This window comes from Nocardia sp. NPDC058666, assembly GCF_042714895.1.
Lineage (GTDB): Bacteria > Actinomycetota > Actinomycetes > Mycobacteriales > Mycobacteriaceae > Nocardia.
Window position 1 is genome coordinate 410,271 of the sequence record NZ_JBHXRY010000002.1, and the last position, 230,686, is coordinate 640,956.

The 230,686-nt window shown below is 65.3% G+C and carries 176 protein-coding genes (2 of these 176 only partly in view); 115 read left to right on the top strand and 61 right to left on the bottom strand.

Translation table 11 applies throughout. The features are described from left to right. The 4 genes from ACFWVD_RS08510 to ACFWVD_RS08525 form a co-directional block, all read left to right on the top strand. A protein-coding gene (locus ACFWVD_RS08510) for an amino acid adenylation domain-containing protein (RefSeq protein ID WP_379241368.1) crosses the window boundary here: on the top strand, positions 1-6,053 show its 3' portion. It extends 1,462 nt beyond the left edge of the window; only the last 6,053 of its 7,515 coding nucleotides appear in the window; the start codon falls outside the window, past its left edge; the stop codon is at positions 6,051-6,053. Then, a complete protein-coding gene (locus ACFWVD_RS08515; RefSeq protein ID WP_379241559.1) occupies positions 6,050-22,834 on the top strand; it encodes an amino acid adenylation domain-containing protein in 16,785 nt (5,594 codons plus the stop codon). Before ACFWVD_RS08510 ends, ACFWVD_RS08515 begins: the two co-directional genes overlap by 4 nt. 179 nt (positions 22,835-23,013) lie before the next feature. Then, complete coding sequence (locus ACFWVD_RS08520) at positions 23,014-24,036, top strand: alpha/beta hydrolase (RefSeq protein ID WP_379241560.1); 1,023 nt, start codon at positions 23,014-23,016, stop codon at positions 24,034-24,036. A gap of 142 nt (positions 24,037-24,178) precedes the next feature. Beyond that, positions 24,179-25,417 carry a TetR/AcrR family transcriptional regulator gene (locus tag ACFWVD_RS08525; protein ID WP_379241369.1) on the top strand — a complete coding sequence of 413 codons (1,239 nt, stop codon included), beginning with the start codon at positions 24,179-24,181 and terminating at the stop codon, positions 25,415-25,417. An 88-nt stretch (positions 25,418-25,505) separates the two neighbouring features. Here ACFWVD_RS08525 and ACFWVD_RS08530 read toward each other — a convergent pair whose 3' ends face one another. After that, a complete protein-coding gene (locus tag ACFWVD_RS08530; protein WP_379241370.1) occupies positions 25,506-27,014 on the bottom strand; it encodes an aldehyde dehydrogenase family protein in 1,509 nt (502 codons plus the stop codon). A gap of 304 nt (positions 27,015-27,318) precedes the next feature. On the opposite strand from ACFWVD_RS08530, the gene ACFWVD_RS08535 reads away from it, so the two are divergent. Genes ACFWVD_RS08535 through ACFWVD_RS08545 form a run of 3 tightly spaced genes read left to right on the top strand, consistent with a single transcriptional unit; the run spans position 27,319 to position 29,971 of the window. Then, the gene (locus ACFWVD_RS08535) at positions 27,319-28,320 is read left to right on the top strand and encodes an ATP-binding cassette domain-containing protein (RefSeq protein WP_379241371.1); all 1,002 of its coding nucleotides are present in this window, start codon (positions 27,319-27,321) and stop codon (positions 28,318-28,320) included. Next, positions 28,320-29,129 carry an ABC transporter permease gene (locus ACFWVD_RS08540; RefSeq protein ID WP_379241372.1) on the top strand — a complete coding sequence of 270 codons (810 nt, stop codon included), beginning with the start codon at positions 28,320-28,322 and terminating at the stop codon, positions 29,127-29,129. Before ACFWVD_RS08535 ends, ACFWVD_RS08540 begins: the two co-directional genes overlap by 1 nt. Then, complete coding sequence (locus ACFWVD_RS08545) at positions 29,126-29,971, top strand: ABC transporter permease (protein WP_379241373.1); 846 nt, start codon at positions 29,126-29,128, stop codon at positions 29,969-29,971. The genes ACFWVD_RS08540 and ACFWVD_RS08545 overlap by 4 nt, the downstream gene beginning before the upstream one ends. An 87-nt stretch (positions 29,972-30,058) precedes the next feature. Here the strand turns inward: ACFWVD_RS08545 and ACFWVD_RS08550 are convergent, their stop codons facing one another. From ACFWVD_RS08550 to ACFWVD_RS08565, 4 genes are all read right to left on the bottom strand, one after another. Further along, positions 30,059-31,246 carry a lycopene cyclase family protein gene (locus ACFWVD_RS08550; protein WP_379241374.1) on the bottom strand — a complete coding sequence of 396 codons (1,188 nt, stop codon included), beginning with the start codon at positions 31,244-31,246 and terminating at the stop codon, positions 30,059-30,061. A 123-nt stretch (positions 31,247-31,369) separates the two neighbouring features. After that, entirely contained in the window at positions 31,370-32,533 is a 1,164-nt protein-coding gene (locus tag ACFWVD_RS08555; RefSeq protein WP_379241375.1) for an ABC transporter permease, read from the bottom strand. A 64-nt stretch (positions 32,534-32,597) separates the two neighbouring features. Further along, positions 32,598-33,476, bottom strand: a complete 879-nt coding sequence (locus ACFWVD_RS08560) for an ABC transporter ATP-binding protein (RefSeq protein WP_379241377.1) — start codon at positions 33,474-33,476, stop codon at positions 32,598-32,600. Positions 33,477-33,542: 66 nt separating this feature from the next. After that, positions 33,543-34,019 carry a hotdog fold domain-containing protein gene (locus ACFWVD_RS08565; RefSeq protein WP_379241378.1) on the bottom strand — a complete coding sequence of 159 codons (477 nt, stop codon included), beginning with the start codon at positions 34,017-34,019 and terminating at the stop codon, positions 33,543-33,545. 557 nt (positions 34,020-34,576) lie between these two features. Here ACFWVD_RS08565 and rpsJ point away from each other — a divergent pair. From rpsJ to rpsQ, 11 genes are read left to right on the top strand one after another with little or no spacing between them, the layout of a single operon-like run. Beyond that, a complete protein-coding gene (gene rpsJ, locus ACFWVD_RS08570) occupies positions 34,577-34,882 on the top strand; it encodes a 30S ribosomal protein S10 (protein WP_040804197.1) in 306 nt (101 codons plus the stop codon). 14 nt (positions 34,883-34,896) lie between these two features. Next, positions 34,897-35,562, top strand: coding sequence for a 50S ribosomal protein L3 (gene rplC / locus ACFWVD_RS08575; RefSeq protein WP_379241379.1), 666 nt, complete (start codon positions 34,897-34,899; stop codon positions 35,560-35,562). Beyond that, entirely contained in the window at positions 35,559-36,233 is a 675-nt protein-coding gene (rplD, locus tag ACFWVD_RS08580; protein WP_379241381.1) for a 50S ribosomal protein L4, read from the top strand. The genes rplC and rplD overlap by 4 nt, the downstream gene beginning before the upstream one ends. Further along, a complete protein-coding gene (gene rplW / locus ACFWVD_RS08585; RefSeq protein ID WP_378953639.1) occupies positions 36,230-36,535 on the top strand; it encodes a 50S ribosomal protein L23 in 306 nt (101 codons plus the stop codon). Before rplD ends, rplW begins: the two co-directional genes overlap by 4 nt. A 32-nt stretch (positions 36,536-36,567) precedes the next feature. Further along, entirely contained in the window at positions 36,568-37,404 is an 837-nt protein-coding gene (gene rplB / locus ACFWVD_RS08590; RefSeq protein ID WP_378953642.1) for a 50S ribosomal protein L2, read from the top strand. A gap of 14 nt (positions 37,405-37,418) precedes the next feature. Next, positions 37,419-37,700, top strand: coding sequence for a 30S ribosomal protein S19 (gene rpsS, locus ACFWVD_RS08595; protein WP_056818481.1), 282 nt, complete (start codon positions 37,419-37,421; stop codon positions 37,698-37,700). Then, positions 37,697-38,098, top strand: coding sequence for a 50S ribosomal protein L22 (gene rplV / locus ACFWVD_RS08600; RefSeq protein ID WP_379241382.1), 402 nt, complete (start codon positions 37,697-37,699; stop codon positions 38,096-38,098). Before rpsS ends, rplV begins: the two co-directional genes overlap by 4 nt. A gap of 1 nt (position 38,099) precedes the next feature. Continuing rightward, positions 38,100-38,894, top strand: a complete 795-nt coding sequence (gene rpsC, locus ACFWVD_RS08605; protein WP_062982459.1) for a 30S ribosomal protein S3 — start codon at positions 38,100-38,102, stop codon at positions 38,892-38,894. Positions 38,895-38,897: 3 nt separating this feature from the next. After that, positions 38,898-39,314, top strand: a complete 417-nt coding sequence (rplP, locus tag ACFWVD_RS08610) for a 50S ribosomal protein L16 (protein WP_056818475.1) — start codon at positions 38,898-38,900, stop codon at positions 39,312-39,314. Beyond that, entirely contained in the window at positions 39,314-39,553 is a 240-nt protein-coding gene (rpmC, locus tag ACFWVD_RS08615; protein WP_056818473.1) for a 50S ribosomal protein L29, read from the top strand. Before rplP ends, rpmC begins: the two co-directional genes overlap by 1 nt. Next, entirely contained in the window at positions 39,550-39,819 is a 270-nt protein-coding gene (rpsQ, locus tag ACFWVD_RS08620) for a 30S ribosomal protein S17 (protein WP_379241383.1), read from the top strand. Before rpmC ends, rpsQ begins: the two co-directional genes overlap by 4 nt. A 176-nt stretch (positions 39,820-39,995) precedes the next feature. Here the strand turns inward: rpsQ and ACFWVD_RS08625 are convergent, their stop codons facing one another. From ACFWVD_RS08625 to ACFWVD_RS08635, 3 genes are all read right to left on the bottom strand, one after another. Continuing rightward, positions 39,996-42,014, bottom strand: coding sequence for a hypothetical protein (locus tag ACFWVD_RS08625; protein ID WP_379241384.1), 2,019 nt, complete (start codon positions 42,012-42,014; stop codon positions 39,996-39,998). A 181-nt stretch (positions 42,015-42,195) separates the two neighbouring features. Beyond that, the gene (locus ACFWVD_RS08630; RefSeq protein ID WP_379241385.1) at positions 42,196-42,927 is read right to left on the bottom strand and encodes a CPBP family intramembrane glutamic endopeptidase; all 732 of its coding nucleotides are present in this window, start codon (positions 42,925-42,927) and stop codon (positions 42,196-42,198) included. A gap of 118 nt (positions 42,928-43,045) precedes the next feature. Beyond that, complete coding sequence (locus tag ACFWVD_RS08635) at positions 43,046-43,984, bottom strand: RluA family pseudouridine synthase (protein ID WP_379241386.1); 939 nt, start codon at positions 43,982-43,984, stop codon at positions 43,046-43,048. Between the two features lie 94 nt (positions 43,985-44,078). On the opposite strand from ACFWVD_RS08635, the gene ACFWVD_RS08640 reads away from it, so the two are divergent. Further along, entirely contained in the window at positions 44,079-45,911 is a 1,833-nt protein-coding gene (locus tag ACFWVD_RS08640) for an ABC transporter ATP-binding protein (protein ID WP_379241387.1), read from the top strand. Next, positions 45,908-47,644 carry an ABC transporter ATP-binding protein gene (locus ACFWVD_RS08645; protein WP_379241388.1) on the top strand — a complete coding sequence of 579 codons (1,737 nt, stop codon included), beginning with the start codon at positions 45,908-45,910 and terminating at the stop codon, positions 47,642-47,644. The genes ACFWVD_RS08640 and ACFWVD_RS08645 overlap by 4 nt, the downstream gene beginning before the upstream one ends. A gap of 45 nt (positions 47,645-47,689) precedes the next feature. Here ACFWVD_RS08645 and ACFWVD_RS08650 read toward each other — a convergent pair whose 3' ends face one another. Further along, entirely contained in the window at positions 47,690-48,109 is a 420-nt protein-coding gene (locus tag ACFWVD_RS08650) for a TIGR03667 family PPOX class F420-dependent oxidoreductase (RefSeq protein WP_379241389.1), read from the bottom strand. A 79-nt stretch (positions 48,110-48,188) separates the two neighbouring features. Then, positions 48,189-48,896, bottom strand: coding sequence for a siderophore-interacting protein (locus ACFWVD_RS08655; protein ID WP_379241390.1), 708 nt, complete (start codon positions 48,894-48,896; stop codon positions 48,189-48,191). Between the two features lie 104 nt (positions 48,897-49,000). Here ACFWVD_RS08655 and ACFWVD_RS08660 point away from each other — a divergent pair, with 104 nt between their 5' ends. Next, positions 49,001-50,260, top strand: coding sequence for a SidA/IucD/PvdA family monooxygenase (locus tag ACFWVD_RS08660; RefSeq protein ID WP_379241561.1), 1,260 nt, complete (start codon positions 49,001-49,003; stop codon positions 50,258-50,260). An 82-nt stretch (positions 50,261-50,342) separates the two neighbouring features. Here ACFWVD_RS08660 and ACFWVD_RS08665 read toward each other — a convergent pair whose 3' ends face one another. Then, positions 50,343-51,038 (bottom strand): GNAT family N-acetyltransferase, encoded by a 696-nt coding sequence (locus ACFWVD_RS08665; protein ID WP_379241391.1) that lies wholly within the window; start codon positions 51,036-51,038, stop codon positions 50,343-50,345. A gap of 214 nt (positions 51,039-51,252) precedes the next feature. On the opposite strand from ACFWVD_RS08665, the gene ACFWVD_RS08670 reads away from it, so the two are divergent. From ACFWVD_RS08670 to ACFWVD_RS08695, 6 genes are all read left to right on the top strand, one after another. Next, complete coding sequence (locus tag ACFWVD_RS08670; protein WP_379241392.1) at positions 51,253-52,005, top strand: thioesterase II family protein; 753 nt, start codon at positions 51,253-51,255, stop codon at positions 52,003-52,005. Then, a complete protein-coding gene (locus tag ACFWVD_RS08675) occupies positions 52,002-53,315 on the top strand; it encodes a polyketide synthase (protein ID WP_379241393.1) in 1,314 nt (437 codons plus the stop codon). Before ACFWVD_RS08670 ends, ACFWVD_RS08675 begins: the two co-directional genes overlap by 4 nt. Beyond that, positions 53,308-57,003 carry an acyltransferase domain-containing protein gene (locus ACFWVD_RS08680; protein WP_379241394.1) on the top strand — a complete coding sequence of 1,232 codons (3,696 nt, stop codon included), beginning with the start codon at positions 53,308-53,310 and terminating at the stop codon, positions 57,001-57,003. Before ACFWVD_RS08675 ends, ACFWVD_RS08680 begins: the two co-directional genes overlap by 8 nt. 13 nt (positions 57,004-57,016) lie before the next feature. Further along, positions 57,017-62,254 (top strand): amino acid adenylation domain-containing protein, encoded by a 5,238-nt coding sequence (locus tag ACFWVD_RS08685; RefSeq protein WP_379241395.1) that lies wholly within the window; start codon positions 57,017-57,019, stop codon positions 62,252-62,254. 28 nt (positions 62,255-62,282) lie between these two features. Next, a complete protein-coding gene (locus ACFWVD_RS08690; protein ID WP_379241396.1) occupies positions 62,283-66,803 on the top strand; it encodes an amino acid adenylation domain-containing protein in 4,521 nt (1,506 codons plus the stop codon). 147 nt (positions 66,804-66,950) lie between these two features. Further along, complete coding sequence (locus ACFWVD_RS08695) at positions 66,951-67,517, top strand: hypothetical protein (RefSeq protein WP_379241397.1); 567 nt, start codon at positions 66,951-66,953, stop codon at positions 67,515-67,517. Positions 67,518-67,575: 58 nt separating this feature from the next. Here ACFWVD_RS08695 and ACFWVD_RS08700 read toward each other — a convergent pair whose 3' ends face one another. The 3 genes from ACFWVD_RS08700 to ACFWVD_RS08710 all read right to left on the bottom strand — a co-directional run bounded on the left by ACFWVD_RS08700 (position 67,576) and on the right by ACFWVD_RS08710 (position 70,680). Continuing rightward, a complete protein-coding gene (locus ACFWVD_RS08700; protein WP_379241398.1) occupies positions 67,576-68,220 on the bottom strand; it encodes a hypothetical protein in 645 nt (214 codons plus the stop codon). A 95-nt stretch (positions 68,221-68,315) separates the two neighbouring features. Next, complete coding sequence (locus tag ACFWVD_RS08705) at positions 68,316-69,665, bottom strand: SagB family peptide dehydrogenase (RefSeq protein WP_379241399.1); 1,350 nt, start codon at positions 69,663-69,665, stop codon at positions 68,316-68,318. 37 nt (positions 69,666-69,702) lie between these two features. Continuing rightward, on the bottom strand, positions 69,703-70,680 hold the full coding sequence (locus tag ACFWVD_RS08710; protein ID WP_379241400.1) for an ABC transporter substrate-binding protein: 978 nt from the start codon (positions 70,678-70,680) through the stop codon (positions 69,703-69,705). A 165-nt stretch (positions 70,681-70,845) separates the two neighbouring features. Between ACFWVD_RS08710 and ACFWVD_RS08715 the strand changes: the two genes are divergently transcribed. Further along, on the top strand, positions 70,846-72,693 hold the full coding sequence (locus ACFWVD_RS08715) for an ABC transporter ATP-binding protein/permease (RefSeq protein ID WP_379241401.1): 1,848 nt from the start codon (positions 70,846-70,848) through the stop codon (positions 72,691-72,693). A 95-nt stretch (positions 72,694-72,788) separates the two neighbouring features. On the opposite strand, the gene ACFWVD_RS08720 is transcribed toward ACFWVD_RS08715, so the two are convergent. Then, positions 72,789-74,267, bottom strand: a complete 1,479-nt coding sequence (locus tag ACFWVD_RS08720; protein ID WP_379241402.1) for an ATP-binding protein — start codon at positions 74,265-74,267, stop codon at positions 72,789-72,791. A 277-nt stretch (positions 74,268-74,544) separates the two neighbouring features. Between ACFWVD_RS08720 and rplN the strand changes: the two genes are divergently transcribed. The 4 genes from rplN to ACFWVD_RS08740 are packed head-to-tail and all read left to right on the top strand — an operon-like array spanning position 74,545 to position 75,988. Beyond that, on the top strand, positions 74,545-74,913 hold the full coding sequence (rplN, locus tag ACFWVD_RS08725) for a 50S ribosomal protein L14 (RefSeq protein WP_056818394.1): 369 nt from the start codon (positions 74,545-74,547) through the stop codon (positions 74,911-74,913). 2 nt (positions 74,914-74,915) lie between these two features. Beyond that, a complete protein-coding gene (gene rplX, locus ACFWVD_RS08730; RefSeq protein ID WP_379241403.1) occupies positions 74,916-75,233 on the top strand; it encodes a 50S ribosomal protein L24 in 318 nt (105 codons plus the stop codon). A 1-nt stretch (position 75,234) separates the two neighbouring features. Next, entirely contained in the window at positions 75,235-75,798 is a 564-nt protein-coding gene (gene rplE / locus ACFWVD_RS08735; RefSeq protein ID WP_379241404.1) for a 50S ribosomal protein L5, read from the top strand. Between the two features lie 4 nt (positions 75,799-75,802). Then, a complete protein-coding gene (locus tag ACFWVD_RS08740) occupies positions 75,803-75,988 on the top strand; it encodes a type Z 30S ribosomal protein S14 (RefSeq protein ID WP_056818387.1) in 186 nt (61 codons plus the stop codon). 172 nt (positions 75,989-76,160) lie between these two features. On the opposite strand, the gene ACFWVD_RS08745 is transcribed toward ACFWVD_RS08740, so the two are convergent. The 3 genes from ACFWVD_RS08745 to ACFWVD_RS08755 all read right to left on the bottom strand — a co-directional run bounded on the left by ACFWVD_RS08745 (position 76,161) and on the right by ACFWVD_RS08755 (position 80,259). After that, positions 76,161-77,873, bottom strand: coding sequence for a DNA glycosylase AlkZ-like family protein (locus ACFWVD_RS08745; RefSeq protein WP_379241405.1), 1,713 nt, complete (start codon positions 77,871-77,873; stop codon positions 76,161-76,163). 79 nt (positions 77,874-77,952) lie between these two features. Further along, a complete protein-coding gene (locus tag ACFWVD_RS08750) occupies positions 77,953-78,414 on the bottom strand; it encodes a Uma2 family endonuclease (RefSeq protein ID WP_379241406.1) in 462 nt (153 codons plus the stop codon). A gap of 306 nt (positions 78,415-78,720) precedes the next feature. Continuing rightward, entirely contained in the window at positions 78,721-80,259 is a 1,539-nt protein-coding gene (locus ACFWVD_RS08755) for an alpha/beta hydrolase (RefSeq protein ID WP_379241407.1), read from the bottom strand. Positions 80,260-80,607: 348 nt separating this feature from the next. On the opposite strand from ACFWVD_RS08755, the gene ACFWVD_RS08760 reads away from it, so the two are divergent. The 14 genes from ACFWVD_RS08760 (at position 80,608) to ACFWVD_RS08825 (ending at position 92,327) form a co-directional block, all read left to right on the top strand. After that, positions 80,608-81,336: a YoaK family protein gene (locus tag ACFWVD_RS08760; protein ID WP_379241408.1), complete on the top strand. Its 729-nt coding sequence runs from the start codon at positions 80,608-80,610 to the stop codon at positions 81,334-81,336. 253 nt (positions 81,337-81,589) lie between these two features. Further along, a complete protein-coding gene (gene rpsH, locus ACFWVD_RS08765; protein WP_056818383.1) occupies positions 81,590-81,988 on the top strand; it encodes a 30S ribosomal protein S8 in 399 nt (132 codons plus the stop codon). A gap of 15 nt (positions 81,989-82,003) precedes the next feature. Next, positions 82,004-82,543: a 50S ribosomal protein L6 gene (rplF, locus tag ACFWVD_RS08770; protein ID WP_379235514.1), complete on the top strand. Its 540-nt coding sequence runs from the start codon at positions 82,004-82,006 to the stop codon at positions 82,541-82,543. Positions 82,544-82,545: 2 nt separating this feature from the next. Beyond that, entirely contained in the window at positions 82,546-82,953 is a 408-nt protein-coding gene (gene rplR / locus ACFWVD_RS08775; RefSeq protein ID WP_378903950.1) for a 50S ribosomal protein L18, read from the top strand. A gap of 31 nt (positions 82,954-82,984) precedes the next feature. Beyond that, on the top strand, positions 82,985-83,644 hold the full coding sequence (gene rpsE / locus ACFWVD_RS08780; RefSeq protein ID WP_379235516.1) for a 30S ribosomal protein S5: 660 nt from the start codon (positions 82,985-82,987) through the stop codon (positions 83,642-83,644). A gap of 1 nt (position 83,645) precedes the next feature. Beyond that, positions 83,646-83,825, top strand: a complete 180-nt coding sequence (gene rpmD, locus ACFWVD_RS08785) for a 50S ribosomal protein L30 (RefSeq protein WP_056819257.1) — start codon at positions 83,646-83,648, stop codon at positions 83,823-83,825. Positions 83,826-83,827: 2 nt separating this feature from the next. Continuing rightward, the gene (gene rplO / locus ACFWVD_RS08790; protein WP_379241409.1) at positions 83,828-84,271 is read left to right on the top strand and encodes a 50S ribosomal protein L15; all 444 of its coding nucleotides are present in this window, start codon (positions 83,828-83,830) and stop codon (positions 84,269-84,271) included. Positions 84,272-84,411: 140 nt separating this feature from the next. Beyond that, positions 84,412-85,734: a preprotein translocase subunit SecY gene (gene secY / locus ACFWVD_RS08795; RefSeq protein ID WP_379241410.1), complete on the top strand. Its 1,323-nt coding sequence runs from the start codon at positions 84,412-84,414 to the stop codon at positions 85,732-85,734. Then, entirely contained in the window at positions 85,731-86,276 is a 546-nt protein-coding gene (locus ACFWVD_RS08800; RefSeq protein WP_379241411.1) for an adenylate kinase, read from the top strand. The genes secY and ACFWVD_RS08800 overlap by 4 nt, the downstream gene beginning before the upstream one ends. A 26-nt stretch (positions 86,277-86,302) precedes the next feature. Further along, on the top strand, positions 86,303-87,100 hold the full coding sequence (gene map, locus ACFWVD_RS08805) for a type I methionyl aminopeptidase (protein WP_379241412.1): 798 nt from the start codon (positions 86,303-86,305) through the stop codon (positions 87,098-87,100). A gap of 68 nt (positions 87,101-87,168) precedes the next feature. Then, a complete protein-coding gene (locus tag ACFWVD_RS08810; protein ID WP_379241413.1) occupies positions 87,169-88,248 on the top strand; it encodes a BMP family protein in 1,080 nt (359 codons plus the stop codon). 10 nt (positions 88,249-88,258) lie between these two features. Then, a complete protein-coding gene (locus ACFWVD_RS08815) occupies positions 88,259-89,770 on the top strand; it encodes an ABC transporter ATP-binding protein (RefSeq protein ID WP_379241414.1) in 1,512 nt (503 codons plus the stop codon). A gap of 8 nt (positions 89,771-89,778) precedes the next feature. Beyond that, positions 89,779-91,053 carry an ABC transporter permease gene (locus ACFWVD_RS08820; RefSeq protein ID WP_379241415.1) on the top strand — a complete coding sequence of 425 codons (1,275 nt, stop codon included), beginning with the start codon at positions 89,779-89,781 and terminating at the stop codon, positions 91,051-91,053. Further along, positions 91,050-92,327: an ABC transporter permease gene (locus tag ACFWVD_RS08825; protein WP_379241416.1), complete on the top strand. Its 1,278-nt coding sequence runs from the start codon at positions 91,050-91,052 to the stop codon at positions 92,325-92,327. The genes ACFWVD_RS08820 and ACFWVD_RS08825 overlap by 4 nt, the downstream gene beginning before the upstream one ends. A 1-nt stretch (position 92,328) precedes the next feature. Here the strand turns inward: ACFWVD_RS08825 and dtd are convergent, their stop codons facing one another. Next, entirely contained in the window at positions 92,329-92,772 is a 444-nt protein-coding gene (dtd, locus tag ACFWVD_RS08830) for a D-aminoacyl-tRNA deacylase (protein WP_379241417.1), read from the bottom strand. Positions 92,773-92,920: 148 nt separating this feature from the next. Between dtd and ACFWVD_RS08835 the strand changes: the two genes are divergently transcribed. From ACFWVD_RS08835 to ACFWVD_RS08850, 4 genes are all read left to right on the top strand, one after another. Continuing rightward, a complete protein-coding gene (locus ACFWVD_RS08835; protein ID WP_379241418.1) occupies positions 92,921-93,133 on the top strand; it encodes a hypothetical protein in 213 nt (70 codons plus the stop codon). A gap of 72 nt (positions 93,134-93,205) precedes the next feature. Further along, positions 93,206-94,393: a hypothetical protein gene (locus tag ACFWVD_RS08840; RefSeq protein WP_379241419.1), complete on the top strand. Its 1,188-nt coding sequence runs from the start codon at positions 93,206-93,208 to the stop codon at positions 94,391-94,393. Continuing rightward, on the top strand, positions 94,390-95,694 hold the full coding sequence (locus tag ACFWVD_RS08845; protein ID WP_379241420.1) for a hypothetical protein: 1,305 nt from the start codon (positions 94,390-94,392) through the stop codon (positions 95,692-95,694). The genes ACFWVD_RS08840 and ACFWVD_RS08845 overlap by 4 nt, the downstream gene beginning before the upstream one ends. Before the next feature lie 9 nt (positions 95,695-95,703). Next, positions 95,704-97,218: a serine/threonine-protein kinase gene (locus ACFWVD_RS08850; protein ID WP_379241421.1), complete on the top strand. Its 1,515-nt coding sequence runs from the start codon at positions 95,704-95,706 to the stop codon at positions 97,216-97,218. Positions 97,219-97,239: 21 nt separating this feature from the next. Here the strand turns inward: ACFWVD_RS08850 and ACFWVD_RS08855 are convergent, their stop codons facing one another. From ACFWVD_RS08855 to eccA, 3 genes are all read right to left on the bottom strand, one after another. Continuing rightward, complete coding sequence (locus ACFWVD_RS08855) at positions 97,240-98,739, bottom strand: hypothetical protein (protein ID WP_379241422.1); 1,500 nt, start codon at positions 98,737-98,739, stop codon at positions 97,240-97,242. 173 nt (positions 98,740-98,912) lie between these two features. Next, a complete protein-coding gene (gene eccE, locus ACFWVD_RS08860; protein WP_379241423.1) occupies positions 98,913-100,649 on the bottom strand; it encodes a type VII secretion protein EccE in 1,737 nt (578 codons plus the stop codon). A gap of 274 nt (positions 100,650-100,923) precedes the next feature. Continuing rightward, a complete protein-coding gene (gene eccA / locus ACFWVD_RS08865; protein ID WP_379241424.1) occupies positions 100,924-102,759 on the bottom strand; it encodes a type VII secretion AAA-ATPase EccA in 1,836 nt (611 codons plus the stop codon). Between the two features lie 203 nt (positions 102,760-102,962). On the opposite strand from eccA, the gene eccD (ACFWVD_RS08870) reads away from it, so the two are divergent. From eccD (ACFWVD_RS08870) to eccCa (ACFWVD_RS08880), 3 genes are read left to right on the top strand one after another with little or no spacing between them, the layout of a single operon-like run. After that, positions 102,963-104,390 (top strand): type VII secretion integral membrane protein EccD, encoded by a 1,428-nt coding sequence (eccD, locus tag ACFWVD_RS08870; protein WP_379241425.1) that lies wholly within the window; start codon positions 102,963-102,965, stop codon positions 104,388-104,390. After that, positions 104,387-105,802: a type VII secretion-associated serine protease mycosin gene (mycP, locus tag ACFWVD_RS08875; protein ID WP_379241426.1), complete on the top strand. Its 1,416-nt coding sequence runs from the start codon at positions 104,387-104,389 to the stop codon at positions 105,800-105,802. Before eccD (ACFWVD_RS08870) ends, mycP (ACFWVD_RS08875) begins: the two co-directional genes overlap by 4 nt. Before the next feature lie 17 nt (positions 105,803-105,819). Next, positions 105,820-109,851 carry a type VII secretion protein EccCa gene (gene eccCa, locus ACFWVD_RS08880; protein WP_379241427.1) on the top strand — a complete coding sequence of 1,344 codons (4,032 nt, stop codon included), beginning with the start codon at positions 105,820-105,822 and terminating at the stop codon, positions 109,849-109,851. 21 nt (positions 109,852-109,872) lie between these two features. On the opposite strand, the gene ACFWVD_RS08885 is transcribed toward eccCa (ACFWVD_RS08880), so the two are convergent. Both ACFWVD_RS08885 and ACFWVD_RS08890 read right to left on the bottom strand, forming a co-directional pair. Beyond that, entirely contained in the window at positions 109,873-110,136 is a 264-nt protein-coding gene (locus ACFWVD_RS08885) for a hypothetical protein (RefSeq protein ID WP_379241428.1), read from the bottom strand. 67 nt (positions 110,137-110,203) lie between these two features. Beyond that, positions 110,204-110,737: a hypothetical protein gene (locus tag ACFWVD_RS08890; RefSeq protein WP_379241429.1), complete on the bottom strand. Its 534-nt coding sequence runs from the start codon at positions 110,735-110,737 to the stop codon at positions 110,204-110,206. A 181-nt stretch (positions 110,738-110,918) separates the two neighbouring features. On the opposite strand from ACFWVD_RS08890, the gene ACFWVD_RS08895 reads away from it, so the two are divergent. Then, positions 110,919-113,000, top strand: a complete 2,082-nt coding sequence (locus ACFWVD_RS08895; protein WP_379241430.1) for a hypothetical protein — start codon at positions 110,919-110,921, stop codon at positions 112,998-113,000. Positions 113,001-113,265: 265 nt separating this feature from the next. On the opposite strand, the gene ACFWVD_RS08900 is transcribed toward ACFWVD_RS08895, so the two are convergent. The 4 genes from ACFWVD_RS08900 to ACFWVD_RS08915 all read right to left on the bottom strand — a co-directional run bounded on the left by ACFWVD_RS08900 (position 113,266) and on the right by ACFWVD_RS08915 (position 131,252). After that, positions 113,266-114,165, bottom strand: a complete 900-nt coding sequence (locus ACFWVD_RS08900; protein WP_379241431.1) for a YwqJ-related putative deaminase — start codon at positions 114,163-114,165, stop codon at positions 113,266-113,268. Next, the gene (locus ACFWVD_RS08905; RefSeq protein WP_379241432.1) at positions 114,129-114,497 is read right to left on the bottom strand and encodes a hypothetical protein; all 369 of its coding nucleotides are present in this window, start codon (positions 114,495-114,497) and stop codon (positions 114,129-114,131) included. Before ACFWVD_RS08905 ends, ACFWVD_RS08900 begins: the two co-directional genes overlap by 37 nt. A gap of 100 nt (positions 114,498-114,597) precedes the next feature. Then, on the bottom strand, positions 114,598-115,503 hold the full coding sequence (locus tag ACFWVD_RS08910) for a hypothetical protein (RefSeq protein WP_379241433.1): 906 nt from the start codon (positions 115,501-115,503) through the stop codon (positions 114,598-114,600). Between the two features lie 11 nt (positions 115,504-115,514). Further along, positions 115,515-131,252 carry a toxin glutamine deamidase domain-containing protein gene (locus tag ACFWVD_RS08915; RefSeq protein WP_379241434.1) on the bottom strand — a complete coding sequence of 5,246 codons (15,738 nt, stop codon included), beginning with the start codon at positions 131,250-131,252 and terminating at the stop codon, positions 115,515-115,517. A 323-nt stretch (positions 131,253-131,575) separates the two neighbouring features. Between ACFWVD_RS08915 and ACFWVD_RS08920 the strand changes: the two genes are divergently transcribed. Together ACFWVD_RS08920 and ACFWVD_RS08925 are read left to right on the top strand one after the other, a co-directional pair. Continuing rightward, the gene (locus ACFWVD_RS08920; protein WP_379241435.1) at positions 131,576-132,286 is read left to right on the top strand and encodes a hypothetical protein; all 711 of its coding nucleotides are present in this window, start codon (positions 131,576-131,578) and stop codon (positions 132,284-132,286) included. A 1,032-nt stretch (positions 132,287-133,318) separates the two neighbouring features. Next, positions 133,319-133,615 (top strand): hypothetical protein, encoded by a 297-nt coding sequence (locus ACFWVD_RS08925; protein ID WP_379241436.1) that lies wholly within the window; start codon positions 133,319-133,321, stop codon positions 133,613-133,615. 99 nt (positions 133,616-133,714) lie between these two features. Here ACFWVD_RS08925 and ACFWVD_RS08930 read toward each other — a convergent pair whose 3' ends face one another. The 3 genes from ACFWVD_RS08930 to ACFWVD_RS08940 are packed head-to-tail and all read right to left on the bottom strand — an operon-like array spanning position 133,715 to position 135,333. After that, positions 133,715-134,479, bottom strand: coding sequence for a hypothetical protein (locus ACFWVD_RS08930; protein WP_379241437.1), 765 nt, complete (start codon positions 134,477-134,479; stop codon positions 133,715-133,717). A 21-nt stretch (positions 134,480-134,500) separates the two neighbouring features. Further along, the gene (locus ACFWVD_RS08935) at positions 134,501-135,010 is read right to left on the bottom strand and encodes a YbaB/EbfC family nucleoid-associated protein (protein WP_379241438.1); all 510 of its coding nucleotides are present in this window, start codon (positions 135,008-135,010) and stop codon (positions 134,501-134,503) included. A gap of 8 nt (positions 135,011-135,018) precedes the next feature. After that, entirely contained in the window at positions 135,019-135,333 is a 315-nt protein-coding gene (locus ACFWVD_RS08940) for a hypothetical protein (RefSeq protein WP_379241439.1), read from the bottom strand. Between the two features lie 318 nt (positions 135,334-135,651). Here ACFWVD_RS08940 and ACFWVD_RS08945 point away from each other — a divergent pair, with 318 nt between their 5' ends. The 13 genes from ACFWVD_RS08945 (at position 135,652) to eccB (ACFWVD_RS09005) (ending at position 146,882) form a co-directional block, all read left to right on the top strand. Next, positions 135,652-136,803 (top strand): hypothetical protein, encoded by a 1,152-nt coding sequence (locus ACFWVD_RS08945; RefSeq protein ID WP_379241440.1) that lies wholly within the window; start codon positions 135,652-135,654, stop codon positions 136,801-136,803. A gap of 59 nt (positions 136,804-136,862) precedes the next feature. After that, positions 136,863-138,773, top strand: coding sequence for a hypothetical protein (locus ACFWVD_RS08950; RefSeq protein ID WP_379241441.1), 1,911 nt, complete (start codon positions 136,863-136,865; stop codon positions 138,771-138,773). Next, positions 138,770-139,555, top strand: a complete 786-nt coding sequence (locus tag ACFWVD_RS08955; RefSeq protein ID WP_379241442.1) for an ESX secretion-associated protein EspG — start codon at positions 138,770-138,772, stop codon at positions 139,553-139,555. Before ACFWVD_RS08950 ends, ACFWVD_RS08955 begins: the two co-directional genes overlap by 4 nt. A 423-nt stretch (positions 139,556-139,978) precedes the next feature. Further along, positions 139,979-140,275: a hypothetical protein gene (locus ACFWVD_RS08960; RefSeq protein ID WP_379241443.1), complete on the top strand. Its 297-nt coding sequence runs from the start codon at positions 139,979-139,981 to the stop codon at positions 140,273-140,275. Between the two features lie 11 nt (positions 140,276-140,286). Then, the gene (locus tag ACFWVD_RS08965; protein ID WP_379241444.1) at positions 140,287-140,598 is read left to right on the top strand and encodes a YbaB/EbfC family nucleoid-associated protein; all 312 of its coding nucleotides are present in this window, start codon (positions 140,287-140,289) and stop codon (positions 140,596-140,598) included. A gap of 92 nt (positions 140,599-140,690) precedes the next feature. Continuing rightward, positions 140,691-141,005 (top strand): hypothetical protein, encoded by a 315-nt coding sequence (locus tag ACFWVD_RS08970; protein ID WP_379241445.1) that lies wholly within the window; start codon positions 140,691-140,693, stop codon positions 141,003-141,005. Then, positions 141,002-142,327, top strand: a complete 1,326-nt coding sequence (locus tag ACFWVD_RS08975; protein WP_379241446.1) for a hypothetical protein — start codon at positions 141,002-141,004, stop codon at positions 142,325-142,327. Before ACFWVD_RS08970 ends, ACFWVD_RS08975 begins: the two co-directional genes overlap by 4 nt. Before the next feature lie 30 nt (positions 142,328-142,357). Then, complete coding sequence (locus ACFWVD_RS08980; RefSeq protein WP_379241447.1) at positions 142,358-142,672, top strand: PE family protein; 315 nt, start codon at positions 142,358-142,360, stop codon at positions 142,670-142,672. Beyond that, positions 142,669-143,724 carry a PPE domain-containing protein gene (locus tag ACFWVD_RS08985; RefSeq protein WP_379241448.1) on the top strand — a complete coding sequence of 352 codons (1,056 nt, stop codon included), beginning with the start codon at positions 142,669-142,671 and terminating at the stop codon, positions 143,722-143,724. The genes ACFWVD_RS08980 and ACFWVD_RS08985 overlap by 4 nt, the downstream gene beginning before the upstream one ends. Then, entirely contained in the window at positions 143,721-144,509 is a 789-nt protein-coding gene (locus ACFWVD_RS08990; protein ID WP_379241449.1) for an ESX secretion-associated protein EspG, read from the top strand. Before ACFWVD_RS08985 ends, ACFWVD_RS08990 begins: the two co-directional genes overlap by 4 nt. A 99-nt stretch (positions 144,510-144,608) precedes the next feature. Next, complete coding sequence (locus ACFWVD_RS08995) at positions 144,609-144,905, top strand: WXG100 family type VII secretion target (protein ID WP_379241450.1); 297 nt, start codon at positions 144,609-144,611, stop codon at positions 144,903-144,905. Between the two features lie 94 nt (positions 144,906-144,999). Then, complete coding sequence (locus ACFWVD_RS09000) at positions 145,000-145,278, top strand: hypothetical protein (protein WP_379241451.1); 279 nt, start codon at positions 145,000-145,002, stop codon at positions 145,276-145,278. A 95-nt stretch (positions 145,279-145,373) separates the two neighbouring features. After that, complete coding sequence (gene eccB, locus ACFWVD_RS09005) at positions 145,374-146,882, top strand: type VII secretion protein EccB (RefSeq protein ID WP_379241452.1); 1,509 nt, start codon at positions 145,374-145,376, stop codon at positions 146,880-146,882. A gap of 64 nt (positions 146,883-146,946) precedes the next feature. Here eccB (ACFWVD_RS09005) and ACFWVD_RS09010 read toward each other — a convergent pair whose 3' ends face one another. Then, positions 146,947-147,525: a GNAT family N-acetyltransferase gene (locus ACFWVD_RS09010; RefSeq protein WP_379241453.1), complete on the bottom strand. Its 579-nt coding sequence runs from the start codon at positions 147,523-147,525 to the stop codon at positions 146,947-146,949. Beyond that, the gene (locus ACFWVD_RS09015) at positions 147,522-148,331 is read right to left on the bottom strand and encodes a GntR family transcriptional regulator (RefSeq protein WP_379241454.1); all 810 of its coding nucleotides are present in this window, start codon (positions 148,329-148,331) and stop codon (positions 147,522-147,524) included. Before ACFWVD_RS09015 ends, ACFWVD_RS09010 begins: the two co-directional genes overlap by 4 nt. Before the next feature lie 173 nt (positions 148,332-148,504). Here ACFWVD_RS09015 and ACFWVD_RS09020 point away from each other — a divergent pair, with 173 nt between their 5' ends. From ACFWVD_RS09020 to ACFWVD_RS09035, 4 genes are all read left to right on the top strand, one after another. Next, on the top strand, positions 148,505-149,005 hold the full coding sequence (locus ACFWVD_RS09020) for a DUF4254 domain-containing protein (RefSeq protein WP_379241455.1): 501 nt from the start codon (positions 148,505-148,507) through the stop codon (positions 149,003-149,005). 111 nt (positions 149,006-149,116) lie between these two features. Continuing rightward, complete coding sequence (locus tag ACFWVD_RS09025; protein WP_379241456.1) at positions 149,117-150,343, top strand: hypothetical protein; 1,227 nt, start codon at positions 149,117-149,119, stop codon at positions 150,341-150,343. 11 nt (positions 150,344-150,354) lie between these two features. Then, positions 150,355-151,569: a hypothetical protein gene (locus ACFWVD_RS09030; protein ID WP_379241457.1), complete on the top strand. Its 1,215-nt coding sequence runs from the start codon at positions 150,355-150,357 to the stop codon at positions 151,567-151,569. A gap of 11 nt (positions 151,570-151,580) precedes the next feature. Beyond that, positions 151,581-153,044: a serine/threonine-protein kinase gene (locus ACFWVD_RS09035; protein WP_379241458.1), complete on the top strand. Its 1,464-nt coding sequence runs from the start codon at positions 151,581-151,583 to the stop codon at positions 153,042-153,044. 45 nt (positions 153,045-153,089) lie between these two features. Here the strand turns inward: ACFWVD_RS09035 and ACFWVD_RS09040 are convergent, their stop codons facing one another. Then, a complete protein-coding gene (locus ACFWVD_RS09040; protein WP_379241459.1) occupies positions 153,090-156,644 on the bottom strand; it encodes an AAA family ATPase in 3,555 nt (1,184 codons plus the stop codon). 441 nt (positions 156,645-157,085) lie between these two features. Here ACFWVD_RS09040 and infA point away from each other — a divergent pair, with 441 nt between their 5' ends. From infA to ACFWVD_RS09115, 15 genes are all read left to right on the top strand, one after another. After that, entirely contained in the window at positions 157,086-157,307 is a 222-nt protein-coding gene (gene infA, locus ACFWVD_RS09045; protein ID WP_003418601.1) for a translation initiation factor IF-1, read from the top strand. A gap of 142 nt (positions 157,308-157,449) precedes the next feature. Further along, a complete protein-coding gene (gene rpmJ / locus ACFWVD_RS09050; RefSeq protein ID WP_056818299.1) occupies positions 157,450-157,563 on the top strand; it encodes a 50S ribosomal protein L36 in 114 nt (37 codons plus the stop codon). 179 nt (positions 157,564-157,742) lie between these two features. Beyond that, positions 157,743-158,114 (top strand): 30S ribosomal protein S13, encoded by a 372-nt coding sequence (gene rpsM, locus ACFWVD_RS09055; protein WP_379241460.1) that lies wholly within the window; start codon positions 157,743-157,745, stop codon positions 158,112-158,114. 9 nt (positions 158,115-158,123) lie between these two features. Continuing rightward, on the top strand, positions 158,124-158,537 hold the full coding sequence (rpsK, locus tag ACFWVD_RS09060; protein WP_378547364.1) for a 30S ribosomal protein S11: 414 nt from the start codon (positions 158,124-158,126) through the stop codon (positions 158,535-158,537). Positions 158,538-158,561: 24 nt separating this feature from the next. Beyond that, complete coding sequence (rpsD, locus tag ACFWVD_RS09065; RefSeq protein WP_379241461.1) at positions 158,562-159,167, top strand: 30S ribosomal protein S4; 606 nt, start codon at positions 158,562-158,564, stop codon at positions 159,165-159,167. A 132-nt stretch (positions 159,168-159,299) separates the two neighbouring features. Further along, positions 159,300-160,358 carry a DNA-directed RNA polymerase subunit alpha gene (locus ACFWVD_RS09070; protein WP_378598299.1) on the top strand — a complete coding sequence of 353 codons (1,059 nt, stop codon included), beginning with the start codon at positions 159,300-159,302 and terminating at the stop codon, positions 160,356-160,358. Between the two features lie 21 nt (positions 160,359-160,379). Then, positions 160,380-160,880 carry a 50S ribosomal protein L17 gene (rplQ, locus tag ACFWVD_RS09075; RefSeq protein ID WP_379241462.1) on the top strand — a complete coding sequence of 167 codons (501 nt, stop codon included), beginning with the start codon at positions 160,380-160,382 and terminating at the stop codon, positions 160,878-160,880. Between the two features lie 91 nt (positions 160,881-160,971). Continuing rightward, complete coding sequence (gene truA, locus ACFWVD_RS09080; protein ID WP_379241562.1) at positions 160,972-161,784, top strand: tRNA pseudouridine(38-40) synthase TruA; 813 nt, start codon at positions 160,972-160,974, stop codon at positions 161,782-161,784. A gap of 212 nt (positions 161,785-161,996) precedes the next feature. After that, positions 161,997-162,920, top strand: coding sequence for a helix-turn-helix domain-containing protein (locus tag ACFWVD_RS09085; protein WP_379241463.1), 924 nt, complete (start codon positions 161,997-161,999; stop codon positions 162,918-162,920). Continuing rightward, positions 162,917-163,831: a helix-turn-helix domain-containing protein gene (locus ACFWVD_RS09090; protein ID WP_379241464.1), complete on the top strand. Its 915-nt coding sequence runs from the start codon at positions 162,917-162,919 to the stop codon at positions 163,829-163,831. The genes ACFWVD_RS09085 and ACFWVD_RS09090 overlap by 4 nt, the downstream gene beginning before the upstream one ends. Before the next feature lie 120 nt (positions 163,832-163,951). After that, complete coding sequence (locus ACFWVD_RS09095; RefSeq protein WP_379241465.1) at positions 163,952-164,869, top strand: nitrilase-related carbon-nitrogen hydrolase; 918 nt, start codon at positions 163,952-163,954, stop codon at positions 164,867-164,869. Between the two features lie 62 nt (positions 164,870-164,931). After that, on the top strand, positions 164,932-165,912 hold the full coding sequence (locus tag ACFWVD_RS09100; protein WP_379241466.1) for a helix-turn-helix domain-containing protein: 981 nt from the start codon (positions 164,932-164,934) through the stop codon (positions 165,910-165,912). 159 nt (positions 165,913-166,071) lie between these two features. Continuing rightward, positions 166,072-167,037, top strand: coding sequence for a helix-turn-helix domain-containing protein (locus tag ACFWVD_RS09105; RefSeq protein ID WP_379241467.1), 966 nt, complete (start codon positions 166,072-166,074; stop codon positions 167,035-167,037). A 169-nt stretch (positions 167,038-167,206) separates the two neighbouring features. Continuing rightward, positions 167,207-168,169 carry a helix-turn-helix domain-containing protein gene (locus tag ACFWVD_RS09110; protein ID WP_379241468.1) on the top strand — a complete coding sequence of 321 codons (963 nt, stop codon included), beginning with the start codon at positions 167,207-167,209 and terminating at the stop codon, positions 168,167-168,169. Between the two features lie 106 nt (positions 168,170-168,275). Then, positions 168,276-169,154, top strand: coding sequence for a nitrilase-related carbon-nitrogen hydrolase (locus ACFWVD_RS09115; RefSeq protein WP_379241469.1), 879 nt, complete (start codon positions 168,276-168,278; stop codon positions 169,152-169,154). A gap of 24 nt (positions 169,155-169,178) precedes the next feature. Here ACFWVD_RS09115 and ACFWVD_RS09120 read toward each other — a convergent pair whose 3' ends face one another. Continuing rightward, on the bottom strand, positions 169,179-169,514 hold the full coding sequence (locus ACFWVD_RS09120) for a metal-sensitive transcriptional regulator (RefSeq protein WP_379241470.1): 336 nt from the start codon (positions 169,512-169,514) through the stop codon (positions 169,179-169,181). A gap of 132 nt (positions 169,515-169,646) precedes the next feature. Between ACFWVD_RS09120 and ACFWVD_RS09125 the strand changes: the two genes are divergently transcribed. Beyond that, complete coding sequence (locus ACFWVD_RS09125) at positions 169,647-170,453, top strand: S-methyl-5'-thioadenosine phosphorylase (protein WP_379241471.1); 807 nt, start codon at positions 169,647-169,649, stop codon at positions 170,451-170,453. 60 nt (positions 170,454-170,513) lie between these two features. Here ACFWVD_RS09125 and ACFWVD_RS09130 read toward each other — a convergent pair whose 3' ends face one another. Next, positions 170,514-171,497 carry a GAF domain-containing protein gene (locus ACFWVD_RS09130; RefSeq protein ID WP_379241472.1) on the bottom strand — a complete coding sequence of 328 codons (984 nt, stop codon included), beginning with the start codon at positions 171,495-171,497 and terminating at the stop codon, positions 170,514-170,516. 105 nt (positions 171,498-171,602) lie between these two features. Between ACFWVD_RS09130 and ACFWVD_RS09135 the strand changes: the two genes are divergently transcribed. Beyond that, a complete protein-coding gene (locus ACFWVD_RS09135; RefSeq protein WP_379241473.1) occupies positions 171,603-172,163 on the top strand; it encodes an NADPH-dependent FMN reductase in 561 nt (186 codons plus the stop codon). A gap of 112 nt (positions 172,164-172,275) precedes the next feature. Here the strand turns inward: ACFWVD_RS09135 and eccE (ACFWVD_RS09140) are convergent, their stop codons facing one another. Next, positions 172,276-173,919, bottom strand: coding sequence for a type VII secretion protein EccE (gene eccE / locus ACFWVD_RS09140; protein ID WP_379241474.1), 1,644 nt, complete (start codon positions 173,917-173,919; stop codon positions 172,276-172,278). Between the two features lie 113 nt (positions 173,920-174,032). Here eccE (ACFWVD_RS09140) and eccB (ACFWVD_RS09145) point away from each other — a divergent pair, with 113 nt between their 5' ends. Then, positions 174,033-175,511 carry a type VII secretion protein EccB gene (eccB, locus tag ACFWVD_RS09145; RefSeq protein WP_379241475.1) on the top strand — a complete coding sequence of 493 codons (1,479 nt, stop codon included), beginning with the start codon at positions 174,033-174,035 and terminating at the stop codon, positions 175,509-175,511. On the opposite strand, the gene ACFWVD_RS09150 is transcribed toward eccB (ACFWVD_RS09145), so the two are convergent. From ACFWVD_RS09150 to eccD (ACFWVD_RS09160), 3 genes are all read right to left on the bottom strand, one after another. Continuing rightward, the gene (locus ACFWVD_RS09150; protein WP_379241476.1) at positions 175,396-176,268 is read right to left on the bottom strand and encodes a potassium channel family protein; all 873 of its coding nucleotides are present in this window, start codon (positions 176,266-176,268) and stop codon (positions 175,396-175,398) included. The two genes, eccB (ACFWVD_RS09145) and ACFWVD_RS09150, sit on opposite strands and share 116 nt — an antisense overlap. Positions 176,269-176,331: 63 nt before the next feature. After that, on the bottom strand, positions 176,332-177,735 hold the full coding sequence (mycP, locus tag ACFWVD_RS09155; protein ID WP_379241563.1) for a type VII secretion-associated serine protease mycosin: 1,404 nt from the start codon (positions 177,733-177,735) through the stop codon (positions 176,332-176,334). A 29-nt stretch (positions 177,736-177,764) separates the two neighbouring features. Then, positions 177,765-179,234 (bottom strand): type VII secretion integral membrane protein EccD, encoded by a 1,470-nt coding sequence (gene eccD, locus ACFWVD_RS09160; protein ID WP_379241477.1) that lies wholly within the window; start codon positions 179,232-179,234, stop codon positions 177,765-177,767. Positions 179,235-179,417: 183 nt separating this feature from the next. Between eccD (ACFWVD_RS09160) and eccCa (ACFWVD_RS09165) the strand changes: the two genes are divergently transcribed. Both eccCa (ACFWVD_RS09165) and ACFWVD_RS09170 read left to right on the top strand, forming a co-directional pair. Further along, positions 179,418-183,455: a type VII secretion protein EccCa gene (gene eccCa / locus ACFWVD_RS09165; protein WP_379241478.1), complete on the top strand. Its 4,038-nt coding sequence runs from the start codon at positions 179,418-179,420 to the stop codon at positions 183,453-183,455. Beyond that, on the top strand, positions 183,452-184,882 hold the full coding sequence (locus ACFWVD_RS09170) for a type VII secretion-associated protein (protein ID WP_379241479.1): 1,431 nt from the start codon (positions 183,452-183,454) through the stop codon (positions 184,880-184,882). Before eccCa (ACFWVD_RS09165) ends, ACFWVD_RS09170 begins: the two co-directional genes overlap by 4 nt. A 10-nt stretch (positions 184,883-184,892) precedes the next feature. Here ACFWVD_RS09170 and ACFWVD_RS09175 read toward each other — a convergent pair whose 3' ends face one another. Together ACFWVD_RS09175 and ACFWVD_RS09180 are read right to left on the bottom strand one after the other, a co-directional pair. Next, positions 184,893-185,510, bottom strand: coding sequence for a hypothetical protein (locus ACFWVD_RS09175; protein WP_379241480.1), 618 nt, complete (start codon positions 185,508-185,510; stop codon positions 184,893-184,895). Between the two features lie 16 nt (positions 185,511-185,526). Next, positions 185,527-185,736, bottom strand: a complete 210-nt coding sequence (locus tag ACFWVD_RS09180; RefSeq protein WP_379241481.1) for a hypothetical protein — start codon at positions 185,734-185,736, stop codon at positions 185,527-185,529. 667 nt (positions 185,737-186,403) lie between these two features. Here ACFWVD_RS09180 and ACFWVD_RS09185 point away from each other — a divergent pair. The 3 genes from ACFWVD_RS09185 (at position 186,404) to ACFWVD_RS09195 (ending at position 188,194) form a co-directional block, all read left to right on the top strand. Next, positions 186,404-186,739: a DUF2283 domain-containing protein gene (locus ACFWVD_RS09185; RefSeq protein WP_379241482.1), complete on the top strand. Its 336-nt coding sequence runs from the start codon at positions 186,404-186,406 to the stop codon at positions 186,737-186,739. Positions 186,740-186,826: 87 nt separating this feature from the next. Beyond that, positions 186,827-187,069, top strand: coding sequence for a hypothetical protein (locus tag ACFWVD_RS09190; protein WP_379241483.1), 243 nt, complete (start codon positions 186,827-186,829; stop codon positions 187,067-187,069). Then, positions 187,070-188,194, top strand: coding sequence for a type IV toxin-antitoxin system AbiEi family antitoxin domain-containing protein (locus ACFWVD_RS09195; protein ID WP_379241484.1), 1,125 nt, complete (start codon positions 187,070-187,072; stop codon positions 188,192-188,194). Positions 188,195-188,528: 334 nt separating this feature from the next. On the opposite strand, the gene ACFWVD_RS09200 is transcribed toward ACFWVD_RS09195, so the two are convergent. From ACFWVD_RS09200 to ACFWVD_RS09255, 12 genes are all read right to left on the bottom strand, one after another. Then, positions 188,529-188,819: a WXG100 family type VII secretion target gene (locus ACFWVD_RS09200; RefSeq protein WP_379241485.1), complete on the bottom strand. Its 291-nt coding sequence runs from the start codon at positions 188,817-188,819 to the stop codon at positions 188,529-188,531. A 42-nt stretch (positions 188,820-188,861) separates the two neighbouring features. Next, complete coding sequence (locus tag ACFWVD_RS09205; RefSeq protein WP_379241486.1) at positions 188,862-189,185, bottom strand: WXG100 family type VII secretion target; 324 nt, start codon at positions 189,183-189,185, stop codon at positions 188,862-188,864. A gap of 324 nt (positions 189,186-189,509) precedes the next feature. Next, a complete protein-coding gene (locus tag ACFWVD_RS09210) occupies positions 189,510-190,604 on the bottom strand; it encodes a hypothetical protein (RefSeq protein ID WP_379241487.1) in 1,095 nt (364 codons plus the stop codon). A gap of 203 nt (positions 190,605-190,807) precedes the next feature. After that, a complete protein-coding gene (locus ACFWVD_RS09215) occupies positions 190,808-192,097 on the bottom strand; it encodes a hypothetical protein (RefSeq protein ID WP_379241488.1) in 1,290 nt (429 codons plus the stop codon). 25 nt (positions 192,098-192,122) lie between these two features. After that, positions 192,123-193,688: a serine/threonine-protein kinase gene (locus tag ACFWVD_RS09220; RefSeq protein ID WP_379241489.1), complete on the bottom strand. Its 1,566-nt coding sequence runs from the start codon at positions 193,686-193,688 to the stop codon at positions 192,123-192,125. Positions 193,689-193,771: 83 nt separating this feature from the next. Next, complete coding sequence (locus tag ACFWVD_RS09225; protein WP_379241490.1) at positions 193,772-195,355, bottom strand: serine/threonine-protein kinase; 1,584 nt, start codon at positions 195,353-195,355, stop codon at positions 193,772-193,774. Positions 195,356-195,433: 78 nt separating this feature from the next. Continuing rightward, positions 195,434-196,678, bottom strand: a complete 1,245-nt coding sequence (locus tag ACFWVD_RS09230) for a hypothetical protein (protein WP_379241491.1) — start codon at positions 196,676-196,678, stop codon at positions 195,434-195,436. 37 nt (positions 196,679-196,715) lie between these two features. Beyond that, positions 196,716-197,897 (bottom strand): hypothetical protein, encoded by a 1,182-nt coding sequence (locus tag ACFWVD_RS09235; protein WP_379241492.1) that lies wholly within the window; start codon positions 197,895-197,897, stop codon positions 196,716-196,718. A gap of 8 nt (positions 197,898-197,905) precedes the next feature. After that, complete coding sequence (locus tag ACFWVD_RS09240; RefSeq protein ID WP_379241493.1) at positions 197,906-199,111, bottom strand: hypothetical protein; 1,206 nt, start codon at positions 199,109-199,111, stop codon at positions 197,906-197,908. Positions 199,112-199,298: 187 nt separating this feature from the next. After that, positions 199,299-200,537 (bottom strand): hypothetical protein, encoded by a 1,239-nt coding sequence (locus tag ACFWVD_RS09245; protein WP_379241494.1) that lies wholly within the window; start codon positions 200,535-200,537, stop codon positions 199,299-199,301. Then, complete coding sequence (locus tag ACFWVD_RS09250; RefSeq protein WP_379241495.1) at positions 200,534-201,733, bottom strand: hypothetical protein; 1,200 nt, start codon at positions 201,731-201,733, stop codon at positions 200,534-200,536. Before ACFWVD_RS09250 ends, ACFWVD_RS09245 begins: the two co-directional genes overlap by 4 nt. Positions 201,734-201,810: 77 nt before the next feature. Further along, positions 201,811-203,001: a hypothetical protein gene (locus ACFWVD_RS09255; RefSeq protein ID WP_379241496.1), complete on the bottom strand. Its 1,191-nt coding sequence runs from the start codon at positions 202,999-203,001 to the stop codon at positions 201,811-201,813. A 129-nt stretch (positions 203,002-203,130) separates the two neighbouring features. Between ACFWVD_RS09255 and ACFWVD_RS09260 the strand changes: the two genes are divergently transcribed. Beyond that, on the top strand, positions 203,131-204,438 hold the full coding sequence (locus tag ACFWVD_RS09260; protein ID WP_379241497.1) for an FHA domain-containing protein: 1,308 nt from the start codon (positions 203,131-203,133) through the stop codon (positions 204,436-204,438). On the opposite strand, the gene ACFWVD_RS09265 is transcribed toward ACFWVD_RS09260, so the two are convergent. Then, positions 204,435-205,880, bottom strand: coding sequence for a metallopeptidase (locus ACFWVD_RS09265; protein ID WP_379241498.1), 1,446 nt, complete (start codon positions 205,878-205,880; stop codon positions 204,435-204,437). The two genes, ACFWVD_RS09260 and ACFWVD_RS09265, sit on opposite strands and share 4 nt — an antisense overlap. A 107-nt stretch (positions 205,881-205,987) precedes the next feature. Here ACFWVD_RS09265 and ACFWVD_RS09270 point away from each other — a divergent pair, with 107 nt between their 5' ends. The 6 genes from ACFWVD_RS09270 (at position 205,988) to ACFWVD_RS09295 (ending at position 212,933) form a co-directional block, all read left to right on the top strand. After that, positions 205,988-208,465, top strand: coding sequence for an FHA domain-containing protein (locus ACFWVD_RS09270; RefSeq protein WP_379241499.1), 2,478 nt, complete (start codon positions 205,988-205,990; stop codon positions 208,463-208,465). A 70-nt stretch (positions 208,466-208,535) separates the two neighbouring features. Then, a complete protein-coding gene (locus tag ACFWVD_RS09275; RefSeq protein ID WP_379241500.1) occupies positions 208,536-209,834 on the top strand; it encodes a hypothetical protein in 1,299 nt (432 codons plus the stop codon). Between the two features lie 174 nt (positions 209,835-210,008). After that, positions 210,009-210,452 (top strand): 50S ribosomal protein L13, encoded by a 444-nt coding sequence (rplM, locus tag ACFWVD_RS09280; RefSeq protein WP_379241501.1) that lies wholly within the window; start codon positions 210,009-210,011, stop codon positions 210,450-210,452. After that, positions 210,449-210,973, top strand: coding sequence for a 30S ribosomal protein S9 (rpsI, locus tag ACFWVD_RS09285; protein ID WP_379241502.1), 525 nt, complete (start codon positions 210,449-210,451; stop codon positions 210,971-210,973). The genes rplM and rpsI overlap by 4 nt, the downstream gene beginning before the upstream one ends. 137 nt (positions 210,974-211,110) lie before the next feature. Further along, a complete protein-coding gene (gene glmM / locus ACFWVD_RS09290; RefSeq protein ID WP_379241503.1) occupies positions 211,111-212,448 on the top strand; it encodes a phosphoglucosamine mutase in 1,338 nt (445 codons plus the stop codon). A gap of 134 nt (positions 212,449-212,582) precedes the next feature. After that, positions 212,583-212,933 carry a hypothetical protein gene (locus ACFWVD_RS09295; RefSeq protein ID WP_379241504.1) on the top strand — a complete coding sequence of 117 codons (351 nt, stop codon included), beginning with the start codon at positions 212,583-212,585 and terminating at the stop codon, positions 212,931-212,933. On the opposite strand, the gene ACFWVD_RS09300 is transcribed toward ACFWVD_RS09295, so the two are convergent. After that, complete coding sequence (locus ACFWVD_RS09300; RefSeq protein ID WP_379241505.1) at positions 212,930-213,352, bottom strand: hypothetical protein; 423 nt, start codon at positions 213,350-213,352, stop codon at positions 212,930-212,932. The two genes, ACFWVD_RS09295 and ACFWVD_RS09300, sit on opposite strands and share 4 nt — an antisense overlap. Next, a complete protein-coding gene (locus ACFWVD_RS09305; RefSeq protein WP_379241506.1) occupies positions 213,349-214,989 on the bottom strand; it encodes an ABC-F family ATP-binding cassette domain-containing protein in 1,641 nt (546 codons plus the stop codon). Before ACFWVD_RS09305 ends, ACFWVD_RS09300 begins: the two co-directional genes overlap by 4 nt. Before the next feature lie 143 nt (positions 214,990-215,132). Between ACFWVD_RS09305 and ACFWVD_RS09310 the strand changes: the two genes are divergently transcribed. From ACFWVD_RS09310 to ACFWVD_RS09340, 7 genes are all read left to right on the top strand, one after another. Continuing rightward, positions 215,133-215,324 carry a PspC domain-containing protein gene (locus ACFWVD_RS09310; RefSeq protein ID WP_379241507.1) on the top strand — a complete coding sequence of 64 codons (192 nt, stop codon included), beginning with the start codon at positions 215,133-215,135 and terminating at the stop codon, positions 215,322-215,324. Positions 215,325-215,414: 90 nt separating this feature from the next. Then, positions 215,415-215,723 carry a DUF6802 family protein gene (locus ACFWVD_RS09315; protein ID WP_379241508.1) on the top strand — a complete coding sequence of 103 codons (309 nt, stop codon included), beginning with the start codon at positions 215,415-215,417 and terminating at the stop codon, positions 215,721-215,723. Positions 215,724-215,845: 122 nt separating this feature from the next. Further along, the gene (locus tag ACFWVD_RS09320) at positions 215,846-216,160 is read left to right on the top strand and encodes a hypothetical protein (protein ID WP_379241509.1); all 315 of its coding nucleotides are present in this window, start codon (positions 215,846-215,848) and stop codon (positions 216,158-216,160) included. 25 nt (positions 216,161-216,185) lie between these two features. Beyond that, positions 216,186-217,901: a hypothetical protein gene (locus ACFWVD_RS09325; protein WP_379241510.1), complete on the top strand. Its 1,716-nt coding sequence runs from the start codon at positions 216,186-216,188 to the stop codon at positions 217,899-217,901. Positions 217,902-217,945: 44 nt separating this feature from the next. Then, entirely contained in the window at positions 217,946-218,368 is a 423-nt protein-coding gene (locus tag ACFWVD_RS09330) for a hypothetical protein (RefSeq protein ID WP_379241511.1), read from the top strand. A 207-nt stretch (positions 218,369-218,575) separates the two neighbouring features. After that, entirely contained in the window at positions 218,576-219,754 is a 1,179-nt protein-coding gene (locus tag ACFWVD_RS09335) for a serine/threonine-protein kinase (RefSeq protein WP_379241512.1), read from the top strand. A gap of 67 nt (positions 219,755-219,821) precedes the next feature. Further along, complete coding sequence (locus ACFWVD_RS09340) at positions 219,822-219,995, top strand: hypothetical protein (protein ID WP_379241513.1); 174 nt, start codon at positions 219,822-219,824, stop codon at positions 219,993-219,995. A 132-nt stretch (positions 219,996-220,127) separates the two neighbouring features. Here ACFWVD_RS09340 and ACFWVD_RS09345 read toward each other — a convergent pair whose 3' ends face one another. From ACFWVD_RS09345 to ACFWVD_RS09355, 3 genes are all read right to left on the bottom strand, one after another. Further along, a complete protein-coding gene (locus ACFWVD_RS09345) occupies positions 220,128-220,505 on the bottom strand; it encodes a hypothetical protein (protein ID WP_379241514.1) in 378 nt (125 codons plus the stop codon). 206 nt (positions 220,506-220,711) lie between these two features. Further along, positions 220,712-221,182 carry a helix-turn-helix domain-containing protein gene (locus tag ACFWVD_RS09350; RefSeq protein WP_379241515.1) on the bottom strand — a complete coding sequence of 157 codons (471 nt, stop codon included), beginning with the start codon at positions 221,180-221,182 and terminating at the stop codon, positions 220,712-220,714. A 93-nt stretch (positions 221,183-221,275) separates the two neighbouring features. Continuing rightward, on the bottom strand, positions 221,276-222,130 hold the full coding sequence (locus ACFWVD_RS09355; protein ID WP_379241516.1) for a dienelactone hydrolase family protein: 855 nt from the start codon (positions 222,128-222,130) through the stop codon (positions 221,276-221,278). Positions 222,131-222,166: 36 nt separating this feature from the next. Here ACFWVD_RS09355 and glmS point away from each other — a divergent pair, with 36 nt between their 5' ends. The 3 genes from glmS to ACFWVD_RS09370 all read left to right on the top strand — a co-directional run bounded on the left by glmS (position 222,167) and on the right by ACFWVD_RS09370 (position 227,232). Then, positions 222,167-224,047, top strand: coding sequence for a glutamine--fructose-6-phosphate transaminase (isomerizing) (gene glmS, locus ACFWVD_RS09360; RefSeq protein ID WP_379241517.1), 1,881 nt, complete (start codon positions 222,167-222,169; stop codon positions 224,045-224,047). Positions 224,048-224,141: 94 nt separating this feature from the next. Next, on the top strand, positions 224,142-225,656 hold the full coding sequence (locus tag ACFWVD_RS09365; RefSeq protein WP_379241518.1) for a serine/threonine-protein kinase: 1,515 nt from the start codon (positions 224,142-224,144) through the stop codon (positions 225,654-225,656). A gap of 1 nt (position 225,657) precedes the next feature. Beyond that, positions 225,658-227,232, top strand: coding sequence for a serine/threonine-protein kinase (locus ACFWVD_RS09370; protein WP_379241519.1), 1,575 nt, complete (start codon positions 225,658-225,660; stop codon positions 227,230-227,232). Between the two features lie 63 nt (positions 227,233-227,295). Here ACFWVD_RS09370 and ACFWVD_RS09375 read toward each other — a convergent pair whose 3' ends face one another. Then, the gene (locus ACFWVD_RS09375) at positions 227,296-227,718 is read right to left on the bottom strand and encodes a cupredoxin family copper-binding protein (RefSeq protein ID WP_379241520.1); all 423 of its coding nucleotides are present in this window, start codon (positions 227,716-227,718) and stop codon (positions 227,296-227,298) included. A 70-nt stretch (positions 227,719-227,788) separates the two neighbouring features. Here ACFWVD_RS09375 and ACFWVD_RS09380 point away from each other — a divergent pair, with 70 nt between their 5' ends. Together ACFWVD_RS09380 and alr are read left to right on the top strand one after the other, a co-directional pair. Then, entirely contained in the window at positions 227,789-229,258 is a 1,470-nt protein-coding gene (locus tag ACFWVD_RS09380) for a bifunctional ADP-dependent NAD(P)H-hydrate dehydratase/NAD(P)H-hydrate epimerase (protein ID WP_379241521.1), read from the top strand. Between the two features lie 394 nt (positions 229,259-229,652). Beyond that, positions 229,653-230,686 carry the 5' portion of an alanine racemase gene (gene alr, locus ACFWVD_RS09385; RefSeq protein WP_379241522.1) on the top strand. Its footprint extends 94 nt past the window's final position, so only the first 1,034 of its 1,128 coding nucleotides appear in the window; it begins with the start codon at positions 229,653-229,655; its stop codon lies beyond the right edge, outside the window.

Sequence of the window (230,686 nt, forward strand, 5' to 3'; positions counted from 1 at the left end):
TGCCCGCGTACATGATTCCGTCGGTGATCATGGTCCTGGACACGCTGCCGCTGACCTCGGTGGGCAAGGTCGATCGGGCCGCCCTGCCGACACCGGTGTTCACCGTGCGCGGGTTCCGTGCCCCGGCCACGCCCGCCGAACAGGTGGTCGCGGACGTGTTCGCGGCACTGTTGCTGCGCGAGGGCGCGGGCCGGGTCGGCGCCGACGACGACTTCTTCGAACTGGGTGGTGACTCGCTGCTGGCCGCGCAGGCGGTGGCCCGCATCGGTGCCGCGCTGGATGTGCGCGTGCCGGTGCAGGCGGTGTTCGAAGCGCCGACTGTGGCCGCGTTGGCGAATCGTGCCGAGCACCAACGACTCGCGGCGCAGGCGCTGCCGTTGACCCCGCGCCCGCGCCCCGAACTGATCCCGCTGTCCTATGCGCAGCAGCGGATGTGGTTCCTCAACCGCTTCGATCCGGCCTCGGCCATCGACAACATTCCCGTCACCGCACGCCTGTCCGGCCGCCTCGATCTGCCGGCCTTGCGCGCCGCGATCACCGACCTGATCGCACGGCACGAGGTGTTGCGCACGCTCTACCCCGTGGCCGGGATGAACCGCGTGGCGGAGGAGGCCCGTGTTGCCGAGGTGGGCCGTGTTGCCGACAAAACCATTGCGGCAGAACAGGATCGGTCCATCGGTCGTTCGGTGCTCGACGGCGAAGGCCATCAGGTGGTGCTCGCGGCGGGCGATCCGGCCGCGATGCCGCAGTTCGACATCGTCGAGGTGTCGGAGGACGAACTGACCACCGCGATCGCCGCCGTCGCGCTGACCGGCTTCGACGTCACCGCCGCGCCGCCGATCCGGGTGCGGGTGCTGGCCCTGTCGGACAGCGAGCATGTGGTGGTGTGCGTGGTGCACCACATCGCCGCCGACGGCTTCTCCTTCGCGCCGCTGACCAGGGACCTGCTCACCGCGTACGCCGAGCGGCGCGGCGGCGGCGCACCGGACTGGCCGCCGCTGCCGGTGCAATACGCCGACTACACGCTGTGGCAGCGCGAACTGCTCGGCGCCGAACACGACCCCGACTCGGTGCTGGCGCGGCAACTGGACTTCTGGCGCACGACCCTGTCGGGCTTGCCCGAGCAGCTCGAACTGCCCACCGACCGGCCGCGACCCGCGGTGGCCAGCCGGGCGGGCGGCATGCTGAGCATCCCGGTGCCCGCCTCGATACACGGCGGCCTCGCCACGCTGGCCCGGCAGCACAACGCCACCCTGTTCATGGTGGTGCACACCGCCCTGGCAGTGTTGCTGGCCCGGCTGTCGGGCACCCGCGACATCGCCATCGGCACCCCGATCGCCGGTCGCGGCGAACAGGCGTTGGACGACCTGATCGGCATGTTCGTCAACACGCTGGTCCTGCGCACCGAGGTGGACCCCGCGCTGGCTTTCACCGACCTGCTGACCCAGGTCAGATCGGGCGACCTCGCGGCCTTCGGGCACGCCGACGTCCCGTTCGAGCGCCTGGTCGAACTGCTGGAACCGGTCCGCTCGACCGCGCGGCACCCGCTGTTCCAGGTGATGTTGACCTTCCAGAACCTGGCCCGCACCGACCTGGCACTGCCCGGTCTCGCGGTCTCGGCCGCCGATTTCACGGTGCCGCTGGCGAAGTACGACCTGCAGGTGGAGATCGCCGAACGGATCGGCAACGACGGTGCGCTACAAGGGCTTTCGGCCAACTTCGTCTACGCCACCGACCTTTTCGACCGCGCCACCGTCGCCGATTTCGCCGACCGTTGGACGCGCGTGCTCGCCGCGGTGGTGGCCGATCCGGCGAAACCGGTCGGTGACATCGACGTGCTCGCCCCCGGCGAGCGCGAACTCGTTCTGCGAGAGGGAGATTCGCCCGGCATCGCGGTGCCCGAGGTGACGCTCGCCGACCTGCTCACCATGCAGGCGCAGCAGCGGCCGGAATCCATCGCGATCAGGGCGGGGGAGCGGTCGCTCACCTTCGCCGAGCTGCTGGGCCGCGCTTCGGCATTGGCGCGCGCGCTCATCGCCCGGGGTGCAGGGCCGGATTCCGTAGTGGCCGTGGCGGTTCCGCGCACCGAAGAGCTGCCGGTCGCATTGCTGGCGGTGCTGTTGTCAGGCGCGGGCTACCTGCCGATCGACCCCGGCTACCCGGCGCAACGCCTGGAATACATCGTCGCCGACGCGAAACCCGCTGTGCTGCTGACGACTCCGGGTGAGTTCGAGCTGCTGGCGCCGCTGTCGGGTCTGCCCGTGGTGCTGCTGCAACACGCGCGCGACCACTCCGACGCGCCCCTGCACCCCACCGAACGTCGTGCGCCGCTGCGCCCGGACCACCTCGCCTACGTCATCTACACCTCGGGCTCCACCGGCATGCCCAAGGGCGTGGGCGTGACCCACCGCAATGTGCTCGAACTGTTCGCCAACACCCAGCTGCTGTTCGCGTTCGACGAAGACGACGTGTGGACGATGTTCCACTCCTTCACCTTCGATTTCTCGGTCTGGGAACTGTGGTGCGCGCTGGCGGGCGGCTCGTCGGTGGTCGTGGTCGACCACATGACCTCCCGCTCGCCGATCGAATTCCGGGAACTGCTGGCCCGCGAACACGTGACGGTGCTGAGCCAGACCCCCACCGCGTTCGCCCAACTCGACGAAGCCGACCGCGCCGCCCAAGCCGCGGGCGCCCCCGCACTGCCGCTTCGCTACGTGGTGTTCGGTGGCGAGGAACTCGACCCGCGCAAGCTGCACCGCTGGTACGACCGCTACGGAAATGGTTCCGGCGCACCGGAACTGGTCAATATGTTCGGCATCACCGAAACGGCCGTGCACGCCTCGTACCAACTGTTGGCTCCCGAAGGCGAGCAGACCGAGCTGCCCGGCAGTCTCATCGGGCGCGCGCTGCCCGGCCTGTCGATCGTCGTGCTCGACGACCGCCTGCGACCGGTCCCGTTCGGGGTGGCGGGCGAGCTCTACCTCGCGGGCCAGCAACTGGCGCGCGGCTACCTGGGCAGGCCCGGCCTGACCGCCACCCGCTTCGTCGCCGACCCGTTCGGCGAACCCGGCGCGCGCCGCTACCGGTCCGGCGACCTCGGCCGCTGGATCGGTTTCCGTGGCACGCCCACTCTGGAATACGGCGGCCGCGGCGATCATCAGGTCCAGCTGCGGGGCTACCGCATCGAACCCGGCGAGATCGAAGCCGCCCTGCTCCGTGTACCCGGAGTCGGGCAGGCCGTGGTCGTCGTGCGCGCCGACGAGCACGCCGGTGACCGGCTGATCGCCTACGTCGTCCCGGCGGCAGGCGCTGTCGAGCCCGCCGAGGACGTCGCCACGAAAGCGCCGGTGGGAGCCCGGTTCGTCCGTGCCGACGGCGGCGGGGAACAGACCGACGAACCGGTCGGCGATCCCGTGGTCCTCGACGGGGCGGCCGTGCGTGCCGCCGTCGCCGAACGGCTCACCGGCTACCTGGTCCCCGACGCCGTGGTGGTGATCCCGGCACTGCCGATGACCGCCAACGGCAAGCTCGACCGGGCCGCGCTGCCCGCACCGGAGTTCACCGCCGTCACCGCCTTCCGGGCACCGACCACGCCGATCGAACTCAGCGTCGCCGAGGTCTTCGCCTCACTGCTCGGAGTGCCCGAAGTGGGCTTGGACGACGACTTCTTCGACCGCGGCGGTAACTCCCTGCTGGCCACCAGGGCCATCGCCCGGGTGAACCACGCGCTCAGTACCGATCTCGTGGTGCGCGATCTGTTCGAGGCGCCGACCGTCGGCGCGCTGGCCGCCTGCGTGCGGCCCGGTTCGGTGGCCGCGCCGCGACCGCCGCTGATCCCGGCACAGGATCGCGGTGTGGTCCCGCTGTCGCCCGCGCAGCAGCGGATGTGGTTGCTCAACCGCATCGACCCGGACTCCCCGGCCTACAACATCGCGCTGGTGCTGCGACTGCGCGGCGCCCTTGACACCTCGGCCCTGCGCTACGCGGTCGCCGATGTGCTCGAACGGCACGAGGCCCTGCGCACGAGATTCCCGGTCGACGCGGAAGGCGTTGCGTACCAGGAGATCCTGCCCGTGCGCACGGTCCTGCCGACGGGCCTGCCCATCGAGGACTGCGTCGATCCCCGCGATCGGGTAATGCGCTTGGTCGCAGGCGGATTCGATGTCGCCGACCGAGTTCCCTTGCGCGCCGGGCTGTTCACCGCCCCGGGCGCGGACCCACTCGCCGAAGAAGAGCATGTGCTCGCCGTGGTGGTGCAGCACATCATCGCCGACGGCGCCTCCCTCGCCCCGCTGGCCCGCGACCTCGCGATCGCCTACCGGGCCCGCGTGGAAGGCCGGTCACCCAGCTGGGCCCCTCTGCCGGTGCAGTACGCCGACTACGCGCTGTGGCAGCGCGCGGTACTGGGCGACGAGAACGACGAACTGTCCACCGCCGCACAGCAACTGGCGTTCTGGCGGCACACCCTGGCCGGGCAGTCCGGCATCGTCGAACTGCCGCACGACCACCCCCGCCCCGCGCACGCCTCGCTGCGCGGCGCCGACGTGCGCACCACCCTGCCCGCCGACACACACGCGGCACTGGCCGAGATCGCCCGCGACCACAACGCGTCGCTGTTCATGGTCGTGCACGCCGCACTGGCGGTGCTGCTGGCCCGGATCTCCGGCAGTACCGACATCACGATCGGCACCCCGATCGCAGGCCGCGGCGAACCCGAACTCGACGACCTGGTCGGCATGTTCGTCAACACGCTGACCCTGCGCACCGACGTCGACCCCGACCGTGGCTTCGACGACATCGTCGGCACCGCACGCGAAGTCGGCCTCGCCGCGTTCGCCCACGCCGACCTACCGTTCGAACGGGTCGTGGAGGAACTGGCGCCCAGCGGCACGGTGTCGCACAACCCGCTGTTCCAGGTGGTGCTGTCGTTCCACAACAACGAGACACCGGTGCTGCGCCTGGCGGGCCTGACCATCGAGGCGATGGACACTGCGGCTCGCCCCGCCAAGTTCGACCTGCAGGTCGATATCGAACCGCGCCTGACTGCCGCCGGCGCACCCGACGAGATCGGCGTCGTGTTCACCTATGCCACCGACCTTTTCGACGAACCCACCGTCGAGGCGTTCGCGCGCGGGCTCACCGAGATCGTCACCGCGGTGGCCGCCGATCCCACGGTGCGAGTCGGCGACATCGACCTGCGCGACGCCAGGGAACGCGAACTGACCCCCGCCTCCTACGCGCCGGCACCGTCGGCCAACGGCGCCGCCTTGGCCGCGGAACTGGCGTCGGTCGTGGAGCAGGACCCGGACGCACCCGCCCTGGACTTCGGCGATGCGCACCTGACCTACGGCGAATTCGACGCCCGCTCCTCACAATTGGCGCGCTCGCTGATCGCCCGCGGCGCGGGACCGGGTACCGGCGTGGCCATCCGGCTCGACCGTGGCCTGGACTGCGCGATCGCCACCTGGGCCGTGCTCAAGGCCGGAGCCGCGGTGGTGCCGCTGATGACCATGGACGCGGGCCTGCCCGACCGCCCCGACCTCGAACTGAAACTCGGCCTGGCCCTGGACATCCTCGACGCGCCGGACGGTCTGGACTGGTACGACCTGGCCGACCCGGTCCTGATCACCGAGCTGGCCGCGGAATCGCCGCGCCCGATCGGCTACGCCCACCGCACCCGGGCCCTGCGCGGCGACGACGTGGCCTTCGTCGGGGGCGGGCGCACCCTGAGCTTCGACGCACTGGCCACCGCCGCCGAGCAGGTCGCGCACCGCACCGGATTCACCTTCGAATCGCGCACCCGCGCGGCGGGCAACCCCGATTCGGTGGCCGGAGTGCTCGAGATCGTCGCGGCCGGGATCGCCGGGGCGACGATGGTGTTGGGGACCGACGAGGGGGGTGCGGACGAGGTGAGCCACGTGTTCACCGAGTCCGCGGTGGCGGTCGCACGGCCCGGTGCGGGTACCGGTGCGAGGATTGTCGCGCTTGGTGAGATGATCGGCAGCGCCGGGCAGCCTCTCCAACGCCGCACGGTGGTCGAGATGGATGGATAGGTACGAGGTGTGAGCATGACCGGGCAACGGCAAGACGACTCCGTCGATCGGGCGGAACTGTCGTGACCCGGGCGAACCGGGCGCCGAGCCCCCGAGCTCGACAGCGCGGAAAGTCGCTGCCGCAACTGCTGTCGGTGGCAGTCGAGTCGAACCCGAACGGACTGGCGCTGTCCTGGGACGATGGGGTGTCCGCGCCGGTGCACTGGACCTACGCCGAGCTCGACGAGCGTTCCACCCGGCTGGCGCGGCTGCTGATCGCCCAGGGCGTCGGCCCGGAGGACCTGGTGGCCATCGGCATCCCGCGATCGCCGGAATCGGTGCTGGCGGTGTGGGCGGTGGCCAAGACCGGTGCCGCCTTCCTGCCCGTCGACCCGAACTACCCGCCCGCGCGGGTGCGCCACCTGCTCGCCGATTCCGGTGCGGGGCTGGGTCTCGCGGTCGGTGCCGCGATGGACCGGCTGCCCGACGGCGTGCCGTGGTTGTGTCTGGACGACGAGCAGGTGCGGCGCGCCTGCGAGGATCAGTCCGGGGATCCGGTGACCTTCGCCGACCGGGTGCGCCCGCTGCGGCTGCAGCATCCGGCCTACGTGGTGTACACGTCCGGGTCGACGGGTCTGCCCAAGGGTGTGGTGGTCACGCACGCCGGGCTGGCCGGCTACGGCGCGGAACAGCGCGCGCACTACGGGATCGAATCTTCCTCGCGCACTTTGCACTTCGCCTCGCCCTCGTTCGATGGTGCAGTGCTGGAACTGCTGATGGCGGTGAGCGCGGGCGCCACGATGGTGGTCGTGCCCGCGGGAGTTCTCGGCGGCCCCGAGTTGGCCGACGTGCTGCGCCGCGACGCGGTGACGCACATGTTCATCACCACCGCCGCGCTGGCAACGCTGGATCCGACCGGCCTGGACGACCTGGTCGTGGTCACCACCGGTGGCGAGGCGTGCCCGCCGGATCTGATCCGGCGCTGGGCCACGGGTTCGCGGCGGTTCCACGATTGCTACGGGCCGACCGAGGCCACCATCGTCACCAATATCAGTGTGCCGCTGGTGGTCGGCGACACGGTCACCATCGGGGCGCCGCTGCGTGGGGTGACCGAGTATGTGCTCGACGAACGCCTGGGGCGGGTGCCCGACGGGATGATCGGCGAGCTGTACATCGCGGGCAACGGGGTGGCGCGAGGCTACCACCGTGCGCCGGGCGCGACCGCTTGCCGGTTCGTGGCCGATCCCTTCGCCGACGCGCGGATGTATCGCACCGGCGATCTGGTGCGTCGACGGGTGGATGGCGCGTTGGAATTCGTGGGGCGCAACGACTTTCAGGTGAAGGTGCGTGGGTTCCGGATCGAACTCGGGGAGATCGACTCCGTGCTCACCGCGCACGACAGTGTCGACTTCGCAGTCACCGTCGGGCACGAAGTCGACAGCGAAACAACGATTCTCGCGGCCTATGTGCACGCCGCGCCCGGGACGTCGATCGACACCGAGGCACTGTTCGCCCATGCCGAGGCGCAGCTGCCCGCGCATATGGTGCCCACCTCGTTGACGGTGCTCGACACGATCCCGCTGACCCCCGTCGGCAAGCTCGACCGGGACGCGCTGCCCGCGCCGACACTGCGTGCCGAGGAATTCCGTGCGCCCGCCGGTGCGATGGAAGAGCTTGTCGCGCAGATCTTTACCGAACTGCTGGCGCCCGACAGCCCGGTCGGTGCCGATGACGACTTCTTCGCGCTCGGTGGGAACTCGCTGCTCGCGACCCGGGCCGCAGCTCGGCTCGGGGCGGAGCTGTCGGCTCGGGTCCCCGCCGGTCACGTATTCGACAGTCCCACTGTCGCAGCCCTTGCGGTCGCGCTCGAACCGTTGAAGGGGTCGGGTGAACACGCGCCGCTGACTCCGCGCGGGCGACCCGAGCTGGTTCCGCTGTCGCCGGCGCAGCAGCGGATGTGGTTCCTCAACCAGTTCGATCCCGCATCCACCGCCCAGACGGTCGGGTTCGCGCTGCGCCTGTCCGGGTCGTTCGACCCCCGTGCGCTGCACGCCGCCCTGATGGACCTGGTCGGCAGGCACGAATCCCTGCGCACCTGGTACCCGGAGCTCGACGGTGTCGGACATCAGGTCGTGCTGCCGTTGGCCGACGCGGTGCCCGACGTGCTGTTCGATGCGCTGTCCGACGACGAATTGCCATTGTGGCTGGCGGAATTCGCGGCCACCGGTTTCGATGTCACCGCGGGCGTGCCGTTGCGGGTGGCGTTGGCGGAGCTGGGCCCGCGTGAGCATGTGCTCGCGGTCGCGGTGCATCACATCACCGCCGACGGCGCCTCGATCAAGCCGCTACTGCGTGATCTGCTCGGCGCGTATCTGGCCCGACGCAACCGGTCACGGCCGAGTTGGCAGCCGCTGCCGGTGCAGTACGCCGACTACACGCTGTGGCATCGCGAACTACTCGGCGCCGAAACCGATCCCGACTCCCTTGCCGCCGTGCAGTTGTCGCACTGGCGGCACGCGCTGGCCGGGCTGCCCGACCGCCTCGACCTGCCCACCGATCGCCCGCGCCCCCCCGTATTCACCGGCCGCGGAGCCGAATTCGGCTTCAAGATCCCCGCGACAGTGCACACCGCGCTGGCCGAACTCGCCCAGCGCAGCGGCGCCTCCGAATTCATGGTCGTGCACGCGGCTTTCGCGGCGCTGCTGGGTCGCGTCGCGCACACCGACGACATCGCCATCGGCACCCCGGTGGCCGGACGTGGCGCCCGTGAACTCGACGACCTGATCGGCATGTTCGTCAACACCCTGGTGCTGCGCACGCACCTGGACGCACGCGCGAGCTTCGCGGAGTTGTTGCGCGAGACCAAGCGTGTCGACCTTTCCGCGTTCGCCAACGCGGACCTGCCGTTCGAGCGACTGGTGGAACTGCTCGACCCGGTCCGTTCGCAGGCCCATCACCCGCTGTTCCAGGTGGCCTTGTTCTTCCAGAATCTCGACCTGCCGAACCTACGACTACCCGGGCTCGACGCCACACCTGTCGAATTCGGGAGCGCGGTGGCACATTTCGATCTGCAGCTCACCATCGTGCCCGGCACCGATCCGGGGTCGCCGATGGAGGCGACCTTCACCTACGCCACCGATCTGTTCGATGCCGACACCATCGAAACCCTGGCGGCCCGGTTCACGCGCCTGCTCGACACGGTCTGCGCGGACGCCGATATCGCGATCGGTGATATCGACCTGCTGACCGAGGGGGAGCGGGAGCAGACGCTTGTCACCTGGAACGACACCCGCCATCCGGTGGTGGGGGAGTCGACGCTGGACGCGTATCGGCGTGCGGTGCAGACACATCCGGACGCTGTCGCGGTGGTCTTCGAGGACACCGAGCTGACGTATCGGCAGTTCGACGTGCGGGTCAATGCCCTGGCGCGAGTGCTGATCGCCGAGGGAATCGGCCCGGAAACGCTTGTCGGGCTTGCTATTCGGCGGTCACCTGAGCTCGTTGTCGCCATGTACGCGGTGCTCACCGCCGGTGGCGCCTACCTGCCGCTCGACCCTGATCACCCTGCCGAACGCACCGCGTACATCCTGGATACCGCCCGGCCTGCGTGTGTGCTGAGCCTCGACGACATCGAGGTGCCTTCGGGTACCACCGTTTTGCGCCTGGGCGAGCTGGATTTCACCGGCGTACACGGTGATCCGGTCCAGCCGGCCGAGTTGCTCGCACCGTTGCACCCCGAGCACCCCGCCTACGTCCTGTTCACCTCCGGCTCCACCGGCAAGCCGAAGGGTGTCGTGGTCTCGCACGCCGCCATTCACAACCAGCTGGTGTGGATGACGGCCAAATACCCACTGGCACTGGGTGATGTGTACCTGCAGAAGACCGCGACCACGTTCGACGTGTCGCTGTGGGGGTACTTCCTGCCGCTGCGCGTCGGCGCGAAACTGGTGCTGGCTTCGCCCGATGGTCACCGTGACCCCGCGTATCTGATCGACCTGATCGCACGGCACAAGGTGACCGTCACCGACTTCGTGCCGTCGATGCTCACCGCGTTCGCCGCGCAGGCAACCGCGCAGGGCCTGGAGTCCGTGCGGGAGATCTTCGTCATCGGTGAGGCGCTCCCGCCGGAGACCGTCGAGGCGATGGCGGCCGTCAGTTCGGCGCGGCTGCACAACCTGTACGGGCCCACCGAGGCGGCCGTGTCGGTGACCTACTGGCCCGCGCGCGCCGGCGAACGGTCGGTGCCGATCGGGTTGCCGCAGTGGAACTGTCGTGTGTACGTGCTCGATGCGCGTCTGCGGCCGGTCGCCCCCGGTATCGCGGGTGAGCTCTATCTCGCGGGCGATCAGTTGGCGCGCGGCTATGTCGGGCGGCCCGGGTGGACTGCCGATCGGTTCGTTGCCGACCCGTTCACGGCGGGTGCCCGGATGTACCGCACCGGTGATCTGGTGGTGTGGCGTCGGCCCGCGGGCAATGCGCCGCAGCGGCTGGACTACCTGGGGCGCACCGACTTTCAGGTGAAGTTCCGTGGGCAGCGGATCGAGCTCGGTGAGATCGAGGCGGCTCTGCTCGCGCAGGAGGGCGTCAGCCAGGCTGTGGCAGTGGTCGTTTCGACCGAGCTGGGCGATCAGCTGGTCGGCTACGTCGTGCCCGCGCCCGGGCAGACCGCTGCGGCCGATCGGTTGCTGGCGCTGGTCGCGAAAATCCTTCCTGCGTACATGGTTCCGGCGTCGATCACCGTGCTCGACGAGTTGCCGCTCAACCCCAGCGGCAAACTCGACCGCAAGGCCCTCCCGGCACCGAGCTTCGCCGCACGGGCTTTCCGTGCGCCGAGCACCGGGCCGCAGCGACTGGTCGCTGAGGTATTCGGGGAAGTGTTGGGCCGCAACGAGATCGGCGCCGACGATGACTTCTTCGCCCTCGGCGGAAACTCCCTGATCGCCACCCGCCTGGTCGCCCGCCTCGGTGCCGCCACCGGTGATCGGGTCGCCGTGCGTACGGTTTTCGAAGCCCCTACCGTCGCGGGACTTGCCGCGACTCTGCACCCCGAGTCGGTCACCACACCCGCCAGCAGTATCACCGTGCTGCCGCGCCCCGCCGAGCTGCCGCTCTCGCCGGCTCAGCGCCGCATGTGGTTCCTCAACCGCTTCGACCAGGGCACCGCCGCCTACAACCTCCCCTTCGCGCTACGCCTGACCGGCTCCCTCGACCTGTCCGCCCTCACCGCCGCCCTGCACGACGTGCTGGCCCGGCACGAGGTCCTGCGCACGATCTACCCCGACACGGACAACGGCCCGATCCAGCAGATCCTGCCGGTCGACGAGGTGCACCTCGACCTCGAACCGGCGGTGGTTGCTGATGTCGCGGCGCGGGTGACTGCCCTGGCCTCGACCACGTTCGATGTGACGGCCGAGGTTCCGCTGCGGATCCGGCTGTTCGATGTCACGGGCGACGCGCCCACCGAACACGTGCTCGCCGTGGTGGTGCACCACATCGCCGCGGACGCCTCCTCGATGGCGCCGCTGGTGCGCGATCTGACCACCGCCTACGTCGCTCGTGCCGCGGGTCGCGCGCCGGAGTGGGCCCCGCTGCCCGTGCAGTACGCCGACTACGCGCTGTGGCAGGAGAACCGGCTCGGCACGGAAACAGATGCCGACTCGACTGCCGCCCAACAGCTCTCGTTCTGGCGCTCCGAACTTGCCGACCTGCCGGACCTGCTGGAACTCCCCACGGATTACCCGCGTCCCGCCGTCGCCTCGCTCGCGGGTGGTCGGGTGCCGGTGCGCATCGATGCCGCTACCCACGCGGCGCTGGCGAATATCGCCCGCGACAGTGGTGCGACCGTATTCATGGTGTTGCACACCGCTTTCGCCGTGCTGCTCGCTCGACTGTCGGGTGCCGAGGACGTGGCAGTGGGCACTCCTGTCGCCGGACGGGGTGAGCGCGAACTCGACGATCTGATCGGCATGTTCGTCAATACCGTCGTGCTGCGTACCCGCTATGACGGCGGTGCCGCGTTCACCGATCTGCTTGCCGCACAACGCAGCAGCGATCTGGCCGCGTTCGCCGCCGCCGACATTCCGTTCGAGCAGCTGGTCGAGGTGCTCGATCCGCCGCGCTCCACCGCACGCCACCCGCTGTTCCAGGTGGGCTTGTCGTTCCAGAATGTGGACCACGCCGCGCTGGAACTGCCCGGGCTTCGGATCGCGCCCGTCGCGACGGAACTGCCTGTCTCCCAATTCGATCTGCACCTGATCGTCGGCGACGGCTACGACGCGGACGGATCGCCCGCCGGTATCGAGGGCTTCCTCACCTACGCCACCGACCTGTTCGACACCGCCACCGTCGCGGCGTTCGTCGACCGACTGGCGCTGCTGCTCGACGCGGTCGTGCGTGATCCTGCCGTCGTGGTTGGCGATGTCGACCTGCGTACCGATGCGGAACGTGCCGCTGAGATCGTCAGCGGGGCAGCCGATCTCGCTGTACCGGGCGGAACGCTGGCCGATCTACCGCTGGACGCGCGCCCCGACGCGGTGGCGCTCGTCGCCGATCTACCAGAGGGCCGCCTCGAACTCACCTACGCCGAGTTCGACTCCCGCGTGAACAGGCTCGCACGCCACCTGATCTCGATCGGCGTAGGCCCGGAATCCCTGGTCGCGCTCGCACTCCCGCGCTCGATCGACCTTGTCGTCGCCATGTACGCGGTGGCCCGTTCCGGCGGCGCCTACGTGCCCATCGACCCCGACCAGCCCGCCGACCGCACCGACTACATCCTCCACACCGCGGCCCCGATCTGCGTGCTGTCCAACGGTTTCCGCACCGACGCCGCACCCGTGGTGCGCGTCGACCACCCGGTGATCGCCTCCGCCGACCCCGGCCCCATCGCCGATGCCGACCGTCGTGCCCCGCTGCGCCCGGAGAACACCGCCTACGTCCTGTTCACCTCCGGCTCCACCGGCCGCCCCAAGGGTGTCGCGGTGCCGCACGCGGCCGCGATCAACCAATTGCAGTGGCTGCGCGGCGAATTCGGCACCGATGCCGACGACGTGTTCCTGCTGAAGACCCCCGCCACCTTCGACCTGTCGGTCTGGGAATTCTGGTCCGCCGCCGTCTGCGGTGCCCGCTTGGTGATCGCCGCTCCCGACGGACACGGTGACCCCGCCTACCTCGACACCCTCATCGCCGACACCGGCGTCACCACCCTGACCGCGGTGCCGTCCCTGCTCGACGTCATGACCGGCTACTGGGAGTCGCGCTCCCGCCAGGTAGAACATGAGCTCGGCTCGCTGACTCGGATCCTCGCGATCGGCGAGGTCCTGCCCGCGACACTGGCCCAGCGCCTGCTGAAAGCGTTGCCCGGCACCAGGATCGACAATTTGTACGGTCCGACCGAGGCCGCCGTCTCGGTCACCGACCACCGCGTCACCCCCGCGGACGTGCTGACCGTGCCGATCGGCGCCCCCGAGTGGAACAGCCGCGTGTACGTGCTCGACGAGCGACTGCGCCCCGTCGCCCCCGGCATCAGGGGAGAGCTCTACCTCGGCGGCGTCCAACTCGCCCGGGGCTACCTGCGCAAACCGGCCCTGACCGCCGAACGCTTCCTCGCCGACCCCTTCGAACCCGGTGCCCGCATGTACCGCACCGGCGATCTTGTCACCCGCACTGCGGCAACTGGGGAGCTGATCTTCCAAGGGCGCACGGACTTCCAGGTCAAGGTGCGCGGCTTCCGCGTCGAGCCGGGCGAGATCGAGGCCGTCCTGCTCGGCCTGCCCGATATCGCGCAGGCTGCGGTCCTGGCCCGCACCGATTCGGGCATCGGGGACCGGCTCGTCGCCTACGTGGTCGGCCGCGAAGCAGACGTGAATCTCGATGTCGCCCAGTTGAAGTCAGCACTGGCCGACCGGCTACCGGACTACCTCGTCCCCGACGCGTTCGTGGTGCTCGACGAGCTGCCTTTCTCCGCCAACGGCAAGCTGGATCGAAAAGCATTGCCCGCGCCCGAATTCGAGCCCGCCTCGTTCCGAGCGCCCACCACCCCCACCGAACAACTGATCGCCGAGGTCTACGCCGAGATCCTCGCGGCCCCCACCGTCGGCGCCGATGACGATTTCTTCGCCCTCGGCGGCAACTCCCTGCTCGCCACCAGGGCCGCCGCCCGCATCGGCACCGCCCTGGACCGCACGGTCGCCGTCCGCCTGCTGTTCGAAGCCCCGACCGTCGCCGAACTCGCCCAGCGCGTGCACCGAGCCGACGAGTCCACCACCCAGCCGATGATCGCCGCCCCGCGTCCCGAGCGCCTGCCCCAGTCGCCGGCGCAACAGCGGATGTGGCTGCTCAACCGCCTCGACCCCGACGCCACCGTCTACAACATCCCCGCCGCCCTGCGCCTCACCGGCACCCTCGACCTGCCCGCGCTCAGCCTCGCGGTCGCCGATGTCTTCGCACGTCACGAGGTGTTGTGCACCCGCTACCCGGCACACGGGTTCCAGGATGTGCTCGCACCCGACGCGGTGCGGGTGGATCTGACCCCCGTCGAGATCACCGAAGACACCCTCCTCGACCAGGTGCGCCGCGTCGTCACCACCGGATTCGACGTCACCGCCGAACCCCCCGTCCGGCTGCGACTGCTGCGACTGACCGCGCACGACCACGTCCTGGTCTTCGTCGCCCACCACATCAGCGCCGACGGCTTCTCGATGGGCCCGCTCACCCGCGACCTCGTGCAGGCCTACACCGCCCGCACCGCAGGCACAGCTCCCACCTGGTCACCGCTCCCGCTGCAGTACGCCGATTACGCGGTGTGGCAACGGGATTTGCTCGGCGACGAGACCGACCCCGCCTCCATCGCAGCCACCCAACTGGCCTACTGGCTCGACGAACTCGCCGGTCTGCCGGAGGACATCGCGCTGCCCGCCGACCGTCCGCGCCCGGCGCACCAGTCCTTCACCGGCGCGACCACTGCCTTCGATATCGACCCCGAACTGCACGCCGAGCTCGTCAAACTAGCTCGCGCACAGGGCGTTACGGTGTTCATGGTCGTGCAGTCCGCGCTCGCGGTGCTGCAGGCCCGCCTGTCCGGCACCGACGACATCGCCATCGGCACCCCGATCGCGGGCCGCGGCGCCCGGGAACTCGACGACCTGGTCGGCATGTTCGTCAACACCCTGGTGCTGCGCAGTCGGATCACCGAGAGTCAGCCGTTCACCGCACTGCTGGCCCAGATCCGCGACACCGACCTGCGCGCCTTCGCCCACGCCGACATCCCGTTCGAGCGGGTCGTCGACGCGATCCAGCCCACCAGATCGGCCGGTAGGCACCCGCTGTTCCAGGTGGCGCTGTCGTTCGACAACCTCGCCCCGGTCGCCTTCGAACTGCCCGGAATCACCGTGGGCGCGCTCGATGCCCGCACCGGCGAGGCCCAGTTCGACCTGCTGCTCACCGTGCGCGAGCACAACGGCGGCGTGCATGCCGAATTCACCTATGCCACGGATCTTTTCGATGAGGCAACCGTCGAGAGCTTCGGCAAGCGGTTCACCCGACTACTCGCGGCCGTGGTCGCCGACCCGGAAGCGGCCGTCGGCGATATCGCCCTGCTCGACTCCGCCGAACTCGCCGCGCAGACCACCTTCGCGGGCCCGCCCGCCGAACCGGCACGCACCCTCGCCCAACTGATGGCCGACGCGGTACACGCCAACCCCACCGGCATCGCCCTGCGCGGCGACGGTCGCGGCTTCACCTACACCGACCTCGACGCCGCCGCCAACCAGCTGGCCCGCGGCCTCATCGCCCGTGGTGCGGGCCCGGAAACCGCTGTCGCGGTGGCGATCCGACGCTCGGTCGAATCGGTGCTCGCGGTCTGGGCGATCGCCCGCACCGGCGCGATGATCGTGCCGATCGACCCCGACTACCCCGCGCAGCGGATCACCCACATGGTCGCCGACTCGGGTGCCGTCTTCGGCATCACCCTCGCCGCCGAACTACCGGGCCTGCCCGAACTGCCCGGTGGCGGCTGGGTCGCGCTCGACGACCGGGCCTTCACCGCCGAGATCGCCACCTGCGCGACCATCGCGCTGCGCGAGATCGAACTGCTGGCACCGCCCAACACCGGCAACCCCGCGTACCTGATCTACACCTCCGGCTCGACCGGCCGCCCCAAGGGTGTCGTGGTCACCCACGCTGGACTCGCCAACTTCTGCGCCGAACAGAAACAGCGCTACCACCTCGACTCCGACACGCGCGCACTGGCTTTCGCGTCGCCGTCGTTCGACGCGGCCATGCTGGAACTGCTGCTGGCCATCGGCGGCGCGGGCACCCTGGTAGTCGCGCCCGCCGGCTTCGTCGGCGGCACCCAGCTGGCCGAACTGATCCGCACCGAAGGCGTGACCCACGCCTTCCTCACCCCCACGGTCCTGGCCACCCTCGACCCCGACGGCGTCCCCGGCCTGCGCGCGGTGATCGTCGGCGGCGAACACGTCCCCACGGAACTAGCGCAACGCTGGAACACGCTGCCCCAGCGCAACTTCCACAACGGTTACGGCCCCACCGAAACCACCATCATGACCACCATCAGCGACCCGCTGCACCCCGGCGACCCCGCCCACATGGGCGGCCCGATCCGCGGCGTCCGCGCGGTGATCCTGGACGCCCGCCTGCGCCCGGTCCCCGCAGGCGTCACCGGCGAGCTCTACCTCGCCGGCATCCAGCTCGCTCGCGGCTACCACCAGCGCCCAGCCCTGACCGCATCCCGCTTCATCGCCGACCCCTTCGGCGATCAACCCACCGCCGAACCGCACCAACAGTCGCCCGAGGCCGGGTTGGACGCCAGCCAGGTGCGGACCGGTGGTGGGTCTATCAGCGGCGTTTCGGTGAGCGACACCCACAGGTCGACCGGTCCCGTGCCCACCACCGCGGGAAATGGCACCCGGCTCTACCGAACCGGCGACCTGGTCCGCCGACGCGGTGATGTCCTGGAGTTCATGGGCCGCAACGACTTCCAGGTCAAGATCCGCGGACTGCGCATCGAACTCGGCGAGATCGACGCCGTACTCACCGCCGCCCCCGGCGTCACCTGGGCCACCACGGTCGGCCGCGACAACGGCACCGGCTCGACCATGCTGGTCTCGTATGTCCTCGGCCAGAACCTCGACCCCGCCGAGCTCACCGCACACGCGGCAAACACGCTGCCCGACTACATGGTCCCGGCCACGATCATCGTCCTCGACGAAATCCCGCTGACTCCCGTCGGCAAGCTCGACCGGCGCGCACTACCCGACCCGGCCACCACCCGCAGCGAACATCGCCCACCGCGCACCCCCGCCGAAAAGGCCATCGCCCGCGTGATCGCCGACGTACTCGGCCGAGACGGCATCGGCCTCGACGACGATTTCTTCGCACTGGGCGGCGACAGCATCACCGCCATCCAGGTCGTCGCCCGCGCCGCCACCGCCGGTGTCGTACTCCGCCCGCGCGACCTGTTCGACGCGCGCACCATCGCCGCGATCGCGGGCCGCGCCCAGATCACCGTCGAACCGGGCGCCCCCGCCACCTCGCTGCCGCTCACCGCGACCGCCGCCCAGCTCATCGAAGCGGGGGAGGCCGCGGTCGAACCGCGCGCGGTGCTGCTGGCCGTGCCCGCCGACTGCCCGGACACCGCCGTCGCCGCCGCCGCGACCGCGGTGATGAACCAGCACCCGATGCTGTGGGCCCTGCTCGACCGCACCGGCGACACCCCGGTCCTGCGCATCCCGCCGCCCGACGACCGCACCGGCGGCGCCTTCCGCAAGCTCGACACCGACGACGGTGAGGCCTCGCTGCCCGTCGACGACATCGTCGCCGCGGCCGCCGCGGCACTGGACCCGGACGAGGGTCGCAATATCCACTTCATCCTCACCGGCGACGGCGAGAACCCCGCCACGCTGATCGTGGTCGCCAATGCCCTTGTCCTGGACGAGAGTTCGTGGCGGTCGATCGTGGACCAGCTGACCACCGCGTGGAGCCGCGGCCGCCACGCCGCACCGTCCGCCCCCGACGCGGGCCTGGGTGACCTGGTGCGCAGGCTCGCCGACTACCCGTCCACCGACGCCGCGCGCACCGAACGCGAGTACTGGCATCGCGCGATCCGTTCCAGGGCAGGCGAATCCGTCGACCTGCACCTGCGCAACCGGGTCTCGCTGAGCATCACCGGCGAGGGCACCGGCGCCGTCGGCACCGTCGCCGAGGCCTACCGCGCCACCGTCGACGAGGTGCTGCTCACCGCCGCCGCGCTGGCCCTGCACACCGCCGCCGATTCCGCCGCGGTCCGGGTGATCGGCACGGTCGTACGGCTGCGCGCGGACCAGCGCCTGCTCGGCAAGGCCGACGCGGAGAACGTGGTCGGCGGCTTCACCACCGACTACCCGCTGTCGCTGCGCCTGGACGGCATCGACACCGCCGATGCCCTGGTCGGCGGTCCCGCCGCCGGGACCGCCCTGGCCCAGATCAAGGAGCTGCGCCGCGCGGTCCCCGCCCACGGCGCCGGATTCGGCCTGCTGCGCTACCTCGACGCCGAGACCTCCGACAGCGTCCGCGCCCTGGACCGCGGCCGCTTCGCGGTGCGCCTGCGCGACCTGCGCCCGGCCCGCGTGCACACCGACGTCGCCGCCGACGACCTGGCGCTGGTCCTCACCGTCGACGCCACCGACGACGGCATGGTCGCCCGATTCGACTACGCCACTGCGGTGCTCACCGCCGATGAGGTCAAAACCTTTGCCGAACACTGGATTCGCGCGCTGGGTGGCCTCGCCGAACACGGATTACAGCCCGGCGCAGGCGGATTCACCCCGTCGGACTTCCCCCTGGTCCGCATGGGCCAGACCGAACTGAATCGCCTGACCCGCCGCTACCCGCTGATCAGCGACATCTGGCCGGTGACCCCGCTGCAGTCGGGCATGCTGTTCCACGCGCTGCTGGCTGAGAACTCGGTGGACCCCTACCTCACCCAGTTCGTCCTGCACCTGGATCCCGCCGTGGACGACCGACGCCTGCACCAGGCCGCACAGGCCGTGCTCGACCGACACGACAACCTGCGCGTGGCCTTCGCCACCGACGCCGCGGGCACCCCGCTGCAGGTGGTCGGCGACGACATCGACGTGCCATGGCGGGTCATCGATGCCGACGACCAGGCCTACCAGCGCATTCGCGCCACCGACCTGGCCACGCACTTCGACATGACCGCCGCCCCGCTGCTGCGGTTCACCCTGGTCCGCACCGCCGACAGCGCCCACCTGCTGGTCACCAGCCACCACATCCTGATCGACGGCTGGTCCATGCCGCTGCTGCTGCAGGAACTGCTCACCGCCTACGCGCTGGGCGCCCGCAGCAGGCGTCTGCCCAAGGTCGCGCCCTACCGCGACTACCTGGCCTGGCTCGCCGACCAGGACCTCGAGGCCGCAAGGACCGCCTGGCGCAGCGCACTGACCGGCCTCGCCGAGCCGACCCCGCTGGCTCCGGTCGATCACGGCCGCGAAATCACCACGGGCACCGGCGAAACCGGCTTCGCGCTGGCACCGGCCGACACCACCGCGCTGCGCGAACTCGCCGCGAGCCTGGGCGTCACCGTGAACACCGTGGTCCAAGCGGCATGGGGACTGCTCATCGCGCGCCTGGTCGACCGCGACGACGTGGTGTTCGGCGCCACCGTGTCCGGCAGGCCCGCCGAACTCGACGGCGTGGAACGCATGGTCGGGCTGTTCCTCAACGCCATTCCGGTGCGCGTGCGGCTGACTCCCGGCGCCACCGTTGCCGAACTGCTGCGCACAGTGCAACACGAGCAGGCCGCCCTGCTCGACCACCACCACCTGGGGCTGGGCGAGATCCAGGAGATCGCGGGCATCGACGCCCTGTTCGATTCGCTGGTGGTGTTCGAGTCCTTCCCGGTCGACCGCGAAACGCTAGCCGCCGCGTCCGTGACCGTCACCGGCATGGACGCGGTCAACGGCACCCACTACCCGCTGACCGTGCAGGTCGTGGCGGACGAACAACTACGGGTGTCGGTGAAATACCTGCGCGATGTGTTCGGCGAGGACACCGCACACGCGCTGGCACAACGGTTTTCGATGCTGCTGGCGAAGTTCACCGCCGACCCGCAGGCCAGGATCGCTGAGCTCGACGTGCTGCTGGCCGAGGAACGCGCGACCCTGTCCGCGCTCAACGCCACCGACGCACCCGAACTGCTCGACGAGACCACCCTGCTGTCGCTGTTCGACGCACAGGTCACACGCACACCGCACGCCACCGCCCTGGTCGACGGCGAAACCAGTTACACCTACGCCGAATTCGACGAACGGGTGCGCAAGGCCGCGTCCGCGCTGCACGCGCACGGGGCCGGTCCCGAGACGCTGGTCGCCGTGGCGATGCGGCGCGGAATCGACCTGGTGACCGCGATCTACGCGGTGCTGCGAACCGGGGCGGCGTATGTCCCGGTCGACCCGGATCAACCCGAACGGGTGCTGGCCGCGGCTGGTCCGATCTGCGTGGTCGCCGCACCGGGTTTCGCCGCCGACGTTCCCGTCGTCGAACTCGACACTGCGGCAACGGAAGTAGTCGACTTCGCGATGCCGGTAGCCGACAACCTGGCCTACGTCATCCACACCTCCGGCTCCACCGGAACCCCCAAGGGCATCATGCTCACCCACCGCCAACTGGTCAACCAGTTCCGCTGGGCACAGCGCGCCTACCCCCACGGCCCCGGTGACGTGGTCCTGCACAAGACCCCGATCACCTTCGACATCGCCGCATGGGAACTGTTGTGGCCGTTGCAGACCGGCGCCACCGTGGTCATCGCCGCGCCCGACGGTCACCGTGATCCGGCCTATCTGGCCGAGGTGATCGTCGAACGGGCCGTCACCACCGTGCACTTCGTGCCTTCGATGCTGGACGCGTTCCTCGACGAACCCGGTGAACTGCCCTCGCTGCGAAGGGTATTCGCCGCGGGCGAGACACTGTCCTCCTCGACGGCCGCACGATTCGCCCAGGTCCTGCCGGGTGCGAAGCTGTTCAACTGGTACGGCCCCGCCGAGGCGACCGTCGTCACCGCGACGGAGTCGGTGGACACCGCCGCCGTGAACAGCCCGATCGGCACCCCGGTGGCCAACACGCGCGTGCACGTCCTGGACCGGCAGCTGCGCCCCGTCCCGCCCGGCACGGCAGGCGAGCTGTACCTGGAAGGCGTGCAACTGGCGTGCGGGTACCTCGGCGCGCCCGCCCTCACCGCCGAACGCTTCATCGCCCACCCCGGCGGCAGGCTGTACCGCACCGGTGACGTTGTCCGCTGGACTGCGGCCCAGAGCTTGGAATTCCTGGGCCGCACCGACTTTCAGGTGAAACTGCGCGGCCAGCGTATCGAACTCGGCGAAGTCGAGGCCGTCCTGAAAACCCACCCCAGCGTTCGCCACGCGGTAGTCGCGCTCGTCCACGGCCCGACCGGCGATCGCCTGGTCGGCTACGTGGTGCCCACCGCGCAAGAAGTCGATACCACACCTGCCCCTGCTCGCCCACAGGGCTATTCGATCGAAAGCGGCACCAGCGAACCAGGTTTCGACGAGGCGGCTTTGCTGGCCCACGCCAGGACGGCGCTGCCCTCGTACATGGTCCCCGCGACCCTGGTGGCCCTGAAGTCCCTGCCGCTCAACGCCAGCGGCAAACTCGACCGCAACGCCCTACCGGCCCCCGCCACCACCACCCGCGCCTACCGACCCCCGACCACACCGCTGCAGCGCGCCGTCGCCGAGGTCTACGCGGAGGTGCTCGGGGCGGGCAAAGTCGGTCTCGACGACGACTTCTTCGAACTGGGCGGCAACTCGCTGATCGCCACCAAGGCGATCAGCCGACTGCGCACCCGCGTCGGCGCCGAAGTCCGCGTGCAGTGGTTCTTCACCGACGCCACCGTCGCCGCACTGGCCGACCGCATCGACACCGCCCAGTCCGCGGGCAGCGACCCCGACCTCGAATCCGACGACGCCCTCGGCGTCATGTTGACCATCCGCAACCGGGTCCCGCACGGCACCGAAGCCGCAGGCGCGCTGTTCTGCATCCACCCGATGTACGGCCTGTCCTGGTGCTATGCCGGTCTGGCGCAATACATTCCGGCCAGACGGTCGATCTTCGGCCTGCAGTCACCCGCGCTCAGCGAAGCAGGCTACCTGCCCGGCACCCTCGCCGACATGGCCCGCCGCTACGTCACCGAGATCAGGGCGCAGCAGCCGCACGGACCGTACCGGCTGCTGGGCTGGTCGCTGGGCGGTGTGCTCGCGCACGCCGTGGCCACCGAACTGCAGGCGGCGGGGGAGCGGGTGTCGCTGCTGGCGATGCTGGACTCGCACCCCGATATCGACGTGCCCGACTTCCACACCGCGGTGCGCGACGCACTGGCCGAACTGGGCGTCGACATCACCGCGGCGCTGCCCGCCGAGGGCGTGCGCGAACTCAGCGACGACGCGCTGGCCGCCCTGCACGCCATCATCCCGGCCAACATGGCGGTGCTCACCCCCGAACGCGTGCGCCGCATCTACCGCAGCGCGGTGCGCTCGGCGGAACTGATCGCGCAGCACCGGCCCGCGGTGTTCCGGGGCGAGCTCGAGTACTTCAGCGCGCTGGGACATGAGGCGGCGGCGGCCAATTGGGCCCCGTATGTCGACGGCGCGGTGCGTGATCGGCCGGTCGCGGTGGTGCATGATCAGATGACCTCACCGCAGGCGCTGGCCGAAATCGGGCCACGCCTGGCCGAACTGCTCGACGCCGGTGACCGAGCGGCCGGGACGCGATAACGAATACGCCCGGCCGCAGTGACATCGGTGATACCCGTGAGGCATGATGTGACCGCGCTGTTGTACCGATTACACTTCGTGCCCCGGCAGGGGCGCGGACCGAGTCGAATTCGAGACGAAGCGAAGGTGCGAAATTGATGCGTCGGCACACCCGGCTCGCCGGCCTGCGGGCCGCGGCGATGATCGCGGCAACGGCAGTGACGGCGGGACTGATGTCCGGCCTGGCCACGAGTCCGGCCTCGGCTGACCCGATCATCGATTCCAAGAGCCTGCTCGCCAACCCGGTGTCGGACAACGGCTCCAAGATCGTCAAAGCCGAAGTCAAGGACTCGCGCAGTCTGCGGCTGCACGTGTACTCCGCGTCGATGGACAACAACATCATCGTCGACGTGCAGCGCCCCGCCGACGCCTCGGTCCCGCGCCCCACCCTGTACCTGCTCAATGGTGCCGGTGGCGGCGAGGATTCGGCGTCATGGGTGGCCAAGACCGACGCGCTGACGTTCCTCGGCGACAAGAACGTCAACGTCATCCAGCCCATCGGCGGCGCGTGGAGCTACTACACCGACTGGATCGCCGACGACCCGGTCGTGGGCCGCAACAAGTGGAAGACCTTCTTCACCGAGGAACTGCCCCCGCTGGTCGACGGCGCGCTGGGCACCAACGGTGTGAATGCCATTGCGGGCCTTTCCACTTCGGGCACCACCGTGCTCGCGCTGCCCATCGCCAAGCCCGGCCTGTACAAGGCCGCGGCGGCCTACAGCGGATGCGCGCAGACTTCGGACCCGGTCGGTTCGGAGTTCGTCAAGGTCACCGTCGAGACCTGGGGCGGCGGCAACACCATGAACATGTGGGGTCCGCAGGGATCCGAGGAATGGGTCAAGAACGACCCGTACGTGAATGCCGAGGGTTTGCGGGGCGTCGACCTCTACGTCTCCACCGGCAACGGCCTGCCCGGCCCGTACGACACCCTCGACGGCCCGTACGCGCTGCCCGGCGCCTATGGCCTGGCCAACCAGATCGTCATCGGCGGCGTGATCGAGGCGGGCACCAACTACTGCACCCACAACCTGGCCAACCGGCTCAACGAGCTGGGCATCCCGGCCACCTTCAACTTCCGTCCCAACGGCACCCACTCGTGGGGCTACTGGAAGGACGAGCTGAAGCTGTCGTGGCCGACCCTGGCCCGCGGGCTCGGCCTGTAAGCGCAAGTTCTCCCGAACCGCCCCGGTAGCGAGCACGTCGCTGTCGGGGCGGTTCTTTTATCGACCTGCCCTCGACGTTTGCGAATTGTGGTTAACTTAGGTTGACTTGTCCAACCCGGTTCGCGCAACGGAAAGTGAGTGCATGGTCGCCGATCGCAGTGCCGCCGATCAGGCTCACGAGCCCGCGACCGCACCTGCCCGCGTCGTGCGCCGCAGGCCCAAGGACCGCAAGATGCAGATCATGCGGGCCGCCGCCCGCGCGTTCAGCGCACGCGGCTATTACCCCGTCGGCGTGGACGAGATCGCCGCCGAAGTGGGCATCTCCGGGCCCGCGCTGTACCGCCACTTCGCCAACAAGTACGCACTGCTGGTCGCCGCCGCCGAGGAGGGTGCTCGCGGTTTGCGCGACGTCGCCGCCGCGGCCGACGACCCGTCGCTGGCACCGGAAGCCCGCCTGGACGCGCTGTTCACCGCCGTCGCCGAACGCAATATCGACATCCGCCGCGAGGCCGGGCTGTACCGGTGGGAACGCCGCTACCTCGAGCGTGAGGACCGGGTGCGCATCCGCGCGTTCTACCGCGAACTCGAGGCGATGGTCGGCGAACCGATCGCGGCGCTGCGACCCGAGGCGAGCCCCGAGGACGTCACCCTGCTGGCCGTGGGCGCACTGAGCGCGCTGGCCAGCATCGCCGCGCACCGCACGACCCTCTCGCACGCGCGGATGCTGGCGGTGCAGCGCGAAATGGCCTGGGCGATCGTGCACGCGGAGCTGCCGCCCACGCCCGCTCCCGCCGAACCGGACAAGCCGATGCGCGGCCTGCCGGTCACCTCGAAACGTGAACAGCTGCTCACCGAGGCCATCCGGATGTTCGGCCGCAACGGCTACCACGAATCCGGCATCGAGGAGATCGGCGCCGCCGTGGGCATCAATGCCTCCAGCGTGTACCGCCACTTCGACAGCAAAGCCGACCTGCTCGCGGCCGCCTTCCACCGCACCGCCGACCGCCTCGCCGTCGCGATCGGCGAAGCGCTGGCCGAAAGCGACGATCGCGCCGACGCCGCCCGCCGCATCGCCGACCAGCACGCCCGCCTCACCTTCGCCACCCCCGAACTCATGCCGGTGTACTACGCGGAATTCAGCAACCTCCCACCCGCCGAACAACACCGCCTGCGCGCCATCCAACGCCAGAACATCCTCGAATGGGCCAACCTGCTCGACGGCGACCCGATCGAAGCCCGCTTCCGCGTACACGCGGCCATCGGCCAGATCATCGACGTCGGCCGCCTACTACGCTTCGACTCCCGCCCCGAACAGCTGGCCCGCCTTGCCGCCTTGACCGGCGCGGTCCTGCAAGGAAACGGTTCACCAGAACGCGCCTGATCCACCGCCACTCCTGCCGCTGAGGCCCCTGGCCAACTGGTCCAGCGGCCTCGTCAGCTCCGGCTGATCCACCGCCTCCCGAGGCCGTTCAACCCCGCCCGTGGCGCAATCGGAACAGCGTCTTCGCCGCCCGCAGATGCCCCGGCGCGCGGTCGAACGTCGACAACCGCACCGGCGTGCGATAACGCCTGCGCGCGATCGACATCGTCCGGCTGAACTCGCGCAACCCCTGCTGCCCGTGGCTGTGCCCCTGCCCGTACTCACCCACCCCACCGAACGGCAACGCCGGTATGCCGGTGAACGCCGTCGACGAATTCACCGTCACCACACCGACTTTCAACTGCTCGGCGATGAACTCCGCACTGGGGATGTCGAGGGTGAAGATCGTGACCGCGATGCCGTTACCCGCCGCGTTGACCCGCGTGACCGCGTCGGCCAGGTCGGCGACTCGATTCACCACCAGCACCGGCCCGATCCCCTCACCGGTGATCGCGATGCTGTCCTCGGGCACCTCGGCCAACACGATCGGCTCCACATACGGGTCACGCAACGATTCCAGCCCACCCAGCACCGCGTGCCCGCCCCGAGCCAACGCGTCGCGCACCTGCTTGCGCACCACATCCACCTGCGCGGCATTGATCATCGGCCCGTAGGAGGCCCGATTGTCCGCTCCTGGACGCAGTTTCGCCGCCCGCTCGGCCACCTTGGCCAGGAAATCGTCGAACACCGAATCCGCGACATAACAGCGCTGAATGCCCGACGCGTTCTGCCCCGCGTTGGCCATCGCCCCGAACACCGCCGCCTCGGCCGCGGAGTCCAGGACCGCGTCCACGTGCACGATCATCGAGCCCTTGCCGCTGTACTCCACCACCACCGGCGTCAGCGACTGCGCGCACAGCGCGATCACCTCGCGCCCGTCGGCTTCGGGTCCGGCATAGGCGATCTTGTCGACCTCGGACTTACACAGCGCCGTCGCGGTTCGACGATCGCCGGTAATCGCTTGCAGCACAGGCTGATCGGGCACCACCGCGCTCCAGCTGTCCGCCAGCCAGGTACCCACGCCACTGCTGAGCGCGTGCGGGTTGAACACCACCGCGTTGCCCGCGGCCATGGCGTACGCGATCGAACCCATCGGCGTGAACACCGGGTTGTTCCACGCGCCGAGCACCCCGACCACACCCAGCGGCAGATAGCCCACCGACGCGTGCTGGTTGCGCGTGAACCACCCGGTGGGCAAGCGCTTTCGACCCAGCGTGCGCTGCGCGTTGCGGGCGGCCCAGTCCAGATTCTCCACCGCCAGCATCACTTCCAGGGTGGCATCGGCCTCGGGCTTACCGGTCTCGCTGCGCAGCACCTCCACCAATTCGCTTGCGTGCCGCACGATATGGCGTCGCCAGTCCAACAGCAGGGTCTTGCGTTCACCGAAATCCAGTTCCCCCCACCAGTTCTGGGCAACGCGAGCGGAGCGCACCGCACGGGTGACCTCGGCCGGACTGCGCACGGGATACTGCGCTAATTGTTCGCCGGTGCGTGGATCGAATGCCGTGAGCACATCGGACCGACCTGTGCGCGCCGCGGTGGATGCCGACTCGGACATGGTCATCACCTCCCACAAGATCGAACACCCCCGGGTGAGACGAGTGTTTCCCCGACGTCAGCGTATGGGCGCGCGACCGCCCCGACAAGGTCATCTCACTGCCCTTGCGCTGCCCGGGTGAGCAATCCCACAGGCCCTCGCGAAAACCTCACGCAAACCGGGCGCATCAGCGCAGACCCGGCCCGGAAAATCTCCGGCCCGGTAACATCGCGCCGAACGGTATGGATCACTTACCGAGAAGCATGTATTCCGCGTGCGCTCGTCTCGTCAGAGCCGTGCGCATCCGGCCGATGGTGGAGAGTTGATGCCGAGTTCGATCTCAGTGGATAAGCCCGCAGGTGACGTCGCGTCGCGCGACACCGAACCCGCGGTGTCGGTGTCGGACGTGCGCAAGTCGTTCGGTGACGTGCACGCCCTGCAGGGCATCAGTTTCCAGGCCGAAAAGGCCAGTGTGCTGGGTATCCTCGGCCCCAACGGCGCGGGAAAGACCACCATGGTCAAAATCCTGTCCACGCTGCTGCGCCCCGACTCCGGCACCGCCGTGGTCGCCGGACACGACGTGCTCACCGACGGCGCGGGCGTGCGCCGCTCGATCATGATGACCGGCCAGTACGCCGCCCTCGACGAGAACCTGACCGGCCGGGAGAACCTCGAGCTGTTCGGACGCCTGATGGGCCTGAAGAAGTCGGCCGCCCGCAAGCGCGCCGAGGTGCTGTTGGAAGAGTTCGACCTGGTCAACGCCGGTAAGCGCGCGGTGCGCAACTACTCCGGCGGTATGCGCCGTCGCGTGGACATCGCCTGCGGGCTGGTCGTTCGCCCCGAGGTCGTGTTCCTCGACGAGCCGACCACCGGCCTCGACCCGCGCAGCCGTCAGGGCGTGTGGGACCTGGTCACCGCGCTGAAGAACCAGGGCATCACGGTGCTGCTCACCACGCAGTACCTCGAAGAAGCCGACGTGCTCAGCGACAACATCATCGTCATCGACAAGGGCACCGTCATCGCCGAGGGCACCGCCGACGAGCTCAAAGCCAGGACCGGCGGCAGCTTCTGCGAGATCGTCCCGCTGGACCCCAGCCGCGTCCCGCAGACCGTCAAAGCACTGGGCGACCTGGTCCCGGCCGCCGTCGCCGCCGAGACCGACGGCGCCGACAAGGTCTCCATCCCCGCACCCGACGGCGCCGCCACCCTCGCCGAAGCGCTGCGCAGGCTCGACAACGCCGGCATCGACCTGGCCGACATCGCCCTGCGCAGGCCCTCGCTCGACGACGTCTTCCTGTCGATCACCGGCCATTCGGGCGGCAACTAGTGAGCGTGTCCACCCCGTCGGCGAACGCGCTGTTCGCCGGTCTCCCCGCTGTGCACACGAGCAGTTTCGCGCAGTGGCGCGCGCTGACCGGGCGCATCGTGCGCACGATGGCCACCAAGGGTGAGCTGATCGTCGCGGTGCTCACCCCGCTGGTGGTGACCGTGGCCTTCTACCTGCCGTTGCGGTACGTGATGAAGGTCCAGGGCATCGACTACGCCCAGTACGTGATGCCGATCGTGGTGTTGCAGACCATGGCGATGACGATGATGTCGAACGCGCAGCTCGCGGCGTTCGAAGCGCTCACCGGCTTGAGTACCCGACTGCAGACCATGCCGATCGGTTCGCTGGTGCCGCTGATGTCACGCATCTGCGCGGGCATGGTGCGATCGATCGTGTCGCTGATCGCCACGGTCGGCTACGGCTACATGATCGGGTTCCGGTTCACCGGCGGTTGGGCGCAGGCGCTCGGATTCTGCGGGTTCGCCCTGCTCGTCGGCGTGGTCCTCACGCTCGGCGCCGACGCGCTCGGCAGCCTCACCAAGAACCCCGAGGCGCTGAGCCAGGCGCTGACCCTGCCGATTCTGATCTTCGGCATGATGTCGACCGGGTTCGTGCCCGAATCCAGCTTCCCCTCGTGGGTGCGGCCGTTCGCGCGCAACCAGCCCATCTCCCAGTTCTCCCAAACCCTCAGCGACCTGGCCGCGGGCCACCTGAGCTGGGCCGGTGCCTGGGTGTCGCTGGTGTGGATCGGCGGGCTGGCCATCTTCTTCCTCCCACTGGCTGTGTGGGCGAGTGTGAGGCGATCATGACAACAATCCAGACGTCGACGGTCGAGGAGGCCGCGGCCGACCTGCCGGTGGTGCACGCCAAGCCGGAAGGGTCGGTGTCGGTGTGGTTCACCCACAGCCTGATCCAGTGCAAACGCCTGCTGATGGTGTGGTTGCGCGACCCGTCGACCACCATCCAGACCATCGCCTACCCGGCCGTGACCCTGCTGATGTTCCGGATCGTGCTCGGTGACTCGATCACCGCCGCCACCGGAGCGCCCAGCATCTACGGCCAGGCCGCACTGCTGACCCTGGTCGCGGCCATGACCGGCGCGGTGGTCAGTGCGCTGGGATTCAAACGCGAGAAGGCATCGGGGCTGCTCAGCCGGTTCTACACGATGCCGCTGAACAAGGCGTCGCTGCTCACCGGCCGCCTGCTGGCCGAGATGCTGCGCATCCTGCTCACCACGGTGATCGTGCTGCTGGTCGCGGTGCCGCTGGGGTTCCTGTTCATGGAGGACCCGTTCGCCAATATCGCGCTGGTCTTCGTGCCGGTGCTGTTCGGCATCGGGTTCGCGGTGATGGTGACCGCCCTGGCCACGATCACCGAGGGCGTGGTGCTGATCAGCCTCATCGGCATCTTCAACACCCTGCTGATGTTCTTCAACACCGGCTTCGTTCCGGTGTTCGCCTACCCGACCTGGCTGCAGGACGTGGTCGAGAACCAGCCGATGAGCTGCGCGATCGACGCGATGCGGGGGCTGTCGTACGGCGGGCCGGTCGCCGAGCCGCTGCTCAAGACCGTCGCGTGGACGGTCGGGATGGTCGCGGTCTTCGCGTATCCCGCGATCGTGGGGTACAAGAAGGCGGCGGAGTCCTCGTAAGAGGCGAGTCCTGACAAGACTGGCGTAATCGACCAATCTGGCCCTGCGAAGGTCGATTTTCCGATCGGACCGTCGCCGATTGGTCGATTACGCCGGTTCCTCGTCGAGTTCGAGGGCTCGATCGAAGGGGTAGTCCAGCCAGCGGTCGCGGTTGGTCCAACCCACCAGGTCGTACCGCCAGCGGAACGGCCAGGTGTGCGCGACGGTGTTGAACAGGGCGATGCCCAGTGCCGTGTAGTCGTCGTGGGCCGACAGCAGTGCGCGCTGGCGGCGGTCGGACTCGGTGAAGAACGCGTCGAACATCGCGATCGACTGGTCGGTGGTCAGTCGGCCCAGACCCCACAGGCCGCGCATGCGCATCCAATACACGGCCCGCGCTTTCAACGGCCAGAGCGCGTCGATCGGGTTCTCGCCCCGCTGCACCGCGGCGACAGCGGTGTCGGCCAGCGCGAGCGAATCGGCGACGCTGTAGCCGGTGCACGGGTGCATCATGCCGCCGCGCGAGCCGAACGGGACCGCGATCGCGGTGCCCTTCTTCGGGGGCGGCTGGTCAAGGGGATAGTGGGCGGCCTCGTGCGGTTCGTCGCCGGTGAGCCGGATGCCATGGGTCGCGAGCCTGTTCAGCGTGCGCTTGCGTAACTCGTGCTGTGGCATCCCGCCGCGCAGGCCGAGGCTGGTTTCCTCGAAGATCACCGTGCCGTCGCCCAGCGGGACCGCGTACAGGAACGACGGCGGTTCGTCGGGACCCGCACCGTTCTCCGGACGCCAATCCAACAGCAGCCCTTCACCTTCCGCGACCATCGGCGCCGCGGTCTCGGCATCGACGAAGATCCCGTGCGCCGAGGCGGCCCTGCGTTTGCCCAAGGTAGGCAGGCCACGGGTGTCGAAGACGGTGCCGGCGCGAATCACTGTCCCGTCCGCGAGCTCGACTTCGTGCGCGTCCACTCGGCGGGCCCGGTCAGCGAAAACCGTCGCGTCATCCAGGGCCAGTGCCGCGTGCAACCCCGCCTTGGACAGCACGCAGTAGGGCCGCTCGATCCGGTGCTGCGCCTTGGTCCACACCGTCGGCGTCTCGATCCGCTGCGCGATGGCACTGTCGGGCAGCCACGCGGGCAGTTCGTCCACCCAACACGAGAACGTCGGCGGAAACAGTCGCTGCGGCCGCGGATCCACCGCCGCCACCCGCAACCCCGCGGCCGCCGCCCGATGCGCCAATCCCCGCCCGGACGGTCCGAGCCCGACCACACACACATCGAATTCCCGCGCAACGCTCACGCCCGCATTCAATCCGCTCCCCACACCGCGACGCAAGCACCTGGGGACGTGGTGTGCGACTCCCACCGAACGCGGACGAGTACCACGGCGCCGGGAGCCGAAATTCCGACGGACTGATGGCGGCTAGTCCTCCAGAGCCAAGGCCTGGCGCATGGTCAGGCGCCCCTGGGTTTGCATGAGCGAACGGCGGTAGATCTTCTCGGCCACGACCACGATCCCGTAGGTGGCCACGGCCATCAGCGCCAGCGCGATGAACGGTTCCCACCAGGCCGCGGTGCCGTCGGCCAGCCGGCCCGGCATGGCCACGATGGACATGATCGGCACGTAGGACGCGATCACCCGGGCGGTGCCGGTGAGGAAGATGCCCGCGAACAGCACGATCATGATCAGCATCGACAGGGGAGTGGCGGTGGACTGGAGATCTTCGCTGCGCGTGGCCAACGAGCCCGCGACCGCCCACAGGCTCGCCAGCGCGAGGAACCCGACCACGAAGAACACGATGAACCAGCCCGCGGCCCCGGCGATCTGACCCAGCTGCGCACCCTTGCCGGTCACCGCCAACCCGGCCAACCCGGCCCCGACGAACAGCGCCAGCTGGATGAACGCCAGCACCGCGTTGCCCGCGACCTTGCCGATCAGCAACTGCCGCAACGGCATCGCGCTGGCCAGGATCTCCACGATCCGGTTCTGCTTCTCCTCGACCACGCTCTGCGCGATGGACATGCCGAACAGCACCGACGCCAGATAGAACAGGAACGCGAAGACGAACGCCACGATCTTGGCCAGGCCGGGGTCGACCGCGCCCTTCTCGAGCAGCTCGTAGGACACCGTCGCGCCGCGGCTCAACTCCTCGAGCGAGACGCCCGCCGCGGCGGCATTGCGTTGCAAGGCCAGCTGTTGGACGGCGGCGGTGATGTAGGTGGTGGCGCTGTCGTCCTCAGCGGTCTTGCCGATCAGCTGCCACCCGTCGGGTTCGGCGGGGACGAGGCCGACCTCGACGGTGTCCTCGCGCACCAGCCGCTCGACCTGCGCCCGGTCAGCCACCGGGTGCGCGGTGAACGACGTGTCGTTGCCTGCCGCCAAGCTGTTGGCCGCATCGATCACGATCGAGGTGTCCGCACCGGCGATCGCCACGTCGACCTTGTCGGGCCTGCTGCTGAGAAACCCGCTGATCGCCAGCGACGCGATGATCGCCACGATCGTCACCACAGTCGAGATGACGAAGTTGCGATCGCGCAGCTTCACCACGATCTCCCGCGCCGCGACGATCCGCCACACGCCGCTCATGCCGCATCTCCTCGGCACGGTCGGGCGCCTTCGGTGGTCATGCGAGCCTCGAGGCGTTGAACTCTCACGCCGTCACCTCCCGGTAGATCTCCGCGACCGTCGGCCGCGCTTCGACGAACTCCCGCACCGACCCCCGCGACAGCGCCTCCCGCAGAATCCCGTCGGTGTCCGCGCCGTCGACCTCGAACAACACCCCCGGCCCGCCATTCGCGACCACCCGAACCCCCGGATACTCGTGTAACCACCCCGGATCCCCGTCGAACACCAGCCGATACCGCGACCCACCACTGGACCGCAGCTGGTCGACCGAACCCTGCCCGACGACCTTGCCCGCCGCGAGCACGACCAGCTGGTCGCACAACCGCTCCACCAGATCCAGCTGATGCGAGGAGAACAGCACCGGCACGCCCTGGTCGGCGTACTCGCGTAACAGCTCCACCATCGAATCCACGGCAATCGGGTCCAGACCGGAGAACGGTTCGTCCAGGATCAGCGCCGACGGTTGCGCGATCACCGCGGCCGCGATCTGCACGCGCTGCTGATTGCCCAGCGACAACGACTCGAGCTTGTCCTTGCCCCGCGCACCCAGACCGAACCGCTCCAACAGCGACCCGGTGCGCGCCTTCGCCTCGGCAATGCCGAGGCCGCGCAGGCGAGCCAGGTACACGAGCTGGTCGAACACCGGCTGCTTCGGATACAGCCCGCGCTCCTCGGGCATGTACCCGAACGACCGCCGATCGGTTTCGGTCACCGGCGCACCGTCCCACCGGATCTCACCGGACTGAATGGCCAGCACGCCCATGATCATGCGCATGGTGGTGGTCTTGCCCGCGCCGTTGCCGCCGACGAAGCCGGTCAGCGCACCCGGCCGCACCGCGAACGACACGTCGTCGACCGCGATGTTGTCCCCGAACCGCCGCGTCACGCCGACGACTTCCAACATGGCCACTCCCCGTCCTGTTGCTGCGTTCCCACGACCGTACCGGGACAACGGTTTACGCCGCGGGCGTCAGCGTGGGGAAACCCAGGTGGTGATGTCGGCGTGCACCACCTCGACGCCGTCGCGGTCGTAGATCGACACGGGAACGGTGAGTTCACGGCCCGTGGTGATGGTGGTGAAGTCGGGAATCTCGTCCAGTTTCGCGACCGCGCGCAGGCTGGTGCCCGCCTTGGCCAGGTACTGCACGTTCATCGACTTGGGGATCCAGCGGTGCGTGGTGGGCACGGTGGCCTCGCTGAGCATGCCCATCGCCACCTCAGCCAGGTTGCAGGCCGCGATCGCGTGGAAGGTGCCCAGGTGGTTGTGGATGCCGAACCACTTGGGCGAGGTGACCTCGCAGACGCCGGGTTCCAGGCGCACCACCTGGGGCAGCACCGTGCCGAAGTACGGGACCCTGGCGACCATTCCCAGCGAGAACAGCGCGTGCCCGATCCGGTTGTCGGGCAGCTTCTTCCAGCCGCGGTAGGTCGCGGTCTCTTGTGTCATGGCCGGTATCTTACTCAAAAGTAAGGTAGCAAGGAACCCTCCGCCGACCAGGTGCAGCATGCGGCCAGCTACCATTGGTCGGTACAGCCCATCCGGCGGTGCGGTCGAGGTAGAAGCCCTTCTACGGGCGTGATCGATGCCTCATGACCCCCGATTTGAAACGCGTCGTCGGCATGGTGCATACTGTTCGGGTTGCCTTGTGCAGGATGGTCGCTCTTCGGAGTGGACTTCCCTGAACAGGGGGAGCAGTAGTTTGTATCCCGCCGGTTCGCCGGTGTGGATACGTTCGGAATCACGCACTTCCGGCCGATGGTGAGCGATCACCAGGAGCCGGAGAATAAGAGTTAGGGCGACACGCCCGACCGCGTGGACCGGAGAACCATGACAGATGAACAGCGGCGAGGACTAGGTAGTGCCTTTGTGGTGCCCTGGTTGCGGGTCTTTCAGTGGGAAACCACGCTGAGGCGTCTTTCTTGTGTTCGGGCTGTGCAAATTGAGGGTGGTGCGGGAGCTAGCTCCTGTGACCACGAAGGAAAGCGGAGAAAAGGACACTTAGCGTGGCGGGACAAAAGATCCGCATCAGGCTCAAGGCCTATGACCACGAGGCGATCGACGCGTCAGCGCGCAAGATCGTGGAAACGGTGACCCGTACCGGCGCCCGTGTGGTCGGGCCTGTGCCGTTGCCGACCGAGAAGAACATCTACTGCGTCATCCGTTCGCCGCACAAGTACAAGGATTCGCGCGAACACTTCGAGATGCGCACGCACAAACGCCTCATCGACATCCTCGACCCGACGCCGAAGACGGTTGACGCGCTTATGCGTATCGACCTGCCGGCCAGCGTCGACGTCAACATTCAGTGACGGGGACTCGAGACATGACTGACAACAAGAACCGGCCCAAGGCCGGAATCCTGGGCACCAAGCTTGGTATGACCCAGGTCTTCGACGAGAAGAACCGCGTCGTCCCGGTTACCGTCATCAAGGCGGGCCCGAACGTGGTCACCCAGATTCGTACCGTGGAGCGCGACGGCTATTCGGCCGTTCAGATCGCTTTCGGCGCAATCGACCCGCGCAAGGTGAACAAGCCGGTCTCCGGCCAGTTCGCCAAGGCCGGTGTCACCCCGCGTCGCCACGTCACCGAGATCCGCGTCGAGGATGCCTCCACTTTCGAGATCGGCCAGGAACTCTCGGCTGATGTCTTCGAAGAGGGCACCTACGTCGACGTGACCGGAATCAGCAAGGGCAAGGGCTTCGCCGGCACCATGAAGCGTCACGGCTTCAAGGGCCAGGGCGCCTCCCACGGTGCGCAGGCTGTGCACCGTCGCCCGGGTTCCATCGGTGGCTGTGCCACTCCCGGCCGCGTGTTCAAGGGCATGCGCATGTCGGGCCGTATGGGTAACGACCGCGTCACCACGCAGAACCTCTCGGTTCACAAGGTGGATGCCGAGAACGGTTTGCTCCTGGTCAAGGGTGCTATCCCGGGCCGCAAGGGCAACATCGTGATCGTCAAGAGCGCCGTGAAGGGTGGTGCGCACGCATGACCAGCCTCGATAAGAAGGCCAACCTGACGCTGACCGTTAAGGCCGCAGGCGGCAAGACCGAAGGCACCGTCGACCTCCCCTCGGAGATCTTCGACGTGACCGCCAACGTCGCGCTGATGCACCAGGTCGTCATCGCTCAGCTGGCCGCCGCCCGCCAGGGCACCCACTCCACGAAGACTCGTGGCGAGGTGCGCGGTGGTGGCAAGAAGCCGTACCGCCAGAAGGGCACCGGCCGCGCCCGTCAGGGCTCGACCCGTGCGCCGCAGTTCGTCGGCGGTGGCACCGTCCACGGCCCGCAGCCGCGTGACTACAGCCAGCGGACCCCCAAGAAGATGAAGGCCGCCGCCCTGCGCGGTGCCCTGTCCGACCGGGCCCGCAACGAGCGCATCCACGTGATCACCGAACTGGTCTCGGGTCAGAACCCGTCGACCAAGATTGCCAAGGACTTCCTTGCCGAGCTCTCGGGCCGCAAGAAGTTCCTGGTCGTCGTCGGCCGCGAGGACGTCGCCGCGTGGAAGAGCGTGGCGAACCTGGAGAACGTGCTGCCGATCGCCCCGGATCAGCTCAACACTTACGACGTGCTCAACAGCGACGACGTGGTGTTCAGCGTCGAGGCCCTGAACGCTTTTGTTCACGGTCCCGCCGAGGCGGCCCAGGAGGAGAGCAAGTGACCACCATCGCCGACCCCCGCGACATCCTGCTCGCGCCGGTCATCTCGGAGAAGTCCTATGGGCTGATCGAGGAAGGCACCTACACCTTCCTGGTGCACCCGGACTCGAACAAGACGCAGATCAAGATCGCCGTTGAGAAGGTTTTCGGCGTCAAGGTCACCAGCGTCAATACCGCCAACCGTCAGGGCAAGCGCAAGCGGACCAAATTCGGTTACGGAAAGCGCAAGGACACCAAGCGCGCTCTCGTGACCCTCTCGGCCGATAGCAAGCCCATCGAGATCTTCGGAGGACCGGTCGCGTAAGCGCCTGGGACTCCAGAAAGCGAGAAGAACTCATGGCAATCCGTAAGTACAAGCCGACAACGCCGGGCCGTCGTGGCTCCAGCGTCTCGGACTTCGCCGAGATCACCCGGTCGACGCCGGAGAAGTCGCTGCTGCGCCCGCTCACCAAGTCCGGTGGTCGTAACGCGCACGGTCGCATCACCACGCGTCACCGCGGTGGCGGTCACAAGCGGGCCTACCGCGTCATCGACTTCCGTCGACTGGACAAGGACGGCATTCCGGCCAAGGTCGCTCACATCGAGTACGACCCCAACCGCACCGCCAACATCGCACTGCTGCACTTTGCCGACGGCGAGAAGCGCTACATCATCGCGCCGAAGGGCATCAAGCAGGGCAGCCCGATCGAGTCCGGCCCCACCGCGGACATCAAGCCGGGCAACAACCTGCCGCTGCGCAACATCCCGACCGGTACCACGATCCACAACGTGGAACTGCGTCCGGGCGGCGGCGCCAAGCTGGCTCGTTCCGCCGGTATGAGCATTCAGCTGCTGGGCAAGGAAGGGCCGTACGCGACCCTTCGTATGCCTTCGGGTGAAATCCGTCGCGTCGACGTGCGCTGCCGCGCATCCGTCGGCGAGGTCGGCAACGCCGAGCAGTCGAACATCAACTGGGGCAAGGCCGGCCGTATGCGCTGGAAGGGCCGTCGTCCCACCGTCCGTGGTGTCGTCATGAACCCGGTCGACCACCCGCACGGTGGTGGTGAGGGTAAGACCTCCGGTGGTCGCCACCCGGTCTCCCCGTGGGGTCAGCCTGAGGGCCGCACCCGCAAGCCCAACCGCCCGAGCGACAAGCTCATCGTCCGCCGCCGTAAAACCGGCAAGAAGCGCTAAGGAGGAGGTAAGAAATGCCACGCAGCCTCAAGAAGGGCCCGTTCGTCGACGACCACCTCCTCGCGAAGGTGGACGTCCAGAACGAAAAGGGCACGAAGCAGGTCATCAAGACCTGGTCGCGTCGCTCGACCATCATCCCCGATTTCATCGGCCACACTTTCGCCGTCCACGACGGTCGCAAGCATGTCCCGGTGTTCATTTCGGACAACATGGTCGGACACAAGCTCGGTGAGTTCGCGCCGACCAGGACGTTCAAGAGCCACGTCAAGGACGACCGGAAGAGCAAGCGGCGATGACTGAAACCATTCAGAACCCGACTGCACGCGCTACCGCCAAGCACGTTCGGGTCACCCCGATGAAGGCCCGTCGAGTCGTGGACCTGGTCCGCGGCAAGAGCGTCTCCGATGCACTGGCCATCCTGCGGTTCGCGCCGCAGGCCGCCAGTGAGCCGGTGGCAAAGGTCGTGGCTTCGGCTGCGGCGAACGCCGAGAACAACCTCGGCCTCAACCCGGCCACCCTGGTCATCTCGACTGCTTTTGTCGACGAGGGCGCCACCATGAAGCGTTTCCAGCCGCGGGCCCAGGGCCGTGCGTTCCGGATTCGTAAGCGCACCAGCCACATCACCATCGAGGTCGAGAGCGTGCCCACTGCCGGCGCTGACGCTCGTAGCCGCCGGAAGGGAGGGGCTAAGTAACATGGGACAGAAAATTAATCCCCATGGCTTCCGCCTCGGTATCACCACCGACTGGAAGTCGCGTTGGTACGCGGACAAGCAGTACGCGGAATACGTGAAGGAAGACGTTCAGATCCGCAAGCTCCTGGCCACTGGCATGGAGCGTGCAGGTATCTCGAAGGTCGAGATCGAGCGCACCCGTGATCGCGTCCGTGTGGATATCTTCACCGCGCGTCCCGGCATCGTGATCGGTCGCCGTGGAGCGGAAGCCGATCGCATCCGTTCCGAGCTGGAGAAGCTCACCAAGAAGCAGGTTCAGCTCAACATCCTCGAGGTCAAGAACCCCGAATCGGATGCGCAGCTGGTTGCTCAGGGTGTTGCCGAGCAGCTGTCCAACCGTGTGGCGTTCCGTCGTGCGATGCGTAAGGCCATTCAGTCGGCCATGCGTTCGCCGAACGTCAAGGGCATCCGCGTGCAGTGCTCGGGCCGCCTCGGTGGCGCCGAAATGTCGCGCTCGGAGTTCTACCGTGAAGGTCGCGTTCCGCTGCACACGCTGCGTGCGGACATCGACTACGGCCTCTACGAGGCCAAGACCACCTTCGGTCGCATCGGCGTCAAGGTCTGGATCTACAAGGGCGACATCGTCGGTGGTCGTCGTGAAGTGACCGCCGCCGCCGCCGCTCCGGATCGCCAGCGTCGCGAGCGTCCGAGCCGTCCTCGTCGGTCGGGTGCCACTGGCACCACTGCGACCAGCACCGAGGTCGGTCGCGCCGCCACTGCAGTGGCGGAGGCTCCGGCAGAGAACAAGGAGGGCTGACGAATGCTGATGCCCCGTAGGGTCAAGCACCGTAAGCAGCACCACCCCGGTCGCTCTGGCATGGCCAAGGGCGGCACCGCGGTGGCCTTCGGTGAGTACGGCATCCAGGCTCTCGAGCCCGCCTACGTCACCAACCGTCAGATCGAGTCGGCACGTATTGCGATGACCCGCCACATCAAGCGTGGCGGCAAGATCTGGATCAACATCTACCCCGACCGTCCGCTCACGAAGAAGCCGGCCGAAACCCGCATGGGTTCCGGTAAGGGTTCGCCGGAGTGGTGGGTCGCGAACGTGAAGCCCGGTCGGGTCATGTTCGAGATGTCCTACCCGAACGAGGAGACCGCTCGTGAGGCCCTGCGCCGCGCGATGCACAAGCTCCCGATGAAATGCAGGATCGTGACCAGAGAGGAGCAGTTCTGATGGCTACCGAAACACCGGCCGCAGAGCTCCGTGAGCTCAACGAAGAAGAGCTCGTGGCACGCCTGCGCGAGTCGAAGGAAGAGCTGTTCAACCTGCGCTTCCAGATGGCGACGGGTCAGCTCGACAACAACCGTCGACTGCGCGTCGTCCGCCACGAGATCGCGCGTATTTACACGGTCATGCGCGAGCGCGAGCTCGGCTTGGCCACGGCGCCCGCTGGCAAGGGAGATGCGGCATGAGCGAGAACACCGAAGAGCGCAACAGCCGCAAGGTACGCAGCGGCTACGTTGTCTCCGACAAGATGAACAAGACGATCGTCGTCGAGCTGGAAGACCGTCACCGGCACAAGCTCTACGGCAAGATCATTCGCACCACCTCCAAGGTGAAGGCGCATGACGAGAACGAGACCGCCCACGTGGGCGATCACGTTCAGCTGATGGAAACCCGTCCGCTGTCGGCCACCAAGCGCTGGCGTCTGGTCGAGGTCCTGGAGCGGGCCAAGTAAGGTCCCTCCTCGATCCATCGAGATCGTTTTCCGCGAAAGCCCGTTTCCCCTTGTGGGAGGCGGGCTTTCGTCGTTGGGGGAGTAGGTCTCGCGGCCGCAGGGCTCGCTGGCTCGGCATGTGGAAAGGCTCGCCTCCCCGTGTTTCGCGGAGGCGAGCCTTTTGTCAGTCGGCGGTATCAGCCGGTGAAGGCGTAGGGCTGGCGGATCTTGTGCGCGAATTCGACGATGTTGGTGACGGTACTGCTGGGAACACCGACTTCGCTGCCGATGCTGCGAGCGGACCAGGATTGATCGGTGAGCTCGAGGATCTCTTCGATCTGATCGAGAGTCAGACGCAAGGGACTGCGATGCGCGATCTGACGAGCCAGGGCCCGAACTTCGGTGTCGTCGTCGTAGTCGAATTCGTCCGCGGTCGACGGGTCTTCGTCTGACTCGTCGAGGGAGGTTTCGAAGTCGATCGGGTCTGCTGTCGGCTCAGGATCATCTGCTACCGGGACCGACTCAGGGGTTGTCGTAGCAGTGGGTTCGACGTTCGTGGCGGCGGAGCGCATGGCGGATTCTGGCGCGGACCGCGCGGTCGTCGACTCGGGTTTCGCTGCTACCGGGACCGACTCGGGGGTTGTCATCGCGGTAGCTTCTGGGGCAGACCGTGGTGCCGTCGGCTCGGCAGGTGCGATGCGTCGTGTCTTGGGAGCCACCGGCTTGCGCGGCGCGGGCACGGTGTCCAGCGCCAGTTGTTCGGCGGGTTCTGTTGCCAGGGTCAGCTGTTCCGGCTCCGCGGGGGGATCGTTGTGGACGACCAGCGGTTCGGTGGGTGGTGAGGTATCGCCAGGGAGGTCACGGGCGACGGTGCCGGCGTGCATCGTCGCCTCGGGAACCGGGTCGGTGCCGGTCGCGTCGCCGGCGGGGGACTTGGCGCCGACCGGTATTCGCCGCACAGCGGGGGCGGCGCCATTGGTCCGAATGACATGGTCGGTGCCGTTGCGCCGATGATCGGCGGCAGCTTTCCGGATCATCCCGAGGTTGCCGGGCACCGCGGGCTTGTCGGCGACAGGGCGACGCAGTGCTTCGCGGTAAGCACGCTCGGCCGCGGACGCCGCGATCGTCTCGGCCTCGGCCACCGCTGGATCGACGCTCGCGGCGGGGGTCTCGGTCGGCTGATCGTTGATGGGGAGCCGCAACGCTTGGCGATACGCGCGCTCGGCGGCGAGCATCTCAGCCTGTGTGATTGCGGGGTCGGTAGTCGGAGCCGTCGCTCGCGGAGCGATCTGGTCGGCGGCTGCGTGATCCACGCCCGCGGTTTCGGTTGGCTGATCGTTGATCGACAGGCGCTGTGTGGCCGATCCGGAACCGTCGAGCGCGCGATCCGGCGCAGGCGACATCGCGCGCTCACTGGGGGAGTAGCCAGCATCGCCGGGCAACTCCACCGAAGCGCTCTCGATCAACATCGCGTACCGCGCGGACACCCACGCGTGCAACCAGATCACAACACCCACCATCACCGGCGCGATAGCGAATTCGGCTGCGCGACCGAAGGATCCGGAGGCGAGATGCGGTCCCGCGTTCAACGCGACGGTCGTACCGAGCAGCGTGAGTTCGAACAGCAACACCTTGCCGCGTTCGAGCTCGCGACCCCAGCGGGCAGCGGTGGTGGCCGCGACCATGATGACGATGATCGGGATGGAGATCATCGCCTCGATGCCGAAGCTGAGCCAGTACAGCGGGTCGCTCATGTCCCCACTGGGCACCAGATTGTGCTGCACATTGACCCCGGCCCACACCATCCCGAGGATGACGACCCCGATCAGCGCCCGCGACGACCATTCCGCGCGCCGATACAACTGCGCCAACCGCGCATCGGCACTGGAGACCCTGCGCCGAGCGGCCAACGCCTGCCGATGCCACCGCGCGTCGGCCTCATCGGTGCGGCGAATCAGCGACCCGGTGCGCCGATCCCGCTTGTCGGCGGCCATCTCGTCGACAACAGCCTGTCGCCGCTGCTTACGCCGCTTGGCCCGAATCCATTCGGCCAGCTCCCGCTCGGCCCGAATCTCGTCATCGGACAATGCCTCGTACAGCGCGGTGTCGTGCTGCAGCGGCAGCTTGTCCCGAGCCGCAGCAACCTGCAGCGCAAGTGCCGTGACCTCGGTACTCGGCGCGACGGCCGCACTATCGCTGCACCGATCGTCGGACATCTCGCGCCTTCCGCGTCTCGAACCCCAGGCCCATCGAACATATGTGTGATTTCCAGAGAGCGTAAACGCCCCCCGCCCCCCGGTCAACGACAACGCAAAACTGGACGCCCGATCACCACGCTCTGAGGGCGGGATTTCGATCGAAATTCCTACCTGAGAGCGTGGTGATCGAGCGTCCAGATCAGCTGAGCGCGGTGTGCCAGACGATGGCGGCGGCGAGGGCGCCTGCGCCGTTGAGGGACCAGTGCAGGGCGATGGGCGCGAGCAAGCTGCCGCTGCGGCGGCGGAGCCAGGTGAAGACCATGCCCGCGGCGGCGGTGGCGGCGACTGCGAGGGTGATGCCGACGATCTGGCCGAGTAGGCCGCCGCCGACGATGGCGGACAGGCCCTTGTTGCCTGCGGCCAGGCCGAAGGACGACGCGATGTGCCAGAGGCCGAACATCAGGGATCCGGCCGCGAACAGGCCGCGCACGCCGAGAACCCGGTCCAGCGTGCCGTGCAGGACCCCGCGGAACGCGAGTTCTTCGGGGATCACGGTCTGCAGCGGGATGACGATCATGGACGCGATGAGCGCGCCGGAGATGGTCGCGTACCGATCAGCGAGGAAGAAAGGCCTGGTCAGCGGCAATAATGCGCCGATCGCGACGGCGGTCAACACGATCCCGACAGCGCCCAGCGCATAGACGGTCCCGCGTTTCCAATGCCGTGGCGAGAGCCCGAGTTCGTGCCAGCCCAGTCCCCGCTTGCGCATGAGCGCGAGCAACGCGACCGCCGCGATCGGCACGGTGACGATATTGGCCCAGGCGGTGGTGAAGTGGGCGATCAAATTGGTGCCCGCCAGCACCACGACAACCACAGCGATGTCGAGGTAGGCGTGAAGTTTCGGCCGGGAATCGGCGATAGTTGCGGACACGTATCGAGTGTACGGAATTATCACGAAACGGAAACGGGCCGATAAATGCGGGGCAACCGCCGACCCCAGCGTTGAGCGGCCGCGAGTCAGGCCTTCAAGATCGACACGCTGTGAGCGACTAGACAGCCGATTCGGACCATCCGGGCATATCCGTCCACGCCTGCAACGTGCGCCGCGTCTCGAACCGCCGCGGTTCCCCGCTGAGAGGATCGGTGAATTCCAGCGATGCCGCCAGCAATTGCAACGGCCGCGTGTAATCGTCGACCGACTTATCGGTGATCACCGGATAGAAATCGTCGCCGAGAATCGGCACGCCGAGCCCGTTCATATGCAACCGCAGCTGATGAGTGCGCCCGGTGTGCGGCCGCAGCCGGTACCGCCCGAGCCCGTCGCGATGCTCGACCAACTCCACCTCGGTCTCGGCATTGGGTTCGCCGTCCACCTCGAACGCGGCGAGCACCTGCTTCTCCTTGATGATCCGGCTGCGCACGGTCCGCGGCAGCTCGAGCGCGGGATCGTAGGGCGCGATGGCCTCGTATTCCTTGCGCACGGTCTTGCGATGGAACATCGTCTGATACGCCCCGCGCCGCGCCGGATTCACCACGAACAGCAGCAGCCCGGCGGTGGCCCGGTCGAGTCGGTGCGCGGGGATCAGGTCGGGTAGGTCGAGGTCGTTGCGCAGGCGCACCAGCGCGGTCTGCAGGATGTGCTGCCCGCGCGGGATGGTGGCCAGGAAGTGCGGTTTGTCGATCACGAGGATGTCGTCGTCGCGATGCACGATGCCGATCTGGAACGGCACGTCGGTTTCGACCGGCAGGTCGCGGTGGAACCACACCGCGCCGCCGGGCACGTACGGCGCGTTCGGCGCGAGCGGGCCGTCGAGATCCACGATCTCGCCCGCCGCCAGCATCGCGTCGATTCTGGCCGGATCCACCCGCGGCAACCGTTCGACGAGATGGTCGCGCACGGTCGCCCACTGCCCGTCGTCGGGGAGTCGGAGTCGGGCGGGATCGAGGCCGTGCCGTTTCGGCAGCGGCGGCTGCTGCCTACGTCGCATAGGAGCAGTCTGGTCCGACGGCCGCAAACCTCTCAACTTAGGCTAACCTACCCTTGGCGAGTTGCCGCGAACAGGTTCGAGAGGCGAGAACGATATGACGGTGCAGGTAGCGCCGCCGCCGGGGGTGGAGTCGGGAAACCGGCCGACCAAGGCGGCAGCGAAAGCGCAGAAGCAGGCAGAAGCGCAGGCGCGCAAGGAGATTCTGGCACCGGTATCGGGAATGCTGACCGTGGCGAGCCTGCTCGTGGCCGTGGCCTCGGTGTGCTCGGTTGTCCCGTTCCTGCTGATCGTGGCGGCCTGCCGCGAACTGCTGAACACCCCGGTCGACACCGACCGCGTGTGGTGGCTGTTCGGCGCGGCCGTGCTCGTGCTCGTGGCGCGCGCCCTGCTGCAGGCCGTCGCGCTGACGTGGTCGCACGCCGTGGACGCCGGCTACCAGCTCACCCTGCGCCGCCTGCTGGCCGACAAACTCACGCGCGTGCCGCTGGGTTGGTTCGGCGAGCGCAGTTCCGGCGAGGTCAAGAACTATCTGCGCGATGACGTGGAGGCCCTGCACTATCTGGTCGCGCACGCCCGGCTCGAGTTCGTCGGCGCGCTGGTGGTCCCGCTGGTCACCCTCGGCTACCTGGTCACCGTCGACTGGCGCCTGACCCTGGTGCTGCTGATTCCGCTGATCGCCTACTTCATTCTGTTCGGCAAGATCATGGACCGCGACGGCCGCGACCGGCTCGCGGTCTACACGCGTTGGGAGCGCCGCACCGCCGAGGCGACCATCGAGTTCGTCGACGGCATCCAGGTGGTGCGGGCGTTCGGCCAGGCGGGCAAGGCGCACAAGGAGTTTCAGGACGCCGTCGATGGACAGGTGCGGGCCGCGCATCGGATGAAGTCGCCGATCATTCGCGTGCAGTCGGCGTCCGACATCGTGGTGATGCCGGTGTTCGTCATGCTGGTGGTGGTGCTCGGTGGGCTGGCCGGGGTGGGTCTGGGCTGGGTGGATCCGCTGGATCTGCTGCCGTTCCTGCTGGTCGGGCTGGGTATCGGCAGCTCGCTGTTGGGTCTGGGTTACGGTTCGCAGGCGTTGCGTGCCGGTGGTGCGGCCGCGCTGCGTTTGCATGAACTGATGCAGACACCGGAATTGGAAACCGCCGCAACCGAAGCCGGAATCCAGACCGGAGTTGTCGCGTTCGAGGGTGTCGAATTCGCCTATCGCACAGGACATGACGTATTGCGAGGCATCGACCTCGAACTGACTCCCGGAACGATCACCGCCCTTGTCGGCCCGAGTGGTTCCGGCAAGTCGACATTGGCGAAACTCCTGCCGCGTTTCTATGACGTGGGCGCGGGCCGAATCACTATCGACGGCCGCGATATTCGTGAATTCACCACCGAAGAGCTGTATCGCACCGTCGGATTCGTTTTCCAGGATGTCCGGTTGATTCGCGGCTCGATTCGCGAAAATCTTCTCCTGGCGAATGCCGACGCAGACGACGAAGCCATCGAACGCGCCGCACGGGCCGCCCAGATCCACGACCGCATCCTCGCCCTGCCCCGCGGCTACGACTCCGAAATCGGCGTCGACGCCACCCTGTCCGGCGGTGAGGCGCAACGCCTTTCGATCGCCCGTGCCCTGCTGGCCGACACCCCGGTCCTGGTCCTGGACGAGGCCACCGCCTTCGCCGACCCCGAATCCGAAGCCGCCGTCCAGGACGCACTCGCCGCCCTGGTCGCCGGACGCACTGTCCTGGTGATCGCGCACCGCCTGCACACCATCACCGGCGTCGACCGAATCCTGGTGTTGGACAACGGAACCCTGGTCGAACAGGGCACGCACCCCGAGTTGCGCGCCGCCGGCGGGCTGTACCAGCAGCTGTGGGAGATCAACGAAGCCGCGCTCGGCACCCTGGCCATGGTGGAGGAAACACGATGATCCGCAAGGTTTTCCGCCTCGTCCCCGACGAGTTCGCCCCGCTGATTCCCCGCCTGCTCGCCGCCATCGTGCTGCAGGCACTGTGCCAGGCCATCGCGTATCTACTGCTGGTTCCCGTGCTGGAAGCCCTGTTCGGCAATGACCTGAGCGGCGCGTGGACGTGGGCCATCGGCATGGCCGCCGCCGTGCTCGGCGTGGTCGTGTTCGGCTACCTGCAGGCCGTGATCGGCCTGCGCATCGGCCTCGGTATGCAACGCGGTCTGCAGACCCGCCTCGGCGATCAGCTGAACGCGTTGCCGCTGGGCTGGTTCGAAGATCGCGACGCGGGCCCGCTGTCGCGCGTGATGGTCGAGCAGGTCCGCGAGGTGCAGGGTCTGATCGCCTACCTGCTCACCAAGGTGCTCACCGGCATCATCGTGCCGCTGGTCGTGGCGATCGGGATGCTGTTCATCGACTGGCGGATCGGGGTGGCGATGCTGCTGGCCGCGCCGGTGCTGTACCTGGTCAACAATCTCGCCAACCGCGCGTACACCGGCGCCGACGTACGCCTGCACGAGGCCGCGGCCGAAGCCGATTCGCGCGTAGTGGAATTCGCGCAGGCGCAGCCGGTCCTGCGCGCCTTCGGTGCGGTCGGAGTCGGCAACAAGAAGCTGGATTCCGCACTGGTGCAACAACGTTCGGCCGTGTCGAAGATGATGGTCGCCACGGTGCCGGGCCTGATCGTGTTCGCGCTGTTCGTCCAGGCCGTGTTCCTGGTGCTGGCTTACATCGCGGTCGTCCAGGTGACCGACGGCTCCGTTTCGGCCGCCGCGGCGATCGCGCTGATCGCGGTGAGCGCGCGCTTCATCGAACCGGTGAACCAGGCCGCCCAGCTGGGCACCGCCCTGCGCTCGGCCGCCGCGGCAGCCGACCGCATCACAGACCTGCTCGCCGAAAAGCCCCTACCGACCCCCACCGACCCGGTCACCCCCGGCGCCCCCGCGGTGCTCTTCGACGAGGTGAGCTTCGGCTACCGCCCCGGCGAACCCGTCCTGTCCGACCTGACCTTCGAGGTCCCCGCGGGCACCACCACCGCCATCGTCGGACCCAGCGGCTCGGGCAAAACCACCCTGCTGCGCCTGGCGGCCCGCTTCTACGACGTCGAGTCCGGCACGGTCTCAGTCGGCGAACACGATGTGCGCCAACAACCTTCGGACACCCTCCTGGACCAGCTGGCCCTGGTCTTCCAGAACGTCTACCTGTTCAACCGCTCGGTCGCCGACAACATCCGCATCGGCAACCCCGACGCCACCGACGACGACCTGCACCGCGCAGCCGAAGCAGCCAGAGTCGACGAGATCGTCCAACGCCTGCCCGACGGCTACGACACCACCGTCGGCGAAGGCGGAACCTCACTGTCCGGCGGTGAGCGCCAACGGGTTTCGATCGCCCGCGCCCTACTCAAAGACGCCCCGATCGTCCTCCTCGACGAAGCGACCAGCGCTCTTGACCCTCACAGCGAAGCCGTCGTCGTACGAGGAATCCACGAACTCACCAGAGACAAAACAGTTCTCGTCGTAGCCCACCGCCTGACCACCATCGCCCACGCCGACCAGATCCTGTTCCTGGAAGCAGGCCGCATAGCCGAACGCGGCACGCACACAGAACTTCTCGCCCTCAACGGCCGCTACGCCGCCTTCTGGAACGAACGCGAACGCGCAACCGGCTGGCGCCTGGAACCCGCCCCCGCATAGAACGGAAGCCTCGGCGGTACTGAAAACACCGCCGAGGCATCTACTTCAGAAGCCGCGCAAGCGATCTGGCGTTACGCGGATGGGGACCGAGTAGGCCTCGAAGAACTCCTGCTCGGTCATCTTGATGTCCACGAAACCCTTGGTGTACTTGCGGGCGTAGTGGGCGATCTCGTCGGTGCTCGGCGGGTCGTCCACTCGGGCGGTGCCGGTGAAGACCACGACATCGTCGCCGGTTTCGGTGGAATTGAAGTTCAGGGAGACCCGGGGGTCGTGCGCGAGGTGGCGCAGTTTCTTCGCCTTGGGCATGGAGAAGATCAGGAACTCGTCGTTCTCCCAGTGGAACCACACCGGATTGGGCTGCGGGGTGCTGTTCGCCCCCACCGTGGTCAACCAGATCACGGTCTCCTTGGCCAGCCGCTTGCCGACCTTTTCGCCGAACGGGGTGGCGGCGTCGAGAATGGACACGGTGTTCTCCTCGCAGGTGGGGGACACTTCCGTGCTCCACCTTTGCCGAAAACGGGCCGCACCGCTACCCGCCGCGCGCTTACTTCCAGTAGGCCTGTGCCTTGATCGCGGTCTTGGGCAGCGCGTGCTGGGTGCGCAGGGTTTTCACGATCGAACGGGTGGTGTGTCCGCAGCAGGCGACCCACGCGAAAATGTCGGTGTCGCAGGTGATTTCCTGTGCGGTCTCGCGCAGCAGGCGGCCGTCGTCCACGCGTTGCAGCCAGGTGACCTGGTGGTGGGGTTTGTTGTTGACCGGGATGGTCTGGTCGGACTCGTGCTGCCATTCCAGCCACACGCGCGCGGGGGTGTCGCCGATGGCGTCCAGCAGCGTGTTGATCGCGGGCAGCGAGGCGGTGTCGCCGAAGATGACGTATTCGGCCGGCGCCTGCTCGGGCAGTTGGAAGTCCGAGCCGAGCACGGTGGCGTCGAGTAGGTCGCCCGGCTTCGCGGCGCGGGCCCAGTCGGCGGCGGGGCCGTCGTGCAGGGCGAAGTCGATGGCCACGGTGTCGTCGACGGGGTTCTGCGCGACCAGCGTGAACCCGCGGTGGTGCAGCTTGTCGCTGCCGACTTCGGGGATCCACAGGCGCACCCACTGCGTCGGGTGCACCGGGTGGTCGGCCAGTAGGCCGCCGGCGCTGAAGCCGATGCGTACGAACGTCTCGGTGACCTGCTCGGTCGACGTCACTGTCAGCCGGTAGTCGGAGCCACCCCACGCCTTGCAGATGAGTCCGTTGAATCCTTTGCCCATGTCGTTAGGTTAGCCTAACGCAACCCGCCTGTCTGCAGCGGTGGCTAAATAAGGTAAGCCTGTGCAAATATAGCGCTGTGCGTGAAAGAGTGGAGAACGAACCGGTGGAAACCCTCCTGGTAGTCGGCGCAGGACCCAAAGCCCTTGCGGTGGCGGCGAAGTCGCACGTTCTGCGCTCGCTCGGACTGCCCGCGCCGCGCGTGGTGGTGGTCGAGGCGCACGCCGTGGGCGGTAACTGGCTGCCCACCGGCGGCTGGACCGACGGCCAACACCGCCTGGGCACCAGCCCCGAAAAAGACATCGGCTTCCCCTACCACTCCACCTGGGCGCGCGGCCGCAACGGCGACATCGATCACGCCATGGCCGCCTTCAGCTGGACCACCTTCCTGATCGAACACGGCACCTTCGCCGAGTGGATCGACCGCGGCAGGCCCAGCCCGCAGCACCACGTGTGGGCCAAGTACCTGCAGTGGGTCGCCAAATCCATCGATCTGGACCTGGTGCTGGGTCGCGTGCAGCGCATCAGCCACGACGGCCAGTGGCAGGTCGAGGTGGTCGACGCCGACGGCGCCCGCACCGAACTCACCGCCGACGGCCTGATGATCACCGGCCCCGGCCGCAGCAGCCGCGCCCTGCTGGACCACCCGCGCGTGCTCAGCATCGCCGAATTCTGGGACCGCGCGGGCAAGCGCACCCTGCCCGCCGCCTCGCGCGCCGCGGTGATCGGCGGCGGCGAGACCGGCGGTTCGGCACTGGACGAACTGGTCCGCCACGAAATGCTCACCATCTCGGTGATCTCACCGCTGGCCACCCTCTACACCCGCGGCGAGAGCTTCTTCGAGAACTCGCTGTTCAGCGACCCGGTGAAGTGGGCGGCACTGAGCCTGCAGGAACGCCGCGACGTGATCCGGCGCACCGATCGCGGCGTGTTCTCGGTGCGCGTGCAGGAAAGTCTGTTGGGCGACAACAGAGTTCACCATTTGCAGGGCCGGGTCACCAAGATCGCCCCGCACGGCGAATCGCTGGCGCTGACGCTGAGCAACGAGCTGCGCGCGGACCAGGTGCACAACTTCGACCTGGTGGTCGACGCGACCGGCGGCCAGCCGCTGTGGTTCCTGGACATGTTCGACCAGCAGACCGCCGACCTGCTCGAACTGGCCGTGGGCGGTTCGTTGACCCAGACCCGGATCGAATCGTCGATCGGCTACGACCTGGCGGTCTCCGGCCTGCCGGGAAAGCTCTACCTGCCCAACATGGCGGCGATGTCGCAGGGTCCGGGGTTCCCGAATCTCAGCTGCCTGGGCGAACTCTCGGATCGGGTGCTGCAGACGGTGCCCGCCAGGGCGCGCGCTGTCGCCCGTTGAGACCGGCGTAATCGTACAAAACGCGTCGAAATAATCAGAAAACTGATTTTCGATCGACGTTTTGTACGATTACGCCAGTTGATCAGACGACCGGGAGATCTTCGGGCGTGCGGGGGAACGCGTGCAGCGAGATCCGGCGGTCGGGGCGCACGTCGATCTCGGCCAGGCGATGGAATCCCACCTTGGCCAGGCTGCGCGCGATCGCCACATTGCGGTGGTCCGGGTCGCCCATGATGCGGCGGCAGTTGGGGTCGGCGGCGAACACGGCGGCGGTCAGGGTCGACATCCAGGCGGTCATGATGCCCTTGCCGATCACCGCGGCCTCGGCGGTAGCGATGTGGTAGCCGATGTCGCCGGGGTCGCAGTCGTAGAAGGCGCCGATCTCGTCTTTGGCGGCCCGGTAGAACTCGAGGTAGGCGATATCGCGCACCCCCCGTTCCGGCTCACCGAGCACGGCGAAGTCCATGCTGAGAATGCAAGGGCGGGAATAGTTTCCGGCCAATTGGATGCGAAAGTTCTCCCGGCGACGTTCGGCGTCCCAGTCCTGCTCCCACGACTCGAGCAGGTGCGGGCGGGCCATCCATTCGGCCATCATCTCGGGGTCGGAACTGTCGGGGTCGGCCAAGCGCAGCGAGAAAGGTGCCGCGAAAACTGGCAGGATGGGCGCGGGGGCGGCGGCCACCTCGGCGGGCAGGTCGGTCCGCTCGCGGGGCAGGGTGGTGGGGGTCCCGGCGGGATTCATCTGCTCGGTGCTCCGTTCGATCGTTACCTTGGTCACCTCGACTGGTAAGGCTAGCCTATACTAATGGCCGGGTGTTATTGTTGCCCGACCGATCGCCCGGTAATAGCCGGGCCGTCCCCCCAAGTCGGGTCGTATTCGGGTGCAACAGAATTCGATCCATCCCGGACTACCGTCCCGGGTGGGCCCGTGCGGCAGTGGACAGTGTGAAACGGTAGCGCAGCGTTGTGCGGCCGGTGTGAGGGAGAGCGACATGGCAAGAGAACTCGGCTGGATCAGGCAATTCCAGGCCCCCAGGACCGACTCGCTGCCGCCGCTGATCGTCTTGCCGCACGCGGGCGCGGGCGCTTCGGCCTACAGGGTGTTCGCCAAGCGCATGGCCGCCGATTTCGACACCGTGATCGTGCAGTACCCCGGCCGTCAGGATCGTGCGCGCGAAGCCGCCGCCGACACCCTGCCCGAGCTGGCGGCCGGCGCGTTCGAGGCCTTCGTCGCCTCCGCGCACAACACCGGCGCACCACTGACCGTGTTCGGCCACAGCATGGGTTCCATCGTCGCGTTCGAATTCGTCCGGCTGGCCGAGGCCGCGGGGTTGTCCGTGCGTTTGCTGGTGGTCTCGGCGGCGGCCGCTCCGCACCGCATCGCCGAGCTGCCCGGCCACCCCACCGAGGACGACGAACTGCTCGACCACATGGCCGCGCTCAACGGCACCGGCGCCGACGTGATGGCCAGCCGTGAAGTGATGCGCATGGCACTGCCCGTGCTCAAGGCCGACTACCGCGCCTTCGACGCCTACTCCTGCGGCGCGGACGTGCGGATCGCGACGCCCGTGCTGGTGCTGGGCGGCGACGACGATCCGTTCGTCGGCCCGCGCGACCTGCACAGCTGGGAGCACAGCACCGCCGCCGACATCGAGGTCACCCTGTTCGAGGGCGGGCACTTCTACCTCGACGACAACATCGAGGGCATCGCCGAGGTGCTCGTGAGCCAGGCCCTCGCGCGATGAGCATTGATCCCATCGTGATCGTCGGGATGGGGATCGAAGCCCCCGGCGGCATCGAGTCCCTTCCTGATTTCTGGTCCGCGCTGGCTGCCGGGCGTGAGCTGATCGGCCCGTTCCCGCGTGATCGCGAATGGGCGCTGGACGAGCTGTTCGCGCTCGGTCGCCTCGACGGGTGGGCTCCCGTTCGCGATCGGGGCGGATTCCTCGACGGCGCTGCCGAATTCGACGCGCAGTTCTTCGGCATCACTCCACGTGAAGCGGTGGCCATGGATCCGCAGCAGCGGGTGGCTATGCGGGTGGCGTGGCGGGCGCTCGAGCATGCTGGTCGGAATCCCGGTGCGTTGGACGGGGATTCGGCCGGGGTGTGGATGGGCGTGTCGATGGTCGAGTACGGGCCGCGCGCCGGGTCGGTGAACGAGTACAGCGGTTATCGCGCCACCGGTACCGCGCTGGGGGCCGTGGCCGGGCGGATCTCGCATGGGCTCGGCCTGACCGGTCCTTCGATCAGCGTGGATACCGCGTGTGCGTCGTCGCTGACTGCGGTACACCAGGCTGCCTCGGCAATTCGTGCGGGGGAGTGTGATTGGGCGCTGGCCGGTGGCGTGTGCGTGATGGGTTCGCCTGGTGCGTTCTACGAATTCTCCAAGAACAACGCTCTTGCGACCGACGGCCACTGCCGCTCCTACGCTGCCGACCCGACGGGGACCCTGTGGGCCGAAGGCGCGGGAGTGATTGTGCTGGAACGGGAATCGCGGGCGAAGGCTTTGGGGCACCGGATCTACGGGCAGCTGTTGGGTTCGCGGGTCAATCACAATGGTGCGGGTGCGCCGCTGGCGGTGCCCAGTTCGGCTGCGCAACAGCGGTTGATCGAGGCCACTGTTGCGGCCGCCGGGATCAGTGCTGATGACATCGGCCTGATCGAAGGGCACGGCACCGGTACCGCCGTCGGCGATCCGCTCGAATTGACCGCGCTGGCAGCCACTTACGGCGGTGTCGATCGCGTTGACGGTCCGCTGTTGGGTTCGGTGAAGTCCAATGTCGGTCACGCTCAGGCTGCTTCGGGGATGCTCGGGCTGATCAAGGTGTTGCTGTGTGGTGAGCACGGGGCGATTCCGCCGAGTTTGTGGGCTGACGCGCCGACCACCGAAATCGATTGGGATGCAACGTCGATGCGTCTGGCTGCCGAACTGACCGACTGGAAGCCGGGCGCGGACGGTCTGCGTTATGCCGCGGTGTCCTCGTTCGGTGTCGCGGGAACCAATGCGCACGCCATCGTGGGCCTGCCGGTGCTGGAGGAGACCAATCATGGCTGAGTACCGCATGCCCGATGGGCGGGTGCCTGTTCTGCTGTCTTCTGACAGCGTCGATGGACTGCGTGCCGAGGCGGCTGCCCTGCGTGATTACGTCGCCGCGCATCCGGGGATTACGCCGGAACGGTTGTCGGACATGCTGTTCCGCATCCGGGTGCCGCGTCGTCGTCGGGCGCTGATCCTGGCTCCGCCGACGGCTGGTGTGGTCGCTACCGGGCATTCGCAGGCTGAGTCCGGTGCCGACGCGGTGGCCACGGGTCTTGGCGCCGGGGCGCAACCGAGGACTGATGGCGCGAACACCGCTGTCGCGGGTGTGAACACCGCCGACCAGCAGTTGTTGTCCGCGCTCGACGCCATCGCGACCGGCGCGGACCACGATCTCGTCGTACACGGCGACGTCGCGGCGAGCGCGCGGCGTATCGGCTTCGTGTTCCCCGGCCAGGGCAGTCAGCGCCCCGGTATGGGCGCGCTGTTCTACGCCCAGTCGCAGGCCTATCGCGACGTCGTCGACGAATGCGCCGCCCTGCACGCCGAGCGTTTCGGACACTCCCAGCCGCTGCACTACCTGCTCGGCAACGAGGGGCAGTTCGAGGACGCGGTGTGGGAAGTGCAGCCCGCGTTGATGTTCCACATGACCGGCCTGGCCGCGCTGTGGCGCGCCGCCGGTGTGGACCCGCACGCGACCATCGGCCACAGCCAGGGCGAGCTCGCCGCGGGCGCGGTCGCCGGCGTGATGACGTTGCGTGACGCGGTGCTCGCGGTGACCCATCGCGCCCGGCTGGTCGAGCGCATTTCCCCGCGCGGCTATTCGATGGCCGTGATCGGCATGGATCGCGACAGCGTCGAGGCATTGCTGGCCCGGCATTCGGGCTGGGCCGAGCTGTCGGTGATCAACTCCCCGCACATCCTGGCCATTTCGGGCGACCGGGAGACCATTCTCGACCTCGTCGCCGCCGCGACCGAGCGCGGCCAGTTCGCGCGCGAGATCCGCGTCGCCTACCCCGCGCACACCTCGATCGTGGCCGAACTGCGTACCGACTTCATGAGCATGCTCGGTGACGAGATGAGCGGAACCCACTTCGTCGACTCCGAAATCACTTGCTACGGCGCGACTCTGGGCTCGGCGATCACGACTGACCTGACACACCAGGACTACTGGTACTGGAACCTGCGCAACCGTGTGCGTTTCGACCGCGCGGTCATCGGCGCGGGCAGCGACGGTGTCGACCTGCTGATCGAGATCGCCGAACACCCTGTGCTGCAACTGGCTATCCAGGAGAATCTGGGCCTGGTCCCGGACCGCCCGGGCCTGCCCGCGCGCGACTTCCGGGTGCTCGGCACTTCGCTGCGCACTGCCGAAGGCCTGTCGGAGTTCACCCGCAATCTCGCGCAAGTCGCGGTCCTCGACATCGATTACCGTTGGGACGCACTGCGAGTCGACGACTCCGTCACCCTGCCGCTGCGCGATTTCCCGCACACCATCACCAACCCCAAGCGTCTGTGGGCACCTCTCGGCGCTCACGAGACCCCTGCTGAACTCGCGGTCTCCACCCCGAAACCCCAACGGCTGGTTGAACAGTGGACTCCGCTGCAGCGTCGCTCGCTGACCGCGCCCCGCAGCTTGCTCATCGTCGACCACACGGGGGAGTGCGCCGACTTGGCCACTGCGCTGGTTGCCGCCGCCGACCGGCACGGTGCCGATGCGTGTGTGGTCGGACCGGCGGAACTCGCCGCCCGAGCCGCGTCTTCGGTGTCAGATCCCGCGCGCCTGATCGACCCCGCGGAACCTGCCGTTCGAGGCACGTCCGCAGCTGATCCGGCCCGCCTGGTAGATCCCGCGGAACTCGCCGCTCGCGTCAGTCATCCGTCTGCCGCCCTCGATCCTGCCGGGCGTAGCACCGGGAACTCGGTGCCGCGGCTGCGGATCGTCGGTGCGGATACTGCGGCGGAAGAGCCTTCCAGTAGCGAACGAGCGGCGAAGACCGTCGCGGAATCGTGTGGCGTCCGAGATGGTGGCGACACCGATGCGGTGATCGTTCTCCTGCCGCCGGGATCCGACGATGACAGCGCGGCCGCGATCGAGTCCCTGTCGCACTTCTACGCCGAACGCCCCTGGGCTACAGCACTTTCGGTGTTGCGTCGCGGTGGCGAATGCTGGTTGCTGACCGTCGGCGGCGAGTCCGTGCACGACAGCGACCCGATCCCGGGACTGTTCCAGTCCGGCGTCGCTGCCGGATTCCGCAGCGTCGGTATCGAACACCCCGGCATCACCTTCCGGCACCTCGACCTGGCCGCGAACGAATCGCCCGCCGGACAGGCCGCGAAGGTCGTCGGTGCGGTGCACTCCAGCGGTGAATCCGAGCTGGCTTTGCGTTCGGGCAAGCTGTTCGTGAAGCGGCTGGTTGTCGATCTGACAGCCGAAATAGGTTCACTGGGAACAGGTCTGGATCACGTGGTGATCGTCGGCGGCACCGGACAGCTGGGTCTTCGGTTCGCCGATCACCTGGCACGCACGGGTGCAGGCCGAGTCACGCTGCTCAGTCGCAGTGGCGAAACTACCGCGCTGGCACCGGAACTCGCACGGTTGCGCGCTATCGGCGCGACCGAGATCGTGGTGCGGTCCTGCGATGTCAGCGATCCCGCTGCCGCGGCAGCCTTCGGTGCCCAGATCGCCGATCGCCCAGTCAATCTGGTGCTGCACGCAGCCGTCAACTACGTCGACGCCGAACTCGACCAGATCACCGCCGACGCCGTGCACACCGCCGCCGCCGCGAAACTGCGCGGCCTGGACAACCTGATCGACGCCGTCCCGCTGACCGTGGACTGCCGGGTGCTGCTGTGCTCGTCGATGGCGGCGACGCTGGGTGGGCGCGGGCAGGTTCTGTACGCGGTGACCAACCGCATGCTCGACGTGGCGGCCCGTCGCCTGCGCGCCCGTGGCATCGCCGCGGCGAGCCTGCAGTGGGGGCTGTGGAGTGTGGCCGGTCCGCTCGATGACGCCGGGTTCGCCCGGGTCGAAGAGGCGGGCGTGTTCCCGATGGTGCCCGCCGACGCGATCGCCGCCGGGCTCGCCGAGTCGGTACGTGACGGGATGATCATCGCCGCGGATTGGGATTTCCTGCGCGAGGTGCTCGGTGCGTTCGGGCAGGCCAGTGTGCTGACCGGGCTGGAATCGGACCGTGTGTCGAATGTCGCGGGTGGGTTCGGCTCCGTTGGCGGGGCGCAGTCAGGCTCCGGGAACGGGGCGCGGACGGGCTCCGGGCCCTCCTGGTCCGGTGTGCAGTCGGGCTCCGCGACTGGGGGGCAGGCGGGCTCCGCGACCATGGCACAGTCGAACTCGGGGTCTGTGGCGCATTCAGTCGGGATGACCCCGGGATTCCGCGACGCACAGTCGAACAACGGCACCGGCCCGGGCGGATCGGGCTCAGCCGACTCGTCCGCCGCCGACGACGTCCCACTCGACTTGCGCATGCGCATCGAACTACTCAAGGTGATCGGTGGCGACAGCGCCGAATCCATCGACGCCACAATGCCATTGGTCGCGCTCGGCCTGGATTCCTTGCAGGCCTTGGACTTCCGTAAGCGCGTCAAAGCGGAGCTCGATCGCGATCTGCCGGTAGCGGCGATTCTCGGCGGCGCATCGCTCGACGATGTCGTGCTGCTCATGGCACGCAACACCAACCAGGGCTGAGGGGCCGAAGAACATGTCTGACACCGAAGCCACCCTGTCCGTCGCGGACCGCCGCAAACTGCTGCTCCAGCAGAAGCTGCGCGAACGCGGCATGGCCGCAGCAGTCACCGAACCCGTTGCGGTACCGCGTATTCCGGCAGGGGAGCACCGCCCGCTGACCCCCGGCCAGCGCCGCATGTGGTTCCTGCAAACCCGCGACGCGCAAGACACCGCCCTCAACATCTGCGTCGCCTACCGCCTCACCGGCCCCCTCGACGCCGACCGCCTGCACGCCGCCTTCGATACCGTCGTCGCCCGCCACGACATCCTCCGCACCACCTACGGCGCGGACGCCGAAGGCACCCCGTTCCAGGTCTTCGCCGCCGACGCCAAGGCCAAGTGGTCGAACCACGACATCTCCGACCTCCCCGAACCCAGCCGCGCCCGCCGCGTCGAGGTCCTGGCCCAACGCGAATTCGGCCTCCCCTTCGCCTTGGCCACCGAGCTCCCGCTGCGCACCACCCTGATCCGCACCGCAGCCGACGAACACATCGTGCTGTTCACCATCCACCACATCTGCTGGGACGACGACTCCTGGGCAGTGTTCTTCACCGAACTCAACGCCGCCTACCGCCTCAGCACCCCCGCGCTCACGGCGCAGTCTCATGGCGAAGCCAACGCCGCCACCGCTGCCCGCGCGGCACAGTCTCCGGACGAAGCCAACGCCGCAGGCACGACCCCCTCGGAAACCGTCCAGTTCGCCGCGATCGCCCCCATCGCCGAGCCCGCCGACGCCGACATCGCCTACTGGCGCGAAGCCCTCCGCCCCCTCCCCGAACCCCTCGAACTCCCCGGTTCCGCCGCCGCCGCCCCCGGCCGCCAGGCCAAACGCCGCACCCACCGCCTGCCCGCCGACCTGGTCACCCGCACCGAACAGTTCGCCCGCGAGCAGTCCGCGACCCCGTTCATGGTCCTGCTGGCCGGCTTCGACGCCCTGATCCACCGCTACACCGCCGCCGCGGACTTCCTCGTCTCCATCCCCGTCACGGACCGCCCCGCGGGCACCGAACAGCTCATCGGCTACTTCGGCAACACCCTGCTGCTGCGCGCGGCCATCGGCAACAACGACGGTTTCGCCACCCTCGTCACCGCGGTCCGCGACACCTGCACCGGCGCCTTCGAACGTCGCAGCGTCGGCATCGATCGTGTTGTGCGCGAAGCGAACCCGAACCGCGTCGCCGGTCGCGACGGCCTCGACCAGCTGGTCCGCCTCGGCTTCTCGGTGCGCAAGAGCGCTGACGGTTTCGCCATCGACGGCGTCACCTCCACCCAGCTCGAACTCGGCGCCGCCAGCGCCCAGGTCCCGCTGGCGTTCGCGGTGGTCCTGGACAACGACGGCACCGCCGTGGTGGAAGCCGAATACCAGACCGACGTGCTGTCGCAACCCCTCGTCGACCAGCTGCTCGAGCACTTCGGCCGCCTCCTGGACAGCGCCCTGCGCGCCCCCCGGCGCCGACTGCGCGACCTCGACATGCTCGGCGCCGCCGACCGTGCGGCCCTGCTCGACCGCTCGCACGGCGTCCTCGTCGACCAGCCCGCGACAACCCTCGTAGCCCTGTTCGAAAAGGCCGCCGCCGCGACACCCGACGCCCTCGCACTGCTGTCCGACGACACCGAACTCACCTACGCGGCCCTGCACGCCCGCGCAAATCGCTTGGCGCACTGGCTGATCGACCAAGGCGTCGGCACCGAAGACATCGTCGGCCTGCGCCTGGGCACCTCGGTGGACTTCATCGTCGCCCTGCTCGCCGTGCTGAAGGCGGGCGGCGCCTACCTGCCGATCGACCCCGCCTACCCCGACGACCGCATCGAGTACCTCGTCGAAGACGCGAAGCCCCGATTACTGCTCGGCCCAGTCGAATTCGCGTCTGCGGAAGAAGCGGCCGCGAGCAAGTCCGCCACAGCGCCCACCGACGCCGAACGCCTGCGCCCCCTGCTCCCGTCGAACCTCGCGTACGTCATCTACACCTCCGGCTCCACCGGCAAGCCCAAGGGTGTTCCGGTGCCGCACAACGCGATTGCCGAACACATCGTCTGCTTCAACGCCGACTGGGACATGACCCCTGCCGACCGGATGATGCAGTCCGCATCGGTGAGTTTCGACGCCTCCCTGGCCGACATCGCCCTCCCGCTCACCGTCGGCGCGCAGCTGATTGTCCCCAAGCCCAACGCTTTCCGCGATATCCGCTACGTCGCCGACCTGATCTCCCGTCGCGAGGTGACGGTCCTGCAGATGGTGCCGTCGATGCTGAGCACCTTCCTGCTGCTGCCCGAGATCAGCGAATGGCAGTCGCTGCGCCAGATTCCCGTCGGCGGCGAAGCGCTGCCCGGCGAGGTCGCCGACCGCCTCGCCAACACCCTCGACGCCGAACTGCGCAACCACTACGGCCCGACCGAAGCGGTGGTCTGCTCGACATACATGCCGGTCGAAGGCCCGCAGGGCACCGGCGTGGTGCCGATCGGCATCCCCAACCGCAACGTGTTCACCTACGTCCTGGACGAGGCACTGCAGCTGGTGCCCGACGGCGTGGTCGGCGAGCTGTACCTGGGCGGCGACCAGCTCGCCCGCGGCTACCTCGACCGCGCCGGCCTGAGCGCCCAGCGGTTCGTAGCGGACCCGTTCGCAGGGCCGGCCGGTGCTCGCATGTACCGCTCCGGAGACCTGGTGCGCCGCAACACCTTCGGCGAACTCGAGTTCATCGGCCGCGCCGACGAGCAGGTCAAGGTGCGTGGTTTCCGCATCGAACTCGGCGAAGTCGAGGCCGCGATCGCCGCACACCCCGCCGTCGCCCAGTGCGTGGTCGTGGTCACCGAAGACCCCGCGATCGGCGCGATGCTGGCCGCGTACGTGGTCCCCGCGCAGGGCTCCATCGACCTCGAACAAATCCAGACCTTCGCCGCCAGCGGACTCCCGGAGTTCATGGTGCCCAGCGCTTTTGCGGTGATCGCGGAGATCCCGCTCACCGTCAACGGCAAACTCGACAAGCGCGCCCTGCCGACCGCGACCCCCGCCGTCGCGCGCATCCACCGCGCCCCGGCCACCGCCACCGAACGCAAGGTCTGCGCCCTGTTCGGCAACCTGTTCAGCCTCGACGAGGTCGGCGCCGAGGACTCCTTCTTCGAACTCGGCGGCCACTCCCTGCTCGCCGCCCGCCTGGTAGCCCAGGTCCGCGCCGAGTTCGGCATCGAACTCGACGTCCGCGTCGTCTTCGACAGCCCCACCCCCGCCGCGCTTGCCGCGAACCTGGTCGCCCGCTTCCTGGCCGAATTCGACATCGACCTCGACGCGGTCGACAACGATTTCGCCGAAGAACCAGCCCCCGACAACGCGCAGGCTGCCCAGGTGTCGCTCGCCACGGAAGCCCCGCACGCCGGGTCCTCCAGCCCTGCGATCGAAGGCCCGCACGCCGGTTCCACCCGCCCTGCGATGGAAGGCCCGCACACCGGATCCACCCGCCCCGCGATCGGCGGCCGCCCCCGCAGCGACCGCCTCCCACTGTCCTACTCCCAGCTCGCGATGTGGTTCCAATACCGCATGGAAGGCGCCGGTTCCGTCGGCAACCTCCCGCTGGCGATGCGTTTCGACGGCCACCTCGACATCGCCGCATTGCGCGCGGCGTTGGACGACGTGGTCGCCCGCCACGAGTCCCTGCGCAGCACCTTCCCCGAACACGCGGGCGCGCCGTACCAGGTCGTGCACCCCGCCGGCGAGGTCCCGCTGCCGATCCGCGAGGTCGCCGCCGACCACCTCGCCACCGAGCTGGCCCAGATCGCCGACTACCACTTCACCCTCGACGGCGAACCCCTGCTCCGCGCCGAACTGCTGGTCCTGGACGCGAACACCCATGTCCTCTCGCTGCTGGTGCACCACATCGTCGCCGATCACGCCTCTTTCGGCGTGCTACTGGACGACCTGACAACCGCCTACCGCGCCCGCGAACAGGGCACCGCCCCCGCCTGGGAGCCCCTGCCCATCCAGTTCGCCGACTACGCCCTGTGGCAGCAGGAACTGTTCGACCGCTCCGCCCCCAGCGAGTTCGCCCAGACCCAGATCGACTACTGGCGCACCGCCCTGGCCGGCGTGCCCGACGAGATCGCGGTCGCCCACGACCGTGCCCGCCCCCGCGAACTCGGCAAGCGCGGCGAAGTCGTCACCTTCACCCTGCCCGCCGAGGTCCGCTCCGGCCTCGAACAGCTGGCAATACGCAGCGGCGCAACGGAATTCATGGTCTGCGAAGCCGCCGTCGCAACGCTGCTGCACGTGCTCGGCGGTGGCGACGACATCACCCTTGGCACCCCGGTGGCAGCCCGCACCGACCAGGCCACCACGAACCTGATCGGCCTGTTCGCCAACATGGTGGTGCTGCGCAACGACCTGTCGAACGCACCGACCTTGCGCGACACCGTGATTCGCGCCCGCAACGTGGTCCTCGACGCCAACGCCCATCAGGACCTGCCGGTCGAGCGTCTGGTCGAAACCCTGAACCCGCGCCGCTCGCGCTCACGAAACCCGCTGTTCCAGAGCATGATCCACTTCCGTGGCGCGGACTGGGCACCCACCACCGTGCCGTTCTCCACCTCGGGCGGCAGCACCGTCACCGTGCTGCCCGCCGACTTCGACGTGTCGTTCCTGGATCTGAACCTGAGCCTGAACGTGACCGCCGAGGGTGGCATGGACGTGCGCGTGGTCGTCAACGCCGACCTCTACGACCCCGCCACCGCCGCCCTGATCGCCGACGCACTGGCCGCCACCCTGCGCGCCTTCGCCCAGACACCGGACCTGCCGGTCGCCGACCTGCGCGTGCTACCGGCCGCCGACCTGGACCGACTGCTGGCCCCACCGGCACCGGCCGCCCCGCCGGTCGCGGCCTCGGAATCGTCAGCCGACTCCGACACCGAACGCACCCTCATCACCCTGATCGAGGAACTGCTCGACACCGAAGACGTCACCGGCGAGGACAACTTCTTCGCCATCGGCGGCGACAGCGTCATCTCCATCCAGTGGTCGGCCCGCGCCGCGGAACTGGGCCTGGCACTGACCCCCCAACTGATCTTCGAATGCGCCACCATCACCGAATTGGCCGCCGCCGTCGACGCGGCCGCCGGGGCGCAAACCGAAGAGCCCGAACAGGTTTCGCACGCGCCGATGAGCGCATCGGGCCTGGAAGCCGATGCCTTGTCCGCACTGACAGCCGCTTGGTCCGCACAGTGATGGCCGAGCAACTAGGAAAGGATCCAGCATGAGTGCGCCGCAGATCGAGGACGTACTCGCGCTGAGCCCGCTGCAAGAGGGGCTGTTCTCCCTGTCGCGGCTGACCGGCACCGAAATCGACCTCTACACCATGCAATTCGTGGTCGACATCGACGGCCCGCTCGACACCGCCCTGCTGCGCCGCAGCGCCCAGGCCATGCTCGACCGCCACCCGAACCTGCGCGCCGCGTTCTGGGACACCGACGTACCCAAGCCGGTACAGATCATCCCGTCGCGCGCCGAACTCCCGTGGACCGAACGCGACGCGCGCGCAACGGAATTCGACTCGATCGCCGAATCCGAACGCCGCGTCCCGTTCGTGCTGAGCCGTGGCCCCGCGCTCCGTGTGCTGCTGCTCAACGTCACCGACGCCCCCGAACCGCGCAAGCGGATGATCCTCACCGCACACCACATCCTCATGGACGGCTGGGCAGTCGCGGTCTTCTTCCAAGAACTGCTGGCGGTCTATCGAGCAGGCGGCACCCTCGACGGCCTGCCCGCCCCGCGCCCCTACCGCGACTACATCGGCTGGCTCGGCGCCCAGGACCACGACGCCGCCGCCAAGCGCTGGGCCGAATACCTGCAGCAGGTCAGCGCCCCGCTGGTGCTGGCAGACGGCACCGGAACGGCGGGCGTTCCGCAGATCACGCGACTCCGCTTGTCCGCCAACGAAACCGAACAACTGCAACAGTGGGCACGCACCAACGGCATGACGCTGAACACCGCCGTGCAGTTCGCCTGGACCCTGCTGCTCGGCCGGATCACCGACCGCCGCGACGTCGTCTACGGCACCACCATCTCCGGCCGCCCCGAAAAGCTCGCGGGCGTAGAAGGCATGGTCGGCCTGTTCATCAACACCGTCCCGGTCGTGCACCGACTCGACCCCGACGAGCCGGTAGTCGCGCAATGCGCACGCCTGCAACGTGATTCGTCCACCATGCGCGACATCGGCTACCTCAGCCTGTCGACCCTGCAGCGTGCGGCAGGCCACGGCGCCCTCTTCGACACCCTGTTCGTGTTCGAGAACGCCCCCATCGACGACGCCATCCAAACGGTGACGGCCCCCGACGGCGCCCGCTTCCGCCCCATCGAGATGGAAAGCCTCGCCCACTACCCGCTCACGGTCGTCTCGCACCTGAGCGACGGCGAACTCCTCGTCCTGGTCGAAGCCATCCCCGCCCTGCTCGGCCACCTCGACCCCGCCGACCTCGGCACCCGCATGCTCACCATCCTGCGCACCCTGCCGACCCTCGACACGACCGCGACCACCGACGCGATCGACCTGCTCACCCCCGCCGAGCACGCCGAACTCACCAGCGCCGCAACGGATATCGCACCCGCGCCGACAGCCACCCCCTGGGAACTGTTCGAACGGCAGACCGCAACGACTCCCGACGCTGTCGCCCTGACCACCACCGCCGGTGAAGTCTTCACGTACCGCGCCCTGCACGACGAGGCGTGCCGCATGGCCGCCGAATTCGCAACCCACGGCGTAGGCCCGGAAACCGTTGTCGCCCTGATGCTCCCGCGCAACCCCCGCTCGATCATCGCCATCCTGGCCACCTTCGCCGCTGGCGCCGCCTACGTCCCGGTCGACATCTCACTCCCCGCCGCCCGCATCGAATCGATTCTGCGCCAATCGAACCCGACACTCGCCGTGACCATCGCAGATGCCGCAGCCGATGCGCAGTCGGTCCAGACATTGGTCCTCGACGAGCCTGCCGTCGCGGCGCGGATCGCCGGCCGCCCCGTGCAGGCGCCGTCCGTCCGCCGCGAACTCGACCACGCCGCCTACATCATCTTCACCTCCGGCTCCACCGGCGAACCCAAGGGCGTAGTCGGCACCAACGCCGCCCTGACCGGCTACTTCGCCGACCATCTCGAACGTTTCTACCGCCCCGCCATGGCCGAACTGGGCCGCCCCCTGCGCATCGCCCACGCCTGGTCCCTGGGCTTCGATGCCTCCTGGCAGCCCATGGTCGGCTTCTTCGCAGGCCAATCCCTGCACCTGTTCGACGCCGACGAAATGCGCGACGCACACCGAATCGTCTCCGGCATGGCCGAATTCGACATCGACATGATCGACACGACCCCGTCGATGCTCGCCCAACTGGCAGCCGCGGGCCTGCTCGACCGCAAACTCTCGGTCCTGGCACTGGGCGGCGAAGCCATCGACACCGCCCTGTGGGCGAAACTGCGCGCCCTGCCCGACACCGCTGTGTACAACTGCTACGGCCCCACCGAGACCACCGTCGAAGCCGTGGTCGCCCCCGTGGCCACCTCGGAGATCCCCACGATCGGCACCGCCAACGGCGGCATGGTCGGCTACGTCCTGGACTCGCGCCTGCGCCCGGTCCCGCAGGGCATCGTCGGCGAGCTGTACCTGTCCGGCGTGCAGCTGGCCCGCGGCTACCTGGGCAAACCCGCCATCACCGCCGACCGTTTCCTCGCCGACCCCGCCCGCCCCGGCCAGCGCATGTACCGCACCGGCGACCTCGTGCGCCGCCTGCCCGGCGGTCGTTTCGGCTATCTCGGCCGCGCCGACGCCCAGGTCAAGGTACGCGGCTACCGCATCGAGGTCGGCGAGATCGAGACCGCCCTGCGCCGCTCCGCCGACATCGACACCGCCGCGGTCACCGTGGTGCGTCGCGCCGGTGGTGCGTCGCTGGTCGGCTTCGTCGTCGGCAAGGCGGGCCGCGCGGTGATCGTCAGCCGCGTGCGCGCGGACCTGGCACAACGACTGCCCGCGTACATGATTCCCGCGCGCATCATCGTCATGGACCAGCTGCCTGTGAACGTCAACGGCAAGCTCGACGCCCCCGCGCTGAACGCGATTGCCGAACAGTCACTTTCGGCCGTCGACAACAACGCCGCCCCCGAAACCCCCACCGAGATCGCCCTGAGCGAACTGTTCACCGAACTCTTCGACGGCCGCACCCCCGGCATCGACGCCGACTTCTACGAACTGGGCGTCGACAGCATCGTCGCGATCTCCCTGGTCAACAAGGCCCGCCGTCGAGGCATCGCCCTCAACCCGCGAATGGTGCTGGCCTGCCCCACTATTCGCGAACTAGCGGCAGCCGTCGACGATGCCCCTGTCGCCGCCGCCCAATCCGGCACCGACTCCTACGGCGCGGTCCCGCCGCTACCGGTGGTCTCCTGGATGTACGAATACGGCAACTACCGCCGTTTCACTCAATCCGCACTCCTGCGCCTGCCCGCCGGAATCGACCGCACCACAATCGAATCCACCCTCCAAGCCCTACTCGACGCGCACGACACCCTCCGCGCAACCCTCACCGATACACCGGACGGCCCCCGCATGGTCACCCGCGCCCCCGGCGCAGTGAACGCCGCCGACCTCGTGATCGAAGCACCCCGCAACCTGTCCGGCAGCGAACTCGACTCTGCCATCACCGAATTCGCCCGCTTCGCCAACGACGCCATCGACCCCCGCACGGGCGATATGGTCCGCGCGGTGTGGTTCCCGACCGCGGAAACCGGTAACATCCTCCTGCTCACCGTGCACCACCTCGCGGTCGACGTCGTCTCCTGGCATATCATGCTCGATGCCCTGGCCGCCGCCTGGCAGCAGATCCAAGCAGGCACGACCCCGAAAATGCTGCCCGAGTTCACCTCCTACCGGCAGTGGTCCGAAGCCATGTGGCAACGAGCCTCGTCCCCGGAAGTCCTTGCACAGCGCGATTACTGGGCCACCCAGGTCCGCGAACCCGACGCGGCACTGGGCACCCGCCACCCCGAACCCACCACCGACACCTGGTCGACCCTGCGCGTCACCACCGCGGCAACTCCGGTGGCAGTCACCGAACGCCTCCTCAACCGCGTAGGCAAAGACGAGGGCATCCGCGAATTCCTCCTCACCGCCCTCGCGATGACCATGGCGTCGATCCACACCGACAACGGAAACGACCCCACCGCTGGCGCTTTGATCGCCCTCGAAGGCCACGGCCGAGCTGACGCCGAACTGGGCACCGACACAGCCAACACCCTCGGCTGGTTCACCAGCGTCTTCCCGGTCCGCCTGGGTGTAGGCGATAACGCAGTGGATGTCGCACGCGCACAAGCAGATCCGACGTCCGCCCGCACCCTCCTCGACGCGGTAGCCACCTACGTACGCGAAATCCCCAACCAGGGCCTCGACTACGGCCTCCTCCGCTACGTCACCCGAGCCCTCGAACTCCGCACCGCCCCCGAACCCCAGGTCGAATTCAACTACCTGGGCCGAATCGACCTCAGCGGCAACGAATCCGACCCCTGGTCCCTACTGGTCGGCGCACACGACCACGCCCTCCCACTAGACCCCGAACCCGACCTCCCCCTCCGCTACGCCCTGGACGTCATCGCAGGCATCGGCACCACCCCCGAAGGCCCAGCCCTGACCACCAACTTCCGCTGGAGCACCGCCCTCTTCACCGAATCCGACGCCGCCCACATCGCCGACCTCTGGACCAAGGCGATCACCACCCTCGCCGACGCACTGGACAGTTGATCACCAGGCCCTCAGGTAAACATCCGCCGAGAGCGATTCTGCAGGAAAGCCTGGTGATCGAGCGTCCAGGTTGTCAACGTCGGCGGCCGAGAAAATCCCGCACCGCGACCTCCCCGCTGACGCGTGCGCCCGCAAGCGGATGCCGGTGTGCCGAAGGTAGCCTGGGGCACCGATTGTCAGTGCTGGTTCGAGGGGGACGTGGTGCGGGAACTCGCTGTCTTGGTGTCGCTGTGTCTGATGCTCACGTCATGCGGTTTCATCGCCGCGCGGAATGAACCGGATTGCCCGGTCGGGACCCTGGACGTGGATCCACGCGGGGAGGGGCTGGGCAATTTCGTCGCACTGCAGAACGAGGTGCGGGCGGTACTGGCGAACGGGCAGGCGCCGACGACTATGCGGGAGATCGGCGAGCGTGTCGGCTGGTCGATGGAGTGGGATCGAATGATCCCGCTCGAGCACACATCGACGCCGGCCTCGGTTCGTGCGGCCGCCGGCCTCGACGATCCAGCCCTGTGCATCGAAGGGATTCCGAGCCGGGATCCGTTCGCACACAAGGTGTCGTACCCGAATTCGCTGTTCCTGTCCGGCGGCCAGCCAGTCGAGCGCGTCGAATGGTTCAGGCCGAATCCGCTGATCAGGTACGGGGCACGCGGCTACCTCGAGCCGGATACCGAGTTGATCATCGTCGGAAGTCAGCTGGTGCCGGTCGAATGACCCATGCTCGGCACGCGGACATCGTGCCTGGCCAGGTCGAACGCGGTGGCGCGGCCGATCAAGAGAATCCTTGTACCTCCAGGTACCAGATCGTTTGGTCGCCGCCCATTCCCTTGGTTACTGCCGACTTCGGGCTCACGAGGGAGTCTGGAGTGGCGTAGGTCAGCCTCTTGACGATAGGGCCTCGATCCCTGTCGTCGTAGGCAAGAACAACCTTGCCCTCGTGTACGAACACCTGCGTCGTTGATTCGGAGTGGGTGTGCAACCCGGACCATTTCGCTCCGTCTGTCCCCAGCGCTCGGTTGAGCTTGTCGCTGGTGTTGGGGGAGCTGAAGCTGTACATGCGGTCCCATTGGCCGATCTGAATACCGGACGACGCGACGATGTCGCCCAATCGGGCCGTTCCTCGTTCTTCCAGGAGTCGAGCGAAAGCCGCCGTTAATGCGGGATTACCACCCTGAACGGAGATTTGTTCACCGCCCGACGAAGAACTGCATCCCGTTGCGGGGGCCAAAATTATCGTGGCTACCAACGCCGCCAGCAGACGGCCGCTCATCCGTTTCCGAGTACGCACGGCGATCTCGGCTGACGTGGTGTCGCGAGAGAGGATCGCGTCGCGGACGACGTCGGACTCCCTGCTTGTGCACAGGCCCCACTGATCTTCCGTTAGAGAAGTGATGTCGAGAAGCGATCCATGCGCCATGAACCGATAGTTTCATGCGGGCGACCGATAATTTAACTCAGATTGAAACTATCGGTCGCTCGAGGGAGGTTGTCGGTCGGCAGGTGGATGGTTCGTCAGCGGGCAGGCGAGCCCACGATGATGCTGCCGACGTTGCATTCCTCGAGTTCATCGATGCCAGTCGCGGCGGCGAAAGCGCTTGTGTCGCTGAAACCTTGGGCGACCACGCCGAGGTTCATGGCGGTGGCGGCGAGGTAGACGGTCTGCATGAGGACGCCGACGTGTTTGAGGATGTTGGCGTAGGCGACCTGTTCGTAGCTCCACATCACCCGGCCCGCGCGGGCCGAAACCAACAGCAGGACTTGGGGTTGCGCGCCGCCTGCGAGGGTAGCTGAGGTGGATTTGAGGAGTTTTTGGACTGCGGGGGAGTCGGTCGCGGCGACGGGGCGAAGGGCGTGGTCGGCTGAATCGTAGTGGTACATGCCGTTTTCCAGGCCTGCGACGTTGCGGACTACGGGGTAGATCTCCAGTTCGTAGGCTTCGCCGCCGGAGGGGTAGGGGCGGGAGCCGTCTTCGCGGGTGCGGGCGGTGCGGAACAGCAACTCGCCCAACTGGTTCGAGGTGATGGGGGCGGCGTCGTCGAAGGCGCGGGTGGAGATGCGGTCTTCGATGGTGGCGGCGAGGCTGGGGTCCGACAGGCGAAGGGAGACCAGGTCGGGCTTGGTCAGGGAGATCGGATCGCCGGCGAATGGTGTACGACGCGAAGGCAATTCGGGGAACTGGCCTTCGGCCCAGCGGGTGGGACCGAAGTCGTCCCAGGTGATGGTGCGTGCGCCCAGCGTGCTGCGGCGGTGGAACCACAGGTCGGGGGTGTTCCAGGAACGGGTGGTGAACTCGCGTTCCTCTTCTTCGCCGTCGACCAGGAAACCGCACCACTGCAGGTCCGCCATGAACTGGGTTTTCACCGCGGCGGGCACGGGGGAGTCGGCGGCCATGGGGCCGTCGAGCAGGGCAAGCAGGCGCGGGTCGTGGATGCGCAGGTCGCACCAGGACTGCGGGTGTTCGAGCACGAAACCCTGGCTATCGCGGTGCAGGACAGCGAATTTCGACAATGCCGCCGACCACGCGGGCAGCGCCGCTTCGGGGCGCGGGGCGGGGTCGGCGAAGGGGCGGATGCTGTAGAGGTCACGGCCGCCGTCGCGCACGGTGACCGACAGCCAGCCGCCGTCGGTGAGCTTGCGCATCAGGGCGGTGATGTCGTCGCCCGCCGCCGCGGTCGCCATTTCGGCGGCGGTCGCGGGACCCTGGTTGAGGGTTTTCAGTGCCTGCAGCGCACCCGCGCCCAGACCGGTCAGCTTCTCGTTGCGCGGCGGATTGAGCAGCACCGCGCCCGCAGGGGTCGTGAGGCAGGTGACGCCCGCGCGCAGGGCGAAGCGGGTCTGGGCGGGGTAAGCGGAGGCGAGCACGGTGAATCCTCGGGGTCGAACTTGGTTGGGGCAGAGCCTATTTCGCGGCGGCGGCGAACGCGGGCTCGAGCTTGTTCAGCATGTACGGCACCGACAGTGCGGTGGGCTGGTTGATCGCGCTGATCTCCTGCGTGGTCAGAAACACCACCGAACCCTTGCGCACCGACGGCAGGTCGGCGTAACCGGGCAGCTGCCGATACTTCTCGTCCAGGCCTGGGGAGTAGCCGGCCAGCAGCAGGTCGGCGGTCAGCTCGTCGACGCGCTCCGGCGACAACGCCAGACGACCCTGGGTGGCGGGCAGCGCGGCGAGGTTGGCGGGGATGCCAAGACCCAGCGCGGTGAACACCTTCGCCGAACCGTCGCTGGGGTCGGTCAGCACCATCAGCTGCGCGGGGCTCGCGAGCCAGGTGCTGGCGAAGGTCTTGCCCTTCAGGCCGGGGTTGGCGGTGGCGATGGCGGCGATCTTGTCGTCGACGTTCTTGATCACCGCGGTCGCGTCGGACTCCTTGTGCAGCACCTTGCCCAGCGCGCTGACCTGGTCCTGCCACGGGGTGACGGCGTCCTTGGTCAGCGCCGGCAGGGTCGGGGCGACCTTGGACAGATCGTCGTAGGTCTTCTGATCGGCGATGAACGGATCGGCCAGGATCAGGTCCGGTTCCAGGGCCGCGACCTGCTCGGCGATGCTGCCGGTGGTGTTGAGCGGCTTGGACTGCTTCAGCGACTCCGGGGTCCACGGCGGGGTGCTCTTGGACACCGCGGAGACGTTGTCGATATAGCCGACCGGGACTACGCCCAGGGCCAGGGTGCTGTCGAGCCACTGGTTGCCCAGGGCGACGATCTTCTTCGGGGTGCCGGGGACGGTGGTTTCGCCGCGGGCGTGCGTGATGGTCACCGCTTCGCCGGACGTGGCCGTGTCGTCGGTGGAACCGCAGGCCACCACGCCGAAGGTGAGGGCACCGGCGAGCGCGGCCACAGCGGCGCGCCGCCAGCCGCGCGAAGTCCGAACAGTCGTCATGGGGCATCCTCCGTCGAGCAGGTTTCTGCGTAAGTCAGCCTAGGCTAACCTACGTCGGTTTGTCCTGGTCAATCGATGGGCTCGGCTGTGTGCGCATGCCCGGCGCGGGGGGCGCTGCCGGGTTAGACTGCGCCGAATTTCGGCCTCGTGGAATGGGATGCGTGCGTGGAGACGTCTAGAGACTGGAGCGTCGAGTGGTTCGAGAGCCTTAAATGGCTCGGGATCGCCTTCCTCATCACCGCGGTGGCCTTCGTGGTGATCGCCGCACTGTTGCTGAGGCTGACGAAGTGGGGTCGTCAGTTCTGGTACGTCAGCGGTGACTACTTCCGCGGCCCCGGCGCTTGGCGCACTTGGCTTTTCATCGCGGCATTGTTGTTCATGGCCATGCTGACGGTTCGATTGAGCGTGCTGCTCAGCTACTGGGGCAACGACATGTTCGCCTCGTTCCAGCTCGCCGCATCCGCTTTGAGCTCCGGTGACGACGCATCCCTCTCGGACGCGAAAACCGGGTTTTGGAACTCGGCGAAGCTGTTCACCCTGTTGATCTCCATCTGGACGGTCAAAGAGTTGGTGTACCTGTACGCCAAACTCGCCTTCGACATCCGCTGGCGGGTGTGGTTGACCGAGCGCGTCACCGGCGACTGGATGGAAGGCCGCGCCTTCTATCGGACTCGGTTCATCGACGACACGATCGACAACCCCGACCAGCGAATCCAGGCCGACACCGACACATTCACCGCACAGTCCCGCGCACTGGCGCTCGGCGCGGTGACGGCCGTCGTCTCGGTCGTGTCCTTCACCAAGGTCCTGTGGGATCTGTCGGGGCCGATGACGATTCTCGGCGTCACCATTCCCCGAGCCGCGCTGGTCATCGTGCTCACCTATGTCCTGGTTTCCACCGTGATCGCCTTCTGGATCGGTCACCCGCTGATCCGGATCAACTTCCTGAAGGAGCGGACCACCGCCGATTTCCGCTACGCGCTTGTGCGGGTGCGTGACGCGGCGGAGAGCATCGCGTTCTACCGGGGGCAGCGCGTCGAACGGACCAACCTGCTCAGCCGATTCGCCGAGGTGATCCGGGTCCAGTGGACCTACATCTACCGGTACATCAAGTTCACGGGCTGGAACTTCGTCGTCAGCCAATCCGCCTATCTCTTCCCGTATCTCATTCAGGCGCCGCGCTTCTTCAGCGGCTCGATCACCCTGGGTGGAATGAATCAGACGGCCTCGGCATTCCGGGAGATTCAGGACTCTCTGTCGTTCTTCCGCGAGTCCTACGACGACTTCGCCGAGTATCGGGCCTCCCTGATCCGTCTCGATGGATTGCTGCTCGCCAGCAAGGAATCCCGTGACCTCCCCAAGCTCGCCGCCGTCGACCTGGATGACGCCGTGCGCCTCGACAAGGTCGATGTCCGCAAGCCCGACGGTGAAGTGCTCATAGATGATCTGAATCTGCGGCTCGTCCCCAGTGACGCATTGGTCGTCAAGGGCGCCTCGGGTAGCGGAAAGACCACGTTGCTGCGCGCGCTCGCGCAGATGTGGCCGTACAGCGACGGCGAGATCGGCCGCCCCGCGGGCACCGAGACGCTGTTCTTGTCCCAGCTGCCCTACCTCCCGCTGGGCGATCTGCGGACTGCGGTCGAATACCCGGCCAAGTCCGAGGACGTCAGCGACGACACACTGCGCGAGGTCCTCGGCAAGGTCCACCTCGGTCACCTCGTCGACCGCCTCGACGAAGAGGACGACTGGGCGAAGATCCTGTCCCCGGGTGAGCAGCAGCGCCTGGCCTTCGCCCGCATCCTGCTGATCCGGCCCAAGGTGGTCTTCCTCGACGAGGCCACCTCGGCCGTCGACGAGGGCCTGGAATACTCGCTGTACAAGCTGATCCGCACCGAGGCTCCGGACACCATCGTCGTCTCGGTGGCCCACCGCAGCACCGTCGACCAGCACCACACCCAAATGCTCACCCTCGACGGCAACGGCTCGTGGCAGCTGGCACCACTGGGCAGCTGACTGGACTCGATTCTTGTCGGGGAATCCACCCTGGCACAACGTGAGCTCGACTTGGGCGGGGCAGTGGCCACACGGCCGCTGCCCCGCCGCATTCGCTAGCCGCCGTACAGCCGATCCAAGTCGACCAATTCGACATCGCGGCGATGCGCTGCCGCCTGTTCCAGTTCGGTCGTGAATCCCGACGACGCGAACAGCACGATCGTCGCGTCGGTTGTGTCGTAGTCGGATCGGCGGAGAATATCGGCGATATGGTCCAGCCGTGCCAAGTCGGCGACCCCTCGTCGGCCGAGGGTGGCTTTCGCCTCGCCGATCAGCGTGATCGACCTTCCGCTGACGCCGAGGACGTCGATTTCGTGCTTGGCGCGTCCCGCGTTGTCCTGCACGGTGGCGAATCCGATGTCGCCGAAGCCGTCGGGGCGGTTCAGTTCGTCGGGGGCGAAGCGGCCGGCCCAGTCGCGCGCGAGTTGCTCGAAATGGGCGCCGAGGATGTTCGATCGGAACGTAGGCGCGGCCGAGGACCAGACGCGGGCGGCCCGGCCGAATTCGAGTTGACCGAGGTGGGGGGCGGTGATCAGGCGGTCGAATCTGATCAGTGGGTCCGCCACGGTGATCGTCGGTTTCCGGGCGCGCAGTAGGTCGGACATGCGGGAGATATAGCCCGCCGACTCGAGCACGCCCAGTTGATAGCGGACCGCGTTGGCATCTCTGCCGATGGCACCGCCGATCGCCGTCGGCGTGTGGGCGCCTGCCGCGATCGCGCTGAGAATGTCGAAATATATTGCGCGACTGGTGATTCGCGGATCCTCGCGGAGTAGATAGTCGACTTCGCTGTGGGTGAATACGCCGAAGTCGACGGCGAGCAGGTTCGTGATCACCCAGTCGTCGAATTCTGCGACGCTGCGTGGAGTGCCCAGGATCAGCGGGCGGTAGCCCGGGATGCCGCCCACGGTGGCGTGCACGCGGAAAGCGACCTGCGGGTCGGTGATTCCCCAGAGTTGCGCGGCCTCGCGATAGTCCAATGGTGGCATTCTCAGATCGAGCATGACGCGACCACGCAGCGGTTTCGCGCCCGAGAGCAACTCGTGCATGACGCTGAGCGCGGAACCGCACAGGATCAACCGGCCGGTCAGTCCGCTGCCGCGTTGGGCACGGTCGTAGAGGTGCTGCAGGATCGACGGGAGTTCCGGTGCGTGCGCTACCGCGTACGGAAACTCGTCGATGACCACAAGTGGTGGTCTGCCTCGGGGAGTTGTTCGCTCGGCAACCTCCAGTGCGGAACGCAGCAGGGTCTCCCAGTCGGGTGGATCAGCTGACGTGGGGGTGGTCGACAGGTGTCCGCTGATGTCGGCGGCGAAGCGACGGCGGGAGGCCAAATCGCCCTCGTCCTGGACGCACACCGAGTACAGGCCGCCGACCTCGCGGCACGCTTCGGCGAGAAGTTGGGTTTTGCCGGTGCGGCGTCGGCCGGAGACGAGACCGAGTCGTAGGGGGCCGTCGAAGCCGCCGTCGAAGAGGAAGCGTTCAACCGCACCCCACTGGCGATCGCGGCCGACGATACGATCGGGCTTGTCCACGGCGCCTCCAACTAGGTAAATGGGTTTACCTAAATGATCGTAAACCTATTTACCTAGTTGGGGGTGAGACGCGGCGACGCGACCCCGATTGGGTTCTTCCAGGCGGTTCGCCTACACTAGAACGGTTGCCTGCGGGAGCTCTGTTCTCGCAATCCGGCAGCGAACCCCCAGTGGAAGGTATTTCCGCTGGCAGGCGCGCGTCCGGTGGGCAACTGACCATGTGCGACGGGTCGGCAATCCGGCGTACGTATACATCCAGGTCCAGGAGGTGCTGAAGTTGATTCAGCAGGAGTCGCGACTGCGCGTCGCCGACAACACCGGGGCGAAGGAAATCCTTTGCATCCGCGTGCTCGGTGGCTCGTCGCGTCGCTATGCCGGTATCGGTGACATCATTGTCGCCACCGTGAAGGACGCCATCCCCGGCGCCAACGTGAAGAAGGGCGACGTCGTCAAGGCTGTCGTCGTTCGCACCACCAAGGAACGTCGTCGTCCCGACGGTTCCTACATCAAGTTCGACGAGAACGCTGCCGTGCTGATCAAGCCGGACAACGATCCTCGCGGCACCCGCATCTTCGGCCCGGTCGGCCGTGAGCTGCGCGACAAGCGCTTCATGAAGATCGTTTCGCTGGCCCCGGAGGTGCTCTGACTATGAAGGTGCACAAGGGTGACACCGTGCTCGTCATTTCGGGCAAGGACAAGGGCGCGAAGGGCAAGGTCATTCAGGCTTTCCCCGCGACCGGCAAGGTTCTCGTCGAAGGCGTGAACCGGATCAAGAAGCACGTCGCTGATTCCGCGAACCAGCGTGGCGCCTCCTCGGGTGGCATCGTCACTCAGGAAGCCCCCATCCAGGTTTCGAACGTGATGATCGTCGACTCCGACGGTAACCCGACTCGCGTGGGCTACCGCACCGACGAAGAGTCCGGCAAGCGCGTCCGGATCTCCCGTAAAAACGGGAAGGACATCTGACATGACTACTTCTGAGCAGACTCAGCCCCGGCTGAAGGCGCGCTACCGCGCCGAGATCAAGGACGCGCTGAACGGCGAGTTCGAGTACGCCAACGTGATGCAGATCCCCGGCGTCGTCAAGGTCGTCGTGAACATGGGTGTCGGCGACGCCGCCCGTGACGCGAAGCTGATCAACGGTGCCGTCAAGGACCTCGAGCTGATCACCGGCCAGAAGCCCGAGATCCGCAAGGCCACCAAGTCCATCGCGCAGTTCAAGCTGCGTGAGGGCATGCCGATCGGCGCGAAGGTCACTCTTCGTGGCGACCGGATGTGGGAGTTCCTGGACCGTCTCGTGTCCATCGCGCTGCCCCGTATCCGCGACTTCCGCGGCCTGTCGCCGAAGCAGTTCGACGGCAACGGCAACTACACGTTCGGCCTCGCGGAGCAGTCCATGTTCCACGAGATCGACGTCGATTCCATCGACCGCCCGCGCGGTATGGACATCACGGTTGTCACCACGGCGACCAACAACGAAGAAGGCCGCGCGCTGCTGAAGCACCTCGGCTTCCCGTTCAAGGAGAACTGAGCACATGGCTAAGAAAGCACTGCGCATCAAGGCCGAGGCGAAGCCGAAGTTCGCGGTTCGCGCCTACACCCGCTGCCAGCGTTGCGGTCGCCCGCACGCGGTCTACCGCAAGTTCGGCCTGTGCCGTATCTGCGTGCGCGAAATGGCGCACCGCGGTGAGCTCCCGGGCGTGCACAAGAGCTCCTGGTGAGCTTGCGCTCCTCGTGAGTGCACCCGCCGCCTAGGCGAATATCGAAGCAAGGCACGGACTCTCGACGCAGAGTCCGTGCCTTGTTGCGTTGTAGTGACTTCAGTCGATGCGTTGAACGGGCTGCCCGATGAGGCGGGCGATGGTCGCATAGTCCGAATCCGCGTGCAGCACCTCATCCAGTCGACGAAGGTAGGGCGTTGTCGTCTCCGGTCGCCAGAACATAGCGGGCGGTGCGGCGTTCGCCGATGATCTCGAGTTTGCCTTCGCGGACCATGCGACGCAGGAGCGCGCCCGCCTGATTAGGGGTGAGCAGGCATAGCTCCGCGGTGTCGGCCCGCGATATCGGACCGTAAGCCCCGATGAATTGAATGATCATCTGTTCCTGCTGGATGGCGTCGGCGCCGCGTACCCGAACGTAGGCCGATGGCTCGTTGATAGCGCGGTACACAGAGGCCGACAGATGGTAGGTCCGATTGCGACCGTTGCCGCGCAGTTCGAGCAGACCGAGCTCGATCATGCGACTCAGCCCGGCGCGGGTCACGCCGAGAGTGCGATCGAGTCGATCGGCGATCTCGCTTGTTGACAGATTCGACTCGACGCGCAGCTCGTGCAGGACCTGGAGTTCGAACAGGTTCAACGGCTGTCCGGTGTCGGTGTCGCGGGCCAAAATGAAACGTGCGAGCGGCAGATCGGCACGGCCGAGTGGAACTACGACGCGAACAGACTGCTCAGTGGACTGGCTGTAGTCGGGGTTGCCCCGCCCCAGACGCAATGTCGCGAGGTACATCAGGCTGATTCCCCGACCGCTGCGCTCGACCAACCCGGCGCGCCGAAACGCGTCGGCGAGGATCGGACTGCGTGGGTGCGATGCGGTCAGCAGATTGTCCAATCGCACACCCGGGGGGAAACTGCCCGGGCTGTCGACGGAGAAGGCTTCGTCGTTCACCATGACCCGGATCGGTCCCACCGCGGTGTAGTCCCGGTGAACCAAGGCGTTGGCGATGGATTCGCGGGCGACCGTCGGCGCGACATTGGGCACTGCGATCCGTAACATGCCTGCTTCGAATTCTTCTTCGGTATTCCATCGACGCACCCGGTCGTAGAGCTCCTCTGCCGTCCGTAGCAGGGGTTCTCGGGTGAAGTCGTTCACGGTGATCCCCTGGCCGTGGAACTGCTGGAACGCGGCCTCATGGTTGGGCACGTAACGGGCGAGTGCTTGACTCGTGCCGAACAACAGGATCGCGCCAAGGGTGAGATGCTCGCGACCGTCGTCACCGTTGCGCAGAACCTGAAGGGCACGACAGATGTCGCGATCGGTCAGCTGGGGGACGACCCGATCAGCCGCTGAGTCGCCGGCCAGTCGCCGGAATCGGTCGAACTCGGCTGGGTCGAGGTCGGAGAATTGTGCACCGCGAGCGGCGACAGCCGCGAAATCGAGTGCGCCGCGGTCGATTTCGTGCGCCAACATCTCATGGGCGGCGAACGGGAGACATTGGGGAGTCCCATCGAGTTTCAGCGTGCGGCGCAGATACACGCCCGCGGTCGAGCCGACGATGTTGCGCGTCGCGGGAATCTCGACACAGATGACGTCGAGTTCGTCGATGCGGACAACGTCGGTGCGGGTCTGAACCAGCGGTATCGTCTTCGCGGCGATGAGGGCGTCGAGTCTTCGTGGGTCGGTCAACTTGCCGTGTCGGGGCGCCGCGCCCGTCACGGTTCCATCGTCCTCCACGCCGATCAGGATCACCCCACCGTTGCCGTTGGCCATGCAAACGACAGTGTTGACCAGGTCAGTGTCGTTGAACTTTCCCTCCGCCCCCCGCTTGAACTCCGTCGTGAGCGACTCACCCTCGGCGATCAGTGCTCGTGCGCCCGCAACGTCCATAACGACAAACATATCAAAACTTTGACGCTATTGATTTCGGCTAGATGATGACGCAAAGTTTTGCTACCTGCGTTGCGTGCTAGGTCAGAAATTCCCGGTCTGCCCAGGAGAGATCAATGACGAACGGGTGGTCGAAGTGGATTCCGTCGGAATCCTTGGGCGTCCATTCGCCGACCAGTAGGTAGTTGGCCGGATGCAGTGGTCGCACGCCTGCCGGGAGGGCACCGTGGATGGACTCCAACGCGAATATCCGGACGCTGTCGATGGCGCTGTGCTCGCCGCGCAGCTTGACCTCCCAGTACCAGGGGATCTTCGCCTCCGCGTAACGAGCCTTCTTCGCCTCGATGTCGCGATCGGTGTTCGAAGGGGACAGCACCTCGCCGACCATCACGGCATCATCGCCGCGCACATAGGAATAGGCCTTGCCGGGGCAGCGGTGAATCATGAAATTCGGCGTCACGAAGTCGGAGCGGCCGTGATCGCCGAAGAAGACGTTGGTCTCGGTGCGTACGCTCCAGCACTGCCTCGGGTCGATGCACATGGCCGACTTGGCTGATTGTCGAAGGGCTTGTGGGATGTCACCGACTTTGGATGAAATGTGGGCATTTCACTGCGTGGGGGTGGGTGGGTGTGTTCTTTGGGCGGATGAAGAAGTTCGTCACAGTCGCAGCCGTTTCCGTCGCCCTGTTCGGGGCGCCCGCCGTCGCATCCGCCGCCCCTATCGCTGATTCCGGGTCGGGAGGGTCGGGGTCTTCGGAGGGGGAGTTGATCTGTTCGCCGTTGGCGGGGATCTTGTTCGCTACCGGAAGTGTGGAGAAGCCGCCGCTGTACGACATTCTCTGCATGCTCACCTGAACGGGGAGTGGTCGATTCCGCAGCTGGTGCCTGCCGGTGGGAGTTGGGCGGTGAACAGGTAGTCGCGTTTGAGGTGTTCGGCGCAGGTGCTCTGGATGTACATGGAGCTGTGGCCGGCACCTTCGATGACTACTAGCTGGGCCCGGTTCAGTTGGGCCGCACCGGCTTTCGCGCCGTGCAGGGGAGTGGCCGGGTCGTATCTGCTGTTGAGGACGAGGATCGGGGCGGCGGTTTCGCGGTTCCATGGACCGGTGTAGCGGTCCCGGTCCTCGGCCTGCCAGAACGCGCAGGGGGTGGCGTTGAAGACCGCGGTTCGCCCGAAGTAGCGGGAGTGCAGGTCTTCGGCTGCCGCTGTCGCGCTGTAGACGGCGGGGTCGCGCGGGACGGTGCTGTCGGCGCATTGGATTGTGTAGAAGGCTTCGACGCGGTTGGCGGGGTGGTCGGCGGCGAAGACGGAGTCGGGGACTCGGGTGGGGAGCACCGTGGTCGCGTCGAACAGGTTCTGCAGCAGGATCGCCAGGTCGGGGTAGGTTTCGGGGCGAGAAAGGCTGCCCGCCGCGCCGACCACTTCGGCGAACGACCATGACTTGCCGTCGATGACGATCGGGGCGAGGCGGGCGCGTTCGGCCAGGGCGATCCATTTGAGTTTGGGGTCGCCCGCGGCGAAAGCGCAGCGCTGTCCTGCGGCGGAGCAATCGCGCAGGAAGGTGTCGAAGGTTTCGGCGATGCCCGTGGCTACGCCTTGGCGGGTATCCAGCGGCAGGTTCGCGCCGTTGACATTGCCCTCGAAGTCCAGCGAACCGTCGAACGCCATCGCGCGGACCCGGCCGGGGAACATGTTGGCGTAGATCGCGCCGACCTGGGTGCCGTAGGAAATGCCGTGGTAGGTCAGGGTTTCGTCGCCGACCGCGCGGCGCAGCAGGTCCAGGTCGCGGGCGGTGTTCGCGCTGGAGGCGTGGTTCAGGATGGGGCCGGCGTTGCGTGCGCAGCGGGCGGCGATGTCGGCGGACGCGGCGAAGAACGCGGGTTCGTCGGCTGCAGTGGCGGGGGTGCCGGGGAACGCGTCGAGGTAGGCCGCCTGCTCGGCCGCGCCGGTGAAGCACTGGGTGCCCGCGCTGCGCGAGACCGAGCGCGGATCCCACGAGACAACGTCGAACCGGGCGCGCAATTCGTCGGAGAACAACCACGGCCAACGGGCTCGCTCACGCAGCCGATCCACGCCGGAGGGGCCGGGCCCGCCGAAGTTGACGAACAACGTGCCGATGCGGCGGGCCGGATCGGCGGCGGGCAATTTGATGACGGCCAGGTCGATCTGGGCGGCCTGTGGGCGGTTGTAGTCCAGCGGCACCCGCGCGGTGGCGCACTCGAAGCCGTCCGCGCAGCTCTCCCAGTGCAACGAGGGCGTGGCTGCCGCGTCGGCGAGCGGGTCGACGTAGGGATCGGCCGATGCGGGTGCGGCGAGCGCGCCGATCCCGAGTAATACGGCGAAGAAGAAGGCCGTGCCCCGACGACGTGCACGGTGGGAAGACAACGGCCGAGCCTCCTGCGCAGATCCGACGAACCTCGCGAAGTTACCACACACGTGAGCCGGGCTCACGAGCGCAAAGTCATTGTGATCGAACACAATTCGCGCCGATCGGCCGAACGGACGGTGCGATAGCCGCAGGTCACGCCGGACATATTCGGAATATATTGCGAATTGTTCGGTTACCGCAGCATTACCGGCATCTGATAATCCTGTGCATTTTCGGAGAATGTGATCCGCGTGGTGGCGAACAATGTGTTCCGTGGCTACGGTCGAGGTCGTTGCGTGCAGTGCAGCATAAAGATGGGCGTCAGCGTCGATCCCTTGCCGGACAATCGCAGAGGATGTGAGTTCGTGACCCTGATCACTGAAAACAAGCCCCGTGACGTGGCCCACCGGCCGCCCCTACGCGGGATTCCAGCAGGCGCGATGCCGATAGTGGCATTTCTTTCCATTCTCGCCGGATTCATCGGCGCGGCCGCGTATACGCATTCCGCCGGATATTTCGTGACATTTATGACCGGTAATACCGAACGTGCCGTTCTCGGCTGGTTCGACAATGATCACCTGCTCGCCACCGGCGCCATCACCCTGCTTTTCTCGTTCGGGCTCGGGGTGTTCGTCGCCTCGCTGCTGCGGCGCAAGGTGTGGCGCAGCGGTCACTACGGGGCATCGGTGGTGACCACCGTCGCGCTGGCCGTCGCCGCGGTGGTCGACTTCGCTCTCGATCGCACCGGTGGTCAGGAGGTCGGCTTCATTCCGATCGCGTTCGTCGCCTTCGCGGTCGGCGCGCTCAACACCGCGTTCGTCAACAACGGCGAGGTCAGTGTGCCGCTGAGCTATGTCACCGGAACCGTGGTGAAACTGGGCCAGGGCATCGAAAGCCATGTCAGCGGCGGCAGTTCGCGCGACTGGCTCGGCTACGGCATGCAGTACGCGGCCTTCGCGGTCGGCGCCCTGCTCGGCGGGCTGATGAGCCTGGTGGTGGGTGGTGAGATGATGTTGATCGTCGCCACGGGGGTCTCGGCGTCGGCGATCGCGATCACCTACAGGGCCACCGGGGCGGCTCACACCGCCGCGTGACCAACGTCGCCGCACCCCGGGTTTGGTCCTGACCACGGCATTGCCTACACTAGAGCAGTTGCCTGGGCAGATCTGTGTCCGCTCCACGTTCGGCGTGAGTGGACCCCCAGGCGCCGAGAGCTCGCAAGAGAACTCATCCGGTCGGTAAGTGCTGACCGGACCAGCCGAATTGTTGTAGGCCCACGGTCACCTGCGCGCAAGCGTCGGAGATGTTGCATGGGAACCGCAGCGAGAAAGGTGTCGAGGTCAAACCATGACCATGACTGATCCGATCGCAGACTTCTTGACGCGTCTGCGCAACGCCAACTCGGCGTACCACGATCAGGTGAAGGCTCCCCACTCGAAGATCAAGGTGAACATCGCCGAGATCCTCAAGCGTGAGGGTTACATCGCCGATTACCGCACCGAAGACGCGACCGTTGGCAAGGCCATCGTCGTCGATCTGAAGTACGGCCCCAGCCGTGAGCGCAGCCTGCAGGGCCTGCGTCGCGTGTCGAAGCCGGGTCTGCGTGTGTACGCGAAGTCCACCAACCTGCCCAAGGTCCTCGGCGGCCTCGGCGTGGCGATTATTTCCACGTCGACCGGTCTGCTCACAGACCGTCAGGCGGCCAAGCAGGGCGTCGGGGGCGAAGTCCTCGCCTACGTCTGGTAAGGGAGGTCAGGACTAATGTCGCGTATTGGTAAGAAGCCCATCGAGATTCCGGCCGGCGTCGACGTCACAATCGACGGCCAGGTTGTCACGGTCAAGGGGCCCAAGGGCACCCTCTCGCACACCGTGGCCGAGCCCATCGTCGTCACCAAGGGTGAAGGCAATGAGCTCGAGGTTGCTCGTCCCAACGACGAGCGCGCGAACCGTTCGCTGCACGGCCTTTCCCGCACCCTGATCGCCAACATGATCGAGGGTGTCACCAAGGGCTACGAGAAGAAGATGGAAATCTTCGGCGTCGGTTACCGCGTTCAGGCCAAGGGTTCGAACCTCGAGTTCGCCCTCGGTTACAGCCACCCGGTGCCGATCACGGCCCCGGCAGGCATCACCTTCGCGGTGGAATCGCCCACCAAGTTCTCGGTGTCCGGGATCGACAAGCAGGCGGTCGGTCAGATCTCCGCTGTCATCCACGGACTGCGTAAGCCCGACCCGTACAAGGGCAAGGGCATCCGCTACGCCGGCGAGGTCGTTCGCCGCAAGGTCGGAAAGACGGGTAAGTGATCATGGCGCAAACTGCTAACCAGAAGGCGAAGCGGATTCCGCTGGGCAAGGACGCTTCCACGAAGCGTCGTCTGTCCAAGACCCGTCGTCACTTCCGTCTTCGCAAGAAGGTCGAAGGCACCACCGTGCGTCCGCGCCTGGTGGTCAACCGCTCCGCGCGCCACCTGCACGCTCAGCTGATCGACGATTCGGTGGGCCGCACCATTGCCGCCGCCTCCTCGATCGAAGCCGACGTGCGTGCGCTCGAAGGTGACAAGTCCGCCAAGGGCGCGAAGGTCGGTCAGTTGATCGCCGAGCGTGCCAAGGCTGCCGGTATCGAGGCGGTCGTGTTCGACCGTGGTGGTCACGACTACCACGGCCGTATCGCGGCGCTGGCTGATGCCGCTCGTGAAGGTGGGCTGAAGTTCTGATGACTGAATTTGCGAACGAAGGGAACGTCTGATGCCGGGACGTCAGCGGCGCGATGGCGGCGGCGGACCCGCCGGACCGAACAACAACAACAACAGCAACGCCGGTGGCCCTGAGGGCAACCGTCGTGGCGGTGGCGATCGTCGCGGCGGTAACGACCGTGGCGGCAACGCTGCCGAGAAGAACCAGCTCGAGCGCGTCGTCGCGATCAACCGCGTCTCCAAGGTCGTGAAGGGTGGTCGTCGCTTCAGCTTCACCGCCCTCGTGATCGTCGGTGACGGCAACGGTCTGGTCGGCGTCGGCTACGGCAAGGCCAAGGAAGTTCCCGCGGCCATCCAGAAGGGTGTCGAGGAGGCTCGCAAGAGCTTCTTCCGCGTCCCGATGATCGGCTCGACCATCGTCCACCCGGTTCAGGGTGAGGCGGCGGCCGGTGTGGTCATGCTGCGTCCGGCTTCGCCCGGTACCGGTGTGATCGCCGGTGGTGCGTGCCGTGCCGTGCTCGAATGTGCCGGTATCCACGACATTCTGTCGAAGTCGCTCGGTAGCGACAACGCGATCAACGTCGTTCACGCGACGGTGGCCGCGCTCAAGATGCTGCAGCGTCCCGAAGAGGTTGCCGCTCGTCGCGGTCTGCCGATCGAGGATGTCGCTCCGGCGGGCATGCTGCGTGCGCGTGCGGGACAGGGAGCCTGACATGGCTGATCTCAAGGTAACTCAGATCAAGAGCACGATCGGTGCCAAGTCGAACCAGCGCGACAGCCTGCGGACGCTTGGTCTGCGGAAGATCCGCCAGTCGGTGGTTCGTGAGGACAATGCTCAGAACCGCGGTCTGATCAACGTCGTGCGCCACCTCGTAACAGTTGAGGAGGTCTAGACATGACCATCAAATTGCACCACCTGCGTCCTGCTCCGGGCTCCAACACCGCCAAGACTCGCGTCGGCCGTGGTGAAGGTTCCAAGGGTAAGACCGCCGGTCGCGGTACCAAGGGCACCAAGGCACGCAAGAACGTCCCCGCGGCGTTCGAGGGTGGCCAGATGCCGCTGCACATGCGTCTGCCGAAGCTTCGCGGCTTCACCAACCGCTTCCGGGTCGAGTACCAGGTTGTCAACGTTGGCCGCATCGCCGAACTGTTCCCGCAGGGCGGCACCATCGGTAAGGCCGAGCTCGTCGCGGCGGGCGCCGTTCGCAAGAACGAGCTCGTCAAGGTTCTCGGCGACGGCGAGATCGGTGTCGCCATCCAGGTGACCGCCGACAAGGTGACCGGAGCCGCCAAGGCGAAGATCACCGCAGCCGGTGGCACTGCCACCGAACTGGCCTGACGGTACTGTAGTTATCAGTTGCACCGGACGAGCCTGTGAGCTCGTCCGGTGCCACTGTTAGAGTCACACAACGTATTGTCTGCCAAGACTCGTCATGTGCTTCCCGCATGGCATGACCATGTCGTTCGCCAGGAGGATTTGTGCTTTCCGCCTTCGTATCGGCCTTCCGGACTCCGGACTTACGGCGGAAGATTCTCTTCACGCTGGGGTTGATCGCGCTGTACCGGTTGGGTGCCGCGCTGCCGTCCCCCGGTGTTGATTACCGTGCGGTCCAGGACTGCGTGAAGATGGTGTCCGGCGGTGAATCCGCCGGTATCTACCAGCTCATCAACCTTTTCTCCGGTGGCGCGCTGTTGCAGCTGTCGGTGTTCGCGATCGGCATCATGCCGTACATCACCGCGAGCATCATCATCCAGCTGCTGACCGTCGTCATCCCGCGGTTCGAGGAACTCCGCAAGGAGGGCCAAGCCGGCCAGACCAAGATGACGCAGTACACCAGGTACCTGTCCGTCGCTTTGGCGGTGTTGCAGGCCACCGGTCTGGTCGCACTCGCCGCGCGCGGTCAGCTCCTACAGGGCTGCCAAGAGGACATTCTCGCCGACACCAGCGTCTTCGGCATGATCATCATCGTGCTGGTGATGACCGCCGGTGCCTGCCTGGTCATGTGGTTCGGCGAGCAGATCACCGAGCGCGGTGTCGGTAACGGCATGTCGCTGCTCATCTTCGCCGGTATCGCCGCGCGTATCCCGATCGACGGCAAGAACATCCTCGACACCCGCGGCGGCCTGGTCTTCGGCCTCGTGTGTGCCGCGGTGTTGGCCATCATCGTGGCCGTGATCTTCGTCGAGCAGGGTCAGCGCCGGATTCCGGTGCAGTACGCCAAGCGTGTGGTCGGCCGGAAGATGTACGGCGGTTCGTCGACGTACCTGCCGCTGAAGGTCAACCAGGCCGGTGTCATCCCGGTGATCTTCGCGTCCTCGCTGCTGTACCTGCCCAACCTGGTCGCCCAGCTCACCGGGTCGAGCACGGCAACGGAGCCGAGCTGGTGGCAGGAGATCATCCAGAAATACCTGGTGAATCCGTCCAACCCGGTCTACATCGCGATCTACTTCGGGTTGATCGTGTTCTTCACCTACTTCTACGTCGCGATCACCTTCAACCCGGAGGAACGCGCGGACGAGATGAAGAAGTTCGGCGGCTTCATCCCGGGCTACCGGCCCGGTAAGCCGACCGCGGACTACCTCAACTACGTCCTGAGCCGCATCACCCTGCCTGGCTCGATTTACCTCGGTCTGGTCGCCGTGCTCCCGAACCTGTTCCTCGACATGGGCAATTCGGGTGCGGTGGCGAACCTTCCGTTCGGCGGTACCGCGGTGCTCATCATGGTCAGCGTGGGTCTCGACACGGTCAAGCAGATCGAGAGCCAGCTGATGAATCGAAATTACGAAGGGTTCCTCAAGTGAGAGTTGTTCTGCTCGGTCCGCCGGGTGCCGGCAAAGGTACTCAGGCCGTCCTGCTGTCAGAGAAGCTGGGCGTTCCGCACATCTCCACCGGAGACCTCTTCCGCGCGAACATCAGCCAGCAGACCGCCCTCGGTCGCGAGGCGCAGAAGTACATGGACGCGGGCGACCTGGTCCCCAGCGACGTCACCAACCGCATGGTCGAAGCCCGCGTGGGCGAGCCCGATGCCGCGAACGGTTTCGTGCTCGACGGTTACCCGCGCACGGTCGACCAGGCCGACGCGCTGAAGAAGATCCTCGAGCACTTCGGCGCCGAACTCGACGCCGTGCTGTGCTTCGTGGTGCCCGAGGACACCGTGGTCGAGCGGATGCTCGCCCGTGGGCGCGCCGACGACACCGAGGACGTCATCCGCAACCGGCTGCGGGTCTACCGTGAGGAGACCGAGCCGCTGCTCGAGTACTACGACGGTCTGGTCGTGACCGTCGACGGTATCGGCGAGGTCGACGAAGTCAACGCCCGCGCGCTCAAAGCGCTCGGCAAGTAATTCTGGGATCGGAGTACTGAGGCCGCATGGTCTTCAACCGGAAGAAGAAGGTCGTGCCGTTCCGTTCGGCGGGCGAGCTCGATGCCATGCAGGCAGCGGGCGCGATCGTCGGCGCGACGCTGGTGGCCGTTCGCGCGGCCGCCAAGCCCGGCGTTTCGACGCTGGAACTGGACGCGGTCGCCGAGGCGACGATCCGGGACGCGGGCGCTGTCCCGTCGTTCAAGGGTTACCACGGCTTCCCCGGTTCGATCTGCTCCTCGGTCAACGATCGGGTGGTGCACGGGATCCCCTCGGCTTCGGAGATTCTCACCGAGGGTGATCTCGTGTCCATCGATTGCGGTGCCATCCTCGACGGTTGGCACGGCGACTCGGCCTGGACGTTCGGCGTGGGCAACATCATCGAGGCCGATCGGCTGCTCAGCGAGGCCACCAAGCTGTCGATGGAAGCCGGGATCGCGGCCATGCTGCCCGACAACCGGCTCACCGACGTCTCGCACGCCATCGAGTTGGGCACCCGCGCGGCCGAGCAGTTGCACGGTCGCAAGTACGGCATCGTCGACGGTTACGGTGGCCACGCCATCGGCCGCGAGATGCATATGGATCCGTTCCTGCCCAACGAAGGTGCGCCCGGCAAGGGCCCGCGCCTGGTGGTCGGGTCGGTGCTGGCGATCGAGCCGATGCTCACGCTGGGCACCGTCGACACCAAGACCCTCGAGGACGACTGGACCGTGGTGACCACCGACGGTTCGCGCGCGGCCCACTGGGAGCACAGCGTCGCGGTGACCGAGGACGGCCCGCGCATTCTCACGCTGCGCCCGGAATAGTTCGACTTTCTCGCGAGGTGGGCCTGCCAATCCGGGGTGTTGTCGGTGGTGTCCTGTATCTCTGAGTAATGAGATCTCGCATCGCGTTGATCGTCTGCGCTGCCACGGCGCTGCTGGCCGCCTGTGCCGAGCCGCCGTCGGACGCGCGCTATACCGGATCGGGTAACACCTACGGCACGGCCAACGCCGGTTTCGAGACCTGCATGGTCACCGATGCCGGCGGTGTCGACGACAAGTCGTTCAACGAATCCGGCTGGAACGGGGTCAAGGCCGCGATCGACGCCAATCCTGGCGTCTACGGTTCCTACCGTCAGTCCAACAGTTCTGCCGACTACGAACCCAACCTGCGGGCTTCAGCTGATGACGATTGCGATCTGGTGATCGGCGTCGGTGGGTTGATGGCGGAGTCGGTGGCGCAGGTGGCCAGCGAGTATCCCGATCAGCGGTTCGCGATCGTTGACTCACATGTCGACATGGGCAATGTGTACTCGATGGAGTTCAACGCGGCTCAATCCTCTTATCTCGCAGGGTATTTGGCGGCAGGCATGTCCAAGGCCGGCCGGGTGGCGACCTGGGGTGGCATGCAGATTCCCGCCGTGACGATCTTCATGGACGGGTTCGCGGCCGGGGTGGCCGGATACAACAAGGTGCACGGGACTGATGTCGCGGTGCTGGGCTGGGATGTCGCGGGTCAGAACGGGTCGTTCACCGGCAACTTCGACGATACGAGCGCGGGTCGCTCGCTTACCGAGAACTTCATCGCGCAGGGTGCCGATGTGATCCATCCGGTGGCGGGGCCGGTCGGGATGGGTGGGGCGTCGGCGGTGCAGGACGCGTCGGGGGTGAGCATGATCTGGGTGGATTCCGATGGGTACGAGGCGGTTCCGGAGTACAAGGACATTATGTTGTCCTCTTCGATGAAGGACATCTCCGCCGCTGTTCGGGTGGCCATCGACAATGCCTTCGCGGGGGGCGTCAAAGACGGTCGGTATGTGGGCACGTTGAGCAATAACGGGGTCGGACTCGCGCCGTTCCACGACTTCGACGCGAAGGTGCCCGAGTCGCTGAAACAGGAGCTAACCGATATTCGCCGCGACATCGTCGACGGCAAGATCGTGATCAATTCCCCTGCCGCGCCGAAGCTTTGAGGAGACTGCTATGCGACTCGAAGTTGTCGGGCTGACCAAGGCGTTCGGAACTTTTCTCGCCGACGACAATGTCGACCTGGTCGTGGAACCGGGGCAGGTGCACGCGATTCTCGGCGAGAACGGTGCCGGTAAATCGACGTTGATGAACATGCTCTACGGCATTCTCGAACCGACCAGCGGGCAGATCCTGATCGACGGTGTGCCGGTGCGATTGCGGTCGCCCAGTGACGCCATCGCGGCGGGAATCGGGATGGTGCACCAGCACTTCAAGCTGGTCGGGCCGTTCAGTGTCGCCGACAATGTGCAGTTGGGGCGCGAGCATGTGAGGCGTGGGAGTCTGGATCGGGCGACCGCGCGGCAGTCCGTGCGCGAGGTGTCCGAACGGTACGGGTTGGCGCTGGATCCGGATGCGATCTGTGCGGATCTGCCGGTGGGTGTGCAGCAGCGGGTGGAGATCGTGAAGGCGCTGTCGGGCAAGACCGACCTGCTGATTCTCGACGAACCCACTGCGGTGCTCACCCCGCCCGAGGTCGCCGAGTTGCTCGAGATCATCCGCAATCTCACCAGTGCGGGGATGTCGGTGATCTTCATCAGTCACAAGCTCAAAGAGGTCAAGGCGATCGCGGACACGATCACGGTGTTGCGGCGCGGCAAGGTGGTGGCGCAGGCGTCGCCGTCCGATTCCGAGGCGGAGCTGGCGGCGGCGATGGTCGGCCGGTCGGTGGTGCTGACTGTGGACCGGCCGCCCGCGCAGCCGGGGGAGGTGGCGCTGGACGTCAAGGATTTGACGGTGCTCGGTGAGCGCGGGACGGCGATGCTGGATGGGCTGAATCTGCAGGTGCGGTCGGGTGAGATCGTCGGGTTGGCCGGGGTCGAGGGGAACGGGCAGACCGAGCTGGCCAGGGCGGTGCTGGGAACCGTTGCACCCGACAGTGGTTCGGTGGAGATGGGCGGGGTGCCGGTGACCGGGTGGGATCCGTATCGGCGGATCGTCGCCGGGCTGGGGTACATCCCGGAGGATCGGGGACTCGACGGGCTGGCGGGCGATTTCACCGTCGCCGAGAATCTCGTGCTCAACCAGTATCGCGACAAGCCGCTGTCGAACAGGGGAGTGGTCGACAGCGCGGCGGTGCGAACACTGGCCGAGAAGGCCATCGCCGATTTCGATATTCGGACAAGGGGGCCGGGGGAGGTGGTGTCGGCGCTGTCGGGCGGTAATCAGCAGAAAGTGGTGATCGCACGCGAATTCTCCAGGCCCCGTTCGGTTCTGGTGGCCGCGCAGCCCACCCGTGGCGTGGATGTCGGCGCCATCGAGTTCATTCACCGTCGTCTGGTCGCCGAACGTGATTCCGGGACCGCGGTCTTGCTCATCTCCGCGGAGCTGGACGAGATCCTGGCCCTGTCCGACCGCATCGCGGTGATCCACAACGGGCAGATCGTCGGCGAGGTCGACCCGGATACGCCGCGCGAGATCATCGGCCAGCTCATGGCAGGCCACCGTCCCACAGACCCCGCGAGCTGAGGACATCCATGCCGAGTACGACGATCGAGCCGGACATCGACTCTTCCGGCGAACGCAAACCCAAACGGGACATCGGCCGCACCTTCCTCGGGTACGTGACCGAGGCCAACAGTGTGATGGTGACGGTCTATTCGTTGCTGCTGGCCTTCGCGATCGGCGCGCTGCTGATCATCTTCTCCGACGCGTCGGTGCGTGGGGCCTGGGGTTACTTCTTCCGCAAGCCGTCGGACGCGCTGAGTTTCTCGTGGCAGGCGGTGAGCACCGGGTATCGCGACATGTTCGAAGGCGCGATCATCGACATCGGCCGACTGCAACAGTATTTCGACGGTGAGGCCACGCTGGCGCAGGTGTTGCGGCCGATCTCGGAGACGCTCACCTATGCCACGCCGTTGATCTTCACCGGTCTTGCGGTCGGGTTGGCGTTTCAGGCCGGGTTGTTCAATATCGGTGGGCACGGGCAGTTCATTCTCGGGATGCTCGGCGGGGTGATCGTAGGGTTCTCCCTCGACCTGCCGCCGCTGTTGCACGTGCCGTTGGCCTTGCTCGCCGGTGCGTTGGCCGGTGGTCTGCTCGGCGCGGTTCCGGGTTACCTGAAGGCGAAAACCGGTGCGCACGAAGTTATTTCGTCGATCATGCTCAACAACATCGCCACGTTCTTCTTGATCTGGGCGTTGGGGACCACGTTCATTCACTCCACGACCTCGCAGGAATTGGTTTCCAAGCAGGTGGACGTGTCGGGTCGGTTGCCTCGGCTGCTGGGCTGGGCGGGGTCGGGGTTGCGGGTCAGCGTCGGGTTGCTGATCGCGTTGGCGCTGGCGGCGGGAATCTGGTGGTTGCTGCGCAAATCGACATTCGGGTACCGGTTGCGGGCAGTCGGTGCGAACAACAACGCGGCCGAAACCGCCGGCATCGACATCGGGCGGACCTTCGTCACCACGATGGGGGTGTCCGGCGCGCTGGCCGGGTTGGGTGGGGCGGCGCTGGTGATGGGGCTGAATCCGTACACGGTGAATCCGGGCACGGTCGCGGAGTTCGGGTTCGACGGGATCACCGTCGCGCTGCTCGGGCGGGCATCGCCGGGTGGGGTTGTCGCGGCGGCGTTGCTGTTCGGTGCGTTGAAGTCGGGCACCTTGCACATGCAGCCCGCCATTCCGGTCGAGATGTCCACGCTGTTGCAGGCGGTGATCGTGCTGTTCGTGGCCGCGCCCGCCCTGGTGAAAACCCTGCTGCACCTGCGCACACCGCGCGGTGGGCTCAACGCTTTGGAAGCGAGGGGCTGGTGAGTACTTCGACGCCGGTCGTCGTGCCCGAGGATGTGCGCCACAGTGCGGCCGGGGCTGTGCTCGCGGTGCTCGGGTCGGGGTTGGTGATTTTCGGGCTGCTGTTCATCGGGGACCGCACGACTACGTTTCGGCTGGATCAGACGTCTGCCAGCAGCTGGACTCTGCCTACGCTGGCGATCGTTGTGACTCTCGGGGTGCTCACGGCGTTGATCGGGGGTGTGCTGCTGGCTCGGGCATTGTCGTCGCGGGTGCACGCGGTGCTGGTGGGGGTCGCGGTGGTGGCGTTGGTGATCGCGGCGCTGTCGTGGGTGGTGACGCCCGGGGTGGGGTTCCCGGTGGAGTTCGTGTTGGCGTCGACGCTGTTCCTGGCGTTGCCGTTCATCTTCGGTGCGTTGTCCGGGGTGGTGTGTGAGCGTTCGGGCGTGATCAACCTGGGCATCGAAGGGCAGTTCCTGGCGGGTGCTTTCACTGCTGTGCTGTTCTCGTCGATCACCGACAATCCCTATGTCGGCATCCTGGCCGCGGTGATCAGCGGGATGGTGTCGACGTTGCTGCTCGCGTGGTTGGCCACTCGGTTCGCGGTGAACCAGCTGGTCACCGGCGTGATCCTGAACCTGCTCGCGCTCGGACTCACCGGGTTCCTGTTCGAACGGCTCATGCGCATGGACCATTCGCTGAATCGGCCCAGCACGGTGCCGCGCATCGGCGAATTCCTGCACGACATCGGACTCGGCTTCCTGACCGACATCCCCCTGCTCGGCCCGATCCTGTTCGACCAGATCCTGTTCGTCTACGTGGCGCTGGCCTGCGTGTTCGGCCTGTCCTACCTGCTGTTCCACACCCGCTGGGGCCTGCGCACCCGCGCCATCGGCGAACACCCCGCCGCCGCCGACGCCGCGGGCATCGACGTGAACCGCCTGCGCTTCTGGAACGTCACCTTCGCAGGCTCCCTGTCCGGCTTCGGCGGCGCCTTCTTCACCATCGCCAACAACGTCGCCTTCAGCAAGAACATGACCGCGGCGCTTGGCTTCGTCGCCCTCGCGGTCATGATCGTGGGCCGCTGGAAGCCGGTGGGCGCACTGTTGGCCGCACTGCTGTTCGGCTTCTCCAGCGCACTGGAACGCTTCCTCAACACGATGCCCGGCAACCCGATCCCCACCGAGTTCTTGGGGATGCTGCCGTATGTGGTGACGTTGGTGGTGGTGGCGGGGTTCATCGGGAAGGCGATCGCACCTGCCGCCGACGGGATTCCATACCGTCCGGGGGACAAGTAGGTCAGCCTTCGAGCAGGACTGTGACCGGGCCGTCGTTGGTGAGGTCTATGTGCATGTGGGCACCGAAGGTGCCGGTGGCTACCGTGGCGCCGAGTTCGCGCAGGGTTTCGGCGAAGGTGTTGACCAGGGGTTCGGCGATGGTGCCGGGGGCGGCGGCGTTCCAGGCGGGGCGGCGGCCCTTGTTGGTGTTGGCGTAGAGGGTGAACTGGCTGACCACCAGGATGGGGGCGTTCAGGTCGGCGGCGGAGCGTTCGCCGTCGAGGATGCGCAGGCGGAAAGTCTTGTCGGCCAGGGTTTTCGCGGTGGCTTCGGTGTCGGTGTGGGTGGCGCCGACGAGGGCGAGCAGGCCGTGGGGTGCGCCGGTCGCGACGGGATCGATGCGGCCGACGACCTGATCGTCGACGGTCACCTGGGCGGTGGTCACACGCTGCAGCAGTACTCGCACAGTCACCGATCATGCCGGGCGCGGGAGGCCCACGAAATCCGGGGCCGCCCATTCCGGTTCAGGCGGTGTGAGGGATTCAGAATGAGGATTGTAATCCCTTGTGGTGCACGAATTTACGGCACGTACGCGGTGGGATAGTTTGACACTCATGACCGAAGATCAACAGCAGCAACGCAAGAATCTGTTCCTGATGGGTCTCGCCGCACTGGGGGGTGTCGGCCTGTTCATCCTGATGTTCACGGTGTTCGGCATGGAGCCGAGCAGCGTGACCGGCGCCATCACCACGGGCCTGCTGGTCGCCGCGGCCGGTTGCTTCGGCAGCGCGGCCCGGATCAAGCGGGACGCCCGCCGCAACTCCTGACATGACGAAGGGCGCTGCGACCTGGTGGGAAGCAGCGGGTTCCAAGATTCGGACGCATGGGAAACAGCGGGGATGCGCGGTACTGCAAGATTTTTGGGGCTTTTCGCCGCGGCGATGCTGGTAGCGGTCGGCTGTTCGTCCGAGCCCTCGGGGGATGCCGCGGCGCCTGAACCGGTTGTCGATCTCGCGAAACTGGACGTCGGTCCGTATCCGAGGGTCGCACGGGAGATCACTACGACGCCGTCGTGGGCGTTGGCTCGGTATCTGGAGGGTATGCGGCTGAGTTCGGTGTTGCCGTTGCCGGTGGAGATCGATCCGCAGTTCGTGGTGCCGCAACCCGGCAGCCGGGCGTTTCCGAGGCCGGGGGAGAACCTGGCCAAGACCTTCCGTGACACGTTCGACGAAGACACGAAAGGCCTGGTGGCAGGCTTTTTTACCGGGGCCAGGTCGCACGAGGACCCGAGTATCTCGCAGGAACTGTCCGTCCACGCGATGCTGTTCGAATCGGTCGGTGCGGCGCAGTCGGCCGCCGTCGCGCTCCATCGCCGGGGCCACGGGCCCGATGTCGTGGCGGAGCCGATCAAGTCCACACGCCATCCCGACGCACTCATGCTGTGGCGCGATGACGAGCAGCGTGTCACGGGGTGGATGGCAACGGGTCGATTCGTCGTCAAGGTCACCTCGCGCAGTGAAGAGAATGTGGAACTGAAGATCTCGGATCAGGCCGCCGTGCTCCCGATCGCCGATAAGGCACTGACAGTCACCGCGGAGCGCCTTGCCGCTCATACGCCGACACCCGTGGACCGGTTGCAGTCGATACCCGTCGACCCGGACAAGATGCTCGCGCGCACCCTGCCCATCGGGCGCGAAACCGGTGCCGATCCGGTGTTTCCCGTTGTCCGCGACGGGCATGGGGCGCTACACGGCGCCCTCGACTTCGCCAACACCCGTCGTGGGTACGAGCAGGCCGGGGTCGATCGTGTGTCCGAGGACAAGAGCACGGTGTATCGCACCAGGGACGCGGCCGGCGCACGGCAACTGCTGGTCGAGTCGGGCCACGACAAGTTCTTGCGAACTGTCCAGACTCCCGCCGGATTGGCCGCAGCGACTTGCTACGAGAGTCTCAGACCGAAGACGGTCTCCCGCTACTACTGCACGGTGAGTCATGACCGCTATGCCGCGGTGGTGTCATCGAACCAGATCGCTGATGCGCAGCAGGCGATCTCGGCCCAGTACGCGATCTTGGTGAGCACGCGATGAGAGTCACGCGAAGGCGAACTGCTGGATACGGATTGGGGCTGTTGCTCGCTGTTGCGCTCGCGGTCTCGGCCACCGGCGCGACGGTGCAAGGGCAGGCGGCTGCTGGCGAAATCGATGTCAGGAAACTCGACGTGGGGAAATACCCCGTCCTCCCGCTGGACTTCCGGGAAGACAAGTATTACCACTCGCTGAAGAAGGGGCAGTCGCTGGCTATCGCGCGGCTGGCGGGCAGCGTGGCGTTGGGTACCGATATCGATGCGGGGTTGCGGTACGGCGTGTCCAGAGGTTCGATCGGTTCAAGAGCCGTTGACTCGTCCTCAGCTGGTCTCGGTGGAGTGCTCGCCGATGCCACGCAGGCTGTCGCCGACAAACACGGGATGATGTTCGGGTTCTCGGCGAGAAGCCGGTCCACACCGCAGCGGGAAAATACCTACGCGAGTTCAGCATTGGAAGCAGAACCCGACAGCGGTGACACCACCGCGGTGGGGGTCACTGTGTTGCAGTTCCCCGATCAGCCCCGCGCCCAGGCGGCGGCTGTCGAACTCGAGCAGGCCGACTTCGGCCTTGCGCCAGACCTCAACGCGGCGGTCGCATTGGGCAAATACCCTGCCGCCCAGGGGCATTGGCGTCCTGGCGTGCGATCGATGGTGGCGACGATGGCTCGCGGACAGTATGTTGTGCATGTTTACGCCGTCACGCCACGGCCCGATCTGGCGGCGCTACGGTCGTTGACCGAGCGCACCCTCGACGTTCAACTACCCCTGCTGGACGCGTTGCCTCCGCTGTCGGCACGGGAAATGCTGCGCCAGGACCTGGATCCTGACGGTGTGATCCGTCGAATTCTGGACACGCGAGGCACCTTCACGGGGCCAACGTTCAGCGGGTCGGGCAACATCACCGCAGTGCTGGTTCCGCGGACGTTCCTGCAGATCACCGAAGACCGACAGGAATGGCGGCGCGTGATCGACCTGGGCGGCATCGACCGGATCGGCATGATCAATGACGGTGCACTGTTGCTTCGAGCGCGTGACCGGCCCGCCGCAGTGCAGGTATGGGAAGCACGCAAGGACCTGCCGACGACCACGCCATTGGCCGGTCCGCCTGGCCTGCCGGATACGCACTGTTTCAACAACGCGCAGGAGGACTCGCCCGCGGAACCGTATGTGTCGATGCAGACGAAGTACCTGTGCGTCCTGCATTACGACCGCTACGTCGCCGTGGTCATGAGCAATCAGATCTCCGACGTGCATCAACGGGCCTCGGCCCAATACGCGATGCTGGCCAACAGCGCCTATCTATAAGGGGTTTCGATGACTCTGCGACCAGGCGCCGTGATCGGCGGATATCGGATCGAGCGGGTGCTCGGCACGGGTGGGATGGGTTCGGTCTACCTTGCCGCGCACCCGAGCCTGCCTCGGCACAACGCACTCAAGGTGCTCAACCCGGAGCTGACCCGAGACGTCGAATTCCGGGCGCGGTTTCAGCGCGAGGCCGACCTCGCGTCCAGCCTCGACCACCCCAATATCGTCGCCGTCAACGACCGGGGTGAAGCAGGCGGTTATCTCTGGATCGCGATGCAGTACATCGACGGCACCGACGTCGCGGCAGAACTGGTCAGGGATCCGCGGTCGATGACACCGCCGCGGGCGCTGCGGATCATCAGCGAGGTCGGCAAAGCCCTCGACCACGCGCACCGTCGTGGACTTCTGCACCGCGATGTCAAGCCGGCCAACTTCATGCTCTCGTCCTCCGCACACGACGACGAGCGTGTGCTGCTCACCGATTTCGGGGTGGCGAAGTCGCTGGCCGATACCAGTGAGATCACTGCGGCGGGTGCGATCCTGGCGACGATCGCGTACGCGGCACCAGAGCAGTTGCTCGGCGGTCAACTCGACCATCGCACGGACATCTATGGTCTGGGCTGTGCCCTGTACAAGCTGTTGACCGGGGCGAACCCGTTTCCGGCGATGCAGCCGGCTGCCGTCATGGCCGGGCATCTCTACGAGGCGCCACCCCGGCCGAGCGCTGTCAATCCACGGTTGCCTCAGGCCATCGACGACGTGATCGCCATCGCGATGGCCAAGGACCCCGCTGGTCGGTTCAACAGCTGTCGCGAATTGAGCGAGGCGGCAGATCAGGCTCTGACGGGCGGTGTGCGGCCCACTCCCGTGCCGTCGGCCGGGCGTCCTGCTCGTGTGCAGCGCATCCGACTACCCCGTGTACGTGTGCTGCTGGCCGCGGCGGTTGTCGGTGCGTTGGCTGTCGGCGCAGGTGTGCTGGTGCTTCGGCCCAGCGGCGGCGAACCGGCCTCGGCGGCTGCGAGCACCATGTCTTCCGCGGCCACGGGTCCGATGACCGCAGCACAGGTTCGAGCCGACAATCCGCAGTTCGCGGGCAAGACGATCGGCATCGTCGATGTCAGCGCACGCGAGTCGGTGAGCGGCGGTTCGGGCCAGGAGTTGTCGCATGCGATGTACCTGACGGGAACGCCGCAGTCGGCGCTGCTCGAGTCGATCGGCTTCGCGTACTACAGCGGATTCGTCCGCGTCGGGGACGAGGTGTCACCACGGGTTCTCGATACTATGGCGAAGTACCACGCGCTCGGCAACAACTATGCGGCCGACTACCTGCTGGTGATCCGCAGTGACCCGGACTCGGGAGCGGGGTCACTGCTCGGACTCGATTACAAGATCACCACTGTGCCCGCGAAGGTCATCGTCGTCGACGACCCGAAAGCCGTTGTCGCGCTGCGAAATTACGTGGCTGGTTCGGATCAGGTGGCGCTGGAGTCGCTGGTGCCCATCCTGCGTCGACACATCACCTGACAGCAGCCTGCCGGGCGTGGATCAGTTCTTGCCGAAGAACAGGATGTTGGTGCCGTAGTCGGTGAGGGGGGCGGTTTCGGCGGCTTGGCGGATGCCTGCGCCGGGGAGTTCGGTGACTTTCGCGAACATTTCGGCGTTGCCGAAGGCTGCTCGGACCTGGGTTTCGGAGGCATAGTCGGCGCCGTAGTCGGCCAGGGTCGCGAAATCGAGTGGGGCCAGGGGGGTTTCGAGGGGGGCCTGGCCTGCGGGGCGGCCTAGGGCGGCGTATTGGGTGGCGACGCCGTTGTCGTAGAGGCACAGTTCGTAGGAGATGTTTTCGATGGTGGCTACTGTGAGGACCGGCCACTTCGCTGAAAGGGCGACGGCGAGTGGGTGTTTGCCCAGGGCGCCGATTTCCCAGTTGAGGCTTTTCACCGAAATCCAGCTGCCCGAGGACTTTTCGACGAGTACGACGTCTGCGCCGAGTTCGGTGTCGAGGTTGGTTTTGGGTTCTTTGACGCCCCAGTGCTTGTCGTGCACGCCGGCGAAACGGCCCGCGTCGACCGGCTCGGCGCCGTCGGCCGCGTAGGCGGCGGCGATGGCGGTGCGGACCTGATCGAGTGCGTCCGGTGCTGAGCAGCGGACCGCGATCGCGCCGTAGGTCGCCGAGATTTCCACCGGGCGCGACGGGGGCTCCGGCATCGCCCCTGCGGCAAGGGGCTTCAGGCCGACAAGGGCAAGGCGCCAGTTGATCTCGTCGATGGTGGCCAGGTCGCCGCCCGACTGGTACAGGATCTGCTGTTGGGTCAGTCGGCCCGCGCGCTCGAGGGTCGGGCCGCCCAACTTCACCAACGCCTGGGTGGTCTTGATCGTCAGGTCGAGTTCCTCGACGCGGGTTTCCCGCAACTTCGCGGTACTGGCGGTCGTGGTCACTTCCGCGTACAGCGTGCGGTAACTCGCGATGGCCTGCTTGCGCGAACGGCCGACCATCAGCGTGCGCAGCAACGTGCTCAGGCTGGCCAGGTACTTGCCGGGCTGCTCGTGATCGCGCGCGTACATCGCCGCGCGGATCCGCACCGCGGACTCGGTCGCCGCGACCGCCGCGTCGTGATCCAGACGCATCAGCCAGACACCGCACTTGGACAACCCGTCGGCGCACATCGCCGACACATCCGGGTAGTCCTGCGCGACCTGGCGATACGCCGAACAGGCGCTGCGAATGGTGTTGGTCGCCAACTGTCGATGCCCGACCAGCCGGGTGGCCTGCTCGAACAACTTCAACGCGTCCTGCAGCGCACCGGCGTATTCGTAGGAGACATACCCCTCGACCAGCCAGTGCAGCCGGATCGCCACGGCTTCCTGCGCGGGCTCCAAAGCCTCGGCGGTGCGGTCGCGGCCCGACGGATCGTCGCGGGTGGCGAGCAGGCCCTGGGCGAACTCGGTGAGCGAACCGGCCAGGCGCAGGTAGTCGTCGGGGGTCTGGCTGCGGGTGGCAGCCCGGTCTGCGGCGACGCGCCGTTCGAGGCCGCTCAGGTCGGTCATGAGCAGTTCCATCGCGACGTCAATTCGGCCCCATCATCGTTCGTGCGCCGGCCTTCTGCGGCCGTTGTGCAATCGGTCAAGTCTGTCACAGATCGGTGACGACCGTCGGTCCGTTCCGGATGCCACTCACACTTGCTGGTGCCATGCTCATAACGGAAGGTTGGTGCGCGGCATCATCGACGCAGCGGTACTGCTCCGATCAGTTGCTGTTCGGCGGGAGTAGTGACTTGTCGCACCGTCGTCCGCGTCGCGGGCGTGTACACGGTCACCGACTGTAGGTCATTCGGGTGTTGCACAATCGTCACGTCAGCATCGAATTGATGGTCGTGGGAGATCCTGTCGCGCACCGTGATCACCGTCGCGGAGCCAGGAGGAGTGGTCGTGGGGACACCATCGAACACGATCATGATGGCGGCTGGGTGGGGTGTATTCGCCGACATGGTCTGGTGGCGAGCACTGTTGGTGATCGATGATGCCAATGAAATGGCGTGCGGCGCTGACACATTGGCGATCATGCGTTGCCAAGCTGCCGGGCGCGAGGTGTACACGACTGCGCCTGCGCCGAGCGCGATGGCGCGAAGAATTGTCTGCTGGGCCAGCGGCAGACTGGCGATAATTTCGATACGCCGCGAGCCTGAGCCGATGAGCGGTACAGCTACTCCACTACCGGAGGCGCTGGCACCGATGAGTTGGCCGCACCCCGCAGTGGGGACAGCGACATCGGACAGTGCCGTCGCTGGTCCGCGGTAACCCGCCTCGTAGATGTTGTTGGGGTCGAACGCCAAAGTATCCATGAGCGCCCACATTTGGCGGCGTGGCAGCTTCCGCAGTCCTTCCACCGGCGGGACGTCCCACTCGCCGATGGTGTCGTATCGCACGCGGGCGTCGACCTCGATATTGTCGCGTTCGGCGCCGGTACGGGCATAGGTCTCGCTGACTGGGCGTAGTCGGACCGTCACCGTCGTTGCCAGGCTGTGGACCGCCCAGAGCTTGGCGAGGCCGTCGGAATTGAATAAGTCGTTACCGATTTTATAGGTGGTGAGGTGCACCTTGCCATGCGAGAGCGAGTTCGCGGATTCCTCGAACTCCTCGGCCGGTACCCCGCGGGTCACCTCGCGGAGCGCAGCGGTCATCTCGGAACTGGTGAGGACTGAGGCTGTAATTCCCTGGGCGGCTAGGCGGTTGGTTACCCGTCGGGTAGCGGTGATGGCCGAGCGAAGTACTCCTTCGGGGCCACCACCGCGGTTCTGGACAGCCTTGGCGTTGGCCAGCGGATTCAGCCGTACCAATATCCACACCGTCCGGTGTGCGATGGCAGGTAGTGGGCCGAGGATCTCGTCGTACATATGTCCGAGATGCGCCACACTGGCGGCGTAACCGGATGCCACCGCGTCGGTGCCCGCTGTTCGAGTGCCGGTGCTGATGACATCCACCGAATCCAGTTCGACATCGTATTGTCGTAGGCAGTTAGCGATGTCGATGAGTGGCAGCATCTGGTCGGTGCTCAGCGAGCCACGCCGGAGCAGTGTCAGCGTGTCCGGCGGCGGGTCGATGCGCAGCATGGTGGTGATCAGGGTGCCGTCCCAGCGCACTCCGTAGCTGCCGCCTTCGGGCAGTGGAAGATCGACGATGGCCTCATCATCAACCTGGGGACGGTGGCGGAACTGACGCCACCGGTAGGCCACCCAGCGACCCACGCGCAGGCCCATCGGGGTGCCGCCGATGGGGGTCAGGCCGATGACAGCAGGCACTGCGCCCGCACTCACCGCCGCCCACCAGGGCGCGCCGAAGGCGATCACGACTAGGGAAGTCGCCACGGCAAGTAGGGCGACGGGGATAACCAGTCGCAGCGGCAGGTTCCGCAATAGCCACAGTTCATTCGAGCGGAGTTCGGCGGGTTCCGTGCTCACCCGGCGATGTCTTGGCCGGTCGCCGAGGGGTTCTGGCCGCGCCGGGTCTGAAGCGGGTCGCGATGGCACCGGCTGGTGACGCCCGCCCGGTGGGCGGCCAGACTCCCGGGGTGGGGGGGTACCTGTGCCTGGCCGACGCGCGGGAGCGCTTCGTTCGACGACATCGGCCGGATTGTTCAAAGAGCTGTTCACTGCATTCCCCCGAAATAGACCGTGCGCTGCCGAATTCTGTCCTCGACCACGTCTAGCGATGTACCCAACTCGTCGCGCTCGATCAGGACGTCGCGGATGACAAACCGAGCGAGCTGAGGATCGTCTCCAGCGCCGCCTTCATGTCAGCTGCCTCGATCCGCATCAGCACCGACTCGTCGACTGCACTGAGATCAATGGAGTCATCGTTGGCGAGCCGGAATTCGCGTTCCTCCTCAGCAGCTTCGATCAAGTTGCGGATGAAGCGGCCGTTACCGGCGAGGTCAACGCCACGACGTGGTTGGCCGCTCTGGTCGGTGCTCTCCATGTCGTAAAGCCGCTGGCAGACCTGGATGAGTTGCTGGAGCGCGCCTTCGGACAACTCTGAATCTCGTTTGTCACCGATGACCTTGCCGATTTGGCCAAGTTCCTCAGCGCTATAAGACGGGAACTGGAGACGCTTGGCGAAGCGGGAGGACAGGCCGTCGTTGGCGGCCAGGAAGCGGTCGATCTCCCCGTCGTATCCGGCGATGATGACCACCAGGCGGTCGCGGTCATTCTCCATCCGGGCTAGGAGCGTGTCCACCGCTTCCCGGCCGAAGGCGTCCCCGCCGGACAGCCCGACCTGGATCAGCGTGTAGGCCTCGTCGATGAACAGCACTCCATCCATCGCGGTATCAATGAGCGCCTCGGACTTGATAGCCGTGGAGCCGAGGGCCTGACCGACGAAGTCTACGCGTTTGGCCTCGACGACCTTGTCGGTCTTGAGGATGCCCAGACCGCAGTAGATCTTGGCGACCACGCGAGCAATGGTGGTCTTGCCGGTGCCCGGCGGCCCGGTGAAGGCCAAATGCTGACCGCGAGCCGAACTGGAAAGCCCCTTCTCCGCACGGATTTTGGCTAGCTGAGCACTGGACTGCAGCTTTGCTACTTGATTCTTGACCGACGCCAGGCCGATCTGCTTGTCGAGTTCGGCGCGCGCGTCGGCCAGAATCTGTTTGGCGCGATCCTCGTGTTCGGCCTGCTCCTTCGCCAACACCGCAGAGGCGGAAGGGATCGCCCACTTGTCTGTGCGAGCTTCGATGGCTTCGCGGTTGGTGACGGTGATCCGAAAAGTACGGTCCCGCATGGCAATTGCGTTTGCCTCGAAGTCGGGCACCTGCGAGTACACCTTCTCGAACAGCGCCTGCGCCTGGTCGGGTTTGCCAGCCTCACGCAGGCAGAGGCCGCGGCAGAACATCGCGGCGGTGCGGGCGGCCGGGATCGGGCCAGCCTCGGCCTTCTCCATCCGCTGAATCGCCTCGCCGAACAGGCCCAGTTGCGCGCAGGCGGTGCCGACCATCACATGGGCGCCGGCCGCCATGTAAGGATCGTCCCATTCTGCGGACGCCGCCAGGATGGTCATGACATCGGACCAACGCTGCGTGTTGTAGTGCATCACCGCGCGCACGTAGGCGGTGGCGCGATTGTCGATCTCGAACTCCGGATCGACGGTGCGAGCCTTGCGGTGCGATTCGAGTTCGTCGAGCACCCGTTCGGCTTCGTCGTACTCCTTGGTCGAGATGAGTTGGGCGGCGTAGGCCAGCCAGATCTCGGTGAAATTCGCCAGGGGATAGTCGATGTAGAGACCGGGTTGAAAACGTCCGGCCAGCGTACGCGGCGGTAGACCAAGACGACGCTGTTCGCGGTACAGCGTCGTTGTGCTGGTCTTGTGCAGATTGTGTAGGACGTCCTCGGTGATCTCGCCCGCGACAGCGCGTCCGAGCCACGCGTCGCACATACCGGGATCCCATTCGGTGGCACGCTGGAAGGCTAGTTTTGCGTACTCCAGATCGCGAGTCGACTCCTGTCCGTCGATGCTCAAGCCGAGCGATAGCATGCCGGCGTCGAACGCGCGTTGCGCCTGGCGAGTGTCGATCATGTGGTCAGACCCCGAATTCGTTGAACGAGAGAAGCTTTCATCGTTACCCCCACCAAGCTAGTGCTATCGCACTGACGCCGACTGTCGGATACATTATGTTTGATCGCCCCCTGTGGGCAACTGTAGGACGAAGTAGGAGTTGTTCAGGAGTGACAGCACAGTCGACTGGTGGCGTTCGCGCCGCTGAGCCCGAATTGTGCCGCGTGTCCGTCATCGGGGGGAACACCCAGCTCGACGTCGGCCTACCGGCCAATGTACCGATTGCCGCGTTCATCGGCGACCTGGTGAAGCTAATCGAATCACGTGATCCCGCTACGGCAGGGGAGGAGGACGGGGGGGAGCCGTTCAAGGTCGCGCACTGGACGTTGGCCAGGTTGGGCCGTGACATGATCCCAGCCGCTCAGACGCTCAACGATGCCGAGATCTACGACGGTGAATTGCTGGTGTTGCGCTTGGTCTCCGACAAGGAGTCACCAGCGCTGTTCGACGATGTCATCGACGCCGTATCACGGCTCACCGCTGAGGATTTCCGCAGTTGGTCGGCGACCTCGGCGCGCTGGACCGGACTGATGGTCGGCGTGGTCGCGACGGTCTTCGCGCTGCTACTGGCCGGGATCGCGCGCGGGCACGGTGACGCCTTTATCGCGCCCGCGCTGCTCCTCGGCGGCGCAGGGGCGGCACTGGTAGCCGCCGTAATCGCGGTGCGGAAATACGCGGACGAGTTGACCGCGACAGTTCTCATGGTGTGCCTGCTCTTGCTCACTTTCGCGGGTGCGGGGCTGCTTGTTCCTGGCGAAATCGGTCCTCCGCACGCGTTGTTGGGTGGTTCGGCCGCGTTGCTTGTCGCGATCGTGGGGTACCGACTGGTCGGCGCGGGAGCGGCGGTTGTTTCCGCCGTCGTCACCCTGTTGATCTTCGCGGGATCCGCAGCGGCTGTGCGTTTGATCTGGGACACCGACTTGCCGAAACTCGGTGCTGGCGTGCTGGTTGTCGCGTTGGTCCTGCTCACCGCGGTGCCGCGGCTCGCTGCGTTACTCGCACGCCTGCCCGTCCCTCCAGTGCCTACCGCCGGCGCCGCTATCGACCCGGCCGATCATGAACCGCGGCCGACTATCGAAGGTATCGGCGCGATCGGCGCCACGGTGTTGCCCTCGGCGCATGGGCTCGGACAGCGCGCGCGTGCCGCTAACCACTTCCAGACCGGGATAGTTTTCGGCGCGACCGTCGGCGCGGTTGTCGGAGTCCTCGCCGCTGCTGACCTGTCCGGCTCTGTTCGCTGGCAGGGCATCGCGTTGGCTGTCGTCGTTTCCATCATTCTGTGTCTGCGCGGCCGCTCGTTCGCCGATCTTGCGCAGGCTACCGTCTTGATTGTCGGCGGTTGCGTCACCTTCATGGCGTTGCTGGTACTCGTCGCTCTGGGCGATGATGACCTGCTGCTGCTCTCGGCCGGTCTGCTGCTCGCCTTCGTGGTTGGAGCCGTCGGATTCGGCGTGATCGGGCCACATATCGAGGTGACGCCAGTGACTCGTCGGCGCAACGAACTCTTCGAATACGGCCTGATCGTATCGATTTTGCCGTTGGTGCTGTGGGTTTTGGGGGTCTACTCGATGGCACGGAACTTCAGTCTATGAGCTGGCTGTTCGGAGCCGGGGCGCGAACGTTCTGTGCGGTGACTGTGCTCGGGGCCGCGTTGCTGGGTCCAATCGGATCCGCTGCGGCGCGGCCTGTGCAGAGTGTCAATCCGCCGGTTATCGACCTCGGTGCCTTGGGGGAAGCGCAAGCCATCAGCGGAAATCCGGCCCCCCTGCAGGAGACCGAGATGCACGCCCTCTGCCAAGAACCAACGCTGAAGGGGGACGTGCGCAACGCGCCCTTCGCGCAGAAGGTGCTCGATCTATCGGCTGCCTGGCAGTTCAGTCGTGGCGAGGGCCAGAAGGTTGCGGTCATCGATACCGGGGTCAACCGGCATCCGCGACTGTCCGCGTTGCAGAGTGGCGGCGACTATGTGTCCAACACCGATGGCACAGAAGACTGTGATGGGCACGGCACCATGGTGGCGGGAATCATCGCCGCCCAGCAGAGTAACGACGACGCATTTCATGGCGTCGCGCCGGCGGCCGAGATTCTCAGCATCCGTCAGCTCAGCCTGGCGTATCGGGCTAAAGATAATCGGAGTGGTGCGCAGGAGGGCGCGATCGACTCATCTGGTTACGGCAATCTGCTCACCCTCGCGGGCGCGGTCGTGCGCGCGGTTGACATGGGTGCCACGGTGATCAACATCTCCGAAATCGCCTGCGTCGCTGCGGGAACTGAGACCTCCGACCGGCAACTGGGTGCGGCAGTGCGCTATGCCTATGACCACAACGTGGTCGTGGTCGTCGCTGCTGGCAATGTCGGCGGCGGATGCGAGGATCAAAACGACGGCGTCGGATGGGCCAAAGTGAAAACCGTGGCTACACCGGCGTGGTTCAGTCCTTACGTACTGTCGGTGGCCTCGGTGGACCCTAACGGGGACCCCTCCGAACACAGCTTGAACGGCCCATGGGTTAGCGTCGCGGCCATCGGGCGCGATATTGTCTCGCTCGACAGCAAGACCGGCAAGTCTGGGTTGGTCGACGCGGTCATGGGCAAGAACGGCTGGCAACCCATCGAGGGAACCAGCTTCGCAGCGCCCTATGTGGCGGGGCTCGCCGCGCTGGTGCGGTCCCGATTCCCGGCCTTGACCGCACAGGAAGTCATGGACCGAATCACTCGCACCGCGCATTCGCCTGGTCAGGGACGCGATGATCGCGTCGGGGCTGGTCTCATCGACCCGCTCGCCGCCCTCACCGCGCAACTGCCGGAACAGCCGATCAGCGAAGGTGCCGATCAGTCTCGCGCCTTCCCCGAACCTCATTCCTCCAAGGGCCCCGACTCACTGCCGAGGGCAGTCGCCACCGTCGGATCCATCACTTGTCTCGCCGCGCTTGTCATCGGACTCGCTATTTCGATTCCGTTCCGCCGCGCCAACCGCAATGACGAGTTGCCCGATTTCGATTCGTAACGACCGGAGAAAAACCTATGGTTACCGAAGGTTTCGTGCGCCGAACCCGCATTGCGCCGCCGCGCGCACCGGGTGGCGAAACGGCGCTCAACGCACCGCCGGAGATCCCGAGGGCGGTGCCGGCTCCGCTACTGAGCAAACTCATGCCGGTGGTGATGATCGTTGCCCTGATCGGGATGCTCTTCATTTTCGCCAGGATGGGCCGTTCCATGCTGTCGAACCCCATGATGTTGATGTTTCCCATGATGATGGTCATGTCCATGGCTGGCATGATGATGGGGCAGCGTGGTGGTAGCGGCAAGAGTGCTGCCGAACTCAACGAGGAACGCAAAGACTACTTCCGGTATTTGGACCAGACTCGGCGCGAGGTACGTCGCACAGGCGCCAAACAGTTGGAAGCCTTGGTGTGGAGCCATCCAGCACCGGATGAACTGCCGTCGATCATCGGTAGTCTGCGGATGTGGGAGCGGCGGCCCAACGATCCAGATTTCGGGCACGTCCGGGTCGGTATCGGCACCCACCGATTGGCTACAAAACTCGCGCGCCCAGAAACTGGGCCGGTCGAAGATCTAGAGCCCGTCTCCACCGTAGCGTTGCGCCGTTTTGTGCGATCCCACTCAGTGGTACACCATCTGCCGACCGCGATCTCATTGCGCGCGTTTCCGGCCATCAATATCGAGGGTTCAGCGGAATCCACCCACATGTTGGTGCGTGGCATGCTCATGGAACTCTGCGCATTCCACGGGCCCGACCACGTGGCAGTCGCCATCATTTGTGCCGATCCCGACTCGGAGGAGTGGTCGTGGGCGAAATGGCTGCCGCACCTGCAACATCGCACAGAGGTCGATGGGATGGGCATGGCCCGCATGATGTACGGGTCACTCGGTGAATTGGAAACGACGCTCGCGGACGACCTGCTAGAGCGCGGGCGATTCATGCGCAACGCACCGCCGACGAAGGACCGTCTACATCTGGTAGTCGTTATCGACGACGGGTACGTCAATGGCTCCGAACGCCTCGTCAGCGAATCCGGACTCGATTCTGTCACCGTAATCGACCTGGCTGCCTCAGCGAGCGGTCTCGGCGCCCGACGTGGTCTGCAATTGGTCGCGTCCGAGGGCGAAGTTCTCGCCAAAAGCGCCAATGGTGCCGAGAAATTCGCCACTGCCGATCAGGTATCCATCGCGGAGGCAGCGGCGTTCGCCCGCGGTCTGGGACGCTACCGACTGGCCACCGCAGCACAGATTGTCAGTTTGGGTGACAGTTCCTCCACGACGGCGGATCCGGGTCTCATGGCGCTGCTGAAGATTCCCGATGCCGCGCAGATCGAAGCGTCGAGGGTATGGCGACCGCGGGTCAAACGTGAACGACTGCGAGTGCCAATCGGTGTCACACCTGATGGATCGCCCGTTGATATCGATATCAAGGAGTCGGCCGAACACGGTATGGGCCCACACGGCCTGTGTATCGGCGCGACCGGTTCAGGCAAGTCGGAATTCTTGCGCACCCTGGTGCTTTCGATGGTAACCACGCACTCGCCTGACCAGTTGAACTTGGTGCTGGTGGACTTCAAAGGCGGCGCGACCTTCCTCGGTTTGGATCCACTTCCACACGTCTCCGCCGTCATTACGAACCTCGAGGAAGAACTATCGCTGGTCGACCGTATGCGAGACGCCTTGGCCGGCGAGCTCAACCGCCGCCAGGAACTCCTGCGTGAAGCTGGCAATTTCGTCAATGTGACCGCGTATGAGGAGGCCCGCGCCGCAGGTGTAGCGCTCGACCCGCTGCCCGCGCTGTTCATCGTGGTCGACGAGTTCTCCGAACTTCTCGCACAGAAGCCGGACTTCGCGGACCTGTTCGTCATGATCGGTCGACTTGGCCGCTCGCTGGCTGTGCATTTGCTCCTCGCTTCCCAGCGATTGGAGGAGAACAAGCTGCGAGGTCTCGACACTCACCTGTCCTACCGGATCGGTCTACGCACCTTCTCCGCCAACGAATCACGCGCTGTGCTGGGCATTACCGATGCTTATCACCTGCCTGGTGTGCCGGGTGCGGGATATTTGAAGAGCGATGCGTCCGATCCGCTCCGGTTCAACGCGTCCTACGTGTCGGGGCCCTATGTCGCGCCGCGTGCCACGCGGCAGGCAGACGGCAGGGCAGTCATCGAAACGCCGCCACGGCTGTTCACCGCCGCGCCCGTGGAGGTACTGACGGCACCGGAACCCGAGGTACGAGCAGATCCGCTCGATCTGTTGCCCCCGCCTCCGCCTGTCGGTGAGGAAGGGGTCCCCGACAGTCTGCTCCAGGTGGTGGTTAAGCGGCTTACCGGTCACGGCCGACCCGCTCACGAGGTCTGGCTACCGCCACTGGTCGAGTCGCCTACGGTAGACATGTTGCTACCCGATCCGGCATGGCAGTCGCCGGTCAATCGGCATGGACAACTGTGGATGCCGATCGGCATCATCGATAAGCCGTATGAGCAACGACGCGATGTGATGACGATCGATCTCTCTGGCGCACAGGGCCATGTGGCTGTCGTCGGTGGCCCGCAGTCCGGTAAATCCACCACGTTGCGCACCATCATTATGTCGGCTGCGGCTACCCACACACCCGAGCAGGTGCAGTTCTACTGCCTCGATTTCGGTGGCGGTAGCATGGCCGGTCTCAATGGCTTGCCGCATGTCGGCTCGATCGCCAGAGGTACCGACGTAGACCGCGTGCGGCGTACTGTCGCCGAACTCAGCACTCTGCTGCGCCAGCGGGAAGAACAGTTCGCGCAACTCGGTATCGAGTCCATGGCTGACTATCGTCGGCGTAAGGTCGCCGCGCAGGCACAGGGGCGAACCGACGATCCGATTCTGGCCGATCAGTTCGGCGATGCGTTCCTGGTCATCGACAACTGGATGGTTATCCGCGATGACTATGACGACCTCGTCGCACCGATCGCGGTGATTGCTCAGCAGGGGCTCTCTCGCGGTATCCACCTCATCCTGGGCGCAAACGCGTGGCGGGAGATACGCGCGAACATCAAGGACCAGATCGGAACCCGGATCGAACTGCGCCTCGGCGATCCGGGCGATTCCGAGTTGGGCCGACGGGTCGCGGTCAATGTGCCGGTGAACCGGCCGGGGCGCGGTCTGACCCCCGATCAGCTGCACATGCTCATCGCCCTTCCTCGGATGGACTCGGATACCAACCCGGAGAACCTCTCGGAGGGTGTTGCTACCTCTCGCGAGCAGATGGCCGCCCTCTACGGCGAACGGCGCGCACCCGGTGTGCGTATGCTGCCGGAAAGTCTGCCGCGTGAACAAGTACTGCGAGAGGCCAGTGCGCGGGGCATCGTGCAGGGCCCGACCAGGGTCGTTGTCGGTATCAACGAAGCCGATTTGCAGCCAGTTGTCCTAGATTTCGGCGCCGAACCGCACTTTATGGCCTTCTCCGACGTGGAATGTGGCAAGACCACTCTGCTCCGCACTATCATTCGCGGAATTACCGACAACTCGACCTCGGAAACTGCCCGTGTCATTCTCATCGACTATCGTCGCACTCTGCTCGGCACCATAGAAGGCGACCAGCTTGCGGGATATTCGACATCGTCGCAAACGTGCGGTCCGATGCTCAAGGAAGTAGCCGAATTCCTCGCGAAGCGGATCCCTGGGTCCGATATCACCCCTCGGCAGCTGCGCGAACGTAACTGGTGGAGCGGACCTGAAATCTATATCGTCGTCGACGATTACGACATGGTCACCACGGGCGGATTCACTGACCCGCTGGCTCCGCTGCTCGAATTATTGCCACAAGCCCGCGACATCGGTCTGCACCTTGTCATCACTCGTCAGATGGGCGGTGTCTCCCGGGCCCTTTACGCCGGATTGCTCGGGTCGCTGAAGAATCTCTCTGTGTCCACACTGGTCATGAGTGGTTCCAAAGATGAGGGCAAACTTGTCGGCGATGTCCGGCCGATGACCTTGCCTCCGGGGCGTGGCGTGCTGTGGTCGCGTGCTGGACAAAAGATGGTTCAGATCATCGATCTGCCACCGGAGGATTGAGGCATGATTTCCAGGGGAGGGTTATGAACTCTCCCCTGGTTCTCTGGTGAGTGGAAAGGGATTCAAGTCCGCATCGAATCCCGGTGCGTCCCGCATCTTTTCTTGAAGGCTGTCCGGCGCATACTGGTCGGAACCTGCAAGGCTGTCGAGATGCTCCCATCCCAATTTGTCGAACTTCTCCCGATCCTCGGGCGATAGTGCGGCCTGCTCAGCTTCGGATTCGGCGCGAATCCGAGCGAACTCCTCGGGATCCCAGCCTGGCGGCGTAACTTCGGAACTACTCATGAGCCTTCTCCTACCATTTCCTGCTTGCGGTCACTTGTGACCAGAAGAACTAATTCTCGTGCATGATCTAGTATCGGACTGTACCGCTGGTCGGCCATGCCTGCTCGGCCACGAAAGAGGCTATCGCCCAACTGCATACCCTCGTCGACTCAGGACTGGTGGGTTCGCAACGCCTGGTCTGCTTGTCGACCCTCACAATGAACGCGGGTTGGGCCCGGCCGGTCTCCACGTCGCGGACTTGGGTGAAGTATTCGATCGCCATCGGCGTTTCGTCGAGTCGGTGTACGCGGATCTCGGTGCGATATGGGTAGATCTGGGTGGCGGCCATCGGAGTTCCCTCGGCGACCCAGGCACGGTACTGACCGATGGCCTCAGTCGACGAGGCGCTGCTACCGAACTCTGTGATCATGCCGGTCCGCGCGTCTACAATCCGCTGGCTGTAGCCCAGGTCCCAGTTGCCCGCGGCTTCTTCCGCCGGGCTCGGGCAGGGTGTTACGAGCCAGCCGTACTCGAATTCGTCGATATCGTAATGGGGATACAGTCCAACAGTTTTCGTGATGTGCTCGATGGCGTCCTCGGTCGAGCGCAGCGGTTCACTCACTACTTTGTCCCCCTCATGGTCGGCGTTGCTCGATGCCCCACGAGCATGGCATGCTCAGCAGTGACGTGCACAGCGGTACGAACTACAGCGACGGCGGTCGCACGGCCGGCAGGATGGGATGTCCCGTCGAACCCCTACCGGTTGGGCCCAAGGACGATGGTGGACGGAATACGGCTCTCGAATGACAGACGACGATCTACTGTCCGTGGTGCCGGGCATCGCGCTTCATGACGCGGCAACTGAATTCGTTCGGCGTTGCGGTGACAACATTGCGTCGGCACGACCGATCGACATAGCAGACAAGCTACATTCCGTATTTCAGGGTGCGGTAGTTCGCCCGTCGCCTCGACGTGATGGAGGGCCGATCGACCCCCACCACCAGTTCATGTGGGTGACCGAGGACGGTTCGGCGGTTGACCTCCGAGACGAACGCGTGGTGGACATCGAGAATGGCGTTGTAGCGGAGAGCGTGCGACTGACGGCTCTGCAGGTGTCGGTCGTCGCCGATCTCCTGCGCGAACTCGCGGCACGACTGCGTCCAGGCGCGGCGTTCGGGTTGTCCAGCGATGGTCTGACATTGGCTGGCTTCGCGGAACATCTTGCAGATGATCTTTCCACGCGGGCCGGTTCGCGGCCGAGCCGCACGGTCACGGTCAGTCTCGACGAATGGCCTTCGTGGTTGGAAGATGTCGAACGAGTACCTGACTCGGACTTGCGGAACGCGGTTGCTCGAATGTTGGACACGCTCGCCGAACAGGGGACAAGTGCCGAACCGATCGACGAGAAATCCGTGGTCGAGGCATTCGACGCGTTGGCCGGGGTTGTCGAGCACGCTCAACCTTCCGGTCTGCCACACGGCTACGACCCAGGCCTATTCCTGCGCAGTGTTGCGGGCAGAACGTTGTTCGCGGAGGCAAACGATATTCGCACCAGGTTGGCAGAGGAGGCTGACAGGGCGGAGTCGGGAGCTGGTGTACCGGGTCTCGTCGCACTGACAGAACGAGTAGCCGTCACGGCCGGAATTCTGTTGAAGGAACTCGCCGCGAGGCTGCGTCCCGGAATCACCTACGGACTGTTGCCTATGAAGTCGGAACTCGGGGTCATTGCCGACGACTTGGCGGCGGAACTCCTGGCGCAAACCGAATATGGACGCCCGACCTTCCACCCCGGTCCGACCAGGTTGTACATAGTCGCACCAGACCGCTTGAACCCGAGTGTCGGCAATCCTGGCGTGATGGCCCCGGTCGACCATCTCGCGTCGGCCGATTCGGTGTATATCGTCCCGGTGCACCCGATCTCACCCGAATCGGTGCGTGAGTATCAGCAGCTCCGCGAGTCAGTGCTGCTGTTATGCGGGATACTGGACGATCCGCGCGGCTCCGGAGCCGAGTTGCTGGCTGCTGCGGAAGCAATCCACGATCGGATTCGTGGCGAAATAGGCAGTGCCTCCCCGGCCGATCCGAGTCGGCACTTCCTGCATTTCGGGACTCTCACCCGCAATAGAACCGAGCCGTATGGGTTGACCGAGTTCGGCGCCTATGTTAAGGAGTCCCTCGCTGATACCTCGCGAACCCCATACCGCCCGCTGCTTCTGTCCCCTGTGGAGGCAGCTGTCGTTGCCGACTTACTGGACGAGCTATCGGCAAGACTTAGGCCGGGCGCCGCATTCGGGATAAGTACCGATGGGGCATCGCTTGCCGCGATCGTTGCCGATGCGGCGAATTCCTTTCGCGCTCGAACGGATTTCCGGCGCGACGCCTGCGCAGTTCCCGCTGCGGCTGCCTCGCCCACTAGATACCGACGACTCCGCAGCTCCGCTATCCGCTGGCTCGACACATTCGACGAGAATTGGACCGGTCAGCTCGGTGACAATGACGCGACTACCGCACTATTAGACCTTTATCTCTTGGCGCGGGACCGACCTTTTCGATCCGATCCGGCCCGAGCCGAGCCAGTCCGAGATCCGGTACTGCATCTGTGTAGCCGGGTCGACCGCATCGATGACGGCGTCCACCCGGTGACGTTGTCAGAGGAAGCGGGAGCTATCGAAAGCCTCCTAGTCACAAGCTCGGTTGATCCCGCGTCGTCTGCTCTCCAATGGTCCGGCCTAGCCGGTGTCCACGTCAGCAGCATGCTGGGTGAATTGGCCTTACGCCTCCGACCAGGTCCCGCATTCGGGCCGTCGAACAATGGTATTGCGCTGGCCGATATCGCCCACCGCCTCAGCGAACAGATCTGGAACCAGGTCTCTCCTGGCGTCTGACCGTAGTCCACCTACCTAAATTTGCCTCGGCCTCATCGATATCGGTCATGAGTCCTCATTCGGCACGACCATCAGGCCTTGCATATCTCGTCAGTCGGCATCGCGCGACTTGTAGCCGAGGTTGGCCTGACCCCACCGAGTAGTCGACGGCCTGCTGATGCGCCCAAGTCCTCGGGTACTACGAACTCTCGTGCCCATTGAGCGTTTCCGGGTAACGCTCACTCATTCGGGCGTTCAGGGGGTCGAAGAGCTCCACAGAGCCAGGTCAAACTGCATCTGGCCGCATGATCTCCACGCCGAGCGCTTGGAGTAGTTGCGCACAGACAGGTCCAGGTTCAGTCGCCTGACCGTTCTCAGGGTCGCCGGTAGGTCTAACTTTTCTGGATATAACTACTGAACCTTCGAAATGCGATCTAGCGTCACCTAAAGATATAGACTCCACCTCCCCCCTCAATTCATCTAGCCCCCACAGTTGATCAGATATCAGAGCAACTTCGGCACTATGTTCGACTTCGTGTCGAAACCGACCGATGCAATGCTGATCTACAAAAGACTGAACACTCGGGTGTATATTGGGTCCAGAAGTTCCAACATTCGACGACTGGCTGAATATTTTCCCACCGATCAGCAGAGATGTAACGGTAGCCGGATATAACTCAGACAAAGAGATCCTCCGCATCACTTGGCGAGATGAATCGCCGATAGTTGTCCAACGACTCGAGTTGATCGTGCCCAAAGTAATAGGCACCGGTGTGGTGATACCGGAAGAAGCGCCCTTCCCGTCCACGAGCAATATGGAATTCTCAGGCTGCTCATACCCTACAGGAAATACCGCTTCACCAAGACTCTCGCCGAGCTCAGCGAAATCTTCAACCTCCCCGGGCCGGAGAAACGGCAGCTCGAAACTCCAAAAATCTTCCATACTGTCGCCTCGCCTGAATTTCAATCTACCCAGGTTATGAATAACAGCCCGTGCTGCGGGAGTTGAAACAAGAGGGAAACGTTCATCTGTCGCGCAGCCTTCGATGCGTTCAACCATTTCATCAGCATCACGTCCGATATCCCGGTTCGCTGACCAGCCGTACTTGGCCAACCAGTTCATCAATTCGTCACTGACTTTCGTCTGATTCAGAAGAATAAATCCTTCGCCCGAAGTATCTCCCATACCCGCTTGTTGTGGGCGCCGATGCGCTCCCGGTCTTGCCTGGCCTGTTCGGGATCGTCGAAGTGCCGGTGCACTAAGATGAGGTTCTCCAGCGGCGTAACCGAGCCATCCTCACGAACCCGGTAGTGAGATGAGGTTTCCCCGTCGTTGCCCTCTTGGTAGAAGTCGAGGAAGTAGCCGGTCTCGTCGCACTCCGCGCGGACGACAATCCGCTCGCGGGACGACCCTTCTGGTGCGATCAACCCGATCCCAATCCTCATCGGTAGTGGATCCGGGAGTGCGGCGATGTGGGTCGTCCCCGGTTTCAGTGTTGTGACGAAGATGTCCCGCACCCGATCGGGCACCTCTTCTTCCGACCTCATATACTGCCCAATCCAATCCAATCCAATCCAACTCTAGTCCGAGTCGATCTCTGTCGACCGTGGAGCGGCGTCAGTTGGTCGCTTCTGTTACCCAGTTGGGAAGTGCGACGTTGTACAACTTGGCCAATCGAACTTCTTCGCGGAAATCATCTACAGAGGGCTGATCCGCCCATTTGGGCTCCGTGGGTCCGTACATATCGAAATCATATTTTCCGGTGTACCAAATTTCCAAACGTGCAGAGAACCATACGGCTGGGCGAGACCGCGTTGCCGCGCGATATTCGCTGAACCTATCGGCCACCTCGGCTGGGGGCGTCCAGGGCGCCATTTTTCCGGATATGTCTTGCACCAAGCCATTGATCTCCCGATGGCCACCGACTTCGCGGAAATGAATCTGTGCATATGTCCATCCTGGGGGTAGGGCGATATTGGTCTGCGTTTCGATCAGTTCTACATAACTTTCCATCGGCGGGTTTTCGCCCGGCTTCACCGGCGGAAGGGGGGTTTCCGTATTCAACTTCGCCTTTAGCCAGCGAGGAATGTATTCTTCAGTCCGCGGGAAATGGCGAAGATCATTTTCATACGCCGCCGAAGAGATTGGCGGGTCCCAGATTGGGTCAACCCATACGTTGAATGTAGCATTAAGAAAGTCGGGCGGTTTGATGTACATGCGCAGTGAGAGCCATGTGCCAATTCCATCTTCGTACCGTAGAAGGCGCATGTCAGTGAAGGCGCGCATTACTTCCGGTGGCAAATCGCCAACCCCGGCGGAACCATCAGCTTTGAGAATAGTGTACTTGATATCGAAATCGGTTCCAGAGCCCAATGCGGTTACTTCAATGCGTTCCCATCCCGGCTCCGCCGCCTTGATGATTCGGCCCGCTGTCCACAGAAGAATCCTTTCACTCTGTGTGTGCTTTTCATCTCTGGTTTGGGATGGGAATTCTAGGCGTTCAAACGGATGTGGCACGTTCATGCTGTCAGCTCCTAGAAATTCTGATGGCTTCTGAAGTGAAGGACGATTCGGTTGCTATTCGGGTTTGTTTCTTGCACTATCCAGTATGCGTAGTCTGGTGTTACACCCACGGATGAGTTGCTAGGGAAGACTCTAGCACGCTCTAATGCATGACCCGCTCTGTGTAGATTATGGCGATCCATCTCGGATCGCCGCCAGCTGTCATTGTGACGGCTCAGCGGGTCCGTTGATGGAAGTAGTATGTTGTTCTCTCGCCAGAGTTGCGAAAAGAGGCCGAGCGCCTCATTTATTGAGCCCGCCACATGGTCATGGGTGTGACCACCGCGGAAATCCTGACCAGGGTAGTCGATCTCGCCGGCATTGCCCACACGAGCTTGCACACTTCCTGCACGGGGGGGATGGCCTCCAGGACTATAGTCGGGCCTGAACGATGTCGAACCGTTTGCGACGTCGTCTGTGTGGAATACGCGGTCGCCGACCCTATATCGCGTGTTTGTGTGTGGAAGGCCGTCGGCGAGACTATCCCCCGGACTCCGTAGGTCGTTTCGTCGCATTGTCGAAGCATTGCCGAGTTCCGGATTGTTGTTGGTCCAAGTTTCGATGTGAGTAAAGGATGACTGTCCAGTCTCGGGATCGGCCGGTCCGGTGTAGAAATCCCCATGCCAATTGCCGTTTTGGTCGAATACTTCGTATCGGCAATTTGGCTCGAGATCGGTCCGTGAACTGAACGGTTGGTTGCTCGCATTCCAGTCCTGAATCGGTCGATAGTTATCGCCGCCCACTTGGAAATCTGGACCTGTTGGGCACCCAAATGTATCGAGCTCGAACTGCGGCCGGCCACTGGCGTCGGTGCGGAATGTGAATGGTTCAGGGTGACCGGTATCGACTCTGTAGTCAACGTCGGGAAGCGGATAACTCGCATCTGGGTTGGCTACCGGGTTGCCCGGATATCCAGTGCGAGTGTTGTCTACTTCGGTGTCGACATGCGTTATGCGGGGCGGGTTCGAGTCATCGGTGTAGACCGTAGTTCGCCGACCAGTGGAGTCGGCTATTTCATATCGAGTTCGAGGCTCCAACGTGGGGTTATCCGCTGGATCTCGATGAATGCTGTAGAAGGGTTCGCCATCCTGCACGACACGGTTGACAGTCTGGTCGAATGGTGGTGCTTGCCAGTCGATGTCGTTGTGGGTCGGGTTGACTCGGTCACCCGGGCGAACGGCTCGACTGACAGCAGACTCTGCGTTCAGATTTCCAGGTCTACTACTGGGGGCGTGAGCGTTGGTGTCATTAATTGAATTCGTGCCGTTGGAGTGATGTGTCTGCCATTGCCCATCCGGTGGGACTCGAGGGCTGCGGGATCCGTCGGGGTTGGTGACTGTGCTTGCGCTGAATACGTTTCCGTTGGCGTCGGTCCAGGCGGCTTGGGTGGGGGCTAGGACTTCTACGCCCAAGTGTTGGGCGAGGCGGTCGGCGAAGCCGTTGGTGGAGGCGTCGCAGCCGATCAGGCGGATGGGGGTTACGCCGTCCCAACCGGAGCGGCGGAGGAGGTCGCCGTATTGCTCGGGGGTGAGGGTTTGTCCGCCGATTACGGCGTGGCCGTCGGGGGTTATGTGGGTGTCGGCGGTGAAGCGGTTGGGGTCGGCGGGGACTCGGTGGGGGAGGTCGCCCATGGTGGGGTCGCCGCGGTGGTGGGAGATGCCGGCGGGGGTTTGTTCGGCGTGGTTGTTGTGGATGGCGTCGAGGTCGATTGTGGTGTTGGAGGTTGTGTCGACTTCGGTTGTCGAGGTCTCGGTGGCTGTTTCACGGACCAGCCGGGCCAACCCCGCCAAACTCGGATCATCACGATGAAATGACACTCCCGCATCCGTACGTTCACCGAAAGGCAGTGGAACAGTCGGATCACCCGAGTGAGGTTGATGAGCTGCGGTTGTCTGCGAACGAGGGCTTCGCCCTGACTCGCGGTTGGCTGTCTGTGAGCCTGTTGAATGTGGCAGGCCTGGGATCGTGTGTCTCGGTGCCCAGGAGTCCGTCGCGGCGATCTGGTGGTGGTCGGCGAGGTCGGCGAGGTCGGCAGCGTCTCGGAGGTCGAGGACCGTCCCGTCCGCGCGCACGATGCAGACTTGGAGACCGCCTGCTTCGCGCAGCATCGTCTCCGGTGGACTGTCGGTTGCGGTCAGCTCCTGGGTGTCCCACCAAACGGGGGTGTCGGAGTCACGCGGGAATACGACGAGTGTGGCGTGTCCACCGGTGAGGCGTGGTGTGCCGTCGGGTCGGAAGACTCGGTTGCCTTGTCGGTCGAGGCGTTGCCAGCGGGTGGCGACGTAGGCGGCTGATCCTGGTCCGAGTTCAGTGAGCAACCTGTGGAGTGCGCGGTACTGGTCGGCGATATCCATCGTGGGGTTGAACTGCAACCAGTCGGTGGCCAACCAGGAACTGATGTATTCGCGGTCGAGGCCACCTTGATAAACCGTGGACCCGTTGGGACCGATGACCGGCAGCATCCTCGGTGCAACGCGGGGGTCACCGAAGAAGGTGGACAGGCCGGCCATGGCCGCCCAGCCGCAATTGTTACGTCGGCCGGGGCCGTCGGGGCCTTCGCCGTTGACGAGTGCCGCGGCGGGGTGGGTGCGCGGGTCGAAGTGAGTTTCGAAACCGCCGTTCGTCGAGGCGAGCAGTGCCCGCATGTGTTGCTCGAGCATCGGGTCTTCGTGCGCCTGAACAGGATTGACGGAGAATCCGTAGTCGACTGAGTTGTAGTCGGGCAGCAGGCCATTTCTGGTGCCCTCGGGTGAGGACGGATTCCCCTGCTGCTCAGGGGAATGAGGTTCGGGTGAGGGTTGTGTCCTGGTGTTCGGGTCGGTCGATGGTCCGGCCAACATGGTCGAGTCTGGGGGTGGTACCTGTGTTTGTCCGTTCGGGCCGGAGGTCGGATCGCCGTCGCGGTGGAGTCGCAGATCGATGACGTGGACCTCGCCGCGGTCGCCGATCAGCACTCGCCGGAACGTCACTGCGACATCCGCCTCGACCAGGCGGCGGTGGTCGTTCGCTGACAGTGTGTGCTGGTGTGGGTCCGCATCGGCGGATACGACCAGCACGTTCGGGGTGGGGGAGGGTAGCGTGCCGACGCCTTTGTAGTGATCGACGGCGCCTGCCGCCTCCAGTACGTCCGCGGCGGCGCGGGCCAGTAGTTCGGTGCGGACGTTGTCGACCTGATCGCGCGCTTGTAGGTAGTCGAACATGGCCTGGTCGGCGAGCTCTTGGTAGCGGTCCGCTTCCTCGATCGCGGCCCGCGCGTCCAGATGTTCGCTGACGTGGGCGGCGCCGTGGTCGAGAACGCGTTGGGCGGCCGAGCGTCGGGGGCCGAGATGGTCGGTGATCGACTGCCACGCCTGTCGGGGGCCACGAATATCGGGGTCGAGGCCCAGGTTACGTGCGAGGACCTGAAGTTCGGCAGCAGCCGAATCACGTTGGTCAGCAGTACGTTCGATATCGCTGGCAAGTTCGGCGAGGGTCGCCGCGACCTCGGGAGTGGTCGTGACGTGCCTGACTGGCGGCCCGACGGTTTCCCAGCTGGCTCCTTCGGCCAACGACGTGTCCGCGCTCGCGTCGAGAGCGTGGGCGAGCTGTTCGAATTCCTCGACGATCATGGCGGCGGTACCGGTGAGGCGATCGACGAGTTGGCTTGCCGTGTCGGTCAGCGGGTCCACTCCGGGACGCTGCCTGGCGGCCGGTCCGGCGTTGCGCAGTGGATGCGCGTTGCGGATCGTCAGATCTGCCAGTGCCTCTATTTCCGCAGCGCGACGGACTATTTCGGCACGAATCTCGGTGTGGGTCGCGCTGATTCTGTCAGCATCCGGTTTGGTCGTCGTCGCGCGGAGGGTGTCGAGCCAGCCTTCCCTGCGAGCGATCTCTGCCCGGAGCCGGTCCGCTGTTCGTGCCGGGTCGGGCGCAGGAGCGGACTCCTGCTGAGACAGCAGGTCGGTTAGTACGGTGATGTCGGCTCGAACGACATCACCGACGATGTCGACCTCGTGTGATTTCAGGTGAGTGTCATAGACAAGGGCGAAGCGCAGCCAGTCAGTGTTGGGATCGGTCGATGTGCGTCCGGAACTCAGCGCGGTCGAGATATCGTGGCTGCCTGCGATATCCCGCAGGAATGCGGCGGAATCGACGTGACTCGGGACAGGAAACAGCTGCCCTGGCTCGACCACCGGCATTGGCTGGTTGTGCTCGGATTCGGACTCGCTCGCCGCGACAGCCGCCGCCCATGCGACCTCGTGGTGGGCCATCGCGGCCATGGCTTCGACTCGGCCCGCGCGAAGGACGTTGTCGCGGCGCAGCGCGTCGAGGGTTTCTCGGATGCGCGCGGGGTCCAATGCGGCGCGATCGACGGCCAATCTGCCGGCCAGTTCCACAACGGCAAGATCGACGTCGGCCGGAAGATCCAGCTCCGCCGCCGTGAGCCGATAGAGAGCGTGCTCTGACTCCGCGGGCACGCGATCGACGCCCGTGAGGGAATCGAGCCTGGCTTGGGCACGCAGATACTGCTCGGACCGGTGAACGAAATCCGCGCGCTGTCGGATGTCGGTGGCGAGCCGATCGCGAAGAAGTTGCTCGTGGTTTCGTGAATCAGCCGCGGTGACAACATCGGGGACGTCGAGGTAGGCCGCCCACGCAGCTGCCTCATTGCGCAGCGACGTTCGCCGGGCGGCTTCGGCCTGCCAGATGGCTTCGTCCTGTGGCCTCGAGAATTCCGGACCACTTCCCATATTCGCTGGATTACCGACCGACCGGTCGATGAAGGTCCCGCGCTCGCCCGCGATCTCACGGAGCAACCGCGCTCCTGGGTTCGTTCGGGTGACGTCGATCTCGCGCGAGAAGGGGATATTGGCGTCCTCCGCACGATACCGCTGCCAGGTGTCTATGGCCGCCTCGATGGCACCGGCCAGGCGCACATCACGTGCGTGCAGGTCGGCAGTGGCTTGTCGTAGGCCATTAGGTCCGAGGTCGGTCAGCGTGAGACCGAGCCCATCGGCCTGCCGCTGCAGGAGCGTGGCGTGGCGCAGGGCGTCGGCGTACGCGGCGCGAGCGTCGGGCTCGAGCTGAGTGGGATCGACCGGATTGGCATCGGCGAACCGGGTATCGGGGGCGGGTGCCATCGCGTGTTGCAGTCGGCGAACCAATTCAGGGTTTTGCTCGACGATCTGAGTAGGCGTCTCCGGTGATGCGGGATCCGTGTTGTTCGGGGTGGCCAGGTGCTGCCAGATGGCAGCGGTGCGTTCGGCTTCGAGACGCGCGAAATCCGGGTCCTCGGCATTCTCGGCGGTCCCTTCGTCCCAATACCGGTACGGGGTCCCGTCTGCGCGGCGTGGCGGTGGAGCGTCGGAAACCGTCTCTGTCCAGCCACGGAAATGTCGCTTGAGCAGTTCTCGGTTCTTGATGAGGATTGCGAGCTCATGCAGGATTCGCGCGGCATTGGGGGCCTGGACCTCCGCGAGTGCCTCGCTTTCCCCCGAGTGTCGCTGATCGTTCGCGGCGTTGATTCGGGACGGCGTATGAAAGATATGGTTCTGGCCCTGGCCATCAAGGCCTGAGCCGGATGGGTGTTTGGCGGTCGCGGCCGCCTGGTTCCACATAGCTACCCGCTCTCGCAGGCCGGTGACGATCCCTCGTAACCAGTTGCGCGGCCTGGTTGGCGTGGTTGCGGCGGCGGCTTCTGGAGCAGCCGATTCAGCCACCGGTACCGACTGGGGTTCGCTGAGGTGGCGCAGTGCAGTGCGCGCGGCATTGTCAAGCTCGGTCGCCGCCGCGTGATGGGTTTGGTGGAGTCGCTCGATCGCGGACGCGCGGGCCTGGTCGATCCGCGACGACACCGCGGGGTGACGCTGGAGCAGCGACTCCGGTCGCGTCGCGCCGCCGTCTTGACGCAGGGTGTTCGTGAGTTGTTCGACCGCCTGCTGACGGGTAGCTTCGAGCGCACGATTCCCGGCGCGATAGCTGTCGCCGAGTGCTGCGATGGGCCCGGAGACAGGCTGCGTTTCGGCGTGTTGTTCGGACGTTCCCAGGTCGAACACGTGTACGTTGCCCGCGTCGTCGATCACCACCCGCCGGTAGTCGACACCGATTCCGGCGTCTTTGAGTTCGCGCATGTGCTGCTCGTCCAGCACGGTGTGTGGGTCTGTGGTCGAAACGGCGACGGCACGCGGCGGACGCCCAGGAACCACGCCGTATCCATCGGATCGGATGTCGGCCCCAGCAGCGGCGAGAATGTCAGCGACAGCGCGTCGTGCTGCTGCTGATCGAAGGTCACTTTCGATCGCGCGGGCGCTCAAATACCGGTCCAGTTGCTGCTGCGCCCGCTCGTTCACCGCCACCAGCGCGTCGATCGTCCGCTCGGCGGCATGTCGTTGGTGGGAGAGGCTCACCATCTCGTCCGGCGTGCTGGGCTGAAGATCGTAAACCTTTGCCTCGGTGGCGATCTGGGCCTTGACATGGGCCCGGATGTTATCGGCTACGGTGCGTGGGCCCGCTGTGTGCGGATCGACGCCCACTTGTCGCGCGAGCGTCGAGAGTCGGCGCCGGGCCGAATGCTGCTCTGCCGCGGCCTCGGTGATCTGCCTGCTGAGCGAACTGAGCTGTTCGCGCACAAGCGGATTCGTCGGGATGTGCCGCGCGATTGGCTCGGGTGTGTTGGGTCCGGTCAGTTCTCCGCTGTCCGGCGACGTGTTCGTTGGTCTGCCATTGCTGTCGGGGTCGTTCTCGCTCGAAGAAGCCGCGCGTTCGCCCGCCTGATTGGGATCGATCCCGTGACGATCCTGATCCCGAGTCCCCGGGACGAACCCATCCCGACTGGCGACAGTGGCCGACCCATCAGGGCGGAACGTCTGCCACTGCCCATCCGGCGGAATCCGCGGCCGACGCGACCCGTCGATTCGCGGCTCCGGTGTACTGGAGAATACCCGACCCTGAGAATCCGACCATGCCGTCTTCGTCGGGGCCAACACTTCGACACCCAAATGTCGCGCCAACGCGCCGGCGAATCCGTTGGTCGCTGCGTCGCAGCCGATCAACCTGATCGGGGTGTGCCCGTCCCACCCGGCGGCACGGATCACCGGAGCCAACTCGGCGAGGGTGTGCGTGCGGCCACCGAACAGCGGCCGTCCGTCTTGGGTGAGGTGAACGTCGACGGTGAATCGAGCCGGGTCAGGGCGGACCTGCCTGGCCAACTCGGCCATACTCGGGTCATCGCGGTGGAACGACACACCCGCGTCCGTGCGCTCTGCGCCGGGCAGGTCGGTCGTCGGGTCGTTCGGGAGTGATTGATGAGTCGTGCTCGGCTCATCGCCATCATGGGGTCGAGCTTCGTGCGCAACCGCCGGATCGTGAGCCTGGGGCAACAACATGGTGTGGTTGTCGGTCAAGAACTTCACGAACGACGGATCATGTTCGCCGAGGAGTCGCCACGGAACGTGGGCGGTGGCGTTGTCCATCAAGCCCAAGCGACCCAGTTGGTCAGCGAATTCGGCTCGCAAACCAGCCAACTCGCCCACCCGAGCGGGGGCACCCGCAACTTGGGAGATCTCGGCCGCCAGCGACTGCAAGCGATTGAAGCGATCGCGTAGCTCGGACGTCAGCTCTGTTGGTTGTCCTTCCGGTGCGTGATCCGCTCCATTTTCGCCGGACTGATTACTATCAGAAGTCGTTCCTAGCGTGTCATTGTTCAGGGGCGGGGAAGGAGCTGGCGTCGATGGAGGACTGGCGGGTGTTTGTGTTGTCTGCTCAATTTCCGCCGCGTGCTGATGCGGGGTGCCGGCGGGCTCGATACCGGGCAAGTTCAGTGCTGTATCGGTAGCTGGAATGAGGTCCCGTGGGAAAAGCTGATCCGGTTCCTGATCCTGCATCGGAGTGTGCGAATCGGAATGGACACCGTCGGGTGACTGTGATGTATCGGCAACTTCCGCCCAGATGACATGCATTATTCCGTTGGCATCCATGCGGCGGTAGAGCACGCGGAACTGCCGTCCATCGGGGATAAGCACTTCTGCCTCGCCACGCTTTTCCGGCGGATGAAGGAACGAGATGTCTTTCCCGCTGGCTGAAAGGATGGTCAATTCTACGGTCGGGTTCCATTTGAACTTGTTTTTTGAGGTCGATACAAATCCGGGATCCTCCACGACGGAATCGACGCGGTTTTCGTACCAGAATTTCTGCATTTCTTCCGGCGAGAGCATCAATGATCTCTTGACCGGGCCGATGTGGTTCGGAAGAGCGGCGAGACCGCTGCGAATCAATTCGATGGTCTCCGTGGTGACCGTGTCGAGGGGTTCGCCGAATCGCAGGTGGCGATTAATTTCGGCGTATGCGTCTCCGGCGTAGTCGACGAGGGCATCGCGGACGGCTCGGGGGAGTTGGTCGCAGGCGTCTTTGGCTATTTGTTCCTGCGGCGTCAGTCCCGTTTCGGTTGCCTCGTTACTCGGTGCCGATGTGGCCGCGGCGTCTGGAGTAGGCGTGTTCGAATGCGGGGAATCCGAGGGCGGAGTGCCTCGGTTGTCGGGGTGAAGTTGTTCGTCGATCGTGGCTCGGATTTCGGCCAGGGTCTGGCCGGCTTCGGCGGCTCGGCGTAGGACGGTGAGTTCGTGTTCTGGTGAGTCGGTGGGAACCACGATCATGGTTTCCTCGGTGACCGCGATGGCGGTCATCGCGATACGGTCGGCGTTGACAGCTGTTTTGGTGTTGTCGGCCATCCATGCGCGATAGGTGGCGTGGTCGAAGTCCGGGTTTGCGACGAGTTCTGCGACTCGTGCGTGCAGGAGCTCGGCTTCGTGGGTGATCTGTGCCTGGAGTGCTTCGGTGTGCGCTTCGCGTTCGGCCGGGTTCGCGGCCGGGTTCACCGCGTCGAAATGATCGTTGGTTTGCTGTTCGATCGTCGCGAGTCGGCTCGTGACACCGAGGTCTATATCTGCTCCGGCGAACCATGGCGTCATGGCGCGGTCGACATCGGCGACGCTGTCCGGGGACCACAGCGCTGTTGGTTGGGTGTCGCGAGCGAACTGGATTACCGGTTCATGGGTGGTGTCCGGGTCGGCGTCGTAGCGGTGATCGTTGACGATCTTTTCGAAATTCTCGCGACGCTGGTAAGGGTCGAATGTCTCCCAGTACTTGTGTGGTCCGTGCTCGATCCCCGCACCGATAGTGTGGAGGGCGGTCACCAGTTCATCGATTTCCGCAGGAGTCAGACGAGATCCATCAGCGTGACGGACATCGAAGAGATCATGATCGCCCGTGATCGGTTTCCAGCCATCGACGGTGCGGCGTTCGACGATACCGTCGACGACTTGAAATTCTCCCTGTCCGCTGTTGTCGAGGGTGAGCCGGTCCATGCTTTTTTGGTATTTGAGCCAATCGCTATTGCGCCGGTCAAGTCGGGCTTGCAAATTCCTGCGATGCTCAGGACTCATTTCGGCGGTGTCCGGCATCGATAGCATTCCGGGTGCGAAACGTCCGACCAGCCCCTTCGCGTGTGCGGGTGCGCCGAGTTCGATATCAAGATCATTGATGGTCTTGTCTTTGATCGCCATCGGCTTGTATGCGGCACCAGCACGTATGTGTCGAACGGCATCGGGATTGGTGGGTCGCACTTCCAAGATCAGGTTGTTTGCATCGACATAGCGCTGTATTTTGCGCTGATTCTCGACCGGTATCCCGTGTTGCGATTCTATGACTTCGGAATTGAGCGGCATCGGCTCAGGTACCGACCGCTCACTGTCCTCCGGAATGTCCAGTTCGCTGTCAGGGTTGGCTGATGGGGTGTGGCCGTCCAGCGCGGGATTCGGTGTTTGTTCTGGGCTGGCCTGCGTATCCGGACTACTCAGGACTGGATTATTCCGCCCTTCGGCCAGGCGCCCTCCGTCCTTGCCTTGTGCAGAATCCGACCGGCTGTTGCCCGGGCGACTCCGTCCATCGGACTGTTGGTCGTCTGAAAATCGCGAGTCTGTTTGTTGAACAACAAAATTCGGCTGCGATCTGCCTCTGTTGTCCCGAACAGGTATTCCACCTGTGTCGGGGTCTCCTGGGCTCGGTCGAAGAACACCAGTAGTGCCATCGTTGGTCTCCCACGTGTGGTCGTATCGCTCGCCGGTGCGAGCGGGGATGTCGGCTGCCCAATTGTGGGCCTGGTTTGCTACGGCATGCGCGTCGGGATAGGTGGCTTCGGGGTGGGCGCGCATGTAGTTCGACTCGGTCAATTCGTGTTCGAGCATCACGATGTCTTGCGGCAACTGTCGACCTGTTGCGAGGCGAATCCATGCCTCCGCCTGATCTGGCGATGGATCGAATCGGGCAAGTATGAAGCCGCCGTTGTCGTAGTCGCGTAGGAGATGCTGCTCGCGCATCAGGTGATTCTTGATCTGGGCAATTTCCGTGTCGGTGAACCCGGTAGAGCCGTCGGATCGTTGGATGTCGGCGAGAGTAGCCACGATTCGGGCGATATCGCCGTCGTAGGACCGGAAGTGGTCGTAGGCCTCAGCGGCCCATTCGTCGTCGTAGCTGGGATCGCGCGGTCGGACAGCTCCACCAGATTGTTCCCATGCCTGGGCTACGTCCGACGCAGGCTGGGGTGCACTGTCACTAGCTGGGAGGGAGGCGTTGTTGCTGGAATTCAGCGCTCGATCGTGCCCTGGTCCGGCCAGATCCCGTCCGCTCGGTTGCGCATCTGTGCCCAGGCGTTCACCTTGATGCTGCTCGGATGGATTTTGCCGGTGTTCGTTCGGTAGCTGAGCGCTTGTTTGTCGATCGTCAACAGTTGGTCGCTGTCCTCCAACGGCGGATTCATCAGCGATCGTGCTTGAACTCGGTACTCGATTTCGGTCGGGGACTCGCGTATCCGTTGAAACTTCACTCGCCATTGTGGGGGATAGATCTGGTAGGCCTCGATGGGCCGTCCGCTCTGCATCGCCTTGTCGTACTCCAGCCCGATCAGATCGGTCGGGAGATTGCTCCCGTGCCCTGTCACCCGCCCCGTTTGTTTGTTCACTACGTAGCAGCCGCTCCCCACTCTGTGGTCCCGGCTCAACTCCGGTGGGGATATCGGCCGACATACCCAGCAGGTTTGGAATTCCGATATTGCGTATTCCCCCGAACCCTTGAGGACTCGGTCCAGATACTGTTGAACTTGTTCCCTGGTTTCCAGCTGTAGACTTGGCACTGACGGTACCTCCATCGGAATCGATAGATATAAAGGCGAGATCGAGAGACCTTTCGGTCATCGTGGTCGGTGGCTTGTCCGACATCTCCTTCGATTGCGGGTCCCACCATACTGGAGAATCAGCACCATGCGGAAAAACGATAATTGTGGCATGGCTACCGCCATCGACGGGATTTCCATCCTCGTCGAACATTAGTTGCCCGTCCGTATCACGCGCATGCCATTGGTTGTACACGAAGGCCGCTGATCCCGGCCCCATCTGTGTTATCCAGTCATGCAGTGCGGTGAACTGTTCCGGGATGGACATGCCCTGGCCATCGAAGTTCTGCCAGGAGCCACCGATCCAGTTCGCCGCACGGTCGAGTCCGCCCAGCTCACCTCGTTGATCGAGCCTTCCGTCGGGGAGATATTCCTCGTTCCGCGGGAGCGCTACAGCGGGCCGTCCGAGAAACGACGACAGTCCGGCCAGCGCGGTATCGAGGCAGTTGTACCAGCGGCCGTCCACTGTCGGACCGCCATCGTTGATGAGTCGTCCATAGTCGTTGGTCCGTGGGTCCGCGCCCATGATGAAGTGGTCGTCGTCCAGTAGCGCGTCCTGGACTGCTTGGAGGTAGGCATTGTCTTCGAGGGGAGCGAGTCTTTCTGAGCCGATGATGCGGGTGTCGTCGAGACTCGGCACGTGGGTGGGCGTATTGGCTTGTGCAGTCTCGATGCGAAGTTGGCGTAGCTCGGCTTCGGTGGGTGGGCGGGTGTCGGCGTTGGGGATGTTGTTGGTGTGTGTTGGTGTGTGTTCGTCAGGGGAGGGGCTGGTACCTGGACGCGCCTCGGGTGGTTCGGTGGTGTTAGGGATTGTGCGGATTGGAGATTGCGGGGAATTGTGGTCGGGACGGTTTTCGAGTTGGTCAAGTGCGGCCGCTTCGGCGAACAGTTGGTTGACGAGCGCGCGTTCGTCGGCGTTGAGCGGCACGTACGGCTTGAAGATGGTGTTGTGTTCGATGTCGGCGGCGATGGATGCCCGTCGTGTGGTGAGCTGTAGTTCGTAGGTATAGGGGATGCCGTCGACATCGATCCGAATGACGAGCGGGATGACTCGGTATCCGGGGTTTCCCTTGGGGGTGACGTACATGTTGTCGATTTCGACGATTCGGCCGCCGTCGCCGGATCCGATCAGTTGTTGGACGCGGTCGAGTACTTGTGCGAGGTGCACGGTGTTGTTGACGGTGATGCGAGCGCCGATGGCGTCGATGGCGTCGCCGACTTGGTAGTCGGGGCGTGGACGTCGGCGTTCGTTGCCGTTGACCATGCGTTGGACTTTGTCGATGATCGCGTCAGCTGGTTTGGTCCGTAGGTTGGTGGTGACACCGTCCAAACCTTCGGTCAACCGAGCCAGTTCGGCTTCGACCGCAGGTTCCACGTCATGGACGAGCCGTCTCGCGTAGTCATCGACAAGTACTTGTTCGGTGTCGGTGGGGTTCGCACCGACCTGGCGAGCTGGGTCGAGGAGTTTGCTGTCGGCGACCAGCGCAGCCATTCGTGCTCGGCCGTCGGGCAGGTGATTGACGCCAGGTGTGAGCGGGTCGAAGAGCGGACCTTGACCTGGGTTTTGGGCGACGAATTCGGTTATCGACGTTCCGTCGAGTAGCTGAGATTGGGAGATTTCCCGGAGGATCTCCAGCGCGGCGTCGCGACGACCAGGGTCGCGAATTGCGTCGGTCAGGTTAAGTGGGTGGCCGACGTCGTTGACGAGGCGGTGAATGATGCTCGCGACCTCGGGATGCCCAGCGAGAGCTTGATCGATCGCGTCATGCATGGTTTGTTCTGGATCTGAACTCAGCGATGACGTGTCGGTTGCGACGGATGTGGCCGGTTGCTCGTTGCTCGTATCGGTTGTTGATTCGGACGGTCCGTTTTCCGTGGTGCTTCCGGGGCGGCCACCATCGTGTGGGACGCCGACGTTAGGTCTCGGCACCGACGTATTAGGTGTGGCACCCTCTTCTGAGGTCCGGTGATCGGGGTTGGCAGGGTCTGAAGGGTTGCCTGAGATCGCACGACCTGGATTTGAAGGGTCTCGTGAAGTCAGCCCTTCGACAGGGACGACGTAGCCTCGGTCGTTGATCGGGCCACCTCGAGGATGGCCTCCTTGCGGTAGGTCGAGCACACCCTCGTTGGTGAAGAAGCGGACCTGACCGTCGCGGCTGACCACCGCCTCGATATGCGGAGTCTCCTTGTAGGTGACATCTTTGTGCATACTGTCGACCACGTCGGGTCGGAGTCGACGTTCTTCCTCCGACGGCGGGCCGGGTAGCCGATCTTCGGGATGCGTATGCAGGATGAAATTGTAGGTGTCTTTTAAATTAGTAGGGATTATTGTTGAGCGTTCTCCGCCGCGGAACAGTCGTAGATCGCCCTTGCTGTTCTGGATAACAGCGTGTTCCAGGCTCGCAAATTTCTGCAGTTCGGCGAGATGCCCGATATTTATTTCGCCTGGTCTGATGGGGATGCTTTCGTTCTCGGCCAGGGCGTTTGCCAATTGCTTGGCTTTCGGCGAGAGTTCGCCGAACGTTATTTCCCCGCCAAGCAGTCGCGAGTTCGACTTGTAATGTGTTGCCATCTCCCGCGTGTCGTCGGCGGCGATCTCCTGGACCGGGGTCGGCTGCTGATGAAGAATGGCTGCCTCGGCCGACGCCATCGCCACTGGCGGATCGATGTTTGTGCTGGAAGCCTGTACGGGTGCGGTAATTCCCATTGCCGGGATGTGAGGACTGGCACCAGCGCGCGGCCCGGTGACCGGCGTGCTGGGTGACACCGTATTGGGGTTCTGTGACGTCGGCGCGGGCTTGGCGGCGTTTGGCTCACGCGCATCGGCACCGGTTTGTGCTGGGGCCGCGTTCACCGTAGAAGCCGGCGTCACTGTCGTGGCTGATGGCACTGCCGCTGGTGCGCTGCTCACTGCCGCTGGCGCGCTACTCACCACCCCTGGCGGGCTGGTCGGCGTCACGACGGCCGCTGTCGGTGATGGCGAGGCGAGACTGCTGACCACCGATGAGGTCGCAGGGTTGGTCGTCGGTGCAGCCTCTGTCGGCGCGACCGAATCAGCCTGCTCGGAAACCTGTGGCCGACTTTCCAGCGCGTTATCTGACTGTGGCACAGCTGTATCCGTAGCCGCGGCATCGGGTTTGGGCGAAGCCGCGTCCGGACTGGCTTCACTGGTGACGGCCTGACCATCGTTCGCGACAGGTTCGGCGGTCGTAGCAGGAGAAACCTCGCTGACAGCGTTCGACGGGGCTTCTATGCCGGTCGACGTGCCATTAATCGCCGATTCTCCAACAGCGTCAGGTGTGGCACTCGTCGGTGCGGTTGCTGCCACAGGCGCTGAGCTGTTGGCGTCGGCGACTTTGGGAGATGCTCCCGGACGATCATTCGCGGCGTTGGTCGCCGAAGGTGCCACATTACTTGTGCTATTTCCGGTAGCGCCATCGCGCCCATTCGTGCCCGTTACAGAATCAGTACCCCCCGTTGAGCCTCGCGATCCAGTGTCGAGTTCTTTACTGGATTGGTTCGTATCTGTGGCGCTGCCGGGCGTGCCCGGGGTTGCTGGATTAGCGGCACCGCCGCGGTACCCATGAATGGCTGAGGGCCCCGCGCCCGACAACGCACCGCCGGTCAGCGAGCGTGGGTCGAATTCCCAGTGGCCGGTGAAGGCGCCAGTGGCCAACCACGCCGCACCGGCACCAGCCGCGCCGGCGATCATGCCGGTGAGGGCACCGTTTGTCATGCCCTTGACGCCGCCCGCGCCGGTTGGCAAGGCCCTGCCTACGCCGAACCCGACACCGCCGCCCGCAGCGCCGGCGATCGCAGAAATGCCAGCGTTGAGCTTGACCTTGTCCCAGTCGTAGCCATCGACATGGCCGGTTTGGTTCTGAATATACTGGACAAGCAATTCTTGGCTAGTGCCTTGCAGTGTTTCGACAACTGCTTCCTGGAATACCTCGAATACCAGCCCAGCAACTACTTTTCTGGCGGCGGCATTGGTGATTTTCCGCAATAGTGTGTTCTCGATCGCCGCGAGTAGACGCTTTGAGAGAAGTCTGAAGAATGTTCTCGCCGATGCGATAGCAGCGGCTTCCGCAGCGGGCGCACCCGGCCCGGCGCACGCGGCCAGAGCGAGTTCCGACATCAGCCAGACGCCGGCGATGTAGAAGTTGAGTTTGGCGGCTTGGAGTTCATCGCCCATCGCGTCGGCTGAGACCGCCAGACTGCTCCATTCCTCGCCGAGGCTGGCGAGCGAGCCGTGCTTGTCGCCGTCGGTTCCATCGAGAAGCGGGGTGATCCAAGCGATGATGGACTCGCCGCCTTGGCCGGACGGATACGCCGCGTTGACCTCGCCGATCATGGCTTGGAGATCAGGGACAAGGGCTTTCGTATCGTTGGCGACGGCGGTGAGGTCGCGCCCCATCTCCCACATACGGTCTTCGTTGCCATGGGGCCAGTCGGCGCCGACTACCCACTCGAGCCACTCCAACCAAGACGGAAACTGCAGAGCCACGCGAGATCACCTAACGTCGGCGCATCGCGACTGGTCGGTGAGTTATCGACCGATCCGGCATCGTCGATGATTCGATGATGGCATAGATCATTTCGCCCCCCAGAGCCCGCGCGTCACCTATCAGCATCGCCAACGACGAGCTGGCGTGAGATCGACTGTGCCACAGGTTGCTAGGCCACACAACGTGCACCCCACCAAGCTAGGTTGAATAGGTTGGTGGTGGTGCACGGTGAACCCAGCGGGTAGGGAACCAGTAGACTACCGGCGGGCTCCTTTGCGCAGCAACAAGTTACCTACCGAGTCGATGCCGAGAGGACCGGACAGTGATCGACGATGATGAGGCTTGCCGGTTTTGCGGTCGGTACGTGCTGGAAGTTGACGGGTGGGCGGAGTCGCTGCAGCCGTATCACCAGATGCGTGCGTCGTGGGACGTGAACGCGAGCTTTTTCCGGGGGTCGTATCACTTGGCGTGTGTCCGGAATTTTTCCGAGCGTGACACGTTCCGGAGTGAGGCTGCTACGTGGATCTCCACGGTCGAGGATGTCGTTACCCTCCGGCGCGGCGACGGGGAAACGTACGATGTTCAGCGGCGCGGGCTCGGCTTTATCGACGCGGTGGCGCTGCTTCCCAGCGGGAATGTTTACGAGAATCCGCGGTTCAATCGGTGGGCGTATGTGGAGAATGCTGGACCGTTCTATTTCATTGATATGAACGAAGCTGAAGCTCTCGGCCGAGGTGAGCGTGTGCGCGGCCGTAGTGGTGGAATGTCGAGACTCTTGAGTAAAGATCCGCAGGTGGATATTTCGGAGTGGGACTTGCAAAGGTTGTTGGAGTTCCTTGAAGTGCGGGATCTCTATCAAGAAATGTTGGACACACGCGAGCCTGAGTATCAATATCTGCGTTCCGGGCGAAATCGTGCCGGATTCGTGCTAACGTATTCACTTTCCTGCGTTCAGGAGTTTCCAGTCGATGTAAGTGATTTCTTCGGCGAGTACCTGTCGACGTACGTACGCAAACGGCTAGAGGACGCCTGAAAACCGAAGTCGATGAAAAAAGTGGGATCCATTGACGAAACAGTCATCGGACCGCGAAGTCTGCTTGGTCCGAACTCTAGTTGGAGATGACGAATGGGTTGCCACCTTTGTCATTGATGGACGTAAATATCCCACTGCCGAGGATTTTGTACGGGTAACACTCGAAGCGGGTCAGTCGCTCGACCGGTATTGGAGGCTAGTCGCGGAGTTCGAGACGCGCGCGGTGGGTGTGAACGAACCGGATTTTCCATATCCGTCGTGGGAGGAATATCATGCTTCTCTCGAAAGTGGAGACGTGGGAGTCCCGCGAAAGTAGTTATTGAGTTCGCTGAAGCCGCAAACGCGTCGCAGTAACGGTCAGGGGAGTCCTGAGCCTCGGATCGGGTCGGGTGGCAGATCCATTGGGCGCAGGTGCAAACCTGTGAATCTGGGTTGAGTTTGCCGTATGACTGTATGTCAAATTCTCAGGGTGTGCTTGGCGGTATCAATCACGTCGAGGTTTTCGCGGAACTCCCAATGCGCCGCTCTCGAGAGAGTCCCGATACTCCTCCCACGTAGGATATGGGAAATCTGGCTCACAGACCCCGACTTCCCTCGTCTCAAAGTCTGCAACGAGGCTCCATCTGCGATTTATCTCTATGAACGCTTCGCGAGAAACTCGCTCAAACTCCTCGGCACTCGAAAAATTACGTCCATCGATTGCAAAGGCAGCAACCCAGTCGTCATCGCCAACTAAGGTTCGGACCAGCCAAACATGCCGACCTGCGTTTTGCGAAGTCAATGGAGTCTCCCAACTTCTTGGCCGCGTGGTCCGCGGTGTATCAACGCACCGGCCAGTCAGTACAGGGCTTGCTCAAGCGTACCGCGAGGCTCCGTAGCTTGTGATGTGTTGAATCGGCTACCCTGCGATCGTCAAATTCTCCTCTAAGCGGCATGTCCTGGTCTATAGGTGACATAGGTCGGCGGGGTGTCCGATGGTACGGTTGCTTGCAAAGCTGTGATGTGCGCGGCGGTAGAGAGTTGAGGTCCCCATTGACTGCCCAAAAGCCGGATCGGAAGGTCTGCCTGGTCCGAACTCTGGTCGGCGACGACGACTGGGTCGCCACCTTCGTGATCGATGGACGTAAATACCCAACTGTCGAAGACTTCGCGCGGGTGAAGCTCGAAGCATTCGACGAAATAAATACGGGATGGAAAATTGTCTCGGAATTCGAGACGAGAGTCGTCGGCCCGAACGAACCGGAGTTTCCGTATCCGTCATGGGAGGAGTATCGGGCTGCCCTTGAAGGTGGTGAGCTGGGGGTTTCTCGGAAACCTAAACGAGTCTAGATCTGATGTAACACCAACCGCATGCGCGAAAAACTTCTTCCTATTGCTGTATCGCTGTGCGCACGGAACGTGCAGCGAGCTATCGCCTATGGATTCGGTTCAGTAGCCCTCTACTTTGGCGTGCAGAATCCGCTGAAAAGTGTGTGTGCCGTCGATATCGAGGTAGGGGCAGCCGTCGGTATCCTGGTGTAGCGACGCGGTTGGGTCGTCGGGTGCGATCCAGAGAAGTTTGCCGGCCTCGATCCACGGGCGTAGATCGAAATCGTAGTCACTGGCGATTTGGGTGTGTTCGTTCCATGCGCGCCAATGGCCTTTAGCATCATATACATCGTATTTCTCAGCCCCCCAAAAGTTTTCCAACGGGACCCCCACTGCGCGTTGGGTGCTGAAGTAGGTGGTATTCCATCCGGTGTGGGGGCCGATCGGGATCTGCGCGATGACGGCACGGACCGTGGGGCGTTCCAAGATGCGTGGAATCACGTAGGGGCGGTCGGGGCCTGGCTTGCGAAAGAAGGGCGCGGAAGTCAACGGTTCGACCAGACGGACCGCTCCTCCCATCGCCAGCCAGGTAGGGAGGACCGGGTCGACCACGCGACGTATCGGGTTTTCGCTGTCCCAGTACCAACCGTCGAGGTCGACGGTGTCCATCGGCCATCGGACAGGTTCGTCGGTGAACGGGCAGCGAGAGACGAGAACATCGGGAAGTAGTTCGCGGTACTGCTTGCCTAGCTCGATCGCTTGATAGATCGCCTTTTCGCCCTCGTCGGTGTACCCGAGGTCTTTGTACAGTCGCTTGAGCCGATTGCCTTCGTCGAGCAACGCTTGGCGTTCTTCGGCGAACTTCCGTGTGGCTTCATCGGTCACTGGATCTCCTTCGGCCGACCGCTACCAACTGTCATCGGTCACGCTCGTCCGCCGCCGTTCGTTCCATTGTTCGTGGTCTTCGGCATCAACGAACACCGGCGAATCACTGACGGCTTCATTGCGTTCGAGTGAGCCGGGGGGCGCCATCGAGGGTTTGGGCAGGCTGGGACTGGTGTCGCCGAGGTCCGGTAAGCCTTCGATGAGTTCGTGAATCTTCGGCATCTTGGCCCGCTGCTCAGTGATCGGCGCCATCAACTCCTGGGCTTTACGGCCTACTTCCGCGGCCGCGTTCTGCGCCGCGGAAGTCACGGCTTTGGCGATCTCGGCATTGGTGAGATCGTCGACAGTCGGCGAGATCTTCGTTTCGATCACCGCGCCGTCAGCGTTGACCGTTACCGAGATCCGTCGATTTTCCGCGTAGCCAGTGGCGGTGAGTTGTGCCCGCTGCTGTGCGACCTCGGCTATCGCCTTCATCTGACGGTTGAGACCGTCGAACACTGATGCCGCGTCGTCGACGCTCCTGTCCGCCATGGTGTCGTCTACCGGAACAATCCGGCGTTGTGGTCCTCGGTCTTCGCGGAGGACCCGCCCGATTCGGTAATGCCTGTCGCGAGGGCGCTCATAGAGCTCGAGACGGCTCTTGTGGTTGCGGTGATGTTGGTGCTGTTTTTCTCGAAACCCTTGTCACCGCTGGCGAACTTGCCGCCGAACGCATCATCGCCCCAGGCCGAGGAAGCCGCCGAGACGGCGGACTGGCCGGCGGTGGCGATCGCCGCGAGGCGATCGGCGATGGAATCGGCCGATGCTGCCAGTAGTCGTAGCTTGTCTGCGTTGACCTCGATGTGATCAGCCATCGGAATCTCCCCTGTGTGAACGTCTATCGCCCGCGACCCATCGGGCACTCGATTCGACTGTGCCACAGAGCGTGTCTCAGCACAATCGGGTAAGAGTTGTCGTAGATCGCGGCTAGCGCACGGTGCTGCGGGCCCGCATAGTGTACGGGTACCGTGAATCATGCTCGGCACCTAGCTGGTTGGGGTGGAGTGGCGGCTCGCGATCTGTCAGCTGTGGCGTTACGGAGGGACCTGAGAGCTGTGAGGGAATCGGTGGGGCGGATACCCGGACTCGAGTCGCCGGATGTCGGATTCAGCCTCGGGACCGGATCCTCCGTTGTGTCGGACGTGACGACCGGCCGTGGCGAATCGCGGCCCGCATCGGAGGATTGGCTGTACGAGGCGGCGCGAGCCTTCGTCGGGGTCGGTCCCGCTGGGTGGCGGCGCCTCGAAGCCGTTGTCGCTCTGACCGTCGTCGCTGGTGTGGCCCGAGCGGACTGGTTCGACGAGAAGGAACAGTCGGTGCGGGCCGAGGTGCCAGAGGCTGTCCTGGAGCTGGTTCGTGAGCACCGGTCACGGGATGCTCGGAAAGCCGACGGGCCATGGTGGCGGATGACTGTGCGACTGACAGTGCTCGGCGAAGTCGACTTCGAATTGGACTATGGCGCTGAGCCATTCCCTGATGATCAACTGTTCGCCCCGGAGGCGTACGCGGCCGACCTACTAGCGCATCCACGCAGTCGGCTTCCGGTGTGGTTGGCCGCGTATGTGCGACAGGAGGGCTCGCAGCGGCGCTCACCCAAACAGGCCGCACAACAGGCCAGGGCTGATCGCTCGCGGGGCCAGTGGGCAGCGCCGGTGCAGGGGTTGCCCACATTGTCGGTGATGTGGGCAAGGTGGGCTGTCCTCGCGGCCGTGCACGCCGCGATCGAGTCGCCGAGCGGACCACGTGTTTTGCCCTCATTCGGCATGTTCGAGACCGAGGGCAGGAGTGGCTCGTCTCTGTATCTATTGCCCGGTGATCGCGCCGTGTTGTCCGGCGGAGTGTGGGACGCGGCGGATCTCGATGCTGCTTACAACGGTGGTGCGGTGATGCCCGATTACTACCTTGGGGCGCCCGACTGGGTCGCGAATCCGGTATTGAATCCGCGAGCGGGCACTGGGTTGCTGTCGTTCTGCTTCTGGTGGGACGGGTCTGGGTGGTATCGAGGTGAGTCGGCGGATGTCGAGCATCATCGGTCTGCGATTCCAGAGGTGCTGACGGCGGCTGGTACGGCGGATGCGGTGTGTGAGGTTCTGCCGGAATCTCTTCGTGGTGAGCGGCTATCGGTAGCGATGGCGGCGGTGGCCGCGGCTGAGCGTGCTACAGCCTCTCGGGATGCCGTATCGGGTCTTTTTTCGAGTGAGGGCTCTGTCGACATCGATGGCGCGTTGTATCAGTTGTCTCTTGCTGGGTTGATAGGCGCAAGGGCGGTGCCCAATCTAATGTGAGGAACGCCTGTTGCGCCAAACGCTAAACCGCGAAATACATCTACTCTGGAGGGGAACCGATGGCTGAAGGTAACGCTTTTACCGGGTACAAGACTGATGCCCGAAACGGTGCTTTTGATAGCAATGGCGTCGCATTCGATCCCGCAGTCGCAACTGCAATGGCGCAGCAATGTGCAAATCTGACCAATCTTGTGAATGAATGCCTAAATATAATAAGGTCTGCGACGGACCTTCAGCCACTTAATCAAAGGGGCTCGGGGGCGAAGTTGGCTGACAAATTTAACGCGGCTGGAAAGAGGCTGATCGATACAGTTCTGCCTGAACACCTCAATATACTGAGGGACATGGGTGAGACGTTCGTGGCTGCGGGTAAACTATTCACGGGGGTAGACGACGCGTCTGCCGAGGCATTCAGAAATGGAACGTATACGAGTGATCAACTGGCCACAGCCTTCCAGGGGTTCACGAAACCGTCGGATCAGTGGTCGCCGCGGACCGCATTGTCTATAAGCGTTGGACAAGTAGAGCTTCCTGGATGGAAGCAGTCTCAACCGACAGAAATTCCTCTCTTGACTAATCATCATAAATATTCTTGGAGTGGGACTTATTCATCAGATTATGATGACAAACTGGCGGGAACCTCTCATGCGAATGCCTTGCAGGAACTTGTGGGAAGTGTTGGACTCTCAATGGATCGCGAGGTAAATATAGAGCCAGAGCCGGGAATTCAGTACCAGTGGGATGATTTTCATAACCACTGGGAACATTTCGCGCATACCTCTAACGTAATCTCCAGACTGGCGGCAATTGCGCAAGATTACCACAGAGTGTACGCGTACCTCGATGTGGGAATTCGTGATATGCACACGGCGGTTGATCAGCACCTTCAGGGCTACCAAGGAGACTCCACGGTCGGAGGGAAGTGGGCATCTCCTGGCGCATTGGCTGCCAAGGCGTCGGTATCGAAGTATATAGCCAGCGCGGAGGCGTTAGCGCGCGCAACTAAGTTGATGAGTTGGAACTATGCGCATGCTCAAGGCTGGATGAATCGTCTTCAAAATTTTCTGCCCTATCGCAGCATCAAAGAGGAGTGCGGAGATAATCCCGAAAAATGGGTTGTCGACAGCTGGATGAAAGAACTTCGACAAGCATGGGACAATTGGTACGGCGAGGGTGTTAAGGAATCGGGATCCGCAATCCCGATTATGCCGAATCCGAAGGATTCGCTATCGGTAAAGGTGCCCGAAATAGTGATTCCTCCTGTCAGCCAAGTGCCGGGAAACCCCTCCGGTCTGGGTGGGCAAGCGCCGACCGGGGGCGGAAGTCCGAGCATCCCGTCAACCCCGTCCCCATCAATTCCTACGACCCCCACTCCCTCCATTCCGACGACCCAGAATCCGGTAACGACTGAAGACCAGACACAGAAGACTCTTCAGTCCCTGTTGGAGCAGGGCAGCACGGTGCTACAACAGGGCGTTGAAGCGGTCGGAACGGCGGCCGAGAGCGCTTCCTCAGCCCTTACTTCGGCAATCACCGAGGGATTGACGGCTGCCACCGCCACAGACCAGTCGCAAACGCCACTGAGCGTGGCGCCGAGTGCCGGAGTCCCGTCGGGACAATCTGGCGGTGGGAAGTCGGCCATGTCCGGCGGTGCGGGTAGCGCCGGCGGCGCGGGTAGTGCAGGCGGCGGCGCAACGCAGCCGACAAAATCGCAACTGTTTCCCCGCGCCGCAGTGCAGGGGGTGCAGACCGCAGAGGTATCGACCGCCACGGCCAGAGCTGGACTCGCCTCGACTGGGGCGACCTCTGGCATGTCCAGTCCGATGATGGGATCGCCCGCGGCCGGTGGCGCGCAGGGGCAGGGGCAGGGCAAGGAACACAAGCGAGCCCAGTACCTCGATTCCGCAGAGAATCTCGATGCCGCTCTCGGCGATACGCCGTCAGCTGTCGTGCCGGTGGCTGAAAAATGATGGTGCGATGGCGATTTACCGAAGCGGAGTTCTACGTCCTGTGGATGGATAAGGCGGGAATGGAGCCGCCGGAACCGTTCATGTTCACCTCGCTGACACGGACCCCCGAGGATCTCCGCATCGAACTCCGGGAAGCCCGAGCGAGCTTGAACGAAAAGATGGATGGCGACTTCCACGCTGCGTTCGACGCGATGGCGAACCCCGATATGTACCTGTCCGCTTATGGGTGGAACGATCAGGACCCGTGGGGTGTTGATTCGCAGATTCGGGTGCGGGCTACCAGGAAGGGTCCGAGGGGCTACCTGATCACCCAGTTGCCCGGCGCGACATACTGGCGGCGCGGCGGCTACACCGTGAGTGAATGTGACCCGATCGAGTTGTCCAATGTGGTTATCGACGCGATGCCATCCGCTGAGCGCGGTAGTCGCGGGGATATGGCACTTACCGCGCCCGATCAAGACCTGGACTACGATCACGGACGCTCGGTGGTATCCGGTCCGCTGGATACTGCCGTGAACAAGACTGAGAAATTCCTCCAGGAGGCAGCCTTGGCGGCAGGAGAGATCTATGTTGTCCAGGGCCGGTCGGTTTTCGGTCCACGCGGAGCGACTCGCCACCTGGTTCGTTTCAGAGACCTCGCTGATGACGGCCGCTATGTCATCACTGAGAACCCCGCTTACGTTCGCGCGGTGGACCGAACGAGGTTCGTCTCGGTCCTCAACAGTCATGTCGCGTTGGTGATCGCCGCGATCAAGGACGAACGAGGGTCGGCTCGCACGTGAAGTAACGGCGATCCCGAGATGCGCGTTCGCTCGACTCTGCTCGCCCCGGCAGACGTAGGTCGTTCGACATAGCTTGTCGAACGACCTACCGAACGGCGAGGCTCTCGTAGCGCGCCGCGTGGAAGCTGCCGGTCGTCCTTGCTCGGACGAGCTGCTGCAGCACAACGAAGCGCACCCTTCAGATAGACTGAAGGGTAAGTGTCGCAATCAGATTGAGGATTTGCCAGCGAGGGTTGCAGGCTCGGGGGGAGGGCATCGCACATCTGGTGGCACCCAGCCCTCTCGGATGCGGCTTGATCTGGTGCGGTAGGCGAAATGTGTGATACTTCTAGACGAAGCGATCCGGGGAGGGAGTTGTCGATGCGCGAGTCGAGCGTAGAAGGTTCTGGTGGGGCGGACTGCCCCACCTACACTGCCGTTTCGATGAGCGGGTCGATCAAGGTTCGCACTTCCGAACAGGGGTTGCCACTTGGGCTGCGTGTGGATCCCGCTGAGCTGCACCGCGATCCATCGCAGCTCGCCGCCGAGATTCTGCGACTCTGCCAGCGCACCGCCGCGCGTGCCGGGGCTCTCCGACGCAGGCAGTTGGCGGAGGCTGGGGTGAGTGCTGAAACTCTCGCACTGTCCGGGCTTCCCACCGAAGCCGACGTAGCTCGTCTCGAGTACGTCGAGGAGCAGGAATACGACACCGAGCCGCAGAGCTGGCTCCGGACTATCTGAAGGAGGACGGTGTGGTCGGGTCGTGGGACGAGCTGGAGGCGCGAGCTCGCCAACGGATGTATCGGATCGAGGAACTCGGTGAGCAGATGCATGCGGTTCGGGAACGGGTGACGTCCGCGGAGGGTGCGGTGACTGTCGAAGTGGACGGCAACGGCGCTCTGGTGGATTTACGGTTCTCTGATGAGATCTCACGGATGTCACCAGACGACTTCGAGCGGGCCGTGGTAGACGCCGGCAACGAGGCGGTCCGCGAAGCATTCGCGCGGCGTGCCGAGCTGATCGCTTCTCTCGCTGAGGAGTTCGCTCCTCGGCAGGCAGTTTAAGCAAGTCTTGTGGATGTGTTAACCCACTGGCGCAACGCTATTGGTGCAAGTACGCTTTGATCTAGATCGACGGAGAATGGGAGGGGATCACGATGGGCGACCTGGTAAAGGCCGACTTCGCGGCGATCACGGCTTTCGGTAGTACTCAAGCGACAACGGCGGCGCAGATCGCTGGTGCGGCTGGCATCGATTCCGCTACGGCGCTGGCTTCGGCAGTGCCGGTGTTCGGGCTGATCGGTCAGGACTTCCTGATCGCCTTCGCCCAGGCGCAAGCGAACTACCTTTTGTCGACGGCGGAAATCGCGGCGGTGCACGGTCAGACTGCGGCGAGCGCCTTCGCGGGTGTCGCTGCCTACGAGAGCACGGATTTGGCGTCTGCGATTAGCTTCGCCCTCAAATCGTTGTGAGCGACGCAGTACTGAACCAGACGGTTCTCGATGTCTTGCGTAACAGCCCCGCAGGGTCGATGCTGGATCTTCCGGTCCCGGATGTGTTGACGCAGCTGGGAATTCCCCAGCTGCCTACGATTCCGCAAATTTCGGGGCTGCCGGAGATCGCGCTGCCGTCGATCGACCCCACAGCACTGATCCAGCCAGCCGTGGACCTGCTGAGCGGGTTCGGAACTGGCGCTAGCGGTGGCGGTTTCGATATCTCGGACGTGTTCTCGCTGATGTCCGGGGTGTTGTCCGATTCGTCCAGTGCGACGAGTCAGGCTGTCAGTAAGGTTTCGACAGGCTGGCAGAGCGACGCCGCGGTCAAGGCTCAACAGAAGAGCCTCAGCGTGGTCGATGACATCGGGAATGTTCAAGTACAGGGCACAAACCAGAAGGCAATTCTGCTCGACGCGGAACGCGTTGTCGCGCAGGGGTACGCCGAACTCAGCGTGGTGATCGCGAAGTTCGTGGCCGAGGTGATAGCCGGTATAGCACTGCTCGTGACGCCCGCCGGAATACCGACGTTGCTCGCGATGGCGTCTCAAGTGATCGCTGAGGCAACTGTCATCGCCGCCCGAACACGGGGGGAGTTGACAATCAAGACCGCCCAGATCGTTGCTGCTGGAATGAAAGTACCGGTGACCGGCGCTCCCACCGTTGCTGATGCGGCCCAGTTGGCGAACTTGGTCATGCAATCAGTGCAGCCGCTGGTCTCGCCCGCTACGGAGTTGGCCACCAAGGTCGTCGAAAAGGGCAGCGCGGTAGTCAGTGGCGGCTCGGACATGGTCAGCGACGCCGTCAGTGGTCTGCAGTCGAGTATCAGTGGCATACAGACGGCGACGAACCAGAACGGTCAGGGCACAACGGCTGGCACGCCATCTGCCATCAACGGTGGTACCGGCGCTGATTCCACTGGCGGTACCGGCAGCGGTGCAGGTGGTGGATCCGGCCTCGGGGGGCTAATCGGCGGATCCCCGGCCACATCCCCAGCAAGCAGTCCGCTGACCAGGGCTCCGGTCAGTGATACCAGCTCGCCGACAAATCGCGCAGCAGCGACGAGCACATCCAACGCGGCAGCAACGGGCCGCTCTGCGGCAACGCCGATGATGCCGGGGATGGGCGGAGCGAACCGTGCTGGTGCAGCAGAGGATTCGGCGGCCGGCAACGTCCGCACAGATCTCGTCACCACAGCGCACGGCGATGAAGTAGTCGGAAACATAGAGGGCGTCTCCAACCCGGTTATCGGTGGCGTCGAAGTTGCGGATGAGCCGCCGGACAAAGCGCTCACGCTCTGAATCATCACAGGCAGCAGGAGGATTACCATCATGGCCAACAACGAAATCGCTGGGCTGAGTTTCGATTCCGAATCGGCCTTGGCCGCCGCAGCCCAACTGGACGCGCTCGCGGATCGGCTCGCCGCGGGCATGGAGAAAGAACAAATCAAGCTCACCATCGTCTCCGCGGGCGCCGACGAAGTATCGGTCCAAGCCGCGCGAACGCTCAACTCGGTCGCCGCATCCTTCCAACAGAGCGCTGGTAACGGCGTAGCCGAGCTGCGAAAGCTCGCTACCGCCTTGCGGGCACAGACCAACGAGTTCGGTCAGGTCGAAGAGCAGAGCGCTCTCGGCTTCAAGGTATGAGCGAGCCGCCGCCGATGCTGGAACCACAGAATCCCGGATTCACCGGGACGGTATGGGAGTCGCGGCCATCGGAACAGTTGGCTCGAGATCTTGTGACGGGCGCGGGCGCATCATCTGCGGCCGAAGCCGGTCTGGCCTGGGGACGACTGGGTGTCAGTTTCGCGGCGACGGCCGTCGAATACGATCGCATTCTCGGAACCCTCAGTACTGCTTGGGAATCCGAGAACAGCAGCCAGGTCATCGAACGGTTCCGCACTCTCTCGGACTGGTTGACGTCATCGGCGACCGCAGCTGCGGGAAACGCAGCACAAGCGGAGTCGCACGCGCTGACCTACGAGATCGCGCGGCTGGCCATGCCGGACGCCCAGGAAGTCACAGCGCTTCGTGACCTGCAAAACCTCCTGGAGAGCGTGGGCGCGGCTATGGGCGCGCCCATGCTCGCGAAAATCGCGCAAGCCGAGGACGACGCCGATGCGGCGAAAGCCGTCGCCGCACGAGTCATGCGCACCTACGAAGCCGCGACCGAGAGGTTGGCGACACCGTGGGAGCACGAGCCCGCACCAATGGTCGCGCCTGATGTGCAGGCGAATGGCGGGACATTGAGTACCGCCGACAATCCCGAGGCGTCACCTCAGGCGATGGCTGGGGCGCCCGGGTATTCGAGCGGGCCGATCAATTTCGCACCGGTGAAGACCGCCTATCGTGGCCGAACCACTACCCAGGTCTCCTCGCGTGACTCGGAAACGGTGCGAGTACAGCCGGTTTCGGTGCAACAGGCAGGCACGATGCCGTTCGCGCCGGGCATGGGTGCCGGGCACGGCGGACAGGACGAAGAGGAGCACTCGACACGCTCTGACCTGGCTGGAGTTCCTGCCGGCGACGCTGAGCTCGGACTGGGCTCGGGGATGCAGGTAGCGCCCGCCGTACTCGGCGGACTGGATCCGAGTGCGCAAAGAGGTGTCCCTGATATTGCTTTCACTGCCTCCACTGCCGGTGGTGAAGCGATGCCGACCGCTGAACCCGCAGGCGGAGAGGGAGCTTCGTCGCCATGACGACTTTGACCAATGATGGCGTCCTGGTCCTCGCGCGTCAGCTCGGCGTCCAGACGCTGCCGCTTGTCCTCGCGGTGAGTCCGCAACAGGATTCACATAGTGACTTGACCCTTGCGCACGAGCGCGCGCGAGTCGATCTGATCGCTCAGCGGGTGATCGACCCCAACGGTGACGTGGAGCCCGATATCGCTGATGCGATGTTCACACTGGCACAGCCGGACCGGGAACTCGCTATGCGGATCTTCGGTGATGACGGGTCAGTACGTGTGTGTGTGGCCCGGCGTGGCGAGAACCATGCCGTTGCCGTGCGCCGCGACGGTAGCCTCGAACTCCGGTCCATATGGACCGACGGGTCTGGAGAATCGCTTGCCCGGCCGCTGATCGAGGCGTTGGGACCGAGCGAAGCCGCCTCCGTTGTCAATTTCAGCGCGCTCTCCGTGGACTTGGGCGAACGCTTCGATACCGCCATAACGTCGGAGGACTACGCGAGTGCCGTCTACAGCTTCGGTGTCGAAGACACCCAAGCCACGGCCTACGGACTCGCGTTGGCCTCCTGCCACGCATACGCCGAAGTTGTGGCCTATGCGTACTCCGACGGCGCGACAGACCGATCACCGGGAGCCGCCGTCGTGTACGACACCGGAAGGGGCCGCATTGTGGTCGCACCGGGTGTCGCTCCGGACCAGCAAGTCTGGTCCACACTGTCACCGGGCACCGATCACCGTTTCGCGCAAGCGATTTCGGGATTGATCGACCGATTGCCTGGGGGGAGGTGGCTGTCGTGATCCAGACATGAACACGCAGCTGCTCCACGCAGAGATGGCGATGTGCGACCGCATTGCCTGGCCGTAGTAAGTACACACAAGAGATCGAGGTACACACCGATGGTTGCAGTTGACGAAGCGAAGGTTCAGTCAGCGAAGGATGAGGTCGCGAGTGCAGTCGACCACATTCAGCGAGTTCTCCAAGACGTCCAGGAGCTGGTAGACAGCGGCAAGAAGGGCTTCGTCGGCGCTGCGGGAGCCGCGTATGTCGGAGCCGCATCGGCTTGGGACGAGGAAGCCGTCCGCCTGAAGGGGGTTCTGATCAAGCTCGAGGCACAAGTCGGCGAGGGGCAGACCACCTACGCCAAGATGGAAGCGGTGAACGAAGAGGGGTTCGCACGATTGACGAATCTCTGACCAAGTTTCGCCGTTCCCGACCATATTTGATAGAAATCACAAGGAGTAGAAGATGTCCGGTGTAACTGTCTACGACAGAGCCACAATGACCCACATGTACACCGAGTTGCGTCGGCTTCACGGTGAACTGACGCGGGCCGGTGTCGACGAGATGGAAGCGGCCTCAACGAAGTTGAGGGTTGCTTGGTCGGATGACGCCGGCAACGTCAACGAGGCTTACAATTCCGGTTTCGGGCCGGTAAAGGCATCGTACGACAACGAATTCAAGGACACGCTGGCCAAGCTGGAAGCTATCGCCACCGCGGTAGAAGAGTCGATGGGCAGCGCTTTCGGCGCGGATGCCAGGATCGCGGACGGCTTCGGAGCTATCTAACCGGAGTTTCAAACATGGCACCCCTCTTCGTTAGGGGTGCCATGTTGTCGTTGTTCTGATTTGGTCGGCATGACAGTCGACCTGATGGAGGATTCGTGCCAGCACAGTTGACTACCCGCGCCCAGGTCAATGGGTACAGATTCTTGCTACGGCGGCTCGATCACGCATTGATTCGTCGGGACGTCCGTATGTTGCACGACCCGATGCGGGCCCAGTTTCGTTCGCTGGTCGTTGGTGCCGTGCTGGCGGTGTTGGTGGTCGCAGGCGCGGTCATTCTGTCGTTGATCAGTCCTCAGGGCTCGATCGGCGACGCGAAAATCGTGATGGGCAAGGACAGTGGTGCGTTGTATGTGGTGGTGCAGGACCAGAACAAGAACAGCACGCTGCACCCAGTCTTGAACTTGGCGTCGGCACGATTGATCATGGGAACTCGCGATGTGCCGAAATCAGTAAAAGACAACAAACTCAATTCGTTGCCCCGTGGTCCGCTCCTGGGAATCCCGGGGGCGCCCGCTGCTCTCCCTGTCGCTGACCACGGCGAGAAATCGCAGTGGACCCTGTGCGATACCGTGGAACTGTCGGCCTCCGGCGGAGCCGTCTCTTCTTCGGGCGCGACAACTACGGTTATCGCGGGCGAGCTCGAGCTGAGTGACCGGATGAAAGAGACGGGCCGTGACGCAGCGCTGCTCGTTCGCAACGGTGCGAAGACCTATCTTATATACGAGGGTAAACGGGCCGAGATCGATCTGCAGAATACCGTGATACAGCGCTCATTGAAGGCGTCGAACCTGATGCCGCGTCCGATTTCCACCGGACTTCTCGGGGTGCCGACCGCAGTAGCGCCGGTGTCTCCGCCGGTGATCGAACGCGCGGGCGAGCCCGGCCCTGGCAAGCTGAGCGATGTTCCGATCGGTGGCATCATCAGTGTGGCCGGCCTCGACAAATCTGCGACCGCAGAGCTCTATGTCGTTCTTTCCGGTGGAGTGCAACGTGTTTCGGAGTTCACGGCGGAGTTGATTCGCAACCAGGACTCATACGGAATGAGCACCAGTAAATCCGTTCCGCCGGATACGCTCGATGGGATCTCGACGGTGGACACTCTTCCGGTCGACGACTTCCCGATCAGCACGCCGAAGATCCTCGCCGCTGATCTGAATCCCGTTGCTTGTATCGAATGGACGAAAACGGCCGGCACTGGACTTCTGCAGTCCGACGCAACCGAAGGAGCCTCAGATCGTGCCACCGTATCCTTACTTGCGGGCACGCGTTTGCCGATTTCCGAGAAGACGAAACCTGTCAAGCTGGTGACGGCTGACGGCACCGGCAGCCGCATCGATGAGGTCTACTTACCACCGACCACGGGAGAATTCGTACGGGTGACCGGAACTGAACCGGGCAGTCCCCGGCGCGACCCTGGCTTGTTCTACATCATGGACACCGGAATCCGGTATGGCGTGCCGGATATAGACGCCGCGGATGTGCTCGGGTTGGGGAGAACGCCCCATCTGGCGCCGTGGTCGATCATCGGTCAATTAGTTCCAGGGCCTACGCTGGACAAGCAGGCTGCGCTGGTCGGCCATGACTCGCTCTCCGCGGCCAACTGAACGGCCATGAGGATCCGCCTCCCCGATGTTCGGCCGTGCTGGGTCCGTCGATGCGGAGGTCGCGCTAATCGCTGGCGGTCGACAGCGCACGGGTGAATCGTGCCGCAGAAGGATGGCGGCGCCAGTTCATGGTTCGACGCTGAAACAGCGCGCGCGATGGGCCGGTTGCGGCCGGTCCAGCGAGGCGCGCGAGATGAAAACCTGAACGACGGTAGTAGTCGTGCAATTCAGTGTTTGTGGTCCACGCGTCTAAGCGCACCCATGTCCGCTGCTCGAGTTCGGCCAGGTTGGCCGCGTGTGTGAGCATCCGTTTGCCGATCTGATTGCCCGCGAACCGCAGATCGACGATCATGAAGTGCACGATCACGGATTCGGCCAACTCCCACGGTGACCACAACCCCGGATCTGCCCGCTGGTTCACCGTGATCGTCCCCGCCGGCTCCCCGTCCACCTCCGCGATCCACGTCTCCCCCCGATCCAACGCCCGCCCGACGGCCCCCGCGAAGATCTCGATCGGCCGCCCCCGCCCCGCCACCGTCCACTGATCCGACCCGCGTGCGGTCAGCCACGACGTGCGCTGGACGCGCAGGCGGCAGATCAGTGGCAGGTCGCCCAGGGTGGCTGGGCGCAGGCGCACCGTCATGGCAGGGCGACGGCCAACCCGGGCGCGATGCCCAGTGTGCGGGCGATGACGTCGGTGCCGGTGGTGTCGCCGAGCTGGTAGGCGAGTTGGTTGCGGCCCGCCAGCGAGCGGTGGCGGGTGGCGCGGGTGACGCGTTCGTGGTTGGCGCCGATGCGCAGGTGGTCCAGCAGCACGGTGCCGGTGGCGACGCCAAGGACCGCGGCCTCCTCGGCGGTGGCGGCGCGGGCCAACACGGTGTCGCGGTGGGCGGTCTCGCCGTAGCCGCGGTCGGCCAGGCGGCGGGTGGTGCCCTCGGGGATGTCGTGGGGGGAGTCGATGCCCGCGGCTTCGGCGAGGTCGCGGGGGTAGAAGCTGACCTCCCACGACCAGGGCTCGTTGTCCAGGAACTGCACCACGGTGCGGGCCAACACCCAGGAACTGGGGCTGACACCCAGCCAGCGCGCGACCTCGGGCTCGGCGGGTTCCATCCTGGTGCTGAATTCCTTGGACGGTTCCCGGTTGGCCGCGCGCGCGATCTCCTCGAAGATGTCGTGCGCGGACTTGGGGCGGTCACGCCGGATGTGATCGGTGACCACCGACTCCAGCACTTCCTGATTGCGCACGATCGTGCCGCGCGAAGTCGCTGTGTAGACCAGGTTTTCGGCGACCAACACCTGAATCGCGTTGCGCGAGGTGGTGATCGAGACCTGCATCTGGGCGGCGAGCTCGGAATGGCTGGGCAATCGATCGCCCGGTTTCCATGTGCCCGCACGGATCTCCTCACGGAGGAGGTTCGCGATCCGCAGGTAGGTCGGACCGTCGGCCATCTTGCTCCTCGGTAAGTCGTGCAGGTAACGAAGTGTACTCGTATCGGTTACCTACGGCCGAGTAATGCTTGACAGGGAGCTTGCGAGGTTTATTGTAATGAACGTCCTGATCCGGTGCTCTGCGGCGATGACGGCGAGGCAACGTGGCTGGTTCGGAGAGTTCTACCGTAGTAATGGTTTTCCCCGACACGGTGCGCAGTGTCGACACCGCCGGACCCTCGGCACCCACCGGTCTGTTACCGCTGTCGGACATTCTCGTCCGGGCGTGTCGCGGACACCGGGTAGTCGGTGGACCCCTGCTGTGGTTCGCGCGCGATCTCGCCGTGCTGCACGAGAAACGTGTGGTCGGGCGCGGGGGAAAGGTCGATACCGACCTGGTGGTTCTGCGCGAAATCGACTGTCGCCGTGGTGAATTGGTGTTGGCCATCGACGACTGGGTCCTGCGTGGGATACCCCAGCACCGACTCGGCGCCACCCTGCACACCGAAACGGTCGGCGCGGTCATCGACCGCTTGGCCGAGGCTTCCGTGCGGGCGCACCACGCGCTGATGACGCTGTCCGCCCACGACGAGATGCTGCACTCCGCCTGGCACCACCTGGCCGAACTGGCCGACGCCTATGACGACCTGGTGCGTGATGTGTTGGCGGGTCGGCGACGTTTGCCGGAGTGGTGACCGACAGCGAAAGTGCTTGACGCCTAAGAACCTTCGCGAAGTGTGCGATATCGGCCCCCGTGTTAGCCTCGGCGAGACCATCGGGGTCGTTGGGTTGCATGGGGGATTTCGATGGGGGCTCGACGGCGCTGGATACTGGCCGTCTGTTCGGTGTTGGCCGTCTCGATGTCGGGCTGCGGTGCGGTCACCGACGGAGAAGTGCCGGAACCGGCGGTCGACCTCGGTCTTCTCGACGTGGGCGGCTATCCGACACGTCCGGTCGACTACGGTGCGGACAGCGCTGAACCCATGGTGCTGCACCGGGTGCGGGAGGCGCAGCGTTTGGCGGAGTACTTTCCGCTGCCGACCGAGGTAGACCCGTCGTTGACGCTGCTACACGATCGGCAGGAAAACGTCTTCGTCGGCGGGAAGACGAAGAGCTTTCCGACGATTCACCGCGATGTCAGCCTCACACCGATTTCCGGCGAAGCGTTCACCTCCGCGGGATTCATCGCGGGCTTCAATACCTCGGGAACAGCCGCGGAGGAGACAGCCTGGATCGGCTCAGCGCTGTCCTACGCCGGACTGGTGTATCGCGACAGCGCAACGGCCATCGCGGGGGCCACGGCGCTCGCTGACGCCGGGTTCAATCTCGACGGAGCCGAACCCGTGCAGTTGGTGCAGTTCCCGGCGGTGCGGTCCGCGTGGTTGCCCAAGGAACAGGTGCAGGCGGCCTGGCATGTGGTCGGCTCGGTTGTCGTGATCGTGGTCGCGGAGAGTCCGGAGAACCGGAAACTCGGCATCGCCGAACTGGCTCCGTTGACGACGCTCGTGGAAGGTGCGCTGCGGCGGCTGTCGGACCGGGTGGCCGCGTTTCGGCCGACTCCGGTCGATCAGTTGGCCTCGTTGCCGCTCGATGCCGACGGGTTGTTGCGACTGACCGTGCCGGAGACCACCGGTTACGAGTACGCGCACAAGCACGGCACCTACGACGCACGCGCGGACCTGCACTTGCGCAGAGACCCGCAACGGCACGCGCGCCTGAACGAGACTCACGGCATCGACCGGGTCGCCTATCGAGAGGCTGTTGTCGCGCGGGCCAGAGACGCCGACAGCGCTCGTCGGTATCTGGCCGACATCGCGGTCGGCAAGTTCCTGGCTCGGGAAGACTCGCCTGGCGGGCTGCCACAGGCTCGGTGCGCACGCAATCGCAGCGTGCGTCCGGGCCTTCTGCGCACCGAAAAGTACACCTGCTCAGTGGCTTTCGGGCGCTACGTGGCCACTGTGCATTCCCCCTGGTTACGTGACGCGCAGCAGCGGATCTCCGCGCAGTTCGCGATTCTTGTCAACAGCAGGTGAGGGCGAGCTGGATGAAGTACCTGGAGTTGTTGCGCAATATCGCGGCGGTGGCTGCTGTCGCGACGATGGCGGTGACGTGCGGGCTGGCCGTGCGGGCAGCGCCGGTATCGGGCACCGCCCTCGCCGGTGAGGTCGATGTACGTCGGTTCGATGTCGGCAGCTATCCGGTGGAACCGCTGGAATATCGTGCGAACTACGCGCACTCCCTCGAGCACGGCACCGAACTGGCGATCATGAGGTTGGCCGGACACATCGTGCAGGGCTATGAGGTGGACGAGGCCCTCGCTTTCGGTACGGGCTACGCGCCGGTAGCCGAGCCGCGGGAATACAGGCGCCAGCACGCGCAGGCCGATTTCCAGGAGGTGCTGCGTCGAAATCAGTTGGCCTACGGCATCGTTTCCAGCGTCAGCGCCACCGAGGGGACTGATATGGACTCGAAGCGGGGTGAGCCGGGTTTCGCGATCTCGGTGTTCCAGTTTCCGGATGCGGCGATGGCGTCGGCCGCTGCCGCCGAGTTCGAGGCGATCGACTTCGGCGTAGCGGCCGACGTCAACACCAGGGTTCAGCTGGCGGGACATCCCTCCGCGCGGTCACATTGGCGCCCCGAAGTCAGGACATTGGGCACCCGGTTGTCACACGGGTCCTACATGATCAGCCTGACGGTGAGTACATCGTCGCCGGAGCTCGCCGCGTTGACCACGCTCGCCACGCGGGTACTCGACAAGCAGTTGCCGTTGCTGGACTCGTTGCCGCCGCTGTCGCGTCGCGAGATCTACCGACTCGGCGATGACCCCTTCGACCTGTTGCGACGCACATTGAAGCTTGATCCTTCTCGCTACCCGCAGTTTCCGCGACGTGCCGCCGCCTTCGAGGCGGTCGTGGACGGCCGTGGGGCGATCCTTTTCCAGGTAGAGCAAGCTGAGCAGGGGCGGTTGTTCGGCGAAGTCGGAGTTGACCGTGCGGCGTTCGTGGACGGGACGATCCTGCTTCGAGCGCGGGACCCGGCGGCTGCGCACACACTGCAACACAGGCTGGCCGAGGGGAAACCCGACGTTGTCGCCGGGCCCGACGGTGTACCCGACACCATCTGCCGAACATTCGATGACCGGCGCCGATACACCTGCAATCTCAGGTACGACCGCTACGTGGCAACGGTGTTCAGCGACCAGATCGCCGACGTTCGCCAGCGCGCCGCTGCCCAATATGCCCTGCTGGCCAACAGTTGACGGGATCGCCGATGTCCGCACCGGGAAATATCATCGCCGGGTATCGCATCGAACGGCTGCTCGGGGAAGGTGGGATGGGCGCGGTCTACCTCGCCGCCCATCCCACGCTGCCCCGCCACGATGCGATCAAGGTCCTGTCTCGACGTTTCACCGGCGACCGCGAGTTCAGGGCCAGATTCGAACGTGAGGCCAATCTCGCTGCGGGACTGGATCATCCGAATATCGTCTCTGTCTACAACCGGGGCGAGGACCGCGGGCAGCTCTGGATCGCGATGCAGTACGTGTCGGGATCCGATGCGGCGCAGGCGATGTCGGCGGCTCCGCAGTCGATGACACCGGACCGGGCCCTGCGCATCGTCACCGAGGTCGGCAAGGCACTGGACTACGCACACCGATCCGGCCTGCTGCACCGCGATGTGAAGCCGGCCAACTTTCTGCTCTCGCCACGTTCAGGTGAACAGGAACGGGTACTGCTGACCGACTTCGGCATCGCGAAATCGACCACCGATACCGAAGAACTCACCCAGGACGGCGACCTGCTCGCCACCGTCGCGTATGCATCGCCCGAACAGCTGCTCGGCGGGGCGGTAGACCATCGCGCGGACATCTACAGTCTCGCCTGCTCCTTCTTCCGGCTGTTGACCGGCCGGAATCCCTTCGTCGGGACGGTACCGACCGTGGTGATGATGGCGCATCTGAACCAGCCACCGCCACGCGCGACCGACTTGCGTCATGAACTGCCGGTCGGTGTCGACCGGGTGCTCGAGGTGGCGATGGCCAAGCGGCCCGACCAGCGATTCGGGACCTGCGGTGAATTCACCGACGCGCTGCGTGCGGCGATGACCGGCGCGCAGGTGCGGGCTCCTGTCGGCGCGCCCGATCGGTCGTCGCGGCAATGGTTGGTGGCCGGAGCTGCCGCCGTGCTGGCGATTGCCGTGGCGGTCGGTGTCGCCGTCTGGCCGCAGCCGTCGAGCACGGGCGCGACGGCCGCGGTCGCATCGACAGTCATGAGCACGGCCGCTTCGCCGAAGCCGACCAGTGTCGGACAGGCGAAATCGGACAACCCGCAGTTTCTCGGACGACAGATCCTGCTGGCCGAGTACCCCTCGTACGGAGAGGGGATCGTCTACCTGCATCCAGGGGGACCGACCCAGTTCCTCACCGATCTCGGCTTCCGGTACCACCCGCGCTACTCGAATGCCGAGGCGAACAACAGCACCAAGGCCTTTCGGCACTGGTCGAGGGAACTGGAACCCACCGGCTCTGATGGGCTCGACTATCTCGTCCTCGTCCGCACCGACGACAAGGCAGGCGGCGGTATGGCCGGGGTCTCGACTGACCTGATCGGGTTGCGCAGCACCATCATTGTGGTGGACGACCTCGCCGCCGTCGCCGCCATCCAGAACTGGACGCCCGAGGGCGAAGCCGTTCTGCTCGAGAAGTTGCTGCCGCTGCTGCGTCGAGACGTGAAGTAACTCCGCGAGCAAGCCACGCCCGCACTGCAGGCGTGACTTGTCGGGTCAGTTGAAGCGGCGGTGGTCCACGCCGAACTCGTCGGCGACGGTGGCTGCCAGTTCCACGTAGGCGCGCTTGGTGGTTTTGTGCAGGCGGTGCAGGTCGATTTCGGCGCCCTCGGAGAGGTGTTCGTCGAAGGGGATGATGTGGACGGCGCGGCAGCGGGACAGGAAGTACTCGCGTAGCTGCTGGATGCCGACGTTGGGGGAGCCCTCGCGGGGCAGGTTGATGACCACTACCGCGTTGCGGACCAGGTGGTCGTGGCCGTGGAGCGAGAGCCAGTCCAGGGTGGCGGCGGCGCTGCGGGCGCCGTCGATGGCGGCCGACGAGATCAGCACCAGCGAGTGGGCCAGGTCCAGGACGCCGCTCATCGCCGAGTGCATCAGGCCGGTGCCGCAGTCGGTGAGGATGATGTTGTAGAAGCGCTGCAGGATGCGGGCTACGGCGCGATATTCCTCGTCGTTGAAGGCTTCCGACGCGGCCGGATCACGTTCGCTGGCAAGCACTTCCAGACGGCTCGAGCCTTGGGAGGTGTGCCTGCGGACGTCGGAATAGCGTTCGATCGACGGGTCGAGGAGTAGATCGCGCACGGTCGAACGGGTTTGGATGGCCACTCGCTGCGACAGGGTGCCGAAGTCGGGGTTGGCGTCCACGGCGATCACTCGGTCGCCGCGGATCGAGGCGAAGATCGAGCCGATGCCGGTGGTGGTGGTGGTCTTGCCGACGCCGCCCTTCAGCGACAGCACCGCGATCCGGTAGTCGCCGCGCACGGGTTGGCGGATGCGGGCCACGAGTTCCTGCAGGCGCAGTTCCTCGGCGGACATGCCGGGGTTGATCGCGCCGCCCGACGCGTGGTGCACGGCCTTGCGCCAACCGCTGCCGGGGGCTTTCTTGGCGCGCTTGACGGGGACGTCGTCGAGTGAGGGCTGGTAGCCCTGTGGTTGTGCGCCCCAACCTGGTTGGCCGTATTGCGGGCGTTGCTGGTTCGGGGGTTGTTGGTATTGCTGTGGGGGTTGGTATTGCTGCGGTGCGGGGCTGTTCGGCTGGAACTGGCCCGGGCCGTTGGGTTGGTGCTGCGGAGCAGGGGTGCCGTCGGGCAGGAACTGGCCGGGTCCGTTGGGCTGTGCCGGGGTGCCGTTGGGTGCGAACTGCTGGCCGGGGCCGTTGGGCTGTTGGTACTGGGGCGCCGGAGATCCGTCGGGCTGGTATTGCTGCGCGGGTGCGTTCGCGGGGAACTGTTGCGGGGCAACCTGATTCGGCTGCACGTACTCCGCAGGCTGCTGATACGCGCCGTCGGGGCGATACTGCGGCGAACCATCGGGCTGCTGCGCGGGAGCGGGCTGGTACTGCGGTGCCGCACCGTCTGGCCGTTGAGCGACACCATCGGGCCCGTAAGTGGGCAGGCCGTCCGGCTGCTGATGCTGAGCCGGTGTGCCATCGGGCCGCGGATACGGCGACGCGGCATCGGCTGCCTGCACGAATTCGCCTGAGCGGTAACCGGTTTGACCACCTTGGGCCGAACCCGCGCCACCCTGCCAACTCGACGCGCTCTGCTCAGTCGCACGATGCGGTGCGCCCTGCACTCGCGAATCATCCGAGCGGAAAACCTCGGTCCGATCCTCCGGTGCATGCGTCGGCGCCGGGTCACCCGGAACCGGATTGTATTGCGTCGCAGGGTAAGTCGACGGCAGCGCGCTCTCGCCCGAGGCGTACGGCGAACGCGGGTCAACTTCTGCGGGCAGCTGAGGATCGACGAACTCGCCAGTGCGGTAGGGCGACTCGTTCCGCAGCGCGGATTCGCCTGTCGCGTGGGGGGATGGCGCGGCCGAACGCCCGGCGTTCGAGGACGCTTCGGGAGTTGAGAAGTCCGGCTGAGGCTGCGACTCGGACGTACTGGCAGCGGCTGTTGGCGACTGCGTGCTGCCGGCGATCGAGTCTGCCTGCGCTTCGGTCGTCGCCGCGTTGGGGCGCGCGGAGCCTGCCGTGGTGGGTGCCGTCTCTGCGGGAGCGCCTTCGGCTGGCATCGACCATCCACCGGCCGAATGCCTGGCACCGGTCGGTCGCGACTCAGTGGATGCTGTTGTCGGCGAAGCGGATTCGGGTGCGTCGGGTTCGGCGGTGAGGCGAGTCGGCGCGGCTTGCGACGCGGTGTGGGGTTCGGACGTGAGTCGTGCCGGTGCGGCTTGTGACACGGCGTCGGTGGGCTGTGCCGCCGTCTGCGGTTCCGCGGTGGGGCGCTCGGCATCGGGGCGGGGCGCGACCGGCTGTGACTCTGCGGGGACGGTCAGGCGGGGCGGTGCCTGCGTCGGGCGGGCAGGTGACGGCTCGCTCGGCGGGGCCGGGAGCGGTGGCGGCGGGGGGAGATCCGGGCGCGGCGGGGGAGGGAGATCCGGGCGCTGCTGGGTGGGGCCGAGCGGGGTGAAGCCGTTCGACGGGGGTGCGGGTGTGCGCGCCGGGAGTCCGTTGGTGTCGGTCTTCGCCGCTTCGCCTGGCGTTGCGGGCAGGGCAGGGCCCGCATGCGACGGGGACGCGCTCGCATCGGCCGGGGCGGTGGGCGCGGGCTGGGCGGAGGGCCAGGGTGCAGGGTCGTTGACCGACGGGCCATGCCCGGTAGGCCGAACTCCGGCGTCGGACTGTGCCGGCGTGCGAGTTTCGCTGGTCGGCGGCATTTGCGGGCCGGGCGCGGTTTGCCAACCGGTGCTCGCCTGCTGAGGCGCCTGTTGCGGACGCGCCGCCTGCTCGCGAGTCGGCTGTGACAGCGGCGACTGCTGGACCGGAGTCTGCTCACGGCTCGCTTGCTGATCCGCGAGTTGCTCGCGGGGCGGCTGCTGAGCGAGGGGCCGCTGATTCGCAGCCTGCTCGTCAGTCGACTGAGTCCAAGGCTGGAACGTGCTCTGCTCGCCGGCTACGGCGCGGTGCGGCTGCTGCTCGTGAGTCGGCGGTTGCAGGACGGCGGCGTGATCGCCAGTCGTCGGGCGCAGCGGCTGCTCGCGGTTCGGCGGTTGGGGGAACGTGCCGTGCTCGCCGGTCGGGCGCAGCGGCTGTTGTTCGCGACTCGGTGTCTGCGGGAAAGGGCCCTGCTCGCCGGTCGAGGAGCGCAGTGGCTGTTGTTCGCGGCTCGGCGACGGAGACTGCGGCGCGTAGTCGCGGGTGGGCTGGTGTGGTGACGGGTCGCGAAGGGCGTCCGGGTGCGCGGGCTGGCGCGGGGGGAGTTCGGGGGACGGCTGTTGGTGGGACGGGCCCGGGATCGGCGCGTTGGGGGGCTGGGTGGACCAGTCGGAGACGGGCTGCTCGGTTCGGCGGGCGGGGTCGGCCGGGTGGGCGGACTGCTGCTGCGCGGCCTCTTCTTCGGGCTCGCGGTCCTTGCGACGGCGCCGGCCGCCCTTCTCCTTGCGCGGGGCATCCTCACCGCGGCCGAGGAAGCGGCGGCGTTTGGGCGCCTCGTCGATTTCGTCGTCTTGGGGCAGGTTCTCGACCGGAGCCTCGTAACCGACCTGAGTGACGTCGCTTTCCGACAGCCACGGCGGCAACATGGGGAGGCTGTCGTTGTTGCGGCTCACCGGCACGCCTCGTTCACCAGGGTCCCCCGATCTGATCGACCCACTTCTTACGACGCCGGTGAGTTTACGCGACAACCTCGGCACCGTGGTGGGTGCCTCAAAGCTAGCCGCCGCCCTATCACCACCCAGCGCGCAGCCCTCGGATTACCCGTGCCCGCACCCGGATTGCGGCGCACCCGCGCCTCAGATTCCCCCGCGCCAGCGTCGCGGATCACCAAGCGCCCACGCTCCGATTCACCCGGAACTCACACCCGGATTACCCAGCACAACCCCAGCTCGAGGTGTACGGTTCGGGGCACTTTTGCCTCTGGGCGTCCGGCCCGGTAAGCTTGAGCGGCGGTGCACCTATGCGCCGACTGTTCGCGTGCACGCCGACTGATCGTCGGCAGGCCACGGGCAGCACCCAAACTCAGGTTGAGCGTAACCGGGATCGCGGAGGATATGGCGAAGAAAGACGGGGCCATCGAGGTCGAGGGTCGAGTTGTCGAGCCGCTGCCCAATGCGATGTTCCGGATCGAGCTCGAGAACGGTCACAAGGTTCTCGCGCACATCAGCGGAAAGATGCGGCAGCACTACATTCGTATCCTTCCGGAAGACCGCGTGGTCGTCGAGCTGTCGCCGTACGACCTCTCCCGCGGCCGGATTGTCTACCGCTACAAGTGATGCCTGACGGCGTCGCGAGCTCCGCGCCCGCGGCGTCGCCCAGTGTCTCCAACCAGAGACACCACCAGACTTCCCCAGTCCTTCAGCTGGGGAAAAACTGTGTTCACACCACCTGTGTGGACCGACAAAAGATTGGACTGACGTGAAGGTTAATCCGAGCGTCAAGAAGATCTGCGAGAAGTGCAAGGTGATCCGCCGTCATGGTCGGGTCATGGTGATCTGCGACAACCTGCGCCACAAGCAGCGTCAGGGCTGATTCAGCCTCACCACCGGGCACCGATCGTCTGATCGGATTGACCGAAAAGAAGCACTCCCAGCTCCAGCACGCACATACGTGTGCGTGCCATCCACCGGCACGGAGGCCGGTGCCCCCACCTTGTAAAGACGGGGGGACGGACGGGGAGCAGACCTCCGCCACCATTAAGGAACTGCCACATGGCACGTCTGATGGGCGTTGATCTCCCGCGCGAAAAGCGTATGGAGATCGCGCTGACCTACATTTTCGGAATCGGGCGCACCCGCGCCACCCAGATCCTTGCCGAGACGGGCGTGAGCCCCGACCTGCGTTCCAAGGACCTGAGCGACGACGATCTCGCGAAGCTTCGCGAGTACATCGAAGCCACGGACTACAAGGTCGAAGGTGACCTGCGCCGCGAGGTTCAGGCCGATATTCGTCGCAAGATCGAGATCGGCTGCTACCAGGGCATCCGCCACCGTCGTGGCCTGCCCGTGCGTGGTCAGCGCACCAAGACCAATGCGCGCACGCGCAAGGGTCCGAAGAAGACCGTCGCCGGCAAGAAGAAGTAGGGATAGCGTATGCCTCCGAAGAGCCGGGCCGCTGGCCCGAAGAAGTCTCAGAAGTCGCGTCGCCGGGATAAGAAGAACATCCCGCACGGCCACGCGCACATCAAGAGCACGTTCAACAACACGATCGTCTCGATCACCGACCCCGAGGGCAATGTCATCTCGTGGGCGTCGTCGGGTCACGTCGGTTTCAAGGGTTCGCGTAAGAGCACCCCGTTCGCCGCGCAGCTCGCTGCCGAGAACGCTGCCCGCAAGGCGCAGGAGAACGGCGTCAAGAAGGTCGACGTGTTCGTGAAGGGCCCGGGTTCGGGCCGCGAGACCGCGATCCGTTCGCTGCAGGCCGCAGGCCTGGAGGTCGGCTCGATCTCCGATGTCACTCCCCAGCCGCACAACGGCTGCCGTCCGCCCAAGCGGCGTCGCGTCTAATAGCGGGAAAGGAAAAAGCTTAAAATGGCACGTTATACAGGCCCCATCACCCGCAAGTCGCGTCGTCTGCGCGTCGACCTCGTCGGAGGCGACCAGGCGTTCGAGCGTCGTCCTTACCCGCCCGGCCAGCACGGCCGCGCGCGGATCAAGGAATCCGAGTACCTCATGCAGCTGCAGGAGAAGCAGAAGGCTCGCTTCTCGTACGGCGTCATGGAGAAGCAGTTCCGTCGTTACTACGAAGAGGCCAACCGCCTCAAGGGTAAGACCGGCGACAACCTGCTGCGTCTGCTCGAGTCGCGTCTGGACAACGTCGTGTACCGCGCCGGTCTGGCTCGTACCCGTCGTCAGGCCCGTCAGCTGGTCAGCCACGGTCACTTCATCGTCAACGGTGTGAACGTGAACGTCCCCAGCTTCCAGGTTTCTCAGTACGACATCATCGATGTCAAGGAGAAGTCGCTGCCGACGCTGCCGTTCCAGGTGGCTCGCGAGACCGTCGGTGACCGTCCGGTTCCCGGTTGGCTGCAGGTCGTTCCCGGCCGGCTGCGCATCCTGGTGCACCAGCTGCCCGAGCGCGCGCAGATCGATGTGCCGCTGACCGAGCAGCTCATCGTCGAGTACTACTCGAAGTAGGCGTGTTTGCCGTACCGGGGCGCTCCCGGTACGGCCCACCTACGTCTGCTCTTTGGTGGGGGCACTACAAGGACCCCCGCAATCACTGATCAGGCATCAAATAGTGGATGCCCAGACAGGAAGTAGATCCCCATGCTGATTTCCCAGCGTCCGACACTGACCGAAGAGGTTGTGGCGGAGAACCGCTCGAAGTTCACCATCGAACCCCTCGAGCCGGGCTTCGGTTACACCCTCGGCAACTCGCTGCGTCGTACCCTGCTGTCCTCCATCCCGGGGGCCGCGGTTACGAGCATTCGCATCGACGGCGTCCTGCACGAGTTCACCACCGTCCCCGGCGTGAAGGAAGATGTCACCGACATCATCCTGAACCTCAAGGGCCTGGTCGTGTCCTCCGAAGAGGACGAGCCGGTCACCATGTACGTGCGTAAGCAGGGCCCGGGCACCGTCACCGCTGGTGACATTGTTCCGCCGGCTGGCGTTATCGTGCACAACCCGGACATGCACATCGCCACCCTGAACGACAAGGGCAAGCTCGAGATCGAGCTCGTCGTCGAGCGGGGTCGCGGTTACGTGCCCGCCGTGCAGAACAAGGCGACCGGCGCGGAAATCGGCCGGATCCCCGTGGATTCGATCTACTCCCCGGTGCTCAAGGTGACCTACAAGGTCGAGGCCACCCGTGTCGAGCAGCGCACCGACTTCGACCGTCTCATCCTCGACGTGGAGACCAAGAACTCCATCACGGCTCGGGACGCGCTGGCTTCGGCCGGTAAGACCCTGGTCGAGCTCTTCGGCCTGGCCCGTGAGCTCAACGTCGAAGCCGAGGGCATCGAGATCGGCCCCAGCCCGGCCGAGGCAGATCACATCGCCTCGTTCGGTCTGCCGATCGAGGACCTGGACCTCACCGTCCGGTCCTACAACTGCCTCAAGCGCGAGGGTGTGCACACGGTGGGCGAGCTCGTTGGCCGCACCGAGTCGGATCTGCTCGACATTCGCAACTTCGGCCAGAAGTCCATCGACGAGGTGAAGGTCAAGCTGCACACGCTCGGCCTCTCGCTCAAGGACAGCCCGGCGTCGTTCGACCCGTCCTCCGTGGTGGGTTACGACGCGAGCACCGGAACGTGGAGCGACAGCGGCACGTTCAGTGATACCGACGGCGGCGAGCAGGACTACGCCGAAACCGAACAGCTTTAATACGCCCAGGAGAAACCCACAATGCCCAAGCCCAAGAAGGGTCGCCGGTTCGGCGGCTCGGCGTCGCACCAGAAGGCGATCTTCGCCAACCTGGCCACGGCGCTTTTCGAGCACGGTCGGATCACGACCACCGAGGCCAAGGCCAAGGCGGTGCGTCCCTACGCCGAGAAGATCATCACCAAGGCGAAGGCCGGCACTCTTGCCGACCGTCGCGAGGTCATGAAGGACATCCGTAACAAGGACGTCGTCCATGTCCTGTTCGCCGACATCGGCCCCTCGTTCGAGGGTCGCGAGGGTGGCTACACGCGTATCACCAAGGCGCTGCCGCGCAAGGGTGACAACGCGCCGATGGCCATCATCGAGCTGGTTCGCGAGAAGACCGTGACCAACGAGGCCGATCGTGCCCGTCGGGTCGCCGCTTCGCAGAAGACCGAAGAGGCTCCGGCCGCCGAGGTCGTCGAAGAAGCTGTCGTCGAGGCTCCGGCCGCCGACGAGGCCACCGAGGACAAGAAGGACGCCTGATTCTCAGGCTTCCTGCCGAGCCCGTCACCCTTCGTGGGTGGCGGGCTCGGTTCTTTTCTGTGTGCGACTCCAGGAGGATGGCATGACGCGGGTGCGGCTCGGAATCAGTTATGACGGAACCGATTTCACCGGGTGGGCACGTCAGCCGGGGTTGCGCACGGTGCAGGGGGTGCTCGAGGAATCACTGTCGAAGGTGTTGCGTGAGGATGTTGTTCTCACTGTTGCCGGGCGTACGGACGCGGGGGTGCACGCCGAGGGGCAGGTCGCGCACTTCGACACCGACGCCGAGTTCGACGCCGACAAGTTGATGTATCGCATGGCGAAGTTCTTGCCCAAGGACGTGCGGATCACCGAAATCTCGCCCGCCCCTGAGGAATTCGACGCTCGCTTCTCCGCGATGCGCCGCCACTACGCCTACCGCCTCACCACCGCCCCCTACGGCGCGCAGCCGTTGCAGGCACGCGGCGTGGTGCCGTGCAAGCCGGGCGTGGATCTCGAAGCGATGCGCGAATCCTCACGAAACCTGTTGGGCCTGCACAACTTCGCCGCCTTCTGCCGCCGCCGCGAAGGCGCGACCACCATCCGTGAACTGCAACGCTTCGACTGGGAACGCGACGGCGACCTGCTCACCGCCTACGTCAGCGCCGACGCCTTCTGCTGGTCGATGGTCCGCAGCCTGGTCGGCGCCGTCTTGGCCGTAGGCGAAGGCCGCCGCACCCCCGACTGGACCCGCACCCTGCTCGCCGAAACCGAACGCTCGAGCTCGGTCACCGTCGCCCCCGCCCACGGCCTGTCCCTGATCGCCGTCGACTACCCCGCCGACGCCGACCTCGCGGCCCGCAACATGCAGACTCGCGAAACCCGCACGGTGCCGGTTCCCGACGGTGGTTGCTGTGGCGATTAGGCCTATTAGCCAAAGCAATTAGTTGGCTATTGTTCCCGGACCCATGTTTCTGGCGGATCGGTGATCGCAATACGCTATTTAGCGTGGTTGCACTCACATTCCTGGAATTCTGATTCCGGCTACTGCTAGATTCCCTCTCGTAGGCGCGAGTATGGCAACCACCTGGCCAATTCCGCTGCCAGCTGTGGTTGTCGAGAGAGTGGGTACCGTCGATGGATACGTCCACCGCGGGTTCGTTCGACGAGTGGGAAGCGGTGATGACCAACGCCTACGTCCCCGTGGCGATCGAACCGCTGGGGCAAACGGGTCCTTTCCGCGGCGAACTCACTCACGACACCTTCGACGGCGTGGAATTCAGCACGCTGTATTCCAGCGGACAGCGGGTACGGCGCACCCCGCGCTTGATCGCTCGATCGAACATCGAAGTGCTGTACGTCGGGATCTGCGTATCGGGTTCGGGTCGGGTGCGACAAGACGGTCGACTCGCGGAATTGCGGCGGGGCGACATGGTTTTCGTGGACAGCAGGCGGCCGAACTGGTGGGAATCCGACGGACTGCACGAGCAGATCGTTGTCCAGGTGCCGGTGTCGATCCTGGCCGACCGCGGGGGTTGGACTCAGCCACTCACGCCCTCGGCCATTACCGTCAAGGCCGATAGCGCGGCTGCGGTGGTCACCGACTTTCTCCGCAATATCGCGTCACTGCAGGCCGGTCACCCCGCGCAAGCGGCGGAATTGGCCGCGCACAGTGTGCCGTTGCTGGCCTCGGCCTTGGCATTGACCGCCGGGCAGTTGCCAGGGGAGCTGGGAATGCACGCGTTGTCGCGCAGGCGGGTGCTGGCGTTCATGCAGCAGCGGTGCATCGATCCAACGCTCACAGTCGATGACATCGCCCGCGCCTGCCTGCTGTCGCGGCGTGCGCTGTACCGACTCTTCGACGGCAGCGATGTCGGTGTCATGGCGCGATTGTGGAGTTTCCGGGTGGAGCGGGCGAAAACGCTGCTGCTCGCGGACCCGCAGCGGCCGGGCGCCACGATTGCCGGGCTGGCCGGATTCGCGAACGAGCGACAGTTCTATCGAGTTTTCCGTACGACGACGGGAGTGACGCCGGGAGAATTCCGGGGGAGGGTTCGATGACTACCGATAATGCCATTCAGAAACAATCCTTCGCGGAGTGGGAGTCACTGCTCTCGGAAAGCTATGTGCCATTGGCTGTCGAACCTGATCGGGAGGCGGTCTTTCACGGCAATATCGCGCGCACCAGCATGCCGGGATTCGACTTGTCGACCATCAGTGGCAGTGGGCAGCGGATTCGGCGGACCAAGCGGGGGATCGCGCGGACCGAGGGGGAGTTTCTGCTGGTCTCGATCCTGACGCAGGGGTCTGGACGGTTACATCAGGATGGGCGGGTTGCGGTGGTGGGGGCTGGGGACATGGTCCTGTATGACACGTCGCGGCCGTATCACTGGGAGATGGACGCGTCGTGGGCGCACGTGGTGGTGCAGACGCCGTTGGAATCGGTGCGGGACAATTCGACTGTGGTGCCTACCGCTGTAGCTGTGCGGGCGGCTAGTCCGGGTGGGGTGGTTGCGGGGTTCTTTCGCGATCTGGCGCGAATTCAGCAGATCGCGCCTGACCAGGCGAATGTCCTGGCCGATAACGGGATTGCGTTGCTGGCTTCGGCGGTGCGGCTGGCCGCGGGTGAGTTGCCGACCGGGCTAGCGGGGGAGGCGCTGGGGCGGGAACACGTTTTGGCGTATATGCGGCGGCGATTCACCGATCCCGGACTGACTGTCGACGAGATCGCGCGGGCTTGTCTGTTGTCGCGTCGCAGCCTGTACAGGGTGTTCGACGAGGGTGGAATCGGTGCGGAGTTGCGGCGAATGCGGGTGGAACATGCGCGCGCCCTGCTCGTGGGTGAGCGGGGGCGTTCGATGGCGTCGATCGCGCTGGCGTCCGGGTTCGCCTCCGATCGTCAGTTCTTCCGTGCGTTTCGTTGCGAAGTGGGTATGACCCCTGGTGAGTACCGGGAAGCGCACGGCGCCTGAGGAAACCGACGGGTTGGCACGCATCGTCGGTCGGCTGGCACGCAATGACAGTTTGAGGCTCGAAATTCTGCGAGAGAGTGAAACGAGCACTTTTATCAGGATGAGCGACGAGGGGTCACGATGAGCCGGATACGCGTGGCGGCTGTGCAAGCCGAGCCGAAATGGTTGAACTTGTCCGCCGGGGTGGAACAGACCATCGGATACATCGAGGACGCCGCCGACGGTGGTGCGCAGTTGGTGGCCTTTCCCGAGACGTTTCTGCCGGGATTTCCGTGGTGGATGTGGCTGAACTCCGTCGACTGGGGTGGGGAATTCCTCAACCGATATCTCGCGAACGCGTTGACCGCCAACGGTCCGGAGTTGCGGGCGATCGCGTATGCCGCGCGGCGCAAGGGGATTCACGTATCGGTCGGGTTCGCGGAGCGGGCCGGGCACGAGGTTTTCATGTCCCAGGCACTGATCGGCGCCGACGGGACTGTCGCGGTAGTTCGTAAAGCCGAACCGACAGGACTCGAACGGACTGTTTTCAGCACCTCGCTCGGTGGGCTGCTGGTCCGTGACACCGAACTCGGACGGATCGGCGTGCTCGGCGGCACCGATCATCTTCGTGCGGATATGCGCGCCCGAATGCACGAGCAACGGGAACAAATCCACATCGCGGCCTGGCCGGGATTCACCGTCTACTACGGCGAGGACAAGGACTGGGGTCCCGGACTCGATACCGCCGCCAGCGTGCGTTATGCGATGGACGGCGCGACACACGTCATCGCACCGGTGGCGGTGGTGCCGGTGGCCGGGTGGGAAGTTGTCGACGCGCGGATGCCGGACCGACGGCTGTTGCGCGGCGGTGGGGGAGTTTCGCGGATTTTCAGCCCTGGTGGGTTGGAGTTGGCGACGCCGTTGGCGGAGGGGGCGGAGGGGTTGCTGTTCGCGGAGATGGAGGTCGGCCGGTCGTTGCGGTCGGTGGGGGAACGTTCGATGCACACGCCGAGTGGGCGGGTTGTGCGGCGTGAGCGAGAGGTGGCCGAATCGGCGTGACCGGTCCGCCGGTGGGGCTATCGTGGCCGTAGAGTCGGTTATGTCCCGGAGGTCGGCTGCGGATGCCCATCGAAACGACGACGCTCGATTTCTCGTCGCCGACGCCGCGCGGTGCGGCTGTGGACGAGTGGGAAATGTACATGTCGCAGTCCTACGTCCCGGTCTCCGTCGACCCACATCCCGAGCGACCCTTCTACGGCCGCGTCACCTCGGGCACGCTGCCGGGTCCGGCGGATTTCACGCTGGCGACATTCGCGGGCAGCCATCAGGTGATGAGTTGCTCCAGGTCGCAGGCCCGCGCAGGCGAGGGATATCTGCTGGCCAGCGTGCATATCGACGGCCAGATGTGTATGAACCAGGACGGGCGCAGGGCCCCGACTCGTGCCGGTGACATGGTCTTCTTCGACACGTCCGTTCCGTACCACTGGGACAACGGGCCGGATGACTGGAGTGGCGGGGCAGCTTTCGAGGTGGTCATCGTGCAGGTGCCGTTGCGCTTGCTGCGGGCGCAACCGGGACTCGATTCACTGCGGCTACCGACCGCGGTGACAGTGCCGGCCGACAGTCCCGCGGGCGCGGTCGCGGGCTTTTTCCGCAGGCTCGCGCGGTTCCAAGTGGAAGCGCCGGCCGAAGCACAGACGTTGGCAAGCAGCGCGCTCGGCATGATCGGCTCCGCGGTGCTGCTGGCCGCGGGGAAACGGCCGGTCGACGAGCCTGCCGATCAGCTCAGTCGCGAACACGTGATGACCTACCTGCGCGAACACTGCACGGATCCCGGATTGACCATCGACGAGGTCGCGGCGGTCTGTCATATTTCGCGCCGCACGCTGTTCCGAATCTTCGACGGCGGTGACAGTGTGGGTGCGACCTTGCGCAAGCTGCGGGTTCGGCGCGCGCAGACCATGCTCGCGAGTGCGCGCCGACATTCGTTCGCCGAGGTGGCATTTGGATCGGGCTTCGCTTCGGAGCGGCATTTCTATCGCTGTTTTCGACGTGAAACCGGAATGACGCCGGGTGAATATCGGCAGGTCCATCGCGGATGAGTTTTTCTCCTTCTTGCCTTGCCCGTTCTGGAAATTGCTGAAAGGGGCTTGCGGAGTGGGGTTTTCGCTGGTGTCAACGCGTTGAGGGGGATCGGGGGCGCGGCTATTCTGAGGATGCCGTAGGTACGGCTATGTCTGAATCCTTGCGGGAGGACGCCGATGGGGAACGAACCGACGACGCTCGAATTTTCGGCGGCCACACCCCGTGACGCAGCATTTGAAGAGTGGGAGGCGGCGATGCAGCAGAACTGCCTTCCTCTCGCGGTCACGCCCCGGCAGGGCGCCCCGTTCGCTGGGCGACTCACTTCCAGTTCACTGGATGGCACAACCGATTTCGGGCTCACGGTGATCGGTGCCACGAATCAGGAAGTGCGCCGACGCGATCGTCATGTCAGGGCGGCTGTCGATGAGTACCTGTTCTTCAGCATTCAAACAAAAGGGCAGGCGCGTCTGGACCAGGACGGTCGATCTGTCCTGCTCAATCCGGGCGACACGTCCTTCTACGATACGAGTCGACCGTCTTGCTGGACTGTCGATGGTGCGTGCGAGATGGTGGCCGTGCAGGTCCCGCTCCGTCTGGTTCGCGCACAGCCCGGCGTCGGTCAACTGGTGATACCCACCGCGATCGCGCTGCCTCCGACCAGCGCGGCCGGGGTGGTGTCCACCTACTTTCGCGATCTCGTCCGCATCCGCGAGGAATCGCCTGCCCAAGCCGACATCCTGTCCCGCAACGCCCTGGACCTTGTGAGCTCCGCGGTTCTGCTCGCCACCGGTGAGCACCCGGTTGACGCACCCGCCGACACCTTCGGTCGAGAACAGGTCTTGGTCTACCTCCGCAAACACTGCACCGACCCGGAATTGACTATCGACCAAGTCGCCGCCGCCTGCCATATCTCCCGCCGCACGCTGTTTCGGGCCTTCGTCGGTACCGACGACAGCTTCGGCACGGCGCTTCGTAGGTTGCGTTTGCATCATGCGCGGAAACTGTTGGCCCGCAACAGGACGCAATCATTGCCAGCAGTTGCCTTCGACTCGGGGTTCACCTCGGAGCGACACTTCTACCGCGTGTTCCAACAGGAATTCGGGATGACTCCGGGTGAGTATCGCCGATCGCATATCGGATAGTCAGGCTGCTTGCGGCACTCGCTGTGGACGTCCTGAAAGAGGTTTTCCTATCGAGGTTTTCGCTGGTCATGTGACTTGCTATCGCATTGAGAGGCCGTGTGCACGGGACTATTCTGGGGTGATGCCGTGGTGACGGCTATGCCTGATTCCCGTTTTCCGGAGGACGCCTGTGGCGAACGAACCGACGACGCTGGAGTTTTCGGCTGCGGATTCCCGGGACGAGACGTTCGAGCAGTGGGAAGCGGTGATGCAGCAGACCTATCTTCCGCTGGCCGTTTCGCCTCGGCGGCAGGCTCCGATGTCCGGGCGGCTGACGTCGGGTTCTCTCGACGGCGGAGTCGATTTCGGTCTCACGGAGATTCGCGTCGAGAACCAGGAAGTGCGCCGGGGCGACAGCCATATCAGGGCAGCTTCGGACGAGTACCTGTTCTTCGGCATTCAGACGGTGGGGCGAGCACGACTGGAGCAGGACGGGAGGTCTGTGCTGCTGCGACCGGGCGAGGCAACGTTCTTCGACACCAGTCTGCCGTCGTGCTGGTCTGTCGACGGCGCGTGCGAGATGGTGCTCGTGCAGGTCCCGATTCGGTTGGTGCGCGAGCAACCGGGAGTCGGTCAGTTGGTGATTCCGACTGCGACGGCCATGTCACCGACCAGCGCGGTGGGCGTGATCGCCACCTTCTTTCGCGATCTGGTCCGCGTCCGCGAGCAATCACCCGCGCAGGCGGAGATCCTGTCCCGCAATGCCCTCGACCTGATCAGCTCGGCTGTGCTGCTCGGCACCGGCGGACGTCCGATCGACACGCCCGCCGACGCCTTCAGCCGTGAGCACGTGCTGATGTACCTCCGAAACCATTGCACCGAACCCGAATTGACCATCGACCAGATCGCGGGCGCCTGCCACATCTCCCGACGCACGCTGTTCCGACTGTTCGACGGCACCGGCGAAACTCTCACCACCACGCTGCGCAAGCTACGAGTCCAGCACGCGCGAAAACTGTTGGCCGGCAACAACACGCACTCACCGGCCACCATCGCCTACGCCTCCGGCTTCGCTTCCGAGCGCCAGTTCTACCGCGTGTTCGGTCAGGAAACCGGGATGACACCCGGTGAGTACCGGCAATCACGCCTGTAGATGATCAACATGGCACCGATTGTCAGAACCTTGGCGCGGACGGACTGTAAGTACGTTTGCACTTGCAGCACACTGGAATTCGTTGGACCAGTGAGGAGCGGGCGCGATGGCGATTCGGATTCGGGCGGCGGCGGTGCAAGCGGAGCCGGCTTGGCTGCATCTGCCCGCCGGGGTCGCGCAGACGATCGGGTTCATCGAGGACGCGGGGGCGGGCGGGGCGCAGTTGGTGGCGTTTCCCGAGGTGTTCCTGCCGGGGTATCCGTGGTGGTTGTGGCTGAATTCGGTCGACTGGGGGTCTGAGTTCCAGTCGCGGTATCTGGCCAACGCGATGACCGCCGATGGGCCGGAGATGCGGGCCATCGCCGATGCCGCGCAGTGGGCGGGGGTGTGGGTGGTGCTCGGGTTCGCGGAGCGGGCAGGCGACGAGATCTTCATGTCGCAGGCGATGGTGAGCCCGGCGGGGGTGGTGCAGGTGTCGCGCAAGCAGTGGCCGACGCCGCTGGAACGTGAAGTCTTCGCCGACGGTGTGCTGCCGTCGGTGGTTTACCACACTGAGCTGGGCCGGGTCGGCGTCCTGGGGGGAGCCGATCATCTGTGCCCGGACCGGCGCGTGGACCTGTGGCGGGAGCAGGTCCACGTTGCCGCGTTCTCCGGTTTCACGGTGTATCACGAGGTCAGCGAGGACATCGTGGTCGCGGTGAACAGTTCGGTCGCGCAGCAGTACGCGCGCGACAGCGGGGTGGTGGTGATCGCGCCGACGGCGTTGGTACCGATGACGGGATGGTCGGTGGTGGACGCGCGGTCGCCGCAGCACCTGCTGCTCAGCGGCGGGGGCGGGGTGGCGCGGATCCTCGGGCCGGACGGCAACGACCTGGTTCGGCCGTTGCCGCCGGGCAAGACGGGGCTGCTGTTCGCCGATCTGGTGCTCGACGAAACGGGCAATCCGTGGACCGACGGGCGAACGGACATTCGCGCGGCGGGGTAGGCGAAGTTGCCCGCCGTCAAGGATTCAGCTGCGAACCAGACGTGCGATCGCGTCGGTCGCCTCTTTGATCTTCGCTTCCGCTTCGGGTCCACCGGCCACCGCCGCGTCGACCACGCAGTGCGAGATGTGGTCCTCGAGCAGCCCCATCGCGACAGCCTGCAGCGCCTTCGTCATCGCCGAGACCTGGGTGAGGATGTCGATGCAGTACTTTTCCTCTTCGACCATCCGCTGCAGCCCGCGGGACTGGCCTTCGATGCGGCGCAGTCGCTTGAGGTAGTCGTCTTTGGCGGTGATGTAGCCGTGGCCTGCGTGACCCGCGTGCTCGCCGCCGGTCGCGGTGTCGGGGGTGGGTGTTGTCACCGAAGGTCTCCTCGCCTGCCTGGGTAGCTCGCCTGGCGAACTAATACCCCCCTAGGGTACAGTTTCGCGGCGGAATTGTCAGATGGGTCCCCGGTGATGCGCGCGACCGTGGCGGACGGAAGAATCGGTGGCATGAGTACGCTTGCCCGGCCCGCGCTCGCTGTCATCGGCGGCAGTGGCTTCTATGACTTCTTCGACAACGACGCGGTGCACGTCGAGGTCGACACACCGTACGGCGCGCCGAGTGCGCCGGTCGCGATCGGCGAGGTGGACGGCCGCGCTGTCGCGTTCCTGCCTCGGCACGGCAAGCAACACGAATTCGCGCCGCACACCCTGCCCTACCGGGCGAATATGTGGGCGCTGCGCTCGCTGGGGGTGCGCCGGGTGTTCGCGCCGTGCGCGGTCGGCAGCCTGCGCGCCGATTGGGGTCCGGGCACGGTGGCGGTGCCGGATCAGCTCGTGGACCGCACGTCGGGCCGCGCGCAGACCTACTTCGACGGTGGAGGCATTCACGTGTCCTTCGCCGATCCGTATTGCGATGATCTGCGCGCCGCCGCGGTGAAGTCCGCTGGTGACATGCGGGTCGAGGATTCCGGGACGATGGTCGTGGTGCAGGGGCCGCGGTTCTCCACGCGTGCCGAGAGTCGCTGGTTCGCGGGGCAGGGTTGGGATCTGGTCAATATGACCGGGCATCCCGAAGCTGTTCTGGCTCGTGAACTCGAAATGTGTTACGCGGCAGTCGCTCTCGTGACCGACCTGGATGCCGGGCTCGAAGAGGGCGACGGGGTGCACGCGGTGGATGTGTTCGCGGAGTTCAAGAAGAACCTGGGCCCGTTCAAGGAGCTCATGCGCCGCGCGGTCACCGCGGTCGACGACACCGACGCCTGCGATCGGTGCCGTGTGCACGCCGGGGTGTCGCTGCCCTTCGAGCTGCCGTAATCGCCGCAGCCGGGCGGTGACTTGCAGCGGGCATTCCGGTCGCGGCGCGCCCTGGGCCGATCACCCTTGCGGCGCGGTGACCTGCAGTTGAGCGAGCATGAACGCAGGCACCGCGCCGCCGTCGGGCAACGGTGAGACCTCCACGTCGACGGTGAGCCACCCGCCTTCCTCGGCCGCCAACCGCAACCCGGTCAGCCCGGCTCGGGTGGCGCCGGCCAGGATTTCGGTGCGCAACGCGGCGATCCTGGGCCGGTCGTCGGGGTGCGGAACGGTCCGTTCGTCGACCCCGCGCCAGCGCAGCCCCGGCATCGGCTCGGTCACCCACCGCACCGCACGGACCTGCGCGGTGTCGAGGATGACCAGGAACAGTCCGGGCTGACTCTCACGCAGCAGGTCCAGCGTCGCGGCTTCGAACGACTTCGGTTGCGGCGCAATGCTGTCGGTGACGTCGATGGCGATACCGCGCCAGTCGAACCGTCCTTCGTCGTCGTGACCGTTGCGCGCGGCCACCAGCAGCGAACGCGGGCCGATCCCCGAATACACGGTCGCGATTCCCGACCACCGGCTGCCGGGATCCGAACGCGACAGTGCCGCAATGACTTCCAACGCATTGTCGAACCGTTCGATGCGCTGGAACGGTTCGGCGCCGGTGTATTCGAAAGGCCCCGAACCGAAATGGGGTCCCAGACCCTCGGGTTGGGTTCGCACGATCCGGGCGTGCGAGTCGACCTGGAACGGCGCCACGCTCAGTTCCTCTTCAGGAGCTTTCTCGCCGACCCACACTTTCACCGCATGGGTGGACACCTCCGACCACAGCACCGGTACAGCCCGAAACTGCAATTGTGACCACGGGTTTCGCGACTTCGGCAGCACCTGCTCGACCGGCGCGCCCGTGGCATGAGCGGTCGCGATCAGCGCCTGCAACCGGGACGGGATCGCCCGCTGATACGACGCCCACTCGCGCGGCGACGTCCCCGCGCACAGCATCGACCAGGTATCCGGTCGGCCCAGTGTCTCCACCAGTTGCCAACGTCCGATGATCACGTGCGACCCCCTCGCCCCCATGAAAGCTTCACGAGTGCGCTCCATCGTGCCTGATCCGGCCGACGGGGCAAGTCAGGGGTGGCGGAGTGTCGTTAAGCTCGCGGCATGAATGCACCGCTGCGGTTGGAGATCATCGTCGCCAGCACCCGCCCCGAGCGGTTCGCGGATGTGGTCGCGGGCTGGTTGGTCACCGCGCTGCGTGAGCGGCCCGACTTCGAGGTGGGGGTGCTGGACCTGCGCGAACTGGACCTGCCTGCCGACCTGACCGAAACGCCTGCGGTCGAGGACTTCCGGGCGCGGGTAGGCGCCGCCGACGCGTTCATCGCCGTCACCTCCGAGTACAACCACGGCTACCCGGCCTCGCTGAAAACTGCGCTCGACAGCGTGAAGCACGAGTGGCGGGCCAAGCCGATCGGGTTCGTGTCCTACGGCGGGCTGTCGGGTGGGTTGCGTGCGGTGGAGCAGTTGCGTCAGGTGGTCGCGGAACTGCACATGGTGTCGGTGCGCGAATCGGTGAGCTTCGCCCAGGCCAAACGCCGCTTCGACAAGACGGGCATGACCAACGACGATGCCGCTATCGATGCCTGCGACCGGATGTTGAACCAACTGGCCTGGTGGGGAACGACTTTGCGGGCAGCCCGCACTGTCGAGCCTTATCCGGGCTGATACACGCCGCGGGATCTCCGTCGAGACCGGCGTAATCGTACAATTCGCGCGTTTTTAATCAGTTTTCTGACAAAAAGCGGCCCGATTGTACGATTACGCCGGGTGAATCCGATCAGGCCGACGCCATAGCGCGCTGCCCACGCGGTGCGCCGATGTAGGTGGACTCGCGCGGGATCGACACCAGCGTGAGGTTCACCCTGGTGGTTCCCGTGCGCAGCACCACCCGGTTGCCGATCGCGCCCGGCTGGAAGATCTCCAGGTCGGGGCGGGAAGCGGGCCAGCCGTTCGGGTCGCCGGTGAGGTAGATCGTGGTGACGCCGGCGTGCGGGGCGGGGGCGAGCACACCGTCGACGACCGTGGCGGTGAAACCCGCGTCGGACTGGTGGGTTTCGACCGCGATGGTCAGGCGTTCGGGGTTGCCCACGGTGGTGACCAGCTGCTCCCAGGCCTGCGCCCGGTCGGTGCGCACCAGCACGCGTTCGCCCACGGCCAGCGCGCGGAACACCAACTGCTGCGCCAGATACAGCTCACCGGCGACATACACCGTCGAGATGCCGGTGCCCACGATCCTGGTGGCAACGCCGTTGCCCTCGTCGTCGGAGCCGAGCAGCTGCCCGCAACCCGACGACGGAAGATGCAGGGCACCAATGACATCGATGGGGAACTCGGTGGTCGGGATGGTGTCGTCGACCCCGGGTACCGCGATGGGCAGGTGGGCCAGCAGCGCGTCGCGATGGCGTCCGCGCATGGACACCATGCCCTTGGACTTGGTCTTCTCCGGCAGCTCGCGCGCGGTCAAACGCCATGCGGCACCGACGCTGACGGACTCGGCGTCGCTACCGGGACGCAGTCGCACGGCGACCGTGGTGCCTCGCGAGGGCGCGACCCACAGCTGCGCGAGCAGATCCGAACCCAACTGCTTGGGGTCCACTGCCGCACCGATATTCACCGCGTTGCCGATCTCGGCGTACTTCCACCGCTGACTCAGCGTGCGCGGATCCAGACCGGCGGTGATCTGCTGCACGGCCTTGCGGATCTCGGGCGCGGTCAGGATGCGCGCGTTGCAGTCGGCGTCTTCGAGGGTGCGCATGATCCGCTGGGTGGCGATCGTGACCGCGCGCGACGCACCGTCGACGCCGCCACCGCGACGCTCGGTCGCATCGGGGCAGTTCACCGCGTCGAAACTGATCGCCAACCACACCGTGCGGTGCGCGGTCGCGGGTAGCGGGCCGAGCAGCGATTCGTAGATCGCGCCCGCGGGGGTGCCGGACCGGCTGCGGTGGCCGTGGCTGATGATGTCGATTCCGCTGAGCAGGATGTCGTGCTGGTTCAGGCAGGCGGCCAGTTCGGGCAGCGGCAGCAGGTGCGAGGCGTGCACGGCGGTGCGGGCGATTCGGGTCAGCCCGCCCTTGGGGGCAAGGACCTCGACCACGGTGACCACGCGACTGCCGTCCCAGTACAGGCCGAGCGAGCGGCCGTCGGTGTCACGGAAGTCGACGGTGTCGCCGAGTGTGTAGTCGCGCTTGCCCAGGTACCGGCGAATGGTCGACAGCCAGTCCAGGATCGTGCGCTTGCCGATCGGGATCAGCGGCAGCAAGGCCACCCCGATGGCGATGCCGAGCGAAGGCAACGGTGCCAGGCCGACGATCAGTGCCACGACCCCCGCGATCAGGCCGAGGACCTGCGCGATCAGTAGGTGCGGCAACGTGATCCGACCGAACAGCGGGCGCGGTCCCGCACCGGTGAACTCAGCCATTCGTTCCTCCCCCAGGTACCCGATTGTCGATCGGCGCCAGGCCGAATGCGAACAACTTCTGCCGGGAACTGTACTGTGTTGCCCGAGCGAGAGCACTGTTCGGGGGAGGAACCATGCCTTCAAAACCAACAACGCGCTGGCAGGTCAGCGGATACCGCTTCCTGGTGCGGCGAATGGAGCACGCCCTGGTGCGCCGGGACGTGCGAATGCTGCACGATCCGATGCGCGCGCAGACCCGTGCCTATGTGGTCGGGCTCGTGCTCGGCCTGGTCGTGCTGGCCGGTTGCGGCATCCTGGCGCTGCTGCGGCCGCAGGACAAGATCGGTGACAGCAAGATCCTGATCGCCAAGGAATCCGGCGGCGTGTACGCGGTGGTCGAGAACGTCGTGCACCCTTCGCTGAACCTGGCTTCGGCCCGGTTGGCTGTGGGTGAGGCGGCCAAGGCGTCGATCGTCAAGGAATCCGAGCTGGGGAAGAAGCCGCGCGGTCAGCTGATCGGTATCCCGGGCGCCCCGTCGTCGATTCTCTACGACAAGGGCGGCAAGGGTCGGGCGTGGACGGTGTGTGATCGGCTCAAGTCCGATGGCAGCGCCGATCTGACCACGTCGGTGCTGGCCGGTGACCCGCATCTGGGCGACAAGGCGTCGAAGGTCGAGCCGGGCAAGGCCATGCTCGTGAAGGGCAAGGACGCCACCTACCTGGTGTACGACGGCAAGCGTGCCCGCGTGAAGATGGACGATCCGGCGGTGACGCAGGCGCTGGGCATCGGCGGAGTGGTGCCGCGCCCGATCAGCGAAGGTCTGCTGAACGCCATCCCCGAGATGCTGCCGTTGATCACGCCCGTGATCGACAACCCCGGTGGCACACCGCCTTACAACGTGAGCGGCCACAAGATCGCCGACGTGGTGCAGGTCTTCAACGAGTCGAATCAGAACTATGTGGTGCTGCAGGACGGTCTGCAGCCGATTTCGGCACTGACCGCCCAGATCATCCGCAACTTCTATCCGACGGTCATGAACGGCACCACGATCCAGTCCACCGACCGCACCTTCGCACCGCACGTGCAGACGTTGAAGGTGCAGGATTATCCGGTCGAGCGACCCACCCTGATCAACGCCAAGGATCAGCCGGTGAGCTGCATGTCGTGGAAGCCGATCCCGGGTGCCACCGATAACGCCGACGCCACCGCGCGCGCCGAACTGACCTTGCTGACGGGTATCGATCTGCCGATCCCGGACAAGGCGAAGATGGTCGATCTCGCGCAGGCCGACGGCGCGGGCCCCAATGCGGACACGGTCTTCATCCCGCCGGCCTCGGGTGCCTACGTGCAGTCCACCGGTATCGAGCCGAACAGCCGTCGCAAGGACAGCCTGTTCTACATCGCCGACACCGGCGTCCGCTTCGGCATCAAGAACGGCGACGCGGTCAAGGCGCTCGGCCTCGAGCAAGTCACCGCGGAACCTGCACCGTGGCCGATCATCGGACTGCTCGCGGGTGGGCCGACGATGGGTCGGGAAGAGGCGATGGTCGCGCACGATGGTGTCGCGCCGGATCCTTCACCCGCGAAAAAGCCTGTCGCAACAGTGAATTAGTCCGGTGGGTCGCCGGATCTTCGGTGGTGGAGCGCAGTTCGGCGACCTCGGTGCGTAGCGCTTTGACCTCGTCGACCAGTTCGCGCAGCGTGTTCTCGGTGCGGTCGGCGGCGTCGTCGACGGTTTTGAGTTGTTCCACGACCCAGCTGGTCATGGTGCCGATGGCGAACGAGATCAGGCCGATGCCCAGCGTCATCAGGATCAGGGACACGAACCGGCCCTCGGTGGTCACCGGGTAGACGTCGCCGAAACCAACGGTGGTCACGGTGACCGCGGACCACCACAGGGCGTCGCCGAAGGATTCGATCTTGCTGTCGGGTGCGCCGTATTCGGCGTCGAAGAAGGCCAGGCTGGTCAGCAACAGGATGAGCACCGAACTGGTCGCCACGAAGGTCACCAGGCGGGTGCGCGGGTGCGTCGCGCGGTTGAGCGCGTCCAGCAGCAACAGCGACGCTCGGAGTAGGCGCAGCGGGCGGAACGGCGGCACGAGCACGACCAGCAGGTCCAGCGGGTGCTTGCGGATGAAGCGCGGCCGGTCGCTCGACAGCCACAACCTGACCGCGAAATCGACCGCGAACACCACCCAGATCGCGATATCCGCCCATAGCAGACTGGCATCCAGCGTCGGAGACGCGTCGGTGTCGAGCACCCGCCACGCGTACATGATCACGAATACCACCGCGAGCACGATCAACGGCAGATTCGTCGCGCGCTCCCACCGTTGTCTGCGGGTGAGGGGACGATCGGTTGAATTCATGCGGCTACCTGGCTTGATGGGTCACAGACTCCAGGACCGTACCCTGCTCTTCGGTCGATCAGGTCAGAGATCGTCGACCGACATCCCGAACTTGCGACGGATCGGGAACGAAGCCAGCACGCCGAGGACCAGGATCAGCCCGATGGCGCCCGAACCGATCAGTGCCACGTTGCGCGCGGTGTTGTCCGGCGCAGGCGGCGGTGCGGGCACGGCGAGCTGCTGACTGCGCGGCGGGCTCGACTGCTTCGGCGGAAGTTGTTTGGGCACTTCGTTTGTCAGCGCAGCGACCGGATCGACCGCGCCGTACCCGATGTATGGATTCCAGCCCTCGGCCGGTGCGTGCGCGGTGGCCTGCAGTCGTTCGATGACCTGCTTCGAAGTCAGATCGGGGAACCGGTCGCGCACCAGCGCGGCGACACCGGCGACGTACGGCGACGCGAAACTTGTTCCGCTGTAAGGCGAGTACTTGCCCTGACCGTCGTACTTGCCGTCGGAGATGCCGGTGCTGTGCTCGGGTTCGCCGGTGCGGGCGTCCAGCGAGGTGATGCCCTCACCAGGCGCCGCGATCCCGACCCACGGGCCGGGCACGGTGAACGACGACGGCGCGCCGTTGGCACCGATCGAGCCCACCGACAGCACGTACTCGTCGTACCAGGCGGGGTTCACGTAGGTGCGGATGGTGCTCCACAGATCCTGCGCGGGTTTGAGCGGGTCGGGGCCGGGATTGCCGGACTTGCAGGCGTTGTCGGAGTTGCCCGCCGAACTCACGATCACCGCGTCCTTTTCGACGGCCGCGTACCGCACAGCCGCGCCGAGCGCGCCGAACGCGGCTTCACTCGCGGGCGAACCGCTGTTGCACGCGACCAGCGAAATGTTGATCACGCGAGCGCCGAAATCGGCCGCCCGTCGGATGGCGCTGGCGAGCGAGGAGACCTTGCCGTAGCCGTCGGGCATGTCCTCGGGGGACTTGTCGCGTCCCGCGCCCTCGGCCTGATAGAGCGCGCTGGTCTGGCGAATGCTGAGAATGCGGGCCTCGGGCGCGACGCCGGAGAACCCTTCGCCCTTGACCTGGGTCGCGGCGATGATTCCGGCCACGACCGTGCCGTGCACATCGCAGTCCTCGGTGCCGTCGCCACCGGCGGCCACGTAGTCGCCGCCCGCCCACAGATCCGGCAGACGGGGATGCGGTGCCACGCCGGTATCGATCACCGCGACGAGTTGTCCTGCGCCACGGGAGAATTCCCACGCGCGTTCCAGATCCAGCGAGCGCTGACTCGCGGGAATCACCGCGGGCGTGGTGACCGGCTGGGTGCGCAGGCACAAACCGTTGACGCCACTGCCACGTTCGGTCTTGCCCGCGGGCGCGGCGGGATCTCCCGCGGGCAGCAGACCCGGGTCGATCGCAGGGGGTCGATCAGCGAAAGCTGTTCCGCTCACACCGATTCCGGCGTTGAGACCGACGACCATGGTGACGGCCGCCAGTCGGAGGCCCAGCCTCACAGCCCGCGGACCAGCGAGTAGAGATCGGCGACCCAGAACACCAGCGGCAGCACCGCGGCGACGAACGCGTACTCGAGCAGTTCGACCGCGCGACGCATCGGCGGGGTCGCCGACTGGTTCGGCACGATCAATCCCATCACCAACGCCGAGATCAGGATCACCAGCGCGGCACCGAAAACGACCAGGGGCTGGCGCATTTCGACCGCGACACCGATCAGCATCAGCAGCACGATCGCCGAACCGCCCGCGATCAACACGATCGCCTGTTCGGCGCCCGCGTAGGTGCGGCTGCGGAACATCAGCACCGCCGCGCACACCAGCGCCAGCGAGATGCCGGGCCAGTAGGCGTCCTCGGCACCGGCGTTGGTGGCCAGCAGCGCGCCGACCACGGTGACCAGCGTGGTCGCGCTGACCAGGCCTGCGAGGTAGTGACGGGCGCGCTCGGAGCGGGCGCGCAGGGCGTCCAGCGTCGGCAGGGCGCGGTGGTCGTCGGGGTCGTCTTCGGTCGGGTCGATCGGGGTGCCGGGGGAGGGGACCGGTGGCAGCGGCAGCTTCGCCAGCAGCATCGAGATGCGCGGCGACAGCGACAGCCCCGCCAGGCCGATCGCGGCCACCACCGCACCGATCGCCTTGAGCGGCTGATCGGTGAGCAAGCCCACCAGCGCGGCGGGCACCGCGAAGACCGACACGGTCGCCGCCCCGATGAACAGGGCAAGACCCACGCCGGTCACGCGCCAGGCAAGCACCGCGATCGCACCGAGCAACGCGAAGCCGAGCAGCAGGTGCGCGGCGCCGTAATGGTCTGGTACCAGCAGCATTCCGGCGGTGAACGCGGTCGGCAACGCACAGCCCGCCAGCACCAACGCTGCGGAAGCGTCGCGATACATGCGACTGAGCACGGTGCCCGCGACCACGCACAGGATCGACACGAACAGCGCCAGCGACCCCGACACCCAGAACGGCAGCGCGTCGGGCGCGGCCAGCAGGCCGAAGCAGCCCACCAGCATGGTCAGCGCGGCCAGCACCGAACCGGTGATGCGCGCGGTCTTGGGCGTCCAGCTGCGGTAATGGTCGGCGTCGGCGATCGCGACGTTGTACATGATGTCGTCGAACAGGGGAGTGGGCGCGGTGTGCGAGGCGCTTTCCAGCATCAGCAGCTCGCCGTCGCGGACGCCGTGTTCGCCCAGGCTCAGCGAGTTCGAGAACGGCGGGTGGCCGATGCGCGCGAGCACCCACTCGGCGGGCTCGTAGCGTTCGCCGTCGTTGTCGAAGTCGTTGGAGCGGCTGTGTTGCGCGACCATGTCGACGACGCTGGGAATGACGAGGGCGACCGGCACGTCGACCGGGATCGCCATGTCCACCTGCGTGTGCTTGGCCAGGATGGTGACCCGGGCCAGGTCGGGTGCGCGAACGATGCCGCGTGCCGAGTCTTCGTCCACTTGGTGATCGAGCCGCGCGTCCGTCAAAACTCCCCCAGTTCCGTCTCTACCTCGTGTTTCCGCTCAACCGGTCTTAGCGGTTGACAGTTTGCGGAACACACCGTTCGGACAGCAGAATGCCTGACGAACCATACGACATGTCGGCCACGACCTCTACACTGAGCCCGCGGCGACAGATAGCGAGTAGTCAAGCAGGGGGAGTCTTCGACCATGAGCACCGTCAGGTTCCAGCGCCGTGCCAGGCGCGAAATGCCGCGTACACCGGGTGGCGAAGTCACCTTGCAGCCGCCGCCGGAGATCCCACGGATCACCCCCGGTAGCCTGCTGCAGAAGCTGATGCCCGTGGTCATGGTGGTCGGCATGGTGGGCATGATGGCGCTGATGTTCACCCAGGGCAGCGGCATGCTGTCCAACCCGATGGCGATGATGTTCCCGATGATGATGATCATGTCGATGGTCACCATGTTCGGACAGGGTGGCGGCAAGGGCGCCAAGGCCGCCGAAGCCAACGAGGACCGCAAGGATTACCTGCGCTACCTCGACCAAGTCCGTAAAGACGTCGACGAGACCGCCAAGCAGCAACGCGCCTCGGTCGAATGGAGCCACCCCGAGCCCGGCCTGATCTGGATGCTCGCGGGCACCAGCCGGATGTGGGAACGCCGCTCCGGCGACAAGGACTTCTGCCACGCACGCATCGGCCTAGGTGGTCAGCGCCTGGCGACCCGACTGGTGGCCCCCGAAACCGGCCCCGTCGAAGAACTCGAACCCATCGCCGCGGTCTCGCTGCGCCGCTTCGTACGCGCGCATTCCACGGTCCCCGACCTGCCCACCGCCATCGCGGTGAAGGGCTTCGGCACCGTCGCCCTCGACGGCGACCGCGCCCAAGCCCGCGACATGACACGCGCGATGCTGTTGCAGCTGTGCATGTTCCAGGCCCCCGACCAGGTGTTGGTCGCGGTGGTCTGCGGCCCCGACACCGCCCGCGAGTGGGAGTGGACCAAGTGGCTCCCGCACACCCAGCACCCCGATTCCCAAGACGGCATCGGCACCCAGCGCATGTTCTACGGCTCCATCCGCGAAGCGATGGCCGGCCTGCAGCCGCTGCTGGGCAACCGGGTGCGCTACTCGCGTAACCAGCCCAACAACCCGAACATGGTGCACGTGGTGATCGTGGTCGACGGCGGCCTGCTCGAGGCCGAAGACGACCAGCTGCGCGAGTCCGGGTACGAGGGCGTCACCATCATCGACCTGTGCAATTACGCACCGCGCCTTGCGGTTTCGCGCGGCATCAAGATGGTCGTGGAAAACGGCGAGTGCCTTGGCCGCGGTGCCACCGGCAACCAGGAACGCTTCGCCACCATCGACCGCGTCAGCGCCGAACAGGCCCAACAGCTTGCCCGCCGCCTCGCCCCCTACCGCGCCGCCACCCAGCGCAGCAGCGACATCGAAACCGACGAGGGCGAGACCATCTCCACCTGGTCGCAGCTGATGAACCTCGGCGACATCGGCAACTTCAGCCCCGCCAGCGCCTGGCGCCCCCGCTATGGCCGCGAACGTCTGCGCGTGCCGTTCGGCATCGGCGCCGACGGTGCCCCCGTGGAACTGGACATCAAGGAAGCCGCCGAGAACGGCATGGGCCCGCACGGCCTGTGCATCGGCGCGACCGGTTCCGGTAAGTCGGAATTCCTGCGCACGCTGGTCCTGAGCCTGCTGGCCACCCACTCGCCCGACCAGCTCAACCTGGTCCTGGTCGACTTCAAGGGTGGTGCGACGTTCCTCGGTCTCGACGGCGTCCCGCACGTCGCCGCGGTCATCACCAACCTCGAGGACGAAGCCGACCTCGTCGACCGTATGAAGGACGCGCTCGCCGGCGAGATGAATCGCCGTCAAGAGGTCTTGCGTCAGGCGGGCAACTTCGCCAACGTCTCGGAGTACGAGAAGGCTCGTGCGGCCGGCGCCGATCTGGACCCGCTGCCCGCACTGTTCGTGGTGCTCGACGAGTTCTCCGAACTGCTCACCCAGCATCCTGACTTCGCGGAACTGTTCGTGATGATCGGTCGTCTGGGTCGCTCGCTGCAGGTGCACCTCTTGCTCGCCTCGCAGCGGCTGGAAGAAGGCAAGCTCAAGGGGTTGGAATCGCACCTTTCCTATCGGATCGGTCTGAAGACCTTCTCCGCCAACGAGTCTCGTCAGGTTCTCGGTGTTCCTGACGCTTACAACCTGCCGAGTGCGCCCGGTGGTGGTTACCTCAAGTCCAACTCGGGTGAGATTCAGCGGTTCCAGGCTTCGTATGTGTCCGGGCCGTATGTGGGTGGTGGGTCGGCGCGCGAAGTCACCAGTGCTGGCATCGTCGGCGGCGAGATCGATATCAACGCAAGGCTTTTCAGTGCCACCCACGTGGGTTTCCGTGCGGCCGACCGGGTTCCGTTGCCGGTGGAGCCGGAGTTCGAGCCGGAGCCTGTTGGTGACGAGAACGACCAGATGTCGAACTTGAACATGCTGGTCTCGCGTATCTCCGGCCACGGTCGTCCCGCGCACGAGATCTGGCTGCCGCCGTTGGACGAGGCGCCGACCATGGATCAGCTGATCCCGCGTTCGATTCTCACCGGCGACTACTCCGCGATCGCTACGTTGCGTGCGCCGATGGGCATTATCGACCGGCCTTACGACCAGCGGCGCGATCCGTTCGTGGTCGATCTGTCGGGTTCGCGAGGCAACGTCGCGATCGTCGGTGGCCCGCAGTCGGGAAAGTCGACGGCGCTGCGTTCGATGATCATGGCGATGGCGTTGACTCACACCGCCGAGCAGGTGCAGTTCTACGGACTCGACTTCGGTGGTGGCACACTGACCAGCCTGCAGGGTCTGCCGCACGTGGGTTCGGTGGCCAGCCGCCTCGACGAGGATCAGGTCCGGCGCACCGTCGCCGAAATGACCACGATCGTTCGCGCCCGTGAGGCGAAGTTCCGTCAGCTCGGTATCGAATCGATGGTCGAGTTCCGGCGACTGCGGTCGATGGACCCCTCGTCCAGCCCGGCTGCGGCGGGCGCGCACGACGATCCGTTCGGCGATGTGTTCCTGGTCATCGACGGCTATGGCTCGATCCGTCAGGATTTCGACGCGCTCGAGCAGACCATCATGAACCTTGCGGTGCAGGGTCTTTCGTATGGCGTGCACGTGGTCATCGCGCTCGCCCGCTGGGCAGAAGCCCGCCCGGCCCTTAAGGACCAGATCGCTACCCGCATCGAACTACGCCTCGGCGATCCGATGGATTCCGACCTCGGCCGCAAATTTGCTGCGTTGGTTCCGCAGGGCCGTCCTGGCCGCGGTATGACTTCCGAGTGCCTGCACATGCTCACCGCACTGCCGCGCATCGACGGTTCTTCCGATCCGTCGAACCTCGGTCAGGCAGTGGCGGCAGCGGTCGAGACGATCGCCCAGATGACCCCGGGTCGTCCCGCACCCCAGGTCCGCATGCTGCCCGACCAGCTGCCACGCGAACAGCTGCTGTACATGGCAGGAAACTGGCCCTCTCGCGTGGACCCGTCGACGAAGTGCCTGCGCATCCCGATCGGTATCAACGAGGCCGAGCTCGCTCCGGTCTACATCGATTTCGCGGAGAGCCCGCACTTCATCATCATCGGCGACTCCGAGTCCGGAAAGACCACGCTGCTGCGCTCGATCATCGACGGCATCGCCGCGTCGAACACCCCGAACGAGGCACGGTTCATCGTCGGCGACTACCGCCGCTCGATGCTGGGCATCATCCCGGAGGGGTACCAGGCCGGATACGGTTCCACCGCACCGCAATTCACCCAGAACATGGCTGATCTCGCGGCCTATGTGGCGAAGCGGACCCCCGGTCCCGAGGTGACGCCGCAGCAGCTGCGCGAACGCTCGTGGTGGACCGGCCCCGAGTTGTATGTGATCGTCGACGACTACGACCTGGTCGCGACCTCCTCGGGCAACCCGGTCTCGGCGCTGGTCGAACACCTGCCGCACGCCCGAGACCTCGGCTTCCACCTGATCATCGCCCGCCGTTCCGGTGGTGCAAGCCGTGCCATGTACGAGGCGACGCTGGCGCGGATGAAGGACCTCGGTTCGGCCGCACTGGTGATGAGCTGCAGCAAGGACGAAGGCGTCATGGTCGGCACCACCCGTCCCGGCCCCAAGCCGCCCGGTCGCGGCACGTTCGTCACCCGCAATTCCGAAGGTTTGGTCCAGACTGCCTGGATGCCGCAAGCGGAATGACGGTCGTCGAGCTCGTTGTCAGCGAAGCCAAGGTGTGGGCGCGTGGCGCCACCACCCACTGGGACGTCGCCCCATCGATTGTGTTGGGCAGCAACGGTTCCGATCTAGTCGTCGGTGAGCCGCTGGCACCGCCTACCCAGGCGGTGTCGGCGGTGCAGTACGTGTCCGGTGGTGTGATCGCGTTGCCGCCGCGGATACCGACGGTGGGCCAAGCCTTGTCCGCCGTACTCGGGGCGATCATGGACGCCCTGCGAGTGACGCCGCTGTGCGAGCGGATCGTGGTCGTGCACCCCACCGCGTGGGGTCAGCCCGATCTCGACCTGTTCGCCACTGCCGCACAGCGATTCACGCACGAGGTCGTATTCGAGACCTGCGCCCTGCGTGCATCGGCAGTCGACATCACCGCCAGTCGGAGCCGCCGCACCGCACTCATCGAGTTCGGGATGCTGTCGACCTCGGCGTCGTCGGTCATCTACGACACGAACGGCACCCACGTCGAAGCGGTCGAGGTCGAACCCAACCTCGCGGTCGCTGAACTCGATACCGAAGAAGGCTTCGCCCAGCTCGAGGGGTTGCTCGCGCGTCTGCTCGCTGACCGCCCCGCCGATGTGGTCCAGATTTTCGGCACCACCGATCCGGCAGTACTGGCTTCGGTAACCGCTGTGGTCGAAAGCGTGTGCGGCACAAAGACAACCGTCAGCCCGCTGACCGGAACCGACCTCGCGCGCCCAGCTCAGCGCGCACCCGCCTACACGCCGACCATTCCGCCCGCAGCGGAGTGGATGCAGCCCCTGCGCGAACGTGCCGCGGCCACCAACCCGGTCGACAACCGCCCGCTGTACATCGGCGCCGCCGCCCTGGTCGCCGTCATCGCAGCCGGAGCAATCGGTGGCTTCTTCTTGTTCGGCGGTTCCAGTGAGCAGGAGGTAACGGCTGCCGTCGCGACCACGACCGCGCCGCTGAGCGTCTCGGCACCGCCCCCGTCGACCTCAAAACCCAAAACGAAACCCGCCCCTCAGATCCTCGGCCGAGTCGTAATAGCGGTCCCCTCAGGCTGGCACAGCACCACCGCCACAGAAGCCCGCACCGACCTTGCCCCCGACGACGCCACCCGCCAACGCATCACCATCACCCAGAAACCGGTCAACGCAGGCGCAGGCTACGACGAGGTAGCCACCGACCTCGCCGCCCAAATCGCCAAAAAACCCGCCGGAACCGTCACCCCCGTCCGCCGCGACGTAGTCTTCGCAGGCCGCCCCGGCCTGTCTTACGAAGAGCGCCCCGGCGACGGGTCAACAGTGCGCTGGCAGGTTCTCGTCGAACACGGCATCCAGATCAGCATCGGCTGCCAATACCCCGAAAACGGTTGGGCCGGTGTGATGTCCGCCTGCGAGCAGGTCGTCGGATCTGTTCACCTAGGTCCATGAGCGGCGGCGGTCAATCACCGCGATCTAGCGCTGCTACTGCGTCGCGCGCGACCTCCGGGTGCCGCCTGATCGCGGCCCTCAGTTGGATCATCTGAAAGTCGTATCGTGACTTCTCCAAAGCCGTCCGCCAGCCCGGTCGGCCCTCGGCCAGCTTCTCGACTACCAAGAACTCGATGAGGTCCTCCAGCGTCGGGCGGAAACGACGCCCACCGACCGGTAGGTGCAGGCGCTTGAGCGGCCTACCCTTCAGCAGGCGCTCCCATGTCGGCGAGGTCGCGCACACCTGCAGGTGGGCTTCCGGATAGCTGTCCGCCTTCTCCCGCTCGAAGTCGTAGTGCAGAAGCTCCTCGGAGCACTCGATGTCCGTGCACAACAGCATTACTGATGTCACGACCATCAGGTGCTTGCCGGATGAGTCGGGACGCAGCCGCATCTGGAGCCCGATATAGAGCGGAGCAGTCTTCCCAGCGAGGCTTACAGGAATACCTTCCATCCTCAACAGGTCGGTCTTCGTCGGCCGATACTGCACCACTACTACACCCTCGGCCTTGTCGACCGATGCTGTCAGACGAACGTTCCCGCAGACAGTCTGGTTCAGTAGATCGGTGAGTTCGTTCGCGAACGCCATCGACCTACTGACCAGGTCAAACCTTGGCAACTGGCGTGTTATAGAAGCCGCCGATCGCTACCCATGCGCGACGGGCGATAGACGACTCGAACTCGCCGGTGCGCGCTTGGGCCGCAAGTTCGTCGAAGGTGCACCCGACTCGCCGCAACGCGTTTGCGATCGATTGCCGAATGTCGTCGGAGGTCAGTTCGATCACCGAGCCCTGCGGCCCGAGTACTGCGGTCATGGTTCGCCCCCTTGCTTAGTTCACCGATCCTCGTGCACCGAATACTAGGCGCTGAAGGTTACGAATGGGCCTGGAACTGCATGGATGTTGCCCCGTCTCGTAGGAACAAGCAAACCAGACGGGTCTGACATGTTGCTGTGGCCCCGGCTTTGTGAAGCGGCGGGCGCACTCATGGTCGGTCTGGACGGCTAGGCCACTCATTCCCTCACTCACTCGCTCGGGAACGGCCGAACGGGGCTGCGCCGTTCTCGGTGACCCGGTGAGGATCTGGCTGACGGCGACGGGCATGTTCCCTCTGGATCGCGGGCCGCAACGGCATCCGTCACGCACTGCTGGACCGCATGGTCGATATGCCATCTGTACTGGGGTTATGCTGTTTAAGTTAGGAAATTTCGGTCTCTGGATTCCGCAATTTCGGAACTTCTACGCGTCGGATGGACCTTCGGATCGCCGTGCTCCTCTTCGGTGAGGCGCTGCTCGGCACTGCACCGCCAGCGAGGTCGGCGGTACAGACGCGACCGAAACCCACCGGAAAGTTGTTTTGATCAATTAGGTAGCCGACTGCTGTGACACTTTTGGGAGGCGATGAGACGGAGCCGATCGCTGGGGCGATGCGTCTGGATCGGCGAGGTGCTTTGACCAGGGAAAATACGTTGGGACAGGGGACATGACAACGCGACCGGTAGGGCTGCACATCGATCAGAACGTCGGGGCCGCCTATATTCAGATCAATGACAAGCCCGTGGCCCGGACGGTCGAGGTAACCGCCGACGTCTTGGTGGACCTCGACGCACTGGATATGGTCGTCGGGGTCGAGATCCTCAATCTGACCTCGGAGATTCCGATCGGCCAGATCGAGCGGCAGTTCCACATCCATTCGGACGCGGTCGCGCTGCTACAGAAGATCCGCCCGTCGGTGGCTAGCTTCTACACTTCGTTCAGCACATCGGCGGGGAGCGCGACCAACACGACCGTGAGCTGCGAGGCTGTTCAGCCCTGCTGAACAAGGACGTTCGGCCGATCGGCCGGGCTTCCGCTGTGCTGACCAGGCCCTTTGACCAGGTCAAACACGTCTGGAGGCTACGAGGATATGTTGTCGGTTGAGGAGTTCGACGCGTTGAGCCGTGCTGAGAAGTTCACCGCGATGCGTTTGGAAGACGATCACGATTTCGGCATGCCGAGTGTGCCGTCGCAGAAGGAAATCGACGCGTACCTGGCTGAGGGGAAGACTCCTCCTGAACCAGGCCCAGGGCCGTTCCGCGCTCGGCTGTCGTCACTGCAAACCGATATCTCGTCGCACGTGGAGGATGGGGCCTCGCGGCGTAGCGCGTAGTTGCAACTGCATGCGTCGAAAAAGACCCTCAGAAGGTCCTTTCTGACTGGCCCGACGGGTACTTTTGCTGCAATGAACAGCGCGACGAACGTTCGTGCTCGGCTGGCGGAACTGGCCGAGTCGCAATGGGGCCTGGTCACCACCGCTCAGGCCGCGATCGTTGGCGTGAACGGCAAGCAACTGCAGCGCCTGGTCGATCACGCCGTGCTGGAACGGCTGCGCCACGGCGTCTACCGGTTGGCCGGAGTCCCTGATCATCCAGTCGAGCCGATGCGTGCGGAATGGCTCGCGCTCGAGCCTGCCCGCCCCGCGGGTGAGCGCATCCGCGACGACGTCCCCTCGGGTGTGGTCTCCCATCGTTCCGCCGCCGACCTGCACGGCCTCGGCGATCTCGACGCCGACTACTTCGAATTCAGTGTCCCGACCCGCTGCGGCACCCGCAGCCCCGACGTCCGCTTCCACCGAGCCGTGCTCGCGCCGAACGATTGGACACTGGTGGATGGACTACCGGTCACAACGCCCGTGCGGACCATTCGCGACCTCGCCGCAGCCCGCACCGATGGCGGTCACCTGGCCTCAGTGGTGCGCGATGCTCTGATTCAGGGCGCCTCGGCCGACGAGATAGTCAAGGCGTTGCGCAACTACGCACCCAATTACGCCATGTCTGTCGACCACGCCTCCGCGCTGCTCAACCACTTCATCACCCAAGCGGGCATTCCGGAATCAGCGCTCGTGCTGGCGGCACCCGCGCTCGAACCGCTGCTCGCGGCAAATAATGCTTGGACTCGGGCTCTTGACCAGCTCGTAGGTGGTCAACACAGCGCGCATCTGGCCGCCACGCTGGCCTCGCCGACCGCCACCGGAGCGGAGATGCAGGGAACGCCCAGCCCGCGAGTGCGGCTGTCGTCGATGAAAGTTGAGCAAGCGGTTCGCGAGCGCGTGAACCGTCTGGCTCGAGCGGAAGGCCGGACCGTCTCCCAGACCATCGCGCACTTGCTCGACGAGCATGATCGGCATCAGCGGTTCGTCGCTGTCGCCGCGTCGCACGCAGAGGTGGGGTCCGAGTACTTCGCCGAGGTCGAGGCTTGGGATGGAACGCTCGAAGACGGCTTCTCTGGGCGTTGAAATCTCTCGAGCGCCCCCGCTGGTCGCGATGTTCTATCTCCGAGGTCGCCTGTGCAACAAGGTAGAGACGTGTAAAGATTTCGACGAAACCTTTACACGTCCCGCAGACGTGCAAAGTTTCTTGTGACGACATGTGCTGTCGGGAGGGGTGATCTCCGGCCTCCGGTGGTGGATGGGCACACGGAACGACAGCAGACGGAGCGGCTGATTGCTAAGGGCGAGAACAAGTTCCGCGCCGACGAACATGCGCGAAGCGCGCATCTATGGTGCCGTTCCGGCGGCAAAGACCATTCGAGCCCCCGAGCAGCAGCTCGGGGGCTCGAAAAGGTGTAGATCAGAACAGGCCGGCGAGGGCCTGGTCCGTGCTCTGCAGCTCCGAGTTACCGGACTTGACCAGCGCGCCGGCACCCTCGAGGGTCGTGTTCAGCTGGCCGGTGTGGGTGTGCCACATCGCCTGAAGTTCGGCGTACGCGTCGTTCGCGGCACCTTCCCAGGCGACGCCGACGAAGTCCTTGACCAGCTTGTTGTAGTCCTCGAGCATGGCCGAGATGGTGCGGGCCTCATCGATGATGGACTGGGCGCCAGACGAGACATCGTCGAAATTGGCGGAGATAACGTTAGACATGAGATTTGCTCCTCAGGTGTGTGTGGCTGGCGAGATGATCTGTCACATCACGGGCAGGTCGAGGCTCGAGACCTGCTTTTGGACCTGGTCCGAGAAGGCCTTGTCCTCCGCCTCGAACTTCTCTGCAGCCTTCAGGATGCTGTCCGTGGTCTGGAGCAGCTTGTCGTTCAGCTTGTCCGCCTGGAAGTAGTAGCGCTCCATGAAGGAATCGAACGCGACGCGAGCATTACCATGCCAGGTCGCGGTGGTCGCGTCTTCCCTGGCCTTCAGGCGCTTGATCGCAGACATGAGCTGGTCGTGCTGATCCTTGCTCTTCGTCGCGAACGTACGGATCTCTTCGAGCTGGGTTGTTGCTTTGACCGCCACTGCGGCTCCTCTCGAGTTTGGTCTGCTGACCGTGTTGAAGATCGATCTACTTACTTGGACGTCTGCGGGGCCCGATCGGTTCCATCGAATTTCGATGAATTTTGGACGGCTCCGCCGACTGCTGCCGACGTGGCTGCTGCCGACGTCGATACCTGGCCCTCGAAGGCTGGCGTGTCGAACATCGAATGACCCCCTCTCCCCGGTTTGGTGGCCGATGCCGCGTGCTGCACCCGCCACTGCCGCATCACTCTAGTCAACGCACCGGCGTGTGGCTACCCGGTCAGCGTGGAGACTGGGTCTTGACCACCGTTGCAGGCAAGAAAGTCACTGGATCTGACTATTCGCGAACAGTGCGTACTGTGCCGCGGCCCTCTGATGCGCGTCCTGTAACTGGTCAGCTTCTACTACGGCAACGTAACGTCGGTACTGCACGGCGCACAGAAACCGTTTGCGCTCTCCGGTGTCTTGGAACCTGTCGTTCAGGCGAGGGTCAGTGTTCTTGGCGCACTTGGCATCCGGCAGCTGCGATGGACCGGCGGCTACCTCGGAGCTGGGGACGAGTAGTTCGATCGCCCGGTTCAGTAGCACTTTTGCTGAGTCTTCGTCGCGTGTTCTCACCAGTTCTGTACCCCAAGATCGTGTGAAGCGATCCGCGCCGACCTCGGAATACAAGTCATCGTTCTTTTGTTGTTTCCTATTGGCTTGGTAGTACCCGTTCTTGTCCAGTGTGAAATATTCGCGCTCATCAATGCTCGCAAGCTGTTTGGGGTTGAGTCCCCTCCGGAGCATCCCATCTGGATCCGGGGGTAGTCGAAGAAAATCAGCCGGCGAAAGCGACGGAAGCCTGTCCAATAGTGATATCTGGGTCTTGTAGGTCTTCTCCGCGAGTGTGATCAATTGTGCGCCATTTTCTTCGCGTAGTCCCACGTGTATGTACATCACGTAGCGCCCGTGGGCGAGAGTTGATCCGAGCGTTGGAATGCCGGGTCGTCGATGACTGTTTGCTGCGGGGAAACCTGGCAGAGCTAATGTCTGGTTTTCATTGGCCGCGACAGCGAAGTCTGCATCGGACATTTCTTTTGCGACGCGCATGGCAGTCGCATCGTCGGCGAATTGCAGCACTGTGATGCCGGAGAATCTGGGTTTCAAGCGTTGACGTTCACTTTCAGTAAGCGTGTCATCGGCTGCTCGATTGGATGAGACCGCGAATTCCGATTGGTCGGTGCTCCCGCTTGCGTAGCCATAGAGCATCTTATTGCTCTCAAGGACTTTTCGAGTGGCCTTGCTAAGATAAATAGTCGCGGTGCTCGCAGAGGTGAGCGGACTTCCTGCACCGTACTTGAACTCGGGATCAATTTCCGTACCGAGAGCGACATTGCCGGCAAGTCGATTCGCGGCAAGACTCAGCGAGCTCCGCATACTGGGGCTGTACTCATAAATTGTGTCAATAGGCTCGACTGGGTATTTCGCAACGTCGAGAGTTCGAGTATCTAGCTCCCCTGGGATCCCCGAACCTGCGACTGTGGCCCCGCATCCGGTTGCGAAAAATGCTAGGGCGGCTGCGACGCCAAACCGAACAATCCGTGAAAACATAAAGTTCCTTGAATTTATGGAGTGGGGCATCATTTGCCGTTCGCCAGAAGTGCGTATTGGGCAGAGATCCGCTGATAGGCGTCCTCAAGTTGGTTGGCTGAGATATCTGCGGCATATCGGTCAAAATTTACGCTGCAGTAATAACGCATCCTTGTTTTTGACGTCGGGTTCTTCAACTCGTAGCACCGTGCAATCGGCAACGCGGGCGGCGACGAAACTTTTCGGTAGAACTTCGTAAAAGTGGCGTGTCGGTTCGTGACTGCGATGGCTGCTGCTGTGTCTCTTGCGCGGTACAGGTAGCCGCCGTTGAATCCGACGCGGTCGACTCCTGCGTCTTCGAACAGGGTGCGATCGAACTCGGCCTGCCGCGATATCTGCAGTCCGCCGTGCCGATCGTAGACACCGGGGACTGTAAGCCCTGGTGCCTGATCGTTGATGGCGGGGACCGTACGAGCGAGCATGCCGTCCCAGTCGGGTGACAATGTATCCCGCTCTTGCGCTGAGGCAGGTTTGAACTCGGAGATTCTTCCGGGTATTGCTGCCAGGCTTTTGGTGACTAGGTCCATCATGCCGGGTAGGTCTGTCGTCGACAGCTCCGTGCTCAGATGGTCCCAAACTGCTGTGAAAATTATGAACTGGCCAGTGGAATACCACGAAAACAGAGTCTGGCGGTTTGCTTTCTGATATGCGCGAGCATTAGGGAATTGCGGAACGGCAACTATGGCCTTTTCGGGATCGGCCGCGAGTTCTGAATCAACCAGTGTGTTCATAGCGCTCGTTGCTGATGCTTCGCTATCGAAAATCAATACACGGTTCTCCAGCGACACTGACAATGAGAGGTGTGCATCGGAATTGGCCGCGCTGGTGAAACCTGAAACAAATCCAGCGAGAGCTTCTTTATGTGGTTCGAGGTCTGATCCGACCCAAGATCCCATGGTTTGGTGATTTATTGTCGTGAAGACCTTGGGTATAGTGTCAGAGTAGTGTTTCAGGCGAGTATCGATTTCCATCGGCAGTGGAATATGATTGGCAAGCCTCTGGGCCTGGACTGCGCGACCTTGCGCCTCGTCGATAGGCTTCTCTAGAGGCTGCGGCACTCCCGAGTAGTTTCCCAATTCCAGTTTGCTGAGATCGATCTGCGGTTCCGCTGGAGTTGGAGGCGCCGGAGTCGCGGATTCGCCGCCGCAGGCCGCGGTGAAGAGTAGGCCGATGGCAATCGCGGTAGCTGCGATCCCGCGGGCGTGATCACGCGACGGTAGACCCCACCGCCAGTCACGGCGGTGAGCGCCATGCGGTGGTTGCAGGTGTATTTTCAACACATCCCCCTAAATGGTAAATGCAGATCTAGCGTACTTTGGACTTCAGAATCGGAACCAACTGATCAACCAAGGCACGTTCGGAGTCCGGGGACCAATTTCTCATTGCCGACACTGTTGCTGGTGCATCGACGGGAATTACGACCGCGCGAGAGCTCGTAATCTGGTACGGGAGGCCCAATAGCCCTCCGCCGCCAGCCTTTTCGTCGCTACGGAGGACGATTACGTAGGTCCCATCGGCAGCTTCCAACGACCCGTATACGTCATTGAAAGCTTTAGGTGACGCTTCGCCTTCGGTGTTGGTGTACTCGAAGTTGTACACGAAGCCGAGTTTCTCGATGAACTGTGTTTGCGGGGACCCGGTCAGATAGACGCCGAAGCCCTTTGGATTGGTGACGTCGACGATTGTGACCGTCTTGCCCTGGAAGGCGGGATTGTCCTTGCGAGCCTGCTCTAGGGGCGTCAACGCCGCCGCACTCACTGATGAAGACGATCCCGAACCCGGTGTGTTGGTGCCGGGCTTGTCATCGCCGGACAGCGCGAAGATGCCGATGCCGGCGATCAGCGCGATCGCGACGACCGCCGCACCGCCGATCAGCAATGCACGCTTGGGCTTGGGTGCGGGGCTCGGAGTGAGTGCTGCGAGGCCGGGCATCGATGCTGACAGGCGGGGATCGGTGTGCTCGCGTGGGGGCGGCATTACCTGGATCGGGTAGGTCGGCGAGGTGTGGTGGCCGGCCGGATTGAAGCCTGGGACAAGGGCATTGGCTGCCGCGTCGGTGAATTCGCGGCAGGTGGCGAAGCGTTCGGCGGGGTTCTTGGCCATGGCGCGGGCGAAGATGTGGTCGATCGCGGGGGGCAGGCCGGGGCGGACCGCGGTGGCCAGGGGTGGGGGTTGGTGCAGGTGGCCCATCATCACCATGGCGGGTTGTGCTGCGGGGTAAGGGTTTTGGCCGGTGAGGAGTTTGAAAAAGGCGCAGGCCAGGCTGTAGATGTCTGCTCGGTGGTCCAGGGACGCGCCGCTGAGCTGCTCCGGTGGCGCGTAGGCGATCGTGGCCAGGAAGCTGCCGGTCTGGGTGAGTTCGGAGGCGTCGTCGGTGGACTTCGCGACGCCGAAGTCGGTGAGCAGGACGCGTTCTTCTTCGCTGTCGTCGTTGCTGGACAGCAGGAAGTTGGCGGGTTTGACGTCGCGGTGCAGCAGACCGCGGCGGTGGGCGTAGTCCAAGCCCTTGCCGACTTCGGTGGTGATGCGCAGGGCGCGCAGTGGCGTCATCGCGTGGGGGTCGCGGGCCAGTTCGGCGGCGGCGTCGGTGCCCTCGACGTACTGCATGGCGATCCACAGTTGGTTGTGTTCGTCGCCGCGGTTGTAGACCGACACGATATTCGGATGGTCCAGGCCGGCAGCGAGATTGGCTTCGCGTTCGAAGCGGGCGCGGAACTCGGGGTCGCGGCTCAGTTCGGCGCTGAGGACCTTCAGTGCGTCCATTCGCGGCAGGCTCGGGTGTTTGCCGAGGTAGACAGTGCCCATGCCGCCCGCGCCGAGGATCCGCTGGATGCGATATCCACCCACGATGGTTCCAGGATTCAACGCCATGTCCCACTAACTCCTGATTCGACAGAAAACGGAGCCGCCTCGGGCAAGGCCCCCACACACTGCAGCGATTCCACCGGGTCAGCCTAGGTCACGGTCTTGGCGATGGTAGGAACGAGTGTCTCCACCAGGCGCTCCGGTGACTGATCGGTCCAGACCTGGAAGGCCTGGATCGTATTGAGGTCATCGACGACGACGACCTTGGTCGTGGCGTAGACCAGTTTGGACGGCAGGCCACGCATTCCGCCGTTACCTGCTTGGTTGTCGGTTCGCAGGACGATGAGGACTTCGGCATCGAAATCCGATGCCGACGTTTCGAGCGAGACCGAGCGTGGGCCCTTTTCGTCGCCCGCTGCTTTCAACTTCGAGGTGTAGCGGAACCCGATGTCCTGCAAGAACTTCGCCTGCGGGTCGCCGTTCAGAAAGACCGACATCGATGAGCCGGTGTAGCTCACTGCCGCGACGATCTTGTTGTCGAACTGCGGGTACTGGGCCCGGACATCGGCGAGCATGGTCTCGTTGGTCGCGGTTTTGTCGGACGGTCTGGTGAGGAAGTACGTTGCCGAGCCGACCGCGACGGCGAGCACGACGGCAAGGATCGCCGGCACGAGGAGCCGTCGGCGTTTGGGGCGTGCGCCGGTGTTGCGCAGGGTATCGACAAGATTCTGATCGTGATGGCCGACGGGCTGCGCGAAATTCGTTGTCGGCGAATAGTTTCCGTGAACGTCGGTCCGGGCGGTCTGATACGAGCCACCTGTCGAATAGGCGGACTGCGTCGGGTGTCGCGGATCAGTGGAGTGGGGTCCGGGTGCCTGGTTCGCGGTGCCCAGCAGTGCGGCTTCGGCGTCGCGGGTGAATTCCCGGCAGGTGCTGTACCGATCGGCCGGTTCCTTCGCCATCGCTTTGGCGATGACACGGTCCAGCGCGGGCGGCAGGTCGGGACGCACTGCTGTCACCCGCGGCGGCGGCTCGTGAAGGTGGCCCATCATCACCATCGCGGGAACAGTCGACGGATACGGGTTCTGGCCGGTGAGCAGCTTGAAGAAGGCGCAGCCGAGGCTGTAGATATCGGCGCGGTGGTCGAGTCGGCCCGCGACCAACTGTTCCGGCGGAGCGTAGGCCACCGTGGCCATGAAACTGCCTGTCGCGGTGAGGTCTTGGCTGTCCTCCGCGGACTTGGCGACACCGAAGTCGGTGAGCAGCACACGCTCTTCCTCGCCGGGATCTTCGGGCTTGGCGAGCATGAAGTTGGCGGGCTTCACGTCGCGATGCAGCAGGCCGCGGCGATGTGCGTGGTCCAGACCCTTGCCGACCTCCGACACGATCCTCAGCGCGCGCGCGGGCGTCATCACCGAGGGGCCCTTCTTCGCCTCATCGCTGGCGTCGATGCCATCGATGTACTGCATGGCGATCCAGAGCTGGCCGTCCTCTTCGCCGCGGTTGTACACCGCGACGATGTTCGGGTGGTCCAGACCTGCGGCGAGGTTGGCCTCACGCTCGAACCGCGCGCGGAACTCCGCGTCGGTGGACAGGTCGGCACTGAGTACCTTCAGCGCGTCGGGTCGGGGCAGGATCGGGTTCTGGGCCAGGTAGACCGTGCCCATACCCCCACTGCCGAGTACGTTCAGCACTCGGTATCCGCCGACAATTGCGCCGGGCCGCAACGCCATTCGGTCCTCCTCCTCGTTGTCGAACGCCCGGACAACGAGCCTTCGGACGAAATCTAGCAAGTAAGCGACTGGTCCCGCTTACTTGCCCGTGAGCATCGCGTACTGCGCGTTCAGCTGTTGATACGCGTCCTGAACCTGGGCGCTTTCGACTTCGACGTAGTACCGATCGTGCTGGAACCCGCAGACGCTGGCGCTGGCGTTGACTTCCTTGCCGTCGATGATGGCGATGAACGTGTAGCAGGCGACGTTCTCGCCGAGGCCGGGTGGCGAACTGAGCGGTCTGAACACGCGATTCGCTGTCGCCAGCGCCTCAGCTCTTTTCGCCCGATCCGCGAACAGTCGCTTCGATGCTTCCGGCGTGCGACTGCGGATGACCACTGCCTCACCGAAGGAGACAAGGTCGATCTCGAACTCGTCCAACCGGGCCAGTGCCTCGGGGCCGGCGTTCACCATCAGGGACATATAGCCACGGCCGGTGAACAGACCGTCAGGTTGAGCCCTCGGAGGGTTCTCCGGGCTGCTGGGCAGCGTGCGGCCGAGCAGCCCGTCGACGTCGAGCGCAATGTTGGGAAGGTCCGCGTTGGGGGTCGGCGTGAACTTGTCCAACAACGGCAACTGGAGCTCGAGCAGGCGCTCTACGTGGCCGGTGAGCGAGGGCAGATCGGCCGGCTGGCTCTCGTCCTCGATCTTGATGAACACGACGTAGCGATCATGGACAGTCCAGGACCCGATGGAGGAAATGCCGGGGCGCCAATGTGCTGTGGTGCCTGGGTATTTGGCGATCTCGACCGGCTGGTTGTCCCTGTTGTAGGTGAAGTCGTCGTGCTCGAGGGTTGGACCTACTACCTTTGCCGTCGCGGCGTCAGGGAACATCAGCACGGCGATATTCGCGCGGCGGCCCTTGTTCAGTGCGTTGTCGACCGTAGACCACGAGTTCACCCACCCTGCGCTGAGATCCTTGGCGACCTCATCGAACGTGTCGTTGATGACCATTCCGCCCAGACCCTTGCGGTTCAGCACGATTGGGGTGGGGAAGAATCCGCTCACGGAGATGTATGCCGGGTCGGCCTCGAAGGGCAGGATCACGTAGTCGCCGAGCCGTTGCGATTCTCGGGCGCGAGCTTGCTTGTCGCTCTTGGCATTACCGACTGTGCGCGGGGCTGACGGATAGTTTCCGACGTCGAGGGTGGTTTTGGGTGGTGTGGCCTGCTGCGCTTCGCCGGACACGGTCGATCCGCACCCGACGGACGCGGTCGCCAGCGCACAAGCCGTGAGCAGTGCCGTCATGATGCGACGTTTCTTGTCGCCGCCGAAGCTGATCATTGGGGTCTCTCGATTCTGCAGGGTGGACGCACGGCAGTCAGCGGTCGACCGCGAGCATCTTGTACTGGGCGGAGATCTGCTGCTTGACCTCCTGGATATTGAATCCGGTTACGCGCGCTAGGTACCGGTCATACGCGACGAAGCACATCGCTTCGACCATGAAGGTGTCCTCCTTCGGCTCGTAGCAGGCGGCGATGGGCAGGTTGCGGGGGCTGTCGACAGGTTTCACATCATCGAGATGTGGCGCTATCAGCGCAGCCTGGAGACGTTCCGCTGCTTTGGCGTTCTCTGCCCGGTAGACGATGAAGTAGTCGGAGTCGCTCGAGACCAGGTCGACACCGGCATCGACCAAAGCGGGTTTGGTGGTGCCAGGCGTGTTGTCGTAGGGCAGCACGGTCTGTGCGGGTCCTACGGCGCCCACGGGCAGCTTGCCGACCCACATGTCTTTATCGCTGGGCAGTGTCCGACTCAGCATTCCGTCGGTGTCGATCGGCAAGGCGGCGATTTTGTCGACCGGGGTGGGGACGTACCCAGGCAGCATCTCGATGATCTTGGTGTAGGCCTTGCTCACGAATTCGATACCGGCAGCGGGATCCGCGGGTTCGGTCATCGGATCGTCCAGTCGCACACCGAAAACCATCGTGTCCTGTGCCATCCACGAGTCGAGCGAAGTTCCGGCCCAGTTGCTGCGAGCGTTCGGAAATCCTGGAATATCTACGCTGCGACCCGCGCCACGTTCCTGTTGCTTCTCCGGGATGCGCTGCACAGCGGTCGCGGCCTCGGCTGCAGTGCCGAATCGATAGACCTTGATCGATGCCTGGCGGCCGAGGATGGATTGGGCGCGACGGTTGCCCTGGGTTTCCCAGCCGACGATGAGCCCCTTGGTGACCTCTGGGAACACGTCCTCGTCGATCCTGCTCATCGATCCGGGGATCTTCGAGGTGACGCGGGGCGTCGGGGAGCTCATGTGCTGGAACCTGTAGCTGCGGTCCACATCGTAGGGAAGCGGAACGGCCGCGCCGAGGCGGACGGCTTCGATCGCCTGGCCGGTGTCGTCCGCTTTGGAGGTATTCGGGTCGCGGGGCGCCGACTGGTAATTTCCGGTATCGAGCTGGTTCAAATCTATTGTGGGCGTGGCAGCTTCACTGTCACCGCCACATCCGGTGGCAACGGTGACAATCGCGAGGAGGGCGGCGCAGAGTCGCAAATCAAGTCTCATGGTTGTTCTCACTCGCTCCTGGCCAGGACGGCGTATTGGGCTGCCGCCCTTTCGTACAGGGCGGGGTTGGTTGTTCCGGTCACCTTGGACTTGGAAACCACGACGCCGACATAGCGGTCGCGGACAACCGCGCACAGCATGTCGTAATGGCGGAGGTTGTCTTTCTCGTACAGCTGGATGCAACGGGCATCCAGCAGACCCGGCGGCGGGTCTATTTCCTCATCGTTCTTGCCCAGTGTCACCAGTGCCGATTGCAGACGAAATGCCCCGGCGAGGTCCTTTGCCCGGTAAACGACCCCGACGCGTCGACCGATCAGGTCGACGCCGCTGTCGGCGTATGCCTGCTTCATCAGCGCCGGATTCCGTTCGAAGTGCAAGTGACCCGATGGCGCGTAGGCATAGAAGTCGAGGTCGTTCGAGAACACGTCGCTGTAATCGGCGGCCTCGGGCATGGCTCGTCGCATGATGCCGTCGGGGTCGAACGGGATGTCGAGGACATCTTCGAACGGTGTCGGTTTCAGGTCGGCCATTTTGGCCAGCTGCAGGTCAAGGGCCTTCTTCAGGTTCGTCTTGACCTTGGTCTCATCGGGTTGGGGCAGCGAGTAGTTGGTGACCAGCAGGTAGCTTCCCCTGGTCACATAGGCAGTTCCCGTCGACCAGTCCTTCGACGATGCTTTGACGTCGGGATGGCCGTCGACAGCGAACACGTGCGACGGCTCGTCCAGCGTGGCCTGGACCATTTGGTCGCCGGCTTTGCTCGCTGCCTGCTCGGTGGGAAACCGAAGCACTGAAATGATCAGCTTCTTGAGACTGCGCATATTGCCGTTGGTCCGCACGACGTACGTGCCCGCGACGAGCTTGTTGTCGAACATCGCAGCTCGGTACTTCTCCGGAAGGACCGGGGCCCGAAACGGATCACCAGGAGCGGTGAAGGCCTCCACACCGATTACCTTGTCGATCTCGGGATCGACATCGGTCGACAAGATGGTGTAGTTCAGCATTCGCTTCGACTCGTGTCTGCGAACGTCGTCGGGTGTCGATGACCGGGGCAGCACATAGGTGGTGGGCTCGGGCGAGAAGCTGCCCAGCCGCAACGTCGAGATATCGACAGGAGACATCCCCGGCACCGCAGCGCCCTGCACCGTCGACGCGCAACCGGCGGTCGCGACGGTACCGACCATGGCCAGCATGAGCAGCCTTGTTCGCAACTTCATCGGATCCCCCCGTGATTACTCGATGCCGTGGCGGTGCCGACTCGGCGCGGCACGGTGGTCGGTGGCCTGGTCGGTCGGCCGCTTCGGGCCTTGTGTTCGGCGAGGATACTACTCGACTCCGACACGGGCGCGCTGTGTGCGGGAGTGCGGTCGTCGAGTAGGAGCGCGGTGCGGTCGTGTCCGTGGGTCATCGGGTATTGGCGAACAGTGCGTACTGTGCGGCCGCACGCTGGTGGACGTCCAAAAGCTGATCGCTGCTGACGATCCCGACGTACTGCTTGTAGGCCACCAGGCAGCTGAAGCGTTCGACGGCTTCCGATCGCCGATTCTCGACGCAGACCGTGTCGGGGACCTTCGGGGCGGGGTCGGTGTCGAGTCTGACCGGCCAGGGGAACAGCTTCTCGGTGAGCGCGCGGTCTGCGATGTCCGCAGAAGGGGTGCGAATGACCATGGCGGCGTTCGTGATTCCGACCTGTTGGGCTTCCATGCGGGTCAGCTGTTTGTCGACGTAGCCCCGGTCGCTGGGGAGGACTCCGCCGGTGCCGAAGTGGACCGCTCCCTGCTTGCCGGTGAGGATGTAGCCGCCGCCGGCGGCGTCGGGGCTGGTTGATTTGTCGGGGTTCAGGGTGCGCATGAGGACGTGATCGGGGTCCCATGGCAGGGCCAGGATCTGCTCTTGGGTGAGTGGGGCGGTGGCGGTCAGCGCTTGGATCTGCTTGGTGAGCGCCGATTCGGTGCGCTCGGTGAGGGCGGCGAGATCGGGGGAGTCCACCGAGAGCAGCACGGCGATCACGTAGCTCCCGTGTGGCATGAACACGCGCAGGAACGGGGAATCCGGGTGCCAGTGGGCGTGGGCGGTGGGATGTACGGACAGCGCCACCTGCTGGCTCTTGCCTTGTTGGATACCGAAATCGACGTCGTAGAACTCCTGCGCCGCCGCGGCAGCGCGTGCCGCGTCCGGGAACTGCAGCACCGTGATGTTGGCGGTGAACTTGTTGTCGGGTTGCTTGGACGGCCAGTCGAAGGCGGAATAGATCGACTTGTCGACTGAGGCGCTGCCGGATTCGAAGCCGAACAGCATCGTGTGCTTCTCCGCGACAGCGTCCATGCCATCGTGCATTCCCATCGAATAGGGAACAACCGTGCTCCACGCGGTACCGGCGTCGGTGCCGTACTTCATCTGGGGGTCGATCGTGCTCGGGTCGATCACGTACTCGGCCAGGCGCAGCGCTGCTACCTCGTAGCGTTCGCTGAACGGCAGCACTGGATCGTCGTCGTGGGCGTTGAGCGGCTCGACGGGGTAGGACCCGGTGTCGAGGGCGCGGATGTCGGTTTCGCCGGGAAGCGCGGTACCGGTCATGGCGGACCCGCAGGCGGTCAGAACCGTTGTCAGGGTGGCGGCCAGCAAGGCGTGGCGGATTCTCATTTCGTGTTCACCAGCAATGCGTATTGGGCGGAGATTCGCTGTTGGGCGTCGAGCAGTTGGTTCGACCAGGTGTAGGCCGCGTAGCGGTCGTAGGACACCGCGCAGTAGAAGCGGATGGTGAGGCGTTTCTGTCTGCCGATGTATTCCTTGCACAGCGCTGTCGGCAGATCCTTCGGTGCGGCTGTTCTGGTGAACTTCCTTGTCAGCCCGCCCATTTCGTCTCGCACGGCTTGCGCACCCGCGACGTCACGGGCTCGATAGACCTCCGCGCCGTCGACGGAATACAGGTCGACGCCGTTCTCGTCGATGAACTGCGCGACCTCCAGTGGGTTGCTCGCGAAATGTCTGGAGGTTCGGGCCGCGTAGGCACCTGGCGGGTTGATCCACCCATCGTCTTTGGGACGCGGCAGGGTGCGGGCTCGGATGTCCTCGCGGTCGCGCGGGAGCTCGAGCATTTTGTCGCTGGGGGTCGGCGTGAACTCCGCGATCGACGGGACGACCGTGTCGAGGCTTTTGCGGGTCAGGTCGAGCAACGCCTGTTTGTCGACCTGCTTCAGAAACATCTTCGGGTAGTCGTAGATCCAGGTGTAGACCACGAGATGGCCGGTCGCGTACCAAGATCCGATCGATTGCTTGTGCGGCTGCCAATGTGCCTTCGCCGCAGGATATCCGGGAATTTCGATCGGTTGATTGGCGGCATAGCCGAAGTCGAGCTGTTCCAGCGCGATCGCCGCGGCGGCGGCCCGCTGTTCGTCGGGAAAGATCATCACGGCATTGACGAGTTCGATGCCGTCGTTGTTGGGTTCGCTCTCACCCGAACTCACGAATCCGCCGATGAAATCCGGTGCGGCTTCAGCGAATCGGTCGATAGCCATGAACCTACCCAGCGACTTGTCGGGCTCGAGAAACACCGACGCCATCCACGGATTGGCGTGGACGAACCGCGGGTCGATGTCGCCCGGTGTCGGGACGTAGTCGCCGAGACGTTCGGCCTCGATCCATCGGGCCTGAGGCATGCTCGTGACCGTGCCGAGCCGGCGCGGCTGCGTGGGATAGTTGCCGACGTCGAGTGCGGCCAGGTCCACCGGCGGGTCGACAGCCTGTGGACTGTCTGCTGACCCGCAGGCGGCGACGGTGGTCAGCAACGCGGCCGTGAGTGCGGCACATGCTGCTCTGACAGGTCTGCTCGAACGCACGGCAATCATCCCTCCCCGAAACGATGGTCGGGCGGAATCCTACGTCACCGGCGTGGGGGAGGGGGTAGGTCGCGAACTCACAAACTGTTCGCCAGCAGTGCGTACTGCGCCGTGATCTTCTGCCGCGCTTCAGGTTCGGTGTCTGCGCTGATCATCGCCAGGTACCGCTTGTACGAGACGTAGCAGCGGTAGGCGAAGTTGTCCTCTTTGCCTCTGTCGTTGAGTTTGTGGCAGGTGGCGGTGGGGACGTCGGTGGGGGCGGTGATGGGGTCGTAGTGGGGGGCGGTGGTGATGAGGCCTTGCATGAGGGATTGGGTGGCGGGGTGGTCGCGGACTCGGGTGACGAAGCCGCCTTCTACGGTGGCGTAGGCCTCGACTTGTGTTGTGTCGACCAGGGTTTGGCGGGTGGACAGGTCGGCGGCTTTGTTGATCAGGTGTTCGGGGGCGTAGGTGGCGAAGGTGTCTTCGTCGGGGTGCATGGTGGCGCGGACGGGGACTACGGCGCGGGCGAGTAGGCCGGTGGGGTCGACGGGGAGGTCGGGGATTTCGGCGGTGGGGGTGGGGGTGAATTTCGCGAGTTGGGTGAGTTCGGCGGCGAGGGTTTTGTCGACCCAGGCGGTGAGGTCGGTGGCGTCGGCGTGGGGGCGTTGCAGGAACAGGGAGATCACGAACTCTTTGTGGGCGTAGAAGGCGCCGACGGTGGCAACGCCGGGTCGCCAATGGATGTAGGCCTCGGGGTATTTGGTGGAGGCGAGTTTGCGGTTGTCGGGCGATACGGCCAGGTCGACGTCTTCGAGTTCGCGGGCGGCCAGGGTGGCGGCCGCGGCGGTGGGGAAGCGCAGCAGGAAGTTGGTGACCGCGGTGATTTCGCGGACGGGGCGGTTGTCGTCGTCGAGGTCGGCTTTGTCGGCGCCCTGCACGGCGTAGCCGGTGATGAATTGTCGGTTCTCCAGAACGGGTTTGGAGACGTTGGCGACGAAATCCAGGGCGCGTTCGACGTCGGGGACCACCGCGTCGCCGCCGCCGTGCCACAGTGACGGGTCGATCCGCACGGTGGGCACCACCGCCGCGGACATGCGCATGCCCTCCACGAGGGGGCCTTTGTCGCCGGCGGTGGCGGTGTAGGCGTGCCGGTCGACGGCGAAAACGCCGGTCTCCAGGCCGCGCACATCGGGTTCGCCGGGTAATGGTGTGCCGGTGACGGCGCAACCGGTGAGTAGGGCGCCGGCCAGGGCGAGTGCGATGCGAAGTGTGGTCGAACGAATCATCACAAGCCCCCGATGTTCTGCCGCGATAGGTACCAAGTTACCGGACCGCGCCCGCCCAGGGGGACCGAAGCGGGGTGCTTGCCATACTCTGGATGTCATGGTCACCTCTGCGCTGCGAGGCCGATACCTGTGAGGGATCGGCAGGTCGAAGTGGTGCTCGGAAGTCATGCGGTCGCGCGGGTCGCGGGGGCGGTGATCGTGGTCGCCCATCGAGCACCGGGCAGGCTCGCGCCCGGCGATGTCGCGGCTATCGCGCTGGAGTCGTTGGCGGAGTTGGTGCGTGACGCGCACGAGCAGTCGCCGTCGGGTCCGGGGTCGGTGGTGGCGCGCGAGGCCACGCGGTGGCTGATGAAGTACGCCGAGCAGATCTCGCCGGGGGTGCCGATCGATTTCGGGGTGCTGTCGGCCGCGGACAACGGTGGGGTGGCGATCTTCCTGCACGGGTCGGTCACCGCTGTGCTCGCCGATGAGCGTGGGCCGCAGTACTACCGCGGCAGCGATGCGGCGTTCACCGTGGATCGGGTGGCTTCGGAGCCCGCGAAGGCGGTGGCGCTGTTCGTCGACGATGCCAAGGGGCGCATCCCGGATATGCCGACCGAACGCGGAATCGGTTGGCTGGTCGAAGGAATCGCGCAGGCCGGGGGCGCGGTGATGTGGTCCAACGATGTGCGCAGTCATGTGCGCACCGCGGAGCCTGCGAGCGGAACACGAAGGCCCCCACCGGCTACCGCGCGCATCGATCGCGAACCGCGTGCGGCGCAAGCGGATTCACGTCCGATCGAGCAGCCCGCGACGGGGATGCAGCCCACCACGTCGATGATGGACGCGGTCACCGGCGCTTCGCATGGCACGGTCGACACGCCACTGGCCCAGCCGCCGCACGCGGGAACCAATCCCGCGCCCGAACCTGATCCCGACCTGCAGCGCAGGCTCGAGGCCACGGCCAAGTCAACGGTGCTGGTGGTGAAGGTGATGGGATTCAAGTGCGCGCGTGCGCATCCCAGCGATCCGCGCTCGGCGTTCTGCACGGTGTGCGGGATGCCGGTGGACCAGACGCAAGCGCTGGCCGAGGTCGTGCGGCCGCCGTTGGGGATGCTGGTGCTCGATGACGGCATGACCTACCTGATGGCCGCCGACGCGGTGATCGGGCGCGATCCGGAGAACTCCGAGGCGGCCCAGCGTGGACTCATCCCGTTGCGCATCGACGACACCTCCGGGGGGATGTCACGCGCGCATGCCGAAGTGCACCTGGTGAATTGGGATGTGCAGCTGTTGGATTGCGGTTCCACCAACGGAACTCGCAGCCGGCATCCCGGGTATCGGGATTGGGTGCGGCTGACTCCCAATCAGCCGGTGGTGCTCATCCCCGGCACCGAGGTGATGATCGGCAACCGGGTGTTGCGCTACGAACCGGCCGCACCCCCGCCTTTCGGCTAGGAATACCTTGACAGGCAAGTGGTTTCGCCGTTGAGCACGCCTGCCCGGAAGGCGTCGACACGGGAAAATCCGCTGGGCACGGTCTTGCCTTCGGCGTCACTGGCGGCGAGGCCGTCGGTGAGCAACCCCGACACCGCCTCGTCGAGATCGCCCGCGGACAGCTGGATATCACCCTCGCTCACCGGGCGGTCGGATCGCGCGAGCTGACCGGTGACCACACCGGATAGACAGGCCGCGCGCAACCCGGTCTTCGCGCCGGTCAACTCCTGCCCCTGACTGCGCTGCACGGCCAGCGTGTAGCGGGAGATGAACACCACGTACCCGTTGTAATCGCCGCCGACCTTCACCGGCAGTGGGCCGTCGTCGTCGGTGTCGGTCTTGCCGCGTTCGGCCAGACCGGGCACGTCGGTGGCGATGGTGTTCTTGGCGGGGCAGTAGGTGACCGGGTCGGTGACCGCGCCGTCCACGCAGTCGATGCCCGAGCCCGCGTAGTCGTAGGTGGGGGCTTGCTTGACCGGCAGAATCGCCTGCAGGGCCTTGCTCAGTTCGACCAAATTCGCTTTGGAGACAGGGTATTCGCCGCGACCGGAATCGCCGGAGAAGCTCTGCGGAAGGCTGCCGCGGCGCGAGTCGATCTCGGCCTCGTCGATGCCCTTGCAGCCGCGCGGTCCGTCGGTGAACCCGATCTGCACGGCGGTGACGCGTTCGAAGGCCGAACCGTGCACGCTCTCCGGGTCGTCGGGATCGGAGTCGCGAATCGAAACCGTCGCGGCCAGAACGGAATTCAGACCGTCGGAGGTGTTGATCGTGAAGTGCTTCGACTTGCCTTCCGCGACATGACGCATGAACGCGCCCGCGAAACAGTCCGCCTGCTGTTCCTTCACCAGGACCTTGGTCTTCTTGGTGACCATCTTGGCCATGGTCTGAATCGCGTGCCCGTACTCGTGCGCGAGCACCATCACCACCGACATCGGGCCGAAGGTCTCACTCATGGTGGGCAACAGCATCTCGCGGTCCCAGCCGATGGAGTTGTCGGTGCGGCAGTAGGCGGCATTGACCAGGTGGTAGGTGGTTTCTGAGCAGAATTCCACCGACTGGCTGCGGGTGGCGCGCGCGTTCCAGGAGATCAACTTCTCGACCGGATCGAAGGTTTCGCCGGGGAATTCCGCGCCGAAACCGGCCTGCCAGTACGACTGGATGTCGTCGATCGCGTTCAGCGCCAGTGTGTCCACGTCACCGCCGTCACCGTTGGACGCGGTCAGCGACGAATCGGGCACGTTCGGACGCGGTCCGTTGGGCCCGCCGGTGGTCGGCAATCCCGCCACTTGGAACGGATCGTCATAGATCGAGACGCCGTGCCCGTCGATCGCCCGCGTGCAACCAACTCCGAGCAGCGCACACAGCGCGACGGAAATGGCAATGAACACTTGAGCTTTCGGCATTGATCCCCCTGGTCGGCCGGTCACGCATGCAGGTCGAGCGCCGGTTCGGGACTGAAGCCAACTCGGGGGCACCGCCGATGTCCGGGCGATGGCATAGTATCCGCTCCATGTCTTCACCGGGGGCGCAGACCATCACAGTGCGCCATGATGGAACCGAACGAGTCTTCGAAGCGAGTCAGCAGATCACCATGGGCCGCGCGCCCGAGGTCAGCCTGTTCGTGGACAGTCCGCTGGTCTCGCGCGTGCACGCCACCCTGCGCTTCGCCAACGGCGCGTGGGTGCTGGCCGACAACGGCAGCACCAACGGGGTCTTCGTCGACGCACGCCGCCTGAACCAGCCTGTCTCGATCGACCGGCCCACGCAGGTGCGCCTGGGCGACGCGATCACGGGGCCGCTGCTGCATCTGGTGCCCGCCGCGCCCGCCGCACGGCACGCGCAGACCATGGTCGCGCCGCCCTCGCAGCAGCGCCCGCAACAGCAGCGTCCCGGCTTCCAGCCGCCCGCGCGTCCGCAGTACCCCGCCACGTCGCAGCTGCCCTCGCAGCCGCAGGACAACATCAACATGACCCGCCGCGCCGACTCGTCGATGCTGCCGCCGGTCCGCAAGGCCGCCTCGACCGAACCGGTCGCGCGCGGTGACAGGATTCCGCCCGGCGGCCTGAGCATCGGCCGCACCTCCGACAACCAGATCGTGGTCAACGACCCCCTGGCTTCGCGGGCGCACGCGAAACTGCTGTCCTCGCCCGAAGGCCTGGTCATCGAGGACCTCGGGTCGGCCAACGGCACGTTCGTCAACGGTCACCGTCAGCAACGCGTGGTGCTGCGCGAGCGCGACATCGTCACCATCGGCAACGTCGACTTCGCGGTCACGCAGGGCGCGCTGGCGTTGCGGCAGAAGCCGGTGGCCGAGCAGGGGCTGTCGGTGCACGGGGTCGGGTTCACCGTCGAGGGCAACAAGCAGTTGCTCGTGGACGTGAACCTGACGGCCGGGCGCGGCACGTTGACCGCGCTGATCGGGCCCTCGGGCGCGGGCAAGTCGACGCTGTCGAAGTTGATCGCGGGCAATACCCAGCCGTCGGGCGGTGTGGTGACCTTCGAAGGTCGCAATCTGCACGCCGAGTACGAGGCGCTGCGTTCGCGCATCGGCATGGTGCCGCAGGACGACGTGCTGCACCGTCAGCTCACCGTGCGCCAGGCTCTGGGCTTCGCCGCGGAGCTGCGGCTGCCGCCCGATACCACCAAGGCCGATCGCCAGCAGGTGATCGACGGTGTGCTGCAAGAACTTTCGCTCACCGCACACGCCGACACCCGAGTCGATCGCCTGTCGGGTGGTCAGCGCAAGCGCGCGTCGGTGGCGATGGAACTGCTCACCGGTCCGTCGCTGCTGATTCTCGACGAGCCCACGTCGGGTCTGGACCCGGCGCTGGACCGGCAGGTCATGCAGATGCTGCGCGAACTGGCCGACGCCGGGCGCGTGGTGATCGTGGTGACGCACTCGGTGGCCTGCCTGGACATGTGTGACCAGGTAGTACTGCTGGCGCCCGGCGGCAAGACCGCGTTCGCCGGGCATCCCGGTGGCGTCGGTGCGGCGATGGGCACCAGCGACTGGGCGGAGATCTTCGCCATGGCCGCGGCCAATCCCGACCAGGTGTTCGCGGCGTATCGGTCCCGGCAGGCGTATGTGCCGCCGCCACCGCCGGTGCAGCCAAACCGCGGCAATGTGGGGGCGCCGCCGCAGTCCAGCGGGATGCGGCAGTTCTCGACGTTGGCGCGCAGGCAGGTGCGGTTGATCTTCGCCGATCGCGGGTATCTGATCTTCCTGCTGGTGTTGCCGTTCATTCTCGGTGCGTTGTCGCTGGTGGTGCCGGGTGAGAACGGTTTCGCGCCGGGTCCGCTCGTGGCGCAACCCGACGGGTCGTTCGCGCGATCCGGTGGCAGTGAGACCCAGCAGTTGCTGGTGGTGCTGATTCTGGGTGCATGCTTCATGGGTGCCACGCTGAGCGTGCGCGATCTGGTGGGTGAACGGTCGATCTTCCAGCGTGAACGCGCGGTGGGTCTGCTGCCCTCGGCGTATCTGCTGGCCAAGATCGCGGTGTTCAGCGTGGTCGCGTTCCTGCAGTCGGCGGTGCTCATCGGGATCACGCTGCTGGGGAAGAAGGCGCCCGGTGCCGGTTCGCTGATCCCCAACGGCAGCATCGAGCTGTACATCGATATCGCGATGACCGCGGTGTGCTGTGTGGTGTTCGGTCTGCTGATGTCGAGCCTGGCCAAGTCCAGCGAGCAGGTCATGCCGATGCTGGTGGTGATGATCATGGTGCAGCTGGTGATGGCGGGCGGCCTGATCCCGGTGACCGATCGACCCGGCCTCGAGCAGGTGTCGTACCTGTTCCCGGCCCGATGGGGGTATGCGTCGGGGGCGTCGACGGTGGATCTGCGCAACCTGTTCTGGGGTGCGCAGCCGGACACGCTGTGGGATCACACCGGGTGGATCTGGACGTTGGACATCGTGATGGTCATCGTGATCACCTCGATTCTGGCTCTGATTACGTGGAGTCGACTACGACTGAAGAAGTCGCAGGCATGATCGCGCAGGTCAGAGTCGTTTCGGCGGGCATGATGCGCGGGCCCGTCGCCGACCGGGCACACTTGATCCTGTGACCGTTCGAGTTGGAGCCCTACATCTGGGGTGGGACGTGGTGTCCGTCGCCGCGGGTGGCGGTGCGAACCCGGTCCGCCCGGTACAGGTGGAGGGCACCTACACCCCGCCCGCCTACCTGCTCGCCGACGCCGCGGGCAGGCTGCACACCGCCGGTGTCGACCGGCAGCGACCGGACCTGGGGATGGCGATCGCCGACGTGCGCGACATCCTCGGCCACCCGCAGATCGTGATCGCCGGCGCCACCTGGCCCGCCGAACTGGTCTTCCGCGCGCGGCTGTACAACCCGCTGGCCTCGATCGGCAAGTACCTGCAGGGCAAGCCGCAGGTCGTGGCGCTGCCGTATCCCGACAGCTGGCCCGAGGACAAGGTCGAGGTGTACGCGGCGCTGGTCGAGCAACTCGACGTGATCGTGGAACCGCTGCCGGAGAGCGTGGCGCTGTCGGGTTATGTGCGCGCGCTGGGGCTGGTGTCCCCGCCCAGTGAGCGGCACCGCAACGGCGTCGGCGCCACCGGGATCTACTCCGACGGTCGATCGCTGCTGGTCGTGGCGGTACACGGCGACGACGAACAGCCCACCGAATCCACCGAGGTCCCGGTCGGCGCCGAGGCACTGCGCGACGCCCGCACCGCCGACAACGTGGTGATCGAGGCGATGGCCGCGGCCCGCTCGATCGGCGCCGACACCTCGACGGTGCTGCTGGCGGGCAATGTCTGCTTCAACGACGCGCTGCGCTTCGCCTTCCAGAATCATCTCGGGCAGCGTCTGCACGTGGCCGATCATCCGATGCACGCGCTGGTTCTGGGCGCGGCGCATCTGTTGGTCACCGAGCCTGACGAAGACGACGAGGAGGATGATTATCCGGCTTCCGGACATCCCGCTCAGGCCGTCGCCGCGCAGGTCGGGTGGGGTGCGCAACCCACGGCACCGCCCGCCGCGCAACCGCCGGGACCAGCCGGATTCGTCGCAGGACCGGCTCAACAACCCAGCACGCCTCGGCACGCGCTCGACGCCGACAGTCGTGGCGGGCTGCTGGGCAAGGTGAAGAAGGGTTTCCTCGGTGCCCCGGCCGTGGTCGGCGCGTTGGCGTTGGTGGCGCTGCTGCCCGACCCCGCCGTCGCCTCGGCCACCGAGCAGGTGAACTGCTCGTTCACCCCCTACGCGACCACCGTCCCGCGCGAAGGCATCGCCACCGCGCGCGCGACGTTCGTCGACGACTGCGCGACGCCGGGTATCGACACCCTGCGGTACCTCATCCCGCGCGCGACCGACCCCGGACCGCCGGTTGTGATCTGACGTCCCGATTGGGACTCGGTCATGCGTGGCTGGTATCGTTGCCCGTTGGCGTGTGGAACGTCGAACCGTTCGCGGGTCGGCGTCAGCTCGATGTCCTGGGTCTCCACCGGCCGCCAGGACGCTTCGATCCACCCGACAAGGGCCGGCAACACCGACGACAGACAGGGATTCACTGTGCCTACGTACAGCCCCAAGGCGGGTGACACTACCCGTAACTGGTATGTCATCGACGCCACTGACGTAGTCCTCGGCCGTCTCGCCGTGCAGGCCGCTGGCCTGCTGCGCGGCAAGGGCAAGCCGACCTACGCACCCCACGTGGACGGTGGCGACTTCGTCATCATCATCAACGCGGAAAAGGTTGCCATCTCCGGCAACAAGAAGCAGAACAAGCTCATCCACCACCACAGCGGACACCCTGGCGGCCTCAAGTCGCGCACTGTCGGCGAGGTGTTGGCGACCCGTCCCGATCGTCTCGTGGAGAAGGCCGTCAAGGGCATGATCCCGAAGAACAAGCTGGGTAACGCGATCGCGGGCAAGCTGAAGGTCTACGCAGGCCCGAACCACCCCCACACCGCGCAGCAGCCGGTTCCGTTCGAGATCAAGCAGGTGGCCCAGTGACCGCTCCTGAAGAGTTCGCAGCCGAAGAATTCGACGCCACCGACGAGGTCATCGTCGAGATCGTCGAAGACGGCGAAGCCTACGATGATGCCGAGTACGTCGAGGAAGAGCTGGCCTTCGAGCCGCTGTCCCTCGACCGCCCGGTGCAGACCGTCGGCCGTCGTAAGGAAGCCGTCGTTCGCGTGCGCATGGTGCCCGGCACCGGCAAGTTCGAACTGAACGGTCGCACCATCGAGGATTACTTCCCGAACAAGGTGCACCAGCAGCTCGTGAAGTCCCCGCTGGTCCTGGTCGAGCGTCTCGAGAACTTCGACATCTTCGCTCGCCTGGTCGGCGGCGGCCCGTCGGGTCAGGCCGGCGCTCTGCGTCTGGGCATTGCCCGCGCGCTGATCGTGGTCACCCCGGACGACCGTCCCGCCCTCAAGCGTGCCGGCTTCCTGACGCGTGACCCGCGTGCCACCGAGCGTAAGAAGTACGGCCTGAAGAAGGCCCGTAAGGCGCCTCAGTACTCGAAGCGCTGATTTACGCACTGTCGAGGGCCGTCTTCGCTTACTTTTGGTGAAGACGGTACCGTCGGCGGAGCATGTGCGAGAGCAGGCTTCCAGCACGGCTGGTCGCCTGCTCTTGTGCTATCTGGACCTACGACGGTAGAGGGTTTATGGGACGGCTGTTCGGTACAGATGGAGTTCGAGGGCTTGCCAACGAGTCGCTGAGCCCCGAGCTCGCGATGCGCGTGGCGGCCGCGGCGGCGCAGGTGCTCTCGCGCGGCAAGAAGCGTCCGGTGGCGGTGCTGGGTCGCGACCCGCGTGCCAGTGGCGAGATGCTCGAGGCCGCGGTGACCGCGGGCCTGACCTCCGTCGGTGTCGACGTGCTGTCGGTGGGCGTGCTGCCCACGCCGGCCGTGGCGTATCTGACCGGCCTGTACGACGCGTGCTTCGGCGTGATGATCTCCGCCTCGCACAATCCCATGCCCGACAACGGAATCAAGATCTTCGCCGCGGGCGGGCACAAGCTCGACGACGCCATCGAGGCACGGATCGAAGCCCTGGTCGCCGAAGGCGTCACCGTACGCCCGACCGGCGCGGGCATCGGCCGGGTGCGTGGTGATTACACCGTCGAGGGCACGCACGAGCGGTATGTCGAGCATCTGCTGGAATCCACCGGGCAAGACCTGTCCGCGTTGACTGTTGTGGTCGACTGCGCGCACGGTGCGGGCTCCGAGGTGGCGCCGCAGGTGTACCGGGAGGCGGGCGCGACGGTGATCGCGATCAACGCCGAACCCAACGGGCTCAACATCAATGATCGTTGTGGCTCAACGCATTTGGACAATGTGCGAAGCGCGGTGCTCGAGCACGGTGCGGATCTGGGCATCGCACTCGACGGTGACGCCGATCGTTGTCTTGCCGTGGATGCCGCCGGTGAGGTCGTCGATGGTGACGCGATCATGGCGGTGCTGGCGTTGGCGATGCGCGAGGCCGGCGAGTTGGTCGACAACACGTTGGTCGCGACCGTGATGAGCAATCTGGGTCTGCATATCGCGATGCGCGCCGCCGAGATCACCGTGATCACCGCTGCGGTGGGTGACCGGTATGTGCTCGAGGAGCTGCGTCGCGGTGGGTACAGCCTGGGCGGTGAACAGTCCGGGCACGTGGTGTTCCCGCGGTTCGGAACCACCGGTGACGGGGTGCTGACCGGTCTTCGGGTGATGGCGCGGATGGCGCAGACTCGTTCGTCGCTGGCGTCGCTGGCCTCGGTGATGACCACCGTGCCGCAGGTGCTGATCAATGTCCCGGTGTCGGACAAGGCTGCCGTCGCGGCTGCTCCCGAGGTGCGCGACGCGGTTGCCGAAGCCGAGCGGATCTTGGGGGAGACCGGGCGAGTTCTGTTGCGGCCCAGTGGAACCGAGCAGTTGGTGCGGGTGATGGTGGAGGCCACCGATCCGGCACAGGCTCGCCAGCTGGCCGACGATCTGGCCAAACGGGTCGCTGCGGTCTAGTTGCCTGGCGGGTCCGGTGCGCGACAACTAGTATTGGGATACGCCGTAAGGACCTGTGTGCTCGTGGCGCGTGTGTGCTGCTCGGCGCAGGCGGTTACTGTTGGCGCGCACCACGATGGAAAAGGGGGCCGATCATGGTTCCGTCGCTGCCAGCCCGCAACTATCCGTACGAGTACGGCGAAGCAGACCAGCCACACCGCTGCGGTGGGGCGTGTGGGCGGCCGGGGTGTCGCGAAGTGCCGCAGGGGTATTCGCACACGGTCCCGATTCGCGACGAAGGCTATGGTCAGCCCGCGTATGAACCGGTTGTCGAGCCGCCGAGCACGCGCGCGTTCGCGGTGCCCCGGGTGCCGCGCTCTCGTTCGTTCATCGCGGTGGTCGCCGTGCTCGGTGTCACCGCCGGTGCCGGGCTGATCGGGGCGAAACTGGGTTCCGATATCGACCTGTTCGGTGCGGCCGAACCTGTTGTGGTGCAGTCCTTTTAGAACTGTCCGGCGACGAAACCGGTGAACAGCACGGCGAAGCCGCCGATCTCGCCCGCGATGAGTCCGTACATCGACAGCCGCAGTTCGGCGGGGATCTGCCCGTCGAACTGGTTGGCGGTGTCGCGTCGTTTGCCGTGCAGGGCGTAGCTGGCGATCGCGCCGACGAAGAACGCGAGAATCACCAGGTCGGCGGTGAGATTGACGATCGTGGGCCAGGCGCTGAGCTCGGTGAACACCGCCAGCAGGATTCCGGCGAAGGAATACATCAGCGCGGCGCGGTGGGCGATGTCGACGTAGACGTGCGCCGCGCCGTCGACCCGGATGCCGTGGTACTTCCAGATCCCGAGCAGCAGCGCGCTCAGAAAGATGAAACCTGTGATGAGCAGGGTGATTCGGGTGTCGACACCTAACATGGTCATTCCTCGGTGAGTAGCCCACCGGACATGTGCCAACGACGGGTCGCACGAACAGAATCCAGCATCCGGCGATCGTGCGTCACCAGAATCAAAGTGCCGGTGAACGATTCGACGGCCTGCTCGAGCTGTTCGATGGCGGGCAGGTCGAGATGGTTGGTCGGTTCGTCCAGGACCAGCAGGTTCACCCCGCGCGCCTGCAGCAGGGCCAGGGCGGCGCGGGTGCGTTCGCCGGGGGACAGGGTGTCGCAGGCGCGGGTCACGTGCGGGCCGCGCAGGCCGAATTTGGCCAGCAGCGTGCGGATTTCGGCGTCGGGCCAGTCGGGCATCGCGGCGGCGAAGGTGTCGGCCAGGGGTTCCATGCCGCGGAACAGTCCGCGCGCCTGATCGACCTCGCCGATCTGCACACCGGAACCCAGTGCGGCGGAACCGGAATCGGGTGCGAGCTTGCCCAGCAGCAGGCCGAGCAGGGTCGATTTGCCCGAGCCGTTGGCGCCGGTGAGCACGATCCGGTCGGCCCAGTCGATCTGCGTGGTGATCGGGCCCAGCGTGAACTCGCCGCGCGCGACCGTGGCGTTGTTGGCCGTGGCGACCACCGCACCGCTGCGTGGCGCGGTCGCGATCTCCATCCGCAACTCCCACTCCTTGCGCGGCTCCTCGACCACGTCCAGGCGTTCGATGCGACGCTGCGTCTGTCTGGCCTTGGCGGCCTGCTTCTCGGTGGACTCGGCCCGGGTTTTGCGGCCCATCTTGTCGGAGTCGTTCTTGCCCTTGCGGCGGGCGTTGCGCACACCGTGCTCGAGCCAGTTGCGTTGCATCTGCGCGCGCGACTCCAAACCTGCTTTGGTGTCGGCGAATTCGTCGAAGGCCTCGCGGGCGTGCTTGCGGGCGATCTCGCGTTCGGCGAGATAGGCGTCGTAGCCGCCGTCGTAGAAGCCGGTCTGCTGTTGGGCCAGATCCAGTTCGAGGATGCTGTTCACGGTGCGCGCCAAGAACTCTCGGTCGTGGCTGATCACCATCAGGGGTACTCGCACGCCTTTTACGAACTTTTCCAGACGGTCCAGGCCGTCCATGTCGAGGTCGTTGGTCGGCTCATCGAGCAGCAGAATGTCGAAGCGGGACAACAGGACTGAGGCCAGCCCGGCGCGTGCTGCCTGGCCGCCGGACAGGCCTGTCATCGGGGTGTCTAATCCGCTGGCCAGGCCGTTGGTGAGACCCAAGTCGGCGGCAACTTCTTCAGCTCGCTGGTCGAGGTCCGCGCCGCCCAAGGCGAGCCAGTGTTCCAGTGCTGGGGAGTAGTCATCGTCGCCACCATCGCCGAGGCGTTCCGCGGCCGCGTCCATCACCTGCTGTGCGTGCGCGACTCCCGTTCGGCGCGCGAGGAATTCGAGCACCGGCTCGCCCTCGACGCGTTCCGGTTCCTGCGTGAGGTAGCCGACGGTCGCGTCCGGCGGGCTCAGCACGATGCTGCCCTCGTCCGGATCGCGTTCGGCCAGCATCCGCAGCAACGTCGACTTGCCCGCGCCGTTCACCCCCACCAGCCCGATCACATCGCCGGGAGCCAGCGTGAAATCCAGGTCGGCGAACAGGGTCCGTTCGGCGTGCCCCGCGGAGAGGCCGTTGGCGTGCAATGTCGTGCTCACCTCGACAATTGTGCCCGTCTCAGGGTCTGACCCTGAGGTCGGGGCCCGCGGAAATCAGGGTGCGTATAGGTCTGTGGACCGATGCGGGTGCGGGTCCTCCGACGGCAGAGTGGAGATATCACCGCTCCACAGGAAGGCACACCATGACCGCCCCCGCCCGCCGCCTCACCCGTTCCACCAGCAACAGCTGGATCGCCGGCGTCTGCGGTGGTCTCGCGCAACGCTACGGCTGGAACCCCAACGTCGTCCGCCTGGTCTTCGTCGCCTCCTGCCTGCTCCCCGGCCCCCAGTTCCTGATCTACCTGGCCATGTGGATCCTCATCCCCAAGAAGTAGCCCGACCCCCGCGGCAGCCGCTCGCGGATGAGACTATGGAGGCACCCCCGCCAAGTCGTCATCCGCGAGTTTTCCGTTGGAGGAGCAGTCATGGTCACCTCGGGCGAGTTCCCCGGCCTCGGCCTACCCGACATCGACGCCCACTCATCTTTGGGCGGCCTCGGCGCCGTAGAACTGAACAACCCGTCCCTGGACCTGGACAACGACGGGGTCGCCGACTCCCTGTCCACCGGCGACACCGACTCGACCAGCATCTGGTCCGATTACGACCATGATGGGTTGGCCGACCATGTGACGGTCGTGGAGGAGGACGGGGATTATGCCGCTTGGGAGTATCACCGGCATCCGGATGGGACGTCGGAGTGGCGTAGGACTGACCAGGGGAACCTGGAGAAGTAGATTTCGGCCCGCCGGTGAGGGAACCGGCGGGCTGTCTCGTGCGTCGAAGTAGGTAGGGCGCCGGTGTGGCGTGCCTCGAGAGCTGGAGGTGGGGGATGGGAACAACAGTTTCGGGCGGGGTCGTGGTGAAACCGGAGGCGATAACGCAATCGGTCGCAGGCTTGCAGACCGCGGTGACCGAGGTGCGCAAGGCGGCAAAGGCTGTAGACGCCAACAGCTGGGGCGACGGCATGAACGGTGCCGACTACGAAGCCGGCCGTGCCTACCTCGAACAGGGAAAACGCATTGCGGCAGGACTCGACCGAACCGTCACGTGGCTCAAGGTATGGACCACGGCAGCCGAGGCGGTCGCCGGCGCGATCGGCAAGGCGACCGTCGAGTACACCGACGTGGACGGGAAGAACGCACGCGATTTGAACCAGGTCGCGGCGAAATGACCTCCGACGCGGCGAGGGGGCCGGCATGACCAGATCGGTGAACGACATCCTCGACGAGGGCGCCAAGGGGCTGCTCTACTTCGAACAGTTGTTGCCGCGGTACCAGCAGGCCTTCGGTGGTATCGGTGTCAGCGTGTCGATCGACCAGATCGAGGCCCGCTACGACCAGGAGCGGGGGATGAACCTCGCGAAGCTCGATACGGCGGCTACCGAACTGCAGAAGATGCTCGGCGTCGCCGACACCCAACGCACCGCGCAAACGGCAGCGGCGAACTCGCTGGGGTCGGCATGGCAAGGGAACGCGGCCGAGGCCGGAATCGGACGTCTGCGGGAGATCGTCGGCATGGCGGCCCAGGACCGGGAGAAGGTCGCGACCCTTGCCACCGCGATGTCGGGTGCCGTGCCCGCCTTGCAGCAGATCATCGAGGCCAAGGCGAACACGGTGAAGGCCTTCGCCGCGGGAAACCGGCTCGACATCGGGAGTCAGAACACGCTGATCACCATCGGCGAGATAACCGTGGTGGACATCGACCAGATCATCCGCGGTAGTAAATCGGGGGACCTGCTCCCGTCTCTGCTGAACCGGCTGGTCGGAGTGAACGAGATCGAGGACCGCACCAAGGATCTCGATCGCGGCTCCGACCAGTGGAAACAGGCCGTCAGAGAGATCTGCGACGACTGGCTGAAAACTGTCTTCCAGAAAGAGTTCACCGACAAACTCGATCTGTTCAACGCCCAATGCGCGACCACACGGACTGCTGTTCAAGACGAGTACGCGGCCATCGAGGCGGCGGCGGCCGGGGTCGAGGAGCGCAGCTATCCGTCGGTTGCGGGCAGCGGGACTGCGCCCGTCGAAAACGGCGATTCGAGCAAGGCGAAGGGTGACGGGTCGAAGGGCAACGGTGATCAGTCGCAAGGGAATGGTGGACAGTCGCAGGGCAGTGGTGGCCAGTCTCAGGGCAGTGGTGGCGGGACCACCGCGGCGGGAGCCAAGACCGACGACACCGCGGCGGCAGCCGCATCGCCGGTGAAAGCCGCGACGCCGACCACCGACGACTCCGCCAACACCGATACCAGCGCCGCGCTGACCGCCCTCACCTCGACACTGAGCGAACTCGGCACCACCGTGTCGAGCGCATTGACCGGCGAACTCGGCACCGCGCTCACCTCGGCGGTCGAGTCGGTAGGCACCTCCATCGGTGACGGCATCGAGCAGTTGACCGAGCAGGCGAGCGGTCTGCTGTCGGGTGAGCACGAGGCTTCGTTCCAGCTCGGTGATACCAAGGTGAGCATCGAGGCCGGCGAGAACGGGCTGGCGTTGACGACCACCGACGCCAACGGTGACACCCAGCAGTATCGGCTGACGTTGGACGAGAACGGGCAGCCGGTGATCGAACCGGAGTCGGGTTCTACCTCCAAGGATGATTCCAACGGTGTGTTGGGTTCGGGCACACCGGAATCCGGTACGGGACCGGCCGAACCCGAAGCTGAGTCCGGGGTTGGCGGGGCAACCCCGGGAACCCCGACCCCTCCCGAAACCCCGGTCGCCCCCGAAACTCCGGTCACTAGCGATGGAGGTAACGGTGACCAGTCCCCAGGTTCCGTCGGCGGCGGTATTCCCGGTGCCCAACGCCCACCCCAGCAAGAATCCGACGGCGAGCACACCCCAACTGTCGACGACCACCCAGTGACCAACCCCGGTGACTCGGGCGCAGTCCTCGCCGAGGCAGGCCCACTGTGAGAACCGTTCGCACACCGAGTTCGATAACGGGAGAATGATCCACCGTGGACTACGCCGCCGAGATTGAGCAGATCGCCGCGGAAGCACGCCGCCGCTCGGCGATCCTGATGGACGAAATCGACGAGATCAACCGCCAAACCGCACTGCGCGCCGAACAATTCGCCATCGACGCAGCCCAACGGCTACGAGAACTAGAGGAGCCCGCCGAGGAACCAGCGGAGCCCGAGCCCGTTGCGCCACAAGCGACTGTCGAGCAATGGGGCCAACCTGTGGTGCACGCACAGGTACCCCCACCCCCTCCGTCGGTCGACCCCAACTGGACCCCGGAACAGCAACAACAAGCCGAAATCCGCGCAGCAGTCGCCCGCGCAAAAGCCGCCCGCCAAGCCCAATCCACCGTCGCCCCCACCGACGGCGACTTCGACCCGGAATCCGAGTACTACCGCCGATCGACCTGGCTGGACTAACCGGCGTAATCGCCCACTTCGCCCCCGAACAGTCAGAAATCTGGCGGTTGAGGCCACCGATTGGTCGATTACGCCGGACAGACCAGGATGGGGTGGCAAGGATCGCCCACCTTTGTCACCCGGCCGCCGTCGAACCCTGTCGCTGAACCGGCGGCCTGGCCCGTTGTTGGATACGATGGCGCCGCCGACGTGTGGGTAGGGGTGGCTATGGTCGAGTTCATTGCTGGGTTCGCGGTTGAACGCGTGCTCGGGCGGGGTGGGATGGGGACGGTCTATCTGGCTCGGCATCCCCGGTTGCCGCGGTCGGTGGCGCTGAAGTTGTTGGACGAGAACATGTTCGGTGACGCGGAGGTGCGGGCGCGGTTTCAGCGGGAGGCCGATCTCGCCGCGCGACTGGATCATCCGAACATCGTCGCCGTGTACGACCGTGGCGTGGAAGGGAATCGGCCCTGGATCGCGATGCAGTACGTGCGGGGGACCGACGGGGCCGCGGTCGGGGTGTTCGAACCGATGCGGGCGGTGCGGGTGGTCAGCGAGGTGGCCGGTGCACTGGACTTCGCGCACAGCCACGGGGTGTTGCACCGCGACATCAAGCCCGGCAACATCCTGCTCGGCGAGTCCGTACACGGCCTTCCCGAGCGAGTGATGCTGGCCGACTTCGGGATCGCGCGCTTACGTGTCGATCAGAATCCGCTCACCCAGACCGGATCATTCACCGCCACACTGGCATTCGCGTCTCCCGAGCAGCTAGCGGCATCCACGCTCGACTCACGATGCGACCAATACTCGCTGGCCTGCGCCTTTTTCGCGATGCTGACAGGCGCGTCACCATTCCACGCGACCAACCCGGTAATGGTGATCCAGTCACACATGTCAGCCCCGCCACCGCCGGTGACCCGATTCAGACCGGACCTGCCGCTCGAATTGGATGCGGTGCTGGCGAAGGCGATGGCGAAACGGCCCTCGGACCGATTCGCGTCCTGCGGAGAGTTCGCGGACGCGGTGCAGCACGCGTTCCGGACGTCGGCCGATGAGGCCTCGGACACCGGTTCGCTCGTCATGGCGGGCTCGGCGATGGTGTCGGTGGGTGCGCACGCACCAGCACCACCAAGACCCGCAGCGCCGAGCCCGGAACCACCCAGACCTATGGACGCGATGCCACAAGTGACGGACCGCAGGGCCGTCGACTGGGGACCGGTGCGACCCCCGGAAGTAAAGGGCAGACCGGGCTCGATCGCGATGACCATGAAACGGGAAGCCCCACAGCCCCGCAACCTCCAGCAGCGTGAACCACGCCTACAACCACGACAGATGCTGATCCTGCTGTACGTGTCGGTGCTGGCCGTGCTGTTCGTCCTGATCACCACTGACATCACCAACTGGTAGTCGCACCGATCAGTGCGAGGCCCGGGCTGCGTATTCTGTTTGCGACACAGCGAATTCAGGGGGATGCATGTATCAACGAGTCGACCAGCGGCCGTCGGGCGGTGGGACCGGAGTGACTGCGGCGGTCTTCGCGTTGCTCGGGAGCACGGCCGGGTTGATCGGGTTGATTTCCTTGGTGACCGAGTACGTCCGCTATGAGTACTCGCCCGGCCTGAACTGGTTCTCGGTCCTCGGGGGCTGAAGACAGGTGCACTGTCTTGCTGGCGCTGGTGGAGCTTGGGCGGGCTCGTCGCGATGGTCGGCCGATCCCGCTGATCGGGGTCGCAGAGGAGCCTCCGCAAGGGTCCTTCAGCCCGAAGGGATGATGAGTCCGCTACGTCGAATAACTGTCGAGATGGCGGCGGACCTCTGCGGCGAAAACGCGGGTGCCGGTTCGTTCCAGCACTGACAGGAGGCCGGTGACTGATCTCGGGTCTCGACGGTAGGAGGATGCTTGGCCGCGCAATGTCGAGATTGTCAGGCCGGGGTGGAGGTCCAGTTGGTCCAGGAGGAATTCGTCGGGGGTGATGGCGGTGAGGTCGTACGGCTTTACGGCGCGTTCGGGGAAGTCGCGGATATTGAAGGTGACGAGAACCTCGGCGGCTGACCGCACAGCTGCGGCGAGTACGTGCCGGTCCTTCGGGTCGTTCTCCATGCCTTCGATCAGCGACTCGTAGCCGGTCACCATCGCGTCTGGGAAAGCGGACTGCATTTTTGCGATTCTGCTGTCGACGCTGTCCGCCGCGATATCGCAGCGATATCGCGGCGGATGAGGCTGCCGCGGAGTTCTCTCAGAACATCGGCAGACCAGAGCGGACGGAACATTTGGGCATCCGCCATGCGAAGAAGTGTGTCGGAAAGGTAAGCGGGGTGCAGAACACATGCATCGAGGAACACACTGAACGGCATCCGGGCGCCCTACTCTGAAAGGGGTGGTGTTGTTGTGGCCGTGTAGATTCCGGCCTCTTCGCCTTCGATTGCCATGGCGTCCAACGTGGTTCGGCGTTCGGTGCGGACGCGGTCTTGGTAGGCGAGGATGTCGCGGAGCAGGACTCGGCGGTGGCGGCCTCGCATCGAGTAGGCGATTTCGCCGTCGGTGAGTAGGCGGACCAGGGTGGGGCGGGAGATGTTGAGCAGGTCGGCGGCCTCCTGGGTGGTGAGCATCGTGTTGTGGGGTGCGATCGAGACGGCCAGTCCGTTGGACAGGGCTGTGACGGCGTCGCGCAGGACGGTGTAGAGCTCGTCGGGGATGTCGAGGTATGTGCCGTCGGGGCCGACGAGTCTTGCCTTCGCGCAGGTGTTGTCGATGCGTAGGCTGGAGATCAGGTTGTCGAGGTCGGCAGGGTCGTCTGGTGGGAAGACTGTGCTCTCCCGCAGCATCGTGGACATGTCGCCAGTGTAGCGCTATTCGAAAAAAACGAAAGGTGTCGCGATACCCTCGAGACGGCTAGAAGTCCCGATGGTGACAGTGAATTCGAGGGTCTAGCCGCGGATCAGTTTGGCGACGGTGCCGATCGACAGCTTCGGGGTCTCGACCTCGACCGGCGCGTTCGGGTCGACCACCTTCGTGTGCGGGATCTCCGCTTCCGAGTCGGCGAAGGGGGCGTACTTCTTGTCGGCGAGGACCGTGGCGAGCAGGTAGCCGGTGACCAGGGCTCGGGTGGTTTTGTCGATTTTGTGGTCGTAGCGGCCTGCGCCGAGGGCGGCGAAGAGGCGGCGGCCTTCGATGATGTCGGTGGGGGTGGCGCCGTCGATGGTGCGCAGGATGGACGGGCCGGACCAGGCGGCGGCGAGGGCGCGGGCGTTGCTGCTGACCGAGCCGAGGTCGTCGCCGGACAGGATCAGGCCGGGCGTGTCGATTTCGGGTGCGATGTTTTCCGCGGCGGGGGAGGTGGGGGCGGGGAACACGGCTACTACGGCGGCGACGCGGCGTTGAGCTGCGGCGATGACGGCGGTGCCGGCTCCCATGCCGTGGCCGGCCAAGGCGAGGCGGTCGGGGTGGACGCTGATGGTGCCGTCGCCGAGACGGACCTTGCTCACGATGTCCAGGGTGGTGAGCAAGTCGGTGCCCAGGTCCAGATGTGACGGGATCGGGCCGCGTTCGGTGTCGGGGGCTGCGACCACGAAACCCCACGACGCGATGTGTTCGAGCAGGCCCTTGTAGTTCTCCGCGCTGGTCAGCCAGCCGTGCGCGAACGCGACAGCGGGCAGGTTCAGGCCGGACTCGGGTGTGTAGACCACACCGGGTTGGCCCGCGATCCCTAGATTCCCGCGCAACACCCGGTGGGGGCCGCGCACGGACAGGGTGCTCAGGAGCGATTTCACAGACACCGACACGGCCGAAACACTAGCCGATCAGTAGGGTGGTGGACCATGTGCGGAATCGTGGGGTACGTCGGATACCGGGATGCGCTGGGCGTTGTCGTCGACGCGCTGCGACGCATGGAGTATCGCGGATACGACTCGGCGGGGGTCGCGATCCTCGATGGGAACGGGGCGATCGCGGTCGAGCGGAAGGCCGGGCGGCTGGCCAATTTGGAGGCCGAACTCGGCGAGGTGGGGGTCGATCGGTTCGCCGGGTCGACCGGGATGGGGCACACCCGGTGGGCCACCCACGGGGCGCCGACCGACCGCAACGCGCACCCGCATCGCGACATTTCGGGCAAGCTCGCCGTGGTCCACAACGGCATCATCGAGAACTTCGCGCCGCTGCGCCGCGAGCTCGAGGACGCGGGTGTGGAGTTGCGCAGCGACACCGATACCGAGGTCACGGTGCACTTGGTGTCGCGTGCCTACGCCGAAGGGCCGACCGCCGGTGACTTCATCGCGAGCGTGCACGCCGTGCTGCAGCGGCTGGAAGGCGCGTTCACGCTGGTGTTCACCCATGCCGATCATCCGGGCACGATCGTGGCGGCTCGTCGGTCGACGCCGCTGGTCGTTGGGGTCGGCGAGGGCGAGATGTTCATCGCCTCCGATGTCACCGCGTTCATCGAGCACACGCGCGAAGCGGTCGAGCTCGGCCAGGATCAGGCCGTGGTGATCACCAAGGACGGGTACACCGTCACCGATTTCGCCGGTAATACCGAGGGCGTGGTGAGCAGGCCGTTCACCATCGACTGGGACCTGGCCGCCGCCGAAAAGGGCGGCCACGACTACTTCATGCTCAAGGAGATCGAGGAGCAGCCCACCGCCGTCGCCGACACCCTGATGGGGCATTTCGTCGTCGACGACAAGGGCGGGCGGATCGTTCTCGACGAGCAGCGCCTCGCCGATCAGGAACTGCGCGAGTTCGACAAGGTGTTCGTCGTCGCGTGTGGCAGTTCGTATCACGCTGGGCTGCTTGCCAAATACGCGATCGAGCACTGGACCCGGGTGCCCGTCGAGGTGGAGCTGGCCAGCGAATTCCGTTACCGCGACCCGGTTTTGGACCGGTCGACGCTGGTGGTGGCGATTTCGCAATCCGGGGAAACCGCCGACACGTTGGAAGCCGTGCGGCACGCCAAGGAGCAGAAGGCGCGCGTGCTCGCGATCTGCAACACCAACGGCGCGCAGATCCCGCGCGAATCCGACGCGGTGATCTACACGCGCACCGGACCCGAGATCGGCGTCGCGTCGACCAAGGCGTTCCTTGCCCAGGTGGCCGCCAATTACCTTGTCGGCCTGGCCTTGGCACAGGCGCGTGGCACCAAATACCCCGACGAGGTCGCGCGCGAGTTCGCCGAACTGGAGTCGATGCCGAAGCTGATCGCGCGGGTGCTCGAGACCGCGCCGCAGGTTCGGGCCATCGCGCGCGAGCTGGCGCACGTGCCGACCGTGCTGTTCCTCGGGCGCCACGTGGGCTACCCGGTGGCGCTGGAAGGCGCGCTCAAACTCAAAGAACTGGCCTACATGCACGCCGAGGGATTCGCGGCGGGCGAGCTCAAGCACGGGCCGATCGCGTTGATCGAAGAAGGCCTGCCTGTGATCGTGGTGATGCCGTCGCCGAAGGGTCGGCCGGTGCTGCATTCCAAGCTGCTCAGCAACATTCGCGAAATCCAGGCTCGCGGGGCACGCACGATCGTGATCGCCGAAGAAGGCGACGACACGGTGCGCCCGTTCGCCGACGACCTGATCGAGATCCCGGCCGCACCGACGCTGTACCAACCGCTGCTGTCGACGGTGCCGTTGCAGATCTTCGCCGCCGAAGTGGCGCAGACGCTGGGATACGACGTGGACAAGCCGCGCAACCTGGCGAAGTCGGTCACCGTCGAATAGGGCGTGGTTCGCGACTGAATCGCCTTCGCTCACTACCGGTTAGACTCCGTGCCGACACAGTGTTGCTCGATCGGGAGGGGTTGACGGGGTGGGGGTGGGAAACGCCGCGTCCTTCGCGGGGTACAACATCGAAAGTGTGCTCGGACAAGGTGGAATGGGCACGGTCTACCTGGCGCGGCACCCCCGGTTGCCGCGACTGGTAGCGCTGAAACTGCTCAACCGTGAGGTTTCTGCCGACGCGGAGATCCGTCGGCGATTCGAGCAGGAAGGCGATGTGGTCGCCCGCCTGGACCACCCGGGAATCGTCGGCGTCTACGACCGCGGCACCACCGACGGTCACCTGTGGATCGCGATGCAGTACATCCAGGGCAGCGACGTGTCGAAGCTGGATCCGCGCTCGATCACCGCCGACCATGCGCTACGGATCATCAGCGACACCGCGGCCGCGCTCGACCACGCACATGCCCACGGCGTGTTGCACCGCGACGTGAAACCCGCCAATATCCTGCTGGCGCAACCGGAAGCGGGTCGGCCCGAGCGCGCGGTGCTGACCGATTTCGGCATCGCTCGACTGCTCGACTCGACCACTCAGCTCACCGCGACGGGGACCTTCACCGCGACGTTGGCCTACGCATCGCCCGAGCAATTGTCGGCAGAAGTGGTGGATCACCGGGCTGATCAATACTCACTCGCGTGCACTCTTTTCACGCTACTCGCGGGCCGAACTCCCTATGCCAGTACCAATCCGGGGCAAGTCGTCGCGGGTCATCTGAGTCAGCCGATTCCGCGATTGAGCGGGTTTCGGTCTGATCTGCCGCCGGCGCTCGATGATGTCTTCGCGCGAGCTATGGCGAAGGATCGGGACGAAAGATTCAGCAGCTGTGGGGAATTCGCTGCTGTTGCCGGTGAGGTGTTGCGTGGGCGGGCGGTGGCGGCGTCGAGGATGGCGCCGACTGTTTTCAATCAGGGGGCGGGAGTCGGGCGAGCGCCTATGCCTGGGCCGCCGCCGGGTGGGTTCGCGTCGGTGCCGCCTGTTGCGCGTCGACCTCGGCGTAAGTCCAGGAAGGCGCGGATCTTCGCGGGGTTGGGATTGGCGATGGTGGCTGCGATTGTTGTCGGGTATGTGCAGCGCGACCCGATTATGCAAGCCTTGCGCGGCTGGGGTGACGATTATCAGGTCATCGCCGACGCCTTTCCCGAATTGATCCCGCCAACTCATACAAGACCTGGCTGGCTCGGCACCAAATGTAGATCTCGTACCTATTCAAATGGGACAGCCCCGGCCATTACCTGCGACAACAAAGAGTCCGGGATCAAATTCGAACTAAAAAAATACAGCAGCGAAGCCGAAGCGACGTCGGTGGTATATATGTTCGTGCCGGACCGGACGCGAGACAAGGATGTTTCGCACCCCAGTGATCAGACACAGGTCTCGGTCAGCACGCGCCCGCCGACCGGCATGGGGGCGGACCGGACGGTGTACACGCGGTTTCCCGGTGACCAGAATCGGGCGGCTATCGTTTTCGAACTGGAATGGGCGAATCACACCGCTGACGAAACTTTTCAGCAATGGTGGCCACAGGCCCCACTCGGGCGGGGTGAACGCTGACATGGTCCAGCTCGAAATTGGCCAGTCGTTCGCGGGCTATAGCGTGGACGGCGTTCTCGGCCAGGGTGGCATGGGAACGGTTTACCTGGTTCGACATCCGAGGCTGCCCATGCAGGTGGCACTCAAGTTGCTCATCCCGACTGCAGCGACAGATCAGGAGTCGCGGCTACGGTTCGAGCAAGAGGCGCAGGTCATCGCGCGGCTCGAGCATCCGAATATCGTCGACGTCTATGACACCGGCACGACCGACGGTCGGCTGTGGATCGCCATGCAGTTCGTGCGCGGCGGCCACGCCGGTCAGCTCGCCGTTCGCTCCTCGGACCCGTCGCGTGTGCTGAACGCGATCGGACAGGTGGCCGACGCGCTGGACTATGCCCACTCTCGTGGCGTCCTGCACCGCGATATCAAGCCTGCGAACATTCTGCTGGCCGCGTCGGATGCCGGTCGCGGAGAACGGGCCGTGCTCACCGATTTCGGTATCGCGCGGTTGATGGCCTTCGATGGCGGGCTCACCGTGGCGGGTTCGTTCACCGCGACGATTGCCTTCGCCTCGCCAGAGCAATTGTCCGGCACCAATGTTGATCACCGGACGGATCAGTATTCGCTGGCCTGCACGCTGTTCACGCTTCTGACGGGCGAAGCCCCTTTCAATTACCTGAGCGCTGGTCAGGTAATTGCGGCTCACCTCGCCAAAGAGCCGCCGCGGGTGTCCACGTTCCGACCAGACCTGCCGACGGAGCTGGACGAAGTCATCGCTCGTGGCATGGCGAAGTTGCCGGACCAGCGTTACGCCAGCTGCGGTGAATTCGCGGCGGCCGCACACGCGGCGCTGGCCGCTACACCGGACCCCCGGCGACTGGCCGCAACGGTGCACGCGCAGCATGGCATGGGCTCGGTGCCACAGGGTGCTCCGTGGGGGGCGTCGCCGAACGGACCGGCGCCCGATTGGGTGGCACCATCCGCCCAGGGTAGGACGCGAGGGCGACGTGCCAAGCGAGTGCTGATCACCTTGTCCGTGGTCGTCGGCGTCGTCGCCGCATTCGGCGTCGCGGGGAGAATATATGGTCCCGATCTGCTGGAAAGGCTCAATTCCGAGGAATGGGGAAGTCGGAATCAGGCAATTGCCGACCAGTTTCCGCAGTTGGTATCAAAGGGGAATTATGGGACGGGATGGCTGGATTCCGACTGCATCGCCAAGATTCCTGGCACGCCGTCACAAATCGGTCTGGAAGATGAAATATTTTTCGTCAACGGAATTGGTTGCGAAGATGAAGGCAATGACAATCAATTTATCGTGATGGACTTTGATACCCCGGAGCGTGCGAAAGCTTTCCTGCGTGCTCTCTCGGAGAACCCGACCGCCACCACCAGTTGGTCTGAGCCCCATCGGGACTCGGATACCCCGCTGGCTATCGTCCATTCGACGTTCTCGGAAGGCGGTGAACTGCATGCCGGATTTCCTGGAGATCCGGAGCGTGCAAGGTTCGTCATCACCTTCTACCAGTTCATCCCCGGCAAGACCGGGGAGACGGTACGTGACGAAGTATGGCGAAAAGCGCCTCTGGGAAGTGGATGAGCGGCGCATCTCGGAATAACCCGTGAGTACGCCGCCTCTGAACCGTTCAACCAGCGCAGATGCTCACTTGACCGTGATGGTGCCGCGCATGTCCGGGTGCAAGGTGCACATGTAGCGGAAGACGCCTGGTTGGGTGAAGGTGTAGGACCAGTCGCCCTTGTCGATGATGGGGCTGTTGAGGCCCATGGCCTTGTCGCCGATGCCCTGCACGTTGTGGGGGGCCTTGTCGGAGAACTTCCAGGTGACCGTTTCGCCGACCTTGATGGTGGCGTCGGCGGGGGAGTACTTCATGTTGGCGACCTCGACCGTGAGGTTGGTCGGGGGGTGCACCTGGGGGGTGGTCGTGTTGACCGGGCGGAAGGTGCGGGTGGGGGTGGAGGCGCCGTTGTCGGCGTCGCCGGAACAGCCGGCGGACAACAGGGCGGTGGCCACGACGAGGCCGGCGACAAACCGGGTGGATGCGGCGCGGGGGCGAACCATCGACATGGGTGTGGAGCGTAGTCTGCGAACGATCGCGGGACGGTCGGCGGCCCGTGCGGGCAGCTGGGAGACGACTGTGTCGGATCGGCGTGGCTATTACACCGTGGAGCAGGTTCGGGCGGCCGAAGCGGAGCTGTTCACGCGGGTGCCTGCGGGAATGCCTATGCGGCGGGCGGCTTTCGGGTTGGCCGGGGTGGTTGTGGATGAATTGCGTTCGCGGACTGGGGGAGTGGTCGGGCGGACGGTGGGTTTGCTTGTGGGGTCGGGGGATAACGGTGGGGATGCGTTGTGGGCGGGGGCGTTCTTGCGGCGTCGTGGGGTTCGGGTTTCGGCTGTGTTGTTGAATCCTGAACGGGCGCATGGGGACGGGTTGGCGGCGTTGAAGGCGGCTGGTGGGCGGGTGGTTGAACGGCTGGGGGCGGTTGATCTGGTGATCGACGGGATCGTGGGGATTTCCGGGCGGGGGCCCTTGCGGCCTGAGGCTGCGGAAATCGTTGCGGGGGTGCGGGTTCCGATCATCTCGGCGGATCTGCCCAGTGGGGTCGATCCTGATACGGGCGCGGTGGACGGGCCTGCGGTGACGGCGGATGTGACGGTGGCGTTCGGGGCGTATAAGCCGGTGCACGCGTTGGCTGTGCCGCACTGTGGGCGAATTGTGTTGGTGCCGATCGGGTTACGGCTGCCGGAGGCGGGGTTGGTGCAGTTGGATCCGGGGGATGTCGGGGCCGGGTGGCCGGTGCCGGGGCCCGCTGATGACAAGTACAGCCAGGGGGTGACCGGGGTGTGTGCGGGGAGTGCGAAGTATCCGGGGGCGGGGGTGTTGTGTACGGGGGCTGCGGTGGTGGCTACCTCGGGGATGGTTCGGTACGCGGGGGCTGATGGTGAGGTGTTGGAGAAGTTTCCCGAAGTTGTTGCCAGTGCGACTGTTTCGGAGACGGGGCAGGTGCAGGCTTGGGTGTTCGGGCCGGGGGCCGGTGTTGATTCGGGGGCTCGGGATCGGTTGGTGGAGATTTTGGGTAGTGATCTGCCGGTGTTGGTCGATGCCGATGGGTTGACGATTCTGTCGAAGGAACCGGGGCTGGTTCGGGGGCGGTCGGCGGTGACGGTGCTCACGCCGCATGCGGGGGAGTTCGCGCGGCTCACCGGGGCTGCGCCGGGAGCTGATCGGGTGGGGGCGGTGCGGACGTTGGCGCGGGAATGGGGGGTGACGGTGTTGTTGAAGGGGCGGGCCACGGTTATCGCGTCGCCGGAGGGGCCGGTGTTCGTCAATGACGCGGGTGGGGATTGGGCTGCTACGCCGGGGTCGGGGGATGTGTTGTCGGGGATTATCGGGGCGTTGCTGGCGGCGGGGCGGGAGGCGGGGTGGGCGGCTGCGGCGGGGGCTCGGGTGCATTCTTTGGCGGCGAATTTGGCTGCTTATGACGGGGAGGATGCGGGGGCGCCTATTTCCGCGACGCCGTTGTTGGGGCATGTTCGGGGGGCGGTGCGGGTGTTGCGGGAGGTTGGTGGGGATTCGGGGGGTGGTGGTTTCAGGGAGGTGGGGTAGGGCAAAGCCACGGGGTTTGGGTGGTGGCAGGGAGGAGGGTAGGGCAAAGCCACAGGGTTTTGGTGGTCCCGGGTTGTTTGAGGCTGTGTTTTTGGAGCGCTGGCGCGCTCGAGCGCGGCCCCTGAGGGGCCGCGAGTTAGCCACCGTTGCTGGAGGCTGCGCCTCGGACGCAACGGCGGCTAACTCGCGGCCGGGCCGCTACGGCCACTGCGTGGCCGCTGCTCCCTATGGGTCGCAGGTGGGGGCTGGGTTTGTGGGGTGAGGGCGGAATCGGGGTGTGCGAGGTGTGGGGGTCGGTGCGGGCATGGCGGAATTGGGGTGTGTAGGTGGTGGGGCGGTGGTTTTGTCGCGCCCAGGTGGGGGGAAATGTTCGGGTCCTGGCAGGATCAATGGGGTGAATGCGCAAGTGGAGACGGTCGTTGATCTGGATGCCATTGCTCATAATGTGCGGGTGCTGCGGGAGTTCGCGCAGGGGGCCGCGGTGATGGCGGTGGTCAAGGCTGACGGGTATAACCACGGGGCGGTCGAGGTGGGGCGCGCGGCGTTGGGGGCGGGGGCTGCGGAGTTGGGGGTTACCACGGTAGGGGAGGGGTTGGCTTTGCGGGCGGCGGGGATCGATGCGCCGATTCTTTGTTGGCTCAACACTGTTGACGCGGATTACGCGGGGGCTGTCGCGGGGGATCTCGAGATCGGGGTGTCGTCGTTGGCGCAGTTGCGGGCGGTGGAGCGGGCCGCGGTGGGGGTGGGGCGGATGGCGACGGTGTCGGTGAAAGTGGATACGGGGCTCAATCGCAACGGGGTGTCGGTGACGGAGTATCCGCAGGTCCTGCGGGCGCTGCGGGGGTTGGTCGACGGGGGTGTGGTGCGGTTGCGGGCGATTTTTTCGCATCTGGCGCATGCGGACGAGCCTGCGCATCCGATGTTGGATCGGCAGCGGGAGCGGTTCGTGGAGGCGATCGCGGCGGCCAAGGAGTTCGGGCTGGAACCCGAGCTGGTGCATATTTCGAACTCGGCGGCCACGCTGACCAGGCCTGATCTGCATTTCGACATGGTGCGGCCGGGGATCGCGGTGTACGGGCTTTCGCCGATTCCTGAGCTGGGGCAGTTCGGGTTGCGGCCGGCGATGACGTTTCAGGCCGAGGTCGCGCTGGTGAAGGAAGTGGCGGCGGGGGAGGGGGTTTCGTACGGGCATCGGTGGGTGGCGCCGCGCGACACCACGGTCGCGCTGATCCCCGCGGGGTACGCCGACGGGGTATTCCGGTCGCTGAGTGGGCGTTTCGAGGTGTGGTTGGGCGGGGCCCGACACCGTAATGTCGGACGCGTGTGCATGGACCAGTTCATGGTTGACCTCGGCGACAACGCGGGCGGCGTGCGCGAAGGTGACCGCGCGGTGCTGTTCGGCGGCGGCGCGGGACACCCGCACGCGCT

Bases quoted from the DNA above. Each gene is read 5' to 3' on its own strand.
- ACFWVD_RS09310 (WP_379241507.1), top strand. From the start codon at position 215,133: ATGACCGCCCCCGCCCGCCGCCTCACCCGTTCCACCAGCAACAGCTGG.
- rplX (WP_379241403.1), top strand. From the start codon at position 74,916: ATGAAGGTGCACAAGGGTGACACCGTGCTCGTCATTTCGGGCAAGGAC.
- ACFWVD_RS08560 (WP_379241377.1), bottom strand. From the start codon at position 33,476: ATGTTGGAAGTCGTCGGCGTGACGCGGCGGTTCGGGGACAACATCGCG.
- rpsD (WP_379241461.1), top strand. From the start codon at position 158,562: ATGGCACGTTATACAGGCCCCATCACCCGCAAGTCGCGTCGTCTGCGC.
- rpsM (WP_379241460.1), top strand. From the start codon at position 157,743: ATGGCACGTCTGATGGGCGTTGATCTCCCGCGCGAAAAGCGTATGGAG.
- rplR (WP_378903950.1), top strand. From the start codon at position 82,546: ATGGCGCAAACTGCTAACCAGAAGGCGAAGCGGATTCCGCTGGGCAAG.
- rplB (WP_378953642.1), top strand. From the start codon at position 36,568: ATGGCAATCCGTAAGTACAAGCCGACAACGCCGGGCCGTCGTGGCTCC.
- rpsK (WP_378547364.1), top strand. From the start codon at position 158,124: ATGCCTCCGAAGAGCCGGGCCGCTGGCCCGAAGAAGTCTCAGAAGTCG.
- ACFWVD_RS09030 (WP_379241457.1), top strand. From the start codon at position 150,355: ATGAAGTACCTGGAGTTGTTGCGCAATATCGCGGCGGTGGCTGCTGTC.
- ACFWVD_RS08685 (WP_379241395.1), top strand. From the start codon at position 57,017: ATGTCTGACACCGAAGCCACCCTGTCCGTCGCGGACCGCCGCAAACTG.
- ACFWVD_RS09175 (WP_379241480.1), bottom strand. From the start codon at position 185,510: ATGGCGTTCGCGAACGAACTCACCGATCTACTGAACCAGACTGTCTGC.
- ACFWVD_RS08525 (WP_379241369.1), top strand. From the start codon at position 24,179: ATGGTCGCCGATCGCAGTGCCGCCGATCAGGCTCACGAGCCCGCGACC.
- rplO (WP_379241409.1), top strand. From the start codon at position 83,828: ATGACCATCAAATTGCACCACCTGCGTCCTGCTCCGGGCTCCAACACC.
- ACFWVD_RS08690 (WP_379241396.1), top strand. From the start codon at position 62,283: ATGAGTGCGCCGCAGATCGAGGACGTACTCGCGCTGAGCCCGCTGCAA.
- ACFWVD_RS09085 (WP_379241463.1), top strand. From the start codon at position 161,997: ATGGATACGTCCACCGCGGGTTCGTTCGACGAGTGGGAAGCGGTGATG.
- infA (WP_003418601.1), top strand. From the start codon at position 157,086: ATGGCGAAGAAAGACGGGGCCATCGAGGTCGAGGGTCGAGTTGTCGAG.
- ACFWVD_RS09300 (WP_379241505.1), bottom strand. From the start codon at position 213,352: ATGACCATGTTAGGTGTCGACACCCGAATCACCCTGCTCATCACAGGT.
- ACFWVD_RS09190 (WP_379241483.1), top strand. From the start codon at position 186,827: ATGTTGTCGGTTGAGGAGTTCGACGCGTTGAGCCGTGCTGAGAAGTTC.
- ACFWVD_RS09255 (WP_379241496.1), bottom strand. From the start codon at position 203,001: ATGATTCGTTCGACCACACTTCGCATCGCACTCGCCCTGGCCGGCGCC.
- rpsS (WP_056818481.1), top strand. From the start codon at position 37,419: ATGCCACGCAGCCTCAAGAAGGGCCCGTTCGTCGACGACCACCTCCTC.
- ACFWVD_RS09090 (WP_379241464.1), top strand. From the start codon at position 162,917: ATGACTACCGATAATGCCATTCAGAAACAATCCTTCGCGGAGTGGGAG.
- ACFWVD_RS08895 (WP_379241430.1), top strand. From the start codon at position 110,919: ATGACAGACGACGATCTACTGTCCGTGGTGCCGGGCATCGCGCTTCAT.
- ACFWVD_RS08980 (WP_379241447.1), top strand. From the start codon at position 142,358: ATGGCCAACAACGAAATCGCTGGGCTGAGTTTCGATTCCGAATCGGCC.
- ACFWVD_RS08655 (WP_379241390.1), bottom strand. From the start codon at position 48,896: ATGGGCAAAGGATTCAACGGACTCATCTGCAAGGCGTGGGGTGGCTCC.
- eccCa (WP_379241478.1), top strand. From the start codon at position 179,418: ATGAGCACCGTCAGGTTCCAGCGCCGTGCCAGGCGCGAAATGCCGCGT.
- rplQ (WP_379241462.1), top strand. From the start codon at position 160,380: ATGCCCAAGCCCAAGAAGGGTCGCCGGTTCGGCGGCTCGGCGTCGCAC.
- rplP (WP_056818475.1), top strand. From the start codon at position 38,898: ATGCTGATGCCCCGTAGGGTCAAGCACCGTAAGCAGCACCACCCCGGT.
- rplE (WP_379241404.1), top strand. From the start codon at position 75,235: ATGACTACTTCTGAGCAGACTCAGCCCCGGCTGAAGGCGCGCTACCGC.
- ACFWVD_RS09010 (WP_379241453.1), bottom strand. From the start codon at position 147,525: ATGACGGTGCGCCTGCGCCCAGCCACCCTGGGCGACCTGCCACTGATC.
- ACFWVD_RS09230 (WP_379241491.1), bottom strand. From the start codon at position 196,678: ATGATCAGCTTCGGCGGCGACAAGAAACGTCGCATCATGACGGCACTG.
- ACFWVD_RS09150 (WP_379241476.1), bottom strand. From the start codon at position 176,268: ATGAATTCAACCGATCGTCCCCTCACCCGCAGACAACGGTGGGAGCGC.
- glmM (WP_379241503.1), top strand. From the start codon at position 211,111: ATGGGACGGCTGTTCGGTACAGATGGAGTTCGAGGGCTTGCCAACGAG.
- ACFWVD_RS08850 (WP_379241421.1), top strand. From the start codon at position 95,704: ATGACTCTGCGACCAGGCGCCGTGATCGGCGGATATCGGATCGAGCGG.
- ACFWVD_RS08835 (WP_379241418.1), top strand. From the start codon at position 92,921: ATGACCGAAGATCAACAGCAGCAACGCAAGAATCTGTTCCTGATGGGT.
- ACFWVD_RS08940 (WP_379241439.1), bottom strand. From the start codon at position 135,333: ATGGCTGATCACATCGAGGTCAACGCAGACAAGCTACGACTACTGGCA.
- ACFWVD_RS08840 (WP_379241419.1), top strand. From the start codon at position 93,206: ATGCGCGGTACTGCAAGATTTTTGGGGCTTTTCGCCGCGGCGATGCTG.
- ACFWVD_RS08960 (WP_379241443.1), top strand. From the start codon at position 139,979: ATGAGCGGGTCGATCAAGGTTCGCACTTCCGAACAGGGGTTGCCACTT.
- ACFWVD_RS09370 (WP_379241519.1), top strand. From the start codon at position 225,658: ATGGTCCAGCTCGAAATTGGCCAGTCGTTCGCGGGCTATAGCGTGGAC.
- ACFWVD_RS09185 (WP_379241482.1), top strand. From the start codon at position 186,404: ATGACAACGCGACCGGTAGGGCTGCACATCGATCAGAACGTCGGGGCC.
- ACFWVD_RS09345 (WP_379241514.1), bottom strand. From the start codon at position 220,505: ATGCAGTCCGCTTTCCCAGACGCGATGGTGACCGGCTACGAGTCGCTG.
- ACFWVD_RS09335 (WP_379241512.1), top strand. From the start codon at position 218,576: ATGGTCGAGTTCATTGCTGGGTTCGCGGTTGAACGCGTGCTCGGGCGG.
- ACFWVD_RS09035 (WP_379241458.1), top strand. From the start codon at position 151,581: ATGTCCGCACCGGGAAATATCATCGCCGGGTATCGCATCGAACGGCTG.
- ACFWVD_RS09105 (WP_379241467.1), top strand. From the start codon at position 166,072: ATGGGGAACGAACCGACGACGCTCGAATTTTCGGCGGCCACACCCCGT.
- eccB (WP_379241475.1), top strand. From the start codon at position 174,033: ATGCCTTCAAAACCAACAACGCGCTGGCAGGTCAGCGGATACCGCTTC.
- ACFWVD_RS09315 (WP_379241508.1), top strand. From the start codon at position 215,415: ATGGTCACCTCGGGCGAGTTCCCCGGCCTCGGCCTACCCGACATCGAC.
- ACFWVD_RS08955 (WP_379241442.1), top strand. From the start codon at position 138,770: ATGATGGTGCGATGGCGATTTACCGAAGCGGAGTTCTACGTCCTGTGG.
- eccCa (WP_379241427.1), top strand. From the start codon at position 105,820: ATGGTTACCGAAGGTTTCGTGCGCCGAACCCGCATTGCGCCGCCGCGC.
- ACFWVD_RS08985 (WP_379241448.1), top strand. From the start codon at position 142,669: ATGAGCGAGCCGCCGCCGATGCTGGAACCACAGAATCCCGGATTCACC.
- ACFWVD_RS08990 (WP_379241449.1), top strand. From the start codon at position 143,721: ATGACGACTTTGACCAATGATGGCGTCCTGGTCCTCGCGCGTCAGCTC.
- ACFWVD_RS08530 (WP_379241370.1), bottom strand. From the start codon at position 27,014: ATGTCCGAGTCGGCATCCACCGCGGCGCGCACAGGTCGGTCCGATGTG.
- rpmC (WP_056818473.1), top strand. From the start codon at position 39,314: ATGGCTACCGAAACACCGGCCGCAGAGCTCCGTGAGCTCAACGAAGAA.
- ACFWVD_RS08680 (WP_379241394.1), top strand. From the start codon at position 53,308: ATGGCTGAGTACCGCATGCCCGATGGGCGGGTGCCTGTTCTGCTGTCT.
- ACFWVD_RS08700 (WP_379241398.1), bottom strand. From the start codon at position 68,220: ATGGCGCATGGATCGCTTCTCGACATCACTTCTCTAACGGAAGATCAG.
- ACFWVD_RS08710 (WP_379241400.1), bottom strand. From the start codon at position 70,680: ATGACGACTGTTCGGACTTCGCGCGGCTGGCGGCGCGCCGCTGTGGCC.
- ACFWVD_RS08555 (WP_379241375.1), bottom strand. From the start codon at position 32,533: ATGAGCGGCGTGTGGCGGATCGTCGCGGCGCGGGAGATCGTGGTGAAG.
- ACFWVD_RS09000 (WP_379241451.1), top strand. From the start codon at position 145,000: ATGTACACCGAGTTGCGTCGGCTTCACGGTGAACTGACGCGGGCCGGT.
- ACFWVD_RS08640 (WP_379241387.1), top strand. From the start codon at position 44,079: ATGACGGTGCAGGTAGCGCCGCCGCCGGGGGTGGAGTCGGGAAACCGG.
- ACFWVD_RS09340 (WP_379241513.1), top strand. From the start codon at position 219,822: ATGTATCAACGAGTCGACCAGCGGCCGTCGGGCGGTGGGACCGGAGTG.
- rplV (WP_379241382.1), top strand. From the start codon at position 37,697: ATGACTGAAACCATTCAGAACCCGACTGCACGCGCTACCGCCAAGCAC.
- ACFWVD_RS09245 (WP_379241494.1), bottom strand. From the start codon at position 200,537: ATGAGAATCCGCCACGCCTTGCTGGCCGCCACCCTGACAACGGTTCTG.
- rpsH (WP_056818383.1), top strand. From the start codon at position 81,590: ATGACCATGACTGATCCGATCGCAGACTTCTTGACGCGTCTGCGCAAC.
- ACFWVD_RS09240 (WP_379241493.1), bottom strand. From the start codon at position 199,111: ATGAAGTTGCGAACAAGGCTGCTCATGCTGGCCATGGTCGGTACCGTC.
- ACFWVD_RS08750 (WP_379241406.1), bottom strand. From the start codon at position 78,414: ATGTGCATCGACCCGAGGCAGTGCTGGAGCGTACGCACCGAGACCAAC.
- ACFWVD_RS09025 (WP_379241456.1), top strand. From the start codon at position 149,117: ATGGGGGCTCGACGGCGCTGGATACTGGCCGTCTGTTCGGTGTTGGCC.
- ACFWVD_RS09115 (WP_379241469.1), top strand. From the start codon at position 168,276: ATGGCGATTCGGATTCGGGCGGCGGCGGTGCAAGCGGAGCCGGCTTGG.
- ACFWVD_RS08535 (WP_379241371.1), top strand. From the start codon at position 27,319: ATGCCGAGTTCGATCTCAGTGGATAAGCCCGCAGGTGACGTCGCGTCG.
- ACFWVD_RS09375 (WP_379241520.1), bottom strand. From the start codon at position 227,718: ATGTCGATGGTTCGCCCCCGCGCCGCATCCACCCGGTTTGTCGCCGGC.
- ACFWVD_RS09095 (WP_379241465.1), top strand. From the start codon at position 163,952: ATGAGCCGGATACGCGTGGCGGCTGTGCAAGCCGAGCCGAAATGGTTG.
- ACFWVD_RS09135 (WP_379241473.1), top strand. From the start codon at position 171,603: ATGAATGCACCGCTGCGGTTGGAGATCATCGTCGCCAGCACCCGCCCC.
- ACFWVD_RS08625 (WP_379241384.1), bottom strand. From the start codon at position 42,014: ATGTCCGACGATCGGTGCAGCGATAGTGCGGCCGTCGCGCCGAGTACC.
- ACFWVD_RS09200 (WP_379241485.1), bottom strand. From the start codon at position 188,819: ATGTCTAACGTTATCTCCGCCAATTTCGACGATGTCTCGTCTGGCGCC.
- glmS (WP_379241517.1), top strand. From the start codon at position 222,167: ATGTGCGGAATCGTGGGGTACGTCGGATACCGGGATGCGCTGGGCGTT.
- ACFWVD_RS09100 (WP_379241466.1), top strand. From the start codon at position 164,932: ATGCCCATCGAAACGACGACGCTCGATTTCTCGTCGCCGACGCCGCGC.
- rplD (WP_379241381.1), top strand. From the start codon at position 35,559: ATGACCAGCCTCGATAAGAAGGCCAACCTGACGCTGACCGTTAAGGCC.
- ACFWVD_RS08900 (WP_379241431.1), bottom strand. From the start codon at position 114,165: ATGGGAGATACTTCGGGCGAAGGATTTATTCTTCTGAATCAGACGAAA.
- ACFWVD_RS09015 (WP_379241454.1), bottom strand. From the start codon at position 148,331: ATGGCCGACGGTCCGACCTACCTGCGGATCGCGAACCTCCTCCGTGAG.
- ACFWVD_RS08740 (WP_056818387.1), top strand. From the start codon at position 75,803: ATGGCTAAGAAAGCACTGCGCATCAAGGCCGAGGCGAAGCCGAAGTTC.
- ACFWVD_RS09295 (WP_379241504.1), top strand. From the start codon at position 212,583: ATGGTTCCGTCGCTGCCAGCCCGCAACTATCCGTACGAGTACGGCGAA.
- ACFWVD_RS09225 (WP_379241490.1), bottom strand. From the start codon at position 195,355: ATGGCGTTGCGGCCCGGCGCAATTGTCGGCGGATACCGAGTGCTGAAC.
- ACFWVD_RS09220 (WP_379241489.1), bottom strand. From the start codon at position 193,688: ATGGCGTTGAATCCTGGAACCATCGTGGGTGGATATCGCATCCAGCGG.
- eccA (WP_379241424.1), bottom strand. From the start codon at position 102,759: ATGATCGACACTCGCCAGGCGCAACGCGCGTTCGACGCCGGCATGCTA.
- ACFWVD_RS08545 (WP_379241373.1), top strand. From the start codon at position 29,126: ATGACAACAATCCAGACGTCGACGGTCGAGGAGGCCGCGGCCGACCTG.
- map (WP_379241412.1), top strand. From the start codon at position 86,303: ATGGTCTTCAACCGGAAGAAGAAGGTCGTGCCGTTCCGTTCGGCGGGC.
- ACFWVD_RS08520 (WP_379241560.1), top strand. From the start codon at position 23,014: ATGATCGCGGCAACGGCAGTGACGGCGGGACTGATGTCCGGCCTGGCC.
- ACFWVD_RS09170 (WP_379241479.1), top strand. From the start codon at position 183,452: ATGACGGTCGTCGAGCTCGTTGTCAGCGAAGCCAAGGTGTGGGCGCGT.
- ACFWVD_RS09020 (WP_379241455.1), top strand. From the start codon at position 148,505: ATGGTTTTCCCCGACACGGTGCGCAGTGTCGACACCGCCGGACCCTCG.
- ACFWVD_RS09325 (WP_379241510.1), top strand. From the start codon at position 216,186: ATGACCAGATCGGTGAACGACATCCTCGACGAGGGCGCCAAGGGGCTG.
- ACFWVD_RS08645 (WP_379241388.1), top strand. From the start codon at position 45,908: ATGATCCGCAAGGTTTTCCGCCTCGTCCCCGACGAGTTCGCCCCGCTG.
- ACFWVD_RS09235 (WP_379241492.1), bottom strand. From the start codon at position 197,897: ATGAGACTTGATTTGCGACTCTGCGCCGCCCTCCTCGCGATTGTCACC.
- ACFWVD_RS09180 (WP_379241481.1), bottom strand. From the start codon at position 185,736: ATGACCGCAGTACTCGGGCCGCAGGGCTCGGTGATCGAACTGACCTCC.
- ACFWVD_RS09350 (WP_379241515.1), bottom strand. From the start codon at position 221,182: ATGTCCACGATGCTGCGGGAGAGCACAGTCTTCCCACCAGACGACCCT.
- ACFWVD_RS08950 (WP_379241441.1), top strand. From the start codon at position 136,863: ATGGCTGAAGGTAACGCTTTTACCGGGTACAAGACTGATGCCCGAAAC.
- ACFWVD_RS08845 (WP_379241420.1), top strand. From the start codon at position 94,390: ATGAGAGTCACGCGAAGGCGAACTGCTGGATACGGATTGGGGCTGTTG.
- ACFWVD_RS08995 (WP_379241450.1), top strand. From the start codon at position 144,609: ATGGTTGCAGTTGACGAAGCGAAGGTTCAGTCAGCGAAGGATGAGGTC.
- rplF (WP_379235514.1), top strand. From the start codon at position 82,004: ATGTCGCGTATTGGTAAGAAGCCCATCGAGATTCCGGCCGGCGTCGAC.
- ACFWVD_RS09070 (WP_378598299.1), top strand. From the start codon at position 159,300: ATGCTGATTTCCCAGCGTCCGACACTGACCGAAGAGGTTGTGGCGGAG.
- ACFWVD_RS08675 (WP_379241393.1), top strand. From the start codon at position 52,002: ATGAGCATTGATCCCATCGTGATCGTCGGGATGGGGATCGAAGCCCCC.
- ACFWVD_RS08635 (WP_379241386.1), bottom strand. From the start codon at position 43,984: ATGCGACGTAGGCAGCAGCCGCCGCTGCCGAAACGGCACGGCCTCGAT.
- mycP (WP_379241563.1), bottom strand. From the start codon at position 177,735: ATGGTCGTCGGTCTCAACGCCGGAATCGGTGTGAGCGGAACAGCTTTC.
- ACFWVD_RS08745 (WP_379241405.1), bottom strand. From the start codon at position 77,873: ATGGACGTTGCGGGCGCACGAGCACTGATCGCCGAGGGTGAGTCGCTC.
- rpsQ (WP_379241383.1), top strand. From the start codon at position 39,550: ATGAGCGAGAACACCGAAGAGCGCAACAGCCGCAAGGTACGCAGCGGC.
- ACFWVD_RS08815 (WP_379241414.1), top strand. From the start codon at position 88,259: ATGCGACTCGAAGTTGTCGGGCTGACCAAGGCGTTCGGAACTTTTCTC.
- ACFWVD_RS09125 (WP_379241471.1), top strand. From the start codon at position 169,647: ATGAGTACGCTTGCCCGGCCCGCGCTCGCTGTCATCGGCGGCAGTGGC.
- ACFWVD_RS09265 (WP_379241498.1), bottom strand. From the start codon at position 205,880: ATGCCGAAAGCTCAAGTGTTCATTGCCATTTCCGTCGCGCTGTGTGCG.
- ACFWVD_RS08820 (WP_379241415.1), top strand. From the start codon at position 89,779: ATGCCGAGTACGACGATCGAGCCGGACATCGACTCTTCCGGCGAACGC.
- ACFWVD_RS08810 (WP_379241413.1), top strand. From the start codon at position 87,169: ATGAGATCTCGCATCGCGTTGATCGTCTGCGCTGCCACGGCGCTGCTG.
- rpsC (WP_062982459.1), top strand. From the start codon at position 38,100: ATGGGACAGAAAATTAATCCCCATGGCTTCCGCCTCGGTATCACCACC.
- ACFWVD_RS08935 (WP_379241438.1), bottom strand. From the start codon at position 135,010: ATGGCGGACAGGAGCGTCGACGACGCGGCATCAGTGTTCGACGGTCTC.
- ACFWVD_RS08910 (WP_379241433.1), bottom strand. From the start codon at position 115,503: ATGAACGTGCCACATCCGTTTGAACGCCTAGAATTCCCATCCCAAACC.
- rplC (WP_379241379.1), top strand. From the start codon at position 34,897: ATGACTGACAACAAGAACCGGCCCAAGGCCGGAATCCTGGGCACCAAG.
- ACFWVD_RS08885 (WP_379241428.1), bottom strand. From the start codon at position 110,136: ATGAGTAGTTCCGAAGTTACGCCGCCAGGCTGGGATCCCGAGGAGTTC.
- ACFWVD_RS08565 (WP_379241378.1), bottom strand. From the start codon at position 34,019: ATGACACAAGAGACCGCGACCTACCGCGGCTGGAAGAAGCTGCCCGAC.
- ACFWVD_RS08670 (WP_379241392.1), top strand. From the start codon at position 51,253: ATGGCAAGAGAACTCGGCTGGATCAGGCAATTCCAGGCCCCCAGGACC.
- mycP (WP_379241426.1), top strand. From the start codon at position 104,387: ATGAGCTGGCTGTTCGGAGCCGGGGCGCGAACGTTCTGTGCGGTGACT.
- rpsE (WP_379235516.1), top strand. From the start codon at position 82,985: ATGCCGGGACGTCAGCGGCGCGATGGCGGCGGCGGACCCGCCGGACCG.
- ACFWVD_RS08970 (WP_379241445.1), top strand. From the start codon at position 140,691: ATGGGCGACCTGGTAAAGGCCGACTTCGCGGCGATCACGGCTTTCGGT.
- rpmD (WP_056819257.1), top strand. From the start codon at position 83,646: ATGGCTGATCTCAAGGTAACTCAGATCAAGAGCACGATCGGTGCCAAG.
- ACFWVD_RS09270 (WP_379241499.1), top strand. From the start codon at position 205,988: ATGTCTTCACCGGGGGCGCAGACCATCACAGTGCGCCATGATGGAACC.
- ACFWVD_RS09210 (WP_379241487.1), bottom strand. From the start codon at position 190,604: ATGCGGAGCTCGCTGAGTCTTGCCGCGAATCGACTTGCCGGCAATGTC.
- ACFWVD_RS08855 (WP_379241422.1), bottom strand. From the start codon at position 98,739: ATGACCGACCTGAGCGGCCTCGAACGGCGCGTCGCCGCAGACCGGGCT.
- eccE (WP_379241474.1), bottom strand. From the start codon at position 173,919: ATGGCTGAGTTCACCGGTGCGGGACCGCGCCCGCTGTTCGGTCGGATC.